This window comes from Ruegeria sp. SAZD013, from assembly GCF_059612525.1.
Genome location: NZ_JBXWQT010000037.1, coordinates 1 through 201,101, shown reverse-complemented (window position 1 = coordinate 201,101; position 201,101 = coordinate 1). Strand labels below are relative to the sequence as shown.

The following is a 201,101-nucleotide window of genomic DNA, read 5'->3' as shown; positions in this document are numbered from 1 at the left end:
CGCGGGATGGAGCAGCCCGGTAGCTCGTCAGGCTCATAACCTGAAGGTCGTAGGTTCAAATCCTACTCCCGCAACCACTTGGGTCGAACAGAGTCTCGAACAAGCCGCCTCAGGGCGGCTTTGTTCGTTCTGGGCCAGACCAATCATCGCTGAAAGTGCCCCTTCCAGTTCGATCTGAACGCCCTCGTTGGTGTGCTCGACCGTGACACGTTCGATAAGGCCCCGGATGATCTCCAAAGCCCCGGTGCGGATCGAAGGATCCGATAGCGCCTGTTCCAGATCTGCGACCTTGGAGCGATAAAGTTCCGACAGATTTGGGTGCAGTCGCACCGGTGAAGGCTTAGGTCCGGAGAGCTTGGCATCCAGATCGGCGATCTGCGCTTCGAGTTCTTCGAGCCGCGTTTGAAGGCCGGGGGCACGAATGCCCTCCGCGATTGCATCATAGAACCCATTCAGTTTGCGTGCAGCTTTGTCCCGCTCGGATTGTAGACGGGTCCGGGCTGCCTCCGCTGTACCTGCTTCTGCGTTGGCGGCTTCGCTGAAGGATTTGATAAAAGCGGCCACTGCGTCGGGCTGCATCAGGCGACGACGAAGCAAATCCAAAACGGCGTCTTCCAGGACATTGCGGCGAATGGATTGCTTATGGGAACAAGTACCGAGTTTGCGAGCGGCAGAGCAGGCAAGGTAGTCGCGTCCGACTGTGGCGAGTGTCCCTCCGCAGGTGCCGCAGAATACAAGACCTGTCAGGAGGTGCTTCTTGCGACGCTTCTCCCAAAACCGGGTTTGCTTAATGGCTTTGACGCGGGGGTCGGATTCGATCTCGCCTTGCCGCTGCTTGACCGCCTCCCAAAGTTCAACCCCGACAATCCGCAACTCAGGGACTTCCCTGATGATACATTTGGAGGGATCGTTGAGACGGGACACACGTCTGCCGGTCTCCGGATCCTTGATGTAGCGCAGCCGGTTCCAAACAAGGCGGCCGATGTAGAGCTCATTGTTGAGAAGGCCCGTCCCACGCACTCGGTGCCCTCGAATGGCCGTGTCACGCCATAACTTGCCACGGGGACCGGGAATACCTTCGGCGTTCAGGCGGCGCGCGATGGCTTTGGGAGAATGCCCATCGGAGAACTCTTGAAACACCCGCCGGACAATCTCAGCTTCTGCTGCATTGATCATTCGTTCTCCCGTGACGGGTTGGCCGTCGGCCCCAAGACGCCGGACGACGTCGTAACCGTAGCTGTTGCCGCCGCCGGAACGGCCAAGCTCGACCCGTCCGCGCAGACCACGTCGAGTTTTGTCGGCCAGATCTTTGAGGAACAGTTGGTTCATGGTCCCCTTGAGACCCACATGCAACTCACTGATCTCGCCTTCGGTCAGAGTCATGATGCCGACCCCTGCAAAGCTCAGGCGTTTGAAAATCGCAGCGATGTCTGCCTGGTCCCGGCTCAACCGATCCAGCGCCTCTGCCAAGATCAGATCAACCCGTCCTTCCTGAGTTGCATTGAAGAGCGCTTGCAGCCCGGGACGCAACATGGACGCACCAGAGACCGCCCGATCAGAATACGCAACACGCCATCAATGAACATCAACCGGGTCATCGGTCGGGTGTGTGAGAGGTCCCGAAGCCAAGCGGAAAGGCGCGGCAGGGTCGCGCGTTGTGGCGGAGTCAGGGCTATTGAGTCCACATCACTAGTAATCAGCCATTGCAGCCATCGGGCATAGCGAAGTTCCAGCGTCTTAAATGAGGTTGCGCGCAGATGAGCGAGGGCGCCGCAATCGTCGAGCGGTCCGGCCGCCTTCTGAAGCCTGTCCCACATATCCCGGTCGGACGCGGGCCAATTGGCGATAGGTAGAACCAGGCTCATTTGCGGCACCCTTTCTTCGCGTCTATCAGGTCCGCGAAGGCACGTGTTGCTGACCGTGCCTCAAGACCGGAATACATGTTGATGGTGTGGCTGTGTTCGGGTGCATTGAGTATCCGGGCCAGGTTGCGGAGCAACGCGGCGATCTCGCTGATCATCTTTGTGGTCTGGTTGTTGGTACGCGTTAACATCTGGCGCAGACCACGTTCCGCGAACACTGGATCGATCAGGATCTCCAAACCTCCAATCTCCGTGATCGGGAGACCAGCATGAACGACTTCGGAGGCAAACCGAACCAACTGTCTTTGGTATTGAGACAGGGTTGCAGGTCGGAGTGCTCTGTTCTGACCGTCATCTGCCAGCGGGTCTGGTGTGGACAGACGATGCATCAGCTTTGCAAGATCAGATTGGAATGGCGCCGGAATCGCGGTCACCGAAAAAGTGATGACATTCTGACGCGTTTCCAGAGGCAGAGCGGCCTTGGGCCATTGTAGAATACGTCGGACCGCCAGATTCCAGCCGTTGTCGTACTCCGCCAGCGGGGCGGTCGAACGGTGACGAGAACCTTTCTTCGGGAGGCGCAAGGCGTCGATTTTGCAAGGGAAAGGATCACTCCAGACACCGTTGTCTCGGCCGATGAAGTTGCGTACTGGGATCTTCTGGAAACAGACTTCGACATGCAAAGAGTCAATCATTCAGAGGGTTACAGCGTCAGAGGAGTTAATACCAACCTTGCTGAGAGCTTCTTCTCACGGCTTAGACGGATGATTGGCGGACAACATCTGAAGGTCGAAGGAAGATATCTCGATGCATACGCGGCTCATGCGGCTTGGCTCGAGGATCATCGGGAGGAGCGCAATGGCCGCCTGGCAGATTGCCTGATAAGTGGTGCGCTCGCGTCGCCGGTCAGCCGGTCGTGGAAGGGGTATTGGCAACGACGCGCAACGTGACGGCGTCGCCGGCATCCCAGACACACAAACCTTTCTTCTTCTCGATCATCTTGACGAGCTTTCGTCGCTTGGCATGCCGCAGCGCCTGGACGACCTTGAAGACCACCGAGTTTCTGAGCGCTGTATCTGAGATGTTCAGGTTGCGCTCCACCATTACGCGCTTGGCAAGCTCTCGCGTGGTCAGCTCGGCATCGACCCGAAGATGACGGACGCAGATATCCGCGATCTCGCCCTTCTCGAAGAACCCATGGCTCACAATGTACCGGGCACGCCGCCGTTCAGGTGCGGCGAACAGCTCAATTGTCGCGTTCACATGCGCCAGATCGTGCTTCGCATGTGCGATCTGCGCCTCGTATGCTTTAATCTGGCCCAGTATCTCGGCCCGCTTCTCTGTCAGCGTGTGAACAATCAGTGGTTTCGACATGCCGCCATTCCACACGAGATCTCGCCAGCCATCCAGATGGCAATTTGGTGCATTTGCTACCTAAGACCGGAGCGGCTCGTCTCTGAACCTGCCGTTGAAGCTTTCAAAGTATCCGTTCTCCCACGGGCTGCCAAGTTCGACGTAAGCTGTCTTGGCGCCAACGGGAGCGATCCAGTCTCGGACAGCCTGGGCGACAAATTCCGGCCCGTTATCTGAACGTATGAAACTCGGCGCGCCGCGAAGTATGAACAGGTCTGTCAGGACATCGATTACATCGGTTGAGTTCAGCTTCCGCTCGACCCTGATAGCCAAACATTCCCGACTGTACTCATCAACGATGTTCAACGACCGGAAAGCTTTGCCATCATCGGTTCGGCAATGGACAAAGTCATAGGACCACACGTGTTTGCTATACTCCAGCCTAAGCCGAACACAAGACCCATCCACTGCCCGGCAGGGCATTGCGCAGCAATGTCCCGAGAGGGTTCAGCCAGAGCCGCCCTTTCTTCGGTTGTTTCACTGGCACTTTCAGCCCCTCTCGTCGCCGCTCGCCATTGTGCTCGAACCAATGGCGCCTTCAACGGCTCATTTCTTCCGCCAGCGGTAATAGGTTTGCTCAACAACACCAATCTGCCTGATCGCATCAAGACGGGACATCCCTTGCCCTATCAGAACTTCAACCTGCCGTAACTTTAAGACAATCTCTTCGGGCTTTGGTCTCTTGTTTGCCATTCGTGGTCCTCCGTTTCCTAAGCATAACGGTGGACCAGTTCAGTATGGGAGGTTCAGGTCAAGCCAGGGATCATCGTGCGACCACCACCGTCGATGACCTGCCCCCCCTGCGACTGCGACCTCCTCAGTAGTGAATTATGCAATCAATTTGCCAGAGACCACGACATTGGCGCCATCGATCAGTTCTTCATTCAAACCGTCGAAAACGTTGACGTTGGTAATAACAATGGGCCCGGCAGGTTGATCCTGCGCCCCCGCGATCGACGCCGCGAGGACAAAAAAGAGGCAATCACGGTTCTACGCGATATGATGCTCACTCCATGTCGAACTTGTATATGGTGCCATCCTTCATGATCATGCCGAAATTCGCCTTCGCATCGCTGATCAGTTGCAGGTCCTCCAGCGGATTGCCGTTGACGAGGATCATGTCTGCATAGGCACCTTCCTCGATCACGCCGAGCGGCCCGAGCGGATAGGGCGTTAGCAGCCCCGACATCTTAAGCAATTCGGCGTTGTCGCAGGTGGCCATCTTCAGCGTCTCGTAGGGGGTAAACCACCGTTCCATCTTCGCCAGCACCGCGCCCTGACGTTTCGCAAGGTCCGCACTGAAGAGCGTGTCAGTACCGAAGGCAATCTTCAGGCCCAACTCCTTGGCGGTGCGGTAGACGAAATCGGTTCCGTCGGTGACGAACTTGTACTTGGCCTTCTGGAACTCGTTCAGGGCCGGTGCGTCTTCGTCATCGAGGAATGGCTGCATGCTGAGCCAGACATCGTTGTCCTTAAACATCTGCAGTGTTTCGCGAGTCGACATATGCGCGTGCTCAACACTGCGCGCGCCATTTTCGATGGAGTGTCGAACCGCTTCGTCATTGATCGCATGGGTGGTCACATAGGTGCCCCAGGCTTCTGTCGCCTCGACAGCAGCCTTGAATTCCTCATCGGTGAACTGGATGGTGTGGATCGGGTCGTAAGCCGAGGTGACACCGCCGCCCGCCATCAGCTTGATCTGGGTGGCACCCTGCATGAGGTTTTCGCGCGTGCGCTTGAGAACGTCCGGTACGCCGTCCGTGATGTAGAACATGTTGCCTCGCTCGAAGGAGTGCAATTCGCCGGCGCCCTGCGGCACATCTCGCGTCATGCGAAAATCCTGATGGCCCGCTGTGATCGACAGCGCGGGTCCCGAGGGAAACACACGAGGTCCGTCGATCAGACCCTCGTTCGTTGCCTTGGCGATGTCGAACATCGGGCCAGCAGTATCACGCACCGTGGTGAAGCCGCGGGCAAGCGCGTTGTTCTGCGCCTTGGCGGCCAGAAGGTTCCAGTACCCCTCGCCGGTCAGTGCCAATTGGGCGATGGTGGCCTCGGCAAAGATCCCGTGCCAGTGGTTGTCGATCAGGCCTGGGATGAGCGTATAACCCTCGGCATCGATCTCGAAAGCGCCTTCCGGTGTCGGGATGTCGCTGCCGATCTTCTGGATCAGCTGGCCAGAGACCAGCACGTCGGCTTCTGACAATTCCTCGTCGCAGCCATTGAATATCTGCGCGCCTCGAATAAGGACATTGTCAAATTTCATTCTGACGTTGGTGGTTTCAATTTCGCCGATTACGCCGGCTGGGACGACCGCATGGTTGGCGTCATGTGCCAGAACGCTGACCGGAGTTGCCGCGAGCGTGGTGCAGAGAAAATAGGTCAACATTTTGTTGGACATGATTGGTTTCCTCATTTTCAGATTTTGGACGAATTTCGTTGTGATTGCACTGGGTAGTTCAGGGGTGGAGTTGTGCCGCGCTGTGAAAATTGCAAATTGAGACGGGGGACCCTAACGGCCCATTTCTGCTCCGCGTAGAACTGTTTCGAGTGCCTGGAGGTGGGGCGGGTTTGAAGTAGGCAGGCAGCAATAAAGTGGACCGGCATCAGAAATTCAGCACCTTGTATCCGACCTGGACAGACCACTCAGCCGGTCTGTCACCGCCGAAGAGAATGCCAGGCTTGATGAACACTTGACCATCGCCGCCAAATGCCTTGCCTGTCAACATGCCTGCAGTCACCTGCAGGCTGCCAAATGTCGCGTCTGTTTCCCAATCGTGGATGATTGCGGGATCGAATGTCAGGTAGAAACGCGGATTCTTCAGCTTGGGAACATAGTAGAAGTCGATCGTGGTCGTGTTTACATTCTGGCCTTGATCATTCCCGCCCTCCAATCCGAATGTTTGAACCCAGGCTGGGGCGAAAATTGCTCCGTTGTTGAGAAACCAAGCGTAGAAGGCCGAGGTTTCACCGGCAAATTGCCCATACCCGGCGGCTTCGGTTTCCGCTGTGTTCAGAAACAGTTCAAAAGTGAAAGCGGCCCCGTTTTTTTCGGTAAGGTGGAAAACGTCAATGTAGGTTACGCTTATGTCGCCCAATGTGAATTCAACCCCTGGCTCTCCGCCGTAGATGGGGTTTGCGTTGAACGGGCTGTCCGAGCCTGGGACGGTTATCCGGAACGCCCGTTTTCCACCCTCACCGAAAGGTTGCGTGTAGAAGGCCTCGAACAGGCCGGTGTTCAGGTCGGAATTGATCTGGTTGAACTGATACTGGAAGCCAAACTGCGTTGTCAGCAGCGTTGGGTTGGTTCCGTTGTTGATCTCGCTGAGGTCTTCCTGAGCATTTGCATGTGTTGCAATGGTAGCTGTGAAGAGAGCTACCAAAGCAGACAATCTGCGCAGCCTTGACAGGAGCATCCGGTCCTCTGTCCGGCCCGAAGATTTGCATTCCGCGTAACCCACTTAATTATTCTCCATTTGATGCCGCCGAACTGCCCTGATTATCTTTCGTCTGCCGATGACAATCAGAAGTGAGATACGCCCGAAATTCTATATTCAGCTCATTCAAAATCTGTTCATATTCTGCCGCGCGAGGCGGAAGATTTTTCCAGCGTATTATGGCTTGTTCGGCTATTTCCATCTCTTCACAGATTGACCGGAATACTGGGTCCTCACGAAACTGAACAAAGATCCGCTCACCTTGCTCGGGGTACCTGTCAATCAAATTTTCCAGAAAAGCGTCCATTATCCGTTGTGCTCCTGCCGGACCACAGCATCAAAAGGCGTGGATTAGAACGTTGTTACATGTTGTATACATGCAGTTCGCAGGCCAAAAAAAGTATGGCCAGATGGCTTGTTACTTCTATTTTCTTTTCTTAAGGGTTCTATGGACCAGTGAGGACAAAAGTGACCAGCAGTCATTGGCCGACACGTTTGGAGATGTCCGAAGAGGACATACGTCGACAACTCGAACGAATACTTGACTATAGTGGACTGCAGTCCAGTGCCCGGCGTCGCGAGATGCTGGCATACATTGTCGAGGAAGCCTTGGCGGGTCGCGAGAACGAACTGAAGGCGACCACTATCGCAATCGCGGTCTTCGGGCGTGGGTCTGATTTTGATCAGCAAGCCGACCCGGTCGTGCGGCTCGAAGCCCGAAAGCTGCGCAGGGATCTCGACAACTACTATGTTGGGCGAGGTAGCAATGACCCGATCCGCATTAGTATTCCAAAAGGTCATTACATTCCGAAATTTTCCGCACGAGAACAGATTGTGCCCGAGGCAGTTCATCCCAGGGCGACTGAGGTTGTCGACCACGAGCAAGTGTCGAAGCCTAATACAAGGTTCTACACGGGACTGGCTTTGCTGGTGGTCATGTGCCTAGTCATTTTGGCCGGATTTGGTTTCTGGTACGAAAGACCTGATAGCCCTGTACCAGCAATAGCCGAGAGGCCCGACAAAAAAGTTTCCATTCTAGTTGAGGATTTTGAAGTTCGAACGGACGACGCTCTTGTTTCGCTTGTCGCCTCGGGCCTGACCAATGAGCTTGCTGCGGATTTGATCAAGTTTCCGGATCTTGCAGTGCATATTGCATCTGCTCAAGTCGCGCAGGGCTCGGGGACCACGTCGTTCGAAATCCATCAGCCAACCGCTGAGTTTACAGTGACCGGCGACGTTTGGCGCGATGGCGGCGAGTTACTTATCCGAACCAACCTTGTGCGGCGGGATGATTTCGAAGTCTTATGGAGCGAGCGCTATGCCGAGGGCACCAATGGCCAGAGCATAACCGAAATTCAGGACACGATTTCTGCGCAGATCGCTTCGACAATAGGGCAGCAATACGGATATGCGCTCCGCGATGTTCGCACTGACAGACTTGTGGATCGAAACGACCCAACACTGCGAGGGTTTGCGTGTGTCGCGAGTGCACAGATTTACCGCAGAACATACCATCGAGATCAATATCAGGCTGCGCGGGATTGTCTGGAAGCGACCGTTCGCGAGGACCCGGAATACGTTCGCGCATGGGCAATGCTGGCCTACCTGCGCAATGATGCTGCCCGGTTCGGTCATGAGAAAGTGCTTTCAAGGGACGCGGCCTTTGCCCTTGCCAAAGAGGCAGCGGCACGCGCTATCGACTTGGATCCACGGGATACTGACGCGCTTCAGGCGATGTCCCATGTTGAGCAATACGCGGGTGATATGGAGCGCTCGATCGAGTTTGCACAAAGAGCCGTGGAAGTTAACCCCAACGATCCAGCCGCACTGGCCAATCTAGCGATCCGCTATGGAATAGCAGGTCGCTTCGACGAGGGAGTTCCAATTATGCATCGCGCGATAGACCGCTCTGTTGCGCCACCGCCGTTCTACTTTCACCTGCTGGCCGCGGACCATCTGCTTAGAGAGGAATGGGAGGAACTGGCCATAGATGCGGAACACGCCTCCACTGATGGCTGGTCCTTTGGCCAGGCTTTGCTTGCCATCGCTTACAGCAAACTCTCAAACGAAACAGCCGCACGAGTTGCTCTCAATAGACTGGCTGAGCTCGACCCGCTTCTCTACGAGGACCCCAAAGCATGGCTGGAATCGCATAGTATGAACACGGTTCTTGTCGAAGCCGTTACCAAGGGTTTGTCAGAAGCGCACACTTTTGTTGACGAATGAAAGCCGGGCGTAAAGCTCTTCGGATCTCAGTGGCAGACTCCGAGCTGCTTTTCTGCTGCAGAATTGTACCCTAGCCCATCGTGCCTTGAAGAAAACGTAGATTCTCCGTGCTGAGCTTGGGTGTGCGGTCGCTACGACGCCAAAGCGCATACACAAGGTAGCATCTCTCTGATGGTTGCATCAAAGCTGAAAGACTGCCGACAGGAAGAACGCGATGGCCGTTCGAACAGTCAATACTATGACAGAAGTTGCCACCGCATAGTTTGCGCGGAACGGACCTTAGCGCAGACTGCAGCGAATGACAGCCTCCTGCCCAAATTGGTCAAGCGTCTAAAGCAGTAAATCTGTGCGTCCAGAAATCTACTTCAAATTGGTTTGTTAGGGATGTGCCTAATTGATGTTCGATAAAGGCCAAATCCTACTCCCGCAACCAAAATTACCTACATAAAAACAATACGCTAGCGTCCAGCAGGGCGATTTCTGCGCGTGGGGCATCCTCGCCCGGTGCTACAGCGGTGCTACGCCAGAGAGCAAAGATCAGCTATCAAAGCGCACCCATTCTGACGCTTCCTCAAGCCGACTCTTACCCCATCATGAAAACCAACCCGCCTCCACCGTCAGTGCTGTCGGCACCGACATGCGGTCCCTCGTTGCTCAAAGCCAAAATAGGAGTGTTGGATCAGGTTGAGTTTCGGGAATTGTAATTCTTAGCTTCTCCGGTCCGGACATTCGGCCGGAAAATCATCAGACCTAAGCCCGATGTAGCGAAGCCGGGACTGGGATATCCTGCCTCCAATGCAGGAAAACGCCTCGAACAGGATTGGAGACGATAATGAATACCCGGAAAAGAACTGGTCAGCTTCTGAGCTCGGCAGCGCTGGCGTCGCTGATTGTGATGACACCCTATGTGCCGACCTTTGACGCAGACGGTCATTTGCGGTTGGAACCTGCTTACGCGTTTGCAAAAAGCGGGAAGGGGAGTGACGGCAACGGCGGGGATGATGATCATGACAGCAATTCCGGGTCGGGCAGCGGCGGAGATAGCGACGACAATTCCGGATCGGGTAAAGGTGGTCACGACGATGATGATGACGATGATGACGATGACGATGGATCGTCACGCTCGGGTCGGGGCGGGGATAAGAAGGACCGGTCTCAGTCTGGGGGGCGGTCATCGGGATCGGCTGGAATAACAAAGGTCGAGACAAGCGCGAGCGGCATCGAAGTACGCTATGCTGACGGCACCAAAGAAGAGATCGAAAACGGTCGGTACGAAAGAAAGAACGCGCAGAACCGAACCGTCGAGGAACGACCGGCCACCGGTGCCGACGTTTCGCGCCTTCGGTCACTGGCAAACGGTATCTCAATCGATAGTGTGCGCTCGCCAGGGCAGAGCGGCGGTGCTGGAAGTAACCCGGCAAAAATCGAAATTCAGGGCAACAATATCGAAGTTAGTTACGCAAACGGCTGGAAAGAAGAGATCGAGGGCGGACGTTACGAACTGAAAGACCCGTTCAACCGGACCGTTGTTGAAAGAACCGCAACCGCGGCGGATCGCAGCAGACTTCAGGCGATTGCCAACTGAACAACGAACTTTGACCATTGTGCGGGGCGGTTTCTTTTCTTGAGAGACCGCCCCGGTCTTTGAGCGCCTGACCCTAGTCTTTCTTGTTCCAGGCCTCATGCGCGATGAGAGCGGCCTCCACCCGGTTCCGCGCATGGAGCTTGGACAGGATCGCCGTCATGTAATGCTTGACGGTTTTCTCTTGAATCCCCAACTCATCGGCTATTTCCCGATTGCTCAGCCCTTTGGCGACGCGCCGAAGAATCTCCTCCTCGCGATGGGTAAGATCATCGATGGCGTCAGTTTCTTTCTGCGGCCCACTTCCGCAATTGATCTGAAGTAGCATGCGCGAAGCCAGACCCGGCGAGACGAACCCTTCGCCCGAGGCGATACTGCGCAGCGAATCTGTCAATTCGCGCGCTGTCACGCCCTTGACGATGTAGCCAATGGCACCCGCCTCCAAAGCGTCTGCGACGTCACTGCTGTTTTCAGAGACCGTCAATATCGCGATGAAAGGCGGGTTCGCCATTTCAGCAATTCGACGGGTCGCGCTAATGCCGCCACCGGGCATCGACAGGTCGAGGATGGCGATGTCTGGTTGATGGGTTCGGACAAGAGAAACGGCCTCATCCGCATTTGATCCGGCGGCGAGAACCTTGAAACCGTCAGCCTCTTCTAATGTCCGGTGCAAACCGTCCCGGAAAATCGGGTGATCATCTGCGATAACGACGGATGTTGTCATGATGCACTCATTTTTCTGGGAAACAATGTCATAGCAACGGTGGTGCCCTTGCCCGGGGTTGACGTCACCACGAACCGGCCACCGATGCTTTCGACCCTGTCACGCAAACCGACAAGGCCCTGGCCCCCGTCGTCTCGCAGCACAGTCTCGCCTGACGGATCGAACCCGGGGCCGTCGTCGCTGACCTGAACGGTGATGCGATCATCATGTACGTCGCAGGTGACAATGCATCGGGACGTGGGCGCATATCTTGCGGCATTGGAAATCGTTTCCTGCAGGAACCGGAAAACGCACAACTTGCCCGAGATTGACAAATCAGGCGACGGATTGCCCTGAAAGGAAATACCGGGGCGAAAAGGGCTGTGCTCGGAATGGTCCTCGACAGCTCTTTTCACGACATCAACGAGCGCCAGGTTTTCGATGTCCGGCGCGAACAATCCCCGAGAAAGAGCGCGAATTTCTGCCAAAGACTTCTGCAAAGATTGCTGAATTTCTTCGGCCTCGGTGGGCATCTCCGGCCTGTCGCCGAATGCGGCCTCCAGTCGAAGGGCAGCGAGCGACAGGTATTGGGCGGGGCCGTCGTGCAGTTCCGCGCCGAGTTTCCTGAGGAACCTGTCTGTTTGCGCGGCGTATCTTTCCGATGCATCAATGACGCGCGACCGCAGCATGGCATTCTGCGCGGCCATCTTTTCGCTTTCGACAAGGCGGTCGTTCAGAAGGCGCCCCTGCCGTCGAATGGTGTTGTCGCCGATTGCGACAATGGAAAACAGAACAACCGTGCTTGCCGCAAAGGCCGAGCCAACGATCAACCAGCTTGTTCCTCTGGCTCTGGCCATGTCCAGTTCCAACTGATCGGCTTTTTCATAGAACTCGGCGACCGCGATTACTCTTCCCGACCAGATTTCGCGAATAGGGCTGTAGACTTCCAGCAATGGAATGCCAAGCGCAGCCTCTGCCGCGCTTTCTTCGTCGTCCAGCTCTTCAAATGAGCCCGAGATTTCTCCAGCCCATGCGCGTTTCAGGTCATCTGTCGGCTCGAACCGACGACCGATGATGGCGGAATCCGATGCGTATGCAATCTCGCCATCCTGTTTCCAGAACTTGTACGAGGCAATGCGTTCGCGCATCGGCTGGGTCATGAAAATCTCGTCCAGCGCCCGGCTGGCCTGTTCGGACAGTCGATCTCCATGCGCCAGCTCCTGGCTGAGAGGAGACAGAATGCTTTCCATGTACAGTGCGGCCGAGTTGGCGGAGTTCTGTACAACCGCGTTTTCGATCCGGTTCGACACCCAGTGACCAACAAACACCGTAGCAGTCCCCATTACGACTATGCTGGCCGCGAGAAAAACGCGCGACAAAGACCAGTTGCCAATTGTCAGGTCAGAAATTTTGGGTCTCATTTCGCAATCGACTATGAACGACAATTGCTTGACGCGCTACAGACCATGGTCTGATGCGCTTCTCCAATGTTCGAAACCTGATGCGCGGGCCGGGACTTGGCCTTTTTGGGTGCACCCCGGCAGGTTCCCGCGTCCCGATCCCAGTCCCGGTTCAACGGGTTTTCAAACACTCCGACAGGGTTTGCGCCATGTTACGAATGACTTGCGGGTACAGAGACGGCCCCGGTTCCAGAGCCGAGCCCAGTGGATCGATCACACCGGATCGCGCCGAGGTTCCGTCCAATACGGTTTCGACGATGCCCGGATTGAACTGTGGTTCAGATAATACGCAGTTGATGCCTTCAGCGCGAATGCGACCTTGAATGGCGGCAATACGCGCGGGGCTTGGGTCGGACGCATCGCTCAGGGAAATCGCGCCTGATGCCGGGAAACCAAACGCGACCTCGAAATACTGGTAAGCATCATGAAACACGATGAAGCTGCCGCCGCGAACCGGTTCAAGCAACCCTGCCACTTCTGCGGAAAGCGCGGTCATTTCTTCGCGCGCCGCTTCGGCGTTTGCCAAATACGCAGCGGCATTGTCGGGATCCGCTGACGACATTTGATCTGCGATCAGGTTCAGCCAGGCTATGGCATTCGTTGGCGACAACCAGGCATGTGGGTCATGAGAATCATGATCGTTATGATCATCATGGCCTTCGTGATCGTCATGGTCGTCATGGTCTTCGTGACCCGCATCGTCCGCGTGATCATGCGCCTCAAATAATGTGTCTTCCCGGAACTCAAGAAGCTCCGTGCCCTTTGCGTCCAATAGGGCAGTGGCAGTCGCGCCTTGGGCAAGGGTTTCTATCGCGCTTTCCAACCATGGCGTCAGGTCTTCTCCTACCCAGAACACCAGATCGGCGTTTTGCAACGCGGCTGCCTCGGACGGGCGCAGATTGTATTCATGGGGCGAGGCACCTGGTGCGACGATCAGGGCAGGTGTTCCCACACCCTCCATTACACGGGCCACCAGCGAATGAACCGGGGCAATGTCCGCGGCAACGTTTGGCGCATCTGCGCGGGCCGGTCCACCCAGCAATGCAACTGTGATCGACAATGGAAGAAGAAGCGTTCTGGACATAGAGCTCTCTGTGTGATTTTATAACATTTCAAGTGGCAATACATGATATGAAATAACATGACAAGTGATGTGCACCCAGTACCTGGCAAAGACACCGCCCCGGTCGGGTTTCAGGAACATGACCACCAGAGCTGTGTCGCAACGGCCCTGGCATCTGCCGAAGCCCGGTGCAAAGAGGAAGGGCTGCGTCTGACGCCGGTTCGCCGCAAGGTTCTTGAGATGTTGTTGCAGGAACATCGCGCCCTTGGCGCCTACGCAATCCTTGATCGGTTGCGCGACGAAGGATTCGGGTCCCAGCCTCCGGTCGCTTATCGGGCGTTGGAGTTTCTTGTACAGAACGGCTTTGTCCACAAGATCGAGCGGCTGAACGCGTTTGTCGCCTGCTCTCATCCCGGCGCGGCGCATTCACCTGCTTTCATGATCTGCCGAAAATGTGATGCCGTAGCCGAGGCGCAGTCCGCCCCCTCCAAAGGTGTTCTTGGCGCTGCCGCGCGCGCGGCAGGTTTCGAGATCGAGCGAACGGTTGTAGAGGCTGAAGGTCTCTGCCCTGACTGCACCGAAAAGGCATAAAGATGGCCCTAATCACTGTCGAGAAACTCAGCGTCCGCTATGGCGCGCATACCGTGCTGCATCATGTGGATATGGTCGTTGAACCGGGTGAAATCGTGACCATCGTTGGCCCGAACGGATCAGGCAAGACCAGCCTGCTGCGGGCCATTATCGGTGCGACACGGCCTTCCGCCGGTCACGTGTCACTGAAGCCCGGATTGAAAATCGGATATGTGCCGCAGAAGCTGCATGTCGATCCGACTTTGCCAATTTCCGTCGAAAGGTTCATGCGTCTGACCGATCCTGTGTCGCGCAGGCAATGTGTCGAGGCGCTTGAATCCGCGGGTGTGCCGGATCTGTTGAAACGCCAGATGTCGCAGCTGTCCGGCGGACAGTTCCAGCGGGTGCTGTTGGCCAGAGCCTTGATCAACCACCCGGACATCTTGTTGCTGGACGAAGCGACACAGGGGTTGGACCAACGGGGATCGGCTAGCTTTTACCAGCAGATCGAGGCAGTCCGACGCGAGTCCGGATGCGCCATTCTGATGATCAGCCACGAACTGCACGTGGTCATGAGCGCGTCGGACCGGGTGATATGCCTCAATGGGCATGTCTGTTGCGAAGGATCGCCGGCCGTGGTCGCCTCGGCACCAGAGTATCGGGCCTTGTTCGGAACCGGAACAGGCGGTGCGCTTGCCCTTTATCGTCATGAACATGATCACCATCATGATCATGATCATGATCATGATGCGAACCCACAGGAAGCGGCGGAATAATGCTGGATGATTTCATGATGCGGGCAACGCTCGCCGGTATTGGCGTGGCGTTTGCGGCGGCCCCCCTTGGATGTTTTGTCGTGTGGCGTCGCATGGCGTATTTCGGCGACGCGACCGCGCATGCCGCAATTCTGGGCGTGGCCCTGTCCCTGACGTTTCAGATGTCGATCTTCACGGGCGCGCTGGCTATCGCTTTGGTCATGGCGCTGACCGTTTCGCTTTTGGCCGGTCGCGGTTATGCGATGGACACGCTGCTGGGGGTGCTGGCGCATTCTGCGCTGGCCTTCGGGCTGGTTGCAGTTTCATTCCTGTCCGGTGTCCGGATTGACCTGATGGCGTATCTGTTTGGGGATATTCTGGCGGTCTCCCGTTCTGATCTGGTCGTGATCTGGGGCGGTGCGGCGCTTGTCGTGGCTCTGATTGTCTGGCGTTGGTCGCAACTTCTGACCGCGACACTGAACGAAGAACTGGCCTATGCCAGCGGCTTCGATCCAAGGCGAGAACAACTGATCCTGACCCTGTCACTTGCTGTGACCGTAGCGGTGGCGATCAAGGTTGTGGGCGTGTTGCTGATCGCCGCGATGCTGATTATTCCGGCGGCTGCTGCGCGAAACCTGGCACGGTCACCAGAATCCATGGCCCTGATTGCTGCGGGAATAGGTGCGCTTTCGGCCATCACAGGGCTAAGGGCTGCGTATGTATTCGACACTCCGGCAGGGCCCTCGATTGTCTGCGTTGCCGCGATCGTTTTTGCGTGTCTCAGCCTGATCGGGTGGCGAACGCAGGGCAGAGTCTAAAGTTTCTGTGGCTCGTCGCGGCCGTAGCATCCCGGTCATCCGGTAATGTGACCGAAACGAAAACGCCACAAAAAAGGCCCGCAATCCTGCGGGCCTTTATGCATTTCTATCCGCGCCGTTTATTGCGGGATATCGCCTTCCAGCCCTTCGACATAGAAGTTCATACCGGCCAGAGTACCGTCGTCGGCCACTTCGCCCTCGGCCAGCCAGTCGCTGCCGTCCTGCTTTTTCAGCGGTCCGGTAAAGGCATGATAGCTGCCATCGGCCAGCGCGGCTTTCAGGGCCACTGCCTCTTCCTTGATGTCCGCGGGAACTGCATCCGAAATCTCACCGATTTCTACCATGCCCGGCCCGATTCCGTCCCAGGTGTTGGACGAGGCCCAGGTGCCGTCCATCACGGCTCGCGTGCGCGCAATGTAATAGGGTCCCCAGTTGTCGATGATCGAGGAAACACGCGGTTTGGGGGCGTATTCGCTCATATCCGAAGCCTGACCGAAGGTGATCACGTTGCCCGCCTCTTGTGCGGCGGCCTGCGGTGCGGTCGAGTCAGTGTGCTGCAGGATCACGTCGGCGCCCTGTTCGATCAGAACCGATGCAGCGTCAGCCTCTTTCGCCGGGTCGAACCATGTATAGGCCCAGACGATCTTGAACTGTACATCCGGGTTCGCTTTCTTGGCGTGGATATAGGCCGAGTTGATACCGCGGATCACCTCGGGGATCGGGTAGGACCCGATATAGCCGATGATGTTCGATTCGGTCATTCTACCCGCGATATGCCCCTGAACCGCGCGGCCTTCGTAGAAACGCGCTGAATAGACCGAGACGTTGTCGGCGGTCTTGTAGCCGGTCGCGTGCTCGAACTTCACGTTCGGGAATTTCTTGGCCACATTGATGGTTGGATCCATATAGCCGAACGAGGTGGTAAAGATCAGATCCGCGCCTTCCAGCGCCATCTGGGTCATCACGCGCTCGGCGTCGGGGCCTTCGGGTACTGATTCAACGAATACAGTCTCGACCTTGTCGCCGAACTCTTCTTCGATCGCCAAACGGCCTTTGTTGTGTTCATAGGTCCAGCCGCCGTCGCCGACAGGGCCGACATAAACAAAACCGACCTTGGTTTTGTCTTGTGCCACTGCACCGGTCGCAAGACCAAGCGCTATCGCGGCAGTTGTCAGAAGCGATTTTAATTTCATGTAGTTACTCCCCAAGTTGGTTCAGTTGGCCCCTAGTGTGAGGCATGGAAGGTCCGGCCCAGTGAGGCAGGTGCGCTGCTCTTGTCGGCCGAAAGGATCACAAGCACAAGGATCGTGATAAGATAGGGTGACATTGCCAGATACTCGACGGGAATGGCAACGCCCGCTGCCTGCAAATTAAGCTGCAAGACGGTGATGCCGCCGAACAAATATGCACCCAGCAGGACCCGCCACGGTTTCCAGCTGGCAAACACCACCAGCGCCAGTGCGATCCAGCCGACACCTGCGGTCATGCCCTCGGTCCATTGCGGCACACGTATCAGACTGATGTAAGCTCCACCCAGACCCGCGCAGGCCCCGCCAAACAGGATCGCCATGATACGGATTTTGATGACCTTGTAGCCAAGCGCATGGGCGGCATCGTGGTTTTCACCAACCGCCCGCAGGATCAACCCGACGCGGGTGTACTTCAGGACGGCCCAGACCACAGCGGTCAGCGCAATGCCCAGATACAGGATGGGATCGTGCCGAAACAGGATCGGGCCGATGACCGGAATATCGCTGATCAAGGGGATGTGGATATCGCCCATGCTGGGTGGTTTGACGCCCACATAGCTTTGCCCCATCAGGGCGCTGAACCCCAGGCCAAACAGGGTCAGCGCAAGGCCGCTGGCAACCTGGTTGGCCAACGCAAACTGTGTCAGCAAGACGAACAGCAGCGACAGCACGGCCCCGCCAATGGCGGCAGCAACAAAGCCCAGCCAGGGCGATCCGGTTTCGACCGAGATCGCAAAACCGCTGATCGCGCCAACGATCATCATGCCCTCGACACCAAGGTTCAGAACGCCTGCCTTTTCCACGACAAGCTCTCCGATCGCGGCCAGCAGAAGGGGGGTTGCGGCCACCATAAGCGAAGCAACCAGAAGAACGGGATTGATTTGACCAAGATCCATGATCACGCCACCTCGCTACGAGCCGCACGGATGCGGAAGTTTGTCAGAAGATCGAAGGCCAGCAGGAAAAACAGCAGCATTCCCTGAAACACCTGAATGGCTGCGGCAGGCAGGCCCAGCTGCGATTGTGCGATTTCACCGCCAATATAGGTCAGCGCCATCAGGCCCCCGGCCAAAAGAATACCCACCGGATGCAGTCGGCCCAGAAAGGCGACGATGATCGCTGTAAAGCCATAACCCACATTGAAATCGATGCTGATCTGACCGGACGGGCCGGACACCTCGAACATCCCGGCCAACCCGGCCAAAGCGCCCGAAATTCCAAGGCAGAACAGGATCAGGCGCGCTGGATTCACACCTGCAAACTTTGCGGCGCGGGGGGCCTCACCCGTCAGACGGATATGGAACCCCAGCATGTGACGGTTCAGCAAAACATAGGCAAAGATCACCGCGATGAAGGCCGCGACAACACCCCAATGCATCCCGGAACCGGCAATCAGCTCGGCATTGTGCGCGCTTTCATAGGATTGCAGGTTGCGCGAGCCGGGAAAGCCGAACCCTTCGGGGTTCTTGAGCAAACCCAGCGAGACCGAGGCCAGCATCTGTTCGGCCACGTAGACCAGCATCAGCGACACGAGGATTTCGTTGGTGCCGAAACGCACTTTCAGCAAAGCCGGGATCGTTGCCCACAGCCACCCGCCAAATGCGCCTGCGGCCACCATGATCGGGAAGATGTACCAGGCGTCGAGCGGATAGAAGGCCAGACCTGCGCCCGCACCGAATATGGCGCCCATGATGTATTGCCCTTCGGCCCCGATATTCCAGATACCGGCCCGAAATCCCAGCGACAATCCGATAGCGATCAACACAAGCGGGGCGCCCTTGACCAGCAATTGAGGGCGGTAATAGAATGCGAACTCGCCAAAAAGCGGCTCCCAGAAGATGGTACCGATGGCTTCGACCGGGTTTTTCCCCAATATGGCAAACAGCAACCCGCCAAACACCATTGTCGCCAGCACCGCCACAAGGGGGGTCGCATAAGACCAGGCCCTGGACGGCTGTGGCCGTTTCTCCAATACAATCATCTGCTCATCCCCCCAGATGTTTCATCTTTTTGCAAATACTCTCGCCGAAGGCGGCTCAGCAGATCACACATGTGCCACCTCCATGCCATGGGCACCGCCCATCATGAGGCCAATCTCATCCACGGTCAGGCCGGTGGTCGGGCGCGGTGCGCTCAGCCGACCTTCGTTTAAGGCCGCAAAACTGTCCGAGATTTCCATCAGCTCATCCAGATCCTGCGAGATGCAAACCACCGCTGTGCCTTTCGCCGCAAGATCGAGTATGGCTTGCCGAATCGACGCGGCCGCCGCGGCATCCACCCCCCAGGTTGGCTGGTTTACCACCAACACATCAGGGTTTTGCAGCACTTCGCGTCCAATCACGAATTTCTGCAGATTGCCGCCGGACAAGGACCGCGCTGCGTTTTCGGGCCCGGGCGTACGTACGTCGAAGGCTTCGATGATCTTTTCGGCAAAACTCCGGGTTTCGGACCATTTCAAGAAGCCGTTTTTCTCAAGCCCTTCCCGCACAGATCCGGTCAGCAAAGCGTTTTCGGTCAGGCTCATGTCGGGCGCCGCCGCGTGGCCGAGCCGTTCCTCGGGCGCGGTCAGAACGCCCAGCTTGCGGCGCGCTGTCGGGCCGAGCTTGCCGATTGCCTGACCGTTGAACTTGATCGCATCCGCCGATGTCAGGATTTCCCCGGACAGCACGCCCAGCAATTCATCCTGCCCGTTTCCGGCAACACCGCCGACGCCCAGAACCTCGCCCTTGCGGACCGTCATGTGCACATTGCGCAATGCGGTGCCGAATTCCGAAGGCGAGGGGACTGACAGCCCGCTGACATCCAGCGCGACCTCGCCCAGTTCCCGGCCCGATCGTTCAGGCGTCTGCAACGTCGACCCGACCATCATCTCGGCCATGTCGCGCGCCGAGGTTTCAGCGGGAACACATTCGCCCACGTTCTTGCCCAGACGCAGGATCGTGGCATGGTCGCACAGCGTTCGGATCTCCTCCAGTTTATGCGAGATATAAAGGATCGAGGTTCCCTCGGAGCGTAGCTTGTTCAGCGTCTCAAACAGGATATTGACCTCTTGCGGGGTCAGAACCGAGGTCGGTTCGTCCATGATCAGCAGTTTGGGGTCCTGCAGCAGGCAGCGAATGATCTCGACCCGCTGGCGTTCGCCTGCGGACAGATCGCCAACCGTGCGGAACGGGTCCAGCGGCAGACCATAGGTTTCCGAGACTTCGCGAATGCGCGATGCCAGATCCCCCATCGGGGGCGGATTCTCCATCCCCAGCGCGATATTCTCGGCCACGTTCAGCGCGTCAAACAGCGAAAAATGCTGGAACACCATCGCGATCCCATCGGCACGGGCCGCGCGCGGTTCGGGCGGCGCAAACGGATTGCCGCGCAGCTTCATGGTGCCGCTGTCCGGCTTCACAAGCCCATAGATCATTTTCACCAGCGTGGATTTCCCCGCGCCGTTTTCACCCAGCAGCGCGTGCACTTCGCCTTCACCGATGTCAAAGGACACCTGATCATTGGCCACAACGCCGGGGTAGGCTTTGGTCAGCCCTTGCAAGCTCAAAAGTGGAATGGTCACGCGCTCAGGTCCTTCTTCAACTCGTTTTGCAGGGCCGGGCGCAGCAATTGTGCGGCGACGCCCACGGCGATCATATGTGGATGCTTCCCCATCGACGGGTCACCGATCGGGCAGGTGATCCGGCTTATCCGTTCAGGCGGATGCCCAAGAGCGGCCAGACGCGACCGGAATCGCGCCCATTTCGTAGCCGAGCCGATCAGCCCCGCAAAGCCAAAATCGTGCAAAAGCAGTCTGTTGCACAGTTCAAAGTCAAGGCTATGCGAGTATGTCAGCACAAGATGTTCGGCGTCGGATGGGGCATGGCGGATCAGCTCGGCCGGTTTTGTGGCCGGAACAATTGTCACGCCCGCTGGCACAGTGGCCGGAAAGCGCTGACGGCTGGTGTCCACCCAGGTGATCGCAAGATCGGGAAGCGGGGACAGCACATCCACCAGCGCCCGGCCGACATGGCCCGCGCCCCAGATCCACAGATTGCGTGTCGGCTTGTGAACAGGTTCAACCATCCAGCCATCGATCAGCTGCGGTTCTGGCGCAATCCCCTGTCCGCGCGCCGTCGCCAGCATTCGCTTGACCGACAGGGGCATCTCGTCACCCGTGGCCGGGCGCGCGATGACCGTATCGTCCAGATCATTGACAGTGTTTGCGTCGTAGACCTCGCTCAGCAACGACACGGCACCGCCGCAGCATTGCCCCAACTCGGGTCCAAGTGCATGATGCGTCAGGCGGGTTTGCGTGGTTTGCAACCGTGCGGCATTTGCCGCCTGGTATTCCAGTGTTCCGCCACCAATTGTGCCGCTTTGCCCGCCGCCCCAGACCAGCATGGCGGCACCAACTTCGCGTGGAGACGACCCTTTGATCCCGGCGATGACCACCCGAACCACTTTGCCGTGGGTTTTGACCGCCTCCCTCAAAGCCTCTAGGTCAAATCCCATCAGATATCTCCCTTCATCCTCTGGACGCCGCGCCAGACCTCTTCGGCGGTGGCGGGCGCGTTGAGTGCCGGATAGGTGTCCCCGCAGGCTGCCACCGCATTCGAAAGCGCCAGCCAGGCCGATATTCCCAGCATGAACGGGGGTTCCCCCACGGCTTTCGAGCGATAGATGGTGTCCTCTCGGTTCTCGCCATCCCAAAGTGCGACGTTGAAAATGTCGGGCCGGTCGGAACAGGCCGGGATCTTGTAGGTCGAGGGCGCATGTGTGCGCAGGTTGCCCTTGCCGTCCCAGACCAGTTCCTCGGTCGTCAGCCAGCCCGCGCCCTGCACGTAACCGCCTTCGACCTGTCCGACATCCAGCGCCGGGTTCAGCGAAGCGCCCGCGTCATGCAGGATATCTGTGCGCAGAATGCGGTTCTCGCCCGTCAACGTGTCCACAGCGACCTCGGTGACCGAAGCGCCATAGGCGAAGTAGTAAAACGGGCGACCGCGTCCCGCGATCCTGTCCCATTCGATCTTGGGCGTTTTATAAAAGCCGGTGGCCGACAGGCTTATGCGACCCTGATAGGCCAGTGCGGCAGCTTCGGCGAACGTGTACCGTTCTTCACCAACCGAAACGTGGCCATCCGTGAAAGTGACCGCGGAGGGGTCGGCCTGATGCCGTTCAGCTAGATAATCGGCCATCCGGTCGCGGATCGTATCGCAAGCCGCTTTCACCGCCATGCCGTTCAGATCGCTGCCTGAAGACGCTGCCGTGGCTGACGTATTCGGCACTTTGGCCGTATCGGTGGCGGTGATCTTGACCATCTCAAGCGGGATGCCGAAACGCGACGCGGCCACTTGCGCGACCTTCTGGAACAGGCCCTGACCCATCTCGGTGCCACCATGATTCAGGTGGACCGAACCATCCTGATACACATGCACCAGCGCACCGGCCTGGTTCAGATGGGTCAGCGTGAAGGAAATTCCGAACTTGACCGGAGAAAAGGCGATGCCCTTCTTGATCACGCTGTTTTCGGCGTTCCATTTCTCGATGGCCGCTTTGCGCGCGGCATAGTTGCTGGACTTCATCAGCGCTTCGGTCATGCCATGCAGTTCGAAATCGCTGACCTCCATTCCGTAGGGCGTCGTGTTGCCGCCAGCGGGCAGGGGGCGGACCGGGGCGGTCCCTGTTTCCACCGCGCCACGGCTGGTCAGGTCTTCGTGCGGGTCGGGATGACCCAGCGGTTTTTCGTGAGGTTGGACTTCGGCAACTTTATGCGCGGGCTCGTAATAGTTGCGGCGGCGCAATTCCACCGGGTCCAACCCAAGTTCATGCGCGGCGTGGTCCATCACACGTTCGATGGCAACCATCCCCTGCGGGCCACCAAACCCACGATAGGCGGTGGCTGACTGCGTGTTGGTCTTCAACCGATGGCTTTCAATCCGGGCATTGGGCAGCAGGTAGGCATTGTCCGAATGCAGCATCGCACGGTCGGCGACGGGCAGGGACAGGTCCTGCGCCCAGCCGCAGATCGCGTATTGCAGAAAGGACACGCCCTGAATGTGACCCTGTTCGTCAAATCCCGCGCGATAGGAAATCCGGAAGGCGTGGCGTTTGCCGGTGATGATCATGTCATCATCGCGGTCATAGCGCATCTTGCAGGCTTTGCCGGTTGCCTGCGCCGCCACTGCGCAGGCGACGGCCAGCGCATTCCCCTGGCTTTCCTTGCCACCGAATCCGCCACCCATGCGCCGGGTTTCGACGCGGATCGCATGCATTGGCAGGCCCAGAGCGTCCGCCACCTTGTGCTGTATCTCGGTCGGGTGCTGGGTCGAGCTGTGGACCAGCATGTCGCCGCCTTCATTCGGCACGGCAAGGGCTGCCTGACCTTCCAGATAGAAATGCTCCTGACCGCCGATCTCGAATGTTCCGTCGATGACGTGGGCTGCGCTTTCAATCGCGGCGTCCGCGTCGCCCTTGGCATAGATACGGGGCCCGTCTTCAAATCGGCTGTCTGCTGCCAGAGCTTCTTCCACCGTCAGGATCGGTGTGTCCTCTGCATAGTCGATCTTGCCCAACCGAACCGCCTTGCGGGCGGCCAGATGGCTGGTGGCAACCACAAGGAAAACAGGCTGGCCGATATAGTGAACCGTCCCGTCGGACAGCAACGGTTCATCGTGGATCGAGGGCGAAACATCGTTGGCAAAAGGCAGGTCCTGTGCCGTCATGACCTTGACGACCCCGGCTGCTGCTTTCACGGCAGACAGGTCCATCGCGGTAATCGTGCCCTTGGCGATCGGGCTCAGGCCAAAGGCCAGATGCAATGTGCCCTTTGGCGTCGGGATGTCGTCCACATATCGGGCGGAACCGGATACGTGCAGCGGTGCCGCGTCGTGGGGAAGGGGTTTGGTTACGCTCATGCCGATACCTCCAGCACGTTGGTCACTTGGCCCTGATCCTCAAGGAAGTACCGTTCCAGCATCGCTTTGGCAGTCTCAAGCCTGTACGTGGCCGAGGCGCGCATATCGGTAAGCGGTGAATAATCGTCGGCAAAAGCGGGCAGAGCGGCGTCAATCGTCTCGCGCGTCCATGGCTTGCCGATCAACGCGGCCTCGACATGGGTTGCCCGTTTCGGAATGCCAGCCATACCGCCAAACGCGATGCGCGCAGCCGCCACCCGTCCGTCCGAAATGGTAATGTTGAAACATCCGCACACGGCCGAGATATCCTGATCGAACCGTTTGCTCAGCTTGTAGCATTTCAGCCGGTCCGCCTGACGCGGGAAGCTGACGGCTTCGACAAACTCACCCGGCGCGCGGTCCTGTTTCCCGTAATCGATGAAGAAGTCTTCCAGCAGGACTGACCGGCGTTCATCACCTTTGCGCAGGTGCAGCGTCGCACCCAATGCGATCAGCGCGGGCGGGTTGTCTCCGATTGGCGAGCCATTGGCGATGTTGCCACCCACAGTGGCCGCGTGACGGACCTGAACACTGGCATAGCGCCGGATCATTTCAGCATACGATGGGTGAATGTCCGCCAAGGCTTCGCCCATGCGGTTCATATCGACCATGGCACCGAACCGAATATCTTCGTCGGTGATCGTGATCTCTTTCAGATCGTCACAGCTGTTCAGGAAGATCACCGGATCAAGATCGCGCAGTTGCTTGGTCACCCAAAGCCCAACATCAGTTGCGCCCGCGACCAAAGTGGCATTTGGGTTCTCGGCATACACAGCAGCCAGCGCGTCGGACGAGCCCGGCAGCATGGGTGAAGCGGCGGGTGTTGCGACAGGCTTGTCCTTGACCCAGACAGGCACGGGATGCTTCTCGGCCGCTTCGGCTGCGCGAATAATGGGTGCATAACCTGTGCAACGGCACAGATTACCGGCAAGCTGTGTGTCGTGATCCGTCGCGCCATTGGTGTGACCAGCCACCATCGACATGACAAAACCGGGTGTGCAAAAGCCGCATTGCGACCCGTGCAAGTCAACCATGGCCTGCTGAACCGGATGGACCTCGCCATCGGGGCCGCTGGCGCCTTCGACGGTTCGAACCGCCTTGCCATGCAGCTGCGGCAAGAAAAGGATGCACGAGTTCAGGGCCTTTGCGCCACCCGCATCCGTCACCATGACAGTGCAGGCACCGCAATCGCCTTCGTTGCAGCCTTCTTTGGTGCCGGTCAGGCCACGATCTTCACGCAGCCAATCCAGCAGAGTGGCTGTCGGATTGATATCCGTCAGCTCCACTGTCTCTCCATTCAGAAGAAACGTGATGTCCATTCGAGAAACCCGTCGCCTTACCCGGTTGCGCCCTGGTGATGCCCTCCTTCGATGCGACGTAGAAAGAGTGGCGGGCGGATAGCTTGCAAATGGATGTTAGAAACAGCATGCGTGATCTGGCAAGAAAAACTGCCTGTATGATGCATCATTACAGCCAAGTGGCGTGGATTTGCGCACCCTGTGTAAATATCAGTTACTTGAAACTAAAGCGTTTTTTTGTCAGTGAAGATGTCGCTTTCCGAAGCACCTTCTGGAAAATCCGAATAATCGAAAACGATTATTTTGCCAAACAACGGCGCAGGTTCCGGCTTTTGCATGCCTCGCGGCTAGGGTAGCCTGCCGTTCATGAGCAGTAACCCCCGATTCATTCACCTACGTGTTCACACCGAATACTCCCTTCTGGAAGGCGCTGTGCGGCTGAAAAAACTGCCCGCCCTGTGCGAGAAGATGGGGATGCCTGCCGTCGCGGTGACTGACACGAATTCCATGTTTTCGGCGCTGGAATTTTCGGTGACAGCCAGCCAGGCCGGTGTCCAGCCGATCATGGGATGTCAGGTTGATCTGACTTATGTGCAATCGCAACCGGGGGAAAAGCCAAAAACGCCCGCGTCGCTTGTTCTGCTGGCACAGTCCGAGGCGGGGTACGAGAACCTGATGAAGCTGAGCACGTGCCTTTACGTGGACAAGGGCGGGCAGTTGCCGCAGGTCACGCTGGACGAGCTTGCGGGCCGCTCCGACGGGCTGATCTGCCTGTCCGGAGGGCCCGATGGGCCGGTGGGCCGCCTGTTGCAACAGGGGCAACGTCCGGCGGCCGAGGCGCTGGTGGATCGGCTGGCCGCGATCTTTCCGGATCGTCTGTATATCGAACTCCAGCGTCATCCGGGCGAGGACGGCCAACCAGAGGCCGAACGCCAGACCGAGCGCGGCCATATCGAGATGGCCTATGCCAAGAACCTGCCGCTGGTTGCCACCAATGACGTCTATTTCCCGACCTCGGATATGTACGAGGCCCATGATGCGCTGATCTGTATCGCCGAAGGGGCCTATGTCGACCAGCAGGAAGGTCGCCGCCGCCTGACCGCGCAGCATTATTTCAAGTCGCAGCAGGAAATGGTGACGCTGTTTGCCGATCTGCCCGAGGCCATCGAGAACACTGTCGAGATTGCCAAACGCTGCGCTTTCATGGCCTATCGGCGTGATCCGATCCTGCCGAAATTCGCCGATGACGAGGTCGCTGAACTACGCCGCATTGCCAACGAGGGCTTGCAGAAACGTCTGGCCGTGATCCCCCATGCGGTGACGCCCGAGGAATATCAGGAACGGCTGGATTTCGAGCTTGGCATCATCGAAGGAATGGGGTTCCCTGGCTACTTCCTGATCGTTGCCGACTTTATCCAATGGGCCAAGGATCACGATATTCCGGTTGGGCCGGGTCGGGGATCGGGTGCGGGCTCGCTGGTGGCTTATGCGCTGACAATCACCGACCTCGATCCGCTGCGTTACAGCCTGCTGTTTGAACGGTTCCTGAATCCCGAACGGGTTTCGATGCCTGACTTCGATATCGACTTCTGTATGGATCGCCGCGAAGAGGTGATCCGCTACGTGCAGCAGAAATACGGGCGCGACAAGGTGGGGCAGATCATCACATTTGGTGCTTTGCTGTCCAAGGCTGCCGTACGCGATATCGGGCGGGTGCTGCAAATGCCGTACGGGCAGGTGGACCGTCTGTCCAAGATGATCCCGGTTGAAGGGGTAAAACCGGTTTCCATCGAAAAAGCCCTGAAGGATGAGCCGCGTCTGCGGGAGGAAGCTCGTAACGAAGAGGTGGTGGATCGTTTGCTGACGTATGGACAGCAGGTCGAAGGGCTGCTGCGCAACGCCTCGACCCACGCGGCTGGGGTTGTGATTGGCGACCGGCCTCTGGACGCGCTGGTGCCGATCTATCAGGACCCGCGATCCGACATGCCTGCAACCCAGTTCAACATGAAATGGGTGGAACAGGCCGGGCTGGTAAAGTTCGACTTTCTGGGTCTGAAAACCCTGACCGTGATCCAGAACGCGATGGACTTGATCTTCAAGTCCGGGCGGAAGTTGCACATCGCCGCCGATGGCACCGAGCTTTATGAACCTGCCGAGGGGGCCGAGAACCAGATCAACGCCATCCCACTGGATGACGAGGCGACGTATAAGCTCTATTCAGCGGCCAAGACGGTCGCTGTGTTCCAGGTTGAATCTTCGGGCATGATGGACGCGCTCAAGCGCATGAAACCCACCTGTATCGAGGATATCGTGGCCCTCGTCGCGCTCTATCGTCCCGGCCCGATGGAGAACATCCCGACCTATTGCGAGGTCAAGAACGGGCTGCGCGAAATCACATCCGTTCACCCGCTGATCGACCACATTCTTGAGGAAACTCAAGGTATTATCGTCTATCAGGAACAGGTGATGCAGATCGCGCAAGTCATGGCGGGGTACAGCCTGGGCGGTGCAGACCTGCTGCGCCGCGCGATGGGTAAGAAGATCAAAGAGGCGATGGATGCCGAACGCCCCAAGTTCGAAAAAGGCGCGGCAGAAAACGGGGTGGATGCCAAGAAAGCCAGCGAAGTCTTCGACCTTCTCGAGAAATTCGCCAATTACGGCTTCAACAAATCCCACGCCGCCGCCTATGCGGTGGTCAGCTATCAAACCGGCTGGTTGAAGGCGAACCATCCGGTTGAATTCATGGCGGGCGTCATGAATTGCGATATCCATCTGACCGACAAGCTGGCGATCTATTTCGAAGAGGTCCGAAAAGGGCTGGAACTGCCGTATGTCCCACCTTGTGTGAACCGATCTCAGGCCACGTTCGATGTTGATAACGGACATCTGGTCTATGCGCTGGGCGCGCTCAAGAATGTGGGTGTCGAGGCGATGAACCTGATCGTTGCGGCTCGCGCGGACAAGCCGTTTGTTAACCTGTTCGATTTCGCCCGCCGCGTTGATCTGAAGAAAGTGGGCAAACGCCCGCTTGAGATGCTGGCCCGCGCCGGGGCCTTTGATGAGCTGGACCGGAACCGCCGCCGTGTGTTTGAAAGCCTAGATGCGCTGGTGCAGTATTCGGCCGCGATCCATGAACAGAAGAATTCGAACCAGGTGTCACTGTTTGGCGAGGCCGGAGATGACCTGCCCGAACCGCGCCTGGCGCCGACCCCCGACTGGTTGCCGGCTGAACGTCTGAGCGAAGAGTTCAAGGCCATCGGATTCTACCTCTCTGGTCATCCGCTGGACGACTATATGCCGGCCTTGAAGCGTAAACAGGTTTTGACGCTGGACGAGGTGACAGAGAAAGCCCGCTCTGGCCCGTTGATCGCCAAGATGGCCGGAGTGGTTGCCGGGCGGCAGGAACGGAAATCGGCCAAGGGCAACCGGTTCGCCTTTGCCCAGCTTTCGGACCCGACCGGCGCTTATGAGGTCACGCTGTTTTCCGACACGCTGGAGAAATGCCGCGAGTTTCTGGAAACCGGCGCTCAGGTGGTTCTGACCGTTGAGGCGACGATGGAGTCCGATCAGCTCAAGCTGCTGGGGCGTTCGGTTGGACCAGCGGATTCTGTGGTGGCCGAAGCCGGGGCGACGGGCCTGCGCATCTTTGTCGACGAAGCGCGGGCAGTGTCGACGATTGCAACGGTTCTTGAAGAAGCCGCAACCGCTGCCAAGGGTGCGGCCCGCGGCCCGATCCAGCTGCTGTTGCTGGACCCCGGCCTGCCCGGCGACGTCGAAATCGACCTTGGGCGTGTGTTTCCGATCAACCCGCAGATCAAGGGCGCGATCAAATCGCTGGAAGGTGTTATGACCGTCGAAGAGATCTGACACCGCTTTGTTGCCAGACAGTTAGCGCATCGCTAGGCTGACCTTGCAAATATGTCTTCTACTCATGCCACGGGAGGGCGTTGATATGACGATTGCAGGTCTCAATCTCAGAACGATTGTATTGGGGGCGGCGGCATCGCTGGCTTTGGTTTCGGCGACAGCCACGCTTGCGGACGACAAAAAGAAAGAGAACACGATCAAAGGTGCTGTGATTGGGGCCGGGGTTGGGGCCTTGATCGGCGACGGCAAAGGCGCCGCCGCAGGGGCAATTGTTGGTGCGCTAATCGGCGCGAACTCGAAATAAGCGGGGGCGGGATGATGCGTTTGAACGCGATGAAAGTGATCACCACCACAGCGCTGCTTACAGGGCCCGGTTTTGCCCTTGCGGACGAGGAAGCCGAACAGATGGTACAAGCGGCGCTGCCGCTTATGTACCACACCTGCGCGTCGGTCATCGAAGAGGCTGACGGGAATGAAGAATACATTGTGGACGTGGTCGGCAAGATGACGGCGTTGTCACTTTATAACCGTCAGGTCGACCTCGAAGCTCATGCCAGTTCGGACGAGGAAAAGGCCGCGCTGCGCGAAACATTTGTGGCGGCTCTGAAAGAGGGTTGCGCCGGGGATGAAAACGCCCTGCTGGGTGGCGTCGTCGACAACGCGGTGAAATCAACGCTGGGGCTGTAAGCCTTCAGTAATGTGGCGGGCGTTCGTCACCAAGGACAACGCCGCCTGACCCTTCCTGTGCGCGTTCAGCCTCGCGGTGCAGCAGCATCTCGACACGGCGGGTCAGCCTGTCAATCTCGGCCTGTTGCCTGGTGACAACCGCGTTCAGATCGTCAACCGTGCGGGTCAGATGGGCAATCTGTTCTTCCAGATGCTGCATGGGATGCTCCTGTCTTTCAGGCTGCACATAGCGACCCTGTGACGCCTTGGCCAGAGAAAGCGCGCCTTGCCCAGATGCGGGCCATGGGATAGACCGCGCGCGGAACAGGTACACTCCCAAGGACGCCCCACATGGCCAAGCCCAAGAAACAGCCCCGCCCCAAGGCCGAAACGCCGAAAGGGTTCCGTGACTATTTCGGCGAGGAAGTCACGCAGCGCACCGAGATGCTGCGGACGATTGCGGGTGTCTATCATCGGTACGGGTTTGACGCGCTGGAAAGCAGTGCGGTCGAAACCGTCGAGGCGCTGGGCAAGTTCCTGCCCGACGTGGACCGCCCGAACGAGGGCGTCTTTGCATGGCAGGAGTTTGACGAGGGCGGAAATGGCGACTGGATGGCCCTGCGTTATGACCTGACCGCGCCACTGGCCCGTGTCTACGCCCAGCACCGCAACGACCTGCCGACGCCTTATCGCCGTTATGCAATGGGTCCGGTCTGGCGCAACGAAAAGCCGGGGCCGGGGCGCTTTCGGCAGTTCTATCAGTGCGATGCGGATACGGTCGGAACCGCCTCGATGGCTGCTGACGCCGAGATCTGTGCAATGCTTTGCGATGCGTTGGAAGAGGTAGGAATTCCGCGTCGCGATTATGTAGTACGGATCAATAATCGCAAGGTGCTAAATGGTGTTCTCGAGGCAGTGGAATCTCTTGGCGGCAGCCAAGTAGACCGCGATGCCATTCTTCGCACGATAGATAAGTTCGACAAAGTAGGCAAAACAGGCGTACTTGAGTTATTGACAACAGGTCGGAAGGATTCCTCAGGTGCCTTCATTGATGGTGTTGGACTGAAAGACTATCAAGCCGAACCAGTTATAGATTTCCTGACTGCGAAGTCTCCTATTCAGTCAGAAACCTTTGATCGCCTCAGAAATGCTGTTGCCGACTCCAAAATAGGCAATGAAGGTGTTGAAGAGTTAGAGCAGATTGCCGAAATCTTGAATGCGCAAGGTTATAGTCGAGACCGCATTGTCATTGACCCCTCCGTCGTCCGTGGCCTCGGCTATTACACAGGTCCGGTCTATGAGGCCGAGCTGACGTTCGAAATCTTCGACGAGAAAGGCCGCAAGCGGCAGTTCGGCTCGGTTGCGGGTGGCGGGCGCTATGACGATCTGGTCAAGCGGTTTATCGGACAGGAAGTTCCCGCGACCGGCGTGTCTATCGGCGTGGATCGGTTGCTGGCCGCGCTGCGCGAAAAAGGCAGGATCAGCGCCCACGCCAAAGGCCCCGTCGTCGTCACCGTGATGGACCGCGACCGGATGGCTGATTATCAGGCGATGGTGGCCGAGCTGCGCAATGCGGGCATCCGGGCCGAGGTGTATCTGGGCAATCCCAAGAACTTTGGCAACCAGTTGAAATACGCGGACAAGCGCAACTCGCCGGTTGCGGTGATCGAAGGCGGGGACGAAAAGGCAAAGGGCATCGTGCAGATCAAGGACCTGATCCTTGGGGCCAAGATCGCCGAAAGCGCCACACTGGAAGAATGGAAAGAACGCCCCAGCCAGTTTGAAGTATCGCGCGCTGATCTGGTCGCGAAAGTGCGTGAAATTCTGGACAGTCAGGACTGACCCATGCCCAACCGTTCCCAGATACAGGCCCGTGCCGCGATGATGCGTGTCCGGTTCGAGGCTGCGGGCGCGCAGGTGGTGGATACGCCCCTGTTGCAACCCGCTGAAATGTTGCTGGACCTCTATGGCGAGGATATCCGCGCCCGTGCCTACGTGACCTCGGACGCGCTGCGGGGCGAGCAGATGCTGCGCCCGGACTTCACCCTGCCTGTTGTTCAGATGCACATGCGGGACGGGGCCGAGCCTGCCCGCTATACCTATTCCGGTGAGGTGTTCCGCCGTCAGGAACACGACCCGGACCGGTCGAACGAGTATATTCAGGTGGGGTACGAAGTGTTTGACCGCGAAGATCCCGCTGGTGCCGATGCCGAAGTGTTTTCGCTGATGGCGCTGCAACTGCGCGGGCTGCCCCTGCGCGCAGCCACCGGGGATATCGGTATCCTGACGGCGGCTGTCGAAGGGCTTCGGACCACAGACCGCCGCAAGGCCGCGCTGATGCGGCACCTGTGGCGGCCGCGCCGGTTCCGTGCGCTGCTGGACCGTTTTGCAGGGCGTAAACCGGGGCCCGAAGGCCGTGACGCGCTTTTGGACGCGGCCGACCCGATGGCGGTTGATGTTCCGATGATCGGCAAGCGTCGCGCGCCCGAGATAGCCGACCGGATCAAAGCCCTGCGCGAAGATCGCGCTGCGCCGCCGATCTCCGACAATGAACTGGCCGGGTTGGAAACGCTTCTGAATGTGCGTGAAACCATGCCCTTCGCGTTGGAACAGCTGAGGGATGTGGCAGTGGATCTGCCGCAGATCACCCCGGCGCTGGACCGGTTGGAGGCGCGGATCGCAGCCCTGCAGGCGCGTGGTGTCGATGTTGCACGGCTGGATTTCGAAGCGTCATATGGCCGGACATCGATGGAATATTACGACGGGTTTGTCTTTGGGTTCTACGCCGAAGGCCGCCCCGACCTGCCGCCCGTCGCCACGGGCGGGCGCTATGATGCGCTGACGCGCCGCTTGGGCGATGGGGCCGAAATCCCCGCGATCGGCGGCGTGATCCGCCCGGACCTGATGCTTGAAATCGAGGAGGCCGCGCAATGAGTGTGAAGCTGGGCGTGCCCTCGAAGGGCCGGTTGATGGAAAAGACCGTCTCATGGTTCGAAAAACATGGCATCGTGCTGTCCCGCAACGGCTCGGACCGGGAATATGCGGGTCGGGTCGACGGGATCGAAGGCGTCTCACTGATCCTTTTGTCGGCGGGTGAAATTCCGCGCGAACTTGCGTCGGGCCGTATTCATCTGGGCGTCACCGGGATCGATCTGGTGCATGAGAAACTGCCGCGCTGGGAACAGCAGGTCGAAGAGATTGCACAGCTGGGCTTTGGCAAGGCCGATCTGATCATAGCCACACCCGCCTGCTGGGTCGATGTGGACACGCTGGACGATCTCGATGCGGCAGCAGCAGCATTTCGCAACACCCACGGCCACCGGCTGCGGATTGCCACCAAATATCACCGACTGGTGCGTGAGTTCCTGACAGACGCGGGCGTGGCCGATTATACTCTGGTCGACAGCCAGGGGGCGACCGAAGGTACGGTCATGAACGAAACAGCCGAGGCAATTGCCGATATCACTTCGTCCGGTGAAACCCTGCGGGCGAACCACCTCAAGATCCTGTCGGACGGTCTGATCCTGCAATCGCAGGCCACATTGTGGCGCAGCCGGGTTGCAAAGGTCGACGCGGCGGACAAGGCGGTTCTGACGGAATTGCTGGATCGGCTGCGGTAATTACAGCACACCGATATCCGCAAGGGCGCGGTTGAGATCATCGGGCAGGGCGTCGTCCTGCGCGCGCCCTTTCGGCAGATCAGCTGGTGAATCTTCGGGTTTCAGATATCGCCAGCCCTGAAACGGGCGTTTCAAGGCGTTCTGGGTCCGATGAACTATTGGGTCAAGCACGACGGCGCAGCGGCGGATACCGTCTTCACCAATCACTTCATCCAGGCGCAGAATGCGCTGGCGGCACTGTACGACACCCTTGATGACCCAATAGATTGATCCGCCATTCAGAATCTCGGCATCACGTTTGGGCCACATGCGGGTTACGTGGCGCGGATATCCGTCCTCATAAAGCGGCATTCGGCTGTCCTGCCACGCGATCAGAGAGTCCACGCTTTCCGAACCAACCGAAAGTTTGATGAGGTTCACGTACTTATCCACAGCTTTCCCACAGAGTCGTCCATTGGCTATCTATCCATTGTAGCTCAGGATTGGCTTTCATCAAGGTGTAGTGGGTGTTAGTCTGGATACCTCTTTCAGCACAGGGAATCACCAATGAGCCGCTTTGCCGCCCCCATCGCCGAGCAGATCTGGGACATGAAATACCGCTTTAAACAGGCGGATGGCACGCCCATCGATCAAACGGTTGAAGACAGCTGGCGACGCATCGCCCGCGACCTCGCGCGGGTCGAGGACGATCCGGATCATTGGGAAGACAGGTTCTACGAGGCACTGGAAGATTTCAGGTATTTGCCCGCCGGGCGCATCACCGCTGGCGCAGGCACCGCGCGGCAGGTGACGCTGTTCAACTGTTTCGTCATGGGCACCATCCCCGACAGCATGGGCGGCATCTTTGACATGCTGAAAGAGGCCGCGCTGACCATGCAGCAGGGGGGCGGGATCGGCTATGATTTCTCGACCATCCGCCCGCGCGGCGCGGATGTGAAGGGCGTGGCGGCAGATGCTTCGGGCCCGCTCAGCTTTATGGATGTGTGGGACGCAATGTGCCGGACGATCATGTCCGCGGGTTCGCGCCGGGGGGCGATGATGGCCACCATGCGCTGCGATCACCCCGATATCGAACAGTTCATCACCGCCAAATCCGACCCGGCCCGCCTGCGCATGTTCAATATGTCGGTGCTGGTGACCGATCCCTTCATGGAGGCGGTCAAGGCCGACGGCCCGTGGGAGTTGCAGTTTGACGGCAAGATCTATCATACCGTTCAGGCGCGCGATCTGTGGAACAAGATCATGCAGGCCACGTATGATTATGCCGAACCGGGCGTGATCTTCATCGACCGCATCAATCAGGCCAACAACCTGAGCTATGTTGAAACCATCGCCGCGACGAACCCCTGTGGCGAACAGCCTCTGCCGCCGTACGGGGCGTGCCTGCTGGGCTCGATCAATCTGGCGCGGCTGGTTGCCGAACCGTTCGGGGAAGCCGCGCATCTGGATGAACCGGCGTTGCAGGGACTGGTCGCGACAGCCGTGCGCATGATGGATAACGTCGTGGACGCCTCGAAATTCCCGCTGGCCGAGCAAGAGGCGGAAGCGCAGGACAAGCGCCGCATCGGGCTGGGCGTGACGGGTCTTGCGGATGCGCTGCTGATGCTGGGCCTGCGCTATGGGTCCGACGAGGCGGCGCGCCAGACGGAACGCTGGTTGCACGCAATCGCCCGCGCCGCATATCTGGCCTCGGTCGATCTGGCTAAGGAAAAAGGCGTGTTCCCCCTGTTCGACGCCGAGAAATATCTGGCCAGCGGTACGATGCAGCAAATGGATGACGACGTCCGCGATGCGATCCGCGAACATGGTATCCGCAACGCTCTGCTGACGTCGATTGCACCCACGGGAACGATTTCGCTTTATGCCGGGAACGTGTCGTCGGGGATTGAACCGGTTTTTGCCTATGCCTACACCCGCAAGGTTCTGCAAAAAGACGGCTCGCGAACCGAGGAAGAGGTTGTGGATTACGCCGTTCAGATGTGGCGCGACAAGTTCGGCGACGCAGCGCTGCCCGACTATTTCGTCAATGCCCAGACCCTGACACCCCTTGATCATGTCAAGATGCAGGCGGCGGCGCAGAAATGGATCGACAGCTCGATTTCCAAGACCATCAACTGCCCCGAGGATATCAGCTTTGACGCCTTCAAGGATGTCTACATGCAGGCCTGGGATCAGGGCTGCAAAGGGTGCACGACGTACCGGCCCAACGATGTGACGGGGTCGGTTCTGACCGTTTCGGAAAGCGACGACAAGGTGCCGGGGGAAAGCGCGAATGCGCCTCATGAAATTGAAAGCGGCGACGTCATCTACATGTCCGAACCGCTTGATCGCCCGCAATCGCTGGAGGGGTCGACCTACAAGCTGAAATGGCCCGATAGCGAGCACGCGATTTATCTGACCATCAACGACATCATCATCTCGGGCCGCCGCCGCCCGTTCGAAGTGTTCATCAACTCCAAGAACATGGAGCATTACGCCTGGACACTGGCGCTGACGCGGATGATCTCGGCCGTGTTCCGCCGGGGTGGGGACGTGTCCTTTGTGGTCGAGGAGCTGAAAGCCGTTTTCGACCCGCGCGGCGGGGCGTGGGTCAAAGGCAAGTATATCCCATCGATCCTGGCCGCGATCGGGGGCGTGATCGAACAGCACATGGTTGCCATCGGCTTTCTGGAAGGCGAGGGGATGGGGTTGAAATCCGACCCCCAGGCGCAAGTGGTGAACCTGGACGCGCCACGCGGCAAAGCCTGTCCGTCCTGTGGTCAGTATGACATGGTCATGATCGAAGGCTGCATGACCTGCCGCAGCTGCGGTCATTCCAAATGCGGGTAGATATGAGGCGCGACACGAAAGTCAGCGCTCATCAATTTGACCCGACAGAGTGAGTGTCTGGCCACGCAAGCGTGGCCATCGCTTTTCTGGGCGGTGGTTTCTATTTCGAACCCTGATCAGTCGCAGCCAGTTGATGATCGGACGGCCAGCAACGAACAAGACACGGGATTGTTCGCAGGCGCGTATTGATTTCAGGTCGAACACATATTTTTTGATTCACTTCTGCAACATTCTTGTGAATGCTGCATTCCCGTCTCTTTTCCGCCGGATTTTGTGCTGATAAGCAATGATTGAATATCGGGATGTTAAATAGTGCGAGTGGGCAGATGAGAGCCGGAGTTAACGGTCAGGTAGCCATTTCATGGGATCAAACTGAAATTGACGGACTCGAGGACGCGCCTCTGGCTTGTCTGGCCGTCGGCGCGGCTTGGTCATGGCGCGGACAGGCGATAGTGCTGAGCGCCGAGGCCGAAAACAGCATTGAACAGATAGGATATGCGCGGGGCGCTGCAACCCGTTTGCAGAACCGCTTTCCGATTGTCCGGGAAGTTTCCGGCAATGTGACCGGCGCTTTGACACTTACCAATGGGTCGCAGCGGTTTTCAGCCAACCTTGTTGCCGACACCAATGATGCAGCACCGACCATCGTTTTCGATGGCGCTTGCCCGCCACGGGATGAAGAATTCTGGATCGTCGACGTGACCGAGGTTGTGATGGTGCACAAGGCGGGTGTTGAAGGCGGCGGGAACGTCGTTGCATTTCCGGTCTGAACGCGACCTGTATTTTTCTTGACGAAAGCGGTGTGACGGCGGTCGTCGCTGTACGTGCAGGAGCCTGTGCTGCCTGCGGCGAACATATCTTTGCTTATATTCGAAACTGCGTTGAATGCCATGTTGACTCTGCTGGCTTTGCGGATATAAGCGCGGCTTCATTGGTGTTGGTGGCCCCCGCAAGGGCAAGCCTGTCATGAGGGAAACCTCAAGAGGACAACGCCCTTCATAGTTGCCCGTTTGGGCATCGACCTAACGAAGGAGATCAGCCGTGACCAAACGCACGTCTGCCAAGTACAAAATCGACCGCCGGATGGGCGAAAACATCTGGGGTCGTCCGAAATCCCCGGTCAACCGTCGTGAATACGGCCCCGGCCAGCACGGCCAGCGCCGCAAAGGCAAACTGTCAGACTTCGGTCTGCAGCTGCGTGCCAAGCAGAAGCTGAAAGGCTACTACGGCGACCTGACCGAAAAGCAGTTCCGCCGCATCTATGCCGAAGCCGAGCGTGTCAAAGGCGACACCGGTGAAAACCTGATCGGCCTGCTGGAGCGCCGTCTGGACGCCGTCGTCTATCGCGCCAAGTTCGTACCGACCGTCTTCGCTGCGCGTCAGTTCGTGAACCACGGTCACGTCAAAGTGAACGGCAAGCGTGTCAACATCCCCAGCTACCGCGTCAAAGAAGGCGACGTCATCGAAGTGCGTGACAAGTCCAAGCAACTGGCTGTTGTTCTGGAAGCTGTTGCCCTGGCCGAGCGTGATGTTCCTGACTACATCGACGCCGACCATTCGAAAATGACCGCAACGTTCGTTCGCGCACCGGGCCTGAGTGATGTGCCGTACCCGGTCATGATGGAACCGAACCTGGTCGTCGAATTCTACGCGAAGAACTGATCTTCGCATTCCGATCCGGAATTCAGAGCCGCACCTTTGGGTGCGGCTCTTTTCATTTTCAGCCCAGCAGAACGATATCTGACGCGCCTGCGCTGCGACGCAGCTCGTGGATGTCTTTTAGTTCCGGGTCGTTGATCCATCCCAGCGCCGCGTCCCGGTTGGGAAAGGAAAGCAGGGCTGCAACATCAGGCAAGTCCGGCGCGCCGTCCAGCGCGGTTGTTTCTGCTGTGGCGTGTTCGACCTTTCCGCCATGGCGGGCCAATGCAGGCCCGGCCTGTTCGCGATAAGCGGCCAGCGCGTCGGGATTCTTTACGGTAAGTTTTGCGTAGGCATAGATCATGGCTTTGCTCCTTGATGTGTGGGCAAAAGCTAGGGTGTGATCTGCTTTGCGAAAACGCGTGTATTTGCATCAATGATGTGCGAATTTGCATGTATGGATATTCATTGGGATGATTACCGAGCCGTACTTGCCGTGGTTCGAAGGCGTACCCTGTCCGCCGCGGCACAAGAGCTTGGCGTCAACTACACAACTGTCGCGCGCCGAATAGCGCGCGCCGAAGCTGCGACAGGTGAAGTGCTGTTCGAAAGGCTGGCCGACGGGTATCGGCCGACAGAAGCGGCGCACCTGGTCGCTGCATATGCTGCCCGGATGGAAAGCGCGGAACACGCGATGCTGCGTGGTTTGTCAGGGCGAGATGCCCGATTGGAAGGGCAACTGACCTTAACCGCGCCGCAACTGTTAATTGCCCATGTTCTGTCCCCGGCGCTGGGCGAGTTTGCTCAAAGGCACCCTGCTGTGTCTTTGCAGGTGCGCGCGGCAAACGAGATTCTGGACCTTAATCGACGCGAAGCCGACATTGCGATCCGGATCAGCCGCAACCCCGGCGATACGTTGAAAGGTCTGCGCCTGACGCAACAGCATAGCGCTTGTTTTGCCACGCCTGAATGGGCTGCGCGAATGCGGCAAGATCCGAACGCGCCCGTGGATTGGTTGCTTTATGAAAAGCAGCCGAACCTGCCGGACGGCGTCGACAAAATCTATCCGAACTCGCGGATACATATGCGCTTTGATGACATGGTCGCGATGGCGGGTGCTGCACAATCAGGGTTGGGCGTTGTGCGTATGCCGGTGTTTCTGGGCCGCTCACTCCGGGGCTTGGTGCAGGTTCCGGTCCTTTCACCGCAACCCTACGCAGATATCTGGATCGTGGCGCACCCGGATGTTTGGCCTTCGGCAAAACTGGTCGCGTTCCGCGATATCGCGGTACCCTTTTTCAAACAAAAACGCCCGCTGTTTACGGCGTGATCATATCGGCAATGGTCGTCCCTCGGCGATTGCTTCCATCGCGAAATACGACGTGACACTGTCCAGCTCGACCTTTTCGATCAGCCGTTGATACACCTTGTCGTAAGACGCCATATCCTGTGTGACGACTTTCAGCTGATAATCATAGTCACCGCCGATACGATGAAAATCCACGACCTCGGGGATCGTCAGAACGTGGCTGCGAAAGGCCTGTAGCCACTCGGTCGAATGATGCCGCGTGCGCAGCATGACAAAGACCACAAGGCTCAGCCCCAATTTCTCGCGTGCGATGCGGGCGGTTGAACCGATCAGGACACCATCTTCGTTCAAAGCCTTCAGACGGCGCCAGCAGGCGTTCTGAGAAAGCCCCACACGATCCGCCAATTCCCGTTGCGACAGAGTGGCGTCCTTTTGCAGCTCTTTCAGAAGTCGTGTGTCAATTTGATCTAATTTTTGTGCCATGTTTGATCATATGACACAATAAATTAAAAACACACGCAAAGAAAGGTGAAGTTTTCGCGCGAATAATAAATCACATTACTCGGACAGTTAGGAGCCAATGCAATGTCCCTGTCCAAGTTTCGTGCGGAACTCTGTTCCACCGCTCACAATTCAAACCTGCGCGATGGGCTGATCGGAGAGAATGTTCTGATCCCGGGTCTGCATGGGGACGTGCCGCTTGTCTATGCGGATTACGTCGCTTCGGGTCGCGCCTTGCGGCAAGTCGAAGACTTTGTGGCGCAACATGTGTTGCCGTTTTACGCGAACAGCCACACCGAGGCCTCTTACTGCGGATCTTACATGACACATCTGCGCCGCGAGGCACGGGCGGAAATAGCCCGCATTGTTGGTGCCCAGGAAGAGGATGCGGTGATCTTCACCGGGTCTGGTGCCACTGCGGGGCTCAACCGGTTGGTCAGCCTGCTCGGGGTGGCAGAGGCCGACCAACCGGTTGTCTTGATTGGTCCTTACGAGCATCACTCGAACATCCTGCCGTGGCGGGAAAGCAAGGCACTTGTGGTTGAAATCCCCGAAGCCGAAGGTGGCGGTGTTGACCTGGGGGCGCTGGAAACCGCGCTGTTGACCCATGCAGGCGCAGATCTTCTGATCGGTTCCTTTTCGGCGGCGTCCAATGTAACCGGAATTGTCACTGACCCTGATCCGGTGACGCGGTTGCTCAAGGCGCATGGTGCCGTGGCGATTTGGGATTACGCCGGAGGCGGGCCTTACCTGCCGATGGATATGGGGCCGGCGGACGCGCGCAAGGATGCGATCGTCGTTTCCCCGCACAAGTTTCCGGGCGGTCCGGGGGCCTCGGGTGTTCTGATCGTAAACCGGGCTGCAGCCAAACGGAACTGCCCCAGCTGGCCGGGTGGTGGCACCGTAAGTTTCGTGTCACCGTGGCGGCATGACTACAGCGCGGACCTGTCTGCGCGGGAAGAGGCGGGAACGCCCAACGTGATCGGCGACATCCGCGCGGCGCTGGCCTTTATCGTCAAGGATGTCGTCGGCACGGAAGAAATCGCAAGGCGCGAGGCGCAGTACAACCAGATGGCGCTGGACGGGTGGAAGGATAATCCGAACCTGACATTGCTTGGGGTCAATAACCCGCATCGCCTGCCGATCTTCTCTTTCCTCGTGCGCGACAATGCGGGGCAGCCTGTGCATCAGCAGCTGTTTACCCGGATGCTCAGCGACGTCTACGGCATACAGGCACGCGGCGGCTGTGCCTGCGCAGGGCCTTATGCCCACCGCCTGCTGGGGATTGACCGCGCCGCGTCCGAGGCGCTGCACGCGGCCTTGTCTGCGGGCGAAGAGATGAAGAAACCCGGCTGGGTACGCCTGAATTTCTCGTACCTGATGAGCGAGGAAACGGTTCAATTCATCATCGACAGTGTCAATGACCTGTCCCGCCGTACCGAGGAATTCGTACCGTATTACAACGCCGACCCGGCGACTGCGCGCTTCAAGGCCGCATAATGGAATTGCCGCTTTTCTCAATCCGTTGAGACAGGTATGAGGGGCCCAATCAACGGAGCCTCTCATGACCAAGATCACCTCGCAACCCGGCATTATGGACATCGCGCTTTATCAGGGCGGCCAGTCACATGTGGCGGGTGTTGAGCATGTGATCAAGCTGAGCTCGAACGAGAACCCGTTCGGCCCCAGCCCCAAGGCGATTGAGGCGGTGCGCGACAGCGCGGCCACTTTGCATCGGTACCCCAACACCGACCACGCCAGTTTGCGCGCGGCTATCGGCGCACGTCACGGGCTGGACCCTGCGCAGATCATCTGCGGTGTCGGCAGCGACGAGGTGCTGCAATTCATCGCTCAGGCCTATGCAGGGCCGGGGGATGAGGTGATCTATACCGAGCACGGGTTCTCCATGTACCCGATCATCGCCCGCATGGCAGGTGCCGCACCGGTCATGGTGGCCGAGCGCGACCGCAAAGTCGATGTGGATGCCATTCTGGCCGCCGTAACCAGCCAGACGCGGATCGTGTTTGTGACCAACCCCGGTAACCCGACCTCGACCATGATCTCGAACGACGAGCTGGACCATCTGGCACAGGGTCTGCCTGATACCTGCCTGATGGTTCTGGACGGTGCCTATGCCGAATTCGTCGACGGTTTCGATGGCGGCGCGTCTTTGGTGGATGCGTATGAGAACGTAATCATGACCCGCACATTCTCGAAAGTGTACGGGCTGGGCGGGATGCGGGTCGGCTGGGGGTATGCGCACCAATCGATTATCGATGTTCTGAACCGGGTGCGTCAGCCCTTCAACCTGTCTTTGACAGCCCTGGCCGCAGCCGAAGCAGCGATCAGCGACGTCGATTTCCTGACGTTCTGCCAATCTGAAAATGCGCGCCTGCGAGTGTGGCTGGCCGAGGCGCTGGACAAGATTGGCGTACCCTCGGACCCGTCCTGTACCAATTTCATCCTCGCGCGTTTTGCCGATAGGGCCGAGGCCGAGGCCTGTGATGACTATCTGAAAACGCAGGGTTTGATTGTCCGCCGGGTTGCAGGCTACAACCTGCCGAATGCCCTGCGGATCACCGTGGGCGATGAGGAAGCCTGCCGCCGCGTCGTTGCGGTGATTACAGCATTCAAAGAGGGCGCAGCATGAGCCAGATTTACAACCGGGTTGCGCTGATCGGGCTGGGCCTGATTGCCTCCTCCATGTTCTGGGCGATCAAGCGTGGGGGCTTGGCCGGGGAAGTGACCGGCTATGCCCGGTCCGAGGCGACACGTGACACCGCGCGCAGAATCGGGCTGTGCGACCGCGTCTGTGACACGGCGCGCGAAGCGGTCGAAGGTGCTGATCTTGTCGTTCTTTGCGTGCCTGTGGGGGCAATGGGGGCCGTCGCAGAAGACATCGCACCCGTGCTCAAGCCCGGCGCGACCCTGTCGGATGTGGGGTCAGTCAAGCGGCATGTCATTCACGCAGTTCAGCCGCATATCCCCGAAGGTGTGCATTTCATTCCCGCGCATCCTTTGGCAGGGACGGAACATTCCGGTCCGGAATCGGGTTTTGCCAGATTGTTCGACAATCGCTGGTGCCTGCTGGTGCCCGTCGAAGGAACCGACCCGGATGCAATCGCCCGCCTTCGGGCGTTGTGGGAAGGTATGGGCTCCCATGTCGATGAGATGGACGCCGATCATCACGATCTGGTTCTGGCCGTCACGTCCCATGCGCCGCACCTGATCGCCTACACGATGGTTGGCGTGGCCGACGATCTGCGCCGGGTGACCGATAGCGAAGTGATCAAATACTCGGCCGCGGGTTTCCGGGACTTCACTCGCATCGCCGCATCCGACCCGACCATGTGGCGCGATGTGTTCCTGTCCAACAAAGACGCGACGCTGGAAATCCTGGGCCGGTTCACGGAAGAGCTGTTTGCGCTGCAACGTGCCATCCGGACCGGGGACGGGGAACATTTGTTTGACTACTTCACCCATACCCGTGCTATTCGTCGCGGCATCATCGACGCGGGGCAGGACACCGACGCACCGGATTTCGGGCGGGGAAAGGCAGGTTCATGAGGTTATACCGGGGGCAATTTCTGATCGGGATCATGGCGTTGTGCGCCGTGGCCACACAGGCAACACCTCTGGAACGATCTCTGGTTCCTCCCGCACGTCCGATTCTGGATCAGCACAACGTTCAGGTTGTGTCTGCCATTGCCCCGGTTTCAGTGGCGGCTATAACTGATCTGCGCCCTATCTCACGCCCGGTTTCACCGCAGGTCACTGCCGCCTTGGCGCGACCATCGGAATTGCCACTGCTGGGGCCCGACACTTCGCTGATGCCTTACTTGAGACCTGAATCGCTTGAACAGCAGGTGCTTTTCAAGAAGCGCAAGCTGCGTAAAGGGTCAGTTTGCGGAGATATCGCCATTCAGGGCAAGCCCGTCGGCAGGGTCGGCAGCGACAACTCGGCCTGTGGCGTAAAAGATGCGGTGCAGATCACCTCTGTTTCCGGTGTGGCACTCAGCCGCCCGGCGACGATGGATTGCGGCACCGCAGTTGCGCTGAACAAATGGGTCGACAAAACGGTCAAACCCACCTTCAAACGCCGCGGCCCGGTGGTCGAATTGCAGGTGGCAGCCCATTATGCATGCCGAACTCGCAACAACCGCAAAGGCGCGCGGATTTCCGAGCACGGCAAAGGACGGGCCATCGATATTTCAGCCTTCAAAATGGCCGATGGTGAGGTGGTGACCGTCCTGGCAGGATGGCGCAAGAACCCGTCAAAGAAGCAATTGCAGAAGATCTGGCGCGGCGCGTGTGGCCCGTTCGGCACGGTATTGGGGCCGAACTCGGACGGCTACCATCGCGATCATTTCCATCTGGATACGGCACGCTACCGCAGCGGAGCGTATTGCCTTTAACGCAGGATCAGCCGCGGGGCAGGGCCCAGCGGCACCGGCCCCAGGGCTACAAAACCATCCCGGAAGTTCAGCTGAAGGTCCAGCGCATTGGGGTTGCCGCCCAACCCTGCCAGAAAATTCAGTGCACGGGTAACAGGATCAACCGCCTGATCGGGCAGGGCACCTGCCGCGTTTGCCATGTCGATCATATCACGCCAGTTCTCGGCCTTGACGGCGATCTCACCGCTCGGAACACCCTGTGAGTCAACATCCAGCTTACCAGCCGCAAACAGGCGTAACCCACCCCATTTGATCTCGGCCAGTCGCAGGTCGATGGCCACGGGCTGCGGTCTGCTGTGTTCCAGCGCCGACCTGTCCCAGACTTTGCTGAACGTGGTGACCATGTCCAGTTCCAGCGTTTCGAAGGACTGCGGCAGCGACGCGGCCGAATTCATAAGGGCCCGCAACCGGTCACCGGGTGTGAACCCATCCGCGCGGGCGGTAATGGCATAAGCTTCGGGTTGGGATGTTTGCGCCATGATCAGGCTTAGGGTGTCCCCAGCGGCCAGTGCTGTGGAGTTTTCGGTCACCGACCAAGCCCCTGCCGTCAGCGCCAGTTTCTCAAGCACAAGCGAAACGCCGGGTTGCAACTGTAGTTCCGCAATCAAATCATCGGCGACAATCGTTGACGTCTGATCGTAGTAGGACAGACGTTGGGGCGTCTCGGCAAACCGCAGCACCTGCCGGCCGGGCCAGATCGCTGGGCTTTCGAATTCGATCCAGTCCGCGCTCCAGGCTGTGCCATTCACCGGGTCGGCAAGGACGGGATTGTTCAGGCGGGTCAAGTGGTGGGTCGGATACCCTGCCGTTGTCACGTCCGAGAAATCAGCCAGCCAGCCACGGGCCTGTTGTTGATCAAACCAGCCAGTGATTGCCACGCGCAGGCCATATCCGGCGACAAACCAATAGGCGCTCCACAGGATGCCGATAAAAATGACTACTCGTATGACACGGCGCATGAGCTTTGGCCCTTTTTCCTGCCTCGGAATTGATGTTTATAGGCCCAAACGGGCAAGGACCAGTGCAATGACGATGTGGGTTTTCGGTTATGGATCGCTGCTGTGGAATCCGGGCTTTCCGGTCGCACGCAGCGAACGCGCGACACTGCATGGCTATGCCCGGTCCTTCTGCATGAGCTCGATCCACCACCGGGGAACCGAAGAAGAACCGGGTCTGGTGCTGGCGCTGGACGAACAGGCAAACGCGATCTGCACCGGTCTGGCCCTTGCGGTTGAAACCGGTCACGAAGACCGCACCCTGCACGAACTGCGCGAGCGCGAGCTGATCTCGTCGGCCTATGTCGAACGTATGCTGGATGTGCATCTGGAAAATGGCGACATCGTCAACGCCGTGACCTATGTGATCGATGCCGACCATGTGCAATACTGCGGCGGCATGCCTTTGGAGGATCAGGCCCGGATCATCGCCCACGCGGTTGGCGGACGCGGCCCGAATGATGAATACCTCTACAACACTGCCGAACATCTGGCCGAGATCGGCCTGCGCGACCCCGATCTTGAGTGGTTGGCGCAACGGGTGCGCAGTATTACCGCATAAACTCTTGGCGTCACCAGTGGAATTTCGCTAGTTTCGACGCAGAGCAGGCAAATACCGGGAACCACGCGCATGGCGCAGGCACATCAGGGCGCGAGACCCCATTTCTCGCATCCAACGCGACAGATTCTGTTGATGTTGATGGCGATCGGCCTGTCCGGGCTGGGTGTGTTTCTGGCGCTGCCCTATGTGTTGCCGGTGTTCTTCGCCAACCCGTACTTGAACGGCTTCATCCTGATGGTGTTCCTGATCGGCGTGTTTGCCTGTTTCTATCAGGTGACACAACTGATCGGGTCTGTGCGCTGGATCGAGGTATTCGTCGGCGGTGTTGTTCGTGAAGACGCCCGCACACCGCAATTGTTGGCACCTCTGGCCTCATTGCTGCGCGAACGGGGTGCGCGGTCGCAGATCAGTTCGACCTCGACCCGCTCCATTCTGGATTCCGTGGCCGAACGGGTCGAGGAAGAGCGGGAGATCACCCGCTATATCACCAATGTGCTGATCTATCTGGGTCTTTTGGGTACGTTCTTCGGTCTGGCGACAACCGTACCTGCCATCGTCGATACGATCCGCAGCCTTAATCCGCAGGAGGGCGAAGAAGGGCTGGCCGTTTTCAACCGCCTGATGACCGGGCTCGAAGCGCAATTGCAGGGGATGGGCGTTGCGTTCGGATCGTCTCTGTTGGGTCTGGCCGGGTCGTTGATCGTCGGCTTGCTCGAAGTTTTTGCAGGGCACGGGCAGAACCGCTTCTATCGCGAGCTTGAAGAATGGCTGTCTTCGATCACCCGCTTAGGTTTCGCGGGTGGAGAAGAAGGCGGTGCCGAAATTGCCGTGCTCACGCCGGTGCTGGACGCCATGTCCGAACAGATGGATGCCTTGCAGGATCTGTTCTCTGCGCAGGAAAGCGACCGGGCCGAGGTTTCCGCCAAGCTGGGTTTGCTGGTCGATGTGATCGGTGAGATGAACAACCGTCAGGCCAATACCGAAAGTGTTACGGCGGCGCTGGAACGCGTGGCGCTGGGTCAGGAAGCCCTGCTGGATCACATGCGCGATCACGGTGCGGGTGAAGGTATCGACGCCGAAAGCCGGATGCGCCTGCGCTCGATGGATGTGCAGCTGCTGCGTATCCTCGAAGAGATTTCGGCGGGCCGGCAGGAAAGCATGAATGAGTTCCGCAAGGATATTGAACTGCTGGTCAAGGCGCTGACCCTGCCGCGCGGTGCGGTACGCACCACGCCGGAAGGAGAATAGCCCATGGCGCTGTCCCGCCGCACCGGTCAACGGTTCCAGGGCTCGGTCTGGCCCGGTTTCGTCGACGCGATGACGGGGCTGTTGATGGTGCTGACCTTTGTGCTGACCATCTTCATGGTGATCCAGTTTGTGCTGCGCGAAACCATCTCGGGTCAGGAAGACGAACTGACCACATTGGCTGACGAAATCGCGGCGCTGGCGGGTGCGCTGGGGCTGGAAGAACGCGAAAACAGCCGGTTGCAGGCGCGCCTTGGGGCGTTGAATACCACCCTGTCTCAGGCTGAAGACGATCTGGCGCAAGCCCAGTCACTGATCGCGTCACTGACCACCGAGCGCGACCGCCAGGCTGCCGCTCTGGATCAGGCGCAGACCCGGATCACCAATTTTGAAGCGCAGGTGGCAGCCCTGCTGGCCGAACAGGAACGGGCACTGGGTGATATTGCAGTGCTTGAATCGCAGCGCGCGAAACTGCTGACCGAGCAAGAGGCGTTGAACCTGGCCCTTGCCCAAAGCCGCGAGGAAATCGACGCACAGACCGAAGCCGCCCGTTTGGCCGCTGCCCGTCGTGAAGCACTGGAAGCGCTGGTGGCGGATCTGGAGCAAGGCAGCGCCGACCGGGACGCCCAGATCACCACCCTTGAACAGCAGCTCAGCGATGAAGAAGCCGCCCGTCTGGCCGAAGCCGCCGCCGCCGAGGCGTTGCGTAACCGCCTTCTGGATGCCGATGCCGAGCTGACGGCCATGACACTTGCTCTAGAAGCGCAACGCAAAGAGGCCGAAGACACACTCACCCTGCTGGCCGCAGCACAGGCGGCGCGTGCCGCGTTGGAGCGTCAGTTTGGCGACGTGAACCCGGATGAACTGCGGGCCCAGCTTGAAGCCGCTTTGCAGGCGCAGACGCAAGCGCAGGCGGATGCTGATGCGCAACGCTCTCTGGCCGAGCAGCGGCAGGCCTTGTTGGACCTCGCCAATGCGACGCTTTCGGAAGAAAAAGAAATCTCTGTCGAAGCGCAGCGAGAAGCCGCACTGCTGAACCAGCAGATCGCCGCCTTGCGCGGGCAATTGGGCTCCTTGCAGTCGCTGCTAGACGATTTCGAAGAACGCAACGCCGCCGCCGAGGTGCAGATTCAGACGTTAGGGCAGGACCTGAACGCAGCGCTGGCCCGTGCCGCATCCGAAGAACGCAGGCGACGTCTACTGGAAGAAGCGGAACGCCTGCGTCTTGAGGCCGAGGCCGAGGCACTGGCCGGGCAGAACCAGGAATTGGCGGCACAGGCCGAGGATCTGCAACGCTATCGCTCGGAATTTTTTGGTCGTTTGCGGGATGTCCTTGGCGGTCAGGAAGGGGTGCGCATCGAAGGCGACCGGTTCGTGTTCTCGTCCGAGGTTCTGTTCCCGACCGGGTCCGCCGTGCTGTCCGAAGAAGGGCAGCAGGAGGTCGCCAAGGTGGCCAGCATCCTGCGCAGTGTCGCTGCTGAAATCCCGCCCGGTCTGAACTGGGTGATCCGGGTCGACGGCCACACCGACAACGTTCCTCTGGCGGGGTCGGGCCGGTATCGCGACAACTGGGAGCTCAGCCAGGGTCGCGCGCTGTCGGTTGTGCGCTATATGGTTGACGCGCTGGGCATTCCGCCCAACCGCCTTGCAGCCAACGGGTTTGGCGAATTCCAGCCCGTCAACCCCGCTGATACGCCGGAGGCACACGCGCAAAACCGCCGGATCGAGTTGAAGCTGACCGAAAGGTAAAGCCTCTGGCCCTCAGCAGCCACGAAAACAAGCCGCCGCCCCGCAACCGGTTATTGGCGATACCGGCCACAGTGACCAGAGCCGTTGGAGAATCAAGGCGGCGCATGTCAGACAGGCGTTTCACACGCAGTATAACCGAGACGCTAACGCGACCCCGGTCGAGTGGATGAGTCCTTGTCTGTGTTGGGCGAAACGAAGAAAACCCGCCTTGGTAGGCGGGTTTTCTGTTTGATGCGGTGGGCGATCAGTCTGCCGTCAGAAGCGGAGGCTTGTCACCCGAAATGCGCGGTTGATCCGGGCCAAGGATATCAAGATCCAGATCACCCTTCTTGACCGAGACACGGACCACACCGCCTTTTGCCAGCTTGCCAAACAGCAACTCTTCGGCCAGCGGTTTCTTGATGTATTCCTGAATGACACGGCCCAGCGGGCGCGCACCCATCTTGTCGTCATACCCTTTGTCCGCCAGCCATTCGGCGGCTTTGGGTGTCAGATCAATGGTCACACCACGATCCAGCAGTTGGGCTTCCAGTTGCAGGACGAATTTCTCGACCACCTGCAAAATGACCTCTTTCGGCAGCGGCGCGAACGAGATCACGGCATCCAGACGGTTGCGGAATTCCGGCGTGAACATGCGTTCAATCGCGGCAGTGTCTTCGCCCTCTCGACGGTCACGACCGAACCCGATCGCGGCCTTGGCCTGCTCTTGCGCCCCCGCGTTCGAGGTCATGATCAGCACCACGTTGCGGAAGTTCACTGTACGACCGTTATGGTCAGTCAGCTCGCCATGGTCCATCACCTGCAACAGGATGTTGAACACGTCCGGGTGCGCCTTTTCAATCTCGTCCAGCAGCAACACACAATGCGGATGCTGGTCGACACCGTCGGTCAGCAGACCCCCCTGATCGAACCCGACATAGCCCGGAGGTGCGCCGATCAGACGGCTGACCGCGTGTTTCTCCATGTATTCCGACATGTCGAAACGCAGCAGTTCAACGCCCAGCGTATCCGCCAGCTGTTTCGCCACCTCGGTCTTGCCCACACCGGTCGGACCGGCAAACAGATAGTTGCCGATGGGCTTTTCAGGCTCCCGCAGGCCGGCGCGCGCCAGTTTGATTGCGCTGGCCAGCGCCTCGATCGCCAGATTCTGCCCAAAGACCACCCGTTTCAGCGAGGCTTCGAGGTCTTTCAGCACCTCGGCATCGTCCTTGGTGACGTTCTTGGGCGGGATGCGGGCGATCTTGGCAACCACGGCCTCAATCTCTTTGACCCCGATGGTCTTGCGCCGTTTGCTTTCCGCCACCAGATGCTGCGCCGCGCCAGCCTCATCAATCACGTCGATGGCCTTGTCGGGCAGCTTGCGGTCGTTGATGTAACGTGCCGACAGCTCGACTGCGGTTCTGATCGCATCAGCGGTGTATTTGATGTCGTGATGTTTCTCAAAATAGGGTTTCAGACCGCGCAGGATCTTGACGCTGTCTTCAACCGAAGGTTCGTTCACATCGATCTTCTGGAACCGGCGCGACAGGGCTCGGTCCTTTTCAAAATGCTGTCGGAACTCTTTGTAGGTGGTCGAGCCCATGGTGCGCAGCTTGCCGCCCTGCAACGCAGGCTTCAGCAGGTTCGAGGCATCCATCGCCCCGCCCGAGGTTGCACCGGCACCGATCACGGTATGGATTTCGTCGATGAACAGCACTGCGTCGGGGTGCTCTTCCAGCTCGGTTACAACCGCCTTCAGGCGCTCTTCGAAATCGCCGCGATAACGGGTCCCGGCCAGCAGTGCGCCCATATCCAGCGAATAGATGGTGGTGTGTGCCAAGACATCTGGGGCTTCTCCGGCGACGATCTTGTGCGCCAGACCTTCGGCAATGGCGGTTTTGCCCACGCCCGGATCGCCCACCAGCAGCGGGTTGTTCTTGCGGCGGCGGCACAGCACCTGGATACAGCGTTCCACCTCATCCGCGCGCCCGATCAGCGGATCGACATCACCCGCGCGCGATTTCGCGTTCAGGTCAATGCAGTATTTCCCAAGCGCACTTTCTTTTTGTTCCGTGTCGCCGGATCCTGTCTGAGCTTCTTCTTCCACCTGATCCGCACCGGATACCGACCGGCTTTCACCATAAGCGGGGTCTTTGGCCACGCCATGGGCGATGAAATTGACCGCGTCGTACCGGGTCATGTCCTGTTCCTGAAGGAAATAGGCGGCATTGCTTTCGCGCTCGGCAAAAATGGCGACCAGTACATTGGCACCGGTCACTTCGGTCCTGCCCGAGCTTTGCACATGGATTGCGGCGCGCTGAATGACGCGCTGGAACGCTGCCGTCGGTACGGCTTCGGACCCGTCGATATCCGTGACCAGATTTGAAAGATCTTCGTCTATGAACTCAACCAGAGTGCTGCGCAACTCGTCCAGATCGACGCTGCACGCTTTCATGACGCGCACCGCATCGGGTTCTTCCAGAAGCGCCAGCAGCAAATGCTCCAGCGTTGCAAATTCGTGTCGCCGTTCATTCGCAGCCGCAAGGGCCGCGTGGATGGCTTGTTCCAGTGTGCTCGAGAATGAAGGCACGCGGGTGCTCCTCTGTCTTGGGTCAGAAGGGGGCGGGCTTTCGGCCGGAACCCCATCCCAACCATGTCCTCATACTATTAGAGTTTGGTTGATCGTGGCCCGGCTTCAAGGGTTTTCTTTCACTTGACAGTCACATTTGTTGTGACCGTGGCCGTGAAGAGGGGCAAATAAGCATCAGAACCTGTCTTTTCTACCCCGGATTTCGGCGAAAACCGCCGCAGGATCGGCGTTTGCCATACCAAGATGGGCCTGAATCGCCGGATCAGTGGCCCTCAGGAACGGGTTGGTGGCTTTTTCAAGCGCCAAAATCGACGGAACAGTGGCTTCGCCAGCGGCGCGGGCGCGGTCGATATCGGCAATTCGCTGTTTCAACGCAGCGTTCTCGGGATCGACGGTAATGGCGAATTTTGCGTTGGATTGTGTATATTCATGCCCCGAACAGACCAGAGTGTCGTCCGGCAAAGCGGCCAGCTTGCTCAGCGACGCCCACATCTGCGCCGGGCTGCCTTCGAACAGACGTCCACATCCGAGGGCCATCAGGCTGTCAGCGGTAAAGACGACCGCGCTTTGCGGAAGATAAAACGCGATATGACCAACCGTGTGCCCCGAAACGTCCATCACCTCGACTGGTTCGCCACCGACCTCAAAGCTGTCGCCTTCGGCAACCTGCTGGTCCAGCGGGGGCAGGCGGTGCGCGTCGGCGGCCGCACCGATGACCATTGTAGGGTGTTTGGCCAGAATTTCGGCTAGCCCTTCAACGTGATCCCAGTGATGATGGGTCAGCAGCACATGTGACAACGCCCATCCCCGATCTTCCAGCGCCGCAAGAATCGGCGTGGCTTCTGGGGCATCGATCAGCGCAGTCTGGCCATTGCCGCTGTCATGGGCCAGAAAGGCGTAATTGTCGCTGAGGCACGGGATTGTAACGATTTCAAGAGGCATGGCCTTTTGCCCTTTCATTGCTAGACTGCGCCCAGCTAAGCCGATTGACCGGATGTCCGCAATGCATCTTGATGTGCAGGATCTGAGGAACTTCTACTACCGCAGCACCCTTGGGCGCGCGGCACAGGCGGCTATTCGCGGGCGGCTGACCGAGCTCTGGCCCGAAGCCAAAGGTCAGACAGTTGCCGGTTTTGGCTTTGCCGTGCCGCTGTTGCGCCCTTATCTGGCCGATGCGCGCCGGGTCATCGGGCTGATGCCCGGCCCGCAAGGTGTGATGCCCTGGCCTGCGGGGATGCCCAATGTCTCGGTCCTGACGGAAGAGACCCGGTGGCCCATTGAAACCGGTCACGTGGACAAGCTTGTGGTGATGCACGGGCTGGAGACGTCCGAGCGGCCAAACCAGCTGCTCGAGGAATGCTGGCGCGTTCTGGGCCCCGGTGGCAGGGCCGTGTTCATTGTTCCGAACCGGGCGGGTCTGTGGTCACGTATGGACAAAACGCCATTTGGCTTTGGCCGTCCCTATTCCGCCACTCAGCTGGAAAATCAGCTCAGGTCGCACTACTTCCTGCCCGAGGCGCATTGCTCGGCTCTTTACATGCCGCCGTCCTTCCGGCGGTTCTGGTTGAAGTCGGGCAGTCTGATCGAAAAAACTGGCCAGCGCATTCCAACTGTCATGGCGGGCGGGGTGTTGATGGTCGAGGTCACAAAGAACATTCATCCGCCCCGGGGCAATGTCACCAAAGATGCCATCAGGAAGCCTATCAAGGCGCTTGATGGTCTGCTAAAGCCTGCGTGACAACCGTGTGCATCCCAAAGTGACAAATTCGCGAGAAAAAAGTCACAGGAATCGCAAAAACCTGCATATTCGTAACATTTTTCAACTGCCGCGACCGGTCCAAACGGTCGCACTTGGTGTAAGTGTATGAAAATTAACATTTTGTGGATAAATCTGTTACCGCTATAGCGTATTGCTTGGTTGGTTCACCTCTGCTACATCCCCGGTGATTTTGATCCCCGACCGTCTGGCCGGGGTTTCCTCACGCCCCAAGGTAGCGGCCGCTACCCAAAATCGGGGCCTCAAATATCGGAAGGGTGGACGTGTCCGAACCAGCTTCGATTTCCACAGGCATCGCCGAGCGCTATGCCACCGCGATCTTCGAGATCGCAAAAGAGAATAATGACCTTGCGGGTCTGGAATCCGGCATCAATGATCTGGCAGCAGCACTGGGCGACAGTGCCGACCTGCGCGACCTGATCGCATCGCCGCTGGTTTCGCGTACTCGGCAGGAAGCTGCGATCACCGCAATTGCTGACAAGATGGGCCTGAACGCCATCCTGCGCAATACGCTGGGTCTGATGGCGCAGAAACGCCGCCTGTTTGTTGTGCCGCAACTGGTGCAGGTGCTGCGTGACATGCTGGCTGATGAGCGTGGCGAAGTGACCGCCGATGTCGCCTCGGCCAAGGCGCTGACCAAGACACAACTGGAAAAACTGTCCAAGACGCTGTCCGAGCGTGTGGGCAAGACCGTAACTATCAATGCGACCGTTGATGAAAGCCTCATCGGCGGTCTTGTCGTCAAAGTGGGCTCGAAAATGATCGACAGTTCGATCCGTTCGAAGCTGAACTCCCTACAGAATGCAATGAAAGAGGTCGGATAAATGGGAATCCAAGCTGCAGAGATTTCTGCAATCCTGAAGGACCAGATCAAGAATTTTGGTCAGGAAGCCGAAGTGGCCGAGATCGGTCGCGTGCTGAGCGTCGGTGACGGGATTGCCCGTGTATATGGCCTGGACAACGTTCAAGCCGGTGAGATGGTCGAATTCCCCGGCGGTATCATGGGGATGGCGCTGAACTTGGAAAGCGACAACGTCGGTGTCGTTATCTTCGGTTCTGACCGTGACATCAAAGAAGGTGACACCGTCAAGCGCACAAACTCGATCGTGGACGTTCCAATCGGTGACGAGCTGCTGGGCCGTGTTGTTGACGGTCTGGGCAACCCGCTGGACGGCAAAGGTCCGATCAATGCCACCAAGCGCGGCGTTGCAGACGTCAAAGCACCCGGTATCATTCCGCGTAAATCGGTGCACGAACCGATGGCAACCGGCCTGAAATCGGTTGACGCGATGATCCCGATTGGCCGTGGCCAGCGCGAGCTGATCATTGGTGACCGCCAGACCGGTAAAACCGCCGTGGCTCTGGACACCATCCTGAACCAGAAAGTCTATAACGAAGCAGCGGGCGACGACGAGTCGAAGAAACTGTACTGCGTTTACGTTGCGATCGGTCAGAAGCGTTCGACCGTTGCCCAGCTGGTGAAGAAACTGGAAGAATCCGGTGCGATTGAATATTCGATCGTTGTCGCCGCAACCGCGTCCGACCCGGCACCGATGCAGTTCCTGGCACCCTATGCCGCAACCGCGATGGCAGAATATTTCCGTGACAATGGCCGTCACGCGCTGATCATCTATGATGACCTGTCGAAACAGGCCGTGTCCTATCGTCAGATGTCGCTGTTGCTGCGTCGCCCGCCGGGCCGCGAAGCCTATCCGGGTGACGTTTTCTACCTCCACTCCCGCCTGCTGGAACGTTCGGCAAAGCTGAACGAAGACTTCGGTGCTGGTTCGCTGACGGCTCTGCCGGTTATCGAGACCCAGGGTGGTGACGTTTCCGCCTTTATTCCGACCAACGTGATCTCGATCACCGACGGTCAGATCTTCCTGGAAACCGAACTGTTCTATCAGGGCATCCGTCCTGCTGTGAACACCGGTCTGTCGGTTTCGCGTGTGGGCTCGTCGGCTCAGACCGACGCGATGAAATCGGTTGCCGGTCCGGTCAAGCTGGAACTGGCTCAGTATCGCGAAATGGCGGCCTTTGCGCAGTTTGGTTCCGACCTCGACGCCGCAACCCAGCAGCTTCTGAACCGTGGTGCGCGCCTGACCGAGCTGATGAAGCAGCCGCAGTACTCGCCGCTGACCAACGCGGAAATCGTCTGCGTCATCTTCGCTGGCACCAACGGCTATCTCGACAAGATCGATGTATCTGACGTTGGCCGCTACGAGGCCGGTCTGCTGGCGCATCTGCGCGGCAAGCACGCAGACCTGCTGAAGTGGATCACCGACGAAGATCCAAAGATCAAAGGTGAAGCGTCCGACAAACTCAAAGCAGCGATCGACGAATACGCCGCGACCTTCGCTTGATAGGAGGTTCCGATGCCTAGTCTGAAGGACCTTAAAAACAGGATCGAGTCGGTCAAATCGACCCGCAAGATCACCAAGGCCATGCAGATGGTCGCGGCCGCAAAACTGCGCCGCGCCCAGGAATCTGCCGAAGCCTCGCGCCCTTATGCCGAGCGGTTCAATGCCGTGATGGCGGGGCTGGCGGCGTCGGTTGGGGGCAGCGACAGCGCCCCCAAGCTGCTCCGTGGTACGGGCAGTGATGATGTCCATCTGCTGGTTGTGCTGACAGCTGAACGCGGCCTGTGTGGCGGCTTCAACTCGAACATCGCCAAGCTGGCCCGCCAGAAGGCGGAAGAGCTGCGCGGCAAGGGCAAGACGGTCAAGATCCTGACCGTCGGCAAGAAAGGCCGTGACGCGCTCAAGCGTGATTTTGGCGATTTGTTCGTTGGGCATGTGGACCTGAGTGAGGTCAAGCGTCTGGGTTATTCCAACGCGCAGGACATCGCAAAGGACATCCTGTCCCGCTTCGACGGGGGCGAGTTCGACGTTGCCACGATCTTCTATTCGAAGTTCGTCAACGTTGTGACCCAGATCCCGACGGCACAGCAGGTCATCCCCGCCTCGTTCGAGGAATCGGAAGGTGACGACAGCGGTGCCATCTTCGACTACGAGCCCAGCGAAGAGGCCATTCTGGCCGACTTGCTGCCCAAGGGGGTTGCGACCGCGATCTTCTCGGCTCTGCTCGAAAACGGAGCGTCTGAACAGGGCGCGCGGATGTCCGCAATGGACAACGCGACGCGCAACGCGGGTGAGATGATCGACAAGCTGACGATCCAGTTCAACCGCTCGCGTCAGGCCGTGATCACCAACGAGCTGATTGAAATTATTTCCGGCGCCGAGGCGCTGTAGAGACAAACCGGAGACGAAACATGGCGAATGCAAAAGGCAAAGTCACACAGATCATCGGGGCCGTCGTCGACGTGCACTTCGAAGATCAGCTGCCTGAAATTCTGAACGCGCTGGAAACCACCAACAATGGCAAGCGCCTGGTGTTGGAAGTTGCTCAGCACCTGGGTGAAAACACTGTCCGCACCATCGCGATGGACGCGACCGAAGGTCTGGTCCGTGGCGAAGTGGTCACCGACACCGGTTCACCGATCTCGGTTCCGGTTGGCAATGCCACCCTGGGCCGCATCCTGAACGTCGTCGGCGAGCCGATCGACGAAAAAGGTCCGGTAGAGGCGACCGAAGTTCGCGCTATCCACCAGCCCGCACCGACCTTTGCCGAACAGTCGACCGAGTCGGAAGTTCTGGTCACCGGCATCAAGGTGGTTGACCTGCTGGCCCCTTACGCCAAAGGCGGTAAGATTGGCCTGTTTGGCGGCGCCGGCGTTGGTAAAACTGTTCTGATCATGGAACTGATCAACAACATCGCAAAAGTGCACTCGGGCTTCTCGGTGTTTGCGGGTGTTGGTGAACGGACCCGTGAAGGCAACGACCTGTACCACGAGATGATCGAATCGAACGTGATCAAGCCGGACAACCTGTCGGAAAGCCAGGTGGCCCTGGTTTACGGTCAGATGAACGAGCCTCCGGGTGCGCGTGCGCGTGTTGCTCTGACCGGACTGACCCTGGCCGAGCAGTTCCGCGACCAGTCTGGTACCGACGTTCTGTTCTTCGTCGACAACATCTTCCGCTTCACGCAGGCGGGTTCCGAAGTGTCGGCTCTGCTGGGTCGTATCCCGTCCGCTGTGGGCTACCAGCCGACACTGGCCACTGACATGGGTGCCCTGCAGGAACGCATCACCTCGACAAAGGCCGGATCGATCACTTCGGTGCAGGCGATCTACGTGCCTGCGGACGACTTGACCGACCCCGCGCCGGCAACTTCGTTTGCGCACCTCGACGCGACCACCGTTCTCAACCGTGCGATCTCGGAAAAGGGTATCTACCCTGCGGTTGACCCGCTCGACTCGACCTCGCGCCTGCTCGACCCGGCCATCGTCGGGGAAGAGCACTACAAGGTTGCGACCGACGTTCAGCAGATCCTCCAGCGCTACAAGTCGCTGCAGGACATCATCGCCATCCTCGGCATGGACGAACTGTCGGAAGAGGACAAGCTGACCGTGGCCCGTGCCCGTAAGATCGAACGCTTCCTGTCACAGCCGTTCGACGTGGCCGAGGTCTTCACCGGCTCGCCGGGGGTTCAGGTTCCTCTGGATGTCACCATCTCGTCGTTCAAGGCCGTTGTGGCTGGCGAATACGATCACCTGCCCGAAGCAGCCTTCCTGATGGTTGGCGGCATCGACGAAGTGATCGCCAAAGCCGAAAAAATGGCAGCAGCAGCCGCCTAAGGAGTATCCCTGATGGCAAACACGATGCATTTCGACCTCGTCAGCCCCGAGCGGAGCTTAGCTTCGCTCGAGGTCACCGCGGTCCAGATTCCCGGCGCAGACGGGGACATGACGGCGATGCCCGATCACGCCCCCACCATCACAACGCTGCGCCCCGGTCTGCTGAAGGTTGAGGCACCCGAAGGGTCCAGCGAATACCTGGTCACCGGCGGGTTTGCCCAGATCAACGGCGACAGCCTGTCGGTTCTGGCCGAAAAGGCGGTTCCGGTTTCGGAAATCACCCGTTCGCATATGGACGAGCTGATTGCCGAGGCACGCGCCTCGCACGAAGCGGCAAAGGGCGGCGACGATATGTCGATCGTCGACGAAGCCGCCAAGCTGCTGGCCGACATGGAAGCGCTTGGGACGCATATGAGCCTGTAATTGGCTTAACAGTGAAAAATTGGAACGGCCTCGCGATTGCGGGGCCGTTTTTTTGTCGTGCTTTTGCCAAAAAGCAGGGATAAGTTGCGGAAATTCAAGTATAATGATGAAAACATGAAAAAATTTCTGACCCATCCCATTGGCATCGATCAAGGTGAAAGTGTTCTGTTTTCGGAATTTGCCGAAGGCGGGGACATGTGGACTGGCGAAGGCCCCCGCGAACGTCGGAAACCCATCCAATTCAAGGACACGTTTCTTAGCCCGCCCATGGTTCAGATCGGGATTTCCCTTTGGGATGTCGACACATCATCAGCCCTGCGCGCCGAGGTTCAGGCAGAAAATGTCACCACAGAAGGGTTTGAAGCGGTGTTTCGTACATGGTCCGACACGCGGATTGCCCGCATCCGGATCAGCTGGACCGCGTTTGGAGAGGTGGCACACCCGGACGACTGGGACATTTCCTGATCCTGGGCTTGCAGGACAGGCGCAGGCCTCAGTCGTCCTGCGCTTCGATCATATCGACCCGTGTGGCGTGGCGGCCGCCTTCAAATTCGGCACCCAGAAACGCATCCACAATATCCAGCGCCTGTCCTTCGCCGACAACACGCGCGCCAATCGACAGCATATTGGCATTGTTATGCTGGCGGATCATCCGGGCGGAAAACGCGTCCGAACAGACGCCGCAGCGAATGCCGGGCACCTTGTTTGCGGCCATCATGATGCCCTGACCCGTGCCGCAGAGGATTATCCCCAATCCGCAATCACCCGAGGCAACAGTCAGTGCCGCGGCCTTGCCGTGTTTGGGGTAATGGGTGCTTTCCGGGGTCGTCGGCCCGATATCGACCACGTCCCATCCTTGCTGCGCGATGTGGTTGGCCACGGCCTGACGCAGCTCGATTGCCGCGTGGTCGCTGGAAAGAACAATGCGTTTGTTGCCAGTCATGGAGATCGGTCCGCTTGTGTCGCTGATCGCGCGCATGAGGCAGACTTGTGCGCAATCGGTGGTTCAAAAAGAAAGGGACGACACATTCTGTCGACCCGTCCAAACTCAATCCATCTGGTACATGGATTCGTAGATCGGCGTCAGCGTCTTGTCTTCGAACAGGGATGACACGCTGGTTCCGTTCCAGATGTTCAGGATCGCCTGTGTAAAGATTGGCGCAGTCGGAACAATCCGGATGTTCTTGGCGCTCAATATCTCTTTGGTTGGCTGGATCGTATCGGTCAGCACCAGCGACTTCATCACCGAATTTGTCACCCGTTCCACCGCAGGGCCACTCATGACGCCATGCGTGATGTAGGAATGAACTTCTTTCGCACCGTTATCCAGCAGCACCTGCGCCGCCTTGCACAGCGTTCCGGCGGTGTCGCACATGTCGTCCACGATCAGGCAGATCTTGTCCTTCACATCCCCGATCACGGTCATCTCGGCCACTTCGCCCGCTTTCTCGCGGCGCTTGTCCACGATCGACAAAGGGGCGTTGATCCGCTTGGCCAGTTCACGCGCGCGGGCCACGCCGCCCACGTCAGGTGAAACGACCATGATTTCATCCAGATTTCCCTTGAACTGATGCCTCACATCCAGCGCAAAGATGGGCGAGGCATAAAGGTTGTCCACGGGCATATCGAAAAAGCCCTGAATCTGGGCCGCATGCAAGTCCATGGTCAGGATCCGTTCGATCCCGGCCCCTGTCAGCATGTTGGCCACCAGCTTGGCGCTGATGGGCGTGCGGGCCTTGGTGCGACGGTCCTGACGGGCGTACCCGAAATACGGGATCACGGCGGTGATCCGCTGCGCGGACGACCGGCGCAGCGCATCGGCAATGATCAGCAGTTCCATCAGGTTGTCATTGGCCGGGTTCGAGGTCGGTTGGATAATGAACATATCCTCGCCGCGCACATTTTCGAACACTTCCACGAAAATCTCACCGTCGTTGAACCGTTCGACACGCGCATCGACCAGACCCTGATCAACGCCTCGGTACAGGCTCATGCGGCGTGCGATGGCTTGGGCAAGCGGAAGGTTGGCGTTCCCAGCGATAAGCTTGGGTTCGTGAAGTGTCGGCATCGGCTGAGGTCCCCGGGCAGCAATGGCAATGTGACAGAATCGTGATGTTGACACCGCTTAGCATGGCCTTACCGTCCCGCAAAGGTAACGCAGCGGAGAAAGTGCACATGACCCAGATTGACTACTTTTTTGCGACACTCTCGCCCTATTCCTATCTGGCAGGGATGCGGTTGGAAGAAATCGCGGCGAAACACGGCGCGACGATCAACTATAAGCCGCTGGACATTATCGCCCTGTTCGCGCGCACCGGGGGGACCCCTCCGAAAGACCGGCATATCTCTCGTATCGAGTACCGCGCACAGGAGCTGCTGCGCCAATCGAAGAATCTGGGGATGGAGTTCAATCTGAAACCCGCGCACTGGCCGACCAACATGGCCCTGTCATCTTATGCGGTTATTGCCGCGATCAAGGACGGCTCGGGCGATGTGGGTAAGCTGTGTCATAGCTTCCTTCGCGCCTGCTGGGCCGAGGAAAAGGATATCGCACAGGACGATGTCATCCGCGAATGTCTGACGCAAGCCGGGTTTGATCCCGGTCTGGCAGACAGCGGCTTGCTGGTGGGGGCAGAAACCTATGCCGCCAACCTCGAGGAAGCCGTGGATCGGGGTGTCTTCGGCGCACCGTTCTACATCACGCCCGACGACCAGCGGTTCTGGGGTCAGGACAGGCTGGACGATCTGGACCGGCATCTGGCCGAGATGAACGGGTGACGGTCAGGGCCACGATGCAATCCGTTTTCGTCAGGCACTTGGGTGAGGGGGAGCGGAAACTGCTCGCCCTCCATTGCACGATTGCGCATTCCGGTGCCTGGTCAGGTTTGGCCAGTGCGCTGAATGGCTGTGCGACATTTGTTGCCCCGGATATGCCGTCGCATGGGCGCAGCCCGGATTGGGACGGGCAGGTTGATTTCTTTGACGCAGTGACAAGACCGGCCTTGGCTGAATTGACGAAACCCATGGATGTGATCGGGCATTCCTTTGGGGCGATGATCGCACTCAGGTTGGCGATTGAACATCCCGAGCGCGTGCGCAGCCTGATCCTGATCGAACCCGTGTTCTTTGCAGTTGCGAAACAGGATGCGCCGCTGTTGTTCGAACAGCACGAACGGGACTCCGAGCCAGTCAGTGCGGCCTTCGCGTCTGGTGACAAGGTTTTGGCCGCGCGCCTGTTCAACAGGGCGTGGAGCACGAAGATCAGCCCCAAATGGCCTGATTTGCCCGAGCGCACGCGGGCAAATATGGTGCGTGGAATCGATGCGGTTCCGGCTGTACACCCTGTGCTCTATGACGATCAGGCAGGGTTGCTTGACCCGGATCGGCTCCGGCGCGCATCGATGCCGACCCTGTTGCTGAGCGGGTCAGGGACGCCGCCGGTGATCCACGCGATTTGCGCAGGGCTGCAACGGCGCCTGCCTGATGCGCGCCATGAACGCATCAACGGCGCAGGGCACATGCTGCCGATTTCACACCCTGATGAAACCGGCGCTTTGCTGCGGGCGTTCTGGCAGGCCAACGCCCCGTTAGGCGTCAAAGCAGATTGAGAAACTGATCGATCTCCGCCGCTCCGATGGACCAGTCGCAAACCAGCCTGCACGCGAGGTTTTCGTTGTTATCCTCGCCTTCCAGCTCTGCACCCCAAAGGTGATAAACCGCGCCTGCCTTGTGCAGTTGCTTGTGCTTCGCGCGTGGGAATGAGGCAAAGATCATATTGGCCTGCGGTTCGTGCAGAAATGCGGCCCCCTTGGCGCGCAACCCCTCGGCCAAGCGGGCGCAGTTGTCATTGGCCTGACGCGCCATCTTCAGCCACAGGTCGTCTTCCAGATAGGCCGCCATCTGAGCGGACAGATAGCGGTGTTTGGAAAACAGATGCGCCCCGCGCTTGCGCCGCAGCTCAAACTCCCAGGCTTTGCTTTCATCAAAGAACACAACCGCCTCGACACCCATGAGACCGTTCTTGGTGCCACCAAAACTGACAGCATCTACACCTGCTTTCCATGTCATATCCGCAGGGGAACAGTTCAGCGCAACCAACGCGTTGGTAAAGCGCGCGCCGTCCAGATGCACGGGCAGGCCGTAAGTCTTGGCGACCTCGCACAGGGCCTGTAACTCTGCCAGCGAATAGACCGATCCGCGCTCGGTCACTTGTGTGATCGACACGGGTCCGCGCTGCGGCCCATGCACACCGCGTGTTTCCTCGCCCAGAATTGACCCGCGCAAAGCCTCAGGGGTCATCTTGTCTCCGCCCGGTACCAGGGTCAGCTTGGCGCCGCTGTAAAACTCCGGTGCGTTGCATTCGTCCTCGTGGATATGCGCGACTGGGGAACAGAAGACCGTTTCCCAAGGCTTTGACAATGTTGCAAGGGCGAGCGAATTCGCTGCTGTCCCGGTCGCCACCAGATAGACCGCAGCACCCGGAGCCTCGAATATACTGCGGATACGGTCGCGCACCTCGTTCATCAGCGTATCCGCGCCATAGGCCATCTGATAGCCCTGATTGACCTCGGCCAGCCTGGCCATGACCTGTGGATGAACCGGCCCGGAATTGTCAGACGCGAAATGCATCAGCTTGGCTCCTCGATTATGTAATCTTCCCACTCTTCCATGGGTGTCTCAAACTCAGACACCGTGCGCCCCTGAACCGAGATCCCGGCAGCGTGCACACTGTCCGCTGTACCAGATATCAACGGGTGCCAGTCGTAAAGCGGTTTGCCTTCCCACAGCAACCGATACGCGCAGGTTTGCGGCAACCAATAGGCATGTTCGTCGATATTGTCGGGGGTCATGACGATGCATTCGGGCACGAATTGATGCCGGATGTCGTATTGTACGCAGCGGCAGCTTTCATCATCCAGCAAGCGGCATGCGACGCAGGTCAGGGCCACCTCGCCCGTGTCTTCATCTTCCAGCTTGTTCAGGCAGCATTTGCCGCAGCCATCACACAACGCCTCCCACTCGCGCTGGTTCATTTGGCGCAGGGGTTTGCGCTCCCAAAACCGGGCAGGCAGGCCCGCGCGTTCAATCGGATCAACACTCATAGGGCGGTCAATATACCGCGGGCCTGTTCGCAGTCGGCATCCATCTGCGTGATCAGACTCTCCAGCCCGTCGAATGTCATCTCGGGGCGCAGAAAGTCGATCAGACCCACCGACAGGGTCGCCCCGTACAGATCGCCCGAAAAGTCGAACAGGAAGGTTTCGATATTGGGCACCTGGCCGTTAAACATCGGGCGCACCCCGATCGAGGCCGCACCGTGATAGCTGCTCTTATGCGGCCCATCCAACACATCCACCAGTACGGCGTAGACACCGAATTTTGGCGGATGCAGCCCTTCGATGGACATGTTCGCGGTGGGAAAGCCCAGCTCGCGCCCGCGCTGTTCGCCCCCGATCACTTCGCCTTCGATCCGGTGCCAGTGTCCCAGCATCGCGGCTGCGTCCCGTGGGCGGCCGTCGCTCAGCGCGGTGCGAATGGCGGTTGAGGATACAACATTTTCCGACCGTTCCATCAAAGGCGCAATCGTCACACCGAACCCCATGTCCTGCCCGAACTTCACCAGATCCTGCGCCGTGCCACTGCGGCCCTTGCCAAAGCAGAAATCGGCACCCACCACGACATGCGACAGGCCCAGCCCGTCGCAGATCACGTTGCGCGCAAACTCCATTGGCGAAAGCCCGGCCAGCGCGGCGTTGAACGGCAGTTCATAAAGCTTCTCTACGCCCAGCTTCTCCAGCCGGTGCGCTCGCGCATTGCCCCGCATCAGGCGGAACGGAGGCGCGTCAGGCGCAAAATACTCCCGCGGATGCGGCTCGAAGGTCAACACACCCAGCGGCGCGTCCGGCGCTGCATTACGGGCCAGTTCAATGACCGACTGATGCCCCAAATGAACGCCGTCGAAATTCCCGATTGCCACGCTGGCGCCGCGATCTTCTGGCTGGACGAACTGGATATCCCGGATGATGTGCATAGACGATTGCGTAGCGGCGCGAGTCAATTTGTTCAAGCGGCAGTTTGAATTCCAAGAATGCGATCCTGTGACTGAGCTTTGAACATTTCAGTTGGCCGGGAAAATGCATGAGGCCAATCCAAGTATTTCAGGCCAAGCGCCTCCAACCGCTTGATTCAAAAAAAACTCCGGGTTTAGACTGAAAATCCGGTTCCCTGGATTAAGGCGCACCGGATCAAAGCCCGGCGAGGTTCGAATGAACCCAGCACAGGAGGCAGACCCATGTACCGAATGCGACTGTTCGCGATTCGTCATGCCCGCACTTTCGAGTGGATCTATAAATGTGTCGAACGCGGCATGGTCGCGATGGACCCGATATTTGCAAAGATCGGATATAACCGCGTCGAACGCCCCATTGCACTGGTCGAGAAGGGCGTCAAAACACTGTTGTTTGATTGCAAGATGTGCGGGCAATGCGTGTTGTCATCCACCGGAATGTCCTGCCCGATGAACTGCCCAAAGCAATTGCGCAATGGCCCATGTGGCGGCGTACGTCCCGGCGAGTTTTGCGAGGTGAAGCCGGATATGAAATGCGTCTGGGCCCTGGCCTGGAACGGAGCCAGCCGCATGCGGCACGGAGCCGACAAGATAAAAGAAGTTCTTCCGCCGGTGGAGCACACGTTGAAAGGCTCGTCATCCTGGCTGCGGGTCAGCCGCGAGATTGCAGCGCACGAGCGCGAGACCCGGGATGCAGCCCGGTTGGCGCTGGCCGAGGCATTCCCCGAAGCGCGCGAGAATGAACCTTCTGCGGCACCACTGGCCGCCGAACCACCCAACGCGATAAACCGGGAACTGAAGAAATGAGTGATACCCATCGCAACGAGGTGGAGCCGATTCGCTATGTTCCGGTTCCCCAAGGACATGTGTCGCACAGCCGGTTGGAGAAGGTGCTCCGTTCAGGCCGTTTCGCAGTCACCGCCGAGTTGAACCCACCCGACAGTGCCGACCCCGAGGATGTTTTTCAGGCGGCCCAACCGCTTGGCGAAGTGGCTGACGCGATCAATGCAACCGATGCTTCGGGCGCGAACTGCCATATGTCCTCGATTGGGATTTGTGCCTTGCTGACGCGCGCGGGTTATTCTCCGGTCTATCAGATTTCCTGCCGCGACCGGAACCGGATTGCCATTCAGGGCGATGTTCTGGGGGCTGCGGCGTTGGGCGTCAGTAACGTGCTGTGCCTGACCGGCGACGGCGTCGGCGTCGGGGATCAGCCGGGGGCAAAACCGGTATTCGATTTCGATTCCCTGACCCTGTTGCGGACGATCCGCACGATGCGCGATCAGGGAATGTTCCTTTCTGGTCGTAAGATCACGCGCCCGCCGCAACTGTTCCTTGGTGCTGCCGAAAACCCCTGCATACCGCCTTATGACTGGCGACCTGATCGTCTGGCAAAGAAGGTTGAGGCCGGGGCCGAGTATATTCAGACCAATTACATCTACGACATTCCGCTGTTCGAGAAATTTATGGCGCGTGTGCGCGATGCGGGACTGGACAAGAAAGTGTTCATCATCGCGGGCGTCGGCCCCATCGCGTCAGCGCGTGCGGCACGCTGGATGCGCAGCAATGTTCCCGGCATTCACATCCCCGATCAGGTAATCGAGCGGATGGAGAAAGCCGAAAAACCAGCTGACGAGGGCAAAAAGATCTGTATCGAACTGATCCAGCAGATTCGCGATATCGCGGGAGTGTCCGGCGTTCATGTGATGGCCTACAGGCGCGAACACGTGGTGTCAGAGATCATTCTGGAATCCGGTGCGTTGAAAGGGCGAAAACGCGCCCGCCCGTCCTGAAAGGCACAGGCAAAAAACAGCGTCCAAACAAAAAAAGGCGCCGGTCGGGCGCCTTTTGCATGGAAGTGTTCGCCGATCAGTCGAACTTGCGCGACGGGGCCAGTACCATGGCTTCACCGATCAGCACCTTCTTGCCCTCGACCGAGCAATGGCAATCCAGTTTGACGCGACGCTTGGAAAAGTCGATGTCGATGACTTTGACCTCGGCGTAAACCATGTCACCAGGGCGCACGGGGGCCAAGAACTTTAGTGACTGCCCCATATAGACCGTGCCATGGCCCGGCAGTTGTTCGCCAATAACGGCCGAGATCAGCCCAGCTGTCAGCATTCCGTGCGCGATACGCCCTTCGAAGATTGTATCGCGGGCATAATCATCATCCAGATGCACCGGGTTCCGGTCTGTCGAGATCTGCGCAAACATCTCGATATCTTCGTCCGTCACCACTTTGCGCAGGTGGCGGGACATTCCCATTTCGATGTCTTCTATACAGATCGTTCCGCGTGGAAGATTGTCCAACATGTTGCCCTCACTCGAAATCGACCGAGAAAGAAAAAACCACTATCCGGCCCAGGTTGGCAACTTTATTACTTCGCAACTGCAGAAAATCAAGTCTTTTCTTGCTATCTCAATCGACCGATTGTGTAGGTTGGGTTGACCTTTTCCCTTTCGATATAAGCCGTTAGGGATTCGTGATCCGGATGGTGCGACGTTTTTGTCTCAGCAGCCGCCAGCCCGCCCGAAATGAACAGGGAATCAATGCCTTCACCCATGCCCCCCAGAATGTCCGTATGGGGGCCGTCGCCGATCACCAGAATGTCGCTGTCCGGGATATCATGGCCCAGTTCCTGCAACCTGCGGCGCGCCAGATCGTAGATCGGTGGGTGCGGCTTGCCGAAATACAGGCTCTCGCCGCCCATCTCGGTATAGAGCTTTGCCAAAGCGCCTGCACACCATTCGCGCACCTCGCCGCGATCGACAACAATGTCGGGGTTTGCGCACAGCAGCTTCATGCCCATCTGTTTGGCATAGAGGAAATCGGGGCGGTTCACGTCCGGGTCGGCCATCGGATCAAAAGGGCCACAGCAGACGATCCCTTCGGCCTCTCTCAGCGGGACACGTTCAATATGGATCGGGTGGTGCAGCAGTTTCAGGGGCTCGAAAAAGCCCGCATCGCGCTGCCATTCCCCCATGAAGTAAACCTTGTGCCCGACAGCACCACGGAACATCGCCGACCGTGCGGAATCGCCGCTGGTGGCAATGGTGTCATAGGCATCTGCGGGAACATTGAACTGCACCAGTTGCTCGGCCACACCCGCACGGGGTTTGGGCGAGTTCGTGACCAGAACAACAAGCCCCCCGTCCGCGCGATAGGCTTGAAGGGCTGCGACAGCTTCGGGATAGGCCGTGATCCCGTTGTGAACGCACCCCCACAGATCGACAAACAACGCTTTGTAGCGGGCGGAGATTTCGGACAGCGCGTGAACGATCTGGGTCATATGTGGCCTCAAGCTGAAACTGCACGAGCCTTATGACCGATTGGCAAGGGATTGGCCACCAATCGATCGGTGGCCGCCCTGTATTTCGTCGGTTGGGTAAAGGTCTGTTTAAGCGCAATGCCGAAGGCGCAGACTGAAGACCAATAATGCGAGGCCCGTTTTACTCAGAATGACGGACCCCGCGTGTTTTTTCAGACCTTCAGGTTCGGAATGATCTGCTTTTTACGGCTCATGATGCCCGGCAGAACCACGGCGTCGCCATCGACGGATGCACCAAAGCTTTTCTCGGCAACGGTTTTGACCAGATCATTGGGCACCAGCAGGGTGGCTTCCTCGTTCAGGATATCGACGACGAACAGCAGCACCTGATCGACACCGTCTTCTTTGGCGACATCCACCATCGAACCCGCCAGGCTTGCCTTGCGGTCCAGAATGACACCCGGCGCAGTGGTTTCCAGAACCGAGACGCGGAATTTGGTGCCATCGACTTCGTATTCCTTGCTGTCCATGCGGATCAGTTCGGCATCCGAGAAGGACGAGACATCCGATTTCGCCGCAAACATATCTGCCGAGTAAGCCGAGATATCCAGCTCCAACTCGGCTGCCAGCCGCTCTGCGACCTCGCGGTCATGGGGCGTGGTGGTGGGCGAGCGGAATTCCAGCGTGTCCGAAAGGATGCAGGTCAGTGCCGCGCCCTTGATGGCGTCGGGCATCTTGGCTGCATCGTCGCCCATCAGGTCAACCATGATGGTGGCCGTGCAGGCCAGCGGGCGCACGGTGATGTCGATCGGGCCTTTGGTTTCCAGACCACCGACCAGCTTGTGGTGGTCGATGATGGCGCGGATGTCAGCGTCATTGACGTTGGCGGGCAGTTCGGCAGGGTTGTTGGTGTCGACGATAACCACCGGAGTGTCCGCTGCCAGATCGTCCAGGATGCGTGGTTTGGGCAGATCCCAGTTGTCCAGCATGAACGCCGCTTCGGTGTTGGGCTCGCCCAACAGCACGGGCTCGGCCTGCACACCTTTGATTTCGTTGAGGTACCACGACCACAGGATCGGCGAGCCTGTGGAATCGGTGTCGGGGGATTTGTGACCAAATACGAGCGTTGTCATGTCAGCGTCCTGCGGAATGGAAATTTGCGCGCGTTATAGGGCGGACAAACGTCCTTGTCACGCCACAGCAGCCCGTCTGCGACGCTTGGTCTGAAAACCGCTGAACCAGCTTAGAAAGCGGCGCGTGTCAGCGTGTATCCGGCCTGCTCCAGCTGGTTCAGCAAACCGTGATCGTCACTCAGATGACCTGCGCCGACCGCGATCACTGCCGTCTGATCCGTGATGGCCAGAATATGCTCCATCCACAGGGCATTTCGCTGGACAAGCATCTGCTGCTCGAACCCGTTCCATTCCTCATCGAAGACGTCCCGGCTCAGCCCGGATTCCTCGAACCCCTGCAGGCGGGCGAGTTGTATGATCTCGGCGTGCTTTTCTTCCAGATATCCATTGGCCATGGTGGCCAGTTGATCGTTGCTTCCCATCATCGCCCCGGACAGCCGCACCAGCGACTCGACCTGCTGTTCCAGAGGGTGGCTGTCGAACATGGCGATCAGGTCGTCGATACGTTCCAGCGAGTATTGCGGAATGCCGTTTTCTGCGGCCAGATCGTTCAGGCGGGCGTCCATGCCGTAGGTCCCGTTCGGATCTTCCATCATGCAGGGCGGGATGCTCAGCATCATGCTCAAGAACCACGGTCGCATTTTGGCAGCCATCCAGCCGGGAATGCCGCGCTGGTGCAACGCGGTCGAGAATGCGGCCCAATCTTCATCTCCCATCAGGTCGATCAGGGTCGGCCCGGAAGTGATCATTACGGCGCTGAGATTATTGGCCAGATTCTTTTCGAAAGCATCCATGTCAGTCTGGGTGACTTCGAAATAGAATGCGTCAGCCTGGCTCAGGTCCGGAGACAGGCGTTCAACCACCTTTTCCATACGTTCGTCATAAGTGTGCAGGGTGCCAACGATGTGCAGAACCGTATCATCCTTGCGCGCAATCCAGTGGTTGCCTTCCGGAAAGGGGATGTCCGCCACGGCGCGTTGCAACTCGGCCCGCGCGTCATCTGACAGCAGTGGGCGCAGGTCCTGCCCATCGCACGCAGCCGCAGCCGTGATCGGGGCCAGTAGAAAAGCGAGAAACGTCAGCAGGCGCATGAACCTATCCGGTGTTGTGTCATCAAGGTGTCCCAGACATAGCCATGCCTGCGGCCCATGTTCAAGCAACCCGTCTGGTATTCCTCAACAATCTGCGTAGCATAGGCCCATGAACCGCGAGCAGGACCTCTATCCCCCGATCAAGGCGCTTTTGGAGCGTCAGGGATACACCGTCAAAGGAGAAGTGGGCGCAGCCGATATCGTCGCCATGCGCGAAGACGAGCCGCCTATGATTGTCGAACTCAAGCTCAGGTTCACGCTGTCCCTTTTCCATCAGGCGATTACCCGCCTGAAACTCACGGATCAGGTCTATATCGGGGTCAGCAAACCCACCGGGCGCACGGCCCGGCGGGCGCTCAGGGACAATCTGGCGCTGTGCCGCAGGCTTGGTCTGGGTCTGATCACCGTACGTGCCGATGGCACGGTCGAGGTGCAATGCGATCCGGGCCCATATGTGCCGCGCAAGGACAAGGCCAGGGCGGCGCGGCTGCTGCGCGAATTCGCCCGGCTGGAGGGCGACCCCAATTCCGGGGGCGCGACACGTCACGGGATCGTGACGGCCTACCGTCAGGATGCGCTCAAATGCGCGGCCTTTCTGGCCGAACACGGCCCAGCCAAAGGGGCCGAGGTTGCCAGATCTGTGGGTGTTCCGGTCGCCACCCGGTTGATGCGGGAAAATCACTATGGGTGGTTCGAGAAGGTTGAAAAAGGTGTCTACGCTCTTACCTCTGAGGGAACAGACGGCTTGAAACACTGGGCGTACAGCTGGGAACAGGCTGACTGAGGCGTTGTTAAAAAAATCCCAAACACCTTGTTGACTCGGCGTTTTAGACTCCCTAGCTATGCGTCGTTATCACTCATACACACCGAGTGCTAACGCCTCGTCGAAAGGCGAGGGGAGGATAAACAAAACTTTGAGCCCAAGGAGCTGCAAAGATGGCATTGAAACCGCTTCATGACCGTGTGCTGGTTCGCCGTACCGAAAGCGATGAAAAAACCGCAGGCGGACTGATCATTCCTGACAGCGCAAAAGAAAAGCCCAGCGAAGGCCAAGTCGTCGCAACCGGCGAAGGCGCGCGCAAGGACAGCGGCGAGCTGATCGCAATGGCGGTCAAGGCTGGCGACAAGATCCTGTTCGGCAAATGGTCGGGCACCGAGGTTCAGGTCGACGGCGAAGAGCTGCTGATGATGAAAGAAAGCGACATCATGGGGATCATCGAGTAAGCCCGCGCTTTCTCTGATCTTCCACTCAACACATTTTCTCAAGGAGAAACGACATGGCTGCAAAGGACGTCAAGTTCGACACCGATGCCCGCAACAAGATGCTCCGGGGTGTGAACATCCTGGCGGATGCTGTCAAAGTGACCCTGGGCCCCAAAGGCCGCAACGTGGTACTGGACAAATCCTTCGGCGCACCGCGCATCACCAAAGACGGTGTTTCGGTTGCCAAGGAAATCGAACTGGAAGACAAGTTCGAAAACATGGGCGCGCAGATGGTGAAAGAAGTCGCCAGCCGCACCAATGACGAAGCCGGTGACGGCACCACCACCGCGACCGTTCTGGCGCAGGCCATCGTAAAAGAAGGCCTGAAGCAGGTTGCAGCGGGCCTGAACCCGATGGACCTGAAGCGCGGTATCGACCTGGCAACAGCCAAAGTTGTCGAAGGCATCCGTGCTGCTTCGCGTGAAGTCAAAGACTCGGCAGAAGTTGCTCAGGTTGGCACCATCTCGGCCAACGGCGAAGCTGAAATTGGCCAGCAGATCGCAGACGCGATGCAGAAGGTCGGCAACGAAGGCGTCATCACCGTCGAAGAAAACAAAGGTCTGGAAACCGAGACCGATGTTGTCGAAGGGATGCAGTTCGATCGTGGCTACCTGTCGCCTTACTTCGTCACCAACGCAGACAAGATGGTGGCCGAGCTTGACGACTGCCTGATCCTGCTGCACGAAAAGAAACTGTCCTCGCTGCAGCCGATGGTTCCGCTGCTCGAGCAAGTGATCCAGTCGCAAAAGCCGCTGCTGATCATTGCAGAAGACGTTGAAGGCGAAGCGCTGGCGACTCTGGTTGTCAACAAACTGCGCGGCGGCCTGAAAATTGCTGCTGTCAAGGCACCGGGCTTCGGCGATCGCCGCAAAGCCATGCTGCAGGACATCGCAATCCTGACCGGTGGTCAGGTGATCAGCGAAGATCTGGGCATGAAGCTTGAGAATGTCACCATGGACATGCTGGGCACCGCCAAGAAGATCGAGATCAGCAAAGACGAAACCACCATCGTCGACGGTGCTGGCGAGAAAGCCGAGATCGAAGCACGTGTTGCCCAGATCCGCACCCAGATCGAAGAAACCTCGTCGGATTACGACCGTGAGAAGCTGCAGGAACGCGTTGCCAAACTGGCAGGCGGTGTTGCCGTTATCCGCGTCGGCGGCATGACCGAAGTTGAAGTGAAAGAGCGTAAGGACCGTGTGGACGATGCTCTGAACGCAACACGCGCAGCCGTTCAGGAAGGCGTCGTTGTAGGCGGTGGTGTTGCTCTGGTTCAGGCCGGTAAAGCACTGGAATCGCTGAAAGGCGCGAACGCTGATCAGGACGCAGGCATCAACATCGTGCGCAAGGCCATCGAAGCGCCGCTGCGCCAGATCGCCGAAAACGCAGGCGTTGACGGCGCGGTTGTTGCAGGCAAAGTGCGCGAGTCTTCGGATCCGGCCTTTGGTTTCAACGCTCAGACCGAAGAATATGGCGACATGTTCTCGTTCGGCGTGATCGACCCGGCCAAAGTTGTTCGTACCGCTCTGGAAGACGCGGCATCTGTTGCCGGCCTGCTGGTCACTACCGAAGCGATGGTTGCAGACAAACCGCAAAAAGATGCACCTGCTGGCGGCATGCCCGACATGGGCGGCATGGGCGGCATGATGTAAGCACGTCGAATTCGCCTCGGCGAATTCTGACGACCCCTGACAGGCGTTTGGCTGCAAGGTCAAGCTGTCGAGAGGGGAAGCCAAAGTGCTAACGGACGGGGTCGCCTTTTGGCGGCCCCGTTTCGTTCCTGATAGCCGCAATGCGGCCACGCCTCTGGCGGGGGTATTTTGGAAAAGATGAAGGCAGCTCCGCGTGTGCCCGAATTGTGAGTGTCCAACCTGCCGCCAAGTCGGTATGTGGTTGAAATGCGACTGTTCCTTCTGACCGCCCTGACCATGTGCGCCTTTGCGGCGAACTCCATTCTGAACCGGCTGGCTATCGACAGCGGATCCAGTGATCCCGCGGGGTTTGCCATTATCCGGGTTCTGGCGGGGGCGCTGGTTCTGGCCGCACTGGTTGTGCTGCGCAGAGGACATTTGCCGCTGCGCACCTGCAGGCGGTTCATCGGGGCCGGGTCGCTTTCCCTGTATATGATCGGGTTTTCCATTGCCTATCTGACGTTGGATGCGGGGCTGGGCGCGCTTATCCTTTTTGCCGTTGTGCAGATCACCATGTTCGCCGCCAACGCCCTTACCGGGACCAAACCTACCCGGCGGCAACTGGCCGGGGCAGCGATTGCACTGGGTGGTCTGGCCTGTGTCCTGTGGCCCACAGGAACAGTGCAGGTCGATCCAACCGGAACCGTTTTGATGATTGCCGCCGGGATCGGCTGGGCGGCCTATTCACTGGCCGGACGGTCCGAGCCTGACGCATTGCAGGGCACGGCAGCGAATTTCATCGTCGCGCTGCCGGTGACCGCGCTGGCCCTGATGGCCACAGGGGCAGAGTGGCACATGACCGGAATGGGCTATCTCCTCGCGGCCCTTTCGGGTGGCGTAACATCTGGTCTGGGATACGCCTTGTGGTATCGCGTCCTGCCCCGGCTGGCACCTTCGACGGCGGCAGTCGTTCAGCTCAGCGTGCCGGTGATCGCGATTGTGGGCGGCGTGGTGCTGTTGGGGGAAAGCGCGGGTGTGCGGCTGCTTGTTGGTGCGGCGCTGGTTTTGGGCGGTATCGCGCTGGCTGTCCTGCGACGTCAACGCGGGAAGGGCTTTTAACGCAGGCGCACAGGCTTTATCTGGCGGGTATGAGAATTCTGATCGCTCTGCTTCTTTGTCTTATTCCGGCCGTGGCCAACGCGAAATGCGTTGTTCTGCTGCACGGTCTTGCCCGGACCGAGGCGTCGTTTAGCGTGATGGAGCAACTGTTCAAAGCGAATGGCTATTCCGTGGTGCGCCCGGGTTACCCATCGACCGAAATCGGTATCCCCGAACTGGCCGAACAAACCATCCCGCAAGCGTTTGCAGCCTGCGGTACTGATACCGTCAATGTTGTCGCACATTCGATGGGCGGCATCCTGTTGCGGTATTGGTTGCAGGACCACAGCCCTGAAAACATGGGCCGTGTCGTCATGCTGGGGCCGCCCAATCAGGGTAGCCAACTGGTCGATGAACTCAGCGCGTGGGAGGTGTTCGGATACCTAAACGGTCCGGCCGGTCTTCAACTGGGTACGGGCCCGGATGGTATTCCCAGCCGCCTGCCGCCCGTGGATTTCGAACTGGGTGTCATCGCAGGTGACCAGTCATTGAACCTCGTGTTTTCGTCTCTGATCGACGGTCCTGACGATGGCAAAGTGTCGGTCGAATCCACCAAGGTCGAAGGCATGGCCGATCATCTCGTCTTGCCGGTGACCCACACCTTCATGATGAACAACCCGCAGGTCATGGCGCAGTCTTTGCACTTCGTCGAATTTGGTCGGTTTGATCCGCAGATCACTTGGCTGGATGGTGTGATGGACGTAATAGACGAGATCTGCATCGGGCAAAATTGCTCGGAACCGGGGCCGGAGCCATCAGAATGACCACATTGGATCTGACATTGACCGGTGCCGAGGTTCTGCTACCGGATGAAGGGCTGTCACGCGCGGAGCTTTCCCTTGCGGATGGGGTCATTCAGAAAGACGCAACCGGGCGGCGGATTGACCTGACCGGGTTTCTTGTTCTGCCAGGTATTGTCGACTTGCACGGCGATGGGTTCGAACGCCATATCGCCCCACGTCGCGGCGCGATGAAGCAGATGAATGAGGGCATTCTGTCGGTCGAGGCCGAACTGGCCGCCAACGGCATCACCACAGCCGTTCTGGCGCAGTTTTACAGCTGGGAAGGCGGTGTGCGCGGCCCGGACTTTGCCGCGCAGGTGTTTGCGGCCATCGCAGCGGTCAAGGGCAGCACGGTCACCGATCTGATCCCGCAACTGCGGTTCGAGACCAATATGCTCGCGGATTTCGACGGGCTGGCCCGTCGCATCGCCGATTGGCAGGTGCCATACGTGGTCTTCAATGACCACCTGCCGCATGATCGTTTGGCACAGGGCAAGAAACCACCGCGCCTGACCGGGCAAGCCTTGAAGGCCGGGCGAAATCCGGAGGCACATTTTGAGATGCTGCTCGACATGCACGCCCGCAAGGCTGAGGTTCCGGCGGCGCTTGTAGCGCTTTGTTCGAAGCTTGCGGACATGGGCGTGCGTCTGGGCAGCCACGATGACGCAACTGCCGAGGCGCGCGCTTGGTGGCGCGGCCAAGGGGTGCACATTGCCGAGTTTCCCGAAACGCTTGAGGCCGCCGAGGCCGCGCGCGCTGCCGGGGATCACGTCATTCTCGGCTCGCCCAATGTGGTCCGCGGCGGCTCGCATAAGGGCAACGCCAGCGCGGTAGAGCTGATCGCGATGGGGCTCTGTGATGCGCTGGCCTCGGATTACCATTATCCCAGTCCACGCCGCGCGGCGTTGATGCTGGCCAAAACCGGGCTGCTGGATTTCGCAGGGGCCTGGGCGCTGATCTCATCCGGCCCCGCGCGGGTGCTGGACTTGCAGGACCGGGGCACGCTTGCCGCGGGCAAACGCGCCGATCTGGTAATCCTTGATGCAACCACTCACCGGGTTGCCGCGACACTGGCGGGCGGGCGCGTCAGCTATATGTCAGGGGATATCGCGTCGCGCTTTGTGGGGTGAAACCAGACCAGCTTCACCTTTTTCCAAATACTCTCGCCGAAGGCATCGCGCCGTAGCGCGATATTCTACCGCTTGATCCGGTTGAAATGTCCCATCTTGCGACCGGCCTTGATCTCGGCCTTGCCGTAAAGATGCAGTGCGACGTCCCGTTCGCGCGCCAGCTCGGGCACGCGGTCCATATCGTCGCCAATCAGGTTCTCCATGACCACATCCGAGTGGCGCTGCCCGTCGCCCAACGGCCAGCCCGCCACCGCGCGGATGTGCTGTTCGAACTGGTCTACGGCGCAGCCATTCTGCGTCCAGTGGCCCGAGTTATGCACGCGCGGCGCGATCTCGTTCACGATCAGCCCGCCGGGTGTAACGAACAGTTCGACCCCCATGACACCGACATATTCCAACGCGTTCAGAATATTGGCCGCAAGCAGGATGGCATCGGTGCGCTGGGCAGGGGACAGGCGGGCGGGGATGGTGGTGGTGTGCAGAATGCCATCGCGGTGCACATTCTCACCCGGGTCGAAACAGGCCACCTGACCGTCCAGCCCGCGCGCAGCAATGATCGAAACTTCGTGCGAAAAATCAACGAACCCCTCCAAAACGGCAGGCGCGCCAGCCATGTCGGCCAGCGCGGCCTCGGCATCCCCGGGGCTGCGCAATCTGGCCTGCCCTTTGCCGTCATAGCCAAAGCGGCGGGTCTTCAGTATCGCAGGCGTGCCGATTACTTCGATAGCCGCATTCAGGCTATCCAGATTGGTGATATCCGCAAACGGGGCCGTTTTCAGGCCAAGCCCCTGCAGGAACGTCTTCTCGGTCAGGCGGTCCTGACTGACCCTCAATGCCTCACGCCCGGGGCGAATGGGGCGATGGGCTTCCAGAATATCCAGCGCCTCGGTCGGGATGTTCTCAAACTCATAGGTGATGACGTCCACCGCATCGGCAAAAGCCGTCAAGGCGTCGACATCGTCATAGGCCGCTGTCGTTACCCGATCCGCAACCTGTCCGGCAGGCGGGTTTGCGCCCGGCTCGTAGATGTGGCTGACAAACCCCAGCCGAGAGGCCGCCACCGACAACATCCGGCCCAGCTGGCCGCCACCCAGAATCCCGATCACCGCACCTTGGGCGAGCATCTCCGCCATCTTCAATTCTCCAAACGTTTTCCAATTGCGCCAAGCGCCGCTCTCAGCGCCTCATGCGCGCCCTGTTCGATCAGGGTGCCCGTCATCTGCAGGCTCAGAGTACCTTCGGTCGCCAAAGCGTCGCGCTCCTGTGCCAACCGCCCGGCTGTGCCTTTCTCCATCGCGGCGAGAAAACCAGCCATCAACTGCGTGGCATAGAACTCGGCCTCGTCCGCATCGCCGGTCATGTCACCCAGCCATTTGGCCCCGGTGGCCATCAAATCCAGAATGCCGGGAACCATGGCACAAATTGCAAAATGCGCGTTCAGCGCCGCCTCATCCGCAACCTTGACCACGGGGTTTTCCGGCTCGAACAGCTCGGCCAGCAAGCGGTCATTTCCAAATGCCGCCATCGGGCAGCCACCGGACTGCAAGAACCCCAGCGGGATGGTCTGCACGAAATCCGACGCCGGTGCGCAAAGCTTGGCCAAATCCTTGGCGGAAACGGCCGCCATCACCGACACGACCTGCTGATCGGCGCGAAAGGTCAGGGGAGTCAGAACCTCGGCCGCGATATGCGGGCGCAGGCACAGAAACACGATGTCCGAGGTGTCAATCACCGCCTGCGGCGGCGCGATAGCCACACCCAGTTCGGCCTTCAGGGCGGCCGAGACCTCGGCGTTGCGTTCGGTCACGCTGATCTCATGCCCTTTGGCGGCCATCAGCCGCGCAATCGGCGCGGCGATATGCCCGGTGCCGATAAACCCGATTCTGCTCATCCCTGCGGTTCCTCGGGGATCGAGGCTGACAAGGCCTCGCGCCAGGCATCCAGCCGCGCGGCCAGGGCCTCATCCTGCAAGGCCAGAATGCCCGCCGCCATCAGGCCCGCATTGGCCCCGCCAGCGGACCCAATTGCCATGGTCGCCACGGGAAATCCCTTGGGCATCTGCACAATGGAATACAGCGAATCCACCCCCGACAGGGCCCGCGTCTGCACAGGCACGCCAATCACCGGTACCCGTGTTTTCGAGGCCATCATGCCCGGCAGATGTGCCGCGCCACCTGCGCCCGCGATGATCACCTGCAACCCGCGCGACACGGCGGTCTTGCCATAGTCCCACAACCGGTCCGGGGTGCGATGGGCCGAAACGATACGCGCCTCATAAGCGATGCCCAGTTCATCCAGAATATCTGCGGCTTCCTTCATCGTGGGCCAGTCCGACTGGCTGCCCATGATGATCCCCACTGTCACATCGCTCATCCGCTTACGTCCCCGCGCTCAGAAAGAGCGCGCACTATAGCCAAATCCGCTTTTGTGGCAATGCGGTACAGGGTGTTCAGGCAATGATATCGGGGGTCAGGCGGTCTTCGATCAGGCGGATGAAGTCTTTCAGGCGCAGTTTTTCCTTTTTCAGACGCCGAAGGGTCAACTGATCAGCCGTTCCTTTTTCATGCAGCGCCTCGATCGCTTCATCAAGGTCGCGGTGCTGGCGGCGGAAAACCTCCAATTCAACCCGCAGAACTTCATCGGTTTTCATCGAAAGGTCGGTGGGCGCGTTCATTGGCGACTCGGGCTTGTTGTGGTGCTTGCCCAACAAGATAGTGTGTCAGACGTTATCGCGCCAGACCTTGTGGACATCCTGGTTTCTTCCCATATTCTATAACAAGCGGTTGCCGGAACGGGACCGCGCACCACGTCGCTTTGACAATAAAGGACGAAAATACGTGTCGAAACTTACTCTTGGCTCATACCCGCATCTTTTGGGGTTCGAGCAGCTGGAACGCCTTCTGGAACGGTCTGCAAAGGCCGGTAATGAAGGATACCCGCCCTATAATATCGAACAGACCTCGGACTTTTCCTATCGCATCACCCTTGCCGTGGCCGGGTTCGCCGAAGAGGATCTGTCGATCACCATCGAGGATCGCCAACTGGTGATCCGGGGCCGTCAGCGCGACGACAGCGAGGGGCGCATCTTCCTGCACCGTGGCATCGCGGCGCGTCAGTTTCAGCGCATGTTCGTGCTGGCCGACGGGGTCGAGGTGGGCGAGGCGATTATGGAAAACGGTCTGCTGCATGTGGATCTGACCCGCGCCGTGCCGGAAACCGTGGTTCAGACAATCAATATACGGAAGGGGTAAGAGCTATGAATACACCGATTGAAATCAACACCGAAGGCAATCGTATCGTCTATGTGAAAACAGTCGACGTTGCCGATCTGCCGCGTGATCTGCGCGATCAGGCAGGTGATCTGGATCACCTTTATGCCGTGCACGATTCCGATGGGCAGCAACTAGCGCTTGTGGCCGACCGCAAGCTGGCTTTCGTTCTGGCCCGTCAGCACGACCTGTCACCTGTGGCCGTTCACTGAACGGCCCCTTAGCCCGGGCGGGGCTGAAACGTTGCCCGCAACACATGCGCATCGGCGAAACTGCCGCTTTTAACCTGTAACGGAGCCGACTGCATGAGCTGGTTTGAATTCGACTGGGTAGACGCCTTCACCAATCGTGCATTTGGCGGCAACGGTTGTGCCGTGGTCCATGGCGGCGTGGGTCTCTCGGCCGAGGTCTGCATGGCATATGTGCGCGAAACCTCTCTGGTCGAATGCACATTCACCGGCCCGTCCGACGTGGCCGACATCCGCGTCCGGTATTTTCTGGCCAGCCGTGAAATTCCCTTTGCCGGGCACCCGACGATTGCCACCGTAGCGGCGATGCGGTCGCGCGGTATGATCTCCGGCGATAATCTGACGCTGGAAACCGGCGCGGGTCTGGTTTCGATCGGATTGCAGGGCGACCAGATCGAAATGACGCAGGTCGCACCGCAATTTGGTGCGCATGTGCCTGCCGATCTGGTGGCAAAGGCGATCAGCCTGCCGCAAGAAGCCATCATCTCGCCACCCCGGATGGTTTCAACCGGCTTGCCCTTCTGTATCACCGTTCTGCGCGATCATGACGCGTTGCGCGCGGCCCGCCTGTCCGAGGGCGCGCTGCGGAAAGTGGCTGCGAGGGCAGGGTATTCCGGCTCGGATATGGCCGAGCCTTTCCTCGTGACGCTCCAAGGGGCCACCGATGCGGGCGATACGTTCTCGCGCCTGCTTATGGCCCCGCCCAGCCCGCCCGAGGATCCGTTTACCGGGTCCGCCACCGGGGCCATGGCGGCCTATCTGTGGAGATACGGGCTAATGACCAAAGACAGTTTCGTTGCGGAACAGGGTCACGATATGGGCCGCCCCGGTCAGGCCGTGGTCACGCGCGTTGGACCCGCCGACGCGATGACAGGGATCAGGGTTGCCGGTCAGGGGCATATCCTGATGCGCGGGCAGGTTGACCTGCCAGAGACCGCGCAATAAACGAACCGGCTCACACCCGGCGACGTCCCCAAACACCTCAGCCCCGTCAAAACAAAAACGGCCCCCGTAAACCGGAGGCCGCTTCGTTTCATTCATCAGATTCAGCCGGCTGCGATCAGGCCCATGCTTTCCAGCTTCAGCAACACCTGATGGGCGCAGTTGTCGACCTCGACATTCTCGGTCTCGACACGCAGCTCGGGGTTCTGAGGCACGTCATACGGGTCCGAGATGCCGGTGAATTCCTTGATCTTGCCCTCGCGGGCCAGCTTATACAGACCCTTGCGGTCGCGCCGCTCACACTCTTCGATGGTGGTCGCAACATGCACTTCGCAGAAGGCACCGAACTGCTCGATCTCTTCGCGCACCGCGCGGCGTGTGGTGGCATAAGGTGCGATCGGGGCGCAGATGGCGATGCCACCGTTCTTGGTGATTTCGGATGCCACATAGCCGATCCGGCGGATGTTCAGGTCGCGATGCTCTTTCGAGAAACCCAGTTCGGATGACAGGTTTTTTCGCACGATATCGCCATCCAGCAACGTGACCGGACGACCCCCCATCTCCATCAGCTTGACCATAAGCGCGTTGGCGATGGTGGATTTGCCCGAGCCCGAGAAGCCGGTGAAGAACACGGTAAAGCCCTGCTGGCTGCGTGGCGGCTTGGTCTTGCGCAGCTCGGCCACAACTTCGGGAAAGCTGAACCATTCGGGGATTTCCAGGCCCTCGGCCAGACGGCGGCGCAGTTCGGTGCCCGAGATGTTCAGGATCGTGACATTGTCCTTATCCAGAATCTCGTCATTCGGCTCGTATTGCGCGCGTTCCTGCACATAGACCATGTGTTTGAAATCGACCATCTCAACGCCGATCTCATCCTGGAATTGGCGGAACAGATCCTGCGCGTCATAGGGGCCATAGAAATCTTCACCGGCCGAGTTCTTGCCCGGGCCCGCGTGATCGCGGCCCACGATGAAATGGGTGCAGCCATGGTTGGCACGGATCAGCCCGTGCCAGACCGCCTCGCGCGGGCCAGCCATGCGCATCGCCAGATTCAGCAGGCTCATCGAGGTGGTGGATGCGGGATACTTGTCCAGCACCGCCTCATAGCAGCGCACGCGGGTAAAGTGGTCCACGTCGCCGGGCTTGGTCATGCCGACGACCGGGTGGATCAGCAGGTTGGCCTGCGCTTCCTTGGCAGCGCGGAAAGTCAGCTCCTGATGCGCACGGTGCAGCGGGTTGCGGGTTTGGAAGGCCACGATCCGGCGCCAGCCCAGTTTACGGAAATAGGCGCGCAGCTCGTTTGGTGTATCGCGGCGACCGCGGAAGTCATAGTGAACGGGCTGCTGGATGCCAACAATAGGGCCACCCAGATAGACCTTGCCCGCCACATTGTGCAGATAGTTCACAGCCGGGTGGGCATCGTCATCGGCGCCAAAAACCTTCTCAGCTTCGCGCGCCTTGTTCGGGGTCCAGCGGTCGGTCACCGTCATGGTGCCCAGGATCACGCCTTCCTGATCACGCAGCGCGATATCCTGACCCAGTTCGATCTTGTCCGCAAAATCTTCGCTGACGTCCAGCGTGATGGGCATCGGCCACAGGGTGCCATCAGCCAGACGCATGTTTTCAACGACATTGTCGTAATCGGCTTCGCTCAGGAAACCTTTGAGCGGATTGAAACCGCCATTCATCAGCAGTTCCAGATCACAGATCTGGCGCGGGCTCAGATCCCAACTGGTCAGGTCGGCGGCTTCAACCTTCAGTTTCTGGGCCGAGTCGTACGACACATAAAGTTCGGGAATGGGGGCCAGATTGCTTAACATCGTCATCTGAATACTCTTATCGCAGTGTTGTGTTGCCAGTGATTCAAGGGCGTTTTCGCGGCATTTGCACCGACTGTCGCGCGAAGTCCACTGGCGTCAATGAAACAAAGGACGATATGCGCTGATTTCTCGCGGATTGGAAGGAATTTCCAACTCTGAAATCAAAATGATGATCTGGTTCCTTGGGGCGTAGATAATCCGATCATGCAAAGTATGACTGTTCCTGTTTTTGCGTGTGTGGCGTAAGCCCGGACGCGCGAGTGACTGGCAGGGCGGGAATCGGATCGGCAACGCCGCGCAGCTGGAACATCCGGATCCCCTCCGGCGGCAGGTCCATGCCCGCAGCCGTCAACACTTCTTGCGAGACCAGCAGTTCGACCCCCAACGCCTTGGTCTCGCTTTCCAGTCGGCTGGCCACATTGACAGCGTCGCCGATGATCGTTCTTGCGGCATGTCCCTGCGCGCCAATCTCACCCAGCACCAGATCCCCAAGGTGCAGGCCCATTCCGATCCGAATGCTAGGGCTGCCCTCGGCCTCAAGCCGCTCGTTGAACCGGTCGAGGGCATGGCTGATATCTATCGCAGCTTTCAACCCAGCGCTGGCGGATGCTGCTGCATCGGGTTTTTCGAAAACCGCCAGCAACCCGTCACCCATATACTTGTCCACGACACCGCCGTCCTTGGTGATGGCTGGAACAACGGCGTCGAAGAACCGGTTCAGCAGGAACACGATGTCATAGGGCAACTGACCGGTCGTGCGAGCGGTAAATCCACGCATGTCCAGAAACAGCACGGCCAGTTTCCGTTCCTGCCCCTGACTGGCATGCCCGCGGATGCGCCCGCCATCCGGTTGAAAAACGCGGAAAACGGTGGTCGGTTCCGTCGGGCGGATCTGACAGGCCAGCCTTGTCTGCGGTGAGGCGCCGACAGCGGCCAGACTGCGGGCCTCGACATCGCCGGGCGGGGGCAGGGCACTGGCGCCCTCTTCGACGATGACACGGCACGTGGTGCAGCGCCCCTTCCCGCCGCACAAGGCCGCGTGGGGCACACCATGTGCCTGCGAAATCTCAAGCAGGGTCATCCCCTTTTCGGCATCTACCTCGGGCCCGCTGCTGTAATTCACCCGCACCGAATGCCTGCGCCGCCACAGCTTGCGCCCGATATACACAAGACCCGTGGCCGCCAAGGCCAGCCAGAACGCCAGAAGGGCATTGTCCTTGACGGTGAACATGGTCTGAAACGCCTCGGGCGAGGGCCAGTTGTAATGCTCGATATATTGTTCCCGCAGAAACTCATCTGCGAAATCCAACCAAATGCGACGGCCCTCGGTCAGCAGACCGGCCAAAGCGAACATGGGGATGAAGACGGCAACACCGATCAGATAGGGTACGGCGCTGGACCACCATTTCGTCAGCCGTAGCCACATATGCAGTCCGATACAGCCATGCACCCAGACGATCAGCAACAACGCGCTTTGCATCCATATCACGGTGCTGGGCCACATCAGGATGATGATATACCCCATCTCGTCATTGACGTCATAGATCTCGTGCGCGACCCGAGTCTGGATGACATGCGAGATCAGCTGCAAAGGTATCAGCAGACCCAGAACCACCTGCAACGCCGTGCTGAACGGCATGCGCAGGGTCCGGCGCTGCGCGATCGAGCTCAGCGCCAGACCGGCATGCGTGAACAGCGCCGCATAAAGCAGCACGCTCAAAAGGATATGCCGCGTCACCGCTGTTCGACCGTCCTGCATCCCGTGCAGATAATCGGTGTGAAACAGGCCCATCCCGATGTTGATAAAATGGAAGAAAGCGAAAGCAAACAGAACCAACCCGCTGCCGATCCGAAGCCGGGTTGCCCAACCGCCACGCCACAAAGCGCTCTTCAAGAATACCACCTGTATCGCTGTTCGCTGTGGTTGGACTTTGCGGGGACGTTTGCGGTCAGGTCAAGGCTTCGGGTGCAAATCTAAGCCTGCCAGTGGGTGGCAGGGTGTTGGGAGTGAATTGATATCTTGTCCGCACAAAACAGCACCAGATGGCTGAGGTCGGGGCGCGAGCGCGAGCTGTAGATCAAGCCGTCCGCCCCCAGTGCCCGCGCTTTATCCGAAAAAGCCCATGTCGGCGAAGGGACCCCCATAGCACGATTATCCTGCCAGATCACCGACACAGCCGTCTGCCCGCGGTAGTCCACCAACCGCGCGTTTTCCACCAGAAACCTTTGTATCACGCGGTCGGGATCGTCCCCCGAGACGTAGCGCCGGATGGCGACCGAAGCGCCCTCGGCGCTGAGCGAGGCATAAAGCGCGAACTGTCCGGAATGATGAAAGCGCCCCTCAGGCGCGCGGGCAGGCAGCAATGGGGTCGCTGCCTGCGACGCAAACAGAATTCTCCAGACTGGGCCAGAGAATTCAAGCATGCATCAGTCCTGTTCGGCCAGGAACCGTTCGGCATCCAGTGCCGCCATACAGCCCATCCCGGCGCTTGTTACCGCCTGACGATAGACATGGTCGGTCAGATCGCCTGCCGCGAACACGCCGGGGATCGAGGTTTCGGTGCTGCCCGGTTTGGTGACGACATAACCACCCATATGGGTTTCCAGCGTGTCCTTGACCAACTCGTTCGCAGGGGCGTGGCCGATGGCGACAAAGACACCTTTGCACGGGATCTCGGTGATCTCGCCGGTTTTAACATGTTTGACCCGAACACCTTCGACGCCCAAAGGCGCATCGGTGCCGATCACTTCTTCCAGCTGGTGGAACCACAGCGGTTCGATCTTTTCATTCTTCAACAGGCGATCCTGAAGGATCTTTTCCGCCCGCAACTCATCGCGGCGGTGGATCAGGGTCACCTTGCTGGCGAAATTGGTCAGGAACAGGGCTTCTTCCACGGCTGTGTTACCGCCACCGATCACCACGATTTCCTGCCCGCGATAGAAGAACCCGTCACAGGTGGCGCAGGCCGAGACGCCAAAGCCCTTGAACTTCTCTTCCGAGGGCAGACCCAGCCATTTTGCACGCGCGCCTGTGGCCAGAATGACCGCATCAGCGGTATAGGCGGTGCCGCTGTCGCCCTTGGCGGTGAAGGGGCGCTTGCTGAGGTCCAGATCGCTAATGATATCGCCAATCACCTCACATCCCATGGCCTTCGCATGGTCCTGCATCCGCACCATCAGGTCCGGGCCCTGCACCTCGGTGTCGCCGGGCCAGTTTTCGACCTCGGTCGTCGTTGTCAGCTGACCACCGGGTTCGATGCCCTGTACCAGAATGGGTTCCAGCATGGCGCGGCTTGCATATACGCCTGCGGTGTATCCTGCGGGCCCTGACCCGATGATCAGAACCTTGGTGTGTCTTGTGTCGGCCATGGTGCCCCCCGCTCGAATTGCCTGAATTGGGCCCGCGGCCCGTCGCCCCGATATAGCGACCGACTGGCCCGGCTTAAAGCCCCTTACTGTTCAGCCCCCTTCGGGCCGGGGTGCCTTGGGTTTTCGGGAAGAAGGCGAAAAGGAAACAAAGAAAATTGCGCATCTGCGAAACATTATTGCGCGCGTGTGGGGTGCTGATATAAGAACCGAAAAAATCAGGAGCATTTGATGGTCACGACTCGGCTGGATGATATTGATCGCAAGATTCTGGCGGAACTGCAGGCGGACGGTCGTATGACCAATGTCGAGCTGGCAAAACGGGTCGGAATCTCGGCCCCGCCCTGTTTGCGCCGGGTGCGCACACTCGAAGAATCCGGCTTCATCACCGGCTATCACGCCGAGGTCAACTCACGCGAGTTGGGGTTCGAGGTTCAGGTATTTGCCATGGTCGGTCTGGACAGCCAGGCCGAAGTCGAACTGCGCGCGTTCGAAGGCCGCTGCCGCGAATGGCCATTGGTCCGCGAATGCCACATGCTGAACGGCGAAGTGGATTTCATCCTGAAATGCGTAGCACCTGACCTGAGCAGCTTTCAGCAGTTTCTGACGGGCGAGTTGCTGACCACGCCAAACGTGGCCAGCGTCAAGACATCGCTCGTTATTCGCGGCGCAAAAGACGAGCCAGGCGTACCGTTCGACGTTCTGGAAGAACGTATGAACCGGATGGCGTGACCCCAACACGTTTTGGTTGCGCGGTGATTGGTGGCAACAGTGCTGCCACCGCAAGGGATAGAACCCAACTTATTACCAGCTGCATGATGCCCCCCATAATGCAGTAATCACAATCATGCTCAGGCCGTCATCGCGTCGATCTCACCATCTCCGGCGCGCGGCATCAGCAGCGGGCCAAAATCGTTCAGCGACTCGATATGCGCGAACAGGTTCAGATAGATCGACCGAAGCGAGTGGCTGATCATGCGAACCGCATTCACACCTGGATGATATGTTTCGAACTGTAATCCATCTACGCGAATAACGGAATGGCGTTTTAAACAAATGTGAAACAGTTCAACGGGGGTAGGCGGCATTGTTTCAATAACACCCATCCCGTCCTGAAATTCGGACACGGGTGTAAGAATCGGCTGCCCTCCATGCAGGTGCCGCAAATGCGCAGGTGTTCCCACGATTCGCGCCGCCGGGCCGGCAATGACACCCGACATTGGCTTTTGCATCCCGAACGTATCCGCCATGATCCGCGTCAACGGTCGCGTCCGGCCACGTGAATCCGCGCGTCCGGGGATCAACGTGACAGATCCCTTCCACAACACGGTTTCCGATGCGCCATTCTGCGTCAGGACCGTATCCCCAGGCATCAAATCCTCGATTGCCATCGGTCCATGTTCTGTTTCCACTAAAGATCCACGTGTGAAGGCACAAAACGCGTCTTCAAACATCGGCAAGGCGGGCGCGATATGGCGGGTCTGAACCACATCTCCATTCTTTAGCAGGCTGCTGACTTCATAGCGGCGCAGCTGGGCCTTTGGCTTTGAAACTGGCCGCGGTATTTCTCGCAGCATGGCCGAAGTTTCGATTGCATTTCTGGCCGCGCGGGCCAGTGAATTTGGAATAGTCATTAATATTCCGTCCCCTCAAAATGTTCGGTCAGGCGCGGCGTACCCCCGTACAGACGCGCCCGGCGAACTGGTTCTTTGTCTTGAAACAAATGGGTGACCCCCGGGCGATGACCGGAACGGTCCCGCAACGCGACTAAATCTCGCTTTCCAATGGTCAACACATTGACCCCCCAGACAAACTCGTACTTCACGGGCGAAATTGCCCGCACACACAACTCCGTAAAAGTCACGAACCTCTCGTTCGTGACGCGCGATACATCAGGCCGGAGCAAACCTGATACGCGTTGACCCAGATAAGACCGGCAGCTTGGTCTCTGGGTTTTTCTGTCTCAGCGTCGTGCCGCGATGCGACTGGCGACCCTGACAGAATTGCTTGTTACCCGCTTCCACGGCATTTCCAGGTTCTGGTCCCGAGTGGCCTCGACCATGGCTTTCAGAAAGCGTGATTTGGTTTTCATTTTTTGGTCCTGCTCTGAGCGGGGCGTATTTCCCCACATCCTCTGTAAACCTTTTGTGACGCGCGTTTGCGGCAGGGATAAGGCTTATCCGGGATGATTTGCGGACAGAAAAATGAAGTCAGACGGACCTCCCACTCAACACGCCAGCGCCCGATTTTCGAACGTCAGATACCGATCTGATTACTGGCAAAAACTCGTTACGATTCTGATGCCCAATCAACACAACAAATGTGGCGGAAAAGTGGCAGGGCACCTAAATCTGGACGAAGATCACAATCTTATGACGGAGATCAGCCGCCCGTAATCGACCTCGTTCGCGTGCGTTGATCGGCGATAGGAATAGAACCTGTCGGGGTCGGAATATGTGCAGTGCCGGGTCCACTCGGCCTGTCCGATTCCCGCCTGCCGCAGCCGGTGCAGCCCGAAGGCGGGCAGATCAAATTGCAGGCGGTCACTTTCACCATTGGCAAAAAAGCGGCTGTTGTCCGGCGAATCCGCCAGGAACGCGTCCAGAAACTCTGGCCCCACTTCGTAAGCGCGCTGGGAAATACTGGGTCCGATCACGGCGCAGATATTGCTGCGGTCGGCCCCCAGCGCCTCCATCGCGTCCAGCGTTGCCTCCAGAACACCGTCCAGCGCGCCGCGCCACCCGGCATGGGCGGCACCGATCACATGCGCGTCGGGATCGGCGAACAGAACCGGCTGGCAATCGGCCGTCAGGATCGTCAGGGCCAGACCGGGTGTTGCTGTGACAATGGCATCCGCTTTGGGCTTTTCACCTTCAACCGGGGCTTTGACTGTCAGAACCGTTGGCGAATGAACCTGATGCACCGCGACCATTGCCTCGGGTTCAACCTCCATCGCGTCGGCCACCCGTCGCCGGTTCAGCGCGACAATCTCGGTTTGATCCGAGGACCCCTGACCACAATTCAAGCCGCTGAAAATTCCTGAAGACGCGCCGCCGCGACGGGTAAAGAACCCATGGCGAAATGGCGACAGCAGGTCCGAGGTCAGAATTTCCAGCGTCATGGTTCCAATCCTGGTGGTGGGGCTGCATAGGCCGGGAAAAGGCCCATCACCTTGAACAGATTTCCCATTTCATCAGGATGCGTCAACCGCCGATGCGCGGCAATCAGCGCATCCAGGTCGGAACCGCTCAGCGCCTTGGACAGGGCTTGCGCGCGGGCGGTGATCCCCAGCCGTTCAAAGAAGACGCCCTGCGGTGTCAGGCGGGAATGCCTGCAACCACAGGCACGGGTCGCAATAGCCAAAGGCTCAAAATCCACATGCGCGGTCAAATCGGCCTGACCGGGCGATGCCAGAGGATCGGTATGTTCGTGGTTTTGCAGAGCCTGCAAGGTATCGCCCAGCGAATGCCAGTCACCATAATCCACAATCAGCGCCGCGCCGCCATGGCTGGCGATCCGCCCCGCGATCACGGTCAGAATGGGAATCGCAGCAGCACACAGCTCGACCAGATCACCGTCCTTGGTGTCCGACAGCCTGTCATTCAACGCCACCTGCGGCCCGATTGCGCCCAGTCCGAACGTCAACCCGCCGTCACGTTCACCCACCAGACGCTCGCGCCAGCCCGTATCGTCACGCTGAAACTGGCGTATGGGCAGGGCATCAAAGAACTCGTTAGCAACCAGCAACAGCGGCTGGTCGGGCAGGTAGGCGATCGTGTCGATCCAGACCGCCTCGTAATCCTTCAGCGTTGCCGCCTGCACCTGTTTCAATACAGGCGATGCTTCAACCAGTACAACCTGCGCTGCCTCGTGAAATCCGGGTACAGCCCGTGTGGCGCGCAGAATATCGGCCATCAATGTACCGCGCCCCGGCCCCAGCTCGCACAGGGTAAACGGTGCAGGCCGTCCCTGATCCATCCAGCTCTGCGCCAGAGACAGCCCGACCAGTTCCCCGAACATCTGGCTGATTTCCGGCGCTGTGGTGAAATCCCCCGCTGCTCCCAGCGGATCACGGGTCGTGTAATAGCCCAGCGTCGGATGCAGCAGGCATTCGCCCATAAAATCCGTCACGCTCAGCGGTCCATCCTGCCGGATGCGGGCGATCAGATGATCGGTCAGGCTCATGCCGCCCGCCGCCGCGCCCGCAGGGCAAACCACAGACCAAGCGCGATCATCGGCAGCGACAGGAACTGCCCCATGGTCAGCCCGTACCCGCCCACATGCCAGGCCAGCCCCAGTGGATTGCCGGGCGATACGAACTGCGCATCCGGCTGGCGAAAGAACTCGACGATAAAGCGCGACGCGCCGTAGCCCGCCAGGAACGTTCCCATGACAAGGCCCGGTGTGCGAAAACCGCCGCGCCGATAGACCAGCCACAGCAATACCGCCCCCAGCAAAACACCCTCCAGCGCGGCCTCATACAGCTGCGACGGGTGCCGGGCGCACATACCTGCGACCACGCCGGGGCAATCCTGCGCAGCAAATCCGGGAAAGATGACGGCCCAGGGCAGCTCACTCGGGCGGCCCCACAGCTCGGCATTGACGAAATTGGCCAGCCGCCCCAGCAGCAATCCGGGCGGAACGGTGTAGGCAACCAGATCCCCCAGCGACAGGGCAGGGATCCGGTGCCGTCGTGCAAAAAGGTACGACGCAAGGATCACGCCCAGCAGACCGCCATGAAAGGCCATGCCGCCTTGCCAGACCTTCACGATCTCCAGCGGGTGCGACAGGTAATAAGCCGGCTGATAGAACAGTACAAAGCCCAGCCGTCCGCCCAGAATTACGCCCAGAATGATCCAGGTGACCAGATCCTCCAGTTGCTCGGGCTTCATCGGCGGGCCATCCGCAGGCCAGAGCGTTGGGCGGCGCAACGCCACAACGGCCAGCCGCCACGCGATCAGGATTCCCGCGATATAGGCCAGTGCATACCACCTTAACGCGAACTCCATCCCGAACAGCGGGATCGAGAACAGTTCGGGCGACAGATCGGGAAAATTCAGAACAGCCTGCATGTGCGTCTCATTGCCCGGGGTTTGCAGGTCAAGTCAACCTTGAGCCCGCGCCATTCTTTGCCCATATACATGTAAACCGCGAGATCGGAGAACAGATATGCAGACCCGCAACAAGATCCTGGATGACGTGTCCCAACTGATGACCAACGCCATGGGCGTGGCGCAGGGCGCGCGGGAAGAGGCTGAAAACGCGATGAAGTCGATGATCGACCGCTGGCTGGCCGATCGCGATTTCGTTACCCGTGAAGAATTTGACGCCGTGCGCGCCATGGCCCAGAAGGCGCGCGAAGAAAACGCTGCACTCGAAGCCCGCATCGCCGCGCTCGAGGCAAAACTGGACAAATAACGCCCCGGCGTTCCCTGTTTTCACAATTTTCGGACAAAGCAAGCCGCCGCGCAATCCAGCCCGGATTGTGCGGTGCTGTGTATTCTGACGCGTCGCATAATTTATTCAAGATAAAGCTGACTCTGACGCCAATATTTTGAGCGCCGTTGCCTTCTGTCCACAACTTATTGCTGTTATCCCCAATAATTAGGGTTGCCAGAACTTACGCCACATCGCACCATATTTAGTACAGGCCTATGGGGGAAGCCCGGTTTGTAGAGCAGGCAACTAGCGCTGGGGCGCTGCCAGCCCCGAAATGCTAGAGATTAGTGAGGTGGCATTATGGCCCTTTCCGAGCAGTATCTCGAAGAAGACATTCATCCGATCGACATTGTTGAGCATCTGGCCGAACATCACGACTGGGATTTTGATCGCATTGGGGACGATCAGATTGCCATGGCCGTTGAAGGGCAGTGGCGCACCTACTCGATCACACTGGCCTGGTCCAACTATGACGAAACGCTGCGCATGGTGTGCAGCTTCGAAATGGAACCACCGGCTGAGCGTGAAATGCAGCTCTATGAGCTGCTCAACAAGATGAACGACCAGTGCTGGGCAGGCGCGTTTACCTATTGGGCAAACCAGAAGCTGATGGTCTATCGCTATGGTCTGGTCCTTGCAGGCGGGCAAACTGCCAGCGCTGACCAGATCGACACGATGATCAATGCCGCCGTCATGAGCGCCGAGCGGTACTACCCCGCGATCCAATTGGTGACCTGGGGCAACAGAGGGCCAGAAGAAGCCATGCAAGTGGCCATTGCAGAGGCCTACGGCCGCGCGTAAACCTTTGCTCCGAACCGATATGTAAAGCGGGAGGGGCAAATGGACATGACGCGAGTGGCCGAACAGGGGCTTGTGCTTCTGGGGTGCGGAAAGATGGGGTCCGCAATGTTGGCGGGATGGCTGGAACACGGCCTTCCGCCAGCTTCCGTTTGGGTCATCGATCCCTACCCGTCAGATTGGCTGAAGGCGCAGGGCGTCAATATCAACGCACCGTTGCCCGAATCCCCCGCCGTGGTGCTGGTTGCGGTCAAACCGCAGATGATGGGCGAAGCCCTGCCTGCCCTTCAGGCACTGGGCGGTGGGTCCAGCCTGTTCATTTCGGTTGCGGCTGGCACCTCGATTGCCACCTTCGAATCTGTTCTGGGCGGTGACACCCCGATCATTCGTGCCATGCCCAACACGCCCGCCGCCATCCGTCAGGGCATCACGGCACTGATCGGCAACGCACACGCCTCCGAGGCCGATATGGAACAGGCCGAAAACCTGTTGGCAGCAGTGGGTCAGACCGTACGCCTTGAGGATGAGGCACAGATGGACGCCGTCACCGGGCTCAGCGGGTCCGGCCCGGCCTATGTGTTCCATCTGATCGAAACTCTGGCCGCTGCGGGCGAGGCGCACGGCCTGCCTGCCGAGCTTGCGATGAAACTGGCCAAGTCCACAGTGGCCGGTGCCGGGGCGCTGGCCATGGCGTCCGACGAAGACCCGGCACAGCTGCGCATCAACGTGACCTCTCCGAACGGTACCACACAAGCCGCGCTTGAGGTGCTGATGCATCAGGAAACCGGCTTTCCCGACCTGCTGCATCGTGCCGTCAAGGCTGCAACCGACCGATCCAAGGAGCTCTCGCGTGAGTGAAATTTCGTTCGATGACTTCCTCAAGGTCGATATTCGCGTGGGCGAGGTGATCCGCGCCGAACCCTATCCCGAGGCCCGCAAACCCGCGATCAAAATGTGGATCGACTTTGGCGACGAGATTGGCGAGCGCAAGACTTCGGCCCAGATCACCGCGCATTACGATCCGGCCACTCTGGTCGGCAAACAGGTCATGGCTGTCGTCAACTTCCCTCCGCGCCAGATCGGCAAGTTCATGTCCGAGGTTCTGGTGCTGGGTTTGCCCGATGACAGCGGCGAGATCGTTTTGATCGGCCCCGACGGCAAGGTTCCAACCGGCGGGCGGATGCACTGATGAAACTGCTGATCACGCGCCCGATGACTCCGGCAGTCGAATCGCGCGCCCGCGCCGATTTCGATGTGACCATCCGGGAAAACACCCTGCCCATGTCACGGCAGGAGATGCTGGCCGCTCTGGCCGACTATGACGTGGTCGTGCCGACACTGGGCGATCAGTTCTCGGCTCAGGTCTTTGCGGATGCAGGTCAGCCACGCTGCAAGCTGCTGGCCAATTTCGGTGTTGGCTTCAACCATATCGACGTGGATGCCGCACGTGCGGCCGGGGTTGACGTGACCAACACCCCCGGTGCGGTGACCGATGCCACGGCTGATATCGCCATGACCCTGCTGCTGACCACAGCCCGGCGCGCAGGTGAGGGTGAGCGGCTGGTGCGGTCGGGTCAGTGGCAGGGCTGGCACCCGACGCAGATGCTGGGCCATCATGTGACCGGCAAGCGCGTGGGCATCGTCGGTATGGGCCGCATCGGGCAGGCCATCGCGCGCCGCTGTCATTTCGGGTTTGCAATGCAGGTGGCCTATCAGTCCCGCAATGCAAAAGATCTGGATTTCCCGGCGGAATTCACACCTGACCTTGAAACACTCGCCGCCTCGGTCGATTTTCTTGTGCTTGCCGTTCCCGGTGGTGCGGAAACCCGCCACCTGATCAATGCGCAGGTTCTTGAGGCGATGAACCCCTCGGCTATTCTGGTCAACATCGCCCGTGGCGAGGTGGTGGACGAGGCCGCGCTGATAACGGCTCTGCAAACCGGTCAGATCGCGGGGGCGGGGCTGGACGTCTACGAATTTGAACCCAAAGTGCCGCAAGCTCTGTGCGATATGGAAAACGTCACCCTGCTGCCCCATCTGGGTACAGCCACCGAAGAGGTGCGCAGCAGCATGGGTCACATGGCGCTGGATAACGTGGCGGCCTTTGTCGCGGGCAGGGCGCTGCCCAACCCGGTCTAGTCGCCCACCGCCTCACGCCAGTGTTTACGGCAGAGCGAGACATAGGTCTCGTTCCCGCCAATCTGCACCTGCGCCCCTTCGGTGATGGCCTTGCCGGTTTCATCCCGCCGAATCACCATCGTGGCCTTGCGACCGCATTCACAGATCGTGCGCACCTCGCGCATTTCGTCGGCAAGGGCCAGCAGGGCGGCGGAACCGGGGAACAGTTTGCCCTGAAAATCCACCCGCAGCCCATAAGCCAGCACCGGCACATCCAGATCGTCCACCGCACGGGCCAGTTGCCAGACCTGCGCCTCGGACAGGAATTGTGCCTCATCAATGAAAACGCAGGCCACGGAACCATTGTCCAGCCGGGATCGGATCATGGCGAAGACATCATCTTCGGGTGTGAACGTGTCAGCCTGCTCCGATATGCCGATGCGCGATGCAATCCGCCCCGCACCCGCCCGCCCGTCAAGGGCGGCGGTCATCAGATAGGTCTGCATCCCGCGCTCGCGATAGTTGTGCGACGCCTGTAGCAACACGGTCGACTTGCCCGCGTTCATGGTGGAATAGTTGAAATACAGCTTTGCCATGGCGTGGGTCTAAAACGCCCGACGAAAAGGAACAAGAGAGCAATCGGTCGTAAGAAGCGACGTCGCCGTTGCGTGTGCAGAGGCCGAGCTGGGCTCGTAGGGGATGGAACCCCCGCGTCTGCAACAGCGACGCCGTCGGCCAACATGTGGCCAAAACAAAGCAAGGCCCAACAATACCGCCCTGCAATCACTCTTTACCGGCTTGAACTGCCGCCACTCACTCACAAAATCCCCCGCTTATCTGAGGGATAGTCAATGTATGACATTTCAATTATGACTCAGGTATGGGAAATTTCCCGACGCTTTCCCCGGTTTGGACACCGGGCGGGCGTTTGCAGGTAATAAAGGTAAATCAATGGCAGATATCGGGGCCTATCTGAAGAAACACACAGAAGCGCTGGTCAAAGATGTCGGAATAGAAGCTGCTTGTGAAATCACCGGAAAATCCAAGGCGACCTTGGGCCGGTATTATTCGGACAATGCCGAACACGCGGACAGGTTCATGCCCGTGGATGCGGTGGCTCGGCTTGAAAACGCAGCAACTTATCCGCATGTGACATCCGCGCTGGCGGATCTGAAAAACATCACCTTGTCCTACAGCGAACGCAACACCGAGGATCCTCGCACAGGCGGGGTGAATTCGGATGTCATCGCGCTCAGCCAGCGGTTTGCAATGCTGATGACTGAATATCAGTCCGCAATCGAAGATGGCATCATCACGGTGAACGAAGCCAAAAGGCTTCTGAAAGAAACCAGTTTGCTTCAGCAGGTCCTGATTGAAATGAAACTGCACCTGGAAGAAGAAAGCGTCAGCTAGGCTTGACTGCGGTCCGTAACCGGCCAAATTCCGCCTGCCCGGATTGCAGCAGATGTCGTGCGCTTTGTGGAATGATCACCAACCGGACCCTGTGCCTCAATTCAGTCACGTCTTTCCGATAAGCTGCGGCGCAGGCAAGATCGTCAAGGGCAGTAAACCATGCAGAAAATGCAGGGAAATTACAGCGTTCTCGCAGACCATATGGTTTGGCGGTCGTTCCTGTTTGTCTATACGCTTTTTCTGGCCACGGTGCTGTTTGGTGCTTATCAGGAAGGCCCCGATGACGCGATGCGCTGGGTCATGGTGCAGGACCTGCTGGCGGGGCAGGGCTGGTTTGACGCCTATCAGCATCGGCTGGGGCCGGGTGACGGCACGCTGATGCACTGGTCCCGGCTTGTCGATGCGCCGATTGCCGGGCTCTACACACTGTCCGCGATGGTCGTGCCACCCGACAGCGCCTTGCAAGTGACTGCGTTTGTCTGGCCGGTGCTGCTGGCGGGGCTGACCCTGTGGGCCTTTGCTGTCACCGGTGGAGCTTTGGGCGGGCGCAATGGCGCGGTTTCGGCACTGGTGGTCGGCGTGCTGACGCTCGAACATTATCGGAAGTTCGACTATTTCTCTTTTGACCACCACAATGTTCAGATTCTGCTGTTTGCAGCGGCCCTCATGTTCTTTGTCCTGCGCAAGGCCAAACCCTCTGCTGCGGGGTGGCTGGGTGCCTGCCTCGCCCTTTCGGTGTCCGTCGGCACCGAATCGATCGTGCAGATCGCGGTTATCGCGGTGTTCCTTGCGATTGACTGGATCGTGACCGGCACAGCCGCCCGCCGCAACACCATGGTGTTTGGAGCCGGGCTGGCGCTGACCCTGTTGCTGGCCAGCGTTGCAACAACGGGACGTCAGGGCTTTCTGTTTCCAAGTTGCGATGCCCTGACGATCAGTGTGGCCCTGCCGGCCGGGATCGCGGCCCTGTGCCTGTGTGCAGCAGCCTGGGTCGGGTCGGGCTGGTCCTATTGGGGGCGTATCGGCGCGTGTCTTGTGATAGGCGCTGTAACACTTGGCTGCGCTTACGCATTTGCACCCCACTGCCTTGAAAACCCGATTGCGGATCTGCCTCAGGACATGCGCGACTTCTGGCTCAGCCAGGTCGCTGAAGCACAGAATATCACCGTCGTTCTGGAACGGCATCTGGGCGAGGCTGCGGCCCTGATCGCCATGTCTGTCATCACGGCGGTGGCGGCCTTGATCTTTGCCCGCCAGTCACAAGACAAAATGGATTACCTCCTGTTTCTGGCGCTGATTGTGACCGGGTTTTCCATGTTTCTGTACCAGTCCCGGATGATGACGTTTCTGGGCGTGTCCCTTGTGGCTGTTCAGGCTCAGGTGCTGCGGGCCCTTTACGTCAGTTACAGAACCCATGGCCGCACGCTCTCCGGCTTGGCTATGATAGGCTTTATCGTCTGCGTCTCGCCAAAGATCGGCATCAGCGTGGAAAAACAGCTGGAACGGTTTGCGCGCCCATCCCTTGCGGCACCCGTCGCCGAGGTAGCACAGGATTCGCAAAACATCGGCGCCCCCTGCAAAGCGCCCGAGGCCTACGCGGCCCTGCAAGACCTGCCAGCCGGAATGGTTCTGGTCGATTTCGATTATGCGGCAGAGGTGCTGCGCTATACTGATCATTCGGTTCTGGCTGGGAATTATCACCGCAACCGGGCCGGAATTCAGGCGCAGATCGCGGTTTTGCGTATGGATGCGTCCCAGGCCGGTCCGCGTCTTGCTGCGCTGGGTGTAAGCTATGTGCTGCTGTGCACCGCCGCGCCCCGTGCCGAATTCTGGGATTGGGCATCTCAGGGGCGCGGGCTGCAATCCCAGCTAGCCAAGGGTGAAACCCCCGCCTATCTCAGCCGGATTGATGGTGGGGAAGGGGCCGCGTTTCAGGTTTTTCAGCTCGCGGCCGATCTCTAGGCCGTCAGCGCTTTGCGGAATGCCGATCAGGCGTGACGCTTCACGATCACCGATCCAACCGAATACCCGGCCCCAAAAGAACAGATCAGGCCCAGATCGCCCTCTTGCAGATCGTCAGAGTATTTCGAAAACGCAATGATCGACCCTGCGGATGAGGTGTTCGCATAATCCTGAAGGATATTGGGTTGCTCGCCCGCTTCGGGTTCGCGGCCCAGAACCTTCTTGCCGATGAAGTCGTTCATCGTCTTGTTGGCCTGATGCAGCCACAGGCGTTTGAGGTCGGTATTGCTGACCCCTTCGGCCTCCATATGGTCGCTGATATGCTTGCTGACCATCGGCAACACTTCCTTGAACACCTTCCGGCCGTTCTGCATGAACTGCATGTCGCGGCGGTCAATCACACCATCGGGGCGCGACCGGCGCAGGAAACCGTTGTTGTTTCGGATATTGTTGGAAAAGGCGGTGGCACAGCGGGTCGACAGGATTTCGAAATGCGGGCCTTTTGCGTCTTCGATCCGCTCGATCAGCGTTGCCGTTGCCACATCGCCAAAGATAAAGTGACAATCCCGGTCGCGCCATTCCAGATGGCCCGAGCAGATTTCAGGGTTCACCACCAACGCCGCGCGCACCGAACCGGACCGCACCATATCCGCCGCCGCCTGAATGCCGAACGTGGCCGAAGAACAGGCGACATTCATGTCAAAGCCGAACCCGTCGATACCCAGTTCCTGCTGAATCTCGATTGCAATCGCCGGATAGGCGCGCTCGTGGTTCGAGGCCGCACAGATCACCAGATCGACATCCGCCGCCGTGCGCCCCGCCTGCGCCAGCGCCTTCTTGCAGGCATCCACTGCCATCTCGGTCATGATCCCGGGCTCGTCATCGTTGCGCTGGCGCAGCGTCGGGTGCATCACGTCGGGGTTCAGCACCCCGGACTTGTCCATCACGTAGCGGTTCTGAATGCCCGACGCCTTGACGATGAACTCTTCCGAGGAATGCTGCATCGCCTCCATCTGCCCGGCTGCGATGGCCTCGGCATTCTTCGCGTTCTGCTTGTCGGCATAGGCGTTGAACGCTTCAACAAGCTCCGCGTTGGTGATGACGTTTTCCGGGGTGAAGACACCGGTACCGGTGATGGCGGGGGTATACATGGCGGGTCCTGAATGTTTCGGATTCGCCCAAAATGCAGTCATGGCGTGATTTGATCAAGATATGTTGACCTAAGGGAATTCGTTCCGGGGCGCAGTTTCATATCTTGAATAGTTCAGAAATTGAAGTATATCGCCCCGTAACCCGCGCGGAGACCCCCCAATGCCAGACGATATCAGCGCCAGACTGGGCCGCCTCAGCCCCGAGATTCAGGCGATCATGGGCGTCTATGCCCTGTACTGGAAACTGGAAGAGACCTTCGACTGTATCGAAACAGACCTGAACCACCCGGAATGCCACATGCTGATCAAACTGGATCAGCCCAAGCGCATGGGCGTTCTGGCCGCTGATATGTTAAGCGTCCCGTCAACGATCACCGCCACAGCCGATGCCCTTGAAAAAACGGGCTACCTGACGCGGCGGCGTGACCCCGAAGACCGCCGGGCCTGGTTGCTGGTGCTGACAGAGCAGGGCGAAGAGGCCCGCAACATGCTGGTCGCTGCCGCCGGGGACCTGTTTCACAGGGCCTCGGGCCTAAACGAACAAGAAACTGCCGAATTCGCGCGACTGGCGCGCAAAATCCGCGACAACGTATTGAAAACGGGAATTCCCGAGGGATTGAAGAAATGAAACTCCTGACCTCTCTGGGCCTTGCACTGGCCATTCTGGCAACCCCGATTGCCGCTCAAGATACCCCGAAACCGGTGAAACTCATGCAGGTGCGCGAAACCGCGCCGGGTTTCACGCGGCAGTTCTTTGGCCGCGTCGCCGCGCGCCAGACCGTTGATCTTGCCTTTCAGGTTGCCGGCCAGATTGTCGAGATGCCCATCAACGAAGGCTTCATGATTCCCAAGGATGGTCTGATTGCCCGCCTGGATCAGGAACCGTTCGAGCTGCGCCTTGATCGGGCGCGGCTGCAAAAGGAACAGGCCGACCGCACCGTCGCCCGCCTGTCGCGCCTGCGCGGTACAACCGCCAGCCAGGTGGCCGTGGACGACGCCGAGACCGAGGCGCAGCTGGCCGCAATCGCCCTGCGCGACGCGGAATATGAACTGGAACACGCCACGTTGACCGCGCCGTTTGACGCGCTGGTCTCCAGCCGCTCGGTCGAGGCGTTTACGACCGTCTCGGCGGGCACCCCCATCGTCCGCATTCACGACATGTCGGAACTTCGCATCGTGGTCGATGTGCCCGAGATCCTGTTTCAACGCTCTGGCCAGAATGACGACTTCTTCATCACCGCGAAATTCCCGGTCAGTGACGAAGTCTTCCCGCTGGAAATCCGTGAATTCGACGCGGAAACCTCCAGCGTCGGTCAAACTTTCCGGATCCAGTTTGGCCTGACCCCGCCAAAGGGGCTGCAAATCTTTCCCGGTTCTTCCGTTACCGTCAACGTTCAGGTGCAGGACAACCGCACAGGCATCGTCGTCCCGGCGACCGCCGTAGTCGCTGACGCAAACGGCGCGCTGAACGTCGTGGTGTTTTCCCCGGTAGGGGCGGATGAGGGCACCGTGCGCCGTGTCCCAGTGACCATCGAGCCCACGCAAACCGGCGAAGTCCGGGTGCTGACGGGCCTGTCAGATGGGGATGAGGTCGTTGTGGCCGGGGGCGCTGTGCTGACGGATGGTCAGACGGTGCGCCGGTTCGCCGGTTTCGCGAACTGAGGGGCTGACAGATGAACATCGCCCGCGCCTCAATCGACCGGCCGCTTTACACATGGCTGGTCATTCTCATTGCTCTCATTGGGGGCATCTGGGGGTTCACATCGCTTGGCCGTCTGGAAGACCCGGCCTTTACAATCAAGAACGCGGTTGTCATCACGCAATACCCGGGCGCCACCGCCGAACAGGTGGCGCTGGAAGTATCGGAACCGCTGGAATCCGCCATACAGCAGATGGGCGAGGTAAACGTCATCACCTCGGTCAATCAACCCGGACGGTCCCTGATCGAGGTTGAGATCAAGTCGACATACGACGGCACCGAACTGCCCGCCATCTGGACCCGGCTCAGGGCCAAGGTGCGCGACGCCGCGCGCGGCCTGCCATCGGGCGTCGGCCAACCGTTTGTGAATGACGGGTTCGGCGACGTGTTCGGCCTGTTCTATGCGGTGACCGCCCAAGGGTTCTCGGACGCTGAAAAGCACGAACTGGCAACCTTCCTGCGGCGGGAACTGCTGACCGTTGACGGCGTTGCGGATGTCGAGGTTCAGGGCCTGCCGGACGAGGCGATCTTTGTCGAACCCGATCTGGCGATTTCGGTGAACCAGAATGTCCCGCTGCAAGCAATCAACCAGGCGATTGCCAATGCGGATTCGGTCAATTCCTCAGGGTCCTTGCGCTCTGATAACGACCGCACCACCATCCTGACGGCTGAAGGGTCGGACAGCGTGTCGGCCATTGCGGGCCTGTCTGTCGGTTCGCAAGGGCAGGTGATCAACCTCTTTGACATGTCCGATGTCTATCGCGCCCGTCAGAACGACCCCGACATTATCATCCGCTACAACGGGATCGAGGCTTTCACCTTGGGCATCGCGGGTCTGGCCACTGAAAACATTGTCGAGGTTGGCAAACGCGCTGACGCCAAATTCGCGGAGTTGAACACAAGCATTCCCTTCGGTGTCGAAATCCTGCCGATCTATCAGCAACATGTGGTGGTCGAGCAGGCCTCGAACGACTTTCTCGTGAACCTTGCCATGTCGGTGGCCATCGTGGTCGCCGTGCTGGGCATCTTCATGGGCTGGCGCGCGGCCATTGTCGTTGGCTCGACCTTGCTGCTGACCGTGGTCGGCACGCTTCTGTTCATGTCGCTCTTCTCAATCGAGATGGAGCGAATCTCACTGGGTGCCCTGATCATCGCCATGGGGATGCTGGTGGACAACGCCATCGTCGTGGCCGAAGGGATGCAAATATCCATGCTGCGCGGCCAGTCCTCGCGCGATGCGGCCGAGGATGTGGCGTCAAAAACCCAGATCCCGCTGCTGGGTGCGACCGTGATTGGCATCATGGCCTTTGCGGGCATTGGCCTCAGCCCTGACGCAACCGGAGAATTCCTGTTCTCTCTGTTCGCCGTGATCGGCATTTCACTGTTGCTCAGCTGGGTTTTAGCGATCACCGTCACGCCGCTATTGGGGCATTACTTCTTCAAACAGGGCAAAGCAGGCGAGATCGACGCTTATGGCGGCCTCCTGTTCCGCATCTATGGTGCGATTCTGCGCTTTGCGCTGCGCTTCCGCTGGCTGGTTGTTGCTGGTCTCGTCGGCGTAACCGTGGTGTGTTATGCCGGGTTTGGGCTGATGAAACAGCAGTTCTTCCCCAACTCCAACACGCCTTTGTTCTTTGTGCACTACAAACTGCCGCAGGGCACACCGATTGCACGAACAGCCGAAGACATGGCGGTGTTCGAAGAGTGGCTGGCAGCACGCGACGACGTCGTCTCGGTCACGACCTTTGTCGGCCAGGGGGCTACCCGTTTCATGCTGACATATTCAGCCGAAAAGCCGAACCCCAGCTATGGGCACATGGTCATCCGCACAGCAAGCCTGGACGACATCCCGGCGCTGCAAGCAGATCTTGAAGCGTTTGGGTCTGTCCAATTCCCCGAAGGTGAGTTCGGTACCAAGCGTCTGGTCTTTGGCCCCGGCGGTGGTGATCCGATTCAGGCCCGCTTCTCGGGCAGCGACCCGGTCGTGCTGCGCCAGCTTGCCGATGAGGCGGTGCAGCGCATGGCAGCCGCATCGCCGAACGCGCTGCTGGTTCATCACGACTGGCGCGAACAGGAACTGGCGCTGCAACCGATCTATGCAACAGAACGGGCGCAGACAGCAGGTGTCACGCGCGAAAATATCGCCGCCACTCTGCAATTCTCGACCGACGGCATCACGGGTGGTGTGTTCCGTGAGCGCGACCGCCTGATCCCGATTATCCTGCGCCGACCCGCGGACGGAGATTACTCGATTGTCGATCAGGTCGTGTACTCGGACCAGTCGGAAAAGTTTGTTCCAATTGAACAAATGGTGGATGGATTCGAGTACAAATCGCTCAATACGTTGGTTCACCGTCGTGATCGGGTTCTGACCATCACCGTCGGCGCCGACATCCCGCCCGACCTGACAGCGGCACAGGTCCACGCCGAAGTGCGCGACGCCATCGAGGCCATCGATCTGCCACCCGGCTACAAGATGGAATGGGGTGGAGAGTTCGAAAACTCGCGCAAAGCACAGGCAAGCCTGGGCAGACAATTGCCGCTGAGCCTGCTGATCATGGTGTTGATCTCGGTCCTGTTGTTCAACGCGATCCGCCAGCCGATCATCATCTGGCTGCTGGTGCCGATGTCCGTAAACGGCGTGGTGATCGGCCTGCTGGGAACAGGGTTGCCCTTCACCTTTACGGCACTTCTGGGCCTGCTCAGCCTGTCGGGTATGCTGATCAAGAACGGCATTGTTCTGGTTGAGGAAATCGATCTGGTCCGCGCCACCGGCAAGCCCTTGCGCGAGTCAATCATCGAAGCATCCGTGTCCCGTTTGCGGCCCGTCATGCTGGCGGCTGTCACGACCATTCTGGGCATGGCGCCGCTGCTGACGGATGCGTTCTTCGTCTCGATGGCAGTGACGATCATGGGCGGTCTGGCATTTGCCACTGTGCTGACAATGGTTGCAGCACCGGTGTTCTATCTGCTGTTCTTCGCCCGTGACGAACGAAAGAGAACGACGGAAATACCTACGTAAAGCATTGGAAATAAAGAAAAGCCCCAGAGTTTCCTCTGGGGCTTTTTCGTTTGGGTCAGGGGTCTTTACCCCTGTAGCGATTTCACCTCGACGTCGCCTTCAGCCTGCGCCTTGATCGCCAGTGCAGCGGCGTTGGCACCTGCTGCGGTGGTGAAATATGGGATCTTATCATACAGCGCGATCGAGCGGATGGCCTTGCTGTCCTCAACCGCCTGCGCGCCTTCGGTAGTGTTCATCACCAGCTGCACCTGACCGTCTTTCAGCATGTCCACAACATCCGGGCGGCCTTCGTACACCTTGTTCACCACGTCACAGGCAACACCCTGTTCGTCCAGCCAGCTTTGGGTGCCGCGCGTGGCCACGAGCGTAAAGCCCTGGTCAACCAGAACTTGCGCCGCTTCCAGCATGGCTTTGCCCTTGTCGGCATCCTTGATCGAAATGAACGCACGGCCAGAGGACGGCAACACCATGCCCGCGCCCATCTGCGCCTTGAGGAACGCACGTGGGAAGTCACGGTCCCAGCCCATCACCTCGCCGGTCGAGCGCATTTCCGGGCCAAGGATGGTGTCGACGCCGGGGAAACGGGCGAAGGGCATGACAGCTTCTTTCACCGAGAACCACGGCATGTTCGGATCGGCCAGCGTCATCTGGTCCGCGATCTTGGTGTCCTTGCCTTCCTGATAGGGAGGGCGCATCGGGAAGTTGGCCAGCTTCTCGCCCGCCATGATGCGTGCAGCAATCGACGCAATCGCACTGTCGGTGGCCTTGGCAACAAACGGTACGGTGCGCGACGCGCGCGGGTTCACTTCGATCAGATAGATCTCATCATCTTTGATCGCGAATTGCACATTCATCAGGCCAACGACATTCAGCGCCTTGGCCAGCTTGAACGCCTGATCCTTGATCTGCCCGATGATCTCTTTCGACAGTGAATAGGGCGGCAGCGAACAGGCGGAATCGCCCGAGTGGACGCCCGCCTCTTCGATATGCTGCATGATGCCCGCGACGTGGACATCGTTGCCGTCACACAGGGCGTCTACGTCCAGTTCGACCGCGCCCGCCAGATAGCTGTCCAGCAGTACGGGGCTGTCGCCCGAGACCACAACGGCCTCGTTGATATAGCGTCGCAGCTGATCCATGTCGCGCACGATTTCCATAGCACGACCGCCCAGAACGTAAGAGGGGCGAATGACCAGCGGGAAACCGATCTCTTCCGCAATCTCCAGCGCCTTTTCGTCGGTCGAGGCAATGCCGTTTCTGGGCTGTTTTAGGCCCAGTTCATTGACCAGCGCCTGGAACCGTTCGCGGTCTTCGGCCAGGTCAATTGCGTCCGGTGTGGTACCCAGAATCGGAATACCCTCGGCCTCAAGCGCGTTGGCCAGCTTCAACGGAGTTTGCCCACCGAACTGAACGATCACACCGTGCAGCGTGCCATTTTCCTGTTCCTTCGTCAGGATTTCCATGACGTGTTCAAAGGTCAGCGGCTCAAAATACAGACGGTCCGAGGTGTCGTAGTCGGTCGAGACTGTCTCGGGGTTGCAATTGACCATGATGGTCTCGTACCCGGCCTCGGTCAGCGCATAGCAGGCGTGGCAGCAGCAATAATCGAACTCGATCCCCTGACCGATCCGGTTCGGACCACCACCAAGAATAACGACCTTCTTGCGGTCGCTTGGGCGTGCCTCGCATTCGACATCGCCCATCATCGGCGCTTCGTAAGTCGAGTACATATAGGGCGTTTGCGCTTCGAACTCGGCGGCGCAGGTATCGATGCGTTTGAAGACCGCGGTGACGCCCAGATTGTGGCGGGCGCGGCGTACGTTATCTTCGCTGCGGCCAGACAGATTGCCCAGACGCGCATCGGTGAAGCCTAACATCTTGAGCTTTCGTATGCCTTCTTCGGTCACTGGCAAACCGTCCTTGCGCACGGTGCGCTCTGCTTCGATGATCTCGCGGATGCGGGCCAGGAACCAGGGGTCAAACTTGGTAACGCCGAAGATTTCGTCGTCGGTCAGGCCATGACGCATGGCTTGTGCGATAGTGCGCAGGCGGTCGGGGGTCTGCTTGCTGATCGCTTTGATGACATGTGCCTTGTCGTCGCTGCTTTCGACCTCATCCCACAGGCCGATGCTCAGCCCCGGAATTTCGATCTCATCAAACCCGGTCAGGCCGGACTCCATCGAGGCCAGCGCCTTTTGCATGGATTCGTGAATGGTGCGGCCGATGGACATCGCCTCACCCACCGACTTCATTGCAGTGGTCAGATAAGGCTCAGAGCCGGGGAATTTCTCAAACGCGAATTTCGGAATCTTGGTGACGACATAGTCGATGGTAGGTTCAAACGACGCAGGCGTGACCTTGGTGATGTCATTGTCCAGCTCGTCCAGCGTGTAACCCACGGCCAGTTTCGCAGCGATCTTGGCAATTGGGAAACCCGTCGCCTTGGAGGCCAGCGCCGAAGAGCGCGACACGCGCGGGTTCATTTCGATCACAACCATGCGGCCATCATCGGGGTTGATCGCCCATTGCACGTTCGAGCCACCGGTTTCCACTCCGATCTCGCGCAGCACGGCGATCGAGCCGTTGCGCATGATCTGGTATTCCTTGTCGGTCAACGTCAGGGCAGGGGCCACGGTAATCGAGTCACCCGTGTGCACGCCCATCGGGTCGACGTTTTCGATGGAGCAGACGATAATGGCGTTGTCGGCGGTGTCGCGCACCACTTCCATCTCGTATTCTTTCCAGCCCAGCAGGCTTTCATCGACGAGGATCTGGTTGACAGGCGAGGCATCCATGCCCGAGCGGCAGAAATGGATATAATCCTCGCGGTTATAGGCCACGCCGCCGCCTGTGCCGCCCAAGGTAAAGGCCGGGCGGATGATGGCAGGCAGGCCGATTTCCTCCAGCTCGTCCAGAGCGATCTGGACACCTGCGTCCAGATCGGCAGAGCCGTCGGCCTTCTTGGGGGCGGTCACGATGGTGGCTTTAGGGTTTTCCAGCCCCAGCCGATCCATCGCCTCGCGGAACAATTTGCGGTCCTCGGCCATCTCGATGGCGTCGCGTTTGGCACCGATCATCTCGACACCGAACTTGTCCAACACCCCCATCTCTTCCAACGCGAGCGAGGTGTTCAGACCGGTTTGCCCGCCCATTGTGGGCAGCAGGGCATCAGGGCGTTCCTTTTCGATGATCTTGGCGACGACCTCGGGCGTGATCGGCTCGATATAGGTGGCATCGGCAAGTCCGGGGTCAGTCATGATTGTCGCCGGGTTCGAGTTGACCAGAATAACCCGGTAACCTTCTTCGCGCAGGGCTTTGCAGGCCTGCGCTCCAGAATAGTCGAACTCGCAAGCCTGACCGATAACAATGGGACCCGCCCCGATGATCATGATCGACTTGATGTCGGTTCTCTTCGGCATGGCCTGGCCCCTTCGATTTTGCACGAGTCGCGGGCACCGCCCAAGCGCCCAAATTGTCGTGGGTTATAGGGACCACGCAGAAAGGTTCAAGGGGTATCGGAAACAGAAGCGAAATTGCCGCTTTCCCCCCTTTCCCCTGCCAGAGTATTCTCTATATCGCCCTTCACGGCAAAAGAGGATGCAGTTGCGTATTCGTTTTGATCAGGGACCAGCCGGTCGCGGAGCCCGGTTTCAGCGTCCGTCTCGGATTATCCGCGCGGATACTGCGAAGGACGTGCCCCAGGCTCTGGCGGCGCTGGATGAGGCGCGCGCGGACGGGGCATGGCTGGCTGGCTATGCCAGCTATGAACTGGGATATGTGCTTGAACCCCGGCTGATCGATCTTTTGCCGGATGCGCGTCGGTTGCCCCTGCTGTGCTTTGGGGTTTACGGCGCACCGGATCGGGTTGCTTTACCGACGCCTGCGGGCGAGGTGCGCGTGTTTCAGCCGCGCTGGGATGAGGCGCGTTATGGCGAAGCCTTTCAAGTGGTGCATGATGCCATCGGTGCTGGTGATATCTATCAGGCGAACCTGACCTTTCCGATTGATCTGACCGTCTCGGGCAGCAGTGAAGCCCTTTATGCGGCACTGGCAGCGGGGCAGCCCGTTGGGCATGGCGCGCTGGTGCAGCAGGTCGGGTTGCCCGATTTGCTCAGCCGCTCGCCGGAGTTGTTCTTCCGCACGGACACGGATGGAAAGATCGAAACACGACCGATGAAGGGTACCCAGCCGCGCAGCGAAGACCCGGATGAGGATATGCGGCGCCGGTCGTTTCTGACCACGGACGAAAAGAACCGGGCGGAAAACCTGATGATCGTCGATCTGCTGCGCAACGATATCAGCCGTGTCGCGCTGCCCGGTTCCGTTCATGTACCTGAACTGTTTAAGGTCGAAACCTATGCGACCGTGCATCAGATGGTTTCACTTGTCCGGGCCCAGTTGCTCAAATGCGCAGGGCTCAGCGATATATTGATGGCGTTGTTTCCCTGCGGCTCGATCACGGGCGCCCCCAAAATTCGCGCCATGGAAATTCTGGCCGGGCTGGAACCCTGGCCGCGCGACATCTATTGTGGCACCATCGGCTGGGCCGCGCCTGATGGCCGGTCCGAGTTCAACGTGGCCATTCGTACGCTGATGCTGGAAGGCGATCAGGCCACCCTGAACGTGGGCGGGGGCCTTGTCTGGGACAGTACCGCCCCGGCAGAATATGAGGAGGCGCTATGGAAAGCCCGCTTCGCCCGCCAGCTGAGCCTGATTTCCGCCTGATCGAAACGCTGGCGTTTCGGCCAGATCAGGGCTTTGTCCGAAAAGACCGTCACCTTGCGCGCATGGCCCGAACCGCTGCGGCCTTTGGCCTTCCCTTCAACCCGGATGCAGCGACCGCCGCGCTGGATGGCGCGTTGGGCGACACCCCCTTGCGTTGTCGTTTGACGTTGGATGCATCGGGTGCATTCGAATTGACGACCGGGGTTCTGGCCAGCAACCCTCCGGTCTGGCGCATAGCCCTGTCTGATCAGCGGCTGGCTTCCAATGATCTTTGGCTGCGTCACAAGACAAGCCGCCGCGCCCTATATGACGATGCCCGCGCCGCGCTGACGGATGGCATAGACGAAGTTTTATTCCTGAATGAGCTTGATGAACTGTGTGAGGGCACCATCAGCAACCTTTTCGTCGAAAAGCGGGATGGCCGTATTCTGACGCCTGCGCTGTCCAGCGGTCTGTTGCCTGGCATATTGCGCGAAGAGTTGCTGGATAAAGAAACGGTGTCCGAGGCCGTGCTGACCTTGAGCGACCTGAAAAATGCGCAAACTGCCTACATGGGCAATTCACTGCGCGGGCTGATCCGGGTGGAGCTGATATACACGTGATCAAAGAAGGTGCGATGGTCGGGTCTCCGGTTGCATTGCCGCGGTTAAGGGTTGAGTTCGGCCTGTTTAATATTGTCCCGCCGCTGATCATCGCGGTTTTGTTTCCTACGAACAGGATGTTTCCGGCACTGTTTGCCCTGACCGGGATGGGATATTGCTGCTGCATTGGACACCGGGCATTCAATGGGCCGAGCTGCGCTATGATTGGGCCAACTGGTCGCTTCGCGAAGTTGTGCTGTTCCGCCCACTATACTTCCAGTGTTATCACGCGATCTTGCCAGAGGGGCGCGCGGCTTATGTGCTGAATGCTGCAATCTTCTCGTTCGCGCTTCTGATGCATTGGAGCTGGATTGTCGCCCTCATGACATTTGCGGGCGGGCTGCTGTTTACATGGGCCTACAGGCAGCGCGGTTCGTTCTTCTATGCGGTGCTGTTGCACGTGATTGTGGGTAATATCATCTTTGCGGTCGGGCTGGGTGTCTATTTCTACTCAGGCAACGTGCAAAGGCCGTTTTGACAGGGCGACCCGCCTTGACTTTCCGGGCCTGACAGGGTGTATCGGCGCGACGAATTCTGCGCCCGAAGGGATATGATCCATGCACGCCTATCGCAGCCACACCTGCGCCGCACTGACCGCCGCCGATGTCGGTGAAACCGTTCGCCTGTCCGGTTGGGTGCATCGGGTCCGAGATCACGGGGGCGTCCTGTTCATCGACCTGCGCGATCATTTTGGTGTGACACAGGTTTTGTGCGATGGCGACAGCGCCGCTTTTGCTGCGCTGGAAAAGGTGCGTTCCGAATGGTGCATCCGCATCGACGGAACCGTCAAGGCGCGTGCCGCCGAACTGGTGAACCCGAAACTGCCCACCGGCGAGATCGAGGTTTACGTGCGCGAACTGGAAGTTCTGGGGGCTGCGGAGGAACTGCCGCTGATGGTGTTCGGCGATCAGGAATACCCCGAGGAAACGCGCCTGCGTTATCGTTACCTCGACCTGCGGCGCGAGGCGATGCAGCGCAACATGACCCTGCGCTCGGACGTTGTGGCCTCCATGCGCAAGCGTATGTGGGATCAGGGGTTCCGTGAGTATCAGACGCCGATCATCACCGCATCCTCGCCCGAAGGCGCGCGTGACTTTCTGGTGCCGTCGCGCCTGCATCCGGGCAAGTTCTACGCACTGCCGCAGGCCCCGCAGCAGTTCAAGCAGCTGATCATGGTCTCGGGCTTCGACAAGTATTTCCAGATTGCGCCCTGCTTCCGCGACGAAGACCCGCGCGCCGACCGCTCACCCACCGATTTCTACCAGCTCGACCTCGAGATGTCCTTTGTCGAGCAGCAGGATGTGTTCGACACGATCCAGCCCGTTCTGGCCGGCGTCTTCGAAGAGTTCGGCGGTGGCCGCAAGGTTGATCAGGACTGGCCGCAAATTTCCTACAAGGATTCGGCGCTGTGGTACGGCACGGACAAGCCCGACCTGCGGAATCCCATCAAAATGCAGGTGGTCTCTGACCACTTCCGCGGGTCTGGTTTTGCGATTTTCGCAAAACTGCTCGAACAGGAAGGTACCGAAATTCGCGCTATCCCCGCGCCAACCGGTGGCAGCCGTAAGTTTTGTGACCGAATGAATGCCTTTGCCCAGAAAGAGGGTCTGCCGGGGATGGGCTACATCTTCTGGCGTGATCAGGGCGAAGGGATGGAAGCCGCAGGTCCGCTGGCCAAGAACATCGGCCCCGAACGGACCGAGGCAATCCGTCAGCAATTGGGTCTGGGGGTCGGCGATGCTGCATTTTTCCTGGGTGGTAAGCCGAAAGCCTTTGAAAAGGTTGCAGGCAAAGCGCGCGAAGTGATCGGGGATGAGCTTGGCCTGACCGAGAAGGACCGCTTTGCCTTTGCCTGGATCGTTGATTTCCCGATCTACGAGCAAGACGAAGAAACCGGCGCTATCGACTTTGAGCACAACCCGTTTTCGATGCCGCAAGGCGGCATGGAAGCGCTGCAGGGCAATCCGCTGGATGTGCGCGGCTATCAATACGATCTGGCGTGCAACGGATACGAACTGGTGTCGGGTGCGATCCGGAACCACAAGCCGGAAATCATGCTGAAAGCTTTTGAACTGGCGGGCTATGGCGAGGATGAAGTGAAATCCCGATTTGGTGCCCTGTTCAACGCCTTCCACTACGGTGCGCCGCCGCACGGTGGCTGCGCTGCAGGGATCGACCGGATCGTGATGCTGTTGGCGGATGAGGCCAATATCCGCGAGGTCATGATGTTCCCGATGAACCAGCGGGCCGAAGACCTGATGATGCATGCGCCGTCGGACCCGACGTCAGATCAGCTGATGGAACTGGGTTTGCGCCTCATTCCGCAGGACTGAACGAGAGCCGCCCGCATTTAGCGGGCGGTTTCATTTTGATGCCAGCGAGTATTCGCGGGTCAGTCCAGCGGGTTGTTCAAATCACCTCGGTTGACACGAATTGAACGTGCAGCATGCCGTGTTTGGCGATAGGCCCAGATGCACAGAAGCGTTGCAGTGATGAAGTAGGCTGCAATCACGTCAAATCGCCTTTCTTTGTTCCAGGCGGTTCTGCACCATGCCGGCGACCTGCGCTGCCTGCGCGGTGATCGGTGCGCCGTTCGCCCGTGACAGCGCCAGCTTTCGGGCGGCTTCTGCCAACGGTCTGTCATCGGCTTCCCGTGCGACCCCTTGCAGGAACTGGGCAGCGTAATCCCACGTGCGATGATCGTTGGGCCCGGTAAGGACATCGGCGATATGCGCCATATCGTCCTGATAGGCCATCGGGTCGGGGCGGATGACTTCATCTCGAACCGAGTGGAGCCCGCTTGGGCGTCGATCCTCGGGCAGGCGCTCCAGAATGGACTTCTGAAAATAAGACAATGATTTTATTGGCTTGGAAAGAAATCCGTCCGCCCCGGCTGCGTGCGCCAGACTTTCGGTGGCGTCGTCGCCCGACAGGCCCATGATCACGCTGATCCGTGGTGAAGCTTCGGCCAGTTCGGCGATCAGGTCGGCTCCGGACCCGTCGGGCAGGCCCATATCAACCAGAATGACCGAAGGGCGATAGATTTGCAGGTGTCGCCGTGCCGATTTCAGGCAGTCAGCGCGTCGGATACGTGCGCCGCTGTGCAGGCACATCAGGCGGATCGCGTCGCAGGCATATCGGCTGTCTTCAACAACCAGAATTGTCTGTCCCAGCAAGGGCCGCGTTGCGGTGGGCGTGGCGGCGGTGGTGGCAATGAGGCCCGAATCGTCCATGGCAGCTCTCCTATCCAGCAGATGCTTCACGCTAGGAACTTCTGGCTAACACGACGTTAACGCGCGATTTGGCGCACTTGTCCTTTTGCAGAGCAACCCCCATAACCCACGCAAAGCAGGACATCAGGAGTGTGACATGATTGGACGTCTGAACCACGTTGCCATCGCCGTACCCGACCTTGAGGCGGCATCCGAGCAGTACCGCAATGCGCTGGGCGCCAAGGTTGGCGCGCCGCAGGACGAGCCGGATCATGGCGTCACGGTTGTGTTCATCGAACTGCCCAACACCAAGATCGAACTTTTGTACCCGCTGGGCGACGACAGCCCGATCAACGGGTTTCTGGAAAAGAACCCGGCAGGCGGTATTCATCACGTATGCTATGAGGTCGACGACATCATCGCCGCCCGTGATCATTTGAAAGCGACCGGCGCCCGTGTTCTAGGGTCGGGTGAGCCCAAGATCGGCGCACATGGCAAACCAGTGTTGTTCCTGCATCCCAAGGACTTCAACGGCTGCCTTGTCGAGCTGGAACAGGTATGATCCGCAAAACCCGGGGGACCTGAAGTGACCATTACTGCTGCATTGGTGCTGTTCGCCGTCATCTGGTTCATGACGTTGCTTGTGGTGCTGCCCATTCGCATCAAAACTCAGGGTGACCTGAACGATATCGTTCCGGGCACCCATGCGGGTGCGCCGGAAGTCCATCACATGAAAGCCAAGATGTGGATCACCACCGCCATTGCTGTGGTTTTGTGGGCGATCATTGCCGGGATCATCATTTCCGGTGTGATTTCAGTGCGGGACCTCGACTGGTTGAACCAACTGGAGCCGAGGTAATCTGTGTCAGACCTTTTGGCCTGACACAGCATGATAAATATGGGTGAATGTCGCCGCGCCAAGGATCGGGATCACCAGATTCAACAGCGGTATCGACAGCGGAATGGCCATCAGGGTTCCGGCGACCCAGATCGTGGTCGAATGTCGGGCCCGCAATTGGCGCGCGCCATCCCGCCCGATCCGGCGTATGGCGGCCAGCGTGAAGTATTCCCGCCCCAACAGGAACCCGTTCATGGCCCAGAAGATGAAGGGCGCAAACGGGGTGAAGATCGCATAGAGGATCAGCGCCAGCAGGTTTGCTACAATCAGCACGCCAAGAAAGCTGAGGCCGTCCTTCAGGGCCTCCGACACCGGGATGCGTCGTGCAGGTGGCAAGGCTGGAAAATGCTTGTCCTCGACCGCCTGCGCCACTTCGTCCAGAAAGATCGATGTGATGGCTGACGCCACCGGTACCATCAGGAAAACAGGCAGGACCAGGACGAGAACGATACCTGAATAGTTCAGAACGTCGTTCAGCCACGGGACAGCTCCGACCAATGGCAGCGAGATTTCACTGCCCGACAACCAGTTGATCAACCTGATCGCACCGACACATGCAAGACCCAGCAACAGGATGGTCAAACCTACACCGCGCAGCAGAACGGCACGGAACTTGGGATCTCCGATCTGGCTTAGTGCGCTGAAAAAGGCGTTCAGGATGATCATTCTGTGATCCATTCCGTTATGGCTGCCACATCGGGCCGCGGGCGTTCGGGTGGGGCAGTTCCTTCGGTGGCGATGTGTATCAGTCCGGCGACACGCTCGTTCTTGGCAAGGCCAAAGGCGTCGACACAGAAGTCGTGGTCGTGGGTTTGCCAACCTGTCAGCCAGTTTGCACCCCAACCCGCGGCCAGCGCGGCATTCAGCAGGGCCAGACAGACCGCGCCCGCAGAATAGGTTTGTTCGATTGCGGGTATTTTCTCGGACGGTTTTTGTACTTCGATTACGGCTACGGCCAGATGCCCCATGTCGAACTGGCTGCGCGCTTTTGCAATGTCTTCTGGACTTTTGTTCAGCCGTTGCCCGCAGGCCTCGGTCAGGGTTGCCAACCGTGCCATGGCCCCCTGTTCCAGAACGATAAATCGCCAGGGTTCCAGTTTTCCGTGATCGGGGCTGCGTGCGGCTGCGGTCAGCAGGGGGCGCAATTCGTCCCGTGTCGGAGCCGGGGCAACCAGTGTCTTGGCGGGTCGGGACCGGCGCGACTGCAAAAACTCCAGAGCAGCGGGGTTTTTCATGGACATATGTTAACTTCCTTTACATCACGTCTCTGTATCTTGGTCGGCATGCCGAGGGTTTCAAGGGCGCGGCGACGGATCGCGTGGATCAATTTCATCCTACCGCCCATCATGCAAGACTATTGAGGGAAGGGGCGACAATGGCGAAATCGAAACTACGAGATCTGCCGGATCTCAGCGCGCAGGCGCACGCCGGGGCAGTGTTTCACTTGAAAGTAACACCTAAGGCCGCGCGCGACCGGGTGATCGTGGAAGGCGGGCAGATCAGGGTATTTGTCACGGCTCCGCCTGACAGTGGCAAAGCCAACCATGCGGTTCAGGCGATCCTTGCGAGGTGCCTTCGCGTTGCCCCTTCGACACTGACACTCAAGCAGGGGCAAACCGCGCGCAACAAGGTGTTTGTCTATGTGCCCTAAGGTCCCGTTTCACGGATCTGGTAAACACCCTCGGGCAGGTCCAGCGCTGCGGCCAGGTCGCGGACCTGTTCGGGCGACAAGGTGATCTTTTGCACCTGGTCGGTTCGCGGATCAAACTGTTCCAGCGTGACGCATTCGGCGAAATTGTTGATCACAACATCTTCCTGCAAGGGTTTTTCACCTTCGTCCACAAGCGTTATGACCGTCGAGTCGAATTCATGCTCAATCGAAAACATAAGGACAGAGTGCAAGCCGTCGACGCGCAATGCAAGACGTTCGTTTCAAAGCATTGTGTGGTCACTCTGAGCGGCAGGTACTATGTTGAAATCGCAGTCAGACCGAGCCGAAGGATGTAACATGCGCAGACGCTTTGTTTTGGTGTTTCCCCTGCTGCTTGCGGCCTGTGCGGAAGGTGCATTGCGCTTGCAGCCTGCCGCGGACTGGCTGGGTGAAGGGCCGGGTTCTGAGGATGTTGCCCAGACCTTTCGCGAAGTCAGCCAGAACATCGTGGCTGAGGCCCGCAGCCAGTGTTTGAAGCAACCAAGGCCTCAGAAATGCGATTTCCAGATTCTCGTTGACCTGAATCCGCGCGCATCCGCCAATGCCTTTCAGACATTGGACGACCAGCGGCAACCTACCATCATTTTTACCGTTGCGATGATCCGTTCTACGCAAAACGCAGACGAACTGGCTTTTGTCATGGGACATGAGGCGGCCCATCACGTTCTGGGGCACATCGCAAGGCAAAGCGAAAATGCCAGCGCAAGCGCCACTGAGTTTGGAAAGGCGGAAAAGCTGCGCGGGGGTGACGCCGCCGACATAGAAGAGGCTCAGAAAGTGGGCGCGCAGGTTGGTGTTCAGGCTTATGTGAAGGCTTTTGAGCTTGAGGCTGACCAGATGGGCACGATCATTACATATAACGCGGGCTACAACCCGCTGGTTGGGGCGAAGTTCTTTGACCGGATTCCGGATCCTGGCGACAGGTTTCTGGGCACCCACCCACCAAACGCGCAGCGCGTGCACATCGTGCTTGAAACCGCCACGCAACTGGGGCTGACGCAATGACCGATCTTGTGCGCCTTGGCGTAATTTTGACGGATCGCGGGTCGAAATATGCGGTATCTGGCGCGCCTGTGGCGTCGCGCGCGGAAGTTGACGCGGTTCTGGATCAACTGAAGTCCGATAAATCCTATGCCAAGGCCACACATAACACCTGGGCCGCCTCTTTGCCGACCGGTGCACTGAAGGCCGATGATGGGGAAAGCGGGGCCGGTATGGTAATCCTGCGGATGATCGAGCGTGCAGGGCTGGACAATCACGTGATCATCGTCACCCGCTGGTACGGAGGCAAAAAGCTGGGTGGGGACCGCTTTCGCCGCGTTCAGGATGCAACCCGGGCCTATCTGGATCACATCGGCGCCCAATTTTGACCTGTGTCAAAGTATGACGCCCCGGATGCGCTACGATTTCGTAAAGCGCGAAAGGGAAAGGATACAGCATGCCCACCCGAGAGTCCTTGAGGCTTCATGCCGGATTGGTGGACGACATGGCCAGAATGCTGGACATCGATCTTGAGGAAGCAGCCATTGGTGGCAAGGTGTCTTTCGACCAGATTTCCGAGGCAGTTCTGCGATGTACCGATTGTCCAAACCCGGATCATTGTCAGGATCTGCTCAACAAAATGGCGACCGCTGGGCGGACACCGGAATACTGCCGTAACCAGGAGTTACTGCACAAATTGATGCCTTAACTGTCAGGTTCGCCATGCCACGACTCGGTGAAATCATGGCCCATCTTCGTCTGGTACTGCGGATGGGTCAGGTCACAGGAACCGACTTGGCCGCAGCCTATCGGGATGGTCACCTGAAACATGAGGATTGGGCCGAGATCGTGCAACAGTGTCGCGGCTGTACCTGGGCCAGAACCTGTCCGGAGTGGCTGGGACGGCGTGAACAGATTGATCATGCCCCGTGCACATGCCCGAACCGCGGTCGATTCAAGGCCATCAAAGCTTTGCAAGCGGAGGACGCGTGATGCCTCGGGATATTCTGGGTGAGGTCGAAAAGCACTTTTGGATGACGCGCTCTGTTTCCCGCAGCATGGGAATTTCACTGAGCGAAGCCATGGCCGAAGGGCGGTTGTCGCCCGAAGGATACGCTGAACTGGTCACGCGCTGTCGCGCCTCGGGCTGTGGTGCGCAATGCACCAACTGGCTGGCTCAGCGGCAGAATCCAGCGGACACGGCCCCAGATTTCTGTGCAAATTCAGAGACGCTGAACAGATTGAAGGGCTGATCAAAGGTCTTTATGCGTTCCATCGCACAACGGCGCGTTTGCACTGTGTTTGCACCCGCAAAAAAAGACCTTTTTGCTGGCCTCGGCCGTATATTTCACCGGTTCGAACCCGCTGTCTTTATGTGAGCCATCGCAAAAGGGTTGCCGGTTCGACTTTCCACACGCGCACCAGAAATAGGTTTTTCCTTCGGCAACTTCGACTGGAAAAGGGGTTTTCTGGGCAATAACGGGTGTGTCTGACATGTGGCTTCTCCGTATTTGGCTGAAACGTCACACAGTTTAGGACGATGCAGACAAAAAGGTAGCTGTAATGCCGCAAGGATCATCGTTTGGGCTTCGAACTGGCATGGAATCGCTCTTCCTCACAAGGAAGTGACCGTTTTAGTTGCCAGATTGCCGTTCAGCCCGTACTCTGGAAGCGGCCCGAAAAGCTGGGCAATATCAGAAAAGTAATAGAGGATTGACGGACATGAAACTGAAACTTGCAGCCGTTGGCGCATTTGCCCTGGTCCTGACCGCTTGTGCGCAGCAGGAAGAACCGACCCCTGTTTACGTACAACCCGACTATGACAAGTATGGCTCGGCCAGCTGCTCGGCAGGCTATGAACTGGCAACAACCGAAGCAGGTCAAACCGTCTGCAACCCGGTTTCTCAGTAAGCCTTTCGCAGGCGGTTTGACTACGGACCGCCTGCACCATTTTCAGGAATTTTCGCCGCCATTCATGGCGGTTTTTTCTACCTGAACTGTACTTCGTAACTATTGACCCGAAAACACTATGGGGCAGGCTACTGGCGTTAAACGGGTTTCCCCCACAGATCGTATTCCCCCGCCTCGTCCACTTCGACGGTGACGATATCGCCGGGTTTGAAGCCTTCGAAGCCCTCGTCAATGAACAGGTTGCCGTCGATCTCGGGAGCGTCCGATTTGGTGCGGCAGGTGGCGGCTTCGTCATCCACGTCGTCGACGATTACTTGAAGCGTTTGTCCGACTTTAGCTTGCAACTTGGCTTCTGAAATGGCCTGAGCCTTTTCCATGAAGCGATCCCACCGCTCTTGCTTGACTTCGGCCGGGACGTGATCGGGCAGGTCGTTTGAGCGCGCACCGTCCACGTTTTCGTATTGAAAACAGCCGACACGATCCAGTTGCGCCTCGTCCATCCAGTCCAGCAGGGCTTGGAATTCGGCCTCGGACTCACCCGGATAGCCAACGATAAAGGTCGAACGCAGGGTGATATCGGGGCAGATTGCGCGCCAGGCTTGGATTTCGTCCAGAGTTTTGGCCGCTGCGGCGGGGCGGGCCATCCGTTTCAGAACATCCGGGTGGGCGTGCTGGAACGGGATATCCAGATACGGCAATATGTTGGACCCGGCATCCGCCATCAGGGGGATCAACTCGCGCACATGTGGATAGGGATAGACATAGTGCAGCCGCACCCAGGCATCCATCTGACCCAGTTCACGGGCCAGATCGGTGATGTGGCTGCGGACCTCGCGGTCTTTCCACGGGTTCACATCGTATTTCCGGTCCAGCCCATAGGCCGAAGTATCCTGCGAGATCACCAACAGTTCGCGCACGCCGTTTTCGACCAGCTTTTCCGCCTCGCGCAGAACCGCATGGGCCGGACGGCTGGCCAGTTTTCCTCGCATATCGGGGATGATGCAGAACTTGCATTTGTGGTTACAGCCCTCTGAGATTTTCAGATAACTGTAGTGGCGGGGGGTCAATCGAACGCTGCTGGCGGGCAGCAGATCAACGAACGGGTCAGGGTCAGGGGGAACGGCGGCGTGAACCGCATCCAGCACCTGTTCGTACTGATGCGGACCGGTGACCGCCATGATGCGGGGGTGGTGCTCGCGGATGTAATCCGGTTCGGCGCCCAGACAGCCGGTGACGATGACCTTGCCGTTTTCAACCAGCGCCTCTCCGATCGCATCCAGCGATTCTGCCTTGGCGCTGTCGAGGAACCCGCAAGTGTTCACAATGACGGCATCGGCCCCGGCATAATCGGGCGAAATGCCGTATCCTTCAGCACGAAGCCGGGTCAGAATGCGTTCGCTGTCGACCAAAGCTTTTGGACAGCCCAGCGACACCATGCCGATCGTCGGCTGGTTTGAACGGGGTGTCTCGGTGATCCGGGCGGCCGGAGCCAGGTCGGGGCGGAGGTTTGGCGGGTTCGTCGTCATGGCGCGGCATATAGTGGGGAAAGCTTCCTCTTGCAAATGTGACGTGCGATTTGAATGATCGCGGCAAAGACAAGCCAAAAGGCGGAGAGCAGATCATGAAATGGCTGATACGCATCCTGTTTATTGTTGTGGCAGTGATTGCGCTGGTAATTGGCGCGCTTTTGCTGATGCCCGGAGACAAGCTTGGCGCGATTCTGGCTGAGCAGGTCAAAGCCCAGACCGGGCGCGAACTGAGATTGAGCGGCGACGTGCGCCTGTCGTTCTGGCCGGTGCTGGGGATGGAAACCGGGCCGGTGCGTTTTGGGAACGCCAGCTGGGCCGGGCCAGAGCCGATGCTGAGCGCTGATAGCCTTGCCGTGGGCGTGGATGCTGCTGCGCTTTTGAATGGGGATCTGCGGATCAAACGTGTTTTCGCGGAAAACCCTGTGCTGCGGCTGGAGCGTTCGCAAGGGCGCGGAAACTGGGAGCTGAGCGCGCCTGTGACCACCGCGACTGCCACACCGTCTGCGGGGACGGTTCCGGCAGGCGCATCGTCGGCCGTAACTTTGGAAGAGTTGCAGCTAAATAATGCGCGACTGATCTATGTGGAAGAAGGTGCCACGCAGATGGATTTTCCTGATGTCACCTTGTCGGCCAGTTGGCCTCTGGTCACTGCGCCGATGGTAATGGAAGCATCAATGCCTGTACCCGGAGGTGCTGTTCAGGTTGATTTGAAGATCCCGGACTTGCCAGCTTTTGCCGCAGGGTCCGTAACCGCGCTTGAACTGGCCCTGACTGCACCGGGTGGTGAGATAGGCTTTGACGGCCACGTCAATCTGGCCGGAGAGATGGACGGGACCACAAAGATCACCACCCGAGATACGGAAAAGATGCTGGCGGCCTTCGGTCAGGCGGGTGTGGCTGTGCCGTGGGGATTGGGTAACGTTGCTGATATCTCTGCACAAATGACCTATACGCGGGACGGTCGGATTTCCCTGCGAAGCATGACAGCGCAGTTGGATGGCAACCGGTTCGTCGGAGAGGCGGATATCACCATTTCCGATCCCCCTCAGATCGTCGCACGGTTGGATGCGGGCGATCTTGACCTGTCAAAGATATCCGAAACCGGCACCGGGTCGGGTGGCGCGTCTCAACCTGCGTCACCAGTTCAGGAAGGCTGGTCAAAAGACCCAATCGACGCATCCGCATTGGCTTTGGCGAATGGCAATATTCGCCTGACGGCCAACTCAATCGCGGTTCCCGGCATGACCTTTGGGAAAAGTGACCTGACGCTGACACTGGACCGCGCGCGGGCGGTTCTTGCCATGCATCCGGCGACATTGTTTTCGGGTCAGTTGAATGGGCACGTGGTTGCCAACAATCGCAATGGCCTGTCCGTGGGTGGCAAGGTGACGGCAAGTGAGATTGATCTGAAACAGGCGTTGTCGACACTGGCCGGGGTCGAACGCCTGTCGGGAAGCGCGGCAGGAACCGTTGAGTTTCTGGGTGTAGGTCAGTCTGAGGATCAGATCATGCATTCTCTCAGCGGTAAGGGAAATCTGGATGTCGGGACGGGGGTAATATCCGGTTTCGATCTGGATCGACTTATGGGGCAGGGGACCGGATCAGGCGGGACAACTGTGTTCAACAGCCTGTCGGCCAGCTTCGCCATCGATCAGGGTGTGTTGACGAATAACGATCTGCTCATGTCGCTCAAGAATTTCCGCGCCGATGGTCAGGGGGTCGTGGGGCTGGGTGCGCGCAATATCGATTATCTGTTCACGCCCGTAGCTTTGCGGGCCAATTCGGGGCAGGGCATATCGGTGCCTGTGCGTATCGTTGGCCCGTGGAGCAACCCGTCAATCAAGCCGGATTTGACCAAGGTCATCGAAGCAGCGGCAGATGTGAAGGTCAAGGAGCTGGAAAACGACGCGAAACAGAAAGTTTTCGAAAAGGTTGGAAACGAGCTGGATACCACCATCACGGACAGCGATCAGATCGAAGATGCGCTTAAGAACAAGCTTGAAGAAGAGGCGAAGAAAGGGCTGCTCAAACTGTTTGGCGGCAATTGAGCAAGTGTTGCGCTTGGGGCGATCAGATATGCCCCAAGCAGTTTTCTTCAGATGGTCTGGTCGTAATCGCCAACACCGGGTTCGGTTCGGATCACCGCATCGATATCGGCAAAGATCGCCCGCATCTCAGCCTCGCTTTCGCTGCTTTCACAGACGACCACCAGATTGGGTGTGTTGGATGAAGCCCGCACCAGCCCCCAGCTGCCATTGTCCAGAATGACACGTGCGCCGTTCACCGTAACGACCTCTTTGATCGCACGGCCAGCAAATGTCTCACTAGCTTCGCTTTTGGCAACGAGCTTGTCGACCAGACGCTGCAGGATATCGTATTTTTCGGTATCTGCTGCATAAGGTGACATGGTGGGCGTTGACCATGTTTTGGGCAGCGCCTTGCGCAGATCGGACATGCTTTGATCCGGGTTGCGGTCCATCAGCTTGCAGATCTCGACCGCTACGCGCATTCCGCAGTCATAACCGCGCCCGACCGGCTCGGCCAGAAAGTAATGGCCCGACTTTTCGAACCCAGCCAGCGCGCCGATTTCCTTGACGCGCCGTTTCATGTGGCTGTGGCCGGTTTTCCAGTAATCTGCCTTGACGCCAAGGGCCTGTAACTCGGGATCGCTGGCAAACAGGCCGGTAGATTTCACATCTGCGACAAAGGTCGATCCGGGGTGCAGCTTGGCAAGATCGCGGGCCATGATCACGCCCACCTTGTCGGCAAAGATTTCTTCGCCTTCATCATCTACGACGCCACAACGATCACCGTCACCGTCAAACCCAAGTGCCAGATCGGCACCGCTGGATTTTACCGTTGCCGCCATGTCATGCAGCATTTCCATCGCTTCGGGGTTCGGGTTGTAATTCGGGAAAGTGTAATCCAGCCGGTTATGGCTGGGGACGACCTCAACCCCCATCCGTTCGAAGATTTCGGGCGCAAAGGCCGAAGCGGTGCCGTTTCCGGTTGCGCAGACAATCTTTAGCGGGCGGGACACTTTGAAATCACCGACGAGGTCGTCGATATACGCTTCCTTCACGCCCTCGACGAATTCCCAAGATCCACCCGCATGCGTCTGACCTTCGCCATTCAGAACGATGTCGCGCAATTCAGACATCTCGTCGGGGCCGTGTGTCAAAGGGCGGTCAAAGCCCATTTTGACCCCAGTCCAGCCGTTTGGATTGTGGCTCGCCGTAACCATCGCCACGGCCGGTACATCCAGATGAAACTGTGCGAAATAGGCCATCGGGCTAAGCGCAGGGCCAATGTCTTTCACGCGGATACCGGCCTGTATCAAACCCAGGATCAGGGCGTTTTTGATCGCCAGTGAATAGTCACGGTAATCGTTTCCTACAGCGATCACGGGCTCGATCCCGCGCCTGCGCATTTGCGTGCCAAGTCCTAGGCCAAGCGCCGTCATGCCCGGCAGGTTAATCTCTTCCGGATATTTCCATCGGGCGTCGTATTCGCGAAACCCGGTGGGTTTGATCATTGCGTCGCGGAGAAAGCTCCAGGTGTTTGGTGTTACCTCGGGAATCGGTTTGGTCATAACAAGTCTCAATCGTTAAATCTGAATAGGATCAGCTTTGGCCAGCGCATCGAAGCGCATCAAAGTGTCAATGAGTTGGGGCATCTGATCCAACGGAATCATGTTGGGCCCATCCGAAGGGGCATTGTCCGGATCTTGGTGTGTTTCAATGAACACCGCGCCAATACCCAGCGACACGGCGGCGCGCGCCATGACCGGAGCAAATTCGCGTTGCCCGCCCGAGGATCCACCTTTTCCACCCGGTTGCTGCACGGAATGGGTCGCATCCATCACCACCGGATAACCGGTTTGGGCCATTTGCGGCAGGGACCGCATATCAGCCACCAGCGTGTTATAGCCGAAAGAAGTGCCACGTTCGGTCAGCAAGATATTATGATTCCCCGTGCTTTCGATCTTGGACACGATATTGGGCATCTCCCACGGCGCGAGAAACTGACCCTTTTTTACATTGACCACTGCGCCGGTATTGCCCGCAGCGAGCAGCATATCCGTCTGGCGGCACAAAAACGCCGGGATTTGCAGGACGTCTACCGCCTCGGCGGCGATGGCGCACTGCGCTTCGGTATGAACATCGGTCAGGACCGGAATGCCCATCGATTTGCGGATGCTATCCAGAACCTGCAACCCCGCTTCAATGCCCATGCCGCGCTTGCCGGACAGCGAGGTCCGGTTTGCCTTGTCATAAGATGCTTTGAAGACATATTGCGCACCGGCTGCGTCGCAGGCCTCTTTCATCTTGCCAGCAATCATCTGCGCGTGGTCTGCCGTTTCAAGCTGGCAGGGGCCTGCAATGATGGTCAGCGGAAGGTCGTTGCCGACTGTCAGGTCGGAGATTTTTACATGTTTCATGAGTCTTATGAGGATACCTGTTCACGAAGGACCGACGCGGTAAGCGAGATCATGAGGTAGATACCAGCAAACAACAGGAATGCCAAAATCGTATTTTCGAACTTGCGCGGATAGCTGGGTTCCTGACTGGGGATCGGGTTCACCGAGACGGTCAGATAACGCACCTGCCGATTGGCTTCGGATCGGGTCGATTCCATTTGCTGCATTGCCGTTTGCAGCATCATGTCCCGCGCCGCCAGATCCGCCTGAGCGATCTGGATGCGCACGCTCAACCGCGCCAGCGAATTTTCGCCATCGGAAGCATCCTGCATCTCGGCATTCAGTTGTTCCAGCACCTTTTCAAGCCGGGCAATGTCAGCCTTGACACCGTCAACCTTGGCTTTGTTCGGGCGCAGGTTGTCCTGCAGGGCGGCAAGTTCAAGCTCTTTGTCCTGCACCAATATCTCGATCTCGTTGATGCGGGCGCGCAGGCTGGCAATGACATTCTCGGGGTCCAGCACCGCCCCTTGAAGCTGAAGCTCGATCAATTCCTCCTGCGCCTGCCGCCGCGCCTCCTGCGCCGCTTCAAAGCTTTCCAATGCATCGCGCATCTGGTCTTCGCGCTTCTTGCCGGACAGGGCATTCACCCGATCTTCGGCGTAAGAGATCAAACGCTCCGAGAACTCGGTCGAGGTCTGTGCGTCCGGTGCTACAACCTCCATCCGAATGACCCCTTCGGTTGGGTCATACCCGATGGTGATCATGCGTTTGAACAGCTTGTATGCGTCTTCCAGCGTGGCGTCGGGCGACAGCCTTTGAATCGGATCAATCTTTTCCTGCCTGAAGACATCGGAAAACCCTGCGTCCCGATCCAGCAGCAACAAAGCCTCTTTCGACTCCAGGAAAGACTGAACCGAGATGGAATCCTGCGTGGTGGCGAATTGCGTCCCGGCAAGCAGCCCGCCGATAGAGCCTGGCCCGCCATCGGCTTGCAGGATCAGAAACTCGGAATCGCTGGCATACATCGGGGTGGCGATGCGATAGAAATAGAACCCCACAACAAAGGTCGGCAGGAACACAAAAGCGGCCAAACGTGCGAAAAGGCCAAACAGCTTACGCCTGCGTCGACGCGCGATGTCCTTCTGAATCTGACCGATTTCAAGGTTGCGCCGCTCAGCCGGGCTGAGCTCGGGTCCCGGAAGGTTCGGTGTGCTTGCGCCAATGGATTGCGGCAACTGAATGCTGATCTTGTCTTTGACCTTCGAACTGTCGCCCTGTGCCGAGGGCTTTGCCGCGGCAAGATCAAGAAGGTTCGTGCGCTGAAACGGATCAATGCCTTTCTTGCGCAGCAAGCGCACCGCATCATAGTCCGATGTTGCTGCCAGTCCGTGTTTCTGCGCCAGTTTTCGCGCGATGCGCAACTGGCGGCCTGTCAGGCCTTCGCGCTTGATGTCGTCAATTTGCGTGCCTGGCTGAGCCTCGGCCGCTGGTGCCTGGCCTTGCGTCGCGCCCCGTATGCGAGAGATTGCATCCGCACGCGCCTCGGCCGAATCTTCCACCTGACGATTGTTGCGCCAGTTGTACTTTCTAACCTTGGGTTTCGTAGTCATATAGCTGCTTTGCCTCTTCCAAGGAGTCAAACATGTACAATTGCCCGTCCAGCAGAACGGCGGCTTGCTGAGCGAATTTCTCCAATACAGTCGGGCTGTGCGACACGATCACCAAAGTCGTAGTGCGCAACCTTTCCTTCAGGATCGCCCCTGCCTTTTCGTTGAATTCAACATCGGTAGATGCTGGCATCCCTTCATCGACAAGATACATGTCGAAATCCAGCGCCAGCATCAAAGAAAACGTGAATCGTGATCGCATCCCCGAAGAATAGGTGGACAACGGCTGTTCGAAATATTCACCCAAGCCGCAGAGCCATTTGCAATACGCCTCAACATAGTCCGGGTCCATGCCGTAAATCTTGGCGATGTATCGCGCGTTCTCAAGCGCTGACAACTTGCCGGTTACACCCCCGGTAAAACCCATGGGAAAAGAGACCCGGCATTCGCGGCGGATCACACCTTCGTCGGGCTTTTCCAGACCGGCCATCATGTTGATCAGTGTGGTTTTGCCAGTACCATTCGGGGCCAGAACGCCCAGCGACGTACCCAGTTCGACACGGAACGAGACCCTGTCCAGGATCACCTTGCGGCGCGTCCCGGTCCAGAAGGACTTGCTGACATTGTCGAACTCTAGCATTCGGGGCCTGCTGCTCGTTTCCGTTGTGTCGCCGCGCTTTCAGGCGGTCAGAAAGGATGGTTTTTACCGATCCATGTTGGCTACATTATGTCGAATTATGAAACAAATGTTCAATGCGTTGCTGCCAAACCCGCAAACAACTGATCGGTTGTCGGCAATTCCGCTGCACTTCTGGTAATCTTCCGCACCTTTATTATGTGGTTTCACACCTGATCTTTGCAAAACAGCTTTGGGAGGTTACGCAACCAGATGGTAAATCTAGATGGCGAAATCCGCGCGTGCCGCCTGTGCGCTGCGTCCTTTGCGCAAACCAAAACTGCTCATGAACCCCGCCCGGTGGTCTGGTTTCGGCGCGGAACACCCATCCTGATCGCGGGGCAGGCCCCGGGTGCGCGCGTGCACGAGTCAGGGCGGCCCTTTACAGACCCGTCAGGCGACAGGCTTCGCCAATGGCTTGGGGTCAATGAACCTGTTTTTTATGATCGTGACCTCGTGTCGATTGTGCCCATGGCATTCTGTTTCCCCGGCTATGATGCCCGCGGTTCTGACCTTCCTCCGCCCGCGATATGCGGTAAAACTTGGCATGACAGGGTGATGCAGGAACTGGGGCAGGTGCCGTTGACGGTGTTGGTCGGTGGTCATGCGCATAAATATCATCTGGGGGCGCGGGGGTCGGTGACGGACACCGTTCGGAACTGGCAGGACCATGCGCCGCGGGTCTTTGCCTTGCCTCATCCGTCCTGGCGGAATACGGCATGGGTAAAGAAAAACCCGTGGTTCGAGGCAGAACTGCTGCCGGTTCTGCGCGCGCGGGTCCAAGAGGTGCTGAATGACTGAAACCACAGCGTTGGACACGGCGCATGCCGCGATGCTGGCAGATCCGCAGAACGATGCTGCCCGTCTGCGGTTTTTTGAACGGCTTGCTGATAGTGAGCTGTTTTTGATGCTGACCGAAGAAACGGTGGGCGAAAACATCTCGCCCGAAGTGTTCGATGTGGCCGACGGGCGCTTTGTGTTGGCTTTCGACCGCGAGGAACGATTGGCGCAGTTTGCGGGGAGGCCTGTGCGTTATGTTGCGCTGTCGGGGCGTGTGTTGTCGGCGATGCTGGCCGGGCGGGAGATCGGGCTGGGCCTGAACCTGGAAACTGCCCCATCATCCATGCTGGTGCCTGCCGAGGCCTTGGGCTGGCTGGCCGAAACGTTGTTGCATGGCCCGGAAGAGGTCGAGGAAAAGCTTGCCGAGTTCATGCCGCCCGCCGGTTTGCCGGACAGCCTGTTGACCGCCCTTGATGCAAAGCTGGCAACTGCTGGCGGCCTTGCCAGTGCGGCCTATCTGGTCGCCACGAAATCAGAAGCGGGCGCTCAGGGTCATTTGCTGGGGTTTGTCGGAGCGGTTGATGGGGCCGAGCCAGCGCTGGCCAAGGCAGCTTCGGAGGCGTTGACGTTTTCAGGGATCGAGGCGGGGGCGATGGATGTCGGGTTCTTTGCCACAGATGACGCCGCTGCCGCGCTGCTGGCTAAGACGGGGCTTCGCTTTGACCTGCCCGAACCGCAGGTTGCAGATCTGGTGCGCGAGGTACCGGGCAGCAATCCCGCGAAACCACCAATTCTGAAGTAACCACCAAAACGCAAACACGCGGCGCATATTGCGCCGCGTGGCACTAAGATGGGACGCTGCTATTCCGCAGCAGCTTCCAGTTTGTCTTGCGTTCGTGTTTCGAAATCGCTGGCGTCGTGGCGCTCTTGAAGCTGTGTGTGCGGCTCGCCAAAGGCGCGGTTGACCATACGGCCACGCTGAACCGCAGGCCGCGCGTCAATCGCCTTGGCCCAGCGTACAACGTTCTTGTAGGATTCCGCGTCAAGGAACTCTGCCGCGCTATAAAGTCGGCCCAGAACCAGCTGACCGTACCACGGCCAGATCGCCATGTCGGCAATCGTATATTCCTCGCCCGCGATATAGGTCTTGTTCGCCAGTTCCCTGTCCAGAACGTCCAGCTGGCGTTTTGCCTCCATCGCGAAGCGGTTGATCGGGTATTCCCACTTTTCAGGCGCGTAGGCGTAGAAATGGCCAAACCCGCCGCCCAGATAAGGGGCGCTGCCCATTTGCCAGAATAGCCAGTTCATGACTTCGGTCCGTTCCGGCCCGGACGCGGGCAGAAACTCTCCGAACTTCTCAGCCAGATGAAACAGGATCGAGGCGCTTTCAAATACCCGAACCGGCTTGTCGCCAGAGCGATCCCAAAGGGCGGGGATTTTCGAGTTTGGGTTGACCTCGACAAACCCTGAACCGAACTGGTCGCCATCGCTGATGTTGATCAGCCAGGCGTTGTATTCAGCGCCTTCGTGACCCAATGCCAGCAACTCTTCCAGCATTACGGTGACTTTGACACCGTTGGGCGTCGCAAGGGAATACAACTGCAAAGGGTGACGTCCAACCGGCAGGTCCTTGTCATGAGTTGCGCCGGCAATAGGTCGGTTAATGTTGGCGAACTGTCCGCCACTTTCACTGTCCCATGTCCAGACTGCTGGGGGAGTATACGAAGATTGGTCGCTCATGTCTTGCCTTTCATGCCTTTGTCCGGGCCGTGTTCGGTGCAGTCTTACAGGTAGTGTTGCAATCCGCCGAGTCCAACCCAGCTTTTCCGGCTTAATTTGTAATAATCCGCGACCAAACTCTCACGTTTGCTCGAGAGGGGTCACAGCGGCGCGAGGAGGGCTACGAACAGAATGGGAATCGCATATTGTTTTGCCAGACCTGCCATCACGGCGTCACCGATACCGCTGGTACGAAAAGGATAAACTACATGAAACGCTTTGCTTTGACCTTTGCTGCGGCCCTGGCCCTGGCCGTTCCGGCATTTGCCGGACCGCAATATATTGACGGCACGGGGTTTGCCGTCTCGGGGTATGATGTTGTTGCCTATCGCAACCTGGATCAGGTCCCCGTAGGTCAGCCACAGCACGAAGGCGTGCGTGGCAATGCCAGCATCACTGCCGAGTACAATGGTGCAACCTGGGCATTCTCGTCCGAGGAAAACCGCGACAAATTTCTGGAAAACCCGGCCTATTATGCCCCGCAATATGATGGCCACTGCGCCTATGGTGTGTCGCGCGGCGGCAAGGTTCCGGCAAACCCGAACTTGTGGCGGATCGTTGACGACAAGCTGTATCTAAACATCACGGATGTGGTTGTCGGGTTCTTCGAAGAAGACATTCCGGGCAACATCAACCTTGCTGAAGGCAACTGGCCGGGTATCGAGCCGTCTGACGCCTCGACCAGCGTTATCCCGAAATTTACCTCGGAAGGTCCGGTGAAAAACTGACCCGGCCGCAAATGCACAAAGCCCGGCTTAACCAGCCGGGCTTTTCGTTCAGCCAGCAAGCCAGAACTGATCCCGTATCGCCTGATCTGCATCAAACCGGATCCTGACGCTTTTGGCACCCGGGAATTTGCGTTCGCGGATCGTATCGGGAATGACTACTTCCCCGGCGCCTGTGTCGCTGGACTGAAAGCTCAGGATTTCCGCTGTGGTGTGCCGCGCACTGGTCAGAACGGTAGTTGGCAAAGCCACACGATTTGCGCCCTGATTGACCGGTGTTGTGACGAAGTAAGTCAGGTGTCGCCCATAGCATCCGACCGCGTCGGGAACATGGTCAGCAACACTACTGCAGCATTTGGGTTGAATACCCGGCTGACTGTTCATATGCGACAGCGCTTGCCCAGGATTCAGCATCGCCTCGCAGGCGGCAATATCCTCCTGCGGAAGCTCGATGATACGTTTTTTCAGCCGCGCCCGACGTGGTTGTGGCGGGCCAGCAGCGGCGCCGCCCTTTGTCGCGAGCCCTTCTTTGCGCAGAAAATCATAGGCTGCCTTGGCGCGCGAAAACCCGGAACTGTCGCCTTCCTTATGATCCGGATGCGTGTGAAAGGCGATGTGACGCCAGGCCTCTCGTATTTCACTGGAATTGGCAGACGGGTTCAGGCCCAGATCTGCCAGGGCATCCGTGCGTGCCCTGACCTTATCGACAGGTTCCATACTCAAAACACTCATTAAAAACTACACACCCCTAGTGTTGCCGAGGGCATGGTTTTGTCAAATCTCACGTTTGATTGAGAGGAAAGCTGACAACAATCGCGATGCGAAGATTCCATTGTTCCGCAAAGGCGTGAATTCGCGGATGCGACTGTGAAACAGGTCGCGCATAAGAAAAGGAAAACGCCCGGGCATGTTCGTAACTCGGGCGAATCATTGGATTTTTCAGATGTCAGGCGACGTTTTGCAGATCGACTTGTGGTGTAATCCCAAGGGCAAAGCACACATCGCGCGTCAGTTCGGGACGGTTCAGGGTATAGAAATGCAGCTTGTCCACGCCACCTTCGATCAGGTCTGAGCACAACTCGGTGCAGATCGCAGTTGCCAGCAGATCCTCACGCCCGTCGCGCACGGCCTTTTCAAAGGCTTGTTCGACCCAATCGGGAATATGCGTGTCGCAGCTTTTGGCGAACTTGCGCGCGCCTGCCCAGTTTTCTATAGGCAGAATGCCCGGAACGATCGGTTTGTCGATGCCCGCCTTGGCGCAGGCGTCACGGAAACGGAAGAAGGTTTCGGCCTCGAAAAAGAACTGCGTCAGGGCTTCGTCAGCGCCCGCGTCAAGTTTGGCCTTCAGCCAGTCCACGTCTGCTGACATGTCCGCAGCTTCAGGGTGTTTGTCAGGATAGGCCCCGACACGGATGCTGAACATTTCGGTTTCAGCCAGCGCCTCAATTAACTCAATCGAACTGTTAAAGCCTTCTGGGTGCGGTACGAACCGGTCGTGCCCTTTCGGCGGGTCGCCCCGCAGGGCCACGATGTCCTGCACGCCCGCACGTGCGAATGTGTCGGCGATTTCCAGCGTTTCCTGCCGCGAAGCGTCGACACAGGTCAGATGCGCGGCGACGTTCAGGCCAGACGATTTATGCAGGGTTGCGACCGCGTCGCGCGTCAGTTCCCGGGTCGTACCGCCTGCACCGTAGGTGACGGAAACAAAACGAGGCTCCAGCGGTGCCAATGTCTGGACCGTATCCCAAAGGCGGAAAGAAGCCTCCAGAGTTTTGGGCGGAAAGAACTCGAATGAAATTTCGGGTTTGGACATGGCTGCCTCACTGGATCAACTGACTATCTTGTGCCATGACAGGCATTGTGAGACAAACTCATATTATTCAACAACAACATGAACGATACTTGAGATGCACATTGAATTCCGGCACCTGCGAACCATCAAGGCGATCCATGAATGTGGTGGGTTGGCACGCGCTGCCGACCAATTGAACATCACCCAATCCGCATTGAGTCATCAGGTCAAAGGGTTGGAGGATCAGGCCGGGGTCGAGCTTTTTCTGCGACGTTCAAAGCCGATGAAGCTGTCAGCCGCCGGTTTGCGTCTGCTGCGGTTGGCCGAGCAGATCCTGCCGCAGGTCGAGGCGGCACAGAATGAGTTTTCATCGCTGCGGGACGGGCGTACCGGACGGATGCATATCGCCATCGAATGTCACGCATGTTTCGAATGGCTGTTTCCGGTTCTCGAATCCTTCAGGAAATCCTGGGGCGACGTGGATGTAGATATTCGACCCGGTCTGGCCTTCGACGCCCTTCCAGCCTTGCAGAAGGAAGAGGTTGATCTGGTGGTCTCATCCGATCCCGAAGATCTGCCGGGTGTCGAGTTTGTGGAACTGTTTGACTACAACCCCGTCTTTGTCGCTGCATCAGCCCATCCACTGGCGGAAAAAGCCTATATCGAGGCTGAGGATTTCCGAGGCCAGACTCTGATCACCTACCCGGTGGAGCGCACACGTCTGGACGTGTTCAGCCAATTGTTGATCCCTGCACGGGTCGAACCTGCCTCGATCAGGCAGGTGGAACTGACAGCTGTCATCCTGCTTCTGGTGGCATCAAACCGAGGCATCTCGGTTCTGCCGGATTGGGTCGTGCGCGAGGTCAAATACAACTCGGACTATGTGACCCGGCCCCTGACCAAAGAGGGGATCACGCGTCGCCTTTATGCAGCGGTCCGATCAGATGATCTGGATAAACCCTACGTGCAGGAACTGGTGAAACTGGCCCGCGAAGAGGCGCGCAAGCTGCAATCCCGGTAGAGGCGTTTTCTGCGGGTCTGTTATGCGTATCATTCCTCTTGGCAAGGAAGCCTTGCGGCAGTATACGCGCGGTTTGACCGGACAGGAGCCCTTTTACAATGGTTGGCAGTGCAAATCTCAACATCATGATCAAGGCCGCGCGCAAGGCCGGGCGTTCTTTGGTCAAGGACTTTCGTGAAGTCGAGAATCTGCAGGTGTCGATGAAAGGCGCGGGCGACTTTGTTTCCAAGGCCGATATCGCGGCCGAGGCCATCCTGAAGGACGAATTGCTGGGCGCACGCCCGACCTATGGCTGGCTGGCCGAAGAGGGCGGTTTCATCGACGGAGAAGACCCGACCCGCCGCTGGATCGTCGATCCGCTGGACGGCACCACCAATTTTCTGCATGGCCTGCCGCATTGGGCAATTTCGATTGCACTGGAACATAAGGGCAAGATCGTTGCTGGCGTGATCTATGATGCTGCCAAGGATGAGATGTTCTTTGCTGAAAAAGGCGAAGGTGCGTGGATGAACGACACCCGAATTCGTGTGTCGGGGCGTCACCGCATGATTGAATCGATCTTTGCAACCGGCCTGCCCTTTGGGGGTCGTTCTGACCTGCCTGCAACCCTGCAGGATCTGGCGCGTCTGATGCCCGTCTGCGCCGGTGTGCGCCGTTGGGGGGCTGCGGCGCTTGACATGGCATATGTGGCCGCGGGTCGGTACGAAGGTTTCTGGGAACGCCGCCTGAACGCGTGGGATGTTGCCGCCGGTATCATCATCGTGAAAGAGGCGGGCGGCTTCGTACAGGCCCTGAACCCCGAAGACAACGTGCTGGAAGATGGTGAAGTGATCTGTTCGAATGAACCGATCTTTGATCAATTCGCCAAAGTCATCCGAGGCTGATCGCCTCTTAGCCTAGCTTTATCGACGCGGAACGCGCGGAATACGTGACTGCGACAGCTTGTACGTTGCCTCTGGGTGGGGCGGGTGCCCGTGCGTGCGGTTCCAAAACTGCACGCCGCCGCGCCGCAGCCACAATGGCACGCATAGGATCAGGCCCACGGCAAACCCGCCGGTATGGGCCCAATAGGCGATACCGCCTTCGTCCGGGTTGCTGGTGACGCTGCCAAAGAACTGAATCGCCAGCCATACGCCCAGCATGATGAAGGCGGGGATGGTAAAGACCCTGAAATAGACAACCAGGATCAGCAGAATATCCACACGCGCCTTGGGAAACAGCAGCAGGTATCCACCCATGACACCTGCAATCGCGCCCGAGGCGCCGACGGTAGGCACCTGAGAGTCCGGCCCTGTAACCACATGGATCAGACCTGCGCCGATACCTGCGACCAGATAGAACAGCAAAAAGGGCAGATGGCCCATTTCGTCTTCCAGATTGTCGCCGAATATCCATAAGAACAGCATGTTCCCGGCCAGATGCATCCATCCCCCATGCAGGAACATGGATGTCACAAGGGTTTCCAGACCAACCCCATCACTGACCCGCGCCGGGATGATAGCATAGTCGAAGAACAGCCGGTTGATAAGTGGCGCATCATTCATGATCCCCACATAGCTGAGGAAGATCAGGATGTTGGCCGCCAATAAGGCGTAGACAACATAAGGCGTGCGCCCTGAGGGGTTATGGTCGCGGATCGGAAACATGAGGTGACGCTGGGCTTTTGCGCGCCCAGCGTCAAGGCAAGCTTATGCCGCACCTCCCAACAACGCAGCGTTTCCACCGGCTGCGGTCGTATCGACACACACATGGCGTTCACCCAGCACACGCGCGCGGTCGGGTCTGCCCGGAATCAGGGGCACAATGGGACCGTTCCGGCGGGCCAGGTGCTGTTCGATCTGCTGCGCGGTTTCAGCGTCGCCCCACCAAAGGACACCCGAGATACCGGTCAGGTTCTCCAACCGGTGAAGGTCAAGCATTCCGGTTGCCTGAATGGCCGTGCCACCCAGCGCCAGTACGGCGTCAGCCTGCGCGCGCGCTGCCGTTTCCCCCGGCCCCATGCACAGAAGAGGCGGGCGGGGATATTCGCTCAGCCGGTTCGATTCTCCGGTTGGGCCGGGCAGAGAACGGGTCCGGATTGGGGCAGGCTGGCCCTGAGGAGCAGGTAGGTCTCCCAAATGCTCCCAGGTTTCTGTCGTGGTTTGCCGATCCGGTGCACAGAACCGGGCCATGTAATTCGGGCCGCCCGCCTTCGGACCGGTGCCTGACAGCCCTTCACCGCCAAAAGGTTGGGAGCCAACGATGGCACCGATCTGATTGCGGTTTACATAGATGTTTCCGGCATGGATAGCTTCGGTCACATGCTGCACCCGGTCGTCGATCCGGGTTTGCAGGCCAAAGGTCAGCCCGTATCCGGTTGCGTTGATATCCGCGATGACCTTGTCGATCTCCTGCGCTTTGAATCTTACCACGTGCAACACGGGGCCAAAAATCTCACGCTTCAGCGCGGCAATGCCCGAGATTTCGATCAACGTTGGGGCAACAAAGATGCCTTCGGGCGGCAGCGGCAGCTCTTTCAGAACGCGCCCTTCGGCCCGTGCCGTAGCGACGTGATCGGCGATGACCTGCTGGGCCTGCGCGTCGATCACCGGGCCGCAATCGGTAGAGATCAGCCAGGGGTCCCCGATGCGCAGGGCATCCATTGCCCCTTTGAGCATGGTCAGCACGTCATCTGCGATATCCTGTTGCAGGTACAGGCATCGCAGTGCCGAACACCGCTGGCCTGCGGATTGAAAGGCACTTTCAATGATCGATTGCACGGCCTGTTCCGGAAGTGCAGTGCTGTCAACGATCATGGCGTTCAGGCCGCCGGTTTCCGCGATCAGCGGGGTGCCGGGGCGCATGGACCCAGCCATTGCCGACCGTATCCTGAGAGCGGTTGCCGTTGAACCGGTGAAGGCCACGCCCGAGACGCGCGCATCCGATGTCAGCGCCGCGCCCACGGCCGGACCACCCGGCAGCAATTGCAGCGCGTCGCGCGGCACACCAGCCTCATGCAGCAATTGAATGGCGCGGTGCGCGATCAGGGGTGTCTGCGGCGCAGGCTTGGCCAAAACGGCGTTCCCGGTCGCCAAAGCAGCCGAAATCTGCCCGGAAAAAATCGCCAGCGGGAAGTTCCACGGGCTGATGCAGGTAAATATGCCAGCGGGCTCGGCATCAGGAATGTTGGCGGCGTAGTAACGTAGGAAATCCACCGCCTCACGCAGTTCCGCCACCGCGTCGGGCAGCGACTTGCCAGCCTCACGCGTCAGCAGGGCGAACAACTCGCCGTAATGTGTTTCATAAAGATCGGCGGCAGAGTTCAGGATACGGGCACGTTCGACTGCCGGGGCCTGCCATGGCTTTGCCGAAGCCAGCGCCAGTTCCACATCTGCTTCACTCGCCGGAGCCACCGCGCCGGGCTTGTCGGCAGGATTCGCCGGGTTGATTACCTGCTCATCCGCTTGGGGTTTGGCAGCGTCAGCCAGCAAGGGTTGTGCATACCAGTGATACGCGCGGAACTGGTCCCGCGCTGCGTCAACCTTGTCCAGCGTCGGGGTGTGGTGCAGATCGAAGCCCTTGGAATTGGGGCGATCCGGCTGGAACAGTTCGGGGCCGGTGGGCAGCGGGGGCGGAGGCGTTTGAACAGTAACAAACGGATCTGCGGCAACCACTTCCGGCGGGACGTTATCGTCGACAATCTGGTTGACGAAGGATGAGTTCGCTCCGTTTTCCAGCAGACGCCGCACAAGGTAGGCCAGCAGGTCACGATGTGCGCCAACCGGTGCATAAATGCGGCAGCGGGTCTTCTGCCTGTTCATCACAAGCTGATGCAATGTCTCGCCCATGCCATGCAGGCGCTGAAATTCAAAAGGCTGACCTTCGGCCATGTGCAGGATGGCGCTGACTGTATGGGCGTTGTGGGTGGCGAATTGCGGATAGATCCGGTCTGTCATGCCCAGCAATTTGCGCGCATTGGCGATATAGGACACATCGGTGACCGCCTTGTGGGTGAAGACGGGAAAGCCGTCCACACCTTCGACCTGCGCGCGTTTGATCTCGGTATCCCAATAGGCGCCTTTGACCAGACGGACCATCAGCTTGCGATCGTGGCGTTCCGCCATGTCATAGAGCGTGTCCAGAACCAGCGACGCGCGTGGCCCATAAGCCTGAACCACGATGCCGAACCCATCCCAGCCGGCCAGCGCCGGATCGGACATCACCGCCTCAATCACCTGCAGTGACAAAGACAGGCGATCCGCCTCTTCGGCGTCGACGTTTAGCCCCATACCAGCGGCCTTGGCCAAAAGGGCCAGCGCCCGCAGTCGGGGAACCAGTTCATCCATCACGCGCTTTTCCTGCGCCAATTCATAACGGGGATGCAGGGCTGACAACTTGACTGAAATTCCCGGGTTGGCGCGGATATCCTCATGGGTGCAGGCTTCGGCGATGACCGAGATGGCGCGTGAATACGACAGGTGATATCGCGCGGCGTCCGCCTCGGTTCGCGCGGCCTCTCCCAGCATGTCGTAGGAGTAGGTATATCCTTTGTTTTCCATCCCGCGCGCACGCTCCATCGCGGCGTTGATGGATTCACCTAACACGAATTGCCGCCCCATTTCCTTCATCGCCCGCGACACGGCGGTACGGATCACGGGTTCACCCAATCGCTTGATGGCCCCGCGCAGGGCGCCAACAGGCGAGGCCTTGCCTTCGTCCAGAACCTTGCCCGTCAGCATCAGCGCCCAAGTTGAGGCGTTCACCAAGGATGAAGACGAGTGCCCAAGATGCTTGCCCCAGTCCGAAGGGGCAATTTTGTCTTCAATCAACGCGTCAATCGTGTCGGCATCCGGCACGCGCAACAGCGCTTCGGCCAGGCACATCAGGGCGACGCCTTCGTCGGTGGACAGGCCGTATTCGGCCAAAAACACCTCCATCAACCCCGGAGACGTGCTGGAGCGGATGTCGCGCACAAGCTGCGCGGCGGCGGCGCTGATGGCGGCGCGGTCTGTGGCGCTCAGGCTGGCCTGAGAGATCAGGGTTTCAAGGATCGCCGACTGGTCAGCATAGGTTGAGGTGTCGATTAATGTACGCAGGGTATGAGACATGAGTCCTCCGGTCTTTGTGCCAATATACCTGCGAAAACTCAGGACAATCGCCTGAGTTTACGATAATTGAAGGCGGAACACCTGAAATTTCGCCAGAGAGCAGCACAAATGAACTTTCCTGACCTGGACCGGTTTGACCGGTCGATTCTGAGAATTCTGGCCGAGGATGGGCGCATTTCGGTCGCCGATCTTGCGCGCGAAATTGGTCTGTCGAAATCACCGACACAGGCGCGCCTGAAACGGCTTGAAGCAAGCGGGGTGATCAAAGGATACCGGGCGATGCTGGATCCGATCAGACTGGGGCTGGACCACGTTGCCTTTGTCGAAGTGCGCCTGACCGATACCCGCGAAAAGGCACTGGCCGAGTTCAATGCGGCTGTCCGAAAAACTGCCGAGGTCGAGCAAGCCCATATGATTGCTTCGAATTTCGACTATTTGTTGAAGGTCCGCACAGCCACGATGTCAGAGTATCGTCGTGTTCTGGCCGAAAAGATTTCATCCATGCCGCATGTCGCCAGCACCTCGACCTTTGTGGCGATGGAGGCGGTTAAGGAAGCCGGCAGTTTGGGTGGGTTCGAGCATCAGGCTTGACGGATCAGGATTACGAGCCATCCTTGGTACATGACACACGCTTTCCTCTCTGCTCTTTCTGTTGTTGCCTTGTCTTGTGCGGCGCACGCCCAGTCCTGCCCTGATGCTCCGGATCATTCAGAAGGTGTGGATGCGCTAATCAATCAGGTTCAGAAGGCAGAATCGCAAAATGATGCGCGCGCCATTTCCAACCAGATGTGGGAGCTTTGGACGGACGCGCCGGATGCGCGTGCGCAAGGCTTGCTGGACCGGGGAATGGCACGGCGGGAGGCTTGGGATTTACTGGGCGCGTTGGAAGAGCTTGACCAGCTTGTCGATTACTGCCCGAACTACGCCGAAGGCTACAATCAGCGCGCATTTGTGAACTATCTCAGACAAGACTTCGCTGCTGCCTTGCAGGATCTGAATGTCACGATCGAGTTGTCGCCGAACCACATAGGTGCGCTGAGCGGTCGCGCCTTGTCATTGTTGGGTCTGAAGCGCCTTGACGACGCGCGCTCTGCCCTTGCCGAGGCGCTAGAACTTAACCCATGGCTTTCAGAGCGGGCATTGTTAGAACCCGGCGGTCTTTTGGAACCGCCCGGTCAAGATATCTGACGCAGGGTTTTCGAAAGAACCGCAAGGGAAACCGAACCTTTTTGCGGGCAAACTGGTTGTGTTGGACCCCTTCGGAGTTGTTGGCTGGCTATCCAGTGGTATGGGTTCTGACTGGCGTGGGCGTGTATCGGACGCTGAACATCATTGACGAATACACCAGCGAGGCGCTGATGATCCGCGTCGATCGTAAGCTCAACTCAACAGATGTGCTGAATGCATTGACTGACCTGTTCATCCTCCGCGGCCCGCCGGCATTCATAAGATCCGACAATGGGCCGGAATTTATCGCCCAGAAGGTGCGGGAGTGGATTGCAGCTGTCGGGGCGAAGACGGCTTACATCGAACCGGGATCACCCTAGGAGAACAGTCATTGCGAAAGCTTCAACGCCCGGTTCCGGGACGAGCTGCTCAACGGCGAAATCTTCTAAAGCCTAAAGGAGGCGCAAACTCTGATCGAGCAATCTCGTATCCACTACAACACCGTCAGGCCGCACAGCGCGTTGGGCTCCTGCCCGCCTGCGCCCGAAAGCATCGTCCCGATAGACCAGAGGCCAACGATGCACTAACAAACAAACCGGACTACCCGATAGGGGCACGCGACCGAGCGCGCTGAAGGCGGCAATGCTGGCCCTGTTTGACGAGTGCGGTGCGGAATATCCTGCCGAACACTATGTGGGGCACATGTACAAAGCCAAACCCGATTTGGCGGCGCATTACAAATGCTGCGATCCGACCAACTCTTTCAATCCGGGGAACGGGAAGATGTCCAGGGCGCGAAGCTACAGGTGATTAACGGTCACATGGGATTTGGGCGCGTGTGATAGGCATCCAGCAGGGCTTTGCCGTTTTCATAAAACGCAGTTTCACCAATCAGTTCTGTGATGCCGTAGCGATCCAGCTCGGCTTTCACATCTGGCTCGACCAGCGTGAAAACCAGCCGTATCCTCTTGGATCGCAGGAAATTGGCGATACTGCACAAAGTGAACCCGGCTGTGAAATCGACAACGTCAATTGCCGAGGCGTCGATGCAGAACCATGTCAGTTTGCCGTCTGCGTTCTGAACGATTGTTGTCACTTCCTCGGTGAAAATCTGCATGTTCGCGTAGTACATACCGTGTGAAAACCGGTAGATTACCAGACCGGGTTCGAACTGGTTTGGCGCTTCCAATCCCTTTGAGCGCCAGCCACCGGACTCGGTGCGCAATACTACCGAATTCTTTGGGTGATATCCCCTGCGCGTGTGGTCGACCAGAGACAGGACCATGGCAAAAATGACGCCTTGCTCGACCCCAACCAGAACGACCACGGTGGCAGTTGCCGTGGCAACCCAGAACTCGGACCGGGCCTGCCTGTAAATTGTTGCCATTCCGTGCAGGTCGATCAGCTTGAGACCGATCAGGAAAACGATGGCCGACAGTGCTGCTGTGGGAAGATATGCTAAAGGCTTGGTCAGAAACAGGATAACCAACAGAACTATTACCACTGTTGTCAGTTGCGCTACCTGGCTGCGCCCTCCGGCGCTGGCGACCATCTCGGTCTTTGTGGGGCTGCCATTGACCACGAATGTCCCCGTGAATGCGGCTCCGAAATTCGCAAGACCCAGTCCGATCAGGTCCGTGTTTTCGTTGAATGTCTCATCATATCTTGAGGCGTATGCCCGCGATGTGGCGGCGCTTTGTGCCAGAATGACAACGAAGATGGACAGGGCCGTGGGAAGCAGTTGTTTGAACAAGGTCCAGCTCCACTGCACGTCCGGGATCGAGAAGGAGGGCAAACCGCCGGCAACCTCTCCCAACACCAAGATTCCGGAAGTGCCGAATGAAAAGGCCCAACTGCACAGGACCACCCCGACTATGGCAACCAATGGCCCCGGGATTTTGCGCGAAAGTCTTGTGCATCCTAGGACAATGCCCAGCACGGCTGATGAGACGATCACGGTTGGCCACTTGACGTTGGATATGTTGAAATAAACGTCCTTCAATCTCGCAAGTGTTCCGTGCCCAGCGGATTCGATGCCCAACAATCCGGGGATTTGACCTGTCGCAACCTGAATGCCTACGCCGGTCAGAAAGCCGACCAATACCGTTCTGGACAGGAAATCGGCCAGAAACCCCAGTCCTATGACACGCGCACCTATCAGAAGCATGGCAGCCATAAGTGCCAGCAAGGACGCAAGTGCCAGATACTCGGAGGTTCCGGACACCGCCAAGCCCGCCAGCCCCGAGGCGGTGATGGCTGCTGTCGCCGAATCGGCACCGACAACAAGGTGTCGGGAAGAGCCGAACAGCGCAAACAGAGCCATTGGAATCAGGATTGTATACAGCCCGGACATGACCGGTGTGCCGGCGATTTTGGTGTAACCCATGACTTCGGGGATCGCGAGACAGGCAAAACTCAGACCAGCCAGCATTTCCGCCGGAAGGCGCGCACAGTCAAAAGGCAGAATGCCCTGCAGGACTTGCAGATGCGCCGCTCTCTGATTTCTGGCCTGTTTTTCCAAGGGTTACCTTTCACCCGCATTCAGCTTGCGAACTGAATGTTCGAACCGTCAAGCCATCTTATAGGCAAATTTTCACAGGTAAATTGGGTGGCCTGAATTGCTGTTTTTTCCAGTTTTACAGTTATTTTCGCCGAACTACGGGAATCCCCCAATTTCGCTGGCTGCCGATCGGGGGTACACATGACTTACCGTACTTACCACACACAAACACGGTATTTACTTTCCCCGATGAGGGGCTGGTCACACCCCCTCGACCGGCCCCTCTTAACTTTTAGGGGTTCGCGAAAGCCCAAGCCATTCGTTTGATGACTGACATCGTGTGAACGTACTTAGTTCTGGATCAATTTGGTCACGAGTGTCGGCAGTGTTTCGGACGCACTGTACGCAACGGTGTGCGGTATACTGGCCACCGGGGTCTTGCGGTACCCTTCCGTGAACAACAGAAACGGTATCCTGGCGTTTACAGCTGTTTCTGCGTCGACTTCGCTGTCGCCGACATACAAGCGTGTGCCCGAGGTCCCAAGTGCTTTGAAGCTTTCCAGCAGGTGGCCCGGATCCGGTTTGCGAATTGGCAATGTATCACCGCCGAAAACAACGTCGAAGAACCGGGATAGGTTGAGCGCCTCCAGCACGTGACGTGCGGGTGCTTCGGGTTTGTTGGTGCAGATACCAAGAACGCACCCCATCTGTTTCAGTTTTTCCAGGGCTTCGGGAACTCCGGGATAAGGCACGGTCGTTGCACTGACGGCCGCATTATAATGCTTCAGTGTCTGTTGTGTGAGTTCCGCGTGGCGATCCATGGGCAAATCACAGTGTCGCATCAGGCGCACGACCAGTTTGGGAAGGCCATTGCCAACAAACCCTCTGATCACATCAACGGGTACAGGATCGTGACCGACGCCATTCAGCGTTTTATTGGCCGCTGCTGCCAGGTCCCCGACGCTGTCGACCAACGTTCCATCCAGATCAAAAACAACTGCTGCGGTCACGTTTTGCTTGCCTTTCATTACTTGTCCCAAGTCTTAACCCGTCGTTTTCAGGGGCGCAATCGGCTCAATGACACCTGATTTGAAACAGCGCTTGACTTACCTTACTAAAACAATCAGATTTAATGTCAGAAACGGAAAGCCAACCCTCTCGGGTCAGCCAGATCAAACGAAACGCAACAGGTATGGCACCATGCCGACTCGCTCTGGAGATGCCCCCGATGAATGCACAGAACCCGACCCCAACCCAAGGTTATGCTGTCTCGATGCTGCCTGCGCACAAGGCCGAGGATTTGACCAAGGGTGGCCACCTGGCACATATCGAGTTGGGCGACCAATTGTATACCCTGCGCATCACCCGTGCAGGTAAACTGATCCTGACGAAATGAGCGCGCATTCAATGCGCGGAGGTGCCGCGGTCGGCCGTCTGGCGGACCTTGATCCAGTCGAAGCGGGTGCGGTGATGTATCTGCGGATGTGGAGTCAGGGCGAAAGGGGTCGCGCTGATGTCGCGAGCGATTTTCGCATAGCGCTGGGATCAGATTATGGGCGTGCCGCCATGCTGACGCTGGATCGTCTGTGTTCGCTTTGCGCTACGCATTGTCGACGTCCGTTAATCAGGCACGGTCTGGGGTGTGCATGTTTGGGCGCGGATGAGAATTGTTTTGCCCAAATGGTTGCGGCTGCATCTGAAGGGGCACGCGAAGATGCGATGATGATGGCGTCACTGATCGTGCGCCCGGATTTTGCGCCTGCTCTGGCATCCCTGTCGGAGGAACTGGGCCTGACGCTCCGACGTATGACAACGGGAAATGCGATTCCGACGACAGGCCACGATACCCGCACTGCCGTTTTGCATTGACTGTGCTTGCAGGACGGTCAAACCCCGGCAAAGCGCCGGGGTCAATCCTTCAGCAGCACCCGCATCCCGCATGGTGATGGTCGTGATCGCAAACCGGAGCAGGAGAGAAGTCACCGACCTCGGACAGCACGTCCCTTAGCGCCCACAGGATCATGTCCACATCCTCGGCCTCAATCGTCAGCGGTGGGCGGATTTTCAGGATGTTGTCCCTTGGTCCCTCACTGCCGATCAGAATTCGATGATCGCGCATCCGGTTTTTGACATAGCTGCAAATCTCAGTTCCTTCGGTTCCGTCGGGATTGATCAGCTCAACACCCAGAAACAGCCCCATGCCCCGTACATCGCCAACACAACCAAAGTCGCTTTCGATCTGGCGCAGCCCGGTCATCAGGCGGTCACCCATCTGACGTGCATTGTCCTGCAGGCCCTCGTCATCGACGATATCCAATACTTCCTTGCCGATCCGGCAAGACAGCGTCGATCCGCCAAAGGTCGAGAAGAATTCAATCCCGTTATTGAAGCTGTCGGCAATCGCCCGCGTCGTAACCAGCACACCCAGAGGGTGCCCGTTACCAATTGGCTTACCCATCACCACGATATCAGGAAGCGCACCCTGATGTTCAAAGCCAAAGTAATATTCACCCAGGCGACCCAGACCCGTTTGCACCTCATCTGCAATGCAGACACCCCCGGCGGCACGGATTTTTTCATAAACCGCAGGCAGGTAACCCTTGGGCGGAATGATCTGTCCACCGACAGACGGGAAAGTTTCAGCGATGAACCCGGCCAGACCCTGACCCCGGTCCTGCAAGGCAGCAATGGCCGGGTCCACAAGATCGGCAAACTTCTGCGCCCGATCCGCATCGTCACGCTTGAACGAACCGCGATAGTCGTCCGCAACCTCGACCAGTTCGACCCAGTCGGCTTTCCCGATGCCACCGGGTTTGTTGAACTTGTAGGCCGATATCGCCACAGCCGCATTCGTATTGCCGTGATAGCCATGGTCTGGCGTCACGATCCCCTTGGCGCCGGTATGGGCACGGGCAAGCCGCAGGGCCAGTTCGTTCGCTTCAGTTCCGGAATTGACGAAGAAGCAGACCTCGAAGTGATCGGGCAGTTTGGACAGGATCTTGTCAGCAAAAGTTGTCTGTGCCGGATGCAGGTAGCGGGTATTCGAGTTCATCCGCTTCAACTGATCCGCCGCTGCAGCTTGAATGCGGGGATGCGCATGACCCACATGAGGGACGTTGTTATAGGCGTCCAGATAGGGGCGGCCCCATTCGTCAAACAGGTGATGTTTCCACCCGCGTACGAGCATGACAGGGTCATCATAAGTCAGCGACAGGTTGCCGCCAAAGTGATCGCGGCGACCCTGCAGGATCGCCTGTTTGTCGGTGGGTTGGTAGAAAACCTTGTCATCCGGCAGGTTCAGTAAGGCCGCCGGGTTCGGGCAGACTGCGTGCCACAACTCCATCTCATCCGGATCGCCGACACCGGGCCAATCCGCCTCCATGCCATTGGTTGTCAGCGCCAGCTGGAAATGCACATGCGGTGCCCATCCGCCATTCTGGCTGGCGTCGCCCAACCGGGCGAACGCCGCCCCCTGTGCCACCGGATCGCCGGGTTTCAACCGGTCACAGCATTCCGGGTCCAGATGACCATAGAGCGTGTAGAACGGATCGCCATCCGGCGTTCCATGGTGCAGGATTATCACCGCACCGTAATCGAGGTGCTGATCTCGGTTCTCGACCACTTCGACCCGCCCGCTCATTGGCGCATGCAGCACTGTCCCGGCAGGTGCAAACACATCTACCGCCAGATGCACTGTTCGCCGATCCGAGGCTTTCCAAGGCCCTTTGCGAAATCCCGGCTCGGCATAGATCAGGCGGGGTTCGTTGTAATAGCCCAGCCACAGCCCTTCGCCGTATTCTTCACCAACATGTGCGGCCTCGGCCAATGGCATGTGGAAAGGGTTCTGGGGCCACACACAATTTTCAACCGACAACGACCCCATAGGAACATCGCTTAGGTCCTGACCGAACAGTTGGGAAAACCGGCCGCGATGTTCTTGCAGATACGCATGGATGCGTTCTGCGCCGTCCACGACCGGCAGCCCGCACGCTGCCCGAAGACGCGCAGACATCAGTCCGCCGTTGACGGATGCATTCTCAAGAAACCGCCACGCAGGTGCCTGCGAGATTGTCACATATGGATCGTCCGGGTTTTCGACCGCCATCAGGGTCGAGTTGAGGACAGATACTGCCAGTCGCATCCGCAGCAGAGGCCAGATCAGGTCGATCTCCTCGGCTTGCAGTCGGTTTGCGGCATGGTACCCCCGTATGAGAGCAGTTAATGCCCGCTCGGGTCTGGCATGATCTAGCACCACATAGGCCCCGGCGATCGCAAGGTCACAGACGCGCGGTGCTGCACACATGTCACCCAGATCAATCAGGCCGGAAACCCGCCTCCGCTCGCCCAATTCGCCTTCAACCAGAACGTTATAATCATTGGCGTCGTTGTGAATGGCCTGTTTCGGCAGGCCCTCAAGCCTATCCGTGATCGCCGTGAATTCGTTGCAGATATCCCGAAGCAACGCCCGACGCGCGGGATCGCTGATGGCGCCCAGCTTGTCATTGATCCAACTCGCTTGCGTCAGGTCCCATTTGAAATCTGGGCGGTGCAAAGCTTCATGCTGAAACCCCTCCAGCGCGCGATCTGTTGCGCCCACAACACGACCCAATTTCAGGATCAGCTCTTCGGATTTCGGGTTCGCTTGTGCATAGCAGCGCCCGGGCAGGCGTTCCTGCAACCACACCAGCCGCGATTTCCCTTCGGAATCGGAAATTTCCGGCAACATTGCGCCGTTCAACGCCGGGAACACCTTGGGAAACGGCAACCCCGGTGCTTCCGAGGCGATATGCGCAAGCGCTTCGATTTGAAGATCTACCAGGCCCGCGTCACACCCCGCGCGCATGACTTTCAGCACATAGTCCTGGCCATTTCTGGCCTGCGCCAGAAAGTTTAGGTCATACTCGCCATCCAGCCGGGTCAACCGTGCGTCCAGCCCCCAGTGTTGGCGCAGCGCGTCTGCCCAGAAGTTCACCAAATCGCTCATTTCTTTCTCCGTCCCGCTCATCCGAGATCCTCTTCATCTGGCCGGAAATATCCTCGGGGGTGAATTGGCCCAAAGGGACAAGAGGGGGCAGACAGCCCCCTGGCCCCTCAATCCAAGGCACGCAAACGTTTGAACAGCGATGACGTATCCCATCGTCCGCCGCCCAGTTTCTGCACGTCCTTGTAGAACTGATCGACCAGAGCGGTCACCGGCAGAGACGCACCGGTTTCATTGGCCGTATCCAGACAAATCCCCAGATCCTTGCGCATCCAGTCAACAGCAAAGCCATGTTCGAACTGATCATCCAGCATGGTTTCATACCGGTTTGCCATCTGCCAGCTGCCCGCCGCACCCTGGCTGATCACCTCAACAACGGCCTTTCCGTCCAAGCCCGCTTTTTCGGCAAAGTGCAATGCTTCACTGAGACCCTGAACCAGTCCGGCAATCGCGATCTGGTTGCACATCTTGGTCATCTGGCCCGCGCCGCTGGCTCCGAGTCGACGGCAGATTTTGGAATAGACGTTCATCACCGGTTCAGCCGCATCATAAGCTGCCTGATCGCCGCCACACATAATTGAGAGAACGCCGTTTTCAGCGCCCGCCTGACCGCCCGAAACGGGGGCATCCACAAAAGCGATACCCTCAGATTGGCCAGCCGCATAAAGTTCGCGCGTGACCTTTGCCGAAACTGTCGTGTGGTCGACAAAAATGGCCCCGTCGGACATGCCCTGAAACGCGCCGCCCTCGCCGGTGCAAACCGCGCGAAGGTCGTCGTCATTACCGACGCAGGCCATGACAAACTCAGCACCCGTGACGGCGTCTTCCGGAGTGGTCGCCATCGCGCCGCCATGCTGCGCGACCCAGGCCTCGGTCTTGGTAGTCGTACGGTTGTAAACGGTGACGTCATGGCCTGCGGCTTGCAGATGTCCGGCCATGGGATAGCCCATGACACCAAGGCCAAGGAACGCGACTTTTGCCATTTTGTGATCCTCTCCGCTGTTCGGTCGGCTTCAGCGAAACAGGCCTGACCGAAATCTCTGGCGAAGACAAAGCAAAGCTGCGCCCAAAGGGCAACCCCAAGTCAGCCTTTCCCACCCAGATCTCGTAGGATTGGGCAATCGGGCCGGTCGTCCCCGGCGCAGGCGTCGATCAAGTGACTTAGCGTATCGCGCATGGCGTTCAGGTCTGCGATCTTGGTTTCGATCTGAACAAGATGGTCGCGTGCAACCTGTTTCACGTCGGCACTGGCACGGGTCTCATCTTCGTAGAGTGCCAGCAGGGTCCGGCAATCCTCGATGGTGAACCCAAGCGCCCGGGCGCGACCCAGAAAGTTCAGCTTATGCACGTCCTGGTCGCGAAACCGGCGATAGCCATTGTCGTCGCGCATTGGTTTGATCAGGTTAATGTCCTCATAATACCGGATCGTCTTGGCGGGCAGGCCAGTGCGGGCGGAAACATCTCCGATGTTCATGCGTGCACCTCTTTGGTGGCCGTACCTGATGTTTCCGGCAGGCTGGCGCGAATGCGGCGCAGGCGCAGCGCATTCGAGACCACAAAAACGCTCGACAGTGCCATTGCACCAGCCGCCAGTGCAGGGGATAGCAGATAGCCGCCAAACGGGTACAGCGCACCGGCAGCCACCGGTATCAGAAGGACATTGTATCCGAAGGCCCAGCCCAAATTCTGGCGAATATTCTTCATTGTCCGGCGGCTGATCTCGGTCGCATTCGCGACGCCCCGCAAATCACCGGACATGAGGACAACGTCGGCTGTTTCGATGGCCACATCCGTGCCGGTACCGATGGCGATGCCGATATCAGCCGCCGCAAGAGCGGGGGCATCGTTGATCCCGTCACCGACAAAGGCCAGCACTCCGAACCGGTCCCGCAAAGCCGTTATTGCATCTACCTTGCCATCAGGCAGTACCTCGGCAGTGACATGATCAATCCCCAGCCGGTCGGCCAGAGCCTGCGCCGTGCGCGCGTTGTCACCGGTGATCATGGCCACGGTTAGCCCCATTTGGTGCAACCGGTCCAGCGCCTCCACTGTGCCGGGCTTGATCGGGTCAGAAACGGACAAAGTGGCCGCCGCCTGCCCATCCAGAGCCACGAACAGAGGAGTTGCCCCTTGAGCGGCACGGGTTTCGGCCTCATCCGTCAGAGCTCCAAGGGTGATCCCACTCTGCTGCATCAACCGGTGCGACCCGATTAACACGTCGCGGCCTTCGACCAACCCTTGCAGGCCAAGCCCGGTAAGCGAACGGACATCCGATGCCTCTGGCAGTGTCGCGGGCCCCGCTCGGGTGATGGCGGAAGCGATCGGGTGTTCCGACCTTGCCTCAAGGGCTGCGGTCAGCCGTAGAACCTCCTCCCGGCCAAACCCCTTAGCCGTTGTCACGCTGTCCAGTTCGGGGCGCCCCAGCGTCAGGGTTCCGGTCTTGTCCAACGCGACGACGCGCGCCTGCTGAAGCTGTTGCAACGCATCCCCTTTGCGGAACAAAACTCCCATTTCTGCCGCCCGCCCGGTGCCCACCATGATCGAGGTTGGGGTCGCCAACCCCATTGCGCACGGGCAGGCGATGATCAGAACTGAAACACCTGCGACAAGCGCAAGGGGAAGGGCTGGGCTGGGGCCGAAGATCAGCCAGAGCGCGACGGTGATCACCGCAACAGCGATGACCGCAGGAACAAAGCGATAGGTAATCCGATCCACCAACCCCTGAATAGGCAGTTTCGCGCCCTGCGCCTGCTGCACCATACGAATGATCTGTGCCAGAGCCGTGTCGCCACCGACCCGGGTGGCGCTTACCCGTAGAGCGCCGGTGCCATTCACGGTGCCGCCGACAACAGGCGCTCCCACCGACTTGCCAACAGGCACAGGCTCGCCCGTGATCATGCTCTCATCAACGTAAGAGGTGCCTTCAAGCACTTCGGCATCCACCGGTACACGCTCGCCGGGGCGGATGTGCAGGATATCTCCGACAACGATTTCGGCGATTGGCCGGTCCTGTATCTGTCCGTCTAGTTCGACCCGTGCGGTTTTTGGTTGCAAACCCACCAGTTTTCGGATCGCAGCCCCTGTTTTGCCTTTGGCGCGTGCCTCCATCAACCGGCCAAGAAGGATCAGAACCACGATCACCGCGGCCGCTTCGAAATAGACATTGGCTGTACCCTGCGGCAGCAAGCCGGGCGCGAATGTGGCCGTGACCGAATACAGATAAGCCGCGCCGGTCCCAAGCGCTACCAACGCGTTCATGTCCGGCGTGCCCTGCAACAACGACGGGATACCTTTGCGGTAAAACACACGGCCCGGTCCGATCAGCAAAGCCGAGGTCAGGGCAAATTGAATCAAATGGCTCGTCTGCGTTCCAATGGTCGCCTGTATCCAATGGTGGAAGGCGGGGATCACGTGCCCGCCCATCTCAAGAATGAATACGGGCAGGGCCAGTGCCGTTGCCAGTATTGTGGAACGGACCAGCCGCTGAATTTCATCGTCTTCCCGGCTTTCTGGTTCCGCAACGCCTTGGATACGCGCGGGGTATCCAATTCCGGTAACAACCTGAGCCAGCGCCTCGGGCGTAGTTGCAGCTGTGGCGTAAGTCACCGAAGCCGTCCGAGTTGCCAGATTGACCTGCGCTTCGATCACGCCAGCGGTGGACGCCAACGCGCGCTCGATCTTGCCAACGCAGGATGCGCAGTTCATGCCCTCGATGCTCAGATCCGCATGACTTGTTTCAGCCGGATAGCCGGCTGCATCCAGCGCCGCAGTCAGGGACGAAACCGGCCCGTCAAATTCCACCTGCGCCGTCTTGGTCGCGAAATTGACCGAGGCCGCATCAACACCAGATACATTACGCAGCGCAGCCTCGACACGGCCCACACAGGACGCGCATCCCATGCCGGTGACTTTCAGTTCTGTCAGTGCTTTTTGCGCCATGCGACTCATCCCACGTGGTTTTCTGCCCTCCAGATGGGGGTTCCAGTGACAGGAAGGTCAAGGGGGTCGCGGCAAAATTCTACGATCCCGGCCCGCGCATGTTACGCTCCATTAAGCGCTGATACAGGCGTGGTGACAGACGGTTGAGCCACCACGACATGTGTGCAACGCGTCCGACCGGGATCATGGGCTGCGATTTGTCCAGTCCGCGCAGGATCGCCACGGCGGCGCTCTCGGGGCTCATTTCGTCCATTCCGTCCTTGGCCGATCCGGGGCGCGCGGTTCCGTCGGGTTGCTCCATTGCGTTGTCGGGGTTGGTGGCCACAAAAGACGGCGCTGCAATCTGAACCTGAACGCCATGTGGCTTTTCTTCGGATCGAAGCGATTTGAAAAAACCCTCAAGCGCGTGTTTTGAGGCTGCATAAGCCGTGCGATGGCAGAGCGGAGCGAAACCAGCCACCGACGAGATCGCCAGATGTGTTCCCTTTGACGCGCGGAGAGGCTGCAAGAATACGCGAGCCATCTCAACAGCTGCAAAATAGTTGATATCAAACAGTGCACGGTGACTGGCCGTGTCAGACCGGTCAAACCCCCGAATTTGCGTAACCCCGGCGTTGTAGATGACCAGATCAATGCTGCCGCTTGACGTGATCGCCCTTTGAGCTGCGTTGGCAAGCTGTTCAGGGTCAGTCAGATCACAGGCAATTGGCAGTTGGTTCTGTTCTGTTTGCAGGCCGGACACATCAAGATCCAACAGCACCACCCGCCACCCACGGGCTTGCAGTGCACGGCTTAGAGCCTGTCCCAAACCGCCCGCACCGCCAGAGATGACCGCGGTTTTCATAACCCGGCCTGCCGTTGCCAGAGCGCAAAAACCTCAGCGCTGGATTTTTCAGGCGTATAGCCGAATTCAGATTTCAGGGCAGAATTATCCAGAACTGGCCGATATTGAAGGAACCTTACCTGTTCCGGCCCATAGCGAGATAAACCCAGTGGGCGCGCCAAGGCCAGGGCCGCTTTCAGCACCCAGGGGGGGAGGCGCAGAACCGGTTTTCCCATGGCGCGCGCCAAGTCGTTCACACCCATCGTGCCGTCACCGGCGACGTTGTAAATCCCGGCTGGTCCGTCGGTTGCTGCGCGCTGAAGGATGCGTGCCAGGTCCCGGGTCCAGATAAAGACAAACGGGCTTTCGCTGCCGGACACCGCCAGCAACCGGGGCTTTCGAAACAGGGCGGTGATCTGGTTCTCGGTTCCGGCTCCCAGAACCGTACCCACACGCAGGACAACCTGCTCAAGATCGGGGGCGGTGCTGCGGGCTTCGGCCAAAATCTCTTCGACCTGACGCTTGTGATCTGAATAAGGAAACTCGGGGTTGCCGCGCAATGGATCGCCTTCGCGCAACGGCACAGGATTGTCTGCATGATAGCCATAAGCGGCACCGGAAGACGTAACGACCAATCTGCGCACCCCGTTTGCGATAGCGGCATTCACCACATTTCGCGTGCCTTCGACATCGACAGCATAGGCTGCGGCGCGCCCCATCTTCGGCGGCGGCGTTACGACTGAAGCCAAATGCACAATCACATCCGGATTCACCTTGGCAATCACACGTGCAGGAGCGTCGGTTGTAACATCCATGGACAAAAATGAGGCGTCTTCCGGCAGGTTAACCGGGCGTTTCAGATCGGTTGCTAAGACCTCGTGCCCAACAAATTCGGGCAACAGCGCTTGCCCGACCATCCCGGCAGCGCCGGTAATCAGGATGCGGGTCATCGCGCGGCCTCGGTTCGTGCCATGACCGAAGCCAAAGCCAGGCCCGAGATAGCGTGCCATACTCCCCAGAATGCAGCGACCACGGCCATGCCGCCAAGACCGTTGAAGAATGCAAAGATCAGGACGAGCCCAAGCCCGGAGTTCTGAATGCCGGTCTCAATGGTGATGGCGCGGCGATCGAAGGGGGACAGCCCGGTCAGAGTGGCCACAACCCAACCGCCCCCCAGCGCCAGGGCATTGTGAAGGATTACAAGCCCGGCAACAGCCCCGGCAAACCCAAGGAAAAACCCCCAGTTGGCAGCCAGAGCAAGTACGATAAACCCAGCAAAGATACCCATAGACAGAAGTTGCAGCGGTGCGCGTAACCGTGCCGTCAAGGCGGGAAGGCGTTGATTCAGCGTAATTCCCAGAACCAGCGGCAGGATCAGCATCAGACCGACCAGGATTGCGATCTGCATTGGGTCGATCTGGGTCTGTTGCAGGATTGCGCGGGTCGGTGGGTAAAGCCCGCCCCAAAGCGCAATGTTGAATGGTGTCATAAAGATTGCACCGATGGTGGCGAAGGCTGTCATCGACACCGAAAGCGCTGCATTCCCGCCCGCGCGGTGGGTGATGAAGTTCGAGATATTGCCCCCTGGGCAGGCCGCGACAAGGATCAGGCCAAGCGCAACTGAAGGTTGCGGTGCGGTAATCCACACCATCACAAAGGTCAGCGCAGGCAGGACGACGAGTTGTGAAATCAATCCGACAAACACTGGTTTGGGCGCGCGCCTTAAACGGTCAAAATCCCGAGGCGTCAGGTCGATGGCGATCGAGAACATCACGATTGCCAGAATGGCATTCAACAGCGTCAGAGACGCCGGACTGAAATTCAGTGTGATCTGGTCAATGCCACTCATGCGATGGCCTTCCGCAGCCGGTCGATCCAGCCGGTGACAGCCTTTCTGTACGTATTCTTGTCCACGTAATAGGCCATGCGGGGCAGGTCGATATAGTTCATGCCTCCGGTGGCGCGCGTATAGTCTTTTTGCTTTTCTGCTTGCAGATCGGCTGCCACGGGGCAGCCGTGTCGAAGCCCCTTGATGTAGCGCGCCACCATCTCGGCTTGCTCGTGCCTGCCCTGCCAGCCCAGACCTGTGGCCTCGATCATGCCCAGCACGAACAGATCGTCCCGTTCGGGATGTATCGTGTTCAGATACAGATGCGGGGCATCGCCTTGCCAGTTCAGCAGGTCCTTGTCGATAAACGGGTAGTGCAGTTTGTATCCGGTCGCGGCGAGGATCATGTCATAGTCGTCGCAGGAGCCGTCCTTGAAATGCACGGTGTGGCCTTCCAGCCGTTTAATGTCCGGGCGGATTCTCAGATCGCCATGGCCTGCGTGATACAGAACCAGCGAATTCACCACGGGGTGGCTTTCGTACAGCCTGTAATCCGGTTTGGGAAAGCCGTACTTCTGCGGATCGCCGACAAACCAGCCAAGGATCAGGCTGTCGACCTTACGCTTCAGCCACATCGGCAGACGGATCTTTCCGCCCATTGTGTCAGCGGGTTTGCCAAAGACGTATTTCGGGACGAAATAATACCCTCGCCGCATCGACAGATCGCAGCGTTTCGCGTGATGGATCGCGTCCACTGCGATGTCACAGCCGGAATTACCCGCGCCCACAACCAACACACGCTTGCCGTCGAACTGACTGGGATACCGATATTGTGAGGCATGGATCAACTCGCCGTCAAACGTACCCGGAAAGCTGGGTACATTCGGTTCCGACAGGGTGCCGTTCGCAATGAGTACGCCGGCATATTTGGCCTGATGGTCGCCATCCTGATCCCGCCAGCACACGCGCCAACCGTCACCCGGATTGCCCAGCGGAGAGACCTGAGTGACTTCTGCATGGAATTTGTAATTCTCACGCAACCCGAAACGATCCGCAAATGCGCGGAAATAGTCGCGCATCGCCCGGTGCGAGGGGTACTCGGCGACCGCGTCATCCATGGGGAAATCCGCAAATTCGGTCATGCGTTTGGAAGAGATCAGGTGCGCCGACTCGTACATGGTTGATCTTGGGGCATCGATATCCCACAGACCGCCAACATCCGAATGCAACTCAAACCCCTGGAATGCGATCCCCTGTTCTTTCAGCACCTTGGCCGCGGCCAAACCCATTGGTCCCGCCCCGATCAGGGCGAATTCGTCGCGCGTTTCTGTCATGAACCCTCCCAAAGTTCGTGAGATTTAAATTGAACGAACGACCAAAATAAGGCAAGATGAAATTCATGACGCTGAAAAACGTAGAAAAACCAAGACAAAGGGCACCGTCCAAGCGGTCTTTGGAAACCAAAGCGCGGATCATGGATGCCGCCGAAACAGTCTTTGCTGAACGCGGATTCGAAGGTGCGTCGATCCGCGATATCGCTGCGCTTGCAGGCGTTCAGGTTGGCCTTGTTCATCACCATGGCGGCGGCAAGGAGGAGCTGTTTTTTCGCGCCATAGCACGTCGTGCTGGCAAGCTGGCACAGATCAGAACAGATGCGCTGAACAGGGCCAAAGGGGCGGGTCCACTGACACTGCGCGGAATCTTGGACAGTTTTATCCGGCCTTATGTGGAACTGGCAGAAACAGGCGGTTCGGGATGGATGGCCTATGGGCGCCTTGTGGCGCATGTCTCGGTCGATCCCCGTTGGCGCGATGTCGCGGCAGAGTGTTTCGATCCGACCGCCCGGCTTTTTATCGACGAAATCGCTGCTCTTTATCCAGATGTTGACCCTGCGCTGCTGGCCAGCGGCCAGGTCTATTCCGTTTCGGCAATGCTGGCGCATCTCAACAGTGGCTGGCGGGTCGGGGCCCTGTCGCAAGGCGGCAGGGTGTCAGAAGTGGAACGCCTGATCGATTTTTGTGCAGCCGGTATCGAAGCGATGGTTCAGACCAGTCGCGGTTGAACGCGCGGCATTGCTATTGCTGCAAATGGTTGAACAGGATGGTGCTGAACACAGAAGGTGGTGATGTTCGGACGGCGCTAGGCGAAGCAAAAAAACCAAACATCATTATCATAAGGATCAGGGCCGCTCCGGCAAGGCACGCCGCAGAAAGCTGAAAGACCGAACGAACCATTGGCTTATTCCCTGTTTATACTCAATAAAATCTGTGGTGTCTTACGCGTCACGAGAGCTTTGACAGCTCTTGTTTCAGCCTTTCATTTTCAGCCTGCAACTGCGCGAGTTGCTGGCCCAAACTGTTCAGATGCGGTCGCAGTTCGGCTTCGGTGAAACGCGGCGTGATGTGGCGCGGGCAGTTCCAGTCAAGCGCCTCAACACGTATGATCACCGCCCGCTCTGCAGGGGCTTCGGCCTCTTCTGGATACAAGCTGGCAGCGGCGGCTTGACCCTCCGTGAATTCGACACGCCCCAGGATCTTTAAACGACGTTGATTGGCGTAATCCATCAGGATCAACGCGACCCGATCGTTGCCGTCCAGATTCCCGCGCGAGATATACTGTTTGTTACCCGAAAAATCGGCATATCCGATGGTTTGCGGCCCCAGTACTTTCAGAAACCCGACCGGCCCGCCGCGATACTGCACATAAGGCCAGCCTGTTTCAGACACCGAGGATTGATAAAACCCGTCGCGCGCCTGAATGAACTGTTTTTCCGGCTCGCCGATCAAATGGCCCTGTTGCGGGCCACTTTCAATGAATTTGGCATAGGTTTTTGCCGATCCCATCCGCTCCTGATGGGCACGGACGGTAGGGGTGAAGGTCAGTTCGGAAAACGCACGCGGCACGGTATGTCCTTTCAAAGACCCAGATCAGAAAGCCCGAGATGGTCATCGGGGCGTTCACCCAATGGCCAATGGAACAAGCGGTCGCTTTCGGCTATGGGGTGATCGTTCAGCGAGGCATGCCGATGCGACATGCGCCCGTCTTCGGCAAATTCCCAATTCTCGTTGCCATAAGACCGGAACCACTGACCGCTATCGTCGTGCCACTCGTAAGCGTAACGAACGGCGATGCGATTACCGGTAAAGGCCCAGAGTTCCTTGATCAGTCGATAGTCCAGCTCCTTGTGCCATTTACGGCTTAGGAAGGCGTGAATTTCGCCATGTCCTGACAGAAATTCCGCCCGGTTACGCCACTGACTGTCATCTGTGTATGCGGGGGTGACGCGGTCGGGATCGCGGCTGTTCCAGGCGTTTTCGGCCATGCGTACTTTTTGTGTGGCAGTTTCGAACGTGAAGGGGGGAAGTGGGGGGCGGGACATGGTGCAGGGGGCTTTCAGGTCAGAGAGGCGGCAAGGATGGCCAGTGTCAAAAGAAATGGAACGTACTGAGGGGGGAATATGCTGGCGCGACGTTTCATCGGTCAAATCCTCTGGTGTACTGATCGGTTAACTTTCTAATAAGGTGTACCGATCTGTTAACTTTTGCAAGGGGAAAAGCAGAAAATTTTCCGCGCGTTTCAAGGCGAGCAATGAATCCTAATGAAAACAATGATTTGTGTTAGGTCGGTTGTACTTCATGTTTCGGGGTAATATGTACAGAACGGTACACCATGGAGCCGAATCATGCGTCCAAACAAACGGGATGAACTTGTCAGCAAAGCCCTGAAGGTTTTTTACCGCGACGGGTTTCACGCGACCGGCATGGATAAGCTGGTGGCGGAAACGGGCGTGTCGAAAACGTCGATGTACAAACATTTCCGCACCAAGGAAGACCTGATCGTAGCCGCTCTGCGCCTGCGGGATGAGAATTTTCGCGAGTGGTTCTATCGGCGCATCGAAGAGATGGCAGAAACACCGGCCGAGCAACTCATCGCCAGTTTTGATGCCTTGAAGGAATGGTTCGAAGAGGATGGGTTCCGGGGCTGCATGTTCATCAAGGCCGGGGCTGAATATCAGGATACAGATCATCCGATCCATGTGCAGGCTGCCGAACATAAGCAGCTGTTGCTGGAGCATTTCACGTCCGTCGCCGAACAGGCTAGTGCGCGTGATCCTCAGAAACTCGCCAGCCAGATCGTGTTGTTGCAGGAAGGGGCAATCGTGTCCGCGGTTTTGCTCAAGAATTGTGATCCTGCGGAGGACGCCAGGGATGCGGCACAGCAATTGCTGGCATCGGCGCTGAGTTAATTTCCTTGAAAACAAGCAGGTTCTTTAAGTTACTTAGCAAAGAAACGTTGCGTTGTTCGAAGTCGGAACGCCACGTCACGTGGATTGGCGGGAATCGGGCCGACCGTTAGGCTTTTGCGAAAGACTGTTTGGAGAGCCTTTGATGTCACTTTTCACTTCGACCGCGGCATGGGTCACCGACGAACACCGCATGTTCGCGGATATGGCTGGCCGGTTCATGGATGACGAATTGTCGCCGAATATCGAAACCTGGGTTGAAAACGGGGCCGTTGATCGCGACTTCTGGCGCAAAGCTGGTGAAACCGGCCTGATGGCTGGTGCAATCCCCGAAGAATATGGCGGCGTCGGCGGTGGTATGGGCTTTGACGCCATCACCGCGTACGAACAGGGCGCACGGGGCGACGCTGGCTGGGGCTATGGTATTCAGTCGATCGTGACCCATTATCTTACCGCCTATGGCAGCGAAGATCAGAAACAGAAATGGCTGCCCAAAATGGCTTCGGGCGAGATGGTCGGCGCACTTGCCATGACAGAACCCAGCACCGGCTCGGATGTTCAGGCTGTGCGTACAACGGCCGAGAAAGACGGAAACTCCTACCGGCTGAATGGCTCGAAAATCTTCATCACGAATGGCCAGACGGCGGATCTGATCATCGTGGCCGCCAAGACTGACAAGTCCGAGGGCGCGCGGGGTGTGTCATTGATCGTGGTCGAAACCGAAGGGGCCGAGGGGTTTCGCAGGGGGCGCAACCTCAAAAAACTGGGGATGAAGGGCAACGACACGGCCGAGCTGTTTTTCGAAGATGTCAAAGTACCGATGACGAACCTGCTGGGGGCTGAGGAAGGTCAGGGGTTTTATCAGCTGATGAAGCAACTGCCATGGGAACGGCTGAATATCGCGATCATGGCGCTGGGTTCGATCGATTTTGCCATTGCCGAAACGGTAAAGTACGTGCAGGAGCGCAAAGCGTTCGGTCAGCGGGTGATGGATTTCCAGAACACGCGTTTCAAACTTGCAGAATGCAAGACCAAGGCCGAGGTTCTGCGCAGTTTCGTCAATGACTGTATCGGCAAGCTGGAGGCAGGCGAACTGGATGCGGCCACCGCCTCGATGGCCAAATACTGGGGCTCGGAGGTGCAGAACGAAATCATGCACGAGTGCCTGCAACTGTTCGGCGGATACGGTTTTATGATGGAGTACCCAATTGCCCGTCTCTACGCAGACGCCCGCGTGCAGATGATTTACGGCGGCACCAACGAGGTCATGAAAGAGGTGATCGCACGGTCGCTTGACGTTTGAAGGTATCCGGGCGGCCTCTTGCCTGATGTCATCATTCCTGACGGAATGCTCGCTTCTGTTGGACCTCGCAGGCCCGTGCTTGCGGGGTTTTTTCGTTGTTGACCCGACCACAGTTGCCCACTTGCAAAGGACGTGCAGCGGTATGATGATCCGCCGAAAAGACTCAGAGGTCTGACGTGAACGATCCCGAACAAGCCTTGTGGCGGACTACATGTACCGAAGCAGTCACTGCTCTGCCGCTGAGCAGTGACAAAACTGTCGATCTGGCCATTATAGGTGGCGGATATACCGGGTGTTCAGCTGCCTTGACGGCAGCCCGTACCGGCGCTTCGGTCTGTTTGCTTGAAGCGCAGAAGATCGGGTTTGGCGGGTCAGGGCGCAATGTCGGTCTGGTCAATGCCGGGCTGTGGCTGCCACCGGATGAGATCCGCGCGCATATCGGTGCAGAGGCTGGTGATCGCCTGATCGATCTGCTGGGCAAAGCACCGTCAGACGTTTTTTCCCTGATCGAAGAACACGGCATCACATGTGAGCCCATTCGCAACGGAACCCTGCATTGCGCGCATTCCGCCTCGGGCCTGAAGGACCTGCAAACGCGACATGCGCAGCTAAGCGGGTCTGGCGCGCCGGTAGCGCTGCTGTCGGCGGATCAGGCCCGTGACCGGACCGGCAGCGATGCTTTTCATGGGGCGTTGTTCGACCCTCGCGCAGGAACAATACAACCCTTGGCTTATGTCATGGGATTGGCGCGTGCCGCGTCTCAGGCCGGGGTGCAGATCCATGAACAAAGCGCGGTGCAGACCCTTCGGCACGAAGGTGGGCAATGGGTGTTGACCACACCGGGCGGGACTGTAAGGGCCAAGTCCGTCATTCAGGCAACCAACGCCTATCACCTTGGCTTGCCAGATACTGCGCCTGCCTATGTTCCCGTTTATTACTTTCAATACGCTACAGCCCCGCTGTCGCATAATCTGCGCGCCAGCATTCTGCCGCAGGCAGAAGGATGCTGGGATACCGGGCTGATCATGACGTCCTTCCGGCTGGATCAGGCGGGGCGGATGATCATTGGCGGCATGGGCGATCTGGGGAATGCAGGACGCAGCGCGCATACCGGATGGGTCCGACGCAAACTGGCTGAGCTTTATCCTCAGCTTGCCGATCAGCCGTTTGAACAGGGTTGGCACGGGCGGATTGCCATGACCTCGGACCATATCCCGAAAATCACGCAGATTGGCCCCAACGCCCTGGCCGCGCACGGATATTCCGGCCGTGGTATTGGCCCCGGCACGGTGTTCGGGCGAATGATGGCCGAAAGTCTTCTTGCAGGTGAGCTTTCGCTTTTGCCCGTTCCTGCGGTGCATGAGCATCGCGAAAGCTGGACGCGCGTGCGCCGCGCCTTTTTTGAATCCGGCGCGGCGCTGACGCATCTGATAAAGGCGCGGATCTGAATTCAGACCGAGCGGGTGATGCCACCATCAACCCGGATATTCTGCCCGGTGATGTAGCCACCGCCTTCGGATGCCAGCAGGGCCACGACCGAGGCGACCTCGTCATAACTGCGCCCATAGCGCCCCATGGGAATGCGAGCGCGGAATTCTTCTTTTTCGGGCAGGCTGTCAATGAAACCGGGCAGGATGTTGTTCATGCGGATGTTTTCGGCAGCGTATTTGTCCGAGAACAGTTTGGTGAACGCGGCCAGCCCGGCGCGAAACACACCTGAGGTCGGGAAAACCGGGTCAGGTTCGAATGCAGCGAAGGTCGAGATATTGATGATCGATCCACCGCCCTGCGCCTGCATGATCGGTGTCACAAGCCGCGTGGTGCGGACCGCATTCATAAAGTAGACGTCCATACCGGTGTGCCAATCCTCGTCCGTCAACTCAAGGATCGGAGCACGGGGGCCGTGGCCGGCGGAATTGACCAAGACGTCAATGCGCCCCCAATGGGCCATGGCCGCATCAACAAGCTTTTGCAGATCCACCGTGGACTGGTTCGAGCCGGTTACACCGACGCCTCCCAACTCATGCGCCAGCGCTTCGCCCTTGCCCGAGGATGACAGAATCCCGACCTTGAAACCGTCTGCGGCCAGCCGCCTCGCGGAATCCGCGCCCATGCCGCTGCCGCCTGCTGTGATGAGTGCTACTTTCTCCATCTGAGATCTCCGTTTTGATTTGGTTTCAGGATGGCGAATGATTTGCGGTTTGACCAATCAGTTTTGTTGAGTACTCGTGACCGTGTCCCGCAGCCGAACCTGGCCCGGGTCATGCGCAGCTGACGGCTGTCTCAGGTCTGAAGGGACGCTGCGATGGCTTCTATCCGGCCGCGTAACCAGCGATGGGCGGGGTCATTGGTCGATCTTTGATGCCAGACCATATAGATGGACACAGGCGGGCAGGCGAAAGGTAACGGTGCGCAATCCAGCGCGGCAAGTGGGCCCTGTTTCATCAGTGCCGTATCTGTCGAGATCAGGTCGCTGCCCTGCACAAAGGCCGGGATCGCGTTGAAATGCGGCAGGGTTACAACCGCAGGATTGATCTGGCTTTGATCAACGCCGCGCATCACGGCACGGGCGTTTCGGCCATCGGCAAATCGCACCTCGACATGGTCGCTGTGGCAATAGTCCTGCCAGCTGCCCGGTGGTCGGCGTTGCGTGGCGTCGAAGAACACCATCAGCGGACTTTCGATCAGTCTTTTCTGGAAAATATCCGGTCCGTCGGGCGGCAGCGGGGTTAGCATCAACTGGCACCGGTCGCTGCGCAACAATTCGGGGTCGGGCACACCCGATGGGATGAATTCCAACCGCAGGCGCGCGTCTTCGGCGCGTGTGTCACGCAGCAACCGTGGAAAGATCAGCTCTCGTGGCATGTCATTGGTGGCGATGCGGATGTTGATCTGTTCCGACAGCGGATCGAACGGTCGGCCGTCGGTCAGCGCGCGCATCCCGTCCAGTACCTTTTGCGCAGGCTCTTTCAGGGACAGGGCCCGTTCGGTTGGTGTCAGACCCTGACCTGAGCGAACAAACAGCGGGTCGCCCAGGACCTGCCGCAGTTTGGCCAGAGTATGACTGATCGCAGATTGCGTAACCCCCAGCCGATCTGCGGCTTTCGAGACCGAGTTTTCCTCGAGTATCGTCAAAAAAGTGCGTAGAACCTTGCCGTCGAGGTCAATGAAATCGAATTTGCTCATACCATTTATGATTAATCATGAATGGTTTTGCTGTCCATGGCGGGGTACGGGACGGGCATCAACAGGAGATATTCGATGGGGATCCGTTTATTCTCGGACAGAAACCGGCCTGTTCATATGGGCGGCTACCCGCTGGAGCGTTTGGCCCGGCAAAATGACATGCCGGATCTGTCGCTTGTGCCCCCTTTGGCCGAGCTGAGTTTCCGCCGACCGGAACACCCTGACAGCATCGTCAATGCGATGGGTGAGTTTCAGGCGATGATGGACGCCATCCGCGACGGAATGGTGAACCCGGTTGCATCCGAGATTCCATCGAACCCGCAGGAACGGGCCAACCACATCAAAGCATTCGGCTATTTCAACGATGCGTCGATGATGGGGTGCGGACCGCTGCCATCTGATGCGCGGTTGTCCGAGGCCCGCCGCAATCCCGATATTGACCGGCTTGCCCACGCGTTGCGCACCCGTCAGACCAAAACGCTGGCATCCGGGATCGACGTCATCATGGCTGATCTGAAAGACAGTATCGAGGCCGCGCCCAAGCCAATCGACAGCCATTGGCACAGCATTGTCTTTCTTTACGAACACAACCGCGACCCCGACCTGTCCGAACCCGGTGCTGATTGGATTGTCGACGCCCAGGATCATCGTGCCTGTCTGCTGGCGACCGAGAACGCGGTGGTCATCGCCAATTACATCCGCCTTTTGGGCTTTGACGCGCGGGCGCACAGCATGATGTCGACCGACGTTGATTTGGGCAAGCTGGCGGTTGCCGCTGGGCTGGCTTCGGTCGAGAATGGCGAGGTCGTCGTGCCCTGGCTGGGCAAGCGCTTTGGTTTGGCCGCTGTGACGACTGAGATGCCGATCGCCCATGACAAACCGCTCAAGCCTATGGCCGATCAGCCCTGGTTCCGGACGCAGGGGCCGGCATGGTGGTTGGGAACGGGCTTTGCCAAGAACGCCCTCAACCGTGACCCCTATGCCAAGCGGCGCTATGTGGACGGGGCACATCCGTTTGAGAAACTCAAACGGGTCGAGACACCTACGACCTTTATTGACGAAGAGAATGTCGCTCGCGTGCCCAAGCGTGCGGATATGTTTGCCCGGGCGCAGTTCGGAGATATGGGCAAGTCGCTACAGGACGCGGCCAAAGGTGGGTACTACGTACGCAAGGCAGCACCGAGTTTTGCCCAACGCCGCGCTTTGGGTGCGTTTGTGCTGTTGCAGGACGGTGAAAGCGCTGACGCGTCCAAGCAATCTGACGCGCAACGCAACGCAGCAAACATCAAGGCTGCGACTTATTTTCTGGGGGTCGATGCGGTGGGTCTCAGCCGCTGCCCGGAATGGGCCTGGTATTCCCATGACGCGACCGGCGAAGAAATCGTACCGCCCCATGATCAGGCCGTCAGCATGATCATCGATCAGGGATATGAGACTATGGAGGGTGCCAGCGGCGACGACTGGATCAGCGTCGCTCAATCGATGCGCGCCTATCTGAGATTCTCCTTGCTGGGTGGCGTGATTGCTCAGCAGATCCGCAATCTGGGCTACAAGGCCAAGGCGCACACGGTGATGGATGGCGAAGTTCTGCAACCTCCGCTTTTGTTGCTGTCCGGTCTGGGCGAAGTCAGCCGGATCGGCGAAGTGATCCTGAACCCCTATCTGGGGCCCCGCCTGAAATCAGGCGTGGTGACCACCGATATGCCGATCGCGCATGACAGGCCCATTGATTTCGGTCTGCAAAGCTTTTGTGAGTCTTGCAACAAATGCGCGCGCGAATGCCCATCGGGCGCGATCACGGCTGGGCCAAAGCTGATGTTCAACGGCTATGAAATCTGGAAATCCGACAGCCAGAAATGCGCGACCTACCGCGTGACCACTCCGGGCGGCGCGATGTGCGGGCGGTGCATGAAGACCTGCCCCTGGAACCTTGAGGGTATCTTCAAGGAACGCCCGTTCCGCTGGGCCGCGATGAACATCCCCTCTGCGGCGCCTGCATTGGCCAAGCTGGATGATGCGGTTGGCAATGGCGGTCTGAACGACACCAAGAAATGGTGGTGGGATATCGAGTTGCAGCCCGACGGGGCGTATCGGCCAACAACACACCCTTTGAACCGGCGCGATCTGCAAAAGGATCTGGACCTTAGATACGAGGATCAGACATTGGCGGTCTACCCGGCCTATTTGGCCCCGCACCCTTGGCCCTATCCGTTTGCAATGGATCGCGAGGCAGGAATTGCCGCCTATGAGGCTTTGGTGACAGCCAAAGAGTACAAGGCGCGCAAAGCTGCGGGGGATATGTCGATCATTCATCGCTATCAGGTCGCAGGTGATGCGCCGGTGATGAGGGTCGCTGTGACTAAGGTCGACAAGATGACCGCTGACGTCACCAAGTATGAATTTGCCTCCCTTGACGGTGCGCCGCTTCCGGAATGGTCCGCAGGCGCGCATCTGGATGTGCTTGTCGCGCCAGAGTTCCTGCGACAATACTCCATGTCCGGCGACCCGTCAGAACGGGGAACCTATCAGATCGGTGTTCTGCGCGAGGATGAAGGGCGGGGTGGCTCGGCATTGCTGCACCGAATTTTCAACGTAGGGCGCAAGGTTTTCATATCGAAACCGATCAACCATTTCGAACTGGACGAAGAGGCGTCCAGAACCATTTTGATGGGGGGTGGTATCGGTATCACTCCGATGATCGCATTTGCTCATCGCCTGCATGCATTGGGCATGGATTTCGAGTTGCACTACTCGGCCAGGACGCGGGGCGGTGCGGGGTATCTGGATGATCTGGCGGGGATGCCCTGGGCGAACCGCGTCCACTACCATTTCTCGGATGAAGGCACGCGCGCTGATCTGGATGCGATCCTTTCGGGGTATCAGCAGGGATGGCACGTCTATACGTGCGGGCCTGATCGGTTCATGGATGGCGTCATGCAGGCGGCCGAACATCAGGGTTTCCCCGAAGAAGCCCGACATCTTGAATATTTCTCTGTCCCGGAAACCCCGGAATACGAAAATCACCCATTTACCCTGAAACTCGCGCGTTCTGGTAGAACGCTGCCGGTGCCCGCAGACAAGGATGCCGCGCAGGTTCTGAACGAGGCGGGTTTCCACGTGGATGTGAAATGTGCCGATGGTATCTGTGGTGTGTGCAAATGTGGTGTCCTTTCGGGCGAGGTCGAGCATCGGGATTTCGTGCTGTCCAAAAAGCAGCGCCAAGGGGCCATGATTCTGTGCCAAAGCCGCGCTGTGGCGCCGGATGGTGTGATCGAGCTCGATCTGTAAGCATGGTCAGAAAGCGACCTTTGGACGGTGAAATTTGGTCGCTCGGCCCATGGACGTCAGGTGGGTGGTGAATTAACGTCGCCCGGAACCCAGATATCCCTGACCAACAGGTGCGAGGTAGCATTATGGATTATCACAGCCCCGCCAGCTTTGCCGAGGCTTCGGCTCTGGCCGCAAATGCGACGGGCATCACGCGCTTTCTGGCGGGCGGCACTGACGTATTGGTGCAGCTGCGCTCGGAGTTGGTGACGCCTGATACGCTGATCGACATCAAGAAAATCAACGGTGTACACGACATCACCCGCAACGCTGATGGAAGCTGGACGTTGGGAATTGCCGCAACCGGTGCCGAAATGAGCGAGCATCCTGAGTTGGGTCGTGACTGGCCCGGTGTGGTCGAGGCGATGGACCTGATCGGATCAACCCAGGTGCAGGGGCGCGCAACACCGACCGGTAACCTGTGTAACGGCTCACCTGCGGCTGATTCCGTGCCCGCCATGGTCGCAGCTAGTGTGACCGTCACCGTGACCGGTCCGGACGGTACTCGCGAAGTCGCGGTCGAGCATATTCCGACCGGCCCCGGCAAAACCTCGCTGGCCAAAGGCGAGCTGATCTCGGCGGTCAATATCCCGGCACGTGGAGAAAACGGCGGCGATGCCTATCTGCGGTTCATCCCCCGCACCGAAATGGACATCGCTGTGGTTGGCGTTGGCGTGAACCTGCGTCTTGACGGCGACACCATCACCGAGGCCCGTGTATCACTGGGCGCTGTGGCCCCGACCGTTCTGCTGGTCGAAGACTGTGCCAAGGCCATTATCGGCAGCACGCTGGATGATGCAGCCCTGGAAGCGCTGGCCGCCGCCGCCTCTGCCGCCTGTAACCCGATTGACGACAAGCGCGGCACGATCGCGTTCCGTACCGAGGTCGCAGGCGTTCTGGCCAAGCGCGCCGCAAAAATTGCTTATGCCCGCGCGAAGGGAGAAGACGCATGAAAAAGTTCCACGTAACCACCACCGTGAATGGCGATGCGGTCGAATACCTGTGTGATCCGCGTGAAACCCTGCTGGATTGTCTGCGTGACAAGTTGAACCTGACAGGCGCGAAAGAGGGGTGTGGCACCGGCGATTGCGGCGCATGCTCGGTCACCGTTGATGGCCGTCTGGTCTGTTCATGTCTGATGCTGGGTGTCGAGGCCGAGGGTAAGCAGATCGAAACCGTCGAAGGCATTGCCGACGGTGATATTCTGCATCCGCTGCAAAAGAAGATGATCGAATACGCCGCCCTGCAATGCGGCATCTGCACGCCAGGCATTCTGGTGGCGGCCAAGTCTCTGCTGGAGAAAAACCCGAACCCGACCGAGGAAGAAACGCGGTATTGGCTGGCAGGCAACCTCTGCCGTTGTACTGGATATGACAAGATCATTCGCGCCGTGATGGATACGGCGGCTGAGATGCGGGAGGCGTCGTAATGGCTCTGGACGATCGTAAATCAGATTTCACTTTTGTCGGCACCCGCCCCAACCGCCCGGACGGTCTGGACAAGGTGACAGGTCGCGCCAAATTCGGTGCGGATGCCTACGCCCCGGGAATGCTGCATGGCGCGATCCTGCGCTCACCTCATGCTCATGCGCGGATTGTGAAGATCGACGCGTCGAAAGCCGAGGCGCATAAGGATGTCAAAGCTGTTGTAACGCGTGCCGACTTTGCTGACGTGCCGTTCAAACCCGGTCTGGAAGGCGAATTCTATAACGTTCTGGAAAACGTTATGGCCGGTGAGAAAGCGCTATATGACGGGCACGCGGTTGCAGCGGTTGCTGCGACTTCGGCATTGGCGGCTCGTGACGCGCTCAAGCTGATCGAGGTCGAGTACGAAGTGCTGCCCCACGTCACCGATGTGGATAAGGCGATGGCACCGGATGCGCCTGTCATCCGCGAAGGAGCTGCGGATTATTCCGTGCCGGAAGGAATGCACCCGAACGTTGTCCGCTACCATGAAAGCGGTCACGGCGATGTCGAGGCCGGATTTGCCGAAGCTGATCTGGTCATCGAAGACAGTTTCGTCACCGAAGCGACGCATCAGGGTTATATCGAACCGCACGCTTGTTTGGCCATATTGGGTAATGACGGTAAGGGTGAGTTGTGGTGCACGACGCAGGGGCATTGGATTGCGCAGAAAACCTGTGCCGCGCTTCTGGGGATCGAAACCTCGCAGTTGCGTGTCACTGCGTCTGAGATCGGCGGAGGGTTTGGCGGTAAGACAACCGTTTTCATCGAACCCGTCGCATTAGCGCTCAGCCGTAAGGCCAATCGCCCGGTCAAGCTTGTGATGACCCGGTCCGAGGTGTTCCGGGCTACTGGTCCGACTTCGTCTGCCTCGATGGACGTCAAAATCGGCATGAAGAAAGACGGCACGATCTCGGCGGCTCAGGGCATCTTCCGCCTTCAGGGCGGAGCCTTTCCCGGCGCGCCGGGCGACATGACTGCCATGTGTGCCTTTGCGCCGTACAACCTGACCAACGTCAAGCAGATCGGCTATGACGTTATGGCCAACCGCCCAAAGCAGGCAGCGTACCGCGCGCCGGGTGCACCGATGGGTGCCTTTGCGGTCGAGTCGGTGATTGACGAGTTGTGCAACAAGCTGGGTCTCGACCCCGTTGAGGTACGCCTGAAAAACGCCGCGCATGAGGGCACGAAGGCCAGCTATGGACCGACCTACGAGCGCATCGGTCTTGTCGAAACGCTAGAAGCAGCCAAGGCGCATCCTCATTATTCGGCTCCGCTGAAGCCGGGGCAGGGGCGCGGTATTTCCTGTGGCTTCTGGTTCAACCATGGTGGCGAGACCAGCGTGTCGCTTGCCTTGTCCGAGGATGGCTCGGCTCAGGTGATGGTCGGAACGCCTGATATCGGTGGTTCGCGCGCATCGATGGCCCTGATGGCGGCCGAGGTTCTGGGCATCCCGTATGAGAATATCCGGGTGACCATCGCCGATACGGCCACACTGGGCTACAATGACGTAAGCCATGGCTCTCGCGTGACCTATGCGTCAGGGCTGGCAACTATCAAGGCTGCGAGGCACGCGGTCGAGAAACTGTGCGAACGGGCTGCGGCCAAATGGGGCATCCCGGTTGATGCGGTGAAATGGGAAAACGGCTGTGCGGTGCCCTCAGGCCCGAATGCAGGCGATTTCGATCCGATGCCGCTGGCCGATATCACCGCTGATATGGGCCGAACCGGTGGTCCGATCTCGGGCCATTTCGAGGCAACCCCCGAAGGTGCTGGCGTGTCCTTTGGCACCCACATCGTCGATGCCGAGGTTGACCCGGAAACCGGTAAGACCAGTGTGACCCGCTACACGGTCATTCAGGACGCGGGCAAAGCGATCCACCCGACCTATGTCGAAGGCCAGTATCAGGGCGGTGCCGCGCAAGGTATCGGCTGGGCCCTGAACGAGGAATATATCTACGGCGAAGACGGTCGATTGCAGAACTCGATCTTTCTCGACTACCGCATCCCGGTGGCCAGCGACCTGCCGATGATCGACACCGTGATCGTCGAGGTTCCGAATCCGGGCCACCCATTTGGAGTTCGCGGTGTGGGCGAAACGGGTATCGTGCCGCCACTGGCCGCCATCGCCAACGCTGTGTCCAACGCGGCTGGCGTGCGAATGAAGCGGCTGCCGATGTCGCCGCCACGCATTCTGGCCGCTCTCAAGGGCAATGGTTGAGGTTCACCTCTGGTCCGGCCTCCGGTCACTGACCGGGGGCCAGCAGGTGGTTGAGGTCGAGGCCAAAACCACCGGAGAGTTGCTGCGTGCGCTCGTGCGTGCGTATCCGCAGCTTCAAGCACCCATCGACGCTGGCGTATCTATCGCTGTCGACGGGCGCGTGATCGCGACCGGGCTGACCGAACCGATTCCCGAAGGCAGTGAAGTCTATTTGATGCAAAGGCTGAGGGGCGGTTAAGCGTCAGGCGACCAAGGCTCGCGCCCGACCATTCGGTCTGCTTCGGCCGTGATATCGTTCATGTGTTGTTCGAGACTCAAACGCAGCGTTTCTATTTCGTCTTCGCTGGCTTTCCGCGGAACTGTTTCTGTCCATTCTCGGCACAGAAAAACCCCCTCGTTACCCCATGGGCGGGGCATCAAAAGATGATCCCATGTTCCTGCTTCTCGCCCATGTTTCGCCGAAAAGGTAATACCAAAAACACGTTTACCCGATGTTCGCGCCCAAACCAGCGGAACCGTCGACAAAACCCGCTCTGGCCCACGGGGGCCGTCCGCCGCTATGCCAATGGATATCCCCTGTTTCATTTTGCCTAATACCTGTCGCGACAGGGCGACATGGCGTGCCTTGCTGGCCATGGCAATGGTGTCCATTCCAAACAACTTTTGCACGCGACCCACCATGCTGCCAGCCCGCGCAGAAGATGTAATCGAACAGATGCGCCCCTTGTCCAGCGGGAAAAAATAAGGCGACTGCGCCAGCCGTTGATGCCAGAGAACAACGATGACCGGCTCACCCTGTTCGGCCAACTGGTCCAGTTCTTCATAGCCGATGCGCTGCCAACGTGTGTTGCGGTGTACCAGCCGAATATAATTTGCAATCCGACGCGCCACCCAGTTTAGCACAGCTTCGCTGTCTGCAATCTTCTTACGGAGGTTCACGCCGGGTTCCTTCTGCTAACCGGTCCTTGTCTTAGCGCACCACGCATTTTGCGCAACTTGTTTGTCCGGACATTTCGTGGATCGGAATCTGAAAAAGCCTCTTGAGTCCGCCGCGCGGCTGGCATATCTGGGGCTCACTACAGGGGTATAGCTCAGTTGGTAGAGCGACGGTCTCCAAAACCGTAGGTCGCGGGTTCGAACCCTGCTGCCCCTGCCATTGAAATTGTCCGAATACTAAGTTGTGATTTCCAAGGATGAAAGGGTTTCAGCCTTTGAGTTCGCTATACCTGTCTTCAGCTATTTCGCGCTTGGATCAATACTAGTCGCAGCATTGGCTTCGACAACACTGCTACAATGGCGCGAGGCCATCGTGACCTGTTGTTATCTTTTGTTGGCACCTGTTTTTTCGTGCGGGCGTACCGCATCCAGTTTTTCAGCCCACATATTCTGATATTCTTGAAACACCGCTGGTTTGTCTGAGTGGAGCGCCATCAATGCACACGCGGCCCACATAGCGACATCGTAATCCGAGTCGGTCTTTTTCAGTAATTGCGCATTCAGTGCAGCGGCTTCTGATGTCGAAGGTTTATGCATTGCCATCGGACCCCTTGTGCCAACTGATACTGTTATTTGCAATCGTCCTGTCACGGACATTCACCAAAACCGACAGGTATCATTATGTGGGTAGAACAGTGAATGGGCTGGAAACAAGGCGTTAACGTGTCGTTAACTTTTTGCTGGGGTTCTTGTCCATAAGAGTGTTCATGTGACCGTTTCAAAGGTGAACTAAATCACAGACCAATCACTAGAATCCCGCTTTACTTACAACTGTTACGAGTTGGCGCTCACGTTCGGTACATGACGCTGTTTTGTTTTTCCCTCCTGTGGCCGGGGCGCGCTTGTGGTTGAGCGCGCCCTTCCTATGTCCGAATAACTAGGTTGCCGCCGATGCCGGTTCAGAGGCGGTAATCGAGGTTTCCTTGGGTGGGCGATTGACTTATTGTCCGGCCACGACGCAATCAGCCGGATGAGGATATATGTCGCGTTTTGATGGATATTTTCTGCGGCAATTGCTGGTTTTATTCGGCTTCTTCACCCTCGTCCTGGTGGGTGTCTTCTGGATCACCCGTTCTGTCAGCCTGTTTGACAAAGTCATCAGCGGTGGCCAGTCCGCTATGGTGTTTCTTGAATTCACCGCGCTTACCCTGCCAACGCTTGTTCGTACGGTTATGCCGATGGCGGTATTTGCGGCTGCCGTCTATGCGACTAACAGATTGAGTCGCGAAAGCGAGATGACAGTGATGCTGGCAACCGGGTCAAGCCCGTGGCGACTGGCGCGGGCCGTTGTTTTGTTCGGTGTGATCACCGGTCTGATGATGGCTGCCATCAGTGTGTTCCTGCGCCCTGCATCGGTCCAACAACTGGAATACCGGCAAGCCGAAGTAGCAGGAGATGTGACAGCGCAGTTGTTGAATGAAGGCGAATTTCTGCACCCCGCCGAAGATGTTACGGTTTACATCGGTGGCATCGATTTGGACGGTACGTTGCACGAGGTGTTCGTATCCGATCGGCGCGACCCGGAAAACGCAGTCAGCTATTCCAGTGTGACGGCCTATCTGGTCAATAACGACGCGGGAATTCATCTGGTGATGGTCGACGGGGTGGCGCTGCGCTTGAACAAGGCGGGCAGAGTTCTCTCCTCGACCCTGTTTCAGGACGCATCATACGACATTTCGCAACTGACGAACGCAAGCCCGTTGGCAAACCGCAGCCTCGAAGCCATTCCGACCTCTGATTTGATCCTCAACCGGGATACGATTTCAGAAACCGAGGGGTTCAGCCAGGGTAAGTTGATCGAAGAACTGCATCAGCGATTTTCCTGGATAGCCATTTGCATCGCCGTGTCGCTGGCGGGGTATTCAACCCTGATGCTGGGCAGCTTTTCACGGTTTGGATTGTGGCCTCAGATTTTGGGTGCCTTTACCATTCTTGTGCTGCTTGAAGGCGTACGCGGGTTTGTGTCCCCGGTTGTGATCGATGACCCGAAGCTTTGGGCACTGCTTTACCTTCCTGCCGTTATGGGTGTGTTGATCTCGTGCTGTTTTCTGCTTGTCGCAGGTCGTCCGCTTTTGCGGAAACGTGCGCGCGGGTCCGAGGTCATCCCAACACCCGCTTGATTTCAGGTTCGAAGTTCTTCCAGACAACAACGAATGTCGTCGAATTCTTCGCGATCGCCACGGGCGACCAAATACATCGGCAACGGCAGGCTTACACTGTCTTCGACCCGTTCGAGCGCACCCGAAGCCAGATGTTGCGAAATGACGTAGTCGGGGAAGTAGCCGCATCCGCCTCTTTGCAGGACATATCGTAGCGCCATCATGCAATTGCCAAGAAACAAGGTCTGCCCTGAGGCACGTCGCGCAGCCGATCTAACGTGATCCTGGTAGATCTCTCCAAGTTCAAGATTGACGAAGACCAAATCGTTTTCTGCCGTTGCTGCTTGCGGGGTTCTGACGAGGGTTAGAAGCTCCGGTTCCAGTTCGTGATAGGTGACGCGTCGGTCTGATGGCGTTTCATGCGTGATCGCCACGTCCAGCACATGGGTCGCCACAGCTTCAACCATGTTCAGATCGTGATCGTAGTTAAGTGTCAGCAGCAGTTTGTCAAAGCGCTGTTCGAACCGAACAGCCAGATCCACGAGCAAAGGGTCCCAGATGCTGAGCTGACCACCTAACCGCAGCGCCGGACGGTTCTGTGTCTGCAACGGTAAATCGCGCGACGCGAAGGCCCAAAGGGACAATATTTGTTCTGCATACGGTTTGAATTGTCTGCCAAACTCGGTCAACGCCGTACCACCGGCGCCGCGGGTAAACAGTGGTCTGCCGGTTTCTTCTTCGATCAGATGAATGCGCGCGCTGACGGCCGTTTGAGTCACATTCAGCTTACGGGCAGCGGCATGAAAACCACCCGTTTCAGCCACACATAGAAAGGTTTCCAAAGCTTCGGTTCGCATATCGAGAGTATTTTTTGATCATTGTGATAAAATCAATTCATTTTTTTGAAGTTGCGACTCGTAATATTGTCGACTTCAGGAAACACGCCAAGGGATCAGCCATGCTGGACAAAAGCCACAAACCGACCTGGACCAGTTTTGAGAATGCCACCAAGGCCGACTGGGACGCCGTTATGGATTATGAAGAGGCGTATAATGCGGCTCTGCCGGATCGCATCCTCGACGCTATTCGGTCGTTGGACGAGGAATGGACACCCTATCCGGTCAACCGGTATCAGCACAGCCTTCAGGCCGCGACCCGGGCTTATGAGGATGGCGCGGATGAGGAGTTGGTGGTCGCCGCTCTGATCCACGATACCGGCGATATTCTGTCACCCTACAACCATGGAGAGCTGTCAGCGGCGATGATGAAGCCGTATGTCAGCGAGAAAACCTATTGGATACTCAAACACCATTGCGTGTTTCAGGGTTACTACTACAACCACCACCTTGGCGGCGACCGCAACGCGCGCGACAAGTATCGCGACAGCCCCCATTGGGAAGACTGTCGCTATTTCTGCCATGAATATGATCAGAAGGCGTTTGACCCAGACTATCCGACGAAACCGCTGGAGTTTTTTGAACCCATGCTGCGCCGCATCCTGAGCAAGGGCGAAGGCCATATGGAGCTGAACGAAACTGCCGAAGATTAACAGGCGGCCATCAGGCGATAGACAATCTGAGCTGTGGTGAAGTCCCAGGCGGCATTGCCGTCCGGGGCCAGCTCAACCACGTCGAAGCCCACGCATCTGCGTCCCTTGAGCGCGTGTTCGACCAGCCGCAGTGCCTGATAATAGCCCAACCCACCGGGCACCGGTGTTCCGGTGGCGGGCATCAGCGATGGATCCAACCCATCAACGTCGAAGCTGACATAGACCAGCTCGGGGAAGTCTGCAGGCAGGTCAACCGAATGGATGTTACCTGTCACCAGTTCCTCGGCATCTACGTGAAAAACGTGGTTTTTCAGTCGGCTTTGGGCCTCTTCAGTTGAAAAAGCGCGTACACCGAACTGGGCCAGCCGCACGCCTTCTTCGGCAAGCAAGTGCATCACTGAGGCGTGGGAGTGTTTTTCGCCCTGATAAGCGTTGCGCAGGTCGGCATGGGCGTCGATCTGGACGATGCCGATGGGTTGGTTTAGCGCACGGGCTACACCTATTACTGCGCCATAGCTGAGGGAATGCTCGCCGCCCAAAGTGACCGGCACCTTTCCGGCCCGAATTGCAGCCTCGGTGCGGTGCGCAAGGCGTTCCATCACCTCGGGCAACGGGCCGTCACAATTCAGCGGTTCTTCGGTGAAAATCCCTTCGACACAGGGCTCCGCGTGACCGGTGATGCGTTCCAGTTCATTGCTCGCCTCGATAATCGCTTCGGGGCCGTTGGCCGTGCCGGAACCGTAAGAGACCGTGCGCTCCAAAGGCACCGGGATCACGCGAAAGCGGGCATCTTCGGTGCGTTCGGATGTGGTCAATTCGCTGTCGAGAAAAATGCTCATGAGAGTCTGTCCTTGAAGTCGTCATATCCGAACTGCCGGATGATCTTCAGCTCGTCCGTTTCGCTGTTCCACAGGGCGATTGTGGGCAAGGGGACGCCATTGAAGGTGTTTGTCTTGACCATCGAGTAATGTGCCTGATCGAGGAAGGCAAAACGCTGTCCGATCTCCAGCGGCTTGTCCCAGGTGTAGTCGCCAATAACGTCACCCGCCAGACAGGACGGGCCGCCAAGGCGATAGGTATGGCCTGTTTCGGCCTCATCCATCAGGGCAGGGCGATAGGGGGCCTCGATCACGTCGGGCATGTGGCATGTGGCCGAAATATCGGTGATCGCGAGGTTCATGCCGTTGGTCGGCAGGTCGAGGATTTCACCGATCAGAACACCTGCGTCCAGCGCCACAGCCTCGCCGGGTTCGAGATAAACATCAATGCCATAGGTTTCGCGAATGTCCTTGAGGAAGGCCACCAGCCCGTCGCGGTCATAATCGTCGCGGGTGATGTGGTGGCCACCGCCGAAGTTCAGCCACTTGAGCTGATCAAGGTACGGTTTGAGCTTCGGTTCGACAGCGTCCCAGGTGCGCTGCAAAGGCGCAAACCCTTGTTCACAAAGCGTATGCATGTGCAGCCCGTCAACACCGCGCAGGGTGTCGGCGGTCAGTTGGCTGACCGGTGTGCCAAGGCGCGAGCACGGGGCGCAGGGATCGTATTTCGGAACCTCGCCTTCGGAATGTTCCGGATTAATGCGCAGGCCAACGTGCACTTTGGCGGCTTGGGCTTTGGCGAGAAACCGATCCTTTTGGGCAGGGGAGTTGAATATGACGTGATCGGACAACGACAGGATTTCGTCGAAATCCGCGTCTTTGTACCCGGCGCAGAAGGTGGCGACCTCTCCGCCATATTCCTCGCGGCCCAGCCGGGCCTCATAGATACCCGAGGCGCAGGTGCCCACAAGGTGTCGGCGCACCAACGGGGCCAGTGAGAACATTGAAAACGCCTTGAGCGCGCTGAGAACATGCGCGCCGGAACGGGTTCCGACATCAGCGAGGATTTTCAGGTTCCGTTCAACCGCTTTTTCGTCGACCACAAAGCAAGGGCTGGGTACACGGGAGAGGTTGAAATTGCGGAAGGCACCGGCGTCTCCGGCCTGTGTGGTCATCATGTCGGACATAACCGGCGTCTCCGTTTGGTGGAGAGGCCGGGGGCGCTGCCCCCGGACCCCCGGGATATTTAGGGCCAGATGAAGCTGAAGCGGATCAGAAGGTGACCGGGCCGTCGAGTTCATGGACCTGCCATGGCAGGCCATGTTCGTTCAGCATGGCCATGAAGTCGTCCGGGTCGAGCTGTTCCATGTTCCATACGCCGGGCTCGGTCCAGTTGCCTTTCAGCACCTGCGCCGCGCCGATCATGGCGGGGACACCGGTGGTGTAGCTGACGGCCTGGCTGCCGACTTCCGCATAGCATTCCTGATGATCGCAGATATTGTAGATGTAATAGGTCTTCTCGCCCGAGCCATCCTTGGCCTGACCTGTGGCGATATCGCCGATGCAGGCCTTGCCCTTGGTTTCCGCGCCCAGATCACCGGGATCAGGCAAAAGGGTTTTCAGGAATTGGATCGGAATGATTTCCTTACCGTCATGCATCACAGGGTCGATGCGGGTCATGCCTACGTTTTCCAAGACCTTGGCATGCATGATATAGGCGTCGCCGAATGTCATCCAGAAACGGGCACGCTCGATCTCGGGGAAGTGGGTCGAGAGCGATTCCAGTTCCTCGTGATACATCAGGTACATGTTCTTGGGGCCGATGGCGGGGAAATCGAACTCGACCTTGTGGGTCATGGCGGGAGAATGTTTCCATTCGCCGTTTTCCCAGTGGCGCACTTCGGCCAGTACTTCGCGCAGGTTGATTTCGGGGTTGAAGTTGGTGGCAAATTCCTGATCGTTCGAACCGCCATTGGCATCAAGCACGTCGATCTGGCGGATGGTGTCCAGCTTGTGCTTTTTCAACCATTTGGCAAAGACCGATGTGACCCCGGGATCGAAGCCCGAACCAAGGATGGCTGTCAAACCGGCCGCCTTAAACCGTTCCTGATAGGCCCATTGCCAGTGGTATTCGAACTTGGCCTCGTCCTCGGGCTCATAGTTCGCGGTGTCAACGTAATGAATGCCCGCCTCAAGGCATGCGTCCATCAGCACCAGATCCTGATAGGGCAGGGCGAGGTTTACGAGGATTTCAGCACCAGTTTCCTTGATCAGCTTTACAGTGTCTTCGACCTTGTAGGCGTCCAACTCGGCGGTCGCGATATCAACGCCCACACGGTCTTTCACCGACCTGGCGATAGCGTCGCATTTCGATTTCGTGCGGCTGGCCAGCGTGATTTCGGTGAAGATATCTGAATTCATTGCCATCTTGTGCACGGCAGCGTGGGATACGCCACCTGCGCCGACAACCAGTGTTTTGCCACTCAAAGTTCCCATGGGGGTGATCTCCTCTCAGGGGTTATTCGTAATAGGTGTAACCATTGATCGAGTCGCGGTAAGCGCTCATCAGGGTTTTGCGGTCCTTGGCTTTCAGGGTGCCGGTCGAAATCGCCTCATCCACCATTTTGCGGAAGGCGGCGACGCAATCCTGCGGGTCGAATTCGACATATGACAGAACCTGGCTGATCGTGTCGCCCTCTTGTTCGTGCAGCAGGTCAAAGCCACCGTCCCGACGCAGGTCTATGGTGACGACGTTGGTGTCACCAAAGAGATTGTGCAGATCGCCCAAGGTCTCCTGATAGGCGCCGACGAAGAAGACACCCATGAAGTATTCGTCCTCTTCGGGCAGGGAATGCACCGGCAGGCTGGGGGAAACACCGTCGGCCAGAATGAACCGGTCGATCTTGCCGTCGCTGTCGCAGGTGATATCGGACAGCACGGCGCGACGGTCGGGGATCTGGTTCAGATATTGCAACGGCACGATCGGGTGCAGCTGGTCGATGGCCCAGACATCTGGCAACGACTGGAACAGCGAGAAGTTGCAGTGATAGATATCAGCAACCTTTTCAAGCTGGTCATTCAGGTCCGTTTCCAGATCCTCTGACGCGGCCAATGCCTTGAGCCGGGCCATCAGCGACAGGTATATCCGTTCGGCCCGCGCCATCTGACGCAGGTCGACATAGCCGCGACGAAACAGGGCGCGCAGCTCGTTACGATAGAAGGTGGCGTCGTTCCAGCATTCCTGCAGACGGTCGCGGGAGAGGTATCCGTGCACCGCGGCGAGGTCCGAGACCAAGTGGTGGTCATCCGGATCAACCTCGGGGCCATTGGGCGCATCGTAAAGCGTGCTTTCGAGCACGTTGAAGACCAGCATCGAGGACGTCGCCACCACCGCGCGCCCACTTTCCGTGACCAGTGTCGGATGGCCCACCTCTGCCTCGTCCATGGCGTAGGCCACGGTTTCGACGACATTGGCGCAGTATTCTTCGACCGTGTAGTTGATCGAGTTTTCGGCAGCTTTCTTTTCGCCGGTGTAATCGACCCCCATGCCGCCACCCAGATCCAGGTGAGTCAATGGAACGCCTTCGCGAGTTAGCTCGGTGTAATAGCGACAGGCTTCGCCCACAGCGCGGCGCACATCGTTGACATCCTGAACCTGGCTGCCCAGATGTGAATGCTGCAGCTTGAGGCAATGCAGCAAGCCTGCGTCTTTCAGCTTGTCTACCGTGGCGATAAGCTGATCGGTGTTCATCCCAAAGGCCGAGCGGTCGCCCGAACTTTCTTCCCATTTGCCGCTGATCTGGTTGGTCAGCTTCACCCGAACACCGATCAGGGGCTCGATGCCCAGTTCGTTGTAAACTTCTATTACCGTGTCGGCCTCTTTCGGGCTTTCCAGAACGATGACCGTGTTGAACCCAATCTTGCGGCTTAGAATCGCCAGTTGGATGAACTCGGCATCTTTGACGCCGTTGCACACGATCAGCGCGTCAGGGGCCAGACGATGGGCCAGCGCAATCACCAGTTCGGGTTTAGAGCCTGCCTCGAGCCCATAGTTATATTTCTTCCCAAACTCGACGATCCGGTCAACAACCTGGGCCTGTTGGTTTACCTTGATCGGGAATACGCCGCGATAGCTGCCATTATAGCCCACGCGCGTAATCGCATCTTGGAAACTTTCGTTCAGATGGGCGATTTCGTGTTCCAGATAAGACGCGACTCGTAGGACCATCGGTGCCTTGATGCCGCGGTCGTCCAGATCGCTGAGGATACCGGGCAGGCTGATCGCCGCTGTCTCGGGGGCCATGGGATTGCGCAGACCGATCTCGCCCTGTTCGGTCACCTCGATGAGGCCTTTGCCCCATTTCTCAACTCCGTAGATGGAATGCGGTGCGTCGGGCGTCTGTTTCAATCAAGTCGGTCCTTAACGTAGGGTGCCAGTTTCGCGCCCGCCAATACGGCAGCAGTTTGATTCTTCCAAGTGTAAACTATCTGATTGGGGATTCCGAATTTTACGCGGACGGGTGGATTGGGATCAGATGATTGTCCCATTGGCATTCGGCGCGGGTTCGAACAGCTGGGCGCGCGCCCGTCAATGTCCCGAAGGCGCCTGTTCCCGTGGTAAAGACCAACCCGTTCGCACCGGCCCCAAGCCCACAGACATCCTCAAGCGCGAAGGCGCCGATGAATGTGCCACTGGTTGTGTCAAACTGGTGCAGCGCATTGCCGCGCGGACAGGTGATTGCGATCGTCTCGGCGTCGGCTGAAAATGCGATGCTGCCAGCGTATCCCTGCAACATGCTTTGTTCGTGATCCGGCGCGGCAAGCAGGCGCGGGGCTTCACCCTGACGATGCAGGCCCAACAGGGGCGGGTGTTCGGACTTGCTGCCCTGCCATTGCATGGCAAAGCCAACCAGACCGTCGCTCCGCACCGCCAGATGGCGGATCGAGTTCTTGTGAAGCTCGTCAGGTAACGACACCTGCTCTTGGATCCTGCCCGACAGGGTGAGATAGCTCAGGTTGGGTGCCATCGTCGGCAGGTTCAGCTTTGTGCGCCCGGTTTCGGGGTGCGTTTCGATCCCGCCATTGGCAATCACCAGCGTTTCCCCGTCGGGCATCAGGCGCATGTCATGCGGGCCTATTCCGCCCGATGAAAACTCACCCAGACGCGAAAAACTTTCTGCGTCCCAGACACTGATAATACCTGTCCCGGCTTCGTAGTCGTTCTCGGTGGCATAAAAATACGCGCCATCTGCCGAGAATGTGCCGTGGCCATAGAAGTGTCGGCTTTCAGGGGCCTTTAGCTGCGCAATCTGCGCGCCGGTTGCGCAATCGATGACGATGGCAAAGGTGCCCGGACGCCTGGCAAACGCGACCGCCAGAGCTTTGTGCGGGTGGGCAGCGGCCGCATGTCCGCGTCCGGGTAGAGGCACGGAGAACACGATCGCGCCCAATGTGCTCAACCCGGCAAGTCGAAAGGACCCGTCGGGAAACAGCCCTGCGGCCAGAAAATCAGGCGAACCGGCCGAGGCCCACCCGCGGATCGGGGAAATCGTGGTCGCGGCAAGACCGGCAAGAAAATGGCGGCGTGACGTCATGGGTTAGTCTCCGTCCAGCGAGTTGAATCCTGCGCTGATCCCCAATGTCGGACCCAGCTCGGTCACGGCGATGGTGCTGATATCGTGGATCGACTGTTGAAGCGCCTCGATCCGGAACCGGGCCTGGGGATCTGAAACCCCGGCCAGCGAGGGATCGTCAATGGATTGAGCGTTCTGGATGGCACGTGCAAACGCAGCGTCCAGTTCCGACGCGATTTCGGGGTGATCAAAAGACAGCCGTGCGGCTAAATCTCGCAAGGATATCAGCGACAGTTCTACATGGCGTAAAGACCGCCCGGACCGCCACGCTTCTGCCCGGTTCGGACGGGGGCGGTCAAATGTCCCCATGGGGCGACCCAGCCGAGTGTCAGCCGTGAACTCAAGACCTGTGGACAGGGCCTTGAACAACTCTTGCATCGCTTCGTCCTGCGTCCGGTAGCGGCTATTTTCTCCGGGTTGGGTAAGGCTAGGGGCATAGATGTGCCAGTCCTGCGCCATCGCGCGGGCATTGGCATCGATATCCGCCGTGATCGCCCTGATCAGCGCGCAGCGATATTCGGCATTGCCCTGTTCCGCGAAGGTGGGATCGAACAACATCCGTTCGAGGGCAAAGAACCCGCGCCCTGCGATTGACGTTTCGGCATAGGCGTCCGGGCTTTGCACGGCATCATCCTGAGCCTCGATATGCTGGGACAGAGTTTTGGATGTGAACCCTTTCGTGTCGGGCCAGAAAGCCAGGGCGAAAACGCGGTCATCGACCTCGGTCGGACCAAACCGCAGGTGGCTGGCTGAAATCCAGCTGTCGAAAGCCGCATCGTAGGCCGTGCGCAGCGCCGGTGAGGTCGGATCGCACTCAACCAATGATGCGCTGACAAGCGCGCCGGTCGTTTCCGGAAGGGTCTCGAACCGGGGCAGGATATGTGTCTCGGCAACGTCCATCAGGATCGGTGCGCGATCCTGTGCCTGCGCGGCAAGTGGCATCAACAACACTGCAACAAGGGTAAGAAAACGCATGGGTCACAGGCTTTCCAGAAATTTGATCAGGGCGTCACGGTCTGCCTTGGGCATCGAGACTACGGCATCACGGGCAGCCTGCGCTTCACCGCCATGCCACAGGATCGCCTCTAGCAAGGTGCGCGCCCGCCCGTCATGCAGAAACTCCGTGTGGCCCGAGACGCGTTCGGTCAGGCCAACGCCCCACAAAGGCGGCGTGCGCCATTCCCGGCCTGTCGCTCGGGCCTCGGGGCGATTGTCGGCCAGACCTTCGCCTAGGTCATGCAGCAACAGGTCGGTGTAGGGCCAGATCAACTGAAAACTGTGCTCGGGCCGGTCTTCCATCCGATGAGTGACATGTGACGGTGTGTGGCATGACGCGCAGCCGGTCGCATGGAATACCTCTTTGCCGCGCAAAACCTTGGGGTTGTCCAAGTCGCGGCGACCCGGCACGCCCAGATTGCGGCTGTAGAAAGCGACCAGATCCATACCCTGATGATCGATCTCAAAGCCGCGCTCATCATCGTCGCCGTGCGGGGCTTTGATGCAGTTCACCTGCACATTGGTGCAATCCCCGTGCGGAGCAGGGTAGAGCGGGTTCGATATGCCGATATCCCCGGCAAAAGCAGCAGCCGATTGCTCCATCACAGTCGGCATCCCCGCCTTGTGACCGAACCGGCCCATCATCGGGGTGTCAAACTCGGCCGACCAGACGATATTCGGCCGACCCGATATGCCGTCCCCATCCAAATCGTCGGGGTCGGCCCTGGCGAGCAGGTCTTCGACCGGGATCGCTTCCAACAGGCCAAGCCCGATCATCTGCGGCGCGATCCGTGGGCTTTGCATCGCTTCCGGGTGCAGCGGACCATAACCCAGACCGGCTGCCTGATAAGTCGGGCGGCGCAGTGAGGCGGTTTCACCGTCAGAAAGCGCTACCGGGATTTCTTCGTACGAGATGGCCAGCCGGTATTCCGCTGGATGACCTGCCAGTGCGAAATCCTGCATCTGCCCACCATAGGTAGGCTCGGGCACAGTGGCGATGTATTCTTCGATCGCTGCATAGCCATCTTCCGACGTGCCGGGGATCGAGACCCGCAGGAACATCGAAACCGAGTTGTCATCGGGCCCGTTTGGCGTGTGCCCGCGCCCATCCTTGATATGGCAGCGCTGGCATGACCGCGCGTTATAGAGCGGCCCCAACCCGTCAGAGGCGAGCGTCGATGAGGGCGACGAAACCCAAACCTTCTTGAACAGCCCGTTTCCGACCTTGAAATTCAGCTCCTGTTCAAAGCTCAAGTTGTCTGAGGGTTGCGAGAACGCATCCGCGTCCGTACGAACTCGAACTGTCGCGGCCCCGGCGGGCAGTTCTTCAAATTGCTGCGGTGCGCTGAAATCCTGGGGCGGCGCCGTGACAACGGCAATCCGGGCGCGTTCATCGTCAGTGCGGGGGGTGACGTTCAGATGCAGATCCACCAGTTCGGCTGACAGGGAAGGGGTGGCCGCAAAGGCGACCACCGACAGGGCGACAAAGCTATTCGCCTTCGTCCATTTTCGATGCGTTGAGTTGCGCATAATTGGCTTCGCCGATCCTTTCATAGAGGTCGAGCTGCGTTTCGAGAAAGTCGATATGACCCTCTTCATCGGACATCAACTTCTCGAACAGCGACATCGAGACATAGTCGCCGGCATCCCGACAGTATTCGCGCGCTTCCTTGTACAAGGCCCGTGCATCAATCTCGGCCGCAAGGTCACATTCCAGCGTTTCCTTTGGTGTTTGACCTATCCGAAGCGGGTCTAGCTTCTGAAGGTTGGGGTGGCCTTCCAGAAAGATGATCCGTTCGATTAGCATGTCCGCGTGGCCCATCTCTTCGATGCTTTCCTCGCGGCTTTTCTTGGCCATGTGGCCAAGTCCCCAGTCTTCCTGCAACCGGTAGTGCAGCCAGTATTGGCTGACAGCAGTCAGTTCATGCCGCAGAGATTTGTTGAGATATTCGATGACTTTTGGATCGCCCTTCATCTGCACTCTCCTGTGATACTGCCGCGCGCAGGGCGCGGAGTTGCATGGGTACTTCGAGATTATCGCTTGACCGCATCGTGTCCAGAAACAGAGGCATGCATCCGCCGCAATCCGCCGATTTTCCAAGAGCACGGTAAACCTTGCCCGGGGTGATGATGGTTCGGGGGTCGGCTGTCCGCATCCAGTCGATGGCGGCGCGGATGTCGTGGTCCGAGATGTTGGTGCAGTGGCAGACAATCATGGATGTTGGCTTGAGTTTGTGTGGCTCAGTGGGCTGGCGGGTCAGCGTGTTGAGTGTACCGGGGGCAGGCAAGCCCCCGGCGCGCGTTCTTGTTTAGTGGAATACCGCGTCGGGGTTATCCAGACTGTCTGATCCTTCAAATTCAATCTGGTCCAGTTCCAGTGCGGTCACGATGCGCTCGATTGTCTTGGTCTGGTCGATCAGGCCGATGACGCCGGCCATGATCAGGGTTTCACCGCCTTCGTTGCCGCGTTCCAGCATTTGGTCATAGGCAAACCCTGCTTCCGCGGTCGATTTGATCCTGCCAAGGGCTTGCATCGTGACGGCCAGTTTCGCTTTCATCTCGGCGTCCAGTTCCGGGTCTGTTGCGTTTACCAATTCGGCCAGTGATGCGCCCGATACAGGTGTTCCATCGATGCGGGTATAGCTGCCCAGATAGACGTTCTGAACGCCCAGCCCATCGTAGTAATGGCTGTTGTGGGTGTTGTCCGAAAAGCAATCATGCTCTTCTTCCGGGTCGTTCAGCATCAGGCCCAGACGCATCCGCTCACCCGCCTGTTCACCGTAGGACAGTGAACCCATACCGGTCAGGATCGCACTGACACCCGCCGTTTCATTTTCCATCAGCGCCGTGCGCGCCGCGCCGCCTTGTTTCCACTGATCGGTCATCCAGGTCAGATCGCTGACCAACAGGTCGGTTGCGGCGCTCAGATACTGGGCACGACGGTCGCAATTGCCACCGGTGCAGGCATCGCCGTTTGCATAATCAGTGGCTGGACGGTTGCCTGCACCTGCCCCGTGGCCATTCATGTCCTGACCCCACAGCAGGAACTCGATAGCGTGGTAGCCAGTTGCGACATTGGCTTCGATACCATCAGCTTCGTGCAGGGTTTCGCTCAGCAGTTCCGGAGTAATCGTGTTGGCGTCAATGGTTTCGCCCGATAGTACGAAGCTGGGGTTGGCGATGACATTCAGAACCGCAAATTCGTTCTCATCCGTCGCGCCACCATAGGCCGCGTCGACATAATCAATCAGACCTTCATCCAGCGGCCAACCGTTTACTTTGCCTTCCCAGTCATCAACGATTGCATTGCCAAAGCGATAAACTTCGGTCTGTTGATAGGGCACACGCGCTGCAACCCATGCTGCCCGTGCCGCAGTCAGAGTCACGTCCGAGGGTTCTGCAATCAGCGCATCGACTGCATCCCGCAAAGCCTTTGCCGCAATCAGGCTGTCGTCATACTTGGCTTCGGCAATATCGGCATAGGTTTCCAGAATATCCGCTTTTGCAGGCACATCCCCTGCAAAAGCAAAAGTGGCTGTCGCAAATGTCAAAGCGCTGGCTGTTGCAAACAACTTGGTCATTGAGGTCATTACTTTCTAGTCAGAACTGTCAGATCAGGCGGGTTTGTTCCCGCGGCGGCTTTCGCTGAAATAACTGAGTTAAAAAGTCAACATTGTCAATCTGAGTTTTTTTATCGGGAAATGGAGTTGCTGGCCTGGTGGTCACCATCCCCATATCTGACGAGGTCTTGATCCGGCGGATGACATTGTGCGGTACATGTTTCCGGCTAAAATCAGCCAAGTGATTCTTTGTAGGTGGTTTGTGGTTCATGAAGCGCGTGGTTCTGGCCTTGTTCCTGTTTCCTGCGGCACTTGCGGCGCAAGCAACGCAGATTTCCACGCCTCATCACCATGGTTCGGGCCAGATCGATATCGTGTTTTCTGACACCGGGTTCGCCTTGGCGCTGAGGGTGCCAAGCATGGACATCGTCGGGTTTGAATCCCCGGTTGAAAACGATGACAACCGCACGCGTGTGGCCATAGCAATGTCGGAACTTTCCGACCCGCTAGACCTGTTCGTAACCCCGCCCGAAGCTGGGTGCTCTACGGTGACCGCCCATGTGGTTTTGACATACGGCATCACACAGCAGAAAGGTGAGGCGAACGCAGTCACAGGCTCCACAACGGCAGAGAGTCACTCGGAGTTTCAGGCAGACTATGTCATTCAGTGTCAGGATATGGGTGCGCTGAACATGATCGAGTTCGCCTATTTCGCGCGGTTCAGTGGGACTGACCAGCTGAACATCCACTTGAATACGGGCGGGGTACAGGGCGCTGTCGAAATCACACGCGCGGCACCATATCTCGATCTTCGGCCGGATCGATGAGCGCTGAATTCAAAGGGAAAACCAAAAGTGGTGTTTTTGTTCGATGGTCGGGGGATTTTGGTAGCGGAGGAGGGACTTGAACCCCCGACACGCGGATTATGATTCCGCTGCTCTAACCAACTGAGCTACTCCGCCGTGAGTGAGAGGCGATGTAAGCGAGGGGCCGGGGAGGGTCAAGAGGGAAATCGCCCTAACCGGGGAATTCTTTCACGGGCTCTGTCACCGGGTCCTGCAAGGGCGTCTGACGGAACATCGTGGCGTCCACCATCCTGCGGATAAACGCGGCGCATATCTCCGGTTCTGTGATCAGGATCATATGACCCAGACCGTCAAGCTCTTCATAGCTCAGACCATATTTGGCCATCGGCGGTCCGTGAAGGGCAGGGGACAGAAGCGCGTCCTGGCGGCCATACAATATCCCGCCGGGGACCGACAGCTCGGGGTATTTGGCCACCAGCGCATCGCAGCTGGCATCCAACCCGATAACGTCCTGCGAGGCCGTGACAAAGGCCGACGGGCGCAGCCCTAGCGCACCACCCGCACGGTCCAGAAAGTCATGTGGAGGGGTTTCAGGGTCAAATGCCACACCCAGACTGTGCGGTGCTGTTTTTGAGGCCATGGGAACCGCAATCGTGTTGGCAATCAGGCTGCGCAGCCATTTGGTCCGGATCTCGAGCGGTTTGAAGATCACCGGTGTTTCAGGCAGCCTGTGCGTCAGTGGCGCCAGCAGAGCGAGGCCGGATACCCGCTCGGGGTGGTCTAAAGCCAGTGCCAGCGACACCGCACCGCCCAGTGAATGCCCCACCAGCACGACCTGATCCACGCCCTTAGTTTCAAGAAATTCAGCAATCATCGCGGCCTGCTGCGGCAATTGTGCGAGTTCTGCCGTATCCCGGGTTGAGTATCCACAACCGGGGCGATCCAACGCGATGACGTGGTAATCCTCGGCCAGTTGATCCGCCAACGCGTAGGTAAAATGCTGTAACTGCCCAGCCAGGCCATGAATCAGAACAACCGTCTGCGCGTCCGGATTGCCCATTTCCACATAGTGGATGCTGCCGCCCTGCACGGGCACGATCTGGCCCATCTGCGGCACGGTTTTAAGCCCCTGACGGGTTATCCGCCGGGTCCACAGGGCCATGGCCAGAAGAAAGACGGCAAAGGCCGTAACCACGCTAAGAATAAATGTCATCTAGCTGTCTCCGGTCCTAACGGGGTTGTATTGCTCCAATCCTGATTGTGCCATGCGTTTCTGAAACTCGGCAACTGTTCCGGGCCAAAGCGTCGTGTTTTGCCCTTCCGCATCAATGTACCAGGATGTACAGCCTCCGATCTGCCAGACACTGTCCGCGTGGCGGTCATGCATTTCCTGCGTAAAGGCCGCTTGTTTCACCGCATCGGGAGTGATCACCGACAGTTCCTTGCGTTGCATCTCGCTTAGAACCCGGCCGATATGCCCGACCTGAGCTTCAATCATCAGCACAACCGAATTATGCCCCAGCCCGGTATGAGGCCCCAGAAGGATGAAAAAGTTGGGAAAACCGGCTATCGCTGTACCCAGATGTGCACACATCCCATTCGCCCAGGCCGACCGCAGCGTTAGCCCATCTGTGCCGGTGATATCCAACCTTTCAACGACATTGGTGACCTGAAACCCGGTACCCCAGATCAGCGCGTCTGCCTCTGTCCTGGTGCCATCTGTCGCCAGGATGCTGTTTCCATCGATACTGGCCACGCCGTGCGGAATGACGCTGACATTGTCGCGGGCCAGGGTCGGATACCAGTCATTTGAACTGAGAATGCGTTTGCACCCAATTCGATAGTCCGGGGTCAGAATGCGCCGATCTTTGGGGTCCGCAATCGCGCCTTCCAGTGACTTGCGCCACATTTTTAGGGCAAAGTTCATCGCGCGTTCCTCGCCCCTGAACACGCGGTGACGGAACTCGAAGAACATGAAAATCAGTTTGCGCCGGATGCGGGGAAGCTGGGGAAGGTAGGCATAAAGTTTGCGCACCCATGGCGCGATCGGGCCGTCAGGGCGCGGCATAACGTAAGGCGCGCTGCGCTGAAAAACGGTGACGTGGCGCGCAATCTTGGCAATCTCTGGCACGAACTGAACGGCTGACGCCCCGGTGCCGACAACTGCCACATGCTTTCCGGTCAGATCGACGGTGTGATCCCATTTGGCCGAATGAAAACAGGGGCCGGGAAAGCTGTCGGTGCCGGGAATGTCCGGAATGCTGGGATGATGCAGCGCGCCAATGGCCGAGACCAGAAACTTGGCTGACCAGATCTGGCCATCCGTGGTTTCAACCTGCCAATGCGTGCCATCCCATCTCGCCGATTTCAACTCCTGCCCAAAATGGCAAAGATCATACAATCCTTCCTGATGCGCGACATTTTGCAGATATTCCTGTATCTCTGCGCCACCGGCATAGGCGCGACTCCAGTACGGATTAGGGTGGGTCGCCATGGAATACAGATGTGAAGGCACATCGCAGGCGACGCCAGGATAGGTGTTCTCGCGCCACGTGCCACCGATATCTTCAGCCTTTTCCAGAATGGCGATATCTTTGATGCCGTGTTTGCGTGCCTCAAGCGCCATCGTCAGCCCTGAGAACCCGGCACCGATGATCAGCATCTCTGTCGTGTGGTGCATTGAAGCGCCCCTCCTGAAACAACTTTATGGATATCTGTTGCAGATGTCTGCACGTGATTGGCAGTGAAGTAGGTCACACAAGATAAAATGACCGAACGACCTTACGTGAACAGGCGCGGCGAAAAACCGTCATCAGGGCGGTGTCGCTTCCTGCAAACACATATCGCAATCAGAGAGGTGAACGCGGCGTATTTCCGTCAGTCTGTTTCAAAACAGGAGGATTGCCCCTTGTCGACCCGTACTCTTGCACGTGCCGGTGGGCGTTCCGCGCGCCGCGCTCTTCGCACCGCGCCGAACTTTGACATGCTGCCGGGTTTGACCCGCGGCATCCCGCATTGCGAAGTTATGAACGGAAGCCAGGTTGAGCTTATCGACAAGGCCGCCATGAATATTCTGGAGAACGTTGGTGTCCAGTTTCGCGATCCGACCGCAGTGGAAGACTGGAAGAAAGCGGGCGCGAAGGTTGACGGAGAGCTGGTCTTTCTGGACCGCAACATGGTGCGCGAGCTGATCGCGACCATTCCGGCGCAATTCACCTATCACGCACGCGATCCGCAAAAGAACCTCGCTCTCGGCGGCAAGCACTCGATCTTCGTGCCGATGACCGGCGCGCCATTTCTGCGTGATCTTGACGACGTGCGCCGGAACCCGACGCTGGACGATCTGGCGATGTTTCATAAACTGTCGCACATGATGCCCGCACTGCACAGTTCGGCCCATCATATCGTCGAACCTTACGATCACCCGATCAGCCAGCGGCACCTGCGCATCACTTATTCGTCGATGAAATACTCGGACAAAACCTTCATGGGAATGACCACCTCGCCCAAGAATGCCGAAGACGTGATGGACATGTGCGATATCCTTTTCGGCGAAGGGTTCATTGATGACCACCCGGTTACAACGGGCAACTGCAATGGCAACAGCCCGCTGGTCTGGGATGAAACCATGCTGGGTGCAATGCGCGCCTTCTGCCGCCGGAATCAGCCGGTTTTGTGCTCGCCCTTCGTTCTGGGCGGTGCCAATACGCCCGCATCGGTACCCGCAACCGTGGCACAGCTGACCGCTGAGGCGCTTTCGGCGCTGGCTTATACGCAGGTGATCCGCAAGGGCTGTCCGGCGATTTGGGGGCACTATCTGTCAACCGTTTCGATGAAATCCGGTGCGCCGATGGCAGGGACGCCTGAAATCAGTCTGATGAATTTCATGATTGGTCAGATGGCGCGCTTTTACGATGTGCCATGGCGCACCTCGAACACGCTGGGCGGGGCCAAGACGTTTGACGCGCAGGCCGGGTACGAATCCGCGACAACTCTGGGCGCTGTTCTGCATGCAGGGGCCCACTACATCTGGCATTCGGCAGGCTGGAACGAGGCGGGGATGCATTGTTCGGTCGCCAAGTTTGTTGTGGACGCGGAACAATGCGCGATGGCCTATCGGATGGCGGAGGGGCCTAAATGGCATGATTTTGACGAAGCCTTGGCCGCAATTCCGGATGTGGGTCCCGGCGGGCACTATCTGGGGCATCCGCACACCCAGGAGAATTTTCAGACGGCTTTTTTCATGCCCGAACTGTTTGACAACAACTCGATCGAACAATGGGTGGCGGAAGGCGAAGTTGAAATCACCGAACGCGCCCTGATCTACGCGAGGAAGCTTTTGGCCGAGTATCAGGAACCCAAGCTGGATGAGGCCAAGAACGACGCCCTTCTGGACTATATCGCCCGCCGCGAGAGAGAAATCCCGGCCGCGGATGAGTTGAACCAGAATTACTGACGGTCAAGTTCATTCTTTGCCGGATCGCCACTCTTTCCAGATCAGATAGCTGTTGGCGGCAAGCGAGGCGAATGGCTCGGGCGGCAAACGCGGCAAGTCCGGCTGCGCCAGAAAATGATCGGCGATGTCAGACCGCCGGTCCAGCACCAGTTCAGCGATGCCCATGCCTTGCAGTGTTCCCCGTGCGATGCCCAGACCGTTCTGGCAACAGGCAGAGTAGACACCGTCCTCAAGCTCACCGAACGCGGCCGATCCATTGCGGCTGAGGCAAAGCATCCCGGCCCAGCGATGTTCCATCTGCACATCCGGCAGATTCGGGAAGCGTTCCCTGAACTTTCGGTCATGCACCCAGCCTGCATTGCGCAGTCGCATTGGACTGGTCTCGATTGTTGGATGAAAGCTGGAGCAGGTGCGGATCAGGATGCGATCCCCATAGCTGCCGGAAATGCGCCGTACTGACGTCCCCATCGGGTTCGCTGGCGTCACCGACCAGCGCGACTTCCCGCCCAGTGTCTTGATCTGCGCCTCGTTCAGCGGGGCTGTGAGCGAGGCGTAAAGGCAAATGTGCATCAATTGCCGCTGGTAGAACCCAAAGCTCTCCAGGTGGCCGTTATTGGCCAGAATGATCCGCCCGGTGCTCACCTTGGCCTTGTTGGTGCTGACCACCCAGCCTGCGCCTTGTTGTTCCAAACAGGTGACGGGTGAATGCTCGAATACTTCGATTTGCCCGGCCAGACGGGCGGACAGCGCTTGCACATATGCCGCCGGCTGAATCATAACTGTCCCCGGCGCATAAAGCCCCGAGGTATAGTGCGGGCTGCCCGTGACCTCTTGCATCTGCTGCTGATCTAAAAGCTTATGCGGCTCGTCCAGTTTGGTCAGATGCGCGGCAAAGGCGCGGTTATACGCGTCGCCCGCTTTGGTGGCGGCTGCATTGTATTTGCCGCAGGGGTCGAACATTTCCTGTGGCAGCCCGCAATCGGAGGCCACTTCGGTCGCAAAGGCAATGGCCTTGCGGTTCAGCGCAATGATGGCGCGATCCGCGTCCGACCCCTTGCCTGCGTAGTTGTCCGAGGCCAAGTCATGGGGCAGGTCGATCATGAACCCAGAATTCCGGCCTGCCGAGCTCTCCGCGAAACGACCGGCTTCCAGCAGAACGATTTTCAGAGAAGGATCCAATTGATGCAGCCGCCGCGCCGCGCTGAGCCCGGCAAACCCGCCACCAACTATTGTGATATCCGCGGTCAGGTCCCGTTCCAGCACCGCCAGAGGTGTTTGGGGCGGCAGAATCGCGTTCCATCCCGACGGTCCTGTCTGCCGGGGTAGCCTTTTGGCGTCATGTCGGCTCAACCGACGGCCTCATCCGCGTCATCGGCCAGATCGATCCAGATGGTTTTCAACTGTGTGTACTGGTCATGCGCATGGATCGAGTTATCACGGCCACCAAATCCCGATTGCTTGTAGCCACCGAAAGGTGTCGTGATGTCACCTTCGCCGAAGCTGTTCACTGTCACGGTGCCTGCGCGGATCATCCGCGCACCACGAATGGCACGTTTGACATTGGCCGTGAAGATTGAGGCGCACAAGCCATAGTCGGTGTCGTTCGCGATCTGGATCGCTTCATCAAAGCCCGAGACTTCAATTACCGACAAGACAGGGCCAAAGATTTCCTCGCGCGCCAAAGTAGCGTCATTGCCGGGCACTTCGACCACGGTGGCCTCGACAAACCCGTTGTCCGCTTTGCCACCGATCACCACGTTCTCGGCCTGATCCAGATAGCCACAAACCTTGGTGTAGTGGTCTTCGCTCACCAGTGCGCCCATGCGGGTTTCGGGGTCGAGCGGGTCGCCGATGTTCCATTGTTTGGCGTGATGCGCGATGCGCTCCAGCAGCTCAGCCTTCACTTTCTTATGCACGATCAGGCGTGACGAGGCCGAGCAGTTCTCACCCATGTTCCAGAATGCGCCATTGACGATATGCGCCGCCACCCGGTCGAGGTTTTCGGCATCCTCCATCACGATGGCGGGGTTCTTGCCCCCCATCTCCAACACCACCTCTTTGGCGTTGCTTTCCGCCGAATAGGTCAGAAAACGTTTGCCGGTCACGGTCGAGCCTGTGAAGGATACCATGTCGATATCCATATGCCGCCCAATGGGTTCGCCCACCTCGGCCCCGCCACCGGGAACAATATTCAAGACACCGCGCGGCAAGCCGGCCTCCATCGCCAATTCGGCAAGGCGCAGGGCCGTCAAAGTGGTTTCCATCGCCGGTTTTACAACAACAGAACAGCCTGCCGCCAGCGCTGGCCCGATCTTCCATGCCAACATCAGCAGCGGAAAATTCCACGGCAGCACCATACCCACAACGCCGATTGGCTCGCGCACCACCATGGCGATGTGATCGTCGCTGGCGGGTGAAACCTGATCGTAAATCTTGTCAATCGCCTCGGCGTGCCACTTCAGGCAGTGGATTGTCTCGGGCACATCAACAGTTTCGCAGTCGTAGACGGTCTTGCCACTGTCGATACTCTCCATTACCGCCAGTTCACGGGCGCTGCGAGCCATCAGTTTGGCCAACCGGATCAGCACATCCTTGCGCTCGGCGGGGTGCAGTTTGGACCAGCGGCCATCGTCGAACGCCTCACGAGCTTTCTTGACGGCAAAGTCCACATCCTCCGCGCCACAGGATGCGATATCGGCCAGCTTTTCACCGGTTGCAGGGTTCTCTGTCGCAAAGGTCTGGCCCGAAACCGCCGGACGAAACGCGCCGTCGATAAAGGCGCCTGTCGGCAGGCTCAGACCTGCGGCGATGGATTTGTACTCGTCCTGTGTCAGCAGATCCATGTTTGTCACCCCTCAGCCACGATGTCGGCGATTGTCTTTCTCAGCACGCGCGTCACCTGTTCTAGCGCGCGCTTGTCATCTTTGTTCAGGCCCTTCAGCGGAGGCCGCATGATACCCGCGTCGATCCCGTTCATGGTGACGCCATGCTTGATGGTCTGGATAAACTTGCCGCCCTGTTCCAGCACCCGCATCAGCGGCATCATCGCTGACATGATCCGACGCCCCTTGGCAAAGTTGCCTTCGATCACGCAGGCCTGATACAGCGCCACATGTTCCGCTGGCAGGAAGTTCGAACCGCCGCAGACCCAGAATGGTGCGCCCCAGGCGAAAAACTCAAGTGCCTGATCGTCCATGCCACAGCCCAGCTGGATATGCGGATAATCCCGGGCCAACAGATGCACCCGGTTGATATCGCCCGAGCTTTCCTTGATGCCGCAGAAATTTCGGCTACGACCTACGCGGTCAAGGAACTCTTCCCCCATCATTGTGCCGGTACGGTGCGGATAGTTGTACAGCATCACCGGCAGGTCGGCGGCCTTGTCGATGGCCAGTGCATTCAGCGCGTTTTCGCAATCCGTCGGCACCGAGTAGGGCGGGCTGGCCAACAGGATGGCGTCCGCGCCGATATCGCGCGCGCCAGCGGCCAGTGCAATCGAGTCCGAAGTCAGCATCGCGCCCGTGCCAACGACCAAGGGCAACCGCCCTTTCAGTTGCTTATGCGTGAATTTGGCCAGTTCCAGCCGCTCCGGCACGGTCTGGGCATAATTCTCACCCGTGGATCCGCCGGAAATCAGGCCGTGCACACCATTTTCGATCAGGTATTCGATCACGTCGGACAGGGTGTCCCAGTTCACGCTGCCATCGTCGTGATAGGGGGTGACCACAGGAGTATAAATTCCTTCGAACTTGAAAATCGGGTTCATTTCGTCCTCATGCGGGCTTCGAAAGTGGCGGGATACCCATTGCGACATCCAGTGCGTCAGGCATCACGAACATCCCGATCTGATCCCGGGACAGGTTCCAGTGATCCTCGGCCAGTTTCGCCGCTGCAGCTTCATCGCGTGCCTCGATGGCTGCGATGATCGCGTCATGCTGTTGGCTGGCCAGCGATAGGTTTTCCGACATTTCAACTGTCTGCGGCCGATAAAACGTCATGCCAATCCGTGCATGATCGATCAGCAGCCGGTTGAATGACGGAAGCAGGTAGACATTGCCGGACATCTCGCCGGTCACGTCATGAAAACGGTTGTTGGCAAGTGCGCGATCCTCGACCGACCCTGAACGAAGGGCAGCTTTGAACGCGTGCTGAGCCGCTTTCAATTCTTCGATTTGCACGTTAGTCGCGTTCACTGCCGCCAGACGCAGGATGGCCCCGTAGACCATCGGCGCGGCAAGGAAGAAATCGCGCAGTGTGGTGTAGGACATTTCCGAAACACGGGCGCTGCGGTTTTTTCGCAGATCCAGATAGCCTTCGCCTGCCAGTTGACGAAACACCTCGCGCAGAGGCGTGCGCGACAGGCCGAATTCATCGGACAAATGCGCCTCATCCAGATCGTCACCTGGACGAAGGCGCAGCGTCAGGATGGACATCTTCAGGTGTTCTCTGAGCGCATTTTTGCGCGACTTGGCTTCGTCTTTCATCCTTTGGCCTCACTATGTCCTCTGGCTGCCGTGTCCGAATCGCGGTGGTCGTATTTTTGTATTTCTAAAAAATACAACTTGTATACAAAAAAATCTTGTGCAGCATGGGTGTCTGCAAAATAGACTCACGCTTGGGCGTCGGCCCAGTTTGGAAATGGTCCTGCTCATGCTTCAGACGCAGCACTTCGCCTTCATCCTGGTCGAGGAGTTTTCGCACCTCGCCTTTTCCTGTGCGGTCGAACCGCTGAGGATCGCCAACCTAGTGAGTGGCGATGAGCTGTATCGCTGGTCTTTTGTATCCGAACAGGGCGAGCAGGCCGTGTCTTCCAATGGATCCGTCACTCTTGTGCATTCCGGACTTGAGGAACTGCCCAAGTGCGATCAACTCTTTGTTTTGTCGGGCATTCACATGCGTGACCACGTGACTCGTTCCCTTCTGGCTGCACTGCGGCGCGAACGCGCGCGCGGAACGCGGATCGGGGCATTGTGTTCCGGGGCGTGGTTGCTGGCCGAGGCCGGGTTCCTCAATGGTATGCAGGCGGCGATCCATTGGGAGTACCACGACGCATTCATGGAGGCGTTTCCGGATGTCAATCTGGTGCGCAGCGTCTTTGTCGCCGACGAAAAACACATTACCGCATCAGGTGGAACCGCGACCGCAGACCTTATGCTGCATCTGATCGAACGCGACCATGGCGAAGAACTGGCCACTGATGTTGCGGATCAGATGGTCTATAACACTGTGCGTAATGCGACCGCCAAGCAGCGCGTTTCGCTGCAATCGCGCAATGGAATGCGCAATGCCCATCTGGCAAAGGCGATAGACATTATGCAGGACAGTCTCGAAACCCCTGTCTCACCATCCTTCATTGCCGATGTTTTGGGTATTTCCACCCGTCAACTTGAACGGTTGTTTGGTAAATACCTGAACACTTCGCCAAAACGGTACTTTATGGAAATGCGGCTGGAACGAGCCCGGAAACTGCTTTTGCAAACCGAGGCGTCGGTTACCGAAGTCGCCGTGGCCTGCGGCTTCGAAAATCCGGGGCATTTCTCTCGGGTATACCGATCCAGTTTTGGCATCACACCCCACGCGCAGCGCAACAAGATCAACTGATGAAAGATGAGTTGCTGGTTCGCGCTTACCGGCGGGGGTGCCGCGATCTGCTGGCCTCGAACTGGCCCGATCTGGCACCCCCTGATCCTGCCGGGATACCCCCTCGTTAAAAACTGGACTAGTCAACAGACCGGCAGGATTACCCACCAATAAATCTCGATATAGGCATAAGTATATCAAGAACTTGTCATCCAGAGATTTGTTGTGCCCTGTTTCGTTAATCTACCGTTAATTTAAGGCTCAAGTTGAGGCTTTGATTGTGGGTAATCTGCAATATCGACGTGCGGTCGCCGCAATTTGTTCAAGCTGATGGCGTTTCGAGATTTGGGTCAGGTCCCAGTGGTTTCCGAAAGGAATCTGTTTCACGGTTCAAATCAAGTAGTGAACATACCACAAGGGTTTGGTCGACCAACGCTCGGACGACGCGCCTGCCGATCATCTTGGAAGGCAAGAAAACGAACAAATCCTATTTCTGTTAGAATCTAGACAGCATTCGACGAGCAATTTTGCAGTTTGTGAGGAAACCCAGATCAAGCTTGCTCGCCGTTGGAATACGCCTTCGAGGCCGCAGATTGTACGTATCTGGCATGGCGCGCTGACGACGCTGATATCCTGTGCGACCAGAAGCGATCGGGATCCGTCAGTCCAGATGATAGGACAGAAACCGTTCTGTCCTGCCGGCACTATACCCCCACTGTGCTTTGACACCGAAAACTTCTGAAACGGTTTGCAAAGACAAGGCTTGTTTGGGCGGGCCAAGAGAAACCAGCTGTCCTTCTGATAAAACAGCCACGCGATCACAGGCCATTGCCTGATTCAGATCGTGCAGTGCCATCACCGTTGTCACTTTTAGAATTCGAACACAGTCCAGGATCGACAGTTGGTGATGTATGTCCAGATGGTTGGTCGGTTCGTCCAAAAGCAAAAGGCCCGGTTGCTGCGCCAAAGCCCGCGCGATGTGCAGCCGCTGGCGCTCTCCTCCAGACAATGTTGCCCATTCTCTGTGTGCCATATCGGCCATTTCCACAGTTTGCAGGGCTTTGTCGACTTGCCTGGTATCTTCGGCGCGCCAGGGCCGTAAGGCCGACAGCCAGGGCGTGCGGCCCAGCTCGACCACGGACCGTGCAGTTACGCGTTCGGCTGTATCAGCCTGTTGTTCAACAATGGCAATCCGTTGGGCAATCTGTCTGCGCGACAAATGCGAAACGGGATGGCCCGCTATGACGACTTTTCCCGAAACCGGACGTGCCAAACCCGCCAACAGGCGCATCAGAGTTGATTTGCCCGAACCGTTGGGTCCGACCAAAGCCAGTGTTTCGCCGGGCTCCACGACAAACGATACGTCTGACAGCAAAGTCTTGCCGCGAACCGAAAATGTCAGGTTTTGCGCCTCGATCTTCATTGGGCGTTCCTCTGGCCGCGCACCAGAATTACGGCAAAGGCAGGCGCACCGATCAGGGCGGTAACCACCCCAATCGGCAGAACCTGACCCGGGATGATGATGCGCGACACGATATCGGCGCCGATCAGGAAGACCGCTCCGATCAAGGCGGCCGTTGGGATAAGCCTGCGATGCCCCGGTCCTACAAGGAACCGGGCAGCATGAGGGATGACCAGCCCGACAAAGCCGATGGACCCGACGATCGAAACCATGACCGCTGTTGTCAGCGCGGTGGCGAAGATCAAGGTTGCCTGCACCCGCCGCACCGGTATGCCCAGCGAGGCCGCTGAATCAGTGCCGAAAATAAATGCGTCCAAAGCTCTGGCGTGAAAGCGGCAAATAAGCCAGCCGGCAAGGGCCACCGGAATGGCCAGATATACATCCGGCCAGCGCACGCCGCTGAGGTTTCCCATCAGCCAGAACATGATCCCGCGCGCCTGATCGGCATTGGCGGATTTGGCGATGATGAAGGCCGTTAGCGCATTGAACAACTGAGACCCGGCAATTCCCGCCAAAACGATTTGCGCCGTCGCAGCCCGCCCGCCGCCTGCGCCGGAGGCTCGGGCCAGCAACGCGACAAAACCGAAAGCCAAAAGCGCGCCATTGAACGCGCCAAAAGACAGCGACAAAGCTCCCCCGCCCAAACCAGCGATGGTAACAGCCACGGCACCCGTCGAGGCCCCGGCAGAAATGCCCAAAATATAAGGGTCAGCCAACGGGTTTCGCAGCAATGCCTGCAACACGACCCCTGCGACAGCCAGACCGGCACCGCAGGACGCAGCGACCAGAGCGCGAGGAATCCGGTAGCTCCAGATAATACCCTGATCAATTGGGTCGACGGGCAGGTCCGCTCCGGCCAGCTTGTTGACCAGAACGGAGAGAACCAAATCGGGCGACAACGAGGTTTCCCCGATCATCGCGCCCGCAAGGACCGCCGCAATCAATAGTGGCACAGTTAGGCACGCGGCCTTGAAACCCTGCCGAAAGATTGCGGCGACCTCGTTCACAAGTTGTTTCCGATGGTATCCAGCTTCTCGGCCAGATCCTCCAGTGCCGGGATTGCGCGGATGGTGGCGTCCATGGCCTGCGCATCCATAACGACAATCCGGTCATTCTTGACCGCATCCATCTGGCTGGTCACCGGATCAGCGCGCAGGAACTCCAGCTTTTTCAGGTAGTCGTCCGCAGCAAAGCGACGGCGGTCCATCTTGGCAATCACGATCACCGTCGGATTGGCCTTGGCAATGGTTTCCCAGCCCACTGTTGGCCATTCTTCATCCGTCTCGACGACGTTGCGGATGCCCAATGTGCTCATCATGTATCCCGGTGCGCCCTTCTGCCCGGCCACAAACGGATCGCTTTCCATTTCAGGAGAGGAAAACCAGAATACGGCGGACACATCGTCCAGCTTCACGGCTTGCGCCTTGGCGACGGCTGCGGCTTCACGGGCCTTGTACTCGGCAACCAGGTCCGTGCCGCGTTCGGACACATCAAAGGCTGCCGCCAGTTCTTCGATACCCTGATACAGCGTATCGGTCGAGAACGCTTGCAGGCGGGTGCCATCGCCGCCGACCGTATTGTCTTTGCCGACGCAATCCGCAGGCATCACGTAAGTTGGAATACCCAGTTCGTGAAATTGCTCACGCGTGGCGACGATGCCCTCGGGTCCGACATGCCATTCATATTGCGCTGCGACCAGTCCCGGCCGCTTGGCAACAACGCTTTCAAAGCTGGGATCATTGTCTGCCAGACGCTCTACCTTGGCATTCACCTCGGCATATTCAGGCAGCACCTCGTTGAACCAGACCGAAGTTCCAAGAACCTGCTCACTCAGACCCAGCGCATAAAGCACCTCGGTCGCGGCTTGGCCGACCGTGACTGACGACGTCACTGGCGCGTCAAACGTGACCGAGTGACCGCAGTTTTCGATGGTTAAGGGAAAGTTTCCTTCGGCGGCAGCGCTGGTAGCCAGCAAGGAAAGGCCAATCAGGCCAGTGCGTAGAAACATGACAATCGATCTCCATGTGTCAATGACCAGAGAACGGGTGAATGGGCATTTACCGAAGCAACAGACGCTTTTCTGCCTGCTGTGAGCGCAGAGTGGTACATAGCCCGCCCGGCGCGTTTCTTCGGCAACCTCCCCGGACAACCCCGCCCGGTGTGTTTCGGTTTCATACCGGCAGGTCTCCTGACTGACGGGTCTTTGTCTGTCCTGTCTTCCCAGACCGAAATGGCCCAGTGACGGAATGGACAGCGCTCGCCGCCTACAGTTGCGGGGGCAGTTCCGGTTGGCACCAAAAGGCACCTCGGATTCCCTCTTAGCCACATCGGGACCGGTAAAACGCGGGTACCTTAACACTTACTCTGCGGCAAGAAAAAACTCGGGGGTCTTTCCCATTTTCTCCCAAGGGCATGAACCTGCGCGTCTCAACATGGTGCTGACGTCAGACAAGCCGCTGAGAAGGCGCTACAATCCGCCCCGAGGACGTCGGTGTGTGATATATAGGAAAATCATGGCTGTGCGGACAGTTTCCAGCTAGCTAGTCTCACTCCGATTTCCCTGAAAACAGGGAAATTTACAGGGAATACGCACCGTTTTGGCGCTATTTTATGTCTGAGGATTCAAAATATGTAAGCAGGTCAGTGCCTTGTGGGTGAATTCCCTGGATGGGACAACAGGGAAATCAGACGAAGCATCAGTGAACCCCAGAGATACATCAGGGAACACAGATCAGATTTCACCTCAATTTCAACTGGTGGAGGACGGGAGTAGGAAGAAGAATGATCCGGGGATCGTCCCGATTCCCAGAGGGCATATTCAGCCGCTGTCTTCAGTGAAATCCTCAGGCTTTAGCTCCATGATTTCAAGGTACCTAGCGTTCGAAATTGGATCAATCCGATCGGCCTCTTCGCTTACGAATTCCGCCCAAGCAGTTGTGTGATCATTAGTTTCGTGGCCCTTAACTTCAGTACGTCCTGGACCAACTGGCGCAATATCCTCGCATCTTCGAGGTCGCGGGCATGGCTAAGCAGCATGCTGCGTTTCGCTTTCTCGAATTTTTCGTCCCTGACACGGAGCGCTTCAAGCCTTGCCGCTTCGGCTTCTTTCTTTCTTCGCTCATGGTCTTGTTTACGTTCAATCAACCACTCATGCTGGCGCTCGGCATGCTCCCGGTGAAAGGTCTCGGCCAATACTACCAGCTCGATTGCAATCTCGGTAAGACGCGTTTCAAGTTTGGCGTCCGGCTCATCCGCCCAAGATAACCGGACATCTTGCCCACGAAAGTGGTTTGGAACGATCAGAGTTAGTGGATCTTTAGCTGGCCTGTGGTCGTCGGGGTTCCGATGGTAGTTGCTCAGCCTCAAATCCGCCGTCGCGAGAAGCTTAAACGGTACATGCTGCTGATGAATGGAAATCGAGATTTCGATGGCCTCTTTTCCCTGAATGCTCGGTTTACCGCCGCATTTTGCGACGCCCAGGAAAAGTGCATTCAAGATCCTTAGCCTGCGTTGCTCGAAGGGATTGTCGAAAAGCGGTTTGTCCCAGGAGTAAGCCCACTTGCTTTCGGCAATTTTTGCCCGTCTTTTATCGTCTACGGAAAACAGACGTTGCAAAACATGGTGCCATGCGTGTTTGCCGCGCGGTACTGCGACTCGCCCAATTTTCTTAGCTATCCTAGCCCGGACGTCTTCAATTGGGGTGTTGAAGGACGGTGGTATAGGAAGCGGTGCCTCCAGGTCGACTTTGGAACCGTAGTACCGATCATAGCCTGATCCGCCAATTATCACTTCGTCAGACATTCCTGGGGCGCGTTCGGGCAGTGAAACACGTTTGACGGACTTTCCGGCTTTGACTTTGTTCCAGTGCCCTCTGTCGGGAATGGGGATATCGAACTTCCTGCAAGCATTCCTGACTGAAGTTGAAGACACTCCAACGACTTCGGGCATATCTTTCAAAGGTCGACTCCACACAATTTCTAGGAGTTCTGCCCTTGTCAGCCTTCTCGCTCCCGCCATTTTCGCCCCCTGATTTGTCGAAGTACTTGCCGATATCCTCAGCTTGCGGTGAAAAAATTGATACTCAGCTCAAACCAAGATTATTAGTGAAACTACAACTACCTGTGGCAGGTTTCGAGCCTCGTTCGAGCAGATAGAGAGTGGAATTTGAAACCAGTTAAGCAAAGCTGATCTACGCGTAAGCGCCATTATGTTAAATGCAAAACCCCGGTTGTTGATTTCCGCTGAGAAGTGACCCGGTAGGCCCCAAAATTTTCACTGAGAATTGACCCATGTGAACAACTTGCCCCGACGGTTTCGTTTGGGGAGATTTGGAGTGATCGACATGGGATTTTTGAGTGTCATACGACGTTGGGCATTGCGTGACAAAATGCCAATTCGCGAGATTTCACGGCGCACTGGGCTGTCTCGCAATACCATCAAAAAGTATCTGCGTGAGGGCGCAGTAGAGCCGAAATTCAAGACCCCCGCACGACCGAGCAAGCTGGATCCCTATGCGGATCGTTTGTCGGCTTGGCTGCTGGTGCAAACGCGTAAATCACGCAAGGAGCGTCGCACTGTAAAGCAGATGCATGCTGATCTGGTGAAGCTGGGCTATGAGGGTTCCTATGGGCGTGTCGCCGCTTTTGCCCGTACCTGGCGCGCGGATCGGCACTGGGCGGAGCAGACGACGGGTCGCGGCACATTCGTGCCCTTGGTGTTCCAGCCAGGCGAAGCGTTCCAGTTCGATTGGAGCGAAGATTGGGCCAATATCGGCGGCGAACGGACCAAACTGCAGGTCGCTCATGTCAAGTTGTCTCACAGTCGGGCGTTCCTGGTGCGGGCCTATCCGCTGCAAACCCACGAGATGCTGTTTGACGCCCATTGGCATGCGTTCCGTGTCTTCGGCGGCGTTCCTGGTCGCGGGATTTACGATAACATGAAGACGGCGGTGGATCGTGTTGGTCGAGGCAAACAGCGGGACGTCAATGCCCGCTTCAAGGCCATGGCCAGCCACTACGTCTTTGAGCCTGAGTTCTGTAACCCGGCAGCCGGATGGGAGAAAGGACAGGTCGAGAAGAACGTACAGGATGCGCGTAACCGCCTGTGGCAGGTCATGCCGGTCTTCAGCGATCTGAACGAGCTGAACCAGTGGCTGGAAGATCGCTGTATTGCCCTTTGGGCCGAGACAAAGCACCGGGACCTGCCCGGCACGATTGCTGATGCCTGGGAAACAGAGAAGCCGATGCTGATGGTGCTGCCCCCGGCTTTCGATGGGTTTGTCGAACACAGTAAACGGGTATCGCCAACATGCCTCGTGACCTTTGAACGCAATAGATACAGCGTTCCCGCCAGCTTTGCGAACCGCCGCGTCAGTTTGCATGTCTATCCGGATCGACTGGTCGTGGTTGCCGAAGGCCAAACCGTTTGCACCCATGACCGCGTCATAGAGCGCTCGCACCATAAACCCGGAAAGGTCATCTATGATTGGCGCCACTATCTGGCAGTGATCCAGCGCAAACCCGGGGCCCTGCGCAACGGCGCGCCGTTCACGGAGATGCCCGAAGCCTTCCGCCGTCTGCAGGATCACATGCTGCGCAAAGAGGGCGGTGACCGAGAGATGGTCGATATCT

The 201,101-nt window shown here is 58.4% G+C and carries 191 protein-coding genes, 3 tRNA genes, 5 pseudogenes and 1 riboswitch; of the genes and pseudogenes, 96 read left to right on the top strand and 103 right to left on the bottom strand.

Features of this window, described 5'->3' with window-relative positions; translation table 11 throughout:
• A tRNA-Met gene (locus AC2FLU_RS18595) sits at window positions 1-77 on the top strand.
• Here the strand turns inward: AC2FLU_RS18595 and AC2FLU_RS18590 are convergent.
• A complete protein-coding gene (locus AC2FLU_RS18590) occupies window positions 34-1,533 on the bottom strand; it encodes a recombinase family protein (protein WP_496812075.1) in 1,500 nt (499 codons plus the stop codon). The two genes, AC2FLU_RS18595 and AC2FLU_RS18590, sit on opposite strands and share 44 nt — an antisense overlap.
• 328 nt (window positions 1,534-1,861) lie before the next feature.
• A complete protein-coding gene (locus AC2FLU_RS18585; protein ID WP_496716306.1) occupies window positions 1,862-2,446 on the bottom strand; it encodes a hypothetical protein in 585 nt (194 codons plus the stop codon).
• On the opposite strand from AC2FLU_RS18585, the gene AC2FLU_RS18580 reads away from it, so the two are divergent.
• On the top strand, window positions 2,417-2,812 hold the full coding sequence (locus AC2FLU_RS18580; protein WP_496809385.1) for a transposase: 396 nt from the start codon (window positions 2,417-2,419) through the stop codon (window positions 2,810-2,812). The two genes, AC2FLU_RS18585 and AC2FLU_RS18580, sit on opposite strands and share 30 nt — an antisense overlap.
• Here AC2FLU_RS18580 and AC2FLU_RS18575 read toward each other — a convergent pair.
• From AC2FLU_RS18575 to AC2FLU_RS18550, 6 genes and pseudogenes are all read right to left on the bottom strand, one after another.
• Entirely contained in the window at window positions 2,769-3,236 is a 468-nt protein-coding gene (locus AC2FLU_RS18575) for a hypothetical protein (protein ID WP_480519235.1), read from the bottom strand. The genes AC2FLU_RS18580 and AC2FLU_RS18575 overlap by 44 nt on opposite strands.
• A gap of 69 nt (window positions 3,237-3,305) precedes the next feature.
• Window positions 3,306-3,780, bottom strand: a pseudogene (locus tag AC2FLU_RS18570) (DDE-type integrase/transposase/recombinase); the annotation flags it as partial.
• A gap of 41 nt (window positions 3,781-3,821) precedes the next feature.
• Window positions 3,822-3,968 carry a hypothetical protein gene (locus AC2FLU_RS18565; RefSeq protein WP_480519233.1) on the bottom strand — a complete coding sequence of 49 codons (147 nt, stop codon included), beginning with the start codon at window positions 3,966-3,968 and terminating at the stop codon, window positions 3,822-3,824.
• A 313-nt stretch (window positions 3,969-4,281) separates the two neighbouring features.
• Window positions 4,282-5,676 (bottom strand): metal-dependent hydrolase family protein, encoded by a 1,395-nt coding sequence (locus AC2FLU_RS18560; protein WP_496716303.1) that lies wholly within the window; start codon window positions 5,674-5,676, stop codon window positions 4,282-4,284.
• Window positions 5,677-5,881: 205 nt separating this feature from the next.
• Window positions 5,882-6,691: a hypothetical protein gene (locus AC2FLU_RS18555; protein ID WP_480556038.1), complete on the bottom strand. Its 810-nt coding sequence runs from the start codon at window positions 6,689-6,691 to the stop codon at window positions 5,882-5,884.
• A 49-nt stretch (window positions 6,692-6,740) separates the two neighbouring features.
• Window positions 6,741-7,019 carry a hypothetical protein gene (locus AC2FLU_RS18550; protein ID WP_480556037.1) on the bottom strand — a complete coding sequence of 93 codons (279 nt, stop codon included), beginning with the start codon at window positions 7,017-7,019 and terminating at the stop codon, window positions 6,741-6,743.
• Between the two features lie 275 nt (window positions 7,020-7,294).
• Between AC2FLU_RS18550 and AC2FLU_RS18545 the strand changes: the two genes are divergently transcribed.
• Window positions 7,295-8,938: a hypothetical protein gene (locus AC2FLU_RS18545; RefSeq protein ID WP_496716302.1), complete on the top strand. Its 1,644-nt coding sequence runs from the start codon at window positions 7,295-7,297 to the stop codon at window positions 8,936-8,938.
• An 832-nt stretch (window positions 8,939-9,770) separates the two neighbouring features.
• Window positions 9,771-10,523, top strand: a complete 753-nt coding sequence (locus AC2FLU_RS18540; protein ID WP_480519223.1) for a hypothetical protein — start codon at window positions 9,771-9,773, stop codon at window positions 10,521-10,523.
• A 73-nt stretch (window positions 10,524-10,596) separates the two neighbouring features.
• On the opposite strand, the gene AC2FLU_RS18535 is transcribed toward AC2FLU_RS18540, so the two are convergent.
• From AC2FLU_RS18535 to AC2FLU_RS18525, 3 genes are all read right to left on the bottom strand, one after another.
• Window positions 10,597-11,244 (bottom strand): response regulator, encoded by a 648-nt coding sequence (locus AC2FLU_RS18535; protein ID WP_496809384.1) that lies wholly within the window; start codon window positions 11,242-11,244, stop codon window positions 10,597-10,599.
• A complete protein-coding gene (locus AC2FLU_RS18530; RefSeq protein ID WP_496812074.1) occupies window positions 11,241-12,644 on the bottom strand; it encodes a sensor histidine kinase in 1,404 nt (467 codons plus the stop codon). Before AC2FLU_RS18530 ends, AC2FLU_RS18535 begins: the two co-directional genes overlap by 4 nt.
• Window positions 12,645-12,795: 151 nt before the next feature.
• Window positions 12,796-13,767: a zinc ABC transporter substrate-binding protein gene (locus AC2FLU_RS18525; protein ID WP_496809382.1), complete on the bottom strand. Its 972-nt coding sequence runs from the start codon at window positions 13,765-13,767 to the stop codon at window positions 12,796-12,798.
• Between the two features lie 57 nt (window positions 13,768-13,824).
• On the opposite strand from AC2FLU_RS18525, the gene AC2FLU_RS18520 reads away from it, so the two are divergent.
• From AC2FLU_RS18520 to AC2FLU_RS18510, 3 genes are read left to right on the top strand one after another with little or no spacing between them, the layout of a single operon-like run.
• Window positions 13,825-14,337 (top strand): Fur family transcriptional regulator, encoded by a 513-nt coding sequence (locus tag AC2FLU_RS18520; protein WP_480475370.1) that lies wholly within the window; start codon window positions 13,825-13,827, stop codon window positions 14,335-14,337.
• Window positions 14,338-14,339: 2 nt separating this feature from the next.
• On the top strand, window positions 14,340-15,092 hold the full coding sequence (locus tag AC2FLU_RS18515) for a metal ABC transporter ATP-binding protein (RefSeq protein ID WP_496715788.1): 753 nt from the start codon (window positions 14,340-14,342) through the stop codon (window positions 15,090-15,092).
• Window positions 15,092-15,889 (top strand): metal ABC transporter permease, encoded by a 798-nt coding sequence (locus tag AC2FLU_RS18510; protein ID WP_480555510.1) that lies wholly within the window; start codon window positions 15,092-15,094, stop codon window positions 15,887-15,889. The genes AC2FLU_RS18515 and AC2FLU_RS18510 overlap by 1 nt, the downstream gene beginning before the upstream one ends.
• Before the next feature lie 119 nt (window positions 15,890-16,008).
• Here the strand turns inward: AC2FLU_RS18510 and AC2FLU_RS18505 are convergent, their stop codons facing one another.
• The 7 genes from AC2FLU_RS18505 to xdhA form a co-directional block, all read right to left on the bottom strand.
• Window positions 16,009-17,082: a BMP family ABC transporter substrate-binding protein gene (locus AC2FLU_RS18505; protein ID WP_496809381.1), complete on the bottom strand. Its 1,074-nt coding sequence runs from the start codon at window positions 17,080-17,082 to the stop codon at window positions 16,009-16,011.
• A 32-nt stretch (window positions 17,083-17,114) separates the two neighbouring features.
• Window positions 17,115-18,035: an ABC transporter permease gene (locus AC2FLU_RS18500; RefSeq protein WP_209598075.1), complete on the bottom strand. Its 921-nt coding sequence runs from the start codon at window positions 18,033-18,035 to the stop codon at window positions 17,115-17,117.
• A gap of 2 nt (window positions 18,036-18,037) precedes the next feature.
• Window positions 18,038-19,120 (bottom strand): ABC transporter permease, encoded by a 1,083-nt coding sequence (locus AC2FLU_RS18495; protein ID WP_480496425.1) that lies wholly within the window; start codon window positions 19,118-19,120, stop codon window positions 18,038-18,040.
• A 63-nt stretch (window positions 19,121-19,183) separates the two neighbouring features.
• Window positions 19,184-20,701, bottom strand: a complete 1,518-nt coding sequence (locus AC2FLU_RS18490) for an ABC transporter ATP-binding protein (RefSeq protein WP_480496423.1) — start codon at window positions 20,699-20,701, stop codon at window positions 19,184-19,186.
• Window positions 20,698-21,633: a xanthine dehydrogenase accessory protein XdhC gene (gene xdhC / locus AC2FLU_RS18485; RefSeq protein ID WP_480519212.1), complete on the bottom strand. Its 936-nt coding sequence runs from the start codon at window positions 21,631-21,633 to the stop codon at window positions 20,698-20,700. The genes AC2FLU_RS18490 and xdhC overlap by 4 nt, the downstream gene beginning before the upstream one ends.
• Window positions 21,633-24,035, bottom strand: coding sequence for a xanthine dehydrogenase molybdopterin binding subunit (gene xdhB, locus AC2FLU_RS18480; RefSeq protein WP_496809380.1), 2,403 nt, complete (start codon window positions 24,033-24,035; stop codon window positions 21,633-21,635). The genes xdhC and xdhB overlap by 1 nt, the downstream gene beginning before the upstream one ends.
• On the bottom strand, window positions 24,032-25,393 hold the full coding sequence (gene xdhA, locus AC2FLU_RS18475; protein WP_480519208.1) for a xanthine dehydrogenase small subunit: 1,362 nt from the start codon (window positions 25,391-25,393) through the stop codon (window positions 24,032-24,034). The genes xdhB and xdhA overlap by 4 nt, the downstream gene beginning before the upstream one ends.
• A gap of 345 nt (window positions 25,394-25,738) precedes the next feature.
• Here xdhA and dnaE point away from each other — a divergent pair, with 345 nt between their 5' ends.
• The 3 genes from dnaE to AC2FLU_RS18460 all read left to right on the top strand — a co-directional run bounded on the left by dnaE (window position 25,739) and on the right by AC2FLU_RS18460 (window position 29,926).
• Window positions 25,739-29,239, top strand: coding sequence for a DNA polymerase III subunit alpha (gene dnaE / locus AC2FLU_RS18470; protein WP_496809379.1), 3,501 nt, complete (start codon window positions 25,739-25,741; stop codon window positions 29,237-29,239).
• Between the two features lie 85 nt (window positions 29,240-29,324).
• Window positions 29,325-29,543, top strand: a complete 219-nt coding sequence (locus AC2FLU_RS18465) for a YMGG-like glycine zipper-containing protein (RefSeq protein ID WP_480475390.1) — start codon at window positions 29,325-29,327, stop codon at window positions 29,541-29,543.
• 11 nt (window positions 29,544-29,554) lie between these two features.
• Window positions 29,555-29,926: a hypothetical protein gene (locus AC2FLU_RS18460; RefSeq protein ID WP_480475392.1), complete on the top strand. Its 372-nt coding sequence runs from the start codon at window positions 29,555-29,557 to the stop codon at window positions 29,924-29,926.
• Window positions 29,927-29,930: 4 nt separating this feature from the next.
• On the opposite strand, the gene AC2FLU_RS18455 is transcribed toward AC2FLU_RS18460, so the two are convergent.
• Complete coding sequence (locus AC2FLU_RS18455; protein ID WP_209598067.1) at window positions 29,931-30,125, bottom strand: SlyX family protein; 195 nt, start codon at window positions 30,123-30,125, stop codon at window positions 29,931-29,933.
• Window positions 30,126-30,256: 131 nt separating this feature from the next.
• On the opposite strand from AC2FLU_RS18455, the gene hisS reads away from it, so the two are divergent.
• The 3 genes from hisS to hisG are packed head-to-tail and all read left to right on the top strand — an operon-like array spanning window position 30,257 to window position 33,525.
• On the top strand, window positions 30,257-31,747 hold the full coding sequence (gene hisS, locus AC2FLU_RS18450) for a histidine--tRNA ligase (protein ID WP_496809378.1): 1,491 nt from the start codon (window positions 30,257-30,259) through the stop codon (window positions 31,745-31,747).
• 3 nt (window positions 31,748-31,750) lie between these two features.
• Window positions 31,751-32,839: an ATP phosphoribosyltransferase regulatory subunit gene (locus AC2FLU_RS18445; protein WP_480475396.1), complete on the top strand. Its 1,089-nt coding sequence runs from the start codon at window positions 31,751-31,753 to the stop codon at window positions 32,837-32,839.
• On the top strand, window positions 32,836-33,525 hold the full coding sequence (hisG, locus tag AC2FLU_RS18440; protein ID WP_480475398.1) for an ATP phosphoribosyltransferase: 690 nt from the start codon (window positions 32,836-32,838) through the stop codon (window positions 33,523-33,525). The genes AC2FLU_RS18445 and hisG overlap by 4 nt, the downstream gene beginning before the upstream one ends.
• On the opposite strand, the gene AC2FLU_RS18435 is transcribed toward hisG, so the two are convergent.
• Complete coding sequence (locus AC2FLU_RS18435) at window positions 33,526-33,957, bottom strand: DUF1489 family protein (protein WP_496809377.1); 432 nt, start codon at window positions 33,955-33,957, stop codon at window positions 33,526-33,528.
• Window positions 33,958-34,071: 114 nt separating this feature from the next.
• On the opposite strand from AC2FLU_RS18435, the gene AC2FLU_RS18430 reads away from it, so the two are divergent.
• The 3 genes from AC2FLU_RS18430 (at window position 34,072) to rpsD (ending at window position 38,016) form a co-directional block, all read left to right on the top strand.
• Complete coding sequence (locus AC2FLU_RS18430) at window positions 34,072-36,354, top strand: adenosylcobalamin-dependent ribonucleoside-diphosphate reductase (protein WP_496809376.1); 2,283 nt, start codon at window positions 34,072-34,074, stop codon at window positions 36,352-36,354.
• A gap of 326 nt (window positions 36,355-36,680) precedes the next feature.
• The gene (locus tag AC2FLU_RS18425) at window positions 36,681-37,124 is read left to right on the top strand and encodes a hypothetical protein (protein ID WP_496809359.1); all 444 of its coding nucleotides are present in this window, start codon (window positions 36,681-36,683) and stop codon (window positions 37,122-37,124) included.
• Window positions 37,125-37,395: 271 nt separating this feature from the next.
• Window positions 37,396-38,016: a 30S ribosomal protein S4 gene (gene rpsD, locus AC2FLU_RS18420; RefSeq protein WP_170374584.1), complete on the top strand. Its 621-nt coding sequence runs from the start codon at window positions 37,396-37,398 to the stop codon at window positions 38,014-38,016.
• A gap of 58 nt (window positions 38,017-38,074) precedes the next feature.
• On the opposite strand, the gene AC2FLU_RS18415 is transcribed toward rpsD, so the two are convergent.
• Entirely contained in the window at window positions 38,075-38,356 is a 282-nt protein-coding gene (locus tag AC2FLU_RS18415; protein ID WP_480475406.1) for a DUF1330 domain-containing protein, read from the bottom strand.
• A gap of 93 nt (window positions 38,357-38,449) precedes the next feature.
• On the opposite strand from AC2FLU_RS18415, the gene AC2FLU_RS18410 reads away from it, so the two are divergent.
• Window positions 38,450-39,322, top strand: coding sequence for a LysR family transcriptional regulator (locus AC2FLU_RS18410; RefSeq protein WP_496809358.1), 873 nt, complete (start codon window positions 38,450-38,452; stop codon window positions 39,320-39,322).
• Here the strand turns inward: AC2FLU_RS18410 and AC2FLU_RS18405 are convergent, their stop codons facing one another.
• Window positions 39,323-39,784, bottom strand: a complete 462-nt coding sequence (locus AC2FLU_RS18405; protein WP_480475410.1) for an Lrp/AsnC family transcriptional regulator — start codon at window positions 39,782-39,784, stop codon at window positions 39,323-39,325.
• Window positions 39,785-39,886: 102 nt separating this feature from the next.
• Between AC2FLU_RS18405 and AC2FLU_RS18400 the strand changes: the two genes are divergently transcribed.
• From AC2FLU_RS18400 to AC2FLU_RS18385, 4 genes are all read left to right on the top strand, one after another.
• Window positions 39,887-41,302, top strand: a complete 1,416-nt coding sequence (locus AC2FLU_RS18400; protein WP_480605185.1) for an aminotransferase class V-fold PLP-dependent enzyme — start codon at window positions 39,887-39,889, stop codon at window positions 41,300-41,302.
• 64 nt (window positions 41,303-41,366) lie between these two features.
• Window positions 41,367-42,452 (top strand): histidinol-phosphate transaminase, encoded by a 1,086-nt coding sequence (gene hisC / locus AC2FLU_RS18395; RefSeq protein WP_496809357.1) that lies wholly within the window; start codon window positions 41,367-41,369, stop codon window positions 42,450-42,452.
• On the top strand, window positions 42,449-43,369 hold the full coding sequence (locus tag AC2FLU_RS18390) for a prephenate/arogenate dehydrogenase family protein (RefSeq protein ID WP_480553904.1): 921 nt from the start codon (window positions 42,449-42,451) through the stop codon (window positions 43,367-43,369). Before hisC ends, AC2FLU_RS18390 begins: the two co-directional genes overlap by 4 nt.
• Window positions 43,366-44,217: an extensin-like domain-containing protein gene (locus AC2FLU_RS18385; RefSeq protein WP_496812073.1), complete on the top strand. Its 852-nt coding sequence runs from the start codon at window positions 43,366-43,368 to the stop codon at window positions 44,215-44,217. Before AC2FLU_RS18390 ends, AC2FLU_RS18385 begins: the two co-directional genes overlap by 4 nt.
• On the opposite strand, the gene AC2FLU_RS18380 is transcribed toward AC2FLU_RS18385, so the two are convergent.
• The gene (locus AC2FLU_RS18380; RefSeq protein WP_496715567.1) at window positions 44,214-45,215 is read right to left on the bottom strand and encodes a DUF2125 domain-containing protein; all 1,002 of its coding nucleotides are present in this window, start codon (window positions 45,213-45,215) and stop codon (window positions 44,214-44,216) included. The two genes, AC2FLU_RS18385 and AC2FLU_RS18380, sit on opposite strands and share 4 nt — an antisense overlap.
• Window positions 45,216-45,282: 67 nt before the next feature.
• Here AC2FLU_RS18380 and AC2FLU_RS18375 point away from each other — a divergent pair, with 67 nt between their 5' ends.
• The 3 genes from AC2FLU_RS18375 (at window position 45,283) to AC2FLU_RS18365 (ending at window position 48,807) form a co-directional block, all read left to right on the top strand.
• Window positions 45,283-45,813 carry a gamma-glutamylcyclotransferase gene (locus tag AC2FLU_RS18375; RefSeq protein ID WP_267365629.1) on the top strand — a complete coding sequence of 177 codons (531 nt, stop codon included), beginning with the start codon at window positions 45,283-45,285 and terminating at the stop codon, window positions 45,811-45,813.
• A 69-nt stretch (window positions 45,814-45,882) separates the two neighbouring features.
• Window positions 45,883-47,061: a biopolymer transporter ExbB gene (locus tag AC2FLU_RS18370; RefSeq protein ID WP_496809355.1), complete on the top strand. Its 1,179-nt coding sequence runs from the start codon at window positions 45,883-45,885 to the stop codon at window positions 47,059-47,061.
• A 3-nt stretch (window positions 47,062-47,064) separates the two neighbouring features.
• The gene (locus tag AC2FLU_RS18365; RefSeq protein WP_480605195.1) at window positions 47,065-48,807 is read left to right on the top strand and encodes a peptidoglycan -binding protein; all 1,743 of its coding nucleotides are present in this window, start codon (window positions 47,065-47,067) and stop codon (window positions 48,805-48,807) included.
• Window positions 48,808-49,051: 244 nt separating this feature from the next.
• Here the strand turns inward: AC2FLU_RS18365 and clpA are convergent, their stop codons facing one another.
• On the bottom strand, window positions 49,052-51,376 hold the full coding sequence (gene clpA, locus AC2FLU_RS18360; RefSeq protein ID WP_480622104.1) for an ATP-dependent Clp protease ATP-binding subunit ClpA: 2,325 nt from the start codon (window positions 51,374-51,376) through the stop codon (window positions 49,052-49,054).
• A 174-nt stretch (window positions 51,377-51,550) separates the two neighbouring features.
• Window positions 51,551-52,318, bottom strand: a complete 768-nt coding sequence (gene gloB, locus AC2FLU_RS18355) for a hydroxyacylglutathione hydrolase (RefSeq protein ID WP_480605199.1) — start codon at window positions 52,316-52,318, stop codon at window positions 51,551-51,553.
• Between the two features lie 61 nt (window positions 52,319-52,379).
• Here gloB and AC2FLU_RS18350 point away from each other — a divergent pair, with 61 nt between their 5' ends.
• The 7 genes from AC2FLU_RS18350 (at window position 52,380) to AC2FLU_RS18320 (ending at window position 58,737) form a co-directional block, all read left to right on the top strand.
• Entirely contained in the window at window positions 52,380-53,114 is a 735-nt protein-coding gene (locus AC2FLU_RS18350; RefSeq protein ID WP_496809386.1) for a class I SAM-dependent methyltransferase, read from the top strand.
• A gap of 302 nt (window positions 53,115-53,416) precedes the next feature.
• The gene (locus AC2FLU_RS18345; protein ID WP_496809354.1) at window positions 53,417-53,977 is read left to right on the top strand and encodes a F0F1 ATP synthase subunit delta; all 561 of its coding nucleotides are present in this window, start codon (window positions 53,417-53,419) and stop codon (window positions 53,975-53,977) included.
• Window positions 53,978-55,516, top strand: coding sequence for a F0F1 ATP synthase subunit alpha (atpA, locus tag AC2FLU_RS18340; RefSeq protein WP_480475432.1), 1,539 nt, complete (start codon window positions 53,978-53,980; stop codon window positions 55,514-55,516).
• Between the two features lie 12 nt (window positions 55,517-55,528).
• Window positions 55,529-56,404 carry a F0F1 ATP synthase subunit gamma gene (locus tag AC2FLU_RS18335; protein WP_480482282.1) on the top strand — a complete coding sequence of 292 codons (876 nt, stop codon included), beginning with the start codon at window positions 55,529-55,531 and terminating at the stop codon, window positions 56,402-56,404.
• Window positions 56,405-56,424: 20 nt separating this feature from the next.
• Entirely contained in the window at window positions 56,425-57,849 is a 1,425-nt protein-coding gene (gene atpD, locus AC2FLU_RS18330; RefSeq protein WP_480475437.1) for a F0F1 ATP synthase subunit beta, read from the top strand.
• 12 nt (window positions 57,850-57,861) lie between these two features.
• The gene (locus AC2FLU_RS18325; RefSeq protein ID WP_209504801.1) at window positions 57,862-58,272 is read left to right on the top strand and encodes a F0F1 ATP synthase subunit epsilon; all 411 of its coding nucleotides are present in this window, start codon (window positions 57,862-57,864) and stop codon (window positions 58,270-58,272) included.
• Window positions 58,273-58,386: 114 nt separating this feature from the next.
• Window positions 58,387-58,737, top strand: coding sequence for an H-type lectin domain-containing protein (locus tag AC2FLU_RS18320; protein ID WP_480553912.1), 351 nt, complete (start codon window positions 58,387-58,389; stop codon window positions 58,735-58,737).
• Between the two features lie 28 nt (window positions 58,738-58,765).
• Here the strand turns inward: AC2FLU_RS18320 and rpiB are convergent, their stop codons facing one another.
• Entirely contained in the window at window positions 58,766-59,215 is a 450-nt protein-coding gene (gene rpiB / locus AC2FLU_RS18315; protein WP_480546146.1) for a ribose 5-phosphate isomerase B, read from the bottom strand.
• Window positions 59,216-59,320: 105 nt separating this feature from the next.
• On the bottom strand, window positions 59,321-60,340 hold the full coding sequence (locus AC2FLU_RS18310; protein ID WP_480553913.1) for a ribose-phosphate pyrophosphokinase: 1,020 nt from the start codon (window positions 60,338-60,340) through the stop codon (window positions 59,321-59,323).
• 107 nt (window positions 60,341-60,447) lie between these two features.
• Between AC2FLU_RS18310 and AC2FLU_RS18305 the strand changes: the two genes are divergently transcribed.
• Together AC2FLU_RS18305 and AC2FLU_RS18300 are read left to right on the top strand one after the other, a co-directional pair.
• Window positions 60,448-61,050, top strand: a complete 603-nt coding sequence (locus tag AC2FLU_RS18305) for a 2-hydroxychromene-2-carboxylate isomerase (protein WP_480919154.1) — start codon at window positions 60,448-60,450, stop codon at window positions 61,048-61,050.
• A 14-nt stretch (window positions 61,051-61,064) separates the two neighbouring features.
• Window positions 61,065-61,880 carry an alpha/beta fold hydrolase gene (locus AC2FLU_RS18300; RefSeq protein ID WP_496809353.1) on the top strand — a complete coding sequence of 272 codons (816 nt, stop codon included), beginning with the start codon at window positions 61,065-61,067 and terminating at the stop codon, window positions 61,878-61,880.
• On the opposite strand, the gene AC2FLU_RS18295 is transcribed toward AC2FLU_RS18300, so the two are convergent.
• Genes AC2FLU_RS18295 through AC2FLU_RS18285 form a run of 3 tightly spaced genes read right to left on the bottom strand, consistent with a single transcriptional unit; the run spans window position 61,867 to window position 64,303 of the window.
• Window positions 61,867-62,901 carry a threonine aldolase family protein gene (locus AC2FLU_RS18295; protein ID WP_480605204.1) on the bottom strand — a complete coding sequence of 345 codons (1,035 nt, stop codon included), beginning with the start codon at window positions 62,899-62,901 and terminating at the stop codon, window positions 61,867-61,869. The two genes, AC2FLU_RS18300 and AC2FLU_RS18295, sit on opposite strands and share 14 nt — an antisense overlap.
• Entirely contained in the window at window positions 62,901-63,374 is a 474-nt protein-coding gene (locus AC2FLU_RS18290) for a YcgN family cysteine cluster protein (RefSeq protein WP_480519167.1), read from the bottom strand. The genes AC2FLU_RS18295 and AC2FLU_RS18290 overlap by 1 nt, the downstream gene beginning before the upstream one ends.
• Complete coding sequence (locus AC2FLU_RS18285; protein WP_496809352.1) at window positions 63,371-64,303, bottom strand: bifunctional riboflavin kinase/FAD synthetase; 933 nt, start codon at window positions 64,301-64,303, stop codon at window positions 63,371-63,373. The genes AC2FLU_RS18290 and AC2FLU_RS18285 overlap by 4 nt, the downstream gene beginning before the upstream one ends.
• Before the next feature lie 261 nt (window positions 64,304-64,564).
• Between AC2FLU_RS18285 and AC2FLU_RS18280 the strand changes: the two genes are divergently transcribed.
• Both AC2FLU_RS18280 and AC2FLU_RS18275 read left to right on the top strand, forming a co-directional pair.
• A complete protein-coding gene (locus AC2FLU_RS18280) occupies window positions 64,565-65,146 on the top strand; it encodes a methylenetetrahydrofolate reductase C-terminal domain-containing protein (RefSeq protein WP_480519165.1) in 582 nt (193 codons plus the stop codon).
• Complete coding sequence (locus tag AC2FLU_RS18275; protein ID WP_496812072.1) at window positions 65,143-66,132, top strand: methylenetetrahydrofolate reductase; 990 nt, start codon at window positions 65,143-65,145, stop codon at window positions 66,130-66,132. The genes AC2FLU_RS18280 and AC2FLU_RS18275 overlap by 4 nt, the downstream gene beginning before the upstream one ends.
• Window positions 66,133-66,208: 76 nt before the next feature.
• On the opposite strand, the gene AC2FLU_RS18270 is transcribed toward AC2FLU_RS18275, so the two are convergent.
• The 4 genes from AC2FLU_RS18270 to AC2FLU_RS18255 form a co-directional block, all read right to left on the bottom strand.
• On the bottom strand, window positions 66,209-66,652 hold the full coding sequence (locus AC2FLU_RS18270; RefSeq protein WP_267362989.1) for a MaoC family dehydratase: 444 nt from the start codon (window positions 66,650-66,652) through the stop codon (window positions 66,209-66,211).
• A 101-nt stretch (window positions 66,653-66,753) separates the two neighbouring features.
• A complete protein-coding gene (locus tag AC2FLU_RS18265) occupies window positions 66,754-67,629 on the bottom strand; it encodes a TIGR01459 family HAD-type hydrolase (RefSeq protein ID WP_496715562.1) in 876 nt (291 codons plus the stop codon).
• Between the two features lie 191 nt (window positions 67,630-67,820).
• Complete coding sequence (locus AC2FLU_RS18260) at window positions 67,821-68,741, bottom strand: manganese-dependent inorganic pyrophosphatase (RefSeq protein ID WP_496715560.1); 921 nt, start codon at window positions 68,739-68,741, stop codon at window positions 67,821-67,823.
• 110 nt (window positions 68,742-68,851) lie between these two features.
• Window positions 68,852-69,832, bottom strand: coding sequence for a TraB/GumN family protein (locus tag AC2FLU_RS18255; protein ID WP_480622110.1), 981 nt, complete (start codon window positions 69,830-69,832; stop codon window positions 68,852-68,854).
• A gap of 109 nt (window positions 69,833-69,941) precedes the next feature.
• Here AC2FLU_RS18255 and AC2FLU_RS18250 point away from each other — a divergent pair, with 109 nt between their 5' ends.
• The 6 genes from AC2FLU_RS18250 (at window position 69,942) to AC2FLU_RS18225 (ending at window position 75,796) form a co-directional block, all read left to right on the top strand.
• Entirely contained in the window at window positions 69,942-70,616 is a 675-nt protein-coding gene (locus AC2FLU_RS18250) for a DUF2161 domain-containing phosphodiesterase (RefSeq protein WP_496715559.1), read from the top strand.
• 152 nt (window positions 70,617-70,768) lie between these two features.
• Window positions 70,769-71,056, top strand: a complete 288-nt coding sequence (groES, locus tag AC2FLU_RS18245; protein WP_209504786.1) for a co-chaperone GroES — start codon at window positions 70,769-70,771, stop codon at window positions 71,054-71,056.
• 53 nt (window positions 71,057-71,109) lie between these two features.
• Window positions 71,110-72,747 (top strand): chaperonin GroEL, encoded by a 1,638-nt coding sequence (gene groL / locus AC2FLU_RS18240; protein WP_480475465.1) that lies wholly within the window; start codon window positions 71,110-71,112, stop codon window positions 72,745-72,747.
• Between the two features lie 246 nt (window positions 72,748-72,993).
• Complete coding sequence (locus tag AC2FLU_RS18235) at window positions 72,994-73,845, top strand: DMT family transporter (protein WP_480475467.1); 852 nt, start codon at window positions 72,994-72,996, stop codon at window positions 73,843-73,845.
• Window positions 73,846-73,874: 29 nt separating this feature from the next.
• The gene (locus AC2FLU_RS18230; RefSeq protein WP_496716172.1) at window positions 73,875-74,648 is read left to right on the top strand and encodes an alpha/beta fold hydrolase; all 774 of its coding nucleotides are present in this window, start codon (window positions 73,875-73,877) and stop codon (window positions 74,646-74,648) included.
• Window positions 74,645-75,796, top strand: coding sequence for an alpha-D-ribose 1-methylphosphonate 5-triphosphate diphosphatase (locus AC2FLU_RS18225; RefSeq protein WP_496809350.1), 1,152 nt, complete (start codon window positions 74,645-74,647; stop codon window positions 75,794-75,796). The genes AC2FLU_RS18230 and AC2FLU_RS18225 overlap by 4 nt, the downstream gene beginning before the upstream one ends.
• A gap of 65 nt (window positions 75,797-75,861) precedes the next feature.
• Here AC2FLU_RS18225 and AC2FLU_RS18220 read toward each other — a convergent pair whose 3' ends face one another.
• The 4 genes from AC2FLU_RS18220 to AC2FLU_RS18205 form a co-directional block, all read right to left on the bottom strand.
• The gene (locus AC2FLU_RS18220; protein WP_480475473.1) at window positions 75,862-76,929 is read right to left on the bottom strand and encodes a 5-(carboxyamino)imidazole ribonucleotide synthase; all 1,068 of its coding nucleotides are present in this window, start codon (window positions 76,927-76,929) and stop codon (window positions 75,862-75,864) included.
• 2 nt (window positions 76,930-76,931) lie between these two features.
• Window positions 76,932-77,687: an NAD(P)-binding domain-containing protein gene (locus AC2FLU_RS18215; RefSeq protein ID WP_496716168.1), complete on the bottom strand. Its 756-nt coding sequence runs from the start codon at window positions 77,685-77,687 to the stop codon at window positions 76,932-76,934.
• Entirely contained in the window at window positions 77,684-78,169 is a 486-nt protein-coding gene (gene purE, locus AC2FLU_RS18210) for a 5-(carboxyamino)imidazole ribonucleotide mutase (protein WP_209504779.1), read from the bottom strand. Before purE ends, AC2FLU_RS18215 begins: the two co-directional genes overlap by 4 nt.
• Window positions 78,170-78,245: 76 nt before the next feature.
• A complete protein-coding gene (locus AC2FLU_RS18205; RefSeq protein ID WP_209504778.1) occupies window positions 78,246-78,470 on the bottom strand; it encodes a YdcH family protein in 225 nt (74 codons plus the stop codon).
• 163 nt (window positions 78,471-78,633) lie between these two features.
• Between AC2FLU_RS18205 and AC2FLU_RS18200 the strand changes: the two genes are divergently transcribed.
• The 3 genes from AC2FLU_RS18200 to AC2FLU_RS18190 all read left to right on the top strand — a co-directional run bounded on the left by AC2FLU_RS18200 (window position 78,634) and on the right by AC2FLU_RS18190 (window position 80,258).
• Window positions 78,634-79,047: an Hsp20 family protein gene (locus tag AC2FLU_RS18200; protein WP_058275530.1), complete on the top strand. Its 414-nt coding sequence runs from the start codon at window positions 78,634-78,636 to the stop codon at window positions 79,045-79,047.
• Window positions 79,048-79,052: 5 nt separating this feature from the next.
• The gene (locus AC2FLU_RS18195) at window positions 79,053-79,277 is read left to right on the top strand and encodes a DUF1150 family protein (protein WP_480475477.1); all 225 of its coding nucleotides are present in this window, start codon (window positions 79,053-79,055) and stop codon (window positions 79,275-79,277) included.
• A 93-nt stretch (window positions 79,278-79,370) separates the two neighbouring features.
• Window positions 79,371-80,258, top strand: coding sequence for a PhzF family phenazine biosynthesis protein (locus AC2FLU_RS18190; RefSeq protein ID WP_480553926.1), 888 nt, complete (start codon window positions 79,371-79,373; stop codon window positions 80,256-80,258).
• 101 nt (window positions 80,259-80,359) lie between these two features.
• Here AC2FLU_RS18190 and AC2FLU_RS18185 read toward each other — a convergent pair whose 3' ends face one another.
• The 4 genes from AC2FLU_RS18185 to trxB form a co-directional block, all read right to left on the bottom strand.
• Window positions 80,360-82,078, bottom strand: coding sequence for a bifunctional sulfate adenylyltransferase/adenylylsulfate kinase (locus tag AC2FLU_RS18185; RefSeq protein WP_480519148.1), 1,719 nt, complete (start codon window positions 82,076-82,078; stop codon window positions 80,360-80,362).
• Window positions 82,079-82,274: 196 nt separating this feature from the next.
• The gene (locus tag AC2FLU_RS18180; RefSeq protein ID WP_496809349.1) at window positions 82,275-83,966 is read right to left on the bottom strand and encodes an adenylate/guanylate cyclase domain-containing protein; all 1,692 of its coding nucleotides are present in this window, start codon (window positions 83,964-83,966) and stop codon (window positions 82,275-82,277) included.
• An 80-nt stretch (window positions 83,967-84,046) separates the two neighbouring features.
• Window positions 84,047-84,496 (bottom strand): RES family NAD+ phosphorylase, encoded by a 450-nt coding sequence (locus AC2FLU_RS18175; protein ID WP_496809348.1) that lies wholly within the window; start codon window positions 84,494-84,496, stop codon window positions 84,047-84,049.
• Window positions 84,497-84,499: 3 nt separating this feature from the next.
• Entirely contained in the window at window positions 84,500-85,441 is a 942-nt protein-coding gene (gene trxB / locus AC2FLU_RS18170) for a thioredoxin-disulfide reductase (RefSeq protein WP_480553929.1), read from the bottom strand.
• Between the two features lie 228 nt (window positions 85,442-85,669).
• Between trxB and AC2FLU_RS18165 the strand changes: the two genes are divergently transcribed.
• On the top strand, window positions 85,670-86,170 hold the full coding sequence (locus tag AC2FLU_RS18165) for an Lrp/AsnC family transcriptional regulator (protein WP_480493624.1): 501 nt from the start codon (window positions 85,670-85,672) through the stop codon (window positions 86,168-86,170).
• 119 nt (window positions 86,171-86,289) lie between these two features.
• Here AC2FLU_RS18165 and AC2FLU_RS18160 read toward each other — a convergent pair whose 3' ends face one another.
• The 5 genes from AC2FLU_RS18160 to lgt all read right to left on the bottom strand — a co-directional run bounded on the left by AC2FLU_RS18160 (window position 86,290) and on the right by lgt (window position 90,510).
• Complete coding sequence (locus tag AC2FLU_RS18160; protein ID WP_480475489.1) at window positions 86,290-87,072, bottom strand: Hint domain-containing protein; 783 nt, start codon at window positions 87,070-87,072, stop codon at window positions 86,290-86,292.
• A 329-nt stretch (window positions 87,073-87,401) separates the two neighbouring features.
• Complete coding sequence (locus AC2FLU_RS18155) at window positions 87,402-87,530, bottom strand: hypothetical protein (RefSeq protein ID WP_267362961.1); 129 nt, start codon at window positions 87,528-87,530, stop codon at window positions 87,402-87,404.
• A 270-nt stretch (window positions 87,531-87,800) separates the two neighbouring features.
• Complete coding sequence (pgeF, locus tag AC2FLU_RS18150; RefSeq protein WP_480553930.1) at window positions 87,801-88,559, bottom strand: peptidoglycan editing factor PgeF; 759 nt, start codon at window positions 88,557-88,559, stop codon at window positions 87,801-87,803.
• On the bottom strand, window positions 88,556-89,623 hold the full coding sequence (locus AC2FLU_RS18145; protein WP_496812071.1) for a class I SAM-dependent methyltransferase: 1,068 nt from the start codon (window positions 89,621-89,623) through the stop codon (window positions 88,556-88,558). The genes pgeF and AC2FLU_RS18145 overlap by 4 nt, the downstream gene beginning before the upstream one ends.
• Window positions 89,620-90,510, bottom strand: coding sequence for a prolipoprotein diacylglyceryl transferase (lgt, locus tag AC2FLU_RS18140; RefSeq protein WP_480475495.1), 891 nt, complete (start codon window positions 90,508-90,510; stop codon window positions 89,620-89,622). The genes AC2FLU_RS18145 and lgt overlap by 4 nt, the downstream gene beginning before the upstream one ends.
• Before the next feature lie 97 nt (window positions 90,511-90,607).
• On the opposite strand from lgt, the gene AC2FLU_RS18135 reads away from it, so the two are divergent.
• The 5 genes from AC2FLU_RS18135 (at window position 90,608) to AC2FLU_RS18115 (ending at window position 93,814) form a co-directional block, all read left to right on the top strand.
• Window positions 90,608-90,856, top strand: a complete 249-nt coding sequence (locus tag AC2FLU_RS18135) for an accessory factor UbiK family protein (RefSeq protein ID WP_050604795.1) — start codon at window positions 90,608-90,610, stop codon at window positions 90,854-90,856.
• A gap of 321 nt (window positions 90,857-91,177) precedes the next feature.
• Window positions 91,178-91,678: a type III secretion system chaperone family protein gene (locus AC2FLU_RS18130; protein WP_209598027.1), complete on the top strand. Its 501-nt coding sequence runs from the start codon at window positions 91,178-91,180 to the stop codon at window positions 91,676-91,678.
• 39 nt (window positions 91,679-91,717) lie between these two features.
• Window positions 91,718-92,533 carry a pyrroline-5-carboxylate reductase gene (proC, locus tag AC2FLU_RS18125; protein ID WP_480519138.1) on the top strand — a complete coding sequence of 272 codons (816 nt, stop codon included), beginning with the start codon at window positions 91,718-91,720 and terminating at the stop codon, window positions 92,531-92,533.
• Window positions 92,526-92,864: a tRNA-binding protein gene (locus tag AC2FLU_RS18120; protein WP_267362951.1), complete on the top strand. Its 339-nt coding sequence runs from the start codon at window positions 92,526-92,528 to the stop codon at window positions 92,862-92,864. The genes proC and AC2FLU_RS18120 overlap by 8 nt, the downstream gene beginning before the upstream one ends.
• Window positions 92,864-93,814: a 2-hydroxyacid dehydrogenase gene (locus AC2FLU_RS18115; protein WP_496809345.1), complete on the top strand. Its 951-nt coding sequence runs from the start codon at window positions 92,864-92,866 to the stop codon at window positions 93,812-93,814. Before AC2FLU_RS18120 ends, AC2FLU_RS18115 begins: the two co-directional genes overlap by 1 nt.
• On the opposite strand, the gene AC2FLU_RS18110 is transcribed toward AC2FLU_RS18115, so the two are convergent.
• Complete coding sequence (locus tag AC2FLU_RS18110) at window positions 93,811-94,389, bottom strand: thymidine kinase (RefSeq protein ID WP_480519134.1); 579 nt, start codon at window positions 94,387-94,389, stop codon at window positions 93,811-93,813. The two genes, AC2FLU_RS18115 and AC2FLU_RS18110, sit on opposite strands and share 4 nt — an antisense overlap.
• 355 nt (window positions 94,390-94,744) lie before the next feature.
• Here AC2FLU_RS18110 and AC2FLU_RS18105 point away from each other — a divergent pair, with 355 nt between their 5' ends.
• Window positions 94,745-95,206, top strand: a complete 462-nt coding sequence (locus AC2FLU_RS18105) for a hypothetical protein (RefSeq protein WP_480475505.1) — start codon at window positions 94,745-94,747, stop codon at window positions 95,204-95,206.
• 159 nt (window positions 95,207-95,365) lie between these two features.
• Window positions 95,366-97,168 (top strand): hypothetical protein, encoded by a 1,803-nt coding sequence (locus AC2FLU_RS18100; protein WP_496809344.1) that lies wholly within the window; start codon window positions 95,366-95,368, stop codon window positions 97,166-97,168.
• Window positions 97,169-97,194: 26 nt separating this feature from the next.
• On the opposite strand, the gene AC2FLU_RS18095 is transcribed toward AC2FLU_RS18100, so the two are convergent.
• Window positions 97,195-98,319: a beta-ketoacyl-ACP synthase III gene (locus tag AC2FLU_RS18095; RefSeq protein ID WP_480482230.1), complete on the bottom strand. Its 1,125-nt coding sequence runs from the start codon at window positions 98,317-98,319 to the stop codon at window positions 97,195-97,197.
• A gap of 160 nt (window positions 98,320-98,479) precedes the next feature.
• Between AC2FLU_RS18095 and AC2FLU_RS18090 the strand changes: the two genes are divergently transcribed.
• The 3 genes from AC2FLU_RS18090 to AC2FLU_RS18080 are packed head-to-tail and all read left to right on the top strand — an operon-like array spanning window position 98,480 to window position 103,040.
• Window positions 98,480-98,947, top strand: coding sequence for a MarR family winged helix-turn-helix transcriptional regulator (locus AC2FLU_RS18090; protein ID WP_480493635.1), 468 nt, complete (start codon window positions 98,480-98,482; stop codon window positions 98,945-98,947).
• Complete coding sequence (locus tag AC2FLU_RS18085) at window positions 98,944-99,981, top strand: efflux RND transporter periplasmic adaptor subunit (protein WP_480493636.1); 1,038 nt, start codon at window positions 98,944-98,946, stop codon at window positions 99,979-99,981. Before AC2FLU_RS18090 ends, AC2FLU_RS18085 begins: the two co-directional genes overlap by 4 nt.
• An 11-nt stretch (window positions 99,982-99,992) precedes the next feature.
• Entirely contained in the window at window positions 99,993-103,040 is a 3,048-nt protein-coding gene (locus AC2FLU_RS18080) for an efflux RND transporter permease subunit (protein ID WP_496812070.1), read from the top strand.
• Window positions 103,041-103,105: 65 nt separating this feature from the next.
• Here AC2FLU_RS18080 and carB read toward each other — a convergent pair whose 3' ends face one another.
• The gene (carB, locus tag AC2FLU_RS18075) at window positions 103,106-106,459 is read right to left on the bottom strand and encodes a carbamoyl-phosphate synthase large subunit (RefSeq protein WP_496809342.1); all 3,354 of its coding nucleotides are present in this window, start codon (window positions 106,457-106,459) and stop codon (window positions 103,106-103,108) included.
• Between the two features lie 178 nt (window positions 106,460-106,637).
• Between carB and AC2FLU_RS18070 the strand changes: the two genes are divergently transcribed.
• From AC2FLU_RS18070 to aspS, 4 genes are all read left to right on the top strand, one after another.
• Entirely contained in the window at window positions 106,638-107,765 is a 1,128-nt protein-coding gene (locus AC2FLU_RS18070) for an aminodeoxychorismate synthase component I (RefSeq protein ID WP_496809341.1), read from the top strand.
• Complete coding sequence (locus tag AC2FLU_RS18065; protein ID WP_480622128.1) at window positions 107,720-108,367, top strand: aminotransferase class IV family protein; 648 nt, start codon at window positions 107,720-107,722, stop codon at window positions 108,365-108,367. Before AC2FLU_RS18070 ends, AC2FLU_RS18065 begins: the two co-directional genes overlap by 46 nt.
• A 154-nt stretch (window positions 108,368-108,521) precedes the next feature.
• Window positions 108,522-108,884 carry a CPBP family glutamic-type intramembrane protease gene (locus AC2FLU_RS18060; protein WP_496809340.1) on the top strand — a complete coding sequence of 121 codons (363 nt, stop codon included), beginning with the start codon at window positions 108,522-108,524 and terminating at the stop codon, window positions 108,882-108,884.
• A gap of 79 nt (window positions 108,885-108,963) precedes the next feature.
• Window positions 108,964-110,739, top strand: a complete 1,776-nt coding sequence (gene aspS / locus AC2FLU_RS18055; protein ID WP_496809339.1) for an aspartate--tRNA ligase — start codon at window positions 108,964-108,966, stop codon at window positions 110,737-110,739.
• Between the two features lie 180 nt (window positions 110,740-110,919).
• Here the strand turns inward: aspS and AC2FLU_RS18050 are convergent, their stop codons facing one another.
• Window positions 110,920-111,639: a response regulator gene (locus AC2FLU_RS18050; RefSeq protein WP_480557782.1), complete on the bottom strand. Its 720-nt coding sequence runs from the start codon at window positions 111,637-111,639 to the stop codon at window positions 110,920-110,922.
• A 136-nt stretch (window positions 111,640-111,775) separates the two neighbouring features.
• Between AC2FLU_RS18050 and mce the strand changes: the two genes are divergently transcribed.
• Together mce and AC2FLU_RS18040 are read left to right on the top strand one after the other, a co-directional pair.
• Complete coding sequence (gene mce, locus AC2FLU_RS18045) at window positions 111,776-112,180, top strand: methylmalonyl-CoA epimerase (RefSeq protein WP_480519118.1); 405 nt, start codon at window positions 111,776-111,778, stop codon at window positions 112,178-112,180.
• A gap of 24 nt (window positions 112,181-112,204) precedes the next feature.
• The gene (locus AC2FLU_RS18040) at window positions 112,205-112,477 is read left to right on the top strand and encodes a DUF1467 family protein (RefSeq protein WP_480519116.1); all 273 of its coding nucleotides are present in this window, start codon (window positions 112,205-112,207) and stop codon (window positions 112,475-112,477) included.
• Window positions 112,478-112,483: 6 nt separating this feature from the next.
• Here AC2FLU_RS18040 and AC2FLU_RS18035 read toward each other — a convergent pair whose 3' ends face one another.
• Together AC2FLU_RS18035 and AC2FLU_RS18030 are read right to left on the bottom strand one after the other, a co-directional pair.
• Window positions 112,484-113,182, bottom strand: coding sequence for an EI24 domain-containing protein (locus AC2FLU_RS18035; RefSeq protein WP_496715286.1), 699 nt, complete (start codon window positions 113,180-113,182; stop codon window positions 112,484-112,486).
• Window positions 113,179-113,757 carry a nitroreductase family protein gene (locus tag AC2FLU_RS18030; protein ID WP_480622132.1) on the bottom strand — a complete coding sequence of 193 codons (579 nt, stop codon included), beginning with the start codon at window positions 113,755-113,757 and terminating at the stop codon, window positions 113,179-113,181. The genes AC2FLU_RS18035 and AC2FLU_RS18030 overlap by 4 nt, the downstream gene beginning before the upstream one ends.
• Window positions 113,758-113,891: 134 nt before the next feature.
• Here AC2FLU_RS18030 and AC2FLU_RS18025 point away from each other — a divergent pair, with 134 nt between their 5' ends.
• A complete protein-coding gene (locus tag AC2FLU_RS18025) occupies window positions 113,892-114,167 on the top strand; it encodes a DUF167 domain-containing protein (protein ID WP_480622133.1) in 276 nt (91 codons plus the stop codon).
• On the opposite strand, the gene AC2FLU_RS18020 is transcribed toward AC2FLU_RS18025, so the two are convergent.
• The gene (locus AC2FLU_RS18020; RefSeq protein WP_267364243.1) at window positions 114,164-114,403 is read right to left on the bottom strand and encodes a DUF8831 family protein; all 240 of its coding nucleotides are present in this window, start codon (window positions 114,401-114,403) and stop codon (window positions 114,164-114,166) included. The genes AC2FLU_RS18025 and AC2FLU_RS18020 overlap by 4 nt on opposite strands.
• A gap of 121 nt (window positions 114,404-114,524) precedes the next feature.
• Here AC2FLU_RS18020 and AC2FLU_RS18015 point away from each other — a divergent pair, with 121 nt between their 5' ends.
• The 5 genes from AC2FLU_RS18015 to AC2FLU_RS17995 all read left to right on the top strand — a co-directional run bounded on the left by AC2FLU_RS18015 (window position 114,525) and on the right by AC2FLU_RS17995 (window position 116,461).
• On the top strand, window positions 114,525-115,232 hold the full coding sequence (locus AC2FLU_RS18015; RefSeq protein ID WP_480625211.1) for a M48 family metalloprotease: 708 nt from the start codon (window positions 114,525-114,527) through the stop codon (window positions 115,230-115,232).
• Window positions 115,229-115,597, top strand: coding sequence for a YigZ family protein (locus AC2FLU_RS18010; protein WP_480475541.1), 369 nt, complete (start codon window positions 115,229-115,231; stop codon window positions 115,595-115,597). The genes AC2FLU_RS18015 and AC2FLU_RS18010 overlap by 4 nt, the downstream gene beginning before the upstream one ends.
• A gap of 68 nt (window positions 115,598-115,665) precedes the next feature.
• The gene (locus AC2FLU_RS18005; protein ID WP_480475543.1) at window positions 115,666-115,917 is read left to right on the top strand and encodes a DUF6455 family protein; all 252 of its coding nucleotides are present in this window, start codon (window positions 115,666-115,668) and stop codon (window positions 115,915-115,917) included.
• A 14-nt stretch (window positions 115,918-115,931) separates the two neighbouring features.
• Entirely contained in the window at window positions 115,932-116,201 is a 270-nt protein-coding gene (locus AC2FLU_RS18000; protein ID WP_496809338.1) for a DUF6455 family protein, read from the top strand.
• Window positions 116,201-116,461, top strand: a complete 261-nt coding sequence (locus tag AC2FLU_RS17995; protein ID WP_480553949.1) for a DUF6455 family protein — start codon at window positions 116,201-116,203, stop codon at window positions 116,459-116,461. Before AC2FLU_RS18000 ends, AC2FLU_RS17995 begins: the two co-directional genes overlap by 1 nt.
• On the opposite strand, the gene AC2FLU_RS17990 is transcribed toward AC2FLU_RS17995, so the two are convergent.
• Entirely contained in the window at window positions 116,462-116,704 is a 243-nt protein-coding gene (locus tag AC2FLU_RS17990; RefSeq protein ID WP_480475549.1) for a CDGSH iron-sulfur domain-containing protein, read from the bottom strand. It lies immediately after the preceding gene.
• A 226-nt stretch (window positions 116,705-116,930) separates the two neighbouring features.
• Between AC2FLU_RS17990 and AC2FLU_RS17985 the strand changes: the two genes are divergently transcribed.
• A complete protein-coding gene (locus tag AC2FLU_RS17985) occupies window positions 116,931-117,119 on the top strand; it encodes a hypothetical protein (RefSeq protein WP_209504738.1) in 189 nt (62 codons plus the stop codon).
• A gap of 137 nt (window positions 117,120-117,256) precedes the next feature.
• On the opposite strand, the gene rimO is transcribed toward AC2FLU_RS17985, so the two are convergent.
• The gene (rimO, locus tag AC2FLU_RS17980; protein WP_480553950.1) at window positions 117,257-118,645 is read right to left on the bottom strand and encodes a 30S ribosomal protein S12 methylthiotransferase RimO; all 1,389 of its coding nucleotides are present in this window, start codon (window positions 118,643-118,645) and stop codon (window positions 117,257-117,259) included.
• A 95-nt stretch (window positions 118,646-118,740) separates the two neighbouring features.
• On the opposite strand from rimO, the gene AC2FLU_RS17975 reads away from it, so the two are divergent.
• Entirely contained in the window at window positions 118,741-120,696 is a 1,956-nt protein-coding gene (locus AC2FLU_RS17975) for an AsmA family protein (protein ID WP_496809337.1), read from the top strand.
• Between the two features lie 47 nt (window positions 120,697-120,743).
• Here AC2FLU_RS17975 and AC2FLU_RS17970 read toward each other — a convergent pair whose 3' ends face one another.
• Genes AC2FLU_RS17970 through AC2FLU_RS17955 form a run of 4 tightly spaced genes read right to left on the bottom strand, consistent with a single transcriptional unit; the run spans window position 120,744 to window position 125,315 of the window.
• Window positions 120,744-122,240, bottom strand: coding sequence for a phosphomannomutase/phosphoglucomutase (locus AC2FLU_RS17970; RefSeq protein WP_496809336.1), 1,497 nt, complete (start codon window positions 122,238-122,240; stop codon window positions 120,744-120,746).
• A 15-nt stretch (window positions 122,241-122,255) separates the two neighbouring features.
• Window positions 122,256-123,089 (bottom strand): 3-deoxy-8-phosphooctulonate synthase, encoded by an 834-nt coding sequence (gene kdsA / locus AC2FLU_RS17965; protein WP_496812069.1) that lies wholly within the window; start codon window positions 123,087-123,089, stop codon window positions 122,256-122,258.
• Window positions 123,090-123,094: 5 nt separating this feature from the next.
• A complete protein-coding gene (locus tag AC2FLU_RS17960; protein WP_480475559.1) occupies window positions 123,095-124,678 on the bottom strand; it encodes a capsule biosynthesis protein in 1,584 nt (527 codons plus the stop codon).
• Window positions 124,656-125,315 carry an ABC transporter ATP-binding protein gene (locus AC2FLU_RS17955; protein ID WP_209504732.1) on the bottom strand — a complete coding sequence of 220 codons (660 nt, stop codon included), beginning with the start codon at window positions 125,313-125,315 and terminating at the stop codon, window positions 124,656-124,658. The genes AC2FLU_RS17960 and AC2FLU_RS17955 overlap by 23 nt, the downstream gene beginning before the upstream one ends.
• Before the next feature lie 249 nt (window positions 125,316-125,564).
• Between AC2FLU_RS17955 and AC2FLU_RS17950 the strand changes: the two genes are divergently transcribed.
• Window positions 125,565-126,152: a uracil-DNA glycosylase family protein gene (locus tag AC2FLU_RS17950; protein ID WP_496715279.1), complete on the top strand. Its 588-nt coding sequence runs from the start codon at window positions 125,565-125,567 to the stop codon at window positions 126,150-126,152.
• Window positions 126,145-126,933 (top strand): SseB family protein, encoded by a 789-nt coding sequence (locus AC2FLU_RS17945; RefSeq protein WP_496809334.1) that lies wholly within the window; start codon window positions 126,145-126,147, stop codon window positions 126,931-126,933. Before AC2FLU_RS17950 ends, AC2FLU_RS17945 begins: the two co-directional genes overlap by 8 nt.
• A 59-nt stretch (window positions 126,934-126,992) precedes the next feature.
• Here AC2FLU_RS17945 and yghU read toward each other — a convergent pair whose 3' ends face one another.
• Window positions 126,993-127,871, bottom strand: coding sequence for a glutathione-dependent disulfide-bond oxidoreductase (gene yghU, locus AC2FLU_RS17940; protein WP_496809333.1), 879 nt, complete (start codon window positions 127,869-127,871; stop codon window positions 126,993-126,995).
• Window positions 127,872-128,119: 248 nt separating this feature from the next.
• On the opposite strand from yghU, the gene AC2FLU_RS17935 reads away from it, so the two are divergent.
• Window positions 128,120-128,638 (top strand): YHS domain-containing (seleno)protein, encoded by a 519-nt coding sequence (locus AC2FLU_RS17935; RefSeq protein WP_480553955.1) that lies wholly within the window; start codon window positions 128,120-128,122, stop codon window positions 128,636-128,638.
• A 48-nt stretch (window positions 128,639-128,686) separates the two neighbouring features.
• Here AC2FLU_RS17935 and AC2FLU_RS17930 read toward each other — a convergent pair whose 3' ends face one another.
• Complete coding sequence (locus AC2FLU_RS17930; RefSeq protein ID WP_496812068.1) at window positions 128,687-129,352, bottom strand: DnaJ domain-containing protein; 666 nt, start codon at window positions 129,350-129,352, stop codon at window positions 128,687-128,689.
• Window positions 129,353-129,581: 229 nt separating this feature from the next.
• The gene (gene metF / locus AC2FLU_RS17925) at window positions 129,582-130,448 is read right to left on the bottom strand and encodes a methylenetetrahydrofolate reductase [NAD(P)H] (protein ID WP_480553957.1); all 867 of its coding nucleotides are present in this window, start codon (window positions 130,446-130,448) and stop codon (window positions 129,582-129,584) included.
• Window positions 130,449-130,542: 94 nt separating this feature from the next.
• Here metF and AC2FLU_RS17920 point away from each other — a divergent pair, with 94 nt between their 5' ends.
• Both AC2FLU_RS17920 and AC2FLU_RS17915 read left to right on the top strand, forming a co-directional pair.
• Complete coding sequence (locus AC2FLU_RS17920; protein WP_480553958.1) at window positions 130,543-131,448, top strand: LysR family transcriptional regulator; 906 nt, start codon at window positions 130,543-130,545, stop codon at window positions 131,446-131,448.
• A 98-nt stretch (window positions 131,449-131,546) separates the two neighbouring features.
• On the top strand, window positions 131,547-132,332 hold the full coding sequence (locus AC2FLU_RS17915) for an inositol monophosphatase family protein (protein ID WP_496715272.1): 786 nt from the start codon (window positions 131,547-131,549) through the stop codon (window positions 132,330-132,332).
• Between the two features lie 18 nt (window positions 132,333-132,350).
• On the opposite strand, the gene AC2FLU_RS17910 is transcribed toward AC2FLU_RS17915, so the two are convergent.
• Together AC2FLU_RS17910 and putA are read right to left on the bottom strand one after the other, a co-directional pair.
• Window positions 132,351-133,094, bottom strand: coding sequence for a rhomboid family intramembrane serine protease (locus AC2FLU_RS17910; protein WP_496715270.1), 744 nt, complete (start codon window positions 133,092-133,094; stop codon window positions 132,351-132,353).
• Between the two features lie 42 nt (window positions 133,095-133,136).
• The gene (gene putA, locus AC2FLU_RS17905) at window positions 133,137-136,535 is read right to left on the bottom strand and encodes a bifunctional proline dehydrogenase/L-glutamate gamma-semialdehyde dehydrogenase PutA (RefSeq protein WP_496715268.1); all 3,399 of its coding nucleotides are present in this window, start codon (window positions 136,533-136,535) and stop codon (window positions 133,137-133,139) included.
• A gap of 108 nt (window positions 136,536-136,643) precedes the next feature.
• Here putA and AC2FLU_RS17900 point away from each other — a divergent pair, with 108 nt between their 5' ends.
• The 4 genes and pseudogenes from AC2FLU_RS17900 to AC2FLU_RS17885 all read left to right on the top strand — a co-directional run.
• Entirely contained in the window at window positions 136,644-137,126 is a 483-nt protein-coding gene (locus AC2FLU_RS17900; protein WP_480475581.1) for an Lrp/AsnC family transcriptional regulator, read from the top strand.
• Between the two features lie 30 nt (window positions 137,127-137,156).
• Window positions 137,157-137,723: a tetratricopeptide repeat protein gene (locus tag AC2FLU_RS17895; RefSeq protein WP_496715266.1), complete on the top strand. Its 567-nt coding sequence runs from the start codon at window positions 137,157-137,159 to the stop codon at window positions 137,721-137,723.
• Between the two features lie 119 nt (window positions 137,724-137,842).
• Window positions 137,843-138,289, top strand: a pseudogene (locus tag AC2FLU_RS17890) (integrase core domain-containing protein); the annotation flags it as partial.
• Between the two features lie 34 nt (window positions 138,290-138,323).
• Window positions 138,324-138,512 (top strand): annotated as a pseudogene (locus AC2FLU_RS17885) (D-lactate dehydrogenase); the annotation flags it as partial.
• Between the two features lie 7 nt (window positions 138,513-138,519).
• Here the strand turns inward: AC2FLU_RS17885 and AC2FLU_RS17880 are convergent.
• On the bottom strand, window positions 138,520-140,223 hold the full coding sequence (locus AC2FLU_RS17880; protein WP_496812067.1) for a SulP family inorganic anion transporter: 1,704 nt from the start codon (window positions 140,221-140,223) through the stop codon (window positions 138,520-138,522).
• A 329-nt stretch (window positions 140,224-140,552) separates the two neighbouring features.
• A complete protein-coding gene (gene gph, locus AC2FLU_RS17875) occupies window positions 140,553-141,230 on the bottom strand; it encodes a phosphoglycolate phosphatase (protein WP_496812066.1) in 678 nt (225 codons plus the stop codon).
• Between the two features lie 200 nt (window positions 141,231-141,430).
• Here gph and hemP point away from each other — a divergent pair, with 200 nt between their 5' ends.
• Both hemP and AC2FLU_RS17865 read left to right on the top strand, forming a co-directional pair.
• On the top strand, window positions 141,431-141,598 hold the full coding sequence (gene hemP, locus AC2FLU_RS17870; RefSeq protein ID WP_480554139.1) for a hemin uptake protein HemP: 168 nt from the start codon (window positions 141,431-141,433) through the stop codon (window positions 141,596-141,598).
• Window positions 141,595-142,071: a hypothetical protein gene (locus AC2FLU_RS17865; RefSeq protein WP_480553964.1), complete on the top strand. Its 477-nt coding sequence runs from the start codon at window positions 141,595-141,597 to the stop codon at window positions 142,069-142,071. Before hemP ends, AC2FLU_RS17865 begins: the two co-directional genes overlap by 4 nt.
• A gap of 49 nt (window positions 142,072-142,120) precedes the next feature.
• Here the strand turns inward: AC2FLU_RS17865 and AC2FLU_RS17860 are convergent, their stop codons facing one another.
• The 8 genes and pseudogenes from AC2FLU_RS17860 to AC2FLU_RS17825 all read right to left on the bottom strand — a co-directional run bounded on the left by AC2FLU_RS17860 (window position 142,121) and on the right by AC2FLU_RS17825 (window position 153,107).
• Window positions 142,121-145,186 carry an aminotransferase class III-fold pyridoxal phosphate-dependent enzyme gene (locus tag AC2FLU_RS17860; protein WP_496809330.1) on the bottom strand — a complete coding sequence of 1,022 codons (3,066 nt, stop codon included), beginning with the start codon at window positions 145,184-145,186 and terminating at the stop codon, window positions 142,121-142,123.
• Window positions 145,187-145,293: 107 nt separating this feature from the next.
• Window positions 145,294-146,172: pseudogene (locus tag AC2FLU_RS17855) on the bottom strand (NAD(P)-dependent oxidoreductase); the annotation flags it as partial.
• A 95-nt stretch (window positions 146,173-146,267) separates the two neighbouring features.
• Window positions 146,268-146,657 (bottom strand): Cu(I)-responsive transcriptional regulator, encoded by a 390-nt coding sequence (gene cueR / locus AC2FLU_RS17850; protein ID WP_209504709.1) that lies wholly within the window; start codon window positions 146,655-146,657, stop codon window positions 146,268-146,270.
• The gene (locus AC2FLU_RS17845) at window positions 146,654-149,122 is read right to left on the bottom strand and encodes a heavy metal translocating P-type ATPase (RefSeq protein ID WP_496809329.1); all 2,469 of its coding nucleotides are present in this window, start codon (window positions 149,120-149,122) and stop codon (window positions 146,654-146,656) included. The genes cueR and AC2FLU_RS17845 overlap by 4 nt, the downstream gene beginning before the upstream one ends.
• A gap of 79 nt (window positions 149,123-149,201) precedes the next feature.
• On the bottom strand, window positions 149,202-149,966 hold the full coding sequence (locus AC2FLU_RS17840) for an SDR family NAD(P)-dependent oxidoreductase (protein WP_496809328.1): 765 nt from the start codon (window positions 149,964-149,966) through the stop codon (window positions 149,202-149,204).
• Window positions 149,963-150,895 (bottom strand): SDR family oxidoreductase, encoded by a 933-nt coding sequence (locus AC2FLU_RS17835; protein WP_496812065.1) that lies wholly within the window; start codon window positions 150,893-150,895, stop codon window positions 149,963-149,965. The genes AC2FLU_RS17840 and AC2FLU_RS17835 overlap by 4 nt, the downstream gene beginning before the upstream one ends.
• On the bottom strand, window positions 150,892-151,794 hold the full coding sequence (locus AC2FLU_RS17830; RefSeq protein WP_496812064.1) for a bile acid:sodium symporter family protein: 903 nt from the start codon (window positions 151,792-151,794) through the stop codon (window positions 150,892-150,894). The genes AC2FLU_RS17835 and AC2FLU_RS17830 overlap by 4 nt, the downstream gene beginning before the upstream one ends.
• Window positions 151,791-153,107: a flavin-containing monooxygenase gene (locus tag AC2FLU_RS17825; protein WP_496812063.1), complete on the bottom strand. Its 1,317-nt coding sequence runs from the start codon at window positions 153,105-153,107 to the stop codon at window positions 151,791-151,793. The genes AC2FLU_RS17830 and AC2FLU_RS17825 overlap by 4 nt, the downstream gene beginning before the upstream one ends.
• A gap of 65 nt (window positions 153,108-153,172) precedes the next feature.
• On the opposite strand from AC2FLU_RS17825, the gene AC2FLU_RS17820 reads away from it, so the two are divergent.
• Entirely contained in the window at window positions 153,173-153,835 is a 663-nt protein-coding gene (locus tag AC2FLU_RS17820; protein WP_480519061.1) for a TetR/AcrR family transcriptional regulator, read from the top strand.
• Window positions 153,836-154,055: 220 nt separating this feature from the next.
• On the opposite strand, the gene AC2FLU_RS17815 is transcribed toward AC2FLU_RS17820, so the two are convergent.
• Both AC2FLU_RS17815 and AC2FLU_RS17810 read right to left on the bottom strand, forming a co-directional pair.
• A complete protein-coding gene (locus tag AC2FLU_RS17815; RefSeq protein WP_480475608.1) occupies window positions 154,056-154,676 on the bottom strand; it encodes a pyridoxamine 5'-phosphate oxidase family protein in 621 nt (206 codons plus the stop codon).
• An 11-nt stretch (window positions 154,677-154,687) separates the two neighbouring features.
• Window positions 154,688-155,152, bottom strand: a complete 465-nt coding sequence (locus AC2FLU_RS17810; protein ID WP_480475610.1) for a nuclear transport factor 2 family protein — start codon at window positions 155,150-155,152, stop codon at window positions 154,688-154,690.
• Window positions 155,153-155,455: 303 nt separating this feature from the next.
• On the opposite strand from AC2FLU_RS17810, the gene AC2FLU_RS17805 reads away from it, so the two are divergent.
• The 3 genes from AC2FLU_RS17805 to AC2FLU_RS17795 all read left to right on the top strand — a co-directional run bounded on the left by AC2FLU_RS17805 (window position 155,456) and on the right by AC2FLU_RS17795 (window position 158,767).
• Entirely contained in the window at window positions 155,456-156,019 is a 564-nt protein-coding gene (locus AC2FLU_RS17805) for a TetR/AcrR family transcriptional regulator (protein ID WP_496809324.1), read from the top strand.
• Between the two features lie 142 nt (window positions 156,020-156,161).
• Window positions 156,162-157,319: an acyl-CoA dehydrogenase family protein gene (locus AC2FLU_RS17800; protein WP_480475614.1), complete on the top strand. Its 1,158-nt coding sequence runs from the start codon at window positions 156,162-156,164 to the stop codon at window positions 157,317-157,319.
• Between the two features lie 176 nt (window positions 157,320-157,495).
• Entirely contained in the window at window positions 157,496-158,767 is a 1,272-nt protein-coding gene (locus tag AC2FLU_RS17795; protein WP_496809323.1) for an NAD(P)/FAD-dependent oxidoreductase, read from the top strand.
• A gap of 2 nt (window positions 158,768-158,769) precedes the next feature.
• On the opposite strand, the gene AC2FLU_RS17790 is transcribed toward AC2FLU_RS17795, so the two are convergent.
• Together AC2FLU_RS17790 and AC2FLU_RS17785 are read right to left on the bottom strand one after the other, a co-directional pair.
• Window positions 158,770-159,471, bottom strand: a complete 702-nt coding sequence (locus tag AC2FLU_RS17790) for an SDR family oxidoreductase (RefSeq protein ID WP_480475618.1) — start codon at window positions 159,469-159,471, stop codon at window positions 158,770-158,772.
• Between the two features lie 131 nt (window positions 159,472-159,602).
• Entirely contained in the window at window positions 159,603-160,505 is a 903-nt protein-coding gene (locus tag AC2FLU_RS17785) for a LysR family transcriptional regulator (RefSeq protein ID WP_496809322.1), read from the bottom strand.
• Between the two features lie 75 nt (window positions 160,506-160,580).
• Here AC2FLU_RS17785 and AC2FLU_RS17780 point away from each other — a divergent pair, with 75 nt between their 5' ends.
• The 5 genes from AC2FLU_RS17780 (at window position 160,581) to AC2FLU_RS17760 (ending at window position 167,754) form a co-directional block, all read left to right on the top strand.
• A complete protein-coding gene (locus tag AC2FLU_RS17780; RefSeq protein ID WP_496809321.1) occupies window positions 160,581-163,793 on the top strand; it encodes a reductive dehalogenase in 3,213 nt (1,070 codons plus the stop codon).
• Window positions 163,794-163,918: 125 nt separating this feature from the next.
• Window positions 163,919-164,785 carry an FAD binding domain-containing protein gene (locus AC2FLU_RS17775; protein ID WP_480493673.1) on the top strand — a complete coding sequence of 289 codons (867 nt, stop codon included), beginning with the start codon at window positions 163,919-163,921 and terminating at the stop codon, window positions 164,783-164,785.
• Entirely contained in the window at window positions 164,782-165,261 is a 480-nt protein-coding gene (locus AC2FLU_RS17770; RefSeq protein ID WP_209504694.1) for a (2Fe-2S)-binding protein, read from the top strand. Before AC2FLU_RS17775 ends, AC2FLU_RS17770 begins: the two co-directional genes overlap by 4 nt.
• On the top strand, window positions 165,261-167,516 hold the full coding sequence (locus AC2FLU_RS17765; protein ID WP_480519047.1) for a xanthine dehydrogenase family protein molybdopterin-binding subunit: 2,256 nt from the start codon (window positions 165,261-165,263) through the stop codon (window positions 167,514-167,516). The genes AC2FLU_RS17770 and AC2FLU_RS17765 overlap by 1 nt, the downstream gene beginning before the upstream one ends.
• Complete coding sequence (locus AC2FLU_RS17760) at window positions 167,509-167,754, top strand: MoaD/ThiS family protein (RefSeq protein WP_480519045.1); 246 nt, start codon at window positions 167,509-167,511, stop codon at window positions 167,752-167,754. Before AC2FLU_RS17765 ends, AC2FLU_RS17760 begins: the two co-directional genes overlap by 8 nt.
• Here the strand turns inward: AC2FLU_RS17760 and AC2FLU_RS17755 are convergent.
• Entirely contained in the window at window positions 167,751-168,455 is a 705-nt protein-coding gene (locus tag AC2FLU_RS17755) for a lysophospholipid acyltransferase family protein (protein ID WP_480475628.1), read from the bottom strand. The two genes, AC2FLU_RS17760 and AC2FLU_RS17755, sit on opposite strands and share 4 nt — an antisense overlap.
• 141 nt (window positions 168,456-168,596) lie before the next feature.
• Between AC2FLU_RS17755 and AC2FLU_RS17750 the strand changes: the two genes are divergently transcribed.
• Window positions 168,597-168,672, top strand: a tRNA-Trp gene (locus tag AC2FLU_RS17750).
• A 164-nt stretch (window positions 168,673-168,836) separates the two neighbouring features.
• On the opposite strand, the gene AC2FLU_RS17745 is transcribed toward AC2FLU_RS17750, so the two are convergent.
• The gene (locus AC2FLU_RS17745) at window positions 168,837-169,049 is read right to left on the bottom strand and encodes a hypothetical protein (protein WP_480493678.1); all 213 of its coding nucleotides are present in this window, start codon (window positions 169,047-169,049) and stop codon (window positions 168,837-168,839) included.
• Between the two features lie 443 nt (window positions 169,050-169,492).
• Between AC2FLU_RS17745 and lptF the strand changes: the two genes are divergently transcribed.
• A complete protein-coding gene (gene lptF, locus AC2FLU_RS17740; protein WP_480553979.1) occupies window positions 169,493-170,632 on the top strand; it encodes an LPS export ABC transporter permease LptF in 1,140 nt (379 codons plus the stop codon).
• A 2-nt stretch (window positions 170,633-170,634) separates the two neighbouring features.
• Here lptF and AC2FLU_RS17735 read toward each other — a convergent pair whose 3' ends face one another.
• On the bottom strand, window positions 170,635-171,468 hold the full coding sequence (locus tag AC2FLU_RS17735; RefSeq protein ID WP_496809320.1) for a LysR family transcriptional regulator: 834 nt from the start codon (window positions 171,466-171,468) through the stop codon (window positions 170,635-170,637).
• 101 nt (window positions 171,469-171,569) lie between these two features.
• Here AC2FLU_RS17735 and AC2FLU_RS17730 point away from each other — a divergent pair, with 101 nt between their 5' ends.
• Window positions 171,570-172,160, top strand: a complete 591-nt coding sequence (locus AC2FLU_RS17730; RefSeq protein ID WP_480605317.1) for an HD domain-containing protein — start codon at window positions 171,570-171,572, stop codon at window positions 172,158-172,160.
• On the opposite strand, the gene speB is transcribed toward AC2FLU_RS17730, so the two are convergent.
• The 10 genes from speB to AC2FLU_RS17680 all read right to left on the bottom strand — a co-directional run bounded on the left by speB (window position 172,157) and on the right by AC2FLU_RS17680 (window position 183,188).
• Window positions 172,157-172,999 carry an agmatinase gene (speB, locus tag AC2FLU_RS17725; RefSeq protein ID WP_480605318.1) on the bottom strand — a complete coding sequence of 281 codons (843 nt, stop codon included), beginning with the start codon at window positions 172,997-172,999 and terminating at the stop codon, window positions 172,157-172,159. The two genes, AC2FLU_RS17730 and speB, sit on opposite strands and share 4 nt — an antisense overlap.
• A complete protein-coding gene (gene nspC / locus AC2FLU_RS17720) occupies window positions 172,996-174,165 on the bottom strand; it encodes a carboxynorspermidine decarboxylase (protein WP_496809319.1) in 1,170 nt (389 codons plus the stop codon). Before nspC ends, speB begins: the two co-directional genes overlap by 4 nt.
• Window positions 174,166-174,250: 85 nt before the next feature.
• Window positions 174,251-175,474, bottom strand: a complete 1,224-nt coding sequence (locus AC2FLU_RS17715) for a saccharopine dehydrogenase family protein (RefSeq protein WP_480519033.1) — start codon at window positions 175,472-175,474, stop codon at window positions 174,251-174,253.
• Between the two features lie 22 nt (window positions 175,475-175,496).
• Complete coding sequence (speA, locus tag AC2FLU_RS17710; RefSeq protein WP_480625333.1) at window positions 175,497-177,386, bottom strand: biosynthetic arginine decarboxylase; 1,890 nt, start codon at window positions 177,384-177,386, stop codon at window positions 175,497-175,499.
• A 100-nt stretch (window positions 177,387-177,486) separates the two neighbouring features.
• Window positions 177,487-178,572 carry a DUF1513 domain-containing protein gene (locus tag AC2FLU_RS17705; RefSeq protein WP_480519029.1) on the bottom strand — a complete coding sequence of 362 codons (1,086 nt, stop codon included), beginning with the start codon at window positions 178,570-178,572 and terminating at the stop codon, window positions 177,487-177,489.
• Between the two features lie 3 nt (window positions 178,573-178,575).
• On the bottom strand, window positions 178,576-179,586 hold the full coding sequence (locus tag AC2FLU_RS17700; protein ID WP_496809318.1) for an imelysin family protein: 1,011 nt from the start codon (window positions 179,584-179,586) through the stop codon (window positions 178,576-178,578).
• A 3-nt stretch (window positions 179,587-179,589) separates the two neighbouring features.
• Window positions 179,590-181,137, bottom strand: coding sequence for a di-heme oxidoreductase family protein (locus AC2FLU_RS17695; protein ID WP_496809317.1), 1,548 nt, complete (start codon window positions 181,135-181,137; stop codon window positions 179,590-179,592).
• The gene (bfr, locus tag AC2FLU_RS17690) at window positions 181,097-181,582 is read right to left on the bottom strand and encodes a bacterioferritin (RefSeq protein ID WP_480475650.1); all 486 of its coding nucleotides are present in this window, start codon (window positions 181,580-181,582) and stop codon (window positions 181,097-181,099) included. The genes AC2FLU_RS17695 and bfr overlap by 41 nt, the downstream gene beginning before the upstream one ends.
• Window positions 181,530-181,823 carry a (2Fe-2S)-binding protein gene (locus tag AC2FLU_RS17685; RefSeq protein WP_480476910.1) on the bottom strand — a complete coding sequence of 98 codons (294 nt, stop codon included), beginning with the start codon at window positions 181,821-181,823 and terminating at the stop codon, window positions 181,530-181,532. The genes bfr and AC2FLU_RS17685 overlap by 53 nt, the downstream gene beginning before the upstream one ends.
• Window positions 181,824-181,916: 93 nt before the next feature.
• Window positions 181,917-183,188 (bottom strand): imelysin family protein, encoded by a 1,272-nt coding sequence (locus AC2FLU_RS17680; RefSeq protein ID WP_496809316.1) that lies wholly within the window; start codon window positions 183,186-183,188, stop codon window positions 181,917-181,919.
• A gap of 248 nt (window positions 183,189-183,436) precedes the next feature.
• Here AC2FLU_RS17680 and AC2FLU_RS17675 point away from each other — a divergent pair, with 248 nt between their 5' ends.
• Window positions 183,437-183,994, top strand: a complete 558-nt coding sequence (locus AC2FLU_RS17675; protein WP_496809315.1) for a ZrgA family zinc uptake protein — start codon at window positions 183,437-183,439, stop codon at window positions 183,992-183,994.
• Between the two features lie 58 nt (window positions 183,995-184,052).
• Here the strand turns inward: AC2FLU_RS17675 and AC2FLU_RS17670 are convergent.
• From AC2FLU_RS17670 to AC2FLU_RS17660, 3 genes are all read right to left on the bottom strand, one after another.
• A tRNA-Met gene (locus tag AC2FLU_RS17670) sits at window positions 184,053-184,129 on the bottom strand.
• 55 nt (window positions 184,130-184,184) lie between these two features.
• A complete protein-coding gene (locus AC2FLU_RS17665) occupies window positions 184,185-185,186 on the bottom strand; it encodes an alpha/beta fold hydrolase (RefSeq protein WP_496809314.1) in 1,002 nt (333 codons plus the stop codon).
• Window positions 185,187-186,653 carry a flavin-containing monooxygenase gene (locus AC2FLU_RS17660; RefSeq protein ID WP_496715818.1) on the bottom strand — a complete coding sequence of 489 codons (1,467 nt, stop codon included), beginning with the start codon at window positions 186,651-186,653 and terminating at the stop codon, window positions 185,187-185,189.
• 228 nt (window positions 186,654-186,881) lie between these two features.
• On the opposite strand from AC2FLU_RS17660, the gene AC2FLU_RS17655 reads away from it, so the two are divergent.
• Window positions 186,882-188,429: a trimethylamine methyltransferase family protein gene (locus tag AC2FLU_RS17655; protein WP_496715817.1), complete on the top strand. Its 1,548-nt coding sequence runs from the start codon at window positions 186,882-186,884 to the stop codon at window positions 188,427-188,429.
• 9 nt (window positions 188,430-188,438) lie between these two features.
• On the opposite strand, the gene AC2FLU_RS17650 is transcribed toward AC2FLU_RS17655, so the two are convergent.
• The 4 genes from AC2FLU_RS17650 to AC2FLU_RS17635 are packed head-to-tail and all read right to left on the bottom strand — an operon-like array spanning window position 188,439 to window position 192,913.
• Entirely contained in the window at window positions 188,439-189,779 is a 1,341-nt protein-coding gene (locus AC2FLU_RS17650; protein ID WP_496809313.1) for an NAD(P)/FAD-dependent oxidoreductase, read from the bottom strand.
• On the bottom strand, window positions 189,776-191,272 hold the full coding sequence (locus AC2FLU_RS17645) for an aldehyde dehydrogenase (protein ID WP_496809312.1): 1,497 nt from the start codon (window positions 191,270-191,272) through the stop codon (window positions 189,776-189,778). Before AC2FLU_RS17645 ends, AC2FLU_RS17650 begins: the two co-directional genes overlap by 4 nt.
• Window positions 191,273-191,277: 5 nt before the next feature.
• Window positions 191,278-192,195, bottom strand: coding sequence for a dihydrodipicolinate synthase family protein (locus AC2FLU_RS17640; protein WP_496809311.1), 918 nt, complete (start codon window positions 192,193-192,195; stop codon window positions 191,278-191,280).
• 7 nt (window positions 192,196-192,202) lie between these two features.
• Window positions 192,203-192,913, bottom strand: coding sequence for a GntR family transcriptional regulator (locus AC2FLU_RS17635; protein WP_480605337.1), 711 nt, complete (start codon window positions 192,911-192,913; stop codon window positions 192,203-192,205).
• 166 nt (window positions 192,914-193,079) lie between these two features.
• On the opposite strand from AC2FLU_RS17635, the gene AC2FLU_RS17630 reads away from it, so the two are divergent.
• Window positions 193,080-194,030, top strand: a complete 951-nt coding sequence (locus tag AC2FLU_RS17630; protein ID WP_480605338.1) for a GlxA family transcriptional regulator — start codon at window positions 193,080-193,082, stop codon at window positions 194,028-194,030.
• Between the two features lie 891 nt (window positions 194,031-194,921).
• Here the strand turns inward: AC2FLU_RS17630 and AC2FLU_RS17625 are convergent.
• From AC2FLU_RS17625 to AC2FLU_RS17610, 4 genes and pseudogenes are all read right to left on the bottom strand, one after another.
• Window positions 194,922-195,432: pseudogene (locus AC2FLU_RS17625) on the bottom strand (ABC transporter ATP-binding protein); the annotation flags it as partial.
• The gene (locus tag AC2FLU_RS17620; RefSeq protein ID WP_480519006.1) at window positions 195,429-196,478 is read right to left on the bottom strand and encodes a FecCD family ABC transporter permease; all 1,050 of its coding nucleotides are present in this window, start codon (window positions 196,476-196,478) and stop codon (window positions 195,429-195,431) included. The pseudogene AC2FLU_RS17625 and the gene AC2FLU_RS17620, both read right to left, overlap by 4 nt.
• Window positions 196,475-197,479 carry an ABC transporter substrate-binding protein gene (locus tag AC2FLU_RS17615; RefSeq protein WP_480475675.1) on the bottom strand — a complete coding sequence of 335 codons (1,005 nt, stop codon included), beginning with the start codon at window positions 197,477-197,479 and terminating at the stop codon, window positions 196,475-196,477. The genes AC2FLU_RS17620 and AC2FLU_RS17615 overlap by 4 nt, the downstream gene beginning before the upstream one ends.
• Before the next feature lie 153 nt (window positions 197,480-197,632).
• A riboswitch (cobalamin riboswitch) is annotated at window positions 197,633-197,824 on the bottom strand.
• A gap of 560 nt (window positions 197,825-198,384) precedes the next feature.
• Entirely contained in the window at window positions 198,385-199,428 is a 1,044-nt protein-coding gene (locus AC2FLU_RS17610; protein ID WP_496809310.1) for a hypothetical protein, read from the bottom strand.
• 385 nt (window positions 199,429-199,813) lie between these two features.
• On the opposite strand from AC2FLU_RS17610, the gene istA reads away from it, so the two are divergent.
• Window positions 199,814-201,101, top strand: a 1,288-nt coding sequence (gene istA / locus AC2FLU_RS17605) for an IS21 family transposase (RefSeq protein WP_496809309.1), incomplete at its 3' end; no start/stop codon positions are given.

Coding starts and splice junctions, on each gene's coding strand:
- AC2FLU_RS18590 (WP_496812075.1), bottom strand. CDS start 1,533: ATGTTGCGTCCCGGGCTGCAAGCGCTCTTCAATGCAACTCAGGAAGGA.
- AC2FLU_RS18575 (WP_480519235.1), bottom strand. CDS start 3,236: ATGTCGAAACCACTGATTGTTCACACGCTGACAGAGAAGCGGGCCGAG.
- AC2FLU_RS18565 (WP_480519233.1), bottom strand. CDS start 3,968: ATGGCAAACAAGAGACCAAAGCCCGAAGAGATTGTCTTAAAGTTACGG.
- AC2FLU_RS18560 (WP_496716303.1), bottom strand. CDS start 5,676: ATGTCCAACAAAATGTTGACCTATTTTCTCTGCACCACGCTCGCGGCA.
- AC2FLU_RS18555 (WP_480556038.1), bottom strand. CDS start 6,691: ATGCTCCTGTCAAGGCTGCGCAGATTGTCTGCTTTGGTAGCTCTCTTC.
- AC2FLU_RS18550 (WP_480556037.1), bottom strand. CDS start 7,019: ATGGACGCTTTTCTGGAAAATTTGATTGACAGGTACCCCGAGCAAGGT.
- AC2FLU_RS18545 (WP_496716302.1), top strand. CDS start 7,295: ATGCTGGCATACATTGTCGAGGAAGCCTTGGCGGGTCGCGAGAACGAA.
- AC2FLU_RS18540 (WP_480519223.1), top strand. CDS start 9,771: ATGAATACCCGGAAAAGAACTGGTCAGCTTCTGAGCTCGGCAGCGCTG.
- AC2FLU_RS18535 (WP_496809384.1), bottom strand. CDS start 11,244: ATGACAACATCCGTCGTTATCGCAGATGATCACCCGATTTTCCGGGAC.
- AC2FLU_RS18530 (WP_496812074.1), bottom strand. CDS start 12,644: ATGAGACCCAAAATTTCTGACCTGACAATTGGCAACTGGTCTTTGTCG.
- AC2FLU_RS18525 (WP_496809382.1), bottom strand. CDS start 13,767: ATGTCCAGAACGCTTCTTCTTCCATTGTCGATCACAGTTGCATTGCTG.
- AC2FLU_RS18520 (WP_480475370.1), top strand. CDS start 13,825: ATGACAAGTGATGTGCACCCAGTACCTGGCAAAGACACCGCCCCGGTC.
- AC2FLU_RS18515 (WP_496715788.1), top strand. CDS start 14,340: ATGGCCCTAATCACTGTCGAGAAACTCAGCGTCCGCTATGGCGCGCAT.
- AC2FLU_RS18510 (WP_480555510.1), top strand. CDS start 15,092: ATGCTGGATGATTTCATGATGCGGGCAACGCTCGCCGGTATTGGCGTG.
- AC2FLU_RS18505 (WP_496809381.1), bottom strand. CDS start 17,082: ATGAAATTAAAATCGCTTCTGACAACTGCCGCGATAGCGCTTGGTCTT.
- AC2FLU_RS18500 (WP_209598075.1), bottom strand. CDS start 18,035: ATGGATCTTGGTCAAATCAATCCCGTTCTTCTGGTTGCTTCGCTTATG.
- AC2FLU_RS18495 (WP_480496425.1), bottom strand. CDS start 19,120: ATGATTGTATTGGAGAAACGGCCACAGCCGTCCAGGGCCTGGTCTTAT.
- xdhC (WP_480519212.1), bottom strand. CDS start 21,633: ATGGGATTTGACCTAGAGGCTTTGAGGGAGGCGGTCAAAACCCACGGC.
- xdhB (WP_496809380.1), bottom strand. CDS start 24,035: ATGAGCGTAACCAAACCCCTTCCCCACGACGCGGCACCGCTGCACGTA.
- xdhA (WP_480519208.1), bottom strand. CDS start 25,393: ATGGACATCACGTTTCTTCTGAATGGAGAGACAGTGGAGCTGACGGAT.
- dnaE (WP_496809379.1), top strand. CDS start 25,739: ATGAGCAGTAACCCCCGATTCATTCACCTACGTGTTCACACCGAATAC.
- AC2FLU_RS18465 (WP_480475390.1), top strand. CDS start 29,325: ATGACGATTGCAGGTCTCAATCTCAGAACGATTGTATTGGGGGCGGCG.
- AC2FLU_RS18460 (WP_480475392.1), top strand. CDS start 29,555: ATGATGCGTTTGAACGCGATGAAAGTGATCACCACCACAGCGCTGCTT.
- AC2FLU_RS18455 (WP_209598067.1), bottom strand. CDS start 30,125: ATGCAGCATCTGGAAGAACAGATTGCCCATCTGACCCGCACGGTTGAC.
- hisS (WP_496809378.1), top strand. CDS start 30,257: ATGGCCAAGCCCAAGAAACAGCCCCGCCCCAAGGCCGAAACGCCGAAA.
- AC2FLU_RS18445 (WP_480475396.1), top strand. CDS start 31,751: ATGCCCAACCGTTCCCAGATACAGGCCCGTGCCGCGATGATGCGTGTC.
- hisG (WP_480475398.1), top strand. CDS start 32,836: ATGAGTGTGAAGCTGGGCGTGCCCTCGAAGGGCCGGTTGATGGAAAAG.
- AC2FLU_RS18430 (WP_496809376.1), top strand. CDS start 34,072: ATGAGCCGCTTTGCCGCCCCCATCGCCGAGCAGATCTGGGACATGAAA.
- AC2FLU_RS18425 (WP_496809359.1), top strand. CDS start 36,681: ATGAGAGCCGGAGTTAACGGTCAGGTAGCCATTTCATGGGATCAAACT.
- AC2FLU_RS18415 (WP_480475406.1), bottom strand. CDS start 38,356: ATGATCTATGCCTACGCAAAACTTACCGTAAAGAATCCCGACGCGCTG.
- AC2FLU_RS18410 (WP_496809358.1), top strand. CDS start 38,450: ATGGATATTCATTGGGATGATTACCGAGCCGTACTTGCCGTGGTTCGA.
- AC2FLU_RS18405 (WP_480475410.1), bottom strand. CDS start 39,784: ATGGCACAAAAATTAGATCAAATTGACACACGACTTCTGAAAGAGCTG.
- AC2FLU_RS18400 (WP_480605185.1), top strand. CDS start 39,887: ATGTCCCTGTCCAAGTTTCGTGCGGAACTCTGTTCCACCGCTCACAAT.
- hisC (WP_496809357.1), top strand. CDS start 41,367: ATGACCAAGATCACCTCGCAACCCGGCATTATGGACATCGCGCTTTAT.
- AC2FLU_RS18390 (WP_480553904.1), top strand. CDS start 42,449: ATGAGCCAGATTTACAACCGGGTTGCGCTGATCGGGCTGGGCCTGATT.
- AC2FLU_RS18385 (WP_496812073.1), top strand. CDS start 43,366: ATGAGGTTATACCGGGGGCAATTTCTGATCGGGATCATGGCGTTGTGC.
- AC2FLU_RS18380 (WP_496715567.1), bottom strand. CDS start 45,215: ATGCGCCGTGTCATACGAGTAGTCATTTTTATCGGCATCCTGTGGAGC.
- AC2FLU_RS18375 (WP_267365629.1), top strand. CDS start 45,283: ATGACGATGTGGGTTTTCGGTTATGGATCGCTGCTGTGGAATCCGGGC.
- AC2FLU_RS18370 (WP_496809355.1), top strand. CDS start 45,883: ATGGCGCAGGCACATCAGGGCGCGAGACCCCATTTCTCGCATCCAACG.
- AC2FLU_RS18365 (WP_480605195.1), top strand. CDS start 47,065: ATGGCGCTGTCCCGCCGCACCGGTCAACGGTTCCAGGGCTCGGTCTGG.
- gloB (WP_480605199.1), bottom strand. CDS start 52,318: ATGCCTCTTGAAATCGTTACAATCCCGTGCCTCAGCGACAATTACGCC.
- AC2FLU_RS18350 (WP_496809386.1), top strand. CDS start 52,380: ATGCATCTTGATGTGCAGGATCTGAGGAACTTCTACTACCGCAGCACC.
- atpA (WP_480475432.1), top strand. CDS start 53,978: ATGGGAATCCAAGCTGCAGAGATTTCTGCAATCCTGAAGGACCAGATC.
- AC2FLU_RS18335 (WP_480482282.1), top strand. CDS start 55,529: ATGCCTAGTCTGAAGGACCTTAAAAACAGGATCGAGTCGGTCAAATCG.
- atpD (WP_480475437.1), top strand. CDS start 56,425: ATGGCGAATGCAAAAGGCAAAGTCACACAGATCATCGGGGCCGTCGTC.
- AC2FLU_RS18325 (WP_209504801.1), top strand. CDS start 57,862: ATGGCAAACACGATGCATTTCGACCTCGTCAGCCCCGAGCGGAGCTTA.
- AC2FLU_RS18320 (WP_480553912.1), top strand. CDS start 58,387: ATGAAAAAATTTCTGACCCATCCCATTGGCATCGATCAAGGTGAAAGT.
- rpiB (WP_480546146.1), bottom strand. CDS start 59,215: ATGACTGGCAACAAACGCATTGTTCTTTCCAGCGACCACGCGGCAATC.
- AC2FLU_RS18310 (WP_480553913.1), bottom strand. CDS start 60,340: ATGCCGACACTTCACGAACCCAAGCTTATCGCTGGGAACGCCAACCTT.
- AC2FLU_RS18305 (WP_480919154.1), top strand. CDS start 60,448: ATGACCCAGATTGACTACTTTTTTGCGACACTCTCGCCCTATTCCTAT.
- AC2FLU_RS18300 (WP_496809353.1), top strand. CDS start 61,065: ATGCAATCCGTTTTCGTCAGGCACTTGGGTGAGGGGGAGCGGAAACTG.
- AC2FLU_RS18295 (WP_480605204.1), bottom strand. CDS start 62,901: ATGCATTTCGCGTCTGACAATTCCGGGCCGGTTCATCCACAGGTCATG.
- AC2FLU_RS18290 (WP_480519167.1), bottom strand. CDS start 63,374: ATGAGTGTTGATCCGATTGAACGCGCGGGCCTGCCTGCCCGGTTTTGG.
- AC2FLU_RS18285 (WP_496809352.1), bottom strand. CDS start 64,303: ATGCACATCATCCGGGATATCCAGTTCGTCCAGCCAGAAGATCGCGGC.
- AC2FLU_RS18280 (WP_480519165.1), top strand. CDS start 64,565: ATGTACCGAATGCGACTGTTCGCGATTCGTCATGCCCGCACTTTCGAG.
- AC2FLU_RS18275 (WP_496812072.1), top strand. CDS start 65,143: ATGAGTGATACCCATCGCAACGAGGTGGAGCCGATTCGCTATGTTCCG.
- AC2FLU_RS18270 (WP_267362989.1), bottom strand. CDS start 66,652: ATGTTGGACAATCTTCCACGCGGAACGATCTGTATAGAAGACATCGAA.
- AC2FLU_RS18265 (WP_496715562.1), bottom strand. CDS start 67,629: ATGACCCAGATCGTTCACGCGCTGTCCGAAATCTCCGCCCGCTACAAA.
- AC2FLU_RS18260 (WP_496715560.1), bottom strand. CDS start 68,741: ATGACAACGCTCGTATTTGGTCACAAATCCCCCGACACCGATTCCACA.
- AC2FLU_RS18255 (WP_480622110.1), bottom strand. CDS start 69,832: ATGCGCCTGCTGACGTTTCTCGCTTTTCTACTGGCCCCGATCACGGCT.
- AC2FLU_RS18250 (WP_496715559.1), top strand. CDS start 69,942: ATGAACCGCGAGCAGGACCTCTATCCCCCGATCAAGGCGCTTTTGGAG.
- groES (WP_209504786.1), top strand. CDS start 70,769: ATGGCATTGAAACCGCTTCATGACCGTGTGCTGGTTCGCCGTACCGAA.
- groL (WP_480475465.1), top strand. CDS start 71,110: ATGGCTGCAAAGGACGTCAAGTTCGACACCGATGCCCGCAACAAGATG.
- AC2FLU_RS18235 (WP_480475467.1), top strand. CDS start 72,994: ATGCGACTGTTCCTTCTGACCGCCCTGACCATGTGCGCCTTTGCGGCG.
- AC2FLU_RS18230 (WP_496716172.1), top strand. CDS start 73,875: ATGAGAATTCTGATCGCTCTGCTTCTTTGTCTTATTCCGGCCGTGGCC.
- AC2FLU_RS18225 (WP_496809350.1), top strand. CDS start 74,645: ATGACCACATTGGATCTGACATTGACCGGTGCCGAGGTTCTGCTACCG.
- AC2FLU_RS18220 (WP_480475473.1), bottom strand. CDS start 76,929: ATGGCGGAGATGCTCGCCCAAGGTGCGGTGATCGGGATTCTGGGTGGC.
- AC2FLU_RS18215 (WP_496716168.1), bottom strand. CDS start 77,687: ATGAGCAGAATCGGGTTTATCGGCACCGGGCATATCGCCGCGCCGATT.
- purE (WP_209504779.1), bottom strand. CDS start 78,169: ATGAGCGATGTGACAGTGGGGATCATCATGGGCAGCCAGTCGGACTGG.
- AC2FLU_RS18205 (WP_209504778.1), bottom strand. CDS start 78,470: ATGAACGCGCCCACCGACCTTTCGATGAAAACCGATGAAGTTCTGCGG.
- AC2FLU_RS18195 (WP_480475477.1), top strand. CDS start 79,053: ATGAATACACCGATTGAAATCAACACCGAAGGCAATCGTATCGTCTAT.
- AC2FLU_RS18190 (WP_480553926.1), top strand. CDS start 79,371: ATGAGCTGGTTTGAATTCGACTGGGTAGACGCCTTCACCAATCGTGCA.
- AC2FLU_RS18185 (WP_480519148.1), bottom strand. CDS start 82,078: ATGACGATGTTAAGCAATCTGGCCCCCATTCCCGAACTTTATGTGTCG.
- AC2FLU_RS18175 (WP_496809348.1), bottom strand. CDS start 84,496: ATGCTTGAATTCTCTGGCCCAGTCTGGAGAATTCTGTTTGCGTCGCAG.
- trxB (WP_480553929.1), bottom strand. CDS start 85,441: ATGGCCGACACAAGACACACCAAGGTTCTGATCATCGGGTCAGGGCCC.
- AC2FLU_RS18165 (WP_480493624.1), top strand. CDS start 85,670: ATGGTCACGACTCGGCTGGATGATATTGATCGCAAGATTCTGGCGGAA.
- AC2FLU_RS18160 (WP_480475489.1), bottom strand. CDS start 87,072: ATGACTATTCCAAATTCACTGGCCCGCGCGGCCAGAAATGCAATCGAA.
- AC2FLU_RS18155 (WP_267362961.1), bottom strand. CDS start 87,530: ATGAAAACCAAATCACGCTTTCTGAAAGCCATGGTCGAGGCCACTCGG.
- pgeF (WP_480553930.1), bottom strand. CDS start 88,559: ATGACGCTGGAAATTCTGACCTCGGACCTGCTGTCGCCATTTCGCCAT.
- AC2FLU_RS18145 (WP_496812071.1), bottom strand. CDS start 89,623: ATGAGCCTGACCGATCATCTGATCGCCCGCATCCGGCAGGATGGACCG.
- lgt (WP_480475495.1), bottom strand. CDS start 90,510: ATGCAGGCTGTTCTGAATTTTCCCGATCTGTCGCCCGAACTGTTCTCG.
- AC2FLU_RS18135 (WP_050604795.1), top strand. CDS start 90,608: ATGCAGACCCGCAACAAGATCCTGGATGACGTGTCCCAACTGATGACC.
- AC2FLU_RS18130 (WP_209598027.1), top strand. CDS start 91,178: ATGGCCCTTTCCGAGCAGTATCTCGAAGAAGACATTCATCCGATCGAC.
- proC (WP_480519138.1), top strand. CDS start 91,718: ATGGACATGACGCGAGTGGCCGAACAGGGGCTTGTGCTTCTGGGGTGC.
- AC2FLU_RS18115 (WP_496809345.1), top strand. CDS start 92,864: ATGAAACTGCTGATCACGCGCCCGATGACTCCGGCAGTCGAATCGCGC.
- AC2FLU_RS18110 (WP_480519134.1), bottom strand. CDS start 94,389: ATGGCAAAGCTGTATTTCAACTATTCCACCATGAACGCGGGCAAGTCG.
- AC2FLU_RS18105 (WP_480475505.1), top strand. CDS start 94,745: ATGGCAGATATCGGGGCCTATCTGAAGAAACACACAGAAGCGCTGGTC.
- AC2FLU_RS18100 (WP_496809344.1), top strand. CDS start 95,366: ATGCAGAAAATGCAGGGAAATTACAGCGTTCTCGCAGACCATATGGTT.
- AC2FLU_RS18095 (WP_480482230.1), bottom strand. CDS start 98,319: ATGTATACCCCCGCCATCACCGGTACCGGTGTCTTCACCCCGGAAAAC.
- AC2FLU_RS18090 (WP_480493635.1), top strand. CDS start 98,480: ATGCCAGACGATATCAGCGCCAGACTGGGCCGCCTCAGCCCCGAGATT.
- AC2FLU_RS18085 (WP_480493636.1), top strand. CDS start 98,944: ATGAAACTCCTGACCTCTCTGGGCCTTGCACTGGCCATTCTGGCAACC.
- AC2FLU_RS18080 (WP_496812070.1), top strand. CDS start 99,993: ATGAACATCGCCCGCGCCTCAATCGACCGGCCGCTTTACACATGGCTG.
- carB (WP_496809342.1), bottom strand. CDS start 106,459: ATGCCGAAGAGAACCGACATCAAGTCGATCATGATCATCGGGGCGGGT.
- AC2FLU_RS18070 (WP_496809341.1), top strand. CDS start 106,638: ATGCAGTTGCGTATTCGTTTTGATCAGGGACCAGCCGGTCGCGGAGCC.
- AC2FLU_RS18065 (WP_480622128.1), top strand. CDS start 107,720: ATGGAAAGCCCGCTTCGCCCGCCAGCTGAGCCTGATTTCCGCCTGATC.
- aspS (WP_496809339.1), top strand. CDS start 108,964: ATGCACGCCTATCGCAGCCACACCTGCGCCGCACTGACCGCCGCCGAT.
- AC2FLU_RS18050 (WP_480557782.1), bottom strand. CDS start 111,639: ATGGACGATTCGGGCCTCATTGCCACCACCGCCGCCACGCCCACCGCA.
- mce (WP_480519118.1), top strand. CDS start 111,776: ATGATTGGACGTCTGAACCACGTTGCCATCGCCGTACCCGACCTTGAG.
- AC2FLU_RS18035 (WP_496715286.1), bottom strand. CDS start 113,182: ATGATCATCCTGAACGCCTTTTTCAGCGCACTAAGCCAGATCGGAGAT.
- AC2FLU_RS18030 (WP_480622132.1), bottom strand. CDS start 113,757: ATGTCCATGAAAAACCCCGCTGCTCTGGAGTTTTTGCAGTCGCGCCGG.
- AC2FLU_RS18025 (WP_480622133.1), top strand. CDS start 113,892: ATGGCGAAATCGAAACTACGAGATCTGCCGGATCTCAGCGCGCAGGCG.
- AC2FLU_RS18020 (WP_267364243.1), bottom strand. CDS start 114,403: ATGTTTTCGATTGAGCATGAATTCGACTCGACGGTCATAACGCTTGTG.
- AC2FLU_RS18015 (WP_480625211.1), top strand. CDS start 114,525: ATGCGCAGACGCTTTGTTTTGGTGTTTCCCCTGCTGCTTGCGGCCTGT.
- AC2FLU_RS18010 (WP_480475541.1), top strand. CDS start 115,229: ATGACCGATCTTGTGCGCCTTGGCGTAATTTTGACGGATCGCGGGTCG.
- AC2FLU_RS18005 (WP_480475543.1), top strand. CDS start 115,666: ATGCCCACCCGAGAGTCCTTGAGGCTTCATGCCGGATTGGTGGACGAC.
- AC2FLU_RS18000 (WP_496809338.1), top strand. CDS start 115,932: ATGCCACGACTCGGTGAAATCATGGCCCATCTTCGTCTGGTACTGCGG.
- AC2FLU_RS17995 (WP_480553949.1), top strand. CDS start 116,201: ATGCCTCGGGATATTCTGGGTGAGGTCGAAAAGCACTTTTGGATGACG.
- AC2FLU_RS17990 (WP_480475549.1), bottom strand. CDS start 116,704: ATGTCAGACACACCCGTTATTGCCCAGAAAACCCCTTTTCCAGTCGAA.
- AC2FLU_RS17985 (WP_209504738.1), top strand. CDS start 116,931: ATGAAACTGAAACTTGCAGCCGTTGGCGCATTTGCCCTGGTCCTGACC.
- rimO (WP_480553950.1), bottom strand. CDS start 118,645: ATGACGACGAACCCGCCAAACCTCCGCCCCGACCTGGCTCCGGCCGCC.
- AC2FLU_RS17975 (WP_496809337.1), top strand. CDS start 118,741: ATGAAATGGCTGATACGCATCCTGTTTATTGTTGTGGCAGTGATTGCG.
- AC2FLU_RS17970 (WP_496809336.1), bottom strand. CDS start 122,240: ATGACCAAACCGATTCCCGAGGTAACACCAAACACCTGGAGCTTTCTC.
- kdsA (WP_496812069.1), bottom strand. CDS start 123,089: ATGAAACATGTAAAAATCTCCGACCTGACAGTCGGCAACGACCTTCCG.
- AC2FLU_RS17960 (WP_480475559.1), bottom strand. CDS start 124,678: ATGACTACGAAACCCAAGGTTAGAAAGTACAACTGGCGCAACAATCGT.
- AC2FLU_RS17955 (WP_209504732.1), bottom strand. CDS start 125,315: ATGCTAGAGTTCGACAATGTCAGCAAGTCCTTCTGGACCGGGACGCGC.
- AC2FLU_RS17950 (WP_496715279.1), top strand. CDS start 125,565: ATGGTAAATCTAGATGGCGAAATCCGCGCGTGCCGCCTGTGCGCTGCG.
- AC2FLU_RS17945 (WP_496809334.1), top strand. CDS start 126,145: ATGACTGAAACCACAGCGTTGGACACGGCGCATGCCGCGATGCTGGCA.
- yghU (WP_496809333.1), bottom strand. CDS start 127,871: ATGAGCGACCAATCTTCGTATACTCCCCCAGCAGTCTGGACATGGGAC.
- AC2FLU_RS17935 (WP_480553955.1), top strand. CDS start 128,120: ATGAAACGCTTTGCTTTGACCTTTGCTGCGGCCCTGGCCCTGGCCGTT.
- AC2FLU_RS17930 (WP_496812068.1), bottom strand. CDS start 129,352: ATGGAACCTGTCGATAAGGTCAGGGCACGCACGGATGCCCTGGCAGAT.
- metF (WP_480553957.1), bottom strand. CDS start 130,448: ATGTCCAAACCCGAAATTTCATTCGAGTTCTTTCCGCCCAAAACTCTG.
- AC2FLU_RS17920 (WP_480553958.1), top strand. CDS start 130,543: ATGCACATTGAATTCCGGCACCTGCGAACCATCAAGGCGATCCATGAA.
- AC2FLU_RS17915 (WP_496715272.1), top strand. CDS start 131,547: ATGGTTGGCAGTGCAAATCTCAACATCATGATCAAGGCCGCGCGCAAG.
- AC2FLU_RS17910 (WP_496715270.1), bottom strand. CDS start 133,094: ATGTTTCCGATCCGCGACCATAACCCCTCAGGGCGCACGCCTTATGTT.
- putA (WP_496715268.1), bottom strand. CDS start 136,535: ATGTCTCATACCCTGCGTACATTAATCGACACCTCAACCTATGCTGAC.
- AC2FLU_RS17900 (WP_480475581.1), top strand. CDS start 136,644: ATGAACTTTCCTGACCTGGACCGGTTTGACCGGTCGATTCTGAGAATT.
- AC2FLU_RS17895 (WP_496715266.1), top strand. CDS start 137,157: ATGACACACGCTTTCCTCTCTGCTCTTTCTGTTGTTGCCTTGTCTTGT.
- gph (WP_496812066.1), bottom strand. CDS start 141,230: ATGAAAGGCAAGCAAAACGTGACCGCAGCAGTTGTTTTTGATCTGGAT.
- hemP (WP_480554139.1), top strand. CDS start 141,431: ATGAATGCACAGAACCCGACCCCAACCCAAGGTTATGCTGTCTCGATG.
- AC2FLU_RS17865 (WP_480553964.1), top strand. CDS start 141,595: ATGAGCGCGCATTCAATGCGCGGAGGTGCCGCGGTCGGCCGTCTGGCG.
- AC2FLU_RS17860 (WP_496809330.1), bottom strand. CDS start 145,186: ATGAGCGATTTGGTGAACTTCTGGGCAGACGCGCTGCGCCAACACTGG.
- cueR (WP_209504709.1), bottom strand. CDS start 146,657: ATGAACATCGGAGATGTTTCCGCCCGCACTGGCCTGCCCGCCAAGACG.
- AC2FLU_RS17845 (WP_496809329.1), bottom strand. CDS start 149,122: ATGGCGCAAAAAGCACTGACAGAACTGAAAGTCACCGGCATGGGATGC.
- AC2FLU_RS17840 (WP_496809328.1), bottom strand. CDS start 149,966: ATGAAAACCGCGGTCATCTCTGGCGGTGCGGGCGGTTTGGGACAGGCT.
- AC2FLU_RS17835 (WP_496812065.1), bottom strand. CDS start 150,895: ATGACCCGCATCCTGATTACCGGCGCTGCCGGGATGGTCGGGCAAGCG.
- AC2FLU_RS17830 (WP_496812064.1), bottom strand. CDS start 151,794: ATGAGTGGCATTGACCAGATCACACTGAATTTCAGTCCGGCGTCTCTG.
- AC2FLU_RS17825 (WP_496812063.1), bottom strand. CDS start 153,107: ATGACAGAAACGCGCGACGAATTCGCCCTGATCGGGGCGGGACCAATG.
- AC2FLU_RS17820 (WP_480519061.1), top strand. CDS start 153,173: ATGACGCTGAAAAACGTAGAAAAACCAAGACAAAGGGCACCGTCCAAG.
- AC2FLU_RS17810 (WP_480475610.1), bottom strand. CDS start 155,152: ATGTCCCGCCCCCCACTTCCCCCCTTCACGTTCGAAACTGCCACACAA.
- AC2FLU_RS17805 (WP_496809324.1), top strand. CDS start 155,456: ATGCGTCCAAACAAACGGGATGAACTTGTCAGCAAAGCCCTGAAGGTT.
- AC2FLU_RS17800 (WP_480475614.1), top strand. CDS start 156,162: ATGTCACTTTTCACTTCGACCGCGGCATGGGTCACCGACGAACACCGC.
- AC2FLU_RS17790 (WP_480475618.1), bottom strand. CDS start 159,471: ATGGAGAAAGTAGCACTCATCACAGCAGGCGGCAGCGGCATGGGCGCG.
- AC2FLU_RS17785 (WP_496809322.1), bottom strand. CDS start 160,505: ATGAGCAAATTCGATTTCATTGACCTCGACGGCAAGGTTCTACGCACT.
- AC2FLU_RS17780 (WP_496809321.1), top strand. CDS start 160,581: ATGGGGATCCGTTTATTCTCGGACAGAAACCGGCCTGTTCATATGGGC.
- AC2FLU_RS17775 (WP_480493673.1), top strand. CDS start 163,919: ATGGATTATCACAGCCCCGCCAGCTTTGCCGAGGCTTCGGCTCTGGCC.
- AC2FLU_RS17770 (WP_209504694.1), top strand. CDS start 164,782: ATGAAAAAGTTCCACGTAACCACCACCGTGAATGGCGATGCGGTCGAA.
- AC2FLU_RS17765 (WP_480519047.1), top strand. CDS start 165,261: ATGGCTCTGGACGATCGTAAATCAGATTTCACTTTTGTCGGCACCCGC.
- AC2FLU_RS17760 (WP_480519045.1), top strand. CDS start 167,509: ATGGTTGAGGTTCACCTCTGGTCCGGCCTCCGGTCACTGACCGGGGGC.
- AC2FLU_RS17745 (WP_480493678.1), bottom strand. CDS start 169,049: ATGCATAAACCTTCGACATCAGAAGCCGCTGCACTGAATGCGCAATTA.
- lptF (WP_480553979.1), top strand. CDS start 169,493: ATGTCGCGTTTTGATGGATATTTTCTGCGGCAATTGCTGGTTTTATTC.
- AC2FLU_RS17735 (WP_496809320.1), bottom strand. CDS start 171,468: ATGCGAACCGAAGCTTTGGAAACCTTTCTATGTGTGGCTGAAACGGGT.
- AC2FLU_RS17730 (WP_480605317.1), top strand. CDS start 171,570: ATGCTGGACAAAAGCCACAAACCGACCTGGACCAGTTTTGAGAATGCC.
- speB (WP_480605318.1), bottom strand. CDS start 172,999: ATGAGCATTTTTCTCGACAGCGAATTGACCACATCCGAACGCACCGAA.
- nspC (WP_496809319.1), bottom strand. CDS start 174,165: ATGTCCGACATGATGACCACACAGGCCGGAGACGCCGGTGCCTTCCGC.
- AC2FLU_RS17715 (WP_480519033.1), bottom strand. CDS start 175,474: ATGGGAACTTTGAGTGGCAAAACACTGGTTGTCGGCGCAGGTGGCGTA.
- AC2FLU_RS17705 (WP_480519029.1), bottom strand. CDS start 178,572: ATGACGTCACGCCGCCATTTTCTTGCCGGTCTTGCCGCGACCACGATT.
- AC2FLU_RS17700 (WP_496809318.1), bottom strand. CDS start 179,586: ATGCGTTTTCTTACCCTTGTTGCAGTGTTGTTGATGCCACTTGCCGCG.
- AC2FLU_RS17695 (WP_496809317.1), bottom strand. CDS start 181,137: ATGCGCAACTCAACGCATCGAAAATGGACGAAGGCGAATAGCTTTGTC.
- bfr (WP_480475650.1), bottom strand. CDS start 181,582: ATGAAGGGCGATCCAAAAGTCATCGAATATCTCAACAAATCTCTGCGG.
- AC2FLU_RS17685 (WP_480476910.1), bottom strand. CDS start 181,823: ATGATTGTCTGCCACTGCACCAACATCTCGGACCACGACATCCGCGCC.
- AC2FLU_RS17680 (WP_496809316.1), bottom strand. CDS start 183,188: ATGACCAAGTTGTTTGCAACAGCCAGCGCTTTGACATTTGCGACAGCC.
- AC2FLU_RS17675 (WP_496809315.1), top strand. CDS start 183,437: ATGAAGCGCGTGGTTCTGGCCTTGTTCCTGTTTCCTGCGGCACTTGCG.
- AC2FLU_RS17665 (WP_496809314.1), bottom strand. CDS start 185,186: ATGACATTTATTCTTAGCGTGGTTACGGCCTTTGCCGTCTTTCTTCTG.
- AC2FLU_RS17660 (WP_496715818.1), bottom strand. CDS start 186,653: ATGCACCACACGACAGAGATGCTGATCATCGGTGCCGGGTTCTCAGGG.
- AC2FLU_RS17645 (WP_496809312.1), bottom strand. CDS start 191,272: ATGGATCTGCTGACACAGGACGAGTACAAATCCATCGCCGCAGGTCTG.
- AC2FLU_RS17640 (WP_496809311.1), bottom strand. CDS start 192,195: ATGAACCCGATTTTCAAGTTCGAAGGAATTTATACTCCTGTGGTCACC.
- AC2FLU_RS17635 (WP_480605337.1), bottom strand. CDS start 192,913: ATGAAAGACGAAGCCAAGTCGCGCAAAAATGCGCTCAGAGAACACCTG.
- AC2FLU_RS17630 (WP_480605338.1), top strand. CDS start 193,080: ATGCTTCAGACGCAGCACTTCGCCTTCATCCTGGTCGAGGAGTTTTCG.
- AC2FLU_RS17615 (WP_480475675.1), bottom strand. CDS start 197,479: ATGTTTCTACGCACTGGCCTGATTGGCCTTTCCTTGCTGGCTACCAGC.